The 230,686-nt window shown below is 63.6% G+C and carries 209 protein-coding genes, 1 tRNA gene and 3 pseudogenes (2 of these 213 running past the window's edge); 130 read left to right on the forward strand and 83 right to left on the reverse strand.

Annotated features, from left to right (window positions below):
- Both M2332_RS07585 and M2332_RS07590 read left to right on the forward strand, forming a co-directional pair.
- Positions 1-544 carry the end of a peptidylprolyl isomerase gene (locus M2332_RS07585; protein WP_264573571.1) on the forward strand. The gene continues 1,406 nt to the left of window position 1, outside the view, so only the last 544 of its 1,950 coding nucleotides appear in the window; the start codon falls outside the window, past its left edge; the stop codon is at positions 542-544.
- The gene (locus M2332_RS07590; protein ID WP_264573572.1) at positions 525-2,090 is read left to right on the forward strand and encodes an anthranilate synthase component I family protein; all 1,566 of its coding nucleotides are present in this window, start codon (positions 525-527) and stop codon (positions 2,088-2,090) included. The genes M2332_RS07585 and M2332_RS07590 overlap by 20 nt, the downstream gene beginning before the upstream one ends.
- A gap of 114 nt (positions 2,091-2,204) precedes the next feature.
- Here M2332_RS07590 and M2332_RS07595 read toward each other — a convergent pair whose 3' ends face one another.
- Positions 2,205-2,702 carry an asparaginase gene (locus tag M2332_RS07595; RefSeq protein ID WP_264573573.1) on the reverse strand — a complete coding sequence of 166 codons (498 nt, stop codon included), beginning with the start codon at positions 2,700-2,702 and terminating at the stop codon, positions 2,205-2,207.
- A gap of 73 nt (positions 2,703-2,775) precedes the next feature.
- Between M2332_RS07595 and M2332_RS07600 the strand changes: the two genes are divergently transcribed.
- From M2332_RS07600 to M2332_RS07625, 6 genes are all read left to right on the forward strand, one after another.
- Positions 2,776-3,366 (forward strand): anthranilate synthase component II, encoded by a 591-nt coding sequence (locus tag M2332_RS07600; RefSeq protein ID WP_264573574.1) that lies wholly within the window; start codon positions 2,776-2,778, stop codon positions 3,364-3,366.
- Between the two features lie 93 nt (positions 3,367-3,459).
- Positions 3,460-3,942 (forward strand): PRC-barrel domain-containing protein, encoded by a 483-nt coding sequence (locus M2332_RS07605; protein WP_264573575.1) that lies wholly within the window; start codon positions 3,460-3,462, stop codon positions 3,940-3,942.
- Positions 3,943-4,309: 367 nt separating this feature from the next.
- Positions 4,310-5,194, forward strand: a complete 885-nt coding sequence (locus M2332_RS07610; protein WP_181560593.1) for an EpsD family peptidyl-prolyl cis-trans isomerase — start codon at positions 4,310-4,312, stop codon at positions 5,192-5,194.
- Positions 5,195-5,296: 102 nt separating this feature from the next.
- Positions 5,297-6,490: a glycosyltransferase family 2 protein gene (locus M2332_RS07615; RefSeq protein ID WP_264573576.1), complete on the forward strand. Its 1,194-nt coding sequence runs from the start codon at positions 5,297-5,299 to the stop codon at positions 6,488-6,490.
- A 125-nt stretch (positions 6,491-6,615) separates the two neighbouring features.
- Entirely contained in the window at positions 6,616-7,887 is a 1,272-nt protein-coding gene (locus M2332_RS07620) for an MFS transporter (protein ID WP_264573577.1), read from the forward strand.
- On the forward strand, positions 7,884-8,924 hold the full coding sequence (locus tag M2332_RS07625; protein WP_264573578.1) for an amidohydrolase family protein: 1,041 nt from the start codon (positions 7,884-7,886) through the stop codon (positions 8,922-8,924). The genes M2332_RS07620 and M2332_RS07625 overlap by 4 nt, the downstream gene beginning before the upstream one ends.
- Positions 8,925-8,998: 74 nt before the next feature.
- On the opposite strand, the gene M2332_RS07630 is transcribed toward M2332_RS07625, so the two are convergent.
- From M2332_RS07630 to M2332_RS07640, 3 genes are read right to left on the reverse strand one after another with little or no spacing between them, the layout of a single operon-like run.
- Entirely contained in the window at positions 8,999-11,182 is a 2,184-nt protein-coding gene (locus M2332_RS07630) for a TonB-dependent receptor (RefSeq protein WP_264573579.1), read from the reverse strand.
- Positions 11,183-11,225: 43 nt separating this feature from the next.
- Complete coding sequence (locus M2332_RS07635; protein WP_264573580.1) at positions 11,226-11,405, reverse strand: hypothetical protein; 180 nt, start codon at positions 11,403-11,405, stop codon at positions 11,226-11,228.
- Positions 11,402-12,562: a PepSY-associated TM helix domain-containing protein gene (locus M2332_RS07640; protein ID WP_264573581.1), complete on the reverse strand. Its 1,161-nt coding sequence runs from the start codon at positions 12,560-12,562 to the stop codon at positions 11,402-11,404. The genes M2332_RS07635 and M2332_RS07640 overlap by 4 nt, the downstream gene beginning before the upstream one ends.
- A gap of 171 nt (positions 12,563-12,733) precedes the next feature.
- Between M2332_RS07640 and M2332_RS07645 the strand changes: the two genes are divergently transcribed.
- Positions 12,734-14,233 (forward strand): ATP-binding protein, encoded by a 1,500-nt coding sequence (locus M2332_RS07645; RefSeq protein WP_264573582.1) that lies wholly within the window; start codon positions 12,734-12,736, stop codon positions 14,231-14,233.
- A 16-nt stretch (positions 14,234-14,249) separates the two neighbouring features.
- Here M2332_RS07645 and M2332_RS07650 read toward each other — a convergent pair whose 3' ends face one another.
- Together M2332_RS07650 and M2332_RS07655 are read right to left on the reverse strand one after the other, a co-directional pair.
- Positions 14,250-14,732, reverse strand: a complete 483-nt coding sequence (locus M2332_RS07650; protein ID WP_264573583.1) for a MarR family winged helix-turn-helix transcriptional regulator — start codon at positions 14,730-14,732, stop codon at positions 14,250-14,252.
- A 98-nt stretch (positions 14,733-14,830) separates the two neighbouring features.
- The gene (locus M2332_RS07655) at positions 14,831-15,733 is read right to left on the reverse strand and encodes a CmcJ/NvfI family oxidoreductase (protein WP_264573584.1); all 903 of its coding nucleotides are present in this window, start codon (positions 15,731-15,733) and stop codon (positions 14,831-14,833) included.
- Between the two features lie 139 nt (positions 15,734-15,872).
- On the opposite strand from M2332_RS07655, the gene M2332_RS07660 reads away from it, so the two are divergent.
- From M2332_RS07660 to M2332_RS07675, 4 genes are all read left to right on the forward strand, one after another.
- Positions 15,873-17,351 (forward strand): MFS transporter, encoded by a 1,479-nt coding sequence (locus M2332_RS07660; RefSeq protein WP_264573585.1) that lies wholly within the window; start codon positions 15,873-15,875, stop codon positions 17,349-17,351.
- A 282-nt stretch (positions 17,352-17,633) separates the two neighbouring features.
- Positions 17,634-20,213, forward strand: a complete 2,580-nt coding sequence (locus M2332_RS07665) for a TonB-dependent receptor (RefSeq protein ID WP_264573586.1) — start codon at positions 17,634-17,636, stop codon at positions 20,211-20,213.
- Between the two features lie 107 nt (positions 20,214-20,320).
- Positions 20,321-21,319: a hypothetical protein gene (locus M2332_RS07670; RefSeq protein ID WP_264573587.1), complete on the forward strand. Its 999-nt coding sequence runs from the start codon at positions 20,321-20,323 to the stop codon at positions 21,317-21,319.
- Positions 21,316-21,894: a nuclear transport factor 2 family protein gene (locus tag M2332_RS07675; RefSeq protein WP_264573588.1), complete on the forward strand. Its 579-nt coding sequence runs from the start codon at positions 21,316-21,318 to the stop codon at positions 21,892-21,894. The genes M2332_RS07670 and M2332_RS07675 overlap by 4 nt, the downstream gene beginning before the upstream one ends.
- Positions 21,895-22,049: 155 nt before the next feature.
- Here the strand turns inward: M2332_RS07675 and pyk are convergent, their stop codons facing one another.
- On the reverse strand, positions 22,050-23,507 hold the full coding sequence (gene pyk / locus M2332_RS07680) for a pyruvate kinase (protein WP_264571276.1): 1,458 nt from the start codon (positions 23,505-23,507) through the stop codon (positions 22,050-22,052).
- A gap of 98 nt (positions 23,508-23,605) precedes the next feature.
- Here pyk and M2332_RS07685 point away from each other — a divergent pair, with 98 nt between their 5' ends.
- From M2332_RS07685 to M2332_RS07705, 5 genes are all read left to right on the forward strand, one after another.
- The gene (locus M2332_RS07685; protein WP_264573589.1) at positions 23,606-23,899 is read left to right on the forward strand and encodes a DUF1244 domain-containing protein; all 294 of its coding nucleotides are present in this window, start codon (positions 23,606-23,608) and stop codon (positions 23,897-23,899) included.
- Positions 23,900-23,970: 71 nt separating this feature from the next.
- Positions 23,971-24,369 carry a hypothetical protein gene (locus M2332_RS07690; RefSeq protein WP_264573590.1) on the forward strand — a complete coding sequence of 133 codons (399 nt, stop codon included), beginning with the start codon at positions 23,971-23,973 and terminating at the stop codon, positions 24,367-24,369.
- Positions 24,370-24,528: 159 nt separating this feature from the next.
- The gene (locus M2332_RS07695) at positions 24,529-25,878 is read left to right on the forward strand and encodes a PepSY-associated TM helix domain-containing protein (protein WP_264573591.1); all 1,350 of its coding nucleotides are present in this window, start codon (positions 24,529-24,531) and stop codon (positions 25,876-25,878) included.
- Between the two features lie 112 nt (positions 25,879-25,990).
- Positions 25,991-26,338, forward strand: a complete 348-nt coding sequence (locus tag M2332_RS07700) for a glycine zipper 2TM domain-containing protein (RefSeq protein ID WP_264573592.1) — start codon at positions 25,991-25,993, stop codon at positions 26,336-26,338.
- A 283-nt stretch (positions 26,339-26,621) separates the two neighbouring features.
- On the forward strand, positions 26,622-27,665 hold the full coding sequence (locus M2332_RS07705; RefSeq protein ID WP_264573593.1) for an aspartate-semialdehyde dehydrogenase: 1,044 nt from the start codon (positions 26,622-26,624) through the stop codon (positions 27,663-27,665).
- A gap of 57 nt (positions 27,666-27,722) precedes the next feature.
- Here M2332_RS07705 and M2332_RS07710 read toward each other — a convergent pair whose 3' ends face one another.
- Positions 27,723-28,142: a GNAT family N-acetyltransferase gene (locus tag M2332_RS07710; RefSeq protein WP_264573594.1), complete on the reverse strand. Its 420-nt coding sequence runs from the start codon at positions 28,140-28,142 to the stop codon at positions 27,723-27,725.
- 325 nt (positions 28,143-28,467) lie between these two features.
- On the opposite strand from M2332_RS07710, the pseudogene M2332_RS07715 reads away from it, so the two are divergent.
- A pseudogene (locus M2332_RS07715) lies at positions 28,468-29,904 on the forward strand (DEAD/DEAH box helicase); the annotation flags it as partial.
- 455 nt (positions 29,905-30,359) lie between these two features.
- Here the strand turns inward: M2332_RS07715 and M2332_RS07720 are convergent.
- Positions 30,360-31,220 carry a sigma-70 family RNA polymerase sigma factor gene (locus M2332_RS07720; protein WP_264573596.1) on the reverse strand — a complete coding sequence of 287 codons (861 nt, stop codon included), beginning with the start codon at positions 31,218-31,220 and terminating at the stop codon, positions 30,360-30,362.
- Positions 31,221-31,237: 17 nt separating this feature from the next.
- Positions 31,238-31,702: a carboxymuconolactone decarboxylase family protein gene (locus M2332_RS07725; protein ID WP_264573597.1), complete on the reverse strand. Its 465-nt coding sequence runs from the start codon at positions 31,700-31,702 to the stop codon at positions 31,238-31,240.
- 198 nt (positions 31,703-31,900) lie between these two features.
- On the opposite strand from M2332_RS07725, the gene M2332_RS07730 reads away from it, so the two are divergent.
- Entirely contained in the window at positions 31,901-32,140 is a 240-nt protein-coding gene (locus M2332_RS07730; RefSeq protein ID WP_181560613.1) for a DUF2312 domain-containing protein, read from the forward strand.
- A gap of 65 nt (positions 32,141-32,205) precedes the next feature.
- A complete protein-coding gene (locus M2332_RS07735; RefSeq protein WP_181561513.1) occupies positions 32,206-32,535 on the forward strand; it encodes a heavy metal-binding domain-containing protein in 330 nt (109 codons plus the stop codon).
- A 26-nt stretch (positions 32,536-32,561) separates the two neighbouring features.
- Here the strand turns inward: M2332_RS07735 and M2332_RS07740 are convergent, their stop codons facing one another.
- The 3 genes from M2332_RS07740 to hrcA are packed head-to-tail and all read right to left on the reverse strand — an operon-like array spanning position 32,562 to position 34,551.
- A complete protein-coding gene (locus tag M2332_RS07740; RefSeq protein ID WP_264573598.1) occupies positions 32,562-32,915 on the reverse strand; it encodes a hypothetical protein in 354 nt (117 codons plus the stop codon).
- Positions 32,916-32,938: 23 nt separating this feature from the next.
- Positions 32,939-33,499: a nucleotide exchange factor GrpE gene (grpE, locus tag M2332_RS07745; protein ID WP_413715579.1), complete on the reverse strand. Its 561-nt coding sequence runs from the start codon at positions 33,497-33,499 to the stop codon at positions 32,939-32,941.
- Positions 33,500-33,507: 8 nt separating this feature from the next.
- Positions 33,508-34,551 carry a heat-inducible transcriptional repressor HrcA gene (hrcA, locus tag M2332_RS07750; RefSeq protein ID WP_181560616.1) on the reverse strand — a complete coding sequence of 348 codons (1,044 nt, stop codon included), beginning with the start codon at positions 34,549-34,551 and terminating at the stop codon, positions 33,508-33,510.
- Between the two features lie 92 nt (positions 34,552-34,643).
- On the opposite strand from hrcA, the gene rph reads away from it, so the two are divergent.
- The 3 genes from rph to rdgB are packed head-to-tail and all read left to right on the forward strand — an operon-like array spanning position 34,644 to position 36,608.
- Positions 34,644-35,360, forward strand: a complete 717-nt coding sequence (gene rph, locus M2332_RS07755) for a ribonuclease PH (protein WP_264574919.1) — start codon at positions 34,644-34,646, stop codon at positions 35,358-35,360.
- Between the two features lie 58 nt (positions 35,361-35,418).
- A complete protein-coding gene (locus M2332_RS07760) occupies positions 35,419-35,979 on the forward strand; it encodes a hypothetical protein (RefSeq protein WP_264573600.1) in 561 nt (186 codons plus the stop codon).
- 5 nt (positions 35,980-35,984) lie between these two features.
- Positions 35,985-36,608, forward strand: coding sequence for an RdgB/HAM1 family non-canonical purine NTP pyrophosphatase (rdgB, locus tag M2332_RS07765; protein WP_264574920.1), 624 nt, complete (start codon positions 35,985-35,987; stop codon positions 36,606-36,608).
- Positions 36,609-36,623: 15 nt separating this feature from the next.
- Here rdgB and M2332_RS07770 read toward each other — a convergent pair whose 3' ends face one another.
- Positions 36,624-37,220 carry a CAP domain-containing protein gene (locus M2332_RS07770; RefSeq protein ID WP_264573601.1) on the reverse strand — a complete coding sequence of 199 codons (597 nt, stop codon included), beginning with the start codon at positions 37,218-37,220 and terminating at the stop codon, positions 36,624-36,626.
- Between the two features lie 179 nt (positions 37,221-37,399).
- Here M2332_RS07770 and hemW point away from each other — a divergent pair, with 179 nt between their 5' ends.
- Entirely contained in the window at positions 37,400-38,551 is a 1,152-nt protein-coding gene (gene hemW, locus M2332_RS07775) for a radical SAM family heme chaperone HemW (protein ID WP_264573602.1), read from the forward strand.
- Between the two features lie 125 nt (positions 38,552-38,676).
- The gene (locus M2332_RS07780; protein ID WP_264573603.1) at positions 38,677-40,008 is read left to right on the forward strand and encodes a hypothetical protein; all 1,332 of its coding nucleotides are present in this window, start codon (positions 38,677-38,679) and stop codon (positions 40,006-40,008) included.
- Positions 40,009-40,038: 30 nt separating this feature from the next.
- On the opposite strand, the gene arfB is transcribed toward M2332_RS07780, so the two are convergent.
- Positions 40,039-40,461 carry an alternative ribosome rescue aminoacyl-tRNA hydrolase ArfB gene (gene arfB / locus M2332_RS07785; protein WP_264573604.1) on the reverse strand — a complete coding sequence of 141 codons (423 nt, stop codon included), beginning with the start codon at positions 40,459-40,461 and terminating at the stop codon, positions 40,039-40,041.
- A 60-nt stretch (positions 40,462-40,521) separates the two neighbouring features.
- Entirely contained in the window at positions 40,522-41,403 is an 882-nt protein-coding gene (locus M2332_RS07790; RefSeq protein ID WP_264573605.1) for a hypothetical protein, read from the reverse strand.
- A 119-nt stretch (positions 41,404-41,522) separates the two neighbouring features.
- Between M2332_RS07790 and M2332_RS07795 the strand changes: the two genes are divergently transcribed.
- Positions 41,523-42,011, forward strand: a complete 489-nt coding sequence (locus M2332_RS07795) for a GAF domain-containing protein (RefSeq protein WP_264573606.1) — start codon at positions 41,523-41,525, stop codon at positions 42,009-42,011.
- Between the two features lie 566 nt (positions 42,012-42,577).
- On the opposite strand, the gene M2332_RS07800 is transcribed toward M2332_RS07795, so the two are convergent.
- Positions 42,578-43,393 carry an arginyltransferase gene (locus tag M2332_RS07800; RefSeq protein WP_319799416.1) on the reverse strand — a complete coding sequence of 272 codons (816 nt, stop codon included), beginning with the start codon at positions 43,391-43,393 and terminating at the stop codon, positions 42,578-42,580.
- A gap of 201 nt (positions 43,394-43,594) precedes the next feature.
- Here M2332_RS07800 and M2332_RS07805 point away from each other — a divergent pair, with 201 nt between their 5' ends.
- Positions 43,595-44,884: an aconitase X catalytic domain-containing protein gene (locus M2332_RS07805; protein ID WP_264573607.1), complete on the forward strand. Its 1,290-nt coding sequence runs from the start codon at positions 43,595-43,597 to the stop codon at positions 44,882-44,884.
- Positions 44,881-45,321 (forward strand): aconitase X swivel domain-containing protein, encoded by a 441-nt coding sequence (locus M2332_RS07810; protein WP_264573608.1) that lies wholly within the window; start codon positions 44,881-44,883, stop codon positions 45,319-45,321. The genes M2332_RS07805 and M2332_RS07810 overlap by 4 nt, the downstream gene beginning before the upstream one ends.
- Before the next feature lie 166 nt (positions 45,322-45,487).
- Here the strand turns inward: M2332_RS07810 and M2332_RS07815 are convergent, their stop codons facing one another.
- Positions 45,488-47,113, reverse strand: a complete 1,626-nt coding sequence (locus M2332_RS07815) for an NAD(P)/FAD-dependent oxidoreductase (RefSeq protein WP_264573609.1) — start codon at positions 47,111-47,113, stop codon at positions 45,488-45,490.
- A gap of 140 nt (positions 47,114-47,253) precedes the next feature.
- Here M2332_RS07815 and M2332_RS07820 point away from each other — a divergent pair, with 140 nt between their 5' ends.
- On the forward strand, positions 47,254-47,829 hold the full coding sequence (locus M2332_RS07820) for a hypothetical protein (RefSeq protein WP_264573610.1): 576 nt from the start codon (positions 47,254-47,256) through the stop codon (positions 47,827-47,829).
- Positions 47,830-47,946: 117 nt separating this feature from the next.
- Here M2332_RS07820 and M2332_RS07825 read toward each other — a convergent pair whose 3' ends face one another.
- On the reverse strand, positions 47,947-48,708 hold the full coding sequence (locus M2332_RS07825) for an arylesterase (RefSeq protein WP_264573611.1): 762 nt from the start codon (positions 48,706-48,708) through the stop codon (positions 47,947-47,949).
- On the opposite strand from M2332_RS07825, the gene M2332_RS07830 reads away from it, so the two are divergent.
- The 3 genes from M2332_RS07830 (at position 48,707) to M2332_RS07840 (ending at position 52,671) form a co-directional block, all read left to right on the forward strand.
- On the forward strand, positions 48,707-49,408 hold the full coding sequence (locus M2332_RS07830) for an ABC transporter ATP-binding protein (protein WP_264573612.1): 702 nt from the start codon (positions 48,707-48,709) through the stop codon (positions 49,406-49,408). The two genes, M2332_RS07825 and M2332_RS07830, sit on opposite strands and share 2 nt — an antisense overlap.
- Positions 49,405-51,942, forward strand: coding sequence for an ABC transporter permease (locus M2332_RS07835; RefSeq protein ID WP_264573613.1), 2,538 nt, complete (start codon positions 49,405-49,407; stop codon positions 51,940-51,942). Before M2332_RS07830 ends, M2332_RS07835 begins: the two co-directional genes overlap by 4 nt.
- A gap of 96 nt (positions 51,943-52,038) precedes the next feature.
- On the forward strand, positions 52,039-52,671 hold the full coding sequence (locus M2332_RS07840) for a JAB domain-containing protein (RefSeq protein ID WP_264573614.1): 633 nt from the start codon (positions 52,039-52,041) through the stop codon (positions 52,669-52,671).
- Between the two features lie 694 nt (positions 52,672-53,365).
- On the opposite strand, the gene M2332_RS07845 is transcribed toward M2332_RS07840, so the two are convergent.
- Positions 53,366-54,496 carry an aminotransferase class V-fold PLP-dependent enzyme gene (locus tag M2332_RS07845; RefSeq protein WP_264573615.1) on the reverse strand — a complete coding sequence of 377 codons (1,131 nt, stop codon included), beginning with the start codon at positions 54,494-54,496 and terminating at the stop codon, positions 53,366-53,368.
- Positions 54,497-55,052: 556 nt separating this feature from the next.
- Between M2332_RS07845 and M2332_RS07850 the strand changes: the two genes are divergently transcribed.
- Entirely contained in the window at positions 55,053-55,364 is a 312-nt protein-coding gene (locus M2332_RS07850; RefSeq protein ID WP_264573616.1) for a hypothetical protein, read from the forward strand.
- Positions 55,357-56,172: a ferredoxin--NADP reductase gene (locus tag M2332_RS07855; RefSeq protein ID WP_264573617.1), complete on the forward strand. Its 816-nt coding sequence runs from the start codon at positions 55,357-55,359 to the stop codon at positions 56,170-56,172. The genes M2332_RS07850 and M2332_RS07855 overlap by 8 nt, the downstream gene beginning before the upstream one ends.
- Positions 56,173-56,331: 159 nt before the next feature.
- On the opposite strand, the gene bla is transcribed toward M2332_RS07855, so the two are convergent.
- Positions 56,332-57,228 carry a class A beta-lactamase gene (bla, locus tag M2332_RS07860; protein ID WP_264573618.1) on the reverse strand — a complete coding sequence of 299 codons (897 nt, stop codon included), beginning with the start codon at positions 57,226-57,228 and terminating at the stop codon, positions 56,332-56,334.
- Between the two features lie 145 nt (positions 57,229-57,373).
- Here bla and mbhE point away from each other — a divergent pair, with 145 nt between their 5' ends.
- From mbhE to M2332_RS07895, 7 genes are all read left to right on the forward strand, one after another.
- Positions 57,374-60,103, forward strand: coding sequence for a hydrogen gas-evolving membrane-bound hydrogenase subunit E (mbhE, locus tag M2332_RS07865; protein WP_264573619.1), 2,730 nt, complete (start codon positions 57,374-57,376; stop codon positions 60,101-60,103).
- Positions 60,100-60,480 carry a sodium:proton antiporter gene (locus tag M2332_RS07870; RefSeq protein ID WP_264573620.1) on the forward strand — a complete coding sequence of 127 codons (381 nt, stop codon included), beginning with the start codon at positions 60,100-60,102 and terminating at the stop codon, positions 60,478-60,480. Before mbhE ends, M2332_RS07870 begins: the two co-directional genes overlap by 4 nt.
- The gene (locus tag M2332_RS07875) at positions 60,473-61,957 is read left to right on the forward strand and encodes a complex I subunit 5 family protein (RefSeq protein WP_264573621.1); all 1,485 of its coding nucleotides are present in this window, start codon (positions 60,473-60,475) and stop codon (positions 61,955-61,957) included. Before M2332_RS07870 ends, M2332_RS07875 begins: the two co-directional genes overlap by 8 nt.
- On the forward strand, positions 61,954-62,289 hold the full coding sequence (locus M2332_RS07880) for a Na+/H+ antiporter subunit E (protein ID WP_264573622.1): 336 nt from the start codon (positions 61,954-61,956) through the stop codon (positions 62,287-62,289). Before M2332_RS07875 ends, M2332_RS07880 begins: the two co-directional genes overlap by 4 nt.
- Positions 62,286-62,561, forward strand: coding sequence for a monovalent cation/H+ antiporter complex subunit F (locus M2332_RS07885; RefSeq protein ID WP_181560637.1), 276 nt, complete (start codon positions 62,286-62,288; stop codon positions 62,559-62,561). Before M2332_RS07880 ends, M2332_RS07885 begins: the two co-directional genes overlap by 4 nt.
- Positions 62,558-62,917 carry a monovalent cation/H(+) antiporter subunit G gene (gene mnhG / locus M2332_RS07890; protein ID WP_264573623.1) on the forward strand — a complete coding sequence of 120 codons (360 nt, stop codon included), beginning with the start codon at positions 62,558-62,560 and terminating at the stop codon, positions 62,915-62,917. The genes M2332_RS07885 and mnhG overlap by 4 nt, the downstream gene beginning before the upstream one ends.
- Before the next feature lie 185 nt (positions 62,918-63,102).
- Positions 63,103-63,711, forward strand: a complete 609-nt coding sequence (locus M2332_RS07895) for an outer membrane protein (protein ID WP_264573624.1) — start codon at positions 63,103-63,105, stop codon at positions 63,709-63,711.
- Between the two features lie 91 nt (positions 63,712-63,802).
- Here M2332_RS07895 and M2332_RS07900 read toward each other — a convergent pair whose 3' ends face one another.
- Positions 63,803-64,669, reverse strand: coding sequence for a class I SAM-dependent methyltransferase (locus tag M2332_RS07900; RefSeq protein WP_264573625.1), 867 nt, complete (start codon positions 64,667-64,669; stop codon positions 63,803-63,805).
- Positions 64,670-64,782: 113 nt separating this feature from the next.
- Positions 64,783-66,435, reverse strand: a complete 1,653-nt coding sequence (ybaL, locus tag M2332_RS07905) for a YbaL family putative K(+) efflux transporter (protein ID WP_264573626.1) — start codon at positions 66,433-66,435, stop codon at positions 64,783-64,785.
- Between the two features lie 306 nt (positions 66,436-66,741).
- Between ybaL and typA the strand changes: the two genes are divergently transcribed.
- Positions 66,742-68,574 carry a translational GTPase TypA gene (gene typA, locus M2332_RS07910; RefSeq protein ID WP_264571312.1) on the forward strand — a complete coding sequence of 611 codons (1,833 nt, stop codon included), beginning with the start codon at positions 66,742-66,744 and terminating at the stop codon, positions 68,572-68,574.
- 286 nt (positions 68,575-68,860) lie between these two features.
- Here typA and M2332_RS07915 read toward each other — a convergent pair whose 3' ends face one another.
- A complete protein-coding gene (locus tag M2332_RS07915) occupies positions 68,861-69,481 on the reverse strand; it encodes a DUF4157 domain-containing protein (RefSeq protein ID WP_264573627.1) in 621 nt (206 codons plus the stop codon).
- 217 nt (positions 69,482-69,698) lie between these two features.
- Here M2332_RS07915 and M2332_RS07920 point away from each other — a divergent pair, with 217 nt between their 5' ends.
- From M2332_RS07920 to M2332_RS07950, 7 genes are all read left to right on the forward strand, one after another.
- Positions 69,699-70,031 carry a hypothetical protein gene (locus M2332_RS07920; protein ID WP_264571314.1) on the forward strand — a complete coding sequence of 111 codons (333 nt, stop codon included), beginning with the start codon at positions 69,699-69,701 and terminating at the stop codon, positions 70,029-70,031.
- 118 nt (positions 70,032-70,149) lie between these two features.
- Positions 70,150-70,437, forward strand: a complete 288-nt coding sequence (locus M2332_RS07925; protein WP_264573628.1) for a DUF3297 family protein — start codon at positions 70,150-70,152, stop codon at positions 70,435-70,437.
- A gap of 323 nt (positions 70,438-70,760) precedes the next feature.
- Positions 70,761-72,581: a glycoside hydrolase family 127 protein gene (locus M2332_RS07930; protein ID WP_319801481.1), complete on the forward strand. Its 1,821-nt coding sequence runs from the start codon at positions 70,761-70,763 to the stop codon at positions 72,579-72,581.
- A gap of 255 nt (positions 72,582-72,836) precedes the next feature.
- The gene (locus M2332_RS07935; RefSeq protein ID WP_264573629.1) at positions 72,837-73,499 is read left to right on the forward strand and encodes a PepSY-associated TM helix domain-containing protein; all 663 of its coding nucleotides are present in this window, start codon (positions 72,837-72,839) and stop codon (positions 73,497-73,499) included.
- 14 nt (positions 73,500-73,513) lie between these two features.
- Complete coding sequence (locus tag M2332_RS07940; protein ID WP_181560645.1) at positions 73,514-73,990, forward strand: DUF2271 domain-containing protein; 477 nt, start codon at positions 73,514-73,516, stop codon at positions 73,988-73,990.
- A gap of 30 nt (positions 73,991-74,020) precedes the next feature.
- Positions 74,021-74,869 carry a DUF4198 domain-containing protein gene (locus M2332_RS07945; protein WP_264573630.1) on the forward strand — a complete coding sequence of 283 codons (849 nt, stop codon included), beginning with the start codon at positions 74,021-74,023 and terminating at the stop codon, positions 74,867-74,869.
- A gap of 2 nt (positions 74,870-74,871) precedes the next feature.
- The gene (locus tag M2332_RS07950) at positions 74,872-75,858 is read left to right on the forward strand and encodes an FAD:protein FMN transferase (protein WP_319801482.1); all 987 of its coding nucleotides are present in this window, start codon (positions 74,872-74,874) and stop codon (positions 75,856-75,858) included.
- 21 nt (positions 75,859-75,879) lie between these two features.
- Here M2332_RS07950 and M2332_RS07955 read toward each other — a convergent pair whose 3' ends face one another.
- Positions 75,880-76,410 carry a nuclear transport factor 2 family protein gene (locus tag M2332_RS07955; RefSeq protein ID WP_264573631.1) on the reverse strand — a complete coding sequence of 177 codons (531 nt, stop codon included), beginning with the start codon at positions 76,408-76,410 and terminating at the stop codon, positions 75,880-75,882.
- A gap of 99 nt (positions 76,411-76,509) precedes the next feature.
- Between M2332_RS07955 and M2332_RS07960 the strand changes: the two genes are divergently transcribed.
- On the forward strand, positions 76,510-76,974 hold the full coding sequence (locus M2332_RS07960; RefSeq protein ID WP_264573632.1) for a hypothetical protein: 465 nt from the start codon (positions 76,510-76,512) through the stop codon (positions 76,972-76,974).
- Here M2332_RS07960 and M2332_RS07965 read toward each other — a convergent pair.
- From M2332_RS07965 to M2332_RS07975, 3 genes are all read right to left on the reverse strand, one after another.
- The gene (locus M2332_RS07965; RefSeq protein WP_264573633.1) at positions 76,971-79,058 is read right to left on the reverse strand and encodes an AsmA family protein; all 2,088 of its coding nucleotides are present in this window, start codon (positions 79,056-79,058) and stop codon (positions 76,971-76,973) included. The two genes, M2332_RS07960 and M2332_RS07965, sit on opposite strands and share 4 nt — an antisense overlap.
- Before the next feature lie 119 nt (positions 79,059-79,177).
- On the reverse strand, positions 79,178-79,831 hold the full coding sequence (locus tag M2332_RS07970) for a YceI family protein (RefSeq protein ID WP_264573634.1): 654 nt from the start codon (positions 79,829-79,831) through the stop codon (positions 79,178-79,180).
- 48 nt (positions 79,832-79,879) lie between these two features.
- Positions 79,880-80,710 (reverse strand): hypothetical protein, encoded by an 831-nt coding sequence (locus M2332_RS07975; protein WP_264573635.1) that lies wholly within the window; start codon positions 80,708-80,710, stop codon positions 79,880-79,882.
- Positions 80,711-80,932: 222 nt separating this feature from the next.
- Here M2332_RS07975 and M2332_RS07980 point away from each other — a divergent pair, with 222 nt between their 5' ends.
- The 7 genes from M2332_RS07980 to M2332_RS08010 all read left to right on the forward strand — a co-directional run bounded on the left by M2332_RS07980 (position 80,933) and on the right by M2332_RS08010 (position 90,526).
- The gene (locus tag M2332_RS07980) at positions 80,933-81,808 is read left to right on the forward strand and encodes an IclR family transcriptional regulator (RefSeq protein WP_264573636.1); all 876 of its coding nucleotides are present in this window, start codon (positions 80,933-80,935) and stop codon (positions 81,806-81,808) included.
- A gap of 110 nt (positions 81,809-81,918) precedes the next feature.
- A complete protein-coding gene (locus M2332_RS07985; RefSeq protein WP_264573637.1) occupies positions 81,919-83,253 on the forward strand; it encodes a spinster family MFS transporter in 1,335 nt (444 codons plus the stop codon).
- A 221-nt stretch (positions 83,254-83,474) separates the two neighbouring features.
- Positions 83,475-85,805 (forward strand): DUF1592 domain-containing protein, encoded by a 2,331-nt coding sequence (locus M2332_RS07990; protein ID WP_264573638.1) that lies wholly within the window; start codon positions 83,475-83,477, stop codon positions 85,803-85,805.
- Positions 85,805-86,662 (forward strand): VOC family protein, encoded by an 858-nt coding sequence (locus M2332_RS07995; RefSeq protein WP_264573639.1) that lies wholly within the window; start codon positions 85,805-85,807, stop codon positions 86,660-86,662. The genes M2332_RS07990 and M2332_RS07995 overlap by 1 nt, the downstream gene beginning before the upstream one ends.
- A gap of 52 nt (positions 86,663-86,714) precedes the next feature.
- Positions 86,715-88,037: a DUF1552 domain-containing protein gene (locus M2332_RS08000; protein WP_264573640.1), complete on the forward strand. Its 1,323-nt coding sequence runs from the start codon at positions 86,715-86,717 to the stop codon at positions 88,035-88,037.
- The gene (locus tag M2332_RS08005; protein WP_264573641.1) at positions 88,037-89,641 is read left to right on the forward strand and encodes an ankyrin repeat domain-containing protein; all 1,605 of its coding nucleotides are present in this window, start codon (positions 88,037-88,039) and stop codon (positions 89,639-89,641) included. The genes M2332_RS08000 and M2332_RS08005 overlap by 1 nt, the downstream gene beginning before the upstream one ends.
- Before the next feature lie 42 nt (positions 89,642-89,683).
- Positions 89,684-90,526 (forward strand): c-type cytochrome domain-containing protein, encoded by an 843-nt coding sequence (locus tag M2332_RS08010; protein ID WP_264573642.1) that lies wholly within the window; start codon positions 89,684-89,686, stop codon positions 90,524-90,526.
- 175 nt (positions 90,527-90,701) lie between these two features.
- On the opposite strand, the gene M2332_RS08015 is transcribed toward M2332_RS08010, so the two are convergent.
- Positions 90,702-93,143 (reverse strand): TonB-dependent receptor, encoded by a 2,442-nt coding sequence (locus M2332_RS08015; protein ID WP_264573643.1) that lies wholly within the window; start codon positions 93,141-93,143, stop codon positions 90,702-90,704.
- Between the two features lie 306 nt (positions 93,144-93,449).
- Entirely contained in the window at positions 93,450-94,430 is a 981-nt protein-coding gene (locus M2332_RS08020) for a MarR family winged helix-turn-helix transcriptional regulator (protein ID WP_264573644.1), read from the reverse strand.
- Between the two features lie 216 nt (positions 94,431-94,646).
- Here M2332_RS08020 and M2332_RS08025 point away from each other — a divergent pair, with 216 nt between their 5' ends.
- From M2332_RS08025 to M2332_RS08040, 4 genes are all read left to right on the forward strand, one after another.
- Positions 94,647-95,549 (forward strand): 3-keto-5-aminohexanoate cleavage protein, encoded by a 903-nt coding sequence (locus M2332_RS08025; protein WP_264573645.1) that lies wholly within the window; start codon positions 94,647-94,649, stop codon positions 95,547-95,549.
- A gap of 85 nt (positions 95,550-95,634) precedes the next feature.
- Positions 95,635-97,872, forward strand: a complete 2,238-nt coding sequence (locus M2332_RS08030) for a TonB-dependent receptor (protein ID WP_264573646.1) — start codon at positions 95,635-95,637, stop codon at positions 97,870-97,872.
- A 68-nt stretch (positions 97,873-97,940) separates the two neighbouring features.
- Positions 97,941-99,110: an MFS transporter gene (locus M2332_RS08035; protein WP_264573647.1), complete on the forward strand. Its 1,170-nt coding sequence runs from the start codon at positions 97,941-97,943 to the stop codon at positions 99,108-99,110.
- A 24-nt stretch (positions 99,111-99,134) separates the two neighbouring features.
- Positions 99,135-99,911 (forward strand): helix-turn-helix transcriptional regulator, encoded by a 777-nt coding sequence (locus M2332_RS08040; RefSeq protein ID WP_264573648.1) that lies wholly within the window; start codon positions 99,135-99,137, stop codon positions 99,909-99,911.
- A gap of 136 nt (positions 99,912-100,047) precedes the next feature.
- Here M2332_RS08040 and M2332_RS08045 read toward each other — a convergent pair whose 3' ends face one another.
- The 3 genes from M2332_RS08045 to M2332_RS08055 all read right to left on the reverse strand — a co-directional run bounded on the left by M2332_RS08045 (position 100,048) and on the right by M2332_RS08055 (position 102,053).
- Complete coding sequence (locus M2332_RS08045; protein WP_264573649.1) at positions 100,048-100,215, reverse strand: hypothetical protein; 168 nt, start codon at positions 100,213-100,215, stop codon at positions 100,048-100,050.
- Between the two features lie 315 nt (positions 100,216-100,530).
- Positions 100,531-101,583, reverse strand: coding sequence for an FkbM family methyltransferase (locus tag M2332_RS08050; RefSeq protein ID WP_264573650.1), 1,053 nt, complete (start codon positions 101,581-101,583; stop codon positions 100,531-100,533).
- 278 nt (positions 101,584-101,861) lie between these two features.
- Positions 101,862-102,053 carry a hypothetical protein gene (locus M2332_RS08055; protein WP_264573651.1) on the reverse strand — a complete coding sequence of 64 codons (192 nt, stop codon included), beginning with the start codon at positions 102,051-102,053 and terminating at the stop codon, positions 101,862-101,864.
- A 92-nt stretch (positions 102,054-102,145) separates the two neighbouring features.
- Here M2332_RS08055 and M2332_RS08060 point away from each other — a divergent pair.
- Positions 102,146-102,912, forward strand: a protein-coding gene (locus M2332_RS08060) for an IS5 family transposase (RefSeq protein WP_264573652.1) whose coding sequence is annotated in 2 segments (ribosomal slippage) — positions 102,146-102,458 and positions 102,458-102,912 — 768 coding nt in all. Because the reading frame shifts where the segments join, the coding sequence is not laid out codon by codon here.
- A 127-nt stretch (positions 102,913-103,039) separates the two neighbouring features.
- Here M2332_RS08060 and M2332_RS08065 read toward each other — a convergent pair.
- The 8 genes from M2332_RS08065 to M2332_RS08100 form a co-directional block, all read right to left on the reverse strand.
- On the reverse strand, positions 103,040-105,349 hold the full coding sequence (locus M2332_RS08065) for a glycosyltransferase family 4 protein (protein WP_264573653.1): 2,310 nt from the start codon (positions 105,347-105,349) through the stop codon (positions 103,040-103,042).
- A 20-nt stretch (positions 105,350-105,369) separates the two neighbouring features.
- Positions 105,370-106,335, reverse strand: a complete 966-nt coding sequence (locus tag M2332_RS08070) for an NAD-dependent epimerase/dehydratase family protein (protein ID WP_264573654.1) — start codon at positions 106,333-106,335, stop codon at positions 105,370-105,372.
- Between the two features lie 4 nt (positions 106,336-106,339).
- Positions 106,340-107,719 (reverse strand): nucleotide sugar dehydrogenase, encoded by a 1,380-nt coding sequence (locus M2332_RS08075; RefSeq protein ID WP_264573655.1) that lies wholly within the window; start codon positions 107,717-107,719, stop codon positions 106,340-106,342.
- Between the two features lie 11 nt (positions 107,720-107,730).
- Complete coding sequence (locus tag M2332_RS08080; protein ID WP_264573656.1) at positions 107,731-110,178, reverse strand: FkbM family methyltransferase; 2,448 nt, start codon at positions 110,176-110,178, stop codon at positions 107,731-107,733.
- A 24-nt stretch (positions 110,179-110,202) separates the two neighbouring features.
- Positions 110,203-111,453 carry a glycosyltransferase family 4 protein gene (locus M2332_RS08085; protein WP_264573657.1) on the reverse strand — a complete coding sequence of 417 codons (1,251 nt, stop codon included), beginning with the start codon at positions 111,451-111,453 and terminating at the stop codon, positions 110,203-110,205.
- 466 nt (positions 111,454-111,919) lie between these two features.
- Positions 111,920-112,582, reverse strand: a complete 663-nt coding sequence (locus M2332_RS08090; RefSeq protein WP_264573658.1) for an ABC transporter ATP-binding protein — start codon at positions 112,580-112,582, stop codon at positions 111,920-111,922.
- The gene (locus M2332_RS08095) at positions 112,579-113,373 is read right to left on the reverse strand and encodes an ABC transporter permease (protein WP_264573659.1); all 795 of its coding nucleotides are present in this window, start codon (positions 113,371-113,373) and stop codon (positions 112,579-112,581) included. The genes M2332_RS08090 and M2332_RS08095 overlap by 4 nt, the downstream gene beginning before the upstream one ends.
- Before the next feature lie 5 nt (positions 113,374-113,378).
- Entirely contained in the window at positions 113,379-114,569 is a 1,191-nt protein-coding gene (locus tag M2332_RS08100; protein WP_319801483.1) for a hypothetical protein, read from the reverse strand.
- A 342-nt stretch (positions 114,570-114,911) separates the two neighbouring features.
- Here M2332_RS08100 and M2332_RS08105 point away from each other — a divergent pair, with 342 nt between their 5' ends.
- Complete coding sequence (locus M2332_RS08105) at positions 114,912-115,967, forward strand: polysaccharide biosynthesis/export family protein (protein WP_319801484.1); 1,056 nt, start codon at positions 114,912-114,914, stop codon at positions 115,965-115,967.
- Between the two features lie 1,026 nt (positions 115,968-116,993).
- Here the strand turns inward: M2332_RS08105 and M2332_RS08110 are convergent.
- The 3 genes from M2332_RS08110 to M2332_RS08120 form a co-directional block, all read right to left on the reverse strand.
- Positions 116,994-117,347: a DUF3768 domain-containing protein gene (locus tag M2332_RS08110; protein ID WP_264573660.1), complete on the reverse strand. Its 354-nt coding sequence runs from the start codon at positions 117,345-117,347 to the stop codon at positions 116,994-116,996.
- A 37-nt stretch (positions 117,348-117,384) separates the two neighbouring features.
- A complete protein-coding gene (locus M2332_RS08115; protein WP_264573661.1) occupies positions 117,385-118,002 on the reverse strand; it encodes a hypothetical protein in 618 nt (205 codons plus the stop codon).
- A gap of 256 nt (positions 118,003-118,258) precedes the next feature.
- Positions 118,259-118,606 (reverse strand): hypothetical protein, encoded by a 348-nt coding sequence (locus tag M2332_RS08120; RefSeq protein WP_264573662.1) that lies wholly within the window; start codon positions 118,604-118,606, stop codon positions 118,259-118,261.
- A gap of 345 nt (positions 118,607-118,951) precedes the next feature.
- Here M2332_RS08120 and M2332_RS08125 point away from each other — a divergent pair, with 345 nt between their 5' ends.
- The 7 genes from M2332_RS08125 (at position 118,952) to M2332_RS08155 (ending at position 125,276) form a co-directional block, all read left to right on the forward strand.
- The gene (locus M2332_RS08125) at positions 118,952-119,815 is read left to right on the forward strand and encodes a hypothetical protein (RefSeq protein WP_264573663.1); all 864 of its coding nucleotides are present in this window, start codon (positions 118,952-118,954) and stop codon (positions 119,813-119,815) included.
- A gap of 27 nt (positions 119,816-119,842) precedes the next feature.
- Positions 119,843-120,139, forward strand: coding sequence for a hypothetical protein (locus M2332_RS08130; RefSeq protein WP_264573664.1), 297 nt, complete (start codon positions 119,843-119,845; stop codon positions 120,137-120,139).
- A gap of 44 nt (positions 120,140-120,183) precedes the next feature.
- Positions 120,184-120,681, forward strand: coding sequence for a hypothetical protein (locus tag M2332_RS08135; protein WP_264573665.1), 498 nt, complete (start codon positions 120,184-120,186; stop codon positions 120,679-120,681).
- Positions 120,682-121,349: 668 nt separating this feature from the next.
- A complete protein-coding gene (locus M2332_RS08140) occupies positions 121,350-122,087 on the forward strand; it encodes a hypothetical protein (RefSeq protein WP_264573666.1) in 738 nt (245 codons plus the stop codon).
- 106 nt (positions 122,088-122,193) lie between these two features.
- On the forward strand, positions 122,194-122,373 hold the full coding sequence (locus M2332_RS08145) for a helix-turn-helix domain-containing protein (protein WP_264573667.1): 180 nt from the start codon (positions 122,194-122,196) through the stop codon (positions 122,371-122,373).
- A 232-nt stretch (positions 122,374-122,605) separates the two neighbouring features.
- Positions 122,606-123,466 (forward strand): hypothetical protein, encoded by an 861-nt coding sequence (locus M2332_RS08150; protein ID WP_264573668.1) that lies wholly within the window; start codon positions 122,606-122,608, stop codon positions 123,464-123,466.
- Positions 123,467-123,656: 190 nt separating this feature from the next.
- A complete protein-coding gene (locus tag M2332_RS08155; protein ID WP_264573669.1) occupies positions 123,657-125,276 on the forward strand; it encodes a DUF927 domain-containing protein in 1,620 nt (539 codons plus the stop codon).
- Here the strand turns inward: M2332_RS08155 and M2332_RS08160 are convergent.
- A complete protein-coding gene (locus M2332_RS08160) occupies positions 125,251-126,411 on the reverse strand; it encodes a tyrosine-type recombinase/integrase (RefSeq protein ID WP_264573670.1) in 1,161 nt (386 codons plus the stop codon). The two genes, M2332_RS08155 and M2332_RS08160, sit on opposite strands and share 26 nt — an antisense overlap.
- Before the next feature lie 953 nt (positions 126,412-127,364).
- Here M2332_RS08160 and M2332_RS08165 point away from each other — a divergent pair.
- Positions 127,365-128,204, forward strand: a complete 840-nt coding sequence (locus M2332_RS08165) for a class I SAM-dependent DNA methyltransferase (RefSeq protein ID WP_264573671.1) — start codon at positions 127,365-127,367, stop codon at positions 128,202-128,204.
- On the forward strand, positions 128,201-129,028 hold the full coding sequence (locus tag M2332_RS08170; RefSeq protein ID WP_264573672.1) for a hypothetical protein: 828 nt from the start codon (positions 128,201-128,203) through the stop codon (positions 129,026-129,028). The genes M2332_RS08165 and M2332_RS08170 overlap by 4 nt, the downstream gene beginning before the upstream one ends.
- Positions 129,029-129,278: 250 nt before the next feature.
- On the opposite strand, the gene M2332_RS08175 is transcribed toward M2332_RS08170, so the two are convergent.
- Positions 129,279-130,112, reverse strand: coding sequence for a hypothetical protein (locus M2332_RS08175; protein WP_264573673.1), 834 nt, complete (start codon positions 130,110-130,112; stop codon positions 129,279-129,281).
- A gap of 813 nt (positions 130,113-130,925) precedes the next feature.
- Between M2332_RS08175 and M2332_RS08180 the strand changes: the two genes are divergently transcribed.
- Positions 130,926-131,519, forward strand: a complete 594-nt coding sequence (locus M2332_RS08180) for an SOS response-associated peptidase (RefSeq protein ID WP_413715982.1) — start codon at positions 130,926-130,928, stop codon at positions 131,517-131,519.
- A 328-nt stretch (positions 131,520-131,847) separates the two neighbouring features.
- Here the strand turns inward: M2332_RS08180 and M2332_RS08185 are convergent, their stop codons facing one another.
- From M2332_RS08185 to M2332_RS08195, 3 genes are all read right to left on the reverse strand, one after another.
- Positions 131,848-132,012: a hypothetical protein gene (locus tag M2332_RS08185; protein WP_264573674.1), complete on the reverse strand. Its 165-nt coding sequence runs from the start codon at positions 132,010-132,012 to the stop codon at positions 131,848-131,850.
- Between the two features lie 230 nt (positions 132,013-132,242).
- Entirely contained in the window at positions 132,243-133,265 is a 1,023-nt protein-coding gene (locus M2332_RS08190) for a phage portal protein (RefSeq protein WP_264573675.1), read from the reverse strand.
- The gene (locus M2332_RS08195; protein WP_264573676.1) at positions 133,262-135,121 is read right to left on the reverse strand and encodes a terminase large subunit domain-containing protein; all 1,860 of its coding nucleotides are present in this window, start codon (positions 135,119-135,121) and stop codon (positions 133,262-133,264) included. Before M2332_RS08195 ends, M2332_RS08190 begins: the two co-directional genes overlap by 4 nt.
- Positions 135,122-135,280: 159 nt before the next feature.
- On the opposite strand from M2332_RS08195, the gene M2332_RS08200 reads away from it, so the two are divergent.
- The 11 genes from M2332_RS08200 to M2332_RS08250 all read left to right on the forward strand — a co-directional run bounded on the left by M2332_RS08200 (position 135,281) and on the right by M2332_RS08250 (position 141,622).
- Positions 135,281-136,105, forward strand: coding sequence for a GPO family capsid scaffolding protein (locus M2332_RS08200; protein WP_264573677.1), 825 nt, complete (start codon positions 135,281-135,283; stop codon positions 136,103-136,105).
- Positions 136,106-136,153: 48 nt separating this feature from the next.
- On the forward strand, positions 136,154-137,236 hold the full coding sequence (locus tag M2332_RS08205; RefSeq protein WP_264573678.1) for a phage major capsid protein, P2 family: 1,083 nt from the start codon (positions 136,154-136,156) through the stop codon (positions 137,234-137,236).
- Between the two features lie 50 nt (positions 137,237-137,286).
- On the forward strand, positions 137,287-138,072 hold the full coding sequence (gene gpM / locus M2332_RS08210) for a phage terminase small subunit (RefSeq protein ID WP_264573679.1): 786 nt from the start codon (positions 137,287-137,289) through the stop codon (positions 138,070-138,072).
- Positions 138,073-138,230: 158 nt separating this feature from the next.
- Positions 138,231-138,710 (forward strand): head completion/stabilization protein, encoded by a 480-nt coding sequence (locus M2332_RS08215; protein WP_264573680.1) that lies wholly within the window; start codon positions 138,231-138,233, stop codon positions 138,708-138,710.
- Between the two features lie 8 nt (positions 138,711-138,718).
- Complete coding sequence (locus M2332_RS08220) at positions 138,719-138,934, forward strand: tail protein X (RefSeq protein ID WP_413715947.1); 216 nt, start codon at positions 138,719-138,721, stop codon at positions 138,932-138,934.
- 2 nt (positions 138,935-138,936) lie between these two features.
- On the forward strand, positions 138,937-139,272 hold the full coding sequence (locus tag M2332_RS08225; RefSeq protein ID WP_181561015.1) for a hypothetical protein: 336 nt from the start codon (positions 138,937-138,939) through the stop codon (positions 139,270-139,272).
- A gap of 3 nt (positions 139,273-139,275) precedes the next feature.
- Positions 139,276-139,728, forward strand: coding sequence for a D-Ala-D-Ala carboxypeptidase family metallohydrolase (locus M2332_RS08230; protein WP_181561016.1), 453 nt, complete (start codon positions 139,276-139,278; stop codon positions 139,726-139,728).
- Positions 139,725-140,216, forward strand: coding sequence for a hypothetical protein (locus M2332_RS08235; protein ID WP_264573682.1), 492 nt, complete (start codon positions 139,725-139,727; stop codon positions 140,214-140,216). Before M2332_RS08230 ends, M2332_RS08235 begins: the two co-directional genes overlap by 4 nt.
- Before the next feature lie 28 nt (positions 140,217-140,244).
- Entirely contained in the window at positions 140,245-140,442 is a 198-nt protein-coding gene (locus M2332_RS08240; RefSeq protein ID WP_264573683.1) for a hypothetical protein, read from the forward strand.
- Positions 140,442-140,960 (forward strand): phage tail protein, encoded by a 519-nt coding sequence (locus M2332_RS08245; protein ID WP_264573684.1) that lies wholly within the window; start codon positions 140,442-140,444, stop codon positions 140,958-140,960. Before M2332_RS08240 ends, M2332_RS08245 begins: the two co-directional genes overlap by 1 nt.
- A complete protein-coding gene (locus M2332_RS08250) occupies positions 140,957-141,622 on the forward strand; it encodes a phage virion morphogenesis protein (protein ID WP_264573685.1) in 666 nt (221 codons plus the stop codon). Before M2332_RS08245 ends, M2332_RS08250 begins: the two co-directional genes overlap by 4 nt.
- Positions 141,623-141,781: 159 nt before the next feature.
- Here M2332_RS08250 and M2332_RS08255 read toward each other — a convergent pair whose 3' ends face one another.
- Positions 141,782-142,606, reverse strand: a complete 825-nt coding sequence (locus M2332_RS08255; RefSeq protein WP_264573686.1) for a hypothetical protein — start codon at positions 142,604-142,606, stop codon at positions 141,782-141,784.
- A 255-nt stretch (positions 142,607-142,861) separates the two neighbouring features.
- Here M2332_RS08255 and M2332_RS08260 point away from each other — a divergent pair, with 255 nt between their 5' ends.
- The 5 genes from M2332_RS08260 to M2332_RS08280 all read left to right on the forward strand — a co-directional run bounded on the left by M2332_RS08260 (position 142,862) and on the right by M2332_RS08280 (position 146,931).
- A complete protein-coding gene (locus M2332_RS08260; protein ID WP_264573687.1) occupies positions 142,862-143,755 on the forward strand; it encodes a baseplate J/gp47 family protein in 894 nt (297 codons plus the stop codon).
- Entirely contained in the window at positions 143,752-144,303 is a 552-nt protein-coding gene (locus M2332_RS08265) for a phage tail protein I (protein WP_264573688.1), read from the forward strand. The genes M2332_RS08260 and M2332_RS08265 overlap by 4 nt, the downstream gene beginning before the upstream one ends.
- Before the next feature lie 11 nt (positions 144,304-144,314).
- Positions 144,315-146,126 (forward strand): hypothetical protein, encoded by a 1,812-nt coding sequence (locus tag M2332_RS08270; RefSeq protein ID WP_264573689.1) that lies wholly within the window; start codon positions 144,315-144,317, stop codon positions 146,124-146,126.
- A gap of 1 nt (position 146,127) precedes the next feature.
- Complete coding sequence (locus M2332_RS08275) at positions 146,128-146,379, forward strand: hypothetical protein (RefSeq protein WP_264573690.1); 252 nt, start codon at positions 146,128-146,130, stop codon at positions 146,377-146,379.
- A gap of 144 nt (positions 146,380-146,523) precedes the next feature.
- A complete protein-coding gene (locus M2332_RS08280; protein WP_264573691.1) occupies positions 146,524-146,931 on the forward strand; it encodes a response regulator transcription factor in 408 nt (135 codons plus the stop codon).
- 293 nt (positions 146,932-147,224) lie between these two features.
- Here the strand turns inward: M2332_RS08280 and M2332_RS08285 are convergent, their stop codons facing one another.
- Positions 147,225-147,383 carry a hypothetical protein gene (locus M2332_RS08285; protein WP_264573692.1) on the reverse strand — a complete coding sequence of 53 codons (159 nt, stop codon included), beginning with the start codon at positions 147,381-147,383 and terminating at the stop codon, positions 147,225-147,227.
- A 169-nt stretch (positions 147,384-147,552) separates the two neighbouring features.
- Here M2332_RS08285 and M2332_RS08290 point away from each other — a divergent pair, with 169 nt between their 5' ends.
- Genes M2332_RS08290 through M2332_RS08330 form a run of 9 tightly spaced genes read left to right on the forward strand, consistent with a single transcriptional unit; the run spans position 147,553 to position 154,466 of the window.
- Positions 147,553-148,098 (forward strand): phage baseplate assembly protein V, encoded by a 546-nt coding sequence (locus tag M2332_RS08290; RefSeq protein WP_264573693.1) that lies wholly within the window; start codon positions 147,553-147,555, stop codon positions 148,096-148,098.
- Entirely contained in the window at positions 148,095-148,445 is a 351-nt protein-coding gene (locus M2332_RS08295; protein ID WP_181561028.1) for a GPW/gp25 family protein, read from the forward strand. The genes M2332_RS08290 and M2332_RS08295 overlap by 4 nt, the downstream gene beginning before the upstream one ends.
- A 17-nt stretch (positions 148,446-148,462) precedes the next feature.
- Positions 148,463-149,632, forward strand: coding sequence for a phage tail sheath C-terminal domain-containing protein (locus M2332_RS08300; protein ID WP_264573694.1), 1,170 nt, complete (start codon positions 148,463-148,465; stop codon positions 149,630-149,632).
- A 38-nt stretch (positions 149,633-149,670) separates the two neighbouring features.
- A complete protein-coding gene (locus M2332_RS08305; protein ID WP_264573695.1) occupies positions 149,671-150,183 on the forward strand; it encodes a phage major tail tube protein in 513 nt (170 codons plus the stop codon).
- A 56-nt stretch (positions 150,184-150,239) separates the two neighbouring features.
- Positions 150,240-150,551: a phage tail assembly protein gene (locus M2332_RS08310; RefSeq protein ID WP_264573696.1), complete on the forward strand. Its 312-nt coding sequence runs from the start codon at positions 150,240-150,242 to the stop codon at positions 150,549-150,551.
- Between the two features lie 11 nt (positions 150,552-150,562).
- Complete coding sequence (locus tag M2332_RS08315; RefSeq protein WP_264573697.1) at positions 150,563-150,694, forward strand: GpE family phage tail protein; 132 nt, start codon at positions 150,563-150,565, stop codon at positions 150,692-150,694.
- Positions 150,695-150,696: 2 nt separating this feature from the next.
- Positions 150,697-153,042 (forward strand): phage tail tape measure protein, encoded by a 2,346-nt coding sequence (locus M2332_RS08320; protein WP_264573698.1) that lies wholly within the window; start codon positions 150,697-150,699, stop codon positions 153,040-153,042.
- 12 nt (positions 153,043-153,054) lie between these two features.
- Positions 153,055-153,465, forward strand: coding sequence for a phage tail protein (locus M2332_RS08325; protein WP_264573699.1), 411 nt, complete (start codon positions 153,055-153,057; stop codon positions 153,463-153,465).
- On the forward strand, positions 153,462-154,466 hold the full coding sequence (locus M2332_RS08330; protein WP_264573700.1) for a contractile injection system protein, VgrG/Pvc8 family: 1,005 nt from the start codon (positions 153,462-153,464) through the stop codon (positions 154,464-154,466). The genes M2332_RS08325 and M2332_RS08330 overlap by 4 nt, the downstream gene beginning before the upstream one ends.
- A 17-nt stretch (positions 154,467-154,483) precedes the next feature.
- Here the strand turns inward: M2332_RS08330 and M2332_RS08335 are convergent, their stop codons facing one another.
- The 4 genes from M2332_RS08335 to M2332_RS08350 all read right to left on the reverse strand — a co-directional run bounded on the left by M2332_RS08335 (position 154,484) and on the right by M2332_RS08350 (position 157,689).
- On the reverse strand, positions 154,484-155,086 hold the full coding sequence (locus tag M2332_RS08335) for a hypothetical protein (RefSeq protein WP_264573701.1): 603 nt from the start codon (positions 155,084-155,086) through the stop codon (positions 154,484-154,486).
- Positions 155,067-156,299, reverse strand: a complete 1,233-nt coding sequence (locus tag M2332_RS08340) for an HNH endonuclease signature motif containing protein (protein WP_264573702.1) — start codon at positions 156,297-156,299, stop codon at positions 155,067-155,069. Before M2332_RS08340 ends, M2332_RS08335 begins: the two co-directional genes overlap by 20 nt.
- Before the next feature lie 98 nt (positions 156,300-156,397).
- Positions 156,398-156,868 carry a thermonuclease family protein gene (locus tag M2332_RS08345; protein ID WP_264573703.1) on the reverse strand — a complete coding sequence of 157 codons (471 nt, stop codon included), beginning with the start codon at positions 156,866-156,868 and terminating at the stop codon, positions 156,398-156,400.
- Positions 156,869-157,092: 224 nt separating this feature from the next.
- Positions 157,093-157,689 carry a helix-turn-helix domain-containing protein gene (locus M2332_RS08350; RefSeq protein WP_264573704.1) on the reverse strand — a complete coding sequence of 199 codons (597 nt, stop codon included), beginning with the start codon at positions 157,687-157,689 and terminating at the stop codon, positions 157,093-157,095.
- Positions 157,690-157,697: 8 nt separating this feature from the next.
- Here M2332_RS08350 and M2332_RS08355 point away from each other — a divergent pair, with 8 nt between their 5' ends.
- The 9 genes from M2332_RS08355 (at position 157,698) to M2332_RS08395 (ending at position 163,638) form a co-directional block, all read left to right on the forward strand.
- The gene (locus M2332_RS08355) at positions 157,698-157,988 is read left to right on the forward strand and encodes a carph-isopro domain-containing protein (protein WP_264573705.1); all 291 of its coding nucleotides are present in this window, start codon (positions 157,698-157,700) and stop codon (positions 157,986-157,988) included.
- A 133-nt stretch (positions 157,989-158,121) separates the two neighbouring features.
- A complete protein-coding gene (locus tag M2332_RS08360) occupies positions 158,122-158,385 on the forward strand; it encodes a hypothetical protein (RefSeq protein WP_264573706.1) in 264 nt (87 codons plus the stop codon).
- Complete coding sequence (locus tag M2332_RS08365) at positions 158,385-158,717, forward strand: hypothetical protein (protein ID WP_264573707.1); 333 nt, start codon at positions 158,385-158,387, stop codon at positions 158,715-158,717. The genes M2332_RS08360 and M2332_RS08365 overlap by 1 nt, the downstream gene beginning before the upstream one ends.
- A complete protein-coding gene (locus M2332_RS08370) occupies positions 158,714-159,217 on the forward strand; it encodes a hypothetical protein (protein WP_264573708.1) in 504 nt (167 codons plus the stop codon). Before M2332_RS08365 ends, M2332_RS08370 begins: the two co-directional genes overlap by 4 nt.
- A gap of 7 nt (positions 159,218-159,224) precedes the next feature.
- Positions 159,225-159,521 (forward strand): ogr/Delta-like zinc finger family protein, encoded by a 297-nt coding sequence (locus M2332_RS08375; protein ID WP_264573709.1) that lies wholly within the window; start codon positions 159,225-159,227, stop codon positions 159,519-159,521.
- Between the two features lie 88 nt (positions 159,522-159,609).
- The gene (locus M2332_RS08380; RefSeq protein WP_264573710.1) at positions 159,610-162,324 is read left to right on the forward strand and encodes a toprim domain-containing protein; all 2,715 of its coding nucleotides are present in this window, start codon (positions 159,610-159,612) and stop codon (positions 162,322-162,324) included.
- A gap of 159 nt (positions 162,325-162,483) precedes the next feature.
- Positions 162,484-162,729: a DUF2312 domain-containing protein gene (locus tag M2332_RS08385; RefSeq protein ID WP_264574926.1), complete on the forward strand. Its 246-nt coding sequence runs from the start codon at positions 162,484-162,486 to the stop codon at positions 162,727-162,729.
- Positions 162,730-162,829: 100 nt separating this feature from the next.
- A complete protein-coding gene (locus M2332_RS08390) occupies positions 162,830-163,453 on the forward strand; it encodes a hypothetical protein (RefSeq protein WP_264573711.1) in 624 nt (207 codons plus the stop codon).
- On the forward strand, positions 163,453-163,638 hold the full coding sequence (locus tag M2332_RS08395; RefSeq protein WP_264573712.1) for a helix-turn-helix transcriptional regulator: 186 nt from the start codon (positions 163,453-163,455) through the stop codon (positions 163,636-163,638). The genes M2332_RS08390 and M2332_RS08395 overlap by 1 nt, the downstream gene beginning before the upstream one ends.
- 9 nt (positions 163,639-163,647) lie before the next feature.
- On the opposite strand, the gene M2332_RS08400 is transcribed toward M2332_RS08395, so the two are convergent.
- Both M2332_RS08400 and M2332_RS08405 read right to left on the reverse strand, forming a co-directional pair.
- Positions 163,648-164,985: a tyrosine-type recombinase/integrase gene (locus tag M2332_RS08400; RefSeq protein WP_264573713.1), complete on the reverse strand. Its 1,338-nt coding sequence runs from the start codon at positions 164,983-164,985 to the stop codon at positions 163,648-163,650.
- A 158-nt stretch (positions 164,986-165,143) separates the two neighbouring features.
- Positions 165,144-165,234, reverse strand: a tRNA-Ser gene (locus M2332_RS08405).
- A 225-nt stretch (positions 165,235-165,459) separates the two neighbouring features.
- On the opposite strand from M2332_RS08405, the gene M2332_RS08410 reads away from it, so the two are divergent.
- The gene (locus M2332_RS08410) at positions 165,460-165,645 is read left to right on the forward strand and encodes a DUF1328 domain-containing protein (RefSeq protein ID WP_264571939.1); all 186 of its coding nucleotides are present in this window, start codon (positions 165,460-165,462) and stop codon (positions 165,643-165,645) included.
- Between the two features lie 9 nt (positions 165,646-165,654).
- Here M2332_RS08410 and rpoN read toward each other — a convergent pair whose 3' ends face one another.
- The 5 genes from rpoN to M2332_RS08435 form a co-directional block, all read right to left on the reverse strand.
- The gene (gene rpoN / locus M2332_RS08415) at positions 165,655-167,154 is read right to left on the reverse strand and encodes an RNA polymerase factor sigma-54 (protein ID WP_264573714.1); all 1,500 of its coding nucleotides are present in this window, start codon (positions 167,152-167,154) and stop codon (positions 165,655-165,657) included.
- Positions 167,155-167,195: 41 nt separating this feature from the next.
- The gene (lptB, locus tag M2332_RS08420) at positions 167,196-167,963 is read right to left on the reverse strand and encodes an LPS export ABC transporter ATP-binding protein (protein WP_264574927.1); all 768 of its coding nucleotides are present in this window, start codon (positions 167,961-167,963) and stop codon (positions 167,196-167,198) included.
- 173 nt (positions 167,964-168,136) lie between these two features.
- A complete protein-coding gene (locus M2332_RS08425) occupies positions 168,137-168,679 on the reverse strand; it encodes an LptA/OstA family protein (protein ID WP_264574928.1) in 543 nt (180 codons plus the stop codon).
- Positions 168,680-168,689: 10 nt separating this feature from the next.
- Positions 168,690-169,379, reverse strand: coding sequence for an LPS export ABC transporter periplasmic protein LptC (lptC, locus tag M2332_RS08430; RefSeq protein WP_264573715.1), 690 nt, complete (start codon positions 169,377-169,379; stop codon positions 168,690-168,692).
- Positions 169,372-169,989 (reverse strand): ribonuclease D, encoded by a 618-nt coding sequence (locus M2332_RS08435; RefSeq protein WP_181558577.1) that lies wholly within the window; start codon positions 169,987-169,989, stop codon positions 169,372-169,374. Before M2332_RS08435 ends, lptC begins: the two co-directional genes overlap by 8 nt.
- A 268-nt stretch (positions 169,990-170,257) precedes the next feature.
- Here M2332_RS08435 and M2332_RS16620 point away from each other — a divergent pair, with 268 nt between their 5' ends.
- Positions 170,258-171,076, forward strand: a complete 819-nt coding sequence (locus M2332_RS16620; protein WP_319801314.1) for a cold-shock protein — start codon at positions 170,258-170,260, stop codon at positions 171,074-171,076.
- A gap of 104 nt (positions 171,077-171,180) precedes the next feature.
- On the opposite strand, the gene M2332_RS08450 is transcribed toward M2332_RS16620, so the two are convergent.
- The gene (locus tag M2332_RS08450; protein WP_181558575.1) at positions 171,181-171,672 is read right to left on the reverse strand and encodes a Dps family protein; all 492 of its coding nucleotides are present in this window, start codon (positions 171,670-171,672) and stop codon (positions 171,181-171,183) included.
- A gap of 162 nt (positions 171,673-171,834) precedes the next feature.
- Positions 171,835-172,152 (reverse strand): hypothetical protein, encoded by a 318-nt coding sequence (locus M2332_RS08455; RefSeq protein ID WP_181558574.1) that lies wholly within the window; start codon positions 172,150-172,152, stop codon positions 171,835-171,837.
- 278 nt (positions 172,153-172,430) lie between these two features.
- On the opposite strand from M2332_RS08455, the gene rpmG reads away from it, so the two are divergent.
- Positions 172,431-172,598, forward strand: a complete 168-nt coding sequence (gene rpmG, locus M2332_RS08460; protein ID WP_181558573.1) for a 50S ribosomal protein L33 — start codon at positions 172,431-172,433, stop codon at positions 172,596-172,598.
- A gap of 126 nt (positions 172,599-172,724) precedes the next feature.
- Here the strand turns inward: rpmG and M2332_RS08465 are convergent, their stop codons facing one another.
- The gene (locus M2332_RS08465; RefSeq protein ID WP_264573716.1) at positions 172,725-173,108 is read right to left on the reverse strand and encodes a response regulator; all 384 of its coding nucleotides are present in this window, start codon (positions 173,106-173,108) and stop codon (positions 172,725-172,727) included.
- Between the two features lie 83 nt (positions 173,109-173,191).
- On the opposite strand from M2332_RS08465, the gene M2332_RS08470 reads away from it, so the two are divergent.
- From M2332_RS08470 to M2332_RS08485, 4 genes are all read left to right on the forward strand, one after another.
- A complete protein-coding gene (locus tag M2332_RS08470) occupies positions 173,192-173,461 on the forward strand; it encodes a DUF3572 domain-containing protein (RefSeq protein ID WP_264573717.1) in 270 nt (89 codons plus the stop codon).
- Positions 173,458-174,096 (forward strand): HAD family hydrolase, encoded by a 639-nt coding sequence (locus tag M2332_RS08475; RefSeq protein WP_264573718.1) that lies wholly within the window; start codon positions 173,458-173,460, stop codon positions 174,094-174,096. Before M2332_RS08470 ends, M2332_RS08475 begins: the two co-directional genes overlap by 4 nt.
- 42 nt (positions 174,097-174,138) lie before the next feature.
- A complete protein-coding gene (locus M2332_RS08480; RefSeq protein ID WP_264571932.1) occupies positions 174,139-174,606 on the forward strand; it encodes a RidA family protein in 468 nt (155 codons plus the stop codon).
- Positions 174,607-174,763: 157 nt separating this feature from the next.
- Positions 174,764-175,909 (forward strand): GNAT family N-acetyltransferase, encoded by a 1,146-nt coding sequence (locus tag M2332_RS08485; protein WP_264573719.1) that lies wholly within the window; start codon positions 174,764-174,766, stop codon positions 175,907-175,909.
- Between the two features lie 6 nt (positions 175,910-175,915).
- Here M2332_RS08485 and M2332_RS08490 read toward each other — a convergent pair whose 3' ends face one another.
- Together M2332_RS08490 and panC are read right to left on the reverse strand one after the other, a co-directional pair.
- Positions 175,916-176,212, reverse strand: coding sequence for a hypothetical protein (locus M2332_RS08490; protein ID WP_264571930.1), 297 nt, complete (start codon positions 176,210-176,212; stop codon positions 175,916-175,918).
- Positions 176,213-176,323: 111 nt separating this feature from the next.
- The gene (gene panC, locus M2332_RS08495; protein WP_264573720.1) at positions 176,324-177,166 is read right to left on the reverse strand and encodes a pantoate--beta-alanine ligase; all 843 of its coding nucleotides are present in this window, start codon (positions 177,164-177,166) and stop codon (positions 176,324-176,326) included.
- Between the two features lie 110 nt (positions 177,167-177,276).
- On the opposite strand from panC, the gene M2332_RS08500 reads away from it, so the two are divergent.
- The 6 genes from M2332_RS08500 (at position 177,277) to M2332_RS08525 (ending at position 184,020) form a co-directional block, all read left to right on the forward strand.
- A complete protein-coding gene (locus M2332_RS08500) occupies positions 177,277-178,077 on the forward strand; it encodes a division plane positioning ATPase MipZ (protein WP_181558565.1) in 801 nt (266 codons plus the stop codon).
- Between the two features lie 3 nt (positions 178,078-178,080).
- Positions 178,081-178,509 (forward strand): molecular chaperone DnaJ, encoded by a 429-nt coding sequence (locus M2332_RS08505; protein WP_264573721.1) that lies wholly within the window; start codon positions 178,081-178,083, stop codon positions 178,507-178,509.
- Between the two features lie 42 nt (positions 178,510-178,551).
- Complete coding sequence (gene pgmG, locus M2332_RS08510; protein WP_264573722.1) at positions 178,552-179,934, forward strand: phosphoglucomutase/phosphomannomutase PgmG; 1,383 nt, start codon at positions 178,552-178,554, stop codon at positions 179,932-179,934.
- Between the two features lie 277 nt (positions 179,935-180,211).
- Positions 180,212-180,415 (forward strand): hypothetical protein, encoded by a 204-nt coding sequence (locus M2332_RS08515; RefSeq protein ID WP_264571926.1) that lies wholly within the window; start codon positions 180,212-180,214, stop codon positions 180,413-180,415.
- A gap of 49 nt (positions 180,416-180,464) precedes the next feature.
- Entirely contained in the window at positions 180,465-182,888 is a 2,424-nt protein-coding gene (locus M2332_RS08520) for a ligase-associated DNA damage response DEXH box helicase (RefSeq protein ID WP_264574929.1), read from the forward strand.
- 73 nt (positions 182,889-182,961) lie between these two features.
- Positions 182,962-184,020, forward strand: coding sequence for a retroviral-like aspartic protease family protein (locus M2332_RS08525; protein WP_264573723.1), 1,059 nt, complete (start codon positions 182,962-182,964; stop codon positions 184,018-184,020).
- Here M2332_RS08525 and M2332_RS08530 read toward each other — a convergent pair.
- The gene (locus M2332_RS08530; protein WP_264573724.1) at positions 183,976-184,824 is read right to left on the reverse strand and encodes a rhodanese-related sulfurtransferase; all 849 of its coding nucleotides are present in this window, start codon (positions 184,822-184,824) and stop codon (positions 183,976-183,978) included. The genes M2332_RS08525 and M2332_RS08530 overlap by 45 nt on opposite strands.
- Before the next feature lie 118 nt (positions 184,825-184,942).
- Between M2332_RS08530 and pdeM the strand changes: the two genes are divergently transcribed.
- Together pdeM and M2332_RS08540 are read left to right on the forward strand one after the other, a co-directional pair.
- Complete coding sequence (gene pdeM, locus M2332_RS08535) at positions 184,943-185,668, forward strand: ligase-associated DNA damage response endonuclease PdeM (RefSeq protein WP_413715948.1); 726 nt, start codon at positions 184,943-184,945, stop codon at positions 185,666-185,668.
- Positions 185,669-185,806: 138 nt separating this feature from the next.
- Positions 185,807-188,683 carry a TonB-dependent receptor gene (locus M2332_RS08540; protein WP_264573725.1) on the forward strand — a complete coding sequence of 959 codons (2,877 nt, stop codon included), beginning with the start codon at positions 185,807-185,809 and terminating at the stop codon, positions 188,681-188,683.
- Positions 188,684-188,763: 80 nt separating this feature from the next.
- Here the strand turns inward: M2332_RS08540 and M2332_RS08545 are convergent, their stop codons facing one another.
- Genes M2332_RS08545 through M2332_RS08555 form a run of 3 tightly spaced genes read right to left on the reverse strand, consistent with a single transcriptional unit; the run spans position 188,764 to position 190,527 of the window.
- A complete protein-coding gene (locus M2332_RS08545) occupies positions 188,764-189,477 on the reverse strand; it encodes a M48 family metallopeptidase (RefSeq protein ID WP_264573726.1) in 714 nt (237 codons plus the stop codon).
- Entirely contained in the window at positions 189,458-189,883 is a 426-nt protein-coding gene (locus M2332_RS08550; RefSeq protein WP_264571920.1) for a YcgN family cysteine cluster protein, read from the reverse strand. Before M2332_RS08550 ends, M2332_RS08545 begins: the two co-directional genes overlap by 20 nt.
- Positions 189,880-190,527, reverse strand: coding sequence for an SCO family protein (locus M2332_RS08555; RefSeq protein ID WP_413715949.1), 648 nt, complete (start codon positions 190,525-190,527; stop codon positions 189,880-189,882). The genes M2332_RS08550 and M2332_RS08555 overlap by 4 nt, the downstream gene beginning before the upstream one ends.
- A 111-nt stretch (positions 190,528-190,638) precedes the next feature.
- On the opposite strand from M2332_RS08555, the gene M2332_RS08560 reads away from it, so the two are divergent.
- Both M2332_RS08560 and M2332_RS08565 read left to right on the forward strand, forming a co-directional pair.
- Positions 190,639-191,241, forward strand: coding sequence for an ankyrin repeat domain-containing protein (locus tag M2332_RS08560; protein WP_264571918.1), 603 nt, complete (start codon positions 190,639-190,641; stop codon positions 191,239-191,241).
- Between the two features lie 314 nt (positions 191,242-191,555).
- On the forward strand, positions 191,556-192,230 hold the full coding sequence (locus M2332_RS08565) for a tyrosine-type recombinase/integrase (RefSeq protein WP_264573728.1): 675 nt from the start codon (positions 191,556-191,558) through the stop codon (positions 192,228-192,230).
- 93 nt (positions 192,231-192,323) lie between these two features.
- Here the strand turns inward: M2332_RS08565 and M2332_RS08570 are convergent, their stop codons facing one another.
- The 11 genes and pseudogenes from M2332_RS08570 to M2332_RS08615 all read right to left on the reverse strand — a co-directional run bounded on the left by M2332_RS08570 (position 192,324) and on the right by M2332_RS08615 (position 223,323).
- On the reverse strand, positions 192,324-192,884 hold the full coding sequence (locus M2332_RS08570; RefSeq protein ID WP_264571916.1) for a helix-turn-helix domain-containing protein: 561 nt from the start codon (positions 192,882-192,884) through the stop codon (positions 192,324-192,326).
- A 67-nt stretch (positions 192,885-192,951) separates the two neighbouring features.
- Complete coding sequence (locus tag M2332_RS08575; RefSeq protein ID WP_264573729.1) at positions 192,952-195,381, reverse strand: tetratricopeptide repeat protein; 2,430 nt, start codon at positions 195,379-195,381, stop codon at positions 192,952-192,954.
- 12 nt (positions 195,382-195,393) lie between these two features.
- Complete coding sequence (locus M2332_RS08580; protein WP_264573730.1) at positions 195,394-210,225, reverse strand: Ig-like domain-containing protein; 14,832 nt, start codon at positions 210,223-210,225, stop codon at positions 195,394-195,396.
- Positions 210,226-210,326: 101 nt separating this feature from the next.
- A complete protein-coding gene (locus M2332_RS08585; protein ID WP_264573731.1) occupies positions 210,327-212,447 on the reverse strand; it encodes a putative Ig domain-containing protein in 2,121 nt (706 codons plus the stop codon).
- Between the two features lie 101 nt (positions 212,448-212,548).
- Positions 212,549-216,916 carry a putative Ig domain-containing protein gene (locus tag M2332_RS08590; RefSeq protein ID WP_264573732.1) on the reverse strand — a complete coding sequence of 1,456 codons (4,368 nt, stop codon included), beginning with the start codon at positions 216,914-216,916 and terminating at the stop codon, positions 212,549-212,551.
- Between the two features lie 54 nt (positions 216,917-216,970).
- Complete coding sequence (locus tag M2332_RS08595) at positions 216,971-218,182, reverse strand: HlyD family efflux transporter periplasmic adaptor subunit (RefSeq protein ID WP_264573733.1); 1,212 nt, start codon at positions 218,180-218,182, stop codon at positions 216,971-216,973.
- Positions 218,179-218,862, reverse strand: a pseudogene (locus M2332_RS16650) (ATP-binding cassette domain-containing protein); the annotation flags it as partial. The gene M2332_RS08595 and the pseudogene M2332_RS16650, both read right to left, overlap by 4 nt.
- A gap of 237 nt (positions 218,863-219,099) precedes the next feature.
- A pseudogene (locus M2332_RS16655) lies at positions 219,100-220,431 on the reverse strand (ABC transporter transmembrane domain-containing protein); the annotation flags it as partial.
- Complete coding sequence (locus M2332_RS08605) at positions 220,422-221,789, reverse strand: TolC family protein (protein WP_264573735.1); 1,368 nt, start codon at positions 221,787-221,789, stop codon at positions 220,422-220,424. The pseudogene M2332_RS16655 and the gene M2332_RS08605, both read right to left, overlap by 10 nt.
- Positions 221,790-221,848: 59 nt before the next feature.
- Positions 221,849-222,019: a hypothetical protein gene (locus tag M2332_RS08610; RefSeq protein WP_264573736.1), complete on the reverse strand. Its 171-nt coding sequence runs from the start codon at positions 222,017-222,019 to the stop codon at positions 221,849-221,851.
- Complete coding sequence (locus M2332_RS08615; RefSeq protein WP_264573737.1) at positions 222,016-223,323, reverse strand: EAL domain-containing protein; 1,308 nt, start codon at positions 223,321-223,323, stop codon at positions 222,016-222,018. The genes M2332_RS08610 and M2332_RS08615 overlap by 4 nt, the downstream gene beginning before the upstream one ends.
- A 149-nt stretch (positions 223,324-223,472) precedes the next feature.
- Here M2332_RS08615 and M2332_RS08620 point away from each other — a divergent pair, with 149 nt between their 5' ends.
- From M2332_RS08620 to M2332_RS08630, 3 genes are all read left to right on the forward strand, one after another.
- Complete coding sequence (locus M2332_RS08620) at positions 223,473-224,117, forward strand: tyrosine-type recombinase/integrase (RefSeq protein ID WP_264573738.1); 645 nt, start codon at positions 223,473-223,475, stop codon at positions 224,115-224,117.
- A 912-nt stretch (positions 224,118-225,029) separates the two neighbouring features.
- The gene (locus tag M2332_RS08625; RefSeq protein ID WP_264573739.1) at positions 225,030-226,691 is read left to right on the forward strand and encodes an FAD-dependent oxidoreductase; all 1,662 of its coding nucleotides are present in this window, start codon (positions 225,030-225,032) and stop codon (positions 226,689-226,691) included.
- A 77-nt stretch (positions 226,692-226,768) separates the two neighbouring features.
- Positions 226,769-227,254, forward strand: coding sequence for a DUF3237 domain-containing protein (locus M2332_RS08630; RefSeq protein ID WP_181558549.1), 486 nt, complete (start codon positions 226,769-226,771; stop codon positions 227,252-227,254).
- Here the strand turns inward: M2332_RS08630 and M2332_RS08635 are convergent.
- Positions 227,247-227,789 carry a MarR family winged helix-turn-helix transcriptional regulator gene (locus tag M2332_RS08635; protein WP_264573740.1) on the reverse strand — a complete coding sequence of 181 codons (543 nt, stop codon included), beginning with the start codon at positions 227,787-227,789 and terminating at the stop codon, positions 227,247-227,249. The genes M2332_RS08630 and M2332_RS08635 overlap by 8 nt on opposite strands.
- 215 nt (positions 227,790-228,004) lie before the next feature.
- Here M2332_RS08635 and M2332_RS08640 point away from each other — a divergent pair, with 215 nt between their 5' ends.
- Together M2332_RS08640 and M2332_RS08645 are read left to right on the forward strand one after the other, a co-directional pair.
- On the forward strand, positions 228,005-229,381 hold the full coding sequence (locus tag M2332_RS08640; protein WP_264573741.1) for a spinster family MFS transporter: 1,377 nt from the start codon (positions 228,005-228,007) through the stop codon (positions 229,379-229,381).
- Positions 229,382-229,506: 125 nt separating this feature from the next.
- Positions 229,507-230,686, forward strand: partial view of a TonB-dependent siderophore receptor gene (locus M2332_RS08645; protein WP_264573742.1) — the 5' portion only. The gene runs 953 nt beyond the window's last position; only the first 1,180 of its 2,133 coding nucleotides appear in the window; the start codon lies at positions 229,507-229,509; the stop codon falls past the right edge of the window.

Genomic DNA, 230,686 nt, shown 5'->3' on the forward strand with positions numbered 1-230,686 from the left:
CCTGACCGTGGCCGAAGTGGTGCCCGCCGGCCCGCCGCCCTTCGCGCAGGTGAAGCCGGCCGTGGAAGCGGCCTGGAAGCTGGCGCAGGGCGTTGGCAAGGCGCGCGAAATCGCCACGCAGCTCGCGGCGCAGCTGGGCAAGGGCGCCGAACCGGGGCCGCTGCTCGCCAAACTCGGCATCGCCGACGCGCCGCGCCAGCCGCTCTCTGCGCGCCGCGCCGACATCAACCAGCAGGGCGGTCAGATCCCCCCGCCGCTCAAGGCGCTGTTCAGCATCCGCCAGGGTGGAACGCAGATGGTGCCGCTGGAGAATAATCAGGGCTTCATCGTCGTGCGGCTGGACAAGATCACGCAGAATGATCCCACACAGGTGCCCCAGCTGATGCAATCCACTGCGGCCGGCCTCAGCAATGTGCTGGGCGGGGAATATGCGCAGCAGTTCGTCACAGCGATCCAGCAGGAGCTGGGCGTCAAGCGCAGCGAGGCGGCCATGGCGGCTGTGGAGCAGGAACTGCGCCGCGCCTATGGCGGCAGCGCAGAATAAGGCCGACCCGTTGACCATCGCGCAGGACAGCATCGACGCCGCACGCGCGGCCCTCTCCGCCGGGCGCTCCGCGCTCGTGTGGGCGCGGCTGATCGCGGATACCGAAACGCCGGTCTCCGCCGCGCTCAAGCTGATCGAGCCGGAACGGGGCGACTTCATTCTCGAATCGGTGGAGGGTGGCGCTGTACGCGGGCGCTACAGCCTGATCGGCATCGCGCCGGACCTCGTGTTTCGCGCCACTGGGCGCAGCGCCGAGATCAACCGCGACTGGCGGACCGACCGGACCGCCTTCACGCCGCTGGAGAGTGATCCCCTCGCCGCGCTGCGCGATCTGGTGGCGGAATGCCGGGCGGATGTCGACCCGGCGCTGCCGGCTGCGCTCGCCTGCCTCGTCGGCTATTTCGCTTATGAGACCTTCGGCCTGGTCGAAAAGCTGCCGCGCCCGGCCGACAATGGCCTCGGCACGCCCGACATGCTGTTTGTGCGCCCGACGGTGGTGCTGGTGTTCGATCGGCTGGCCGATGCGCTCTACATCGTCGCGCCGACCTGGGCCGACCGGCTCGGCACCGGCGAGGCCGCCATCGACGCGCTGATCGATACGGCTGTGGGGCGCATCGAGGATGTCGCGGCGCAGCTCGCCCGGCCGCTCGCCGCGCAGACCAGTCAGGCCCCCGCCATCGATCTGGACGCGATCACGCCAACGCCGGTGATGGAGCCGGGCGCCTATGCAGAGATGGTGAGCAAGGCCAAGGACTATATCGTCGCGGGCGACATCTTTCAGGTCGTGCTGGCGCAGCGCTTCACCACCCCCTTCCCGCTTCCGCCGATCGACCTCTACCGGGCGCTGCGGCGGATCAATCCCTCGCCCTTCCTCTACCATCTCGATCTGCCCGGCTTCGCGCTCACCGGCTCCAGCCCGGAGATTCTGGTCCGTGTGCGCGATGGGGAAGTGACGATCCGGCCGATTGCGGGCACCCGACCGCGCGGCAAGACGGCCAGCGAGGATGCCGAGAATCGCGATTCGCTGCTCGCCGATCCCAAGGAGCGCGCCGAGCATCTGATGCTGCTCGACCTGGGCCGCAACGATGTCGGCCGCGTCGCCAGCGCCGGCTCGGTGAAGGTGACGGACAGCTACACCATCGAATTCTACAGCCATGTGATGCATATCGTCTCCAATGTCGTCGGCAAGCTCGACCCGAAGCACGATCCGCTCGATGCGCTGTTCGCCGGCTTCCCGGCCGGCACAGTATCCGGCGCGCCCAAGGTGCGGGCCTGCGAGATCATCGCCGAGCTGGAGCCGGAAACGCGCGGGCCTTATGCCGGCGGCGTCGGCTATTTCTCGCCGGATGGAAACATGGATAGTTGCATCGTTCTGCGCACCGCGCTGGTGAAGGACGGCGTGCTGCACGCGCAGGCGGGCGCCGGCATCGTCGCGGATTCCGAGCCGGCCTATGAACAGCGCGAATGCGAGCACAAGGCCGGCGCCCTGTTTGCGGCCGCGCGGGAAGCCGTGAAGGTCGCGCAGGACGGGCGCTTCGGGCAGTAAGGGCTAGCTTTCCGCAACTGCCGTGCTCCGGCGAAGGCAGGAGCCTAGGGCCTAACGGACGAACTTAGCCGCCCTGGGCTCCTGCCTTCGCAGGAGCGCGGTAGGGGTGGGACGCTACCGCGCCACAAAAGCCCCCTTAGCACGATCCTTCACCACCTGATCCGCACGGAACACCTTGCCATTCATGGTGATGTAAACGCCCGGCGGGGCGATCTGCGCCGTCGCGAAGGCCATGCCGAGATTGAAGGTGGCGTCGCTCTCCGAGAAGCGCGCCGGGGCCAGCGCGCCCACCAACACAATGGTCTTGCCCGATATGCCCGCCAGTGCAGCGGCCGTGTCCGTCATCGTATCCGTGCCGTGGGTGATAACGATGCGCTCGGCGGGCGAGGCCGCAACCCGCGCCGCGATCAGCGCGCGATCATCGGCGGTCAGCTCCAGACTGTCCTTGCGGGTCACTTCCTCGATCTCGATCGGCAGCTTCACCCGCGCGATCTCCAGCAGGCGCGCGAGGATCGACTCGCCGATCTGATATTCGCTCAGCGCATCGAAATAGAGCTTGTCGATTGTGCCGCCGGTGGTGAGCACATGGATGCGCGGATTTGTCTGGGTCATGCCCGCGCTTATAACCGGCCAGCGCCGCCTTGTCCTGCTTGCGCGGCGGAGCAGTGGCCCGTAGAAGCCGGCTATGATCCTCGTCATCGACAATTATGACAGCTTCACCTGGAATCTCGTCCATTATCTGATGGAGCTGGGCGCGCAGGTCGAGGTGGTGCGCAACGATGCCATGTCCGCCGGGCAGGCGCTGTCCTCAGGCGCGGAAGCCTTTCTGCTTTCGCCCGGGCCCTGCACGCCCAATGAAGCCGGGATCAGCCTCGATCTCGTCGCGGCCTGCGCCGATGCCGGCAAGCCGCTGCTCGGCGTGTGCCTGGGCCATCAGACGATCGGCCAGCATTTCGGCGGCAAGGTGGTGCGCGGCGGCCTGATGCACGGCAAGACATCACCGGTCACGCATGACGGCACCGGGCTGTTCGAGGGCCTGCCCTCGCCCTTCACCGCCACGCGCTATCACTCGCTGATCGTCGAGGACATTCCCGATTGCCTGCTGGTCAATGCCACCAGTGAAGATGGATCGGTGATGGCGTTCCGCCACGCGAGCCTGCCCATCCACAGCGTGCAGTTCCACCCGGAGAGCATCGCGACCGAACACGGCCACGCGATGCTGGCCAATTTCATGCGTCTCGCCGGAATGCTGGTGACCGCGCGCGCAACGGCCTGACCCGAAACCGTTCGTCCCGTTTGAGGGAACGCCCATTTATCTCCCACGTTGGTCGGCCATCATGCGAATGCGCCGCAACAGTGGAGACTATAGGTGAAAATCGACCCTGCGGCCGCGCTCGCCTTGGCCCTTCTACTAGCGGCCTGCAGCGGTCGCGATGACGCGGCCAATCAGCATCCCGATGAGCCTGCCGTCCAGCTGATCGCCCATCCCGGCTCTCAGGCCGCCAAGGGCAAGGCCGCGCTGAATCTGACCGAACGCGAACTGCTCGATGCCGAACTGGTCGATACCGACGGCACCGAACTGGGCGATGTGATCGCCCTGAAGCGCGGCCCCGGCGGTGCTGTCGAAGGGCTGGTGATCGCGGTCGAAGGCAGCATGCCCGAGCAGCATGTCTATCTCCCCCTCGATGGTCTCGCGCCCCTGCGCGACGGCGATGACTGGACGATCGTCACGAGCCTCACCCCTGCGCAGATCGCCGCGCTGCCCAAGGCCAATCCTGACCCGCCGACCGGCCAGCCCGCAGCTGCCACCGCCGGTTCGGCGCCGTCTCACGGAGCAGCCAACGTCCGTTGAGGGCAAGCGCCGGCCACGTCTGGCACCCGCGACAATCCACCTAATATTAACGCCGGGCTGATAGGACGCCCCTGTCCGATCCCGGTGCGGCTGCCATGGTTGCCGCTTGTTCACGGTCCAGCGGCGAGTTAATAGGTGCCACAAAGTACGACAAGCCGATCCATGTTGCTCGACAAGATGAGGGGGATGCTCAGGCAGCCGATGGCCGGGCATATACTGGCCGCAATCTTCCCGCCGCACATGTAATGATTTGTAGGCATCTTGCCTCACCCACTGCTTTCTAGGATGACAGGCTCGATCGGGGGATCGCCGGGCCTTCAACCGAGAACCGATTTTTACCACTTCACGCTTGTTCTGGAGACTATGGATGTCACTGCTGAGGAACGTCTCGCTCGTTGCGCTCGCTTCCCTTTCCCTCACGATCGCCGGCTGCGAGAAAAAAGCCGAAGGTCAGGTCGTGGCCGTGGTCAATGGTGAGGAAATCACCCTGACCGAACTGAACGCCGAGATCGCCGATCTCAACGTCCCTGCCAGCGCCGACAAGGACATGGTGCGCAGCCGCGTGCTGCAGCGCATGGTCGACCGCCGGCTGCTGGTGCAGGCCGCCAAGGAAGCCGGGCTGGACCGCGACCCGGAATATCTGACGCAGGAGCGCCGGATGCGCGAGCAGCTGCTCGTCAACCTGTACGGCCGCAAGACGATGGACACGGTGAAGGTCCCGGATAACGCCGCCATCGACAAATATATCAGCGAGCGCCCCAACGCCTTCGCGCAGCGCAAGCGCTTCGCCCTCGAGCAGCTGCAGATGGATCCGCCGTCCAAGCCGGATGGCCTCAAGGAGCTGGAAACCGCCAAGACGCTCGATGAGGTCGCATCCCGCCTGACAGCCATGGGCATCGCCTTCGAGCGTGGCCGGGGCTCGCTCGACACCGCCGTGATCGATCCGCAGATGCTGGCCCGCATCGAGGCGCTGCCCCCGGGCGAGCCATTCATCGTGCCGGCCAATGGCAAGCTGGTCGTGAGCGTGATCACCGGCAGCGAAGCGACCCCGGTTCCGCAGGAGCAGGCCCGCCAGATCGCCGCGCAGGCCATGCGCAACGAGGAGCTGAACAAGATCGGCGAATCGCGCCTGAAGGAAGCCAAGGCCAAGGCCAAGATCGAGTATCAGCCGGGCTATGCACCCAAGGACGATGCCAAGGCCGCCGGCGCCCTGCCCGCAGCCGGCAACGCCGCGGCGCCCGCCGCCAAGTAACGGCGAGGCGTTTTCCGCACGATATGAGGAGAGGAGGCACCAGCCTCCTCTCCACCCCCTCGAAGCGTCGACGCGCCAGTCGCCAGACGCGGGAATGAAGGCATGATGATCCTCGACTCTCTGGCTTGGCTCATCATTGCCATACCCGTGCTCCTGCTGGCCGTGCTGGCCGTGGAGCTGGCCCTGGGCCTGATCGCCGGCCGCCCGGCAAGGCCGCGCACTGCCGCCCCCCATAGCGCCATCATCCTCATGCCCGCCCATAATGAGGCCGCCGGCATTGCCCGTACCATCGCGCTGCTCCAGCCGGCGCTGGATGTGCATATCCGCCTCATCGTCATTGCCGACAATTGCACGGACGACACCGCCGCCGCCGCGCGCGCGGCCGGGGCACAGGTTATCGAGCGCAATGACCCCAGCCAGCGCGGCAAGGGCCATGCGCTGGCCTTCGGTCGGGATTGGATCAAGGCTGCGACAGACACCGCGCCGCCGGATTGTATTGTGGTGCTGGACGCCGACTGCGAAATCGACGGTGCGTCGCTGCGCGCGCTGATCGACGCGACCTGCGCCAGCCATCGCCCGGTGCAGAGCTGCTACCTGCTCCGCTCGGCCGCCGATGACGGGGCGATGACGCAGATTTCCAACTTTGCGATGCTCATCAAGAATCGCGTTCGCCAGCGCGGCGCCTCGATTCTGGGATCGCCCGCCATTCTCGGCGGCACCGGCATGGCCTTCCCATGGGCCCTGATCGAATCGGCGCCGCTGGCGACGAGCCACCTGGTCGAAGACCTTGTGCTCGGCCTCCATTTCGCGCGAGCGGGCGCAGCGCCCCTCTATCTGGAGGCCGCGACGACCTGGAGCGACCCAGCGAGCCAGAGCGACACGCTTACGCAGCGGGCGCGCTGGGAGCATGGCTATATCCAGACCGCCCTGCAGCAAGGCGCGCCGGTCGTGCTTGAAGGCGTGGCCAAGGCCAGGCCCAGCCTCGCCTGGTTCGGCCTGAGCCTGCTCGTGCCGCCGCTGGCCCTGTTGATGAGCCTGAGCCTGATCGCGCTTGTGGTGAGCGCCGGGCTCGCGCTGCTGGGCGCCACCGCTGCCGCGCCTGCTACGCTGGCGGGTCTGTTGACGCTGGTCGCGCTGCTACTAGCCCTCGCCTGGATGCGCGACGGGCGCGACACGGTCTCGGCGGCAACGCTAGCGCGCATCCCGCTCTACATTCTGTGGAAAGTCCCCGTCTATCTGCGGCTGGTCAAGAAGCGCGAGACCGAATGGGTGCGCACGCGCCGCAAAGGCGAGTGATGAAGCGAGGCGCCAAACCGGTGCCCTGAACCGCTCAACAGCCTCGCATTGATGATCTTTCAACTTGCATTGGCCGCCGCAAAGCGCGCTATGATGGCGCAACGCCAGCAGGTGAAGGAGAGGGCATGACGGGAACGAGCGAAGCGACGAGCGCGCGCGGCTGGGGTGGATTCCTGCTGATCCTTATCGCGCTGATGGTCGAGGGCTTCGACCTGCAGGCCGCCAATTTCGCCGCGCCCTCCATCCTGGAAGATTTTGGCGTCAGCCGCGCCGAGATCGGCCCGCTGCTCTCCGCAAGCCTGTTCGGCGTGCTGATCGGCGCCGTGTTCATCGGGCCGCAAGGCGACAGGCTGGGCCGCCGGACGATCCTGATCAGTTGCTGTATCGGTTATGGCATCATGTCGCTGGTCGGCGCGCTGGCGACCAACCTCACGCAACTCATCGTGCTGCGCTTCCTCATCGGGATCGGCCTTGGCGCCGTGCTGCCCAATGCGCTGGCGCTGGCCGGCGAACTGGCGCCGCGCAAATATCTCGCGCGGGCGACGGCGCTGGTCGGCATCGGCATCACCTTTGGCGGGGTTCTCGCGGGGATCGCCGCCGCCAAGCTGCTTGCGCCTTATGGCTGGCAGAGCTTGTTCATCCTCGGCGGTCTCCTGCCCATCGCGATTGCGGCGCTGCTGTGGATCGGCCTGCCGGAAAGCCCGGTGCTCAACCGCGCACAGACCCATGCACCGGGCGAGCGCGGGCTTTCGGCCATCCTTTCCCCCGCGCAGCGTGCCCGCACGATCGCGATCTGGATCATCTTCGCGCTGGTGCTGATGGTCGTCTATCTGGTGAGCGGCTGGGTGCCCCTGCTGGTCAAGGATCAGGGCTATTCGACGACCACCGCCTCATGGATCGCCACCGGCACCCATGCCGGCGGCGTGGTCGGCGGTGTGGTCGCCAGCCTGTTGCTGGTGCGCCGCAACTGGTCGGTCGTGGCGCTGTTTGCGGGGCTTGGCGCGCTCACACTGGCGATCATCACGGTGCATGACTGGGGTATTGTCGGCCTGACCGTGCTGCTTGTGCTGGTCGGCCTGTTCAGCACCGGCACCCAGAACGGCCTCAATGGTTCGTGCGGGGCCACTTACCCGGCGACCATGCGCGCCTCCGGCCTTGGCTGGGCGCTCGGCATGGGGCGCGTCGGCTCGATCGCCGGGCCGCTGGTCGGCTCGCTCGCAGTGCTGCTCGGCCTGTCGGCGCCGCGCACCTTCTTCATCTTGCCGGTCATCCCGCTGGTGATCGCGGCCGCGCTGGCGCTCTGGCTCGCCCGCCGGACCGGCCCCGCCGCCCCCGAGGCCAGCGCGCAGGACAGCCCGGCTCCCCTTTCCGCCCCCATCATGGAGACTGCCCGATGACGAAGATGCGCAAGATCGCCACCGAAGAAGCCTGGTCGATCCCCGAGGTCGCCCATGCCCTGCGGGATGTGACGCGCGGGCCATCGCAAAGCCTCGACAAGCTGCTCGTCGGCGGCATCTATGACCCGCCCGAAAACGCGACCGGCTATGCGGCGATGAACTTCCTCGACGGGCTGCTCGACATCGAGGAAAAGCGCCTGCCGGAGATGGACGCGCTGGGCGTGGACATGCACCTGCTCTCGCTCACCGCGCCGGGCGTGCAGATGTTCGATGCCGACACAGCGACGGACTTGGCCGCGCTCGCCAATGATCGGCTGGCCGAGATCTGCCGCAAGCGCCCGGACCGCTTCGCCGGCCTCGCCAGCTTCGCCCCCCACAGCCCCAAGCGCGCGGCAAAGGAAATGGAGCGGGCGATCAATGATCTGAAGCTCAACGGCTTCATCCTCAACAGCCACACCCATGGCGAATATCTGGACGATCCCAAATATTGGCCCTGCCTCGAAGCCGCCGAAGCGCTCGATGCCTGCATCTACATCCACCCGCGCGCCGCCTCCGACACGCTGAAGGGGCCTTTGCAGGATTACGGCATGGACAGCGCCATGTGGGGCTATGGCGTCGAGGTCGGCACACATGTCGTGCGGATGATGGCCAGCGGCGTGTTCGATGCCTTCCCCAAGCTCAAGATCTGCATCGGCCATATGGGTGAGGCCATCCCCTTCTGGATCTGGCGCATCAATTTCATGAACACCCGCGCCCAGAAGATCAGCCGCGCGCCGAAGACGAAACTGAGCATCGCGGAATATTTCCAGCGTAACTTTGTGGTGACGACGAGCGGCGTCGAGGACCCGCTGGCCCTGCGCTACACCATCGACAAGCTCGGCATCGATAATGTGCTCTGGGCGATCGATTACCCTTATCAGCCGCAGCAGCCGGCTGTGGATTTCATGGATGCGGCGCCGGTGACGGAGGCGGAGCGCCACGCGCTGTACCACGGCAATGCCGAGCGCATCTTCCACATCGCGCCGCTCAGCGACTGACGGCGACTGACTAAACCTAGCAAAAGGGGCCGGCCGTCATCGACGTCCGGCCCCTTTTTGTGGTGACAGTCCGGTCAGAAATCGACGGACAGAGACGCCTTGTAGGTGCGCGGCGCGCCCTGCAGGAGGGTCTGGCCGAAGGCATCGTAAGCCGACGCCCAATAGCGCTCGTTCGCGACATTATCGACGTTGAAGCGCAGGGTGAGCGGGCGCTGCGCCACCACCGCCACATAGCGCATACCGACGTCGACGCGAGTCCACGAAGGCAGCCGCAAGGTATTGGCAGTATCTAGCCATTGCTTGCCAGTCTGCACCACCCGCCCAGTCAGCGTAAGCGCAGGCAGGAACGGGAGATCCCACTCCACATTGGCGTTGAGCAGATAATCCGGCACGCCCTGCGCCCCGTTGCCATCCTGCAGGCCACCCGGCGTATCCCGAAGCTCTGCCTCGATCACCGAGCCTCCGGCGATGATCCGCAAGCCGGGCGTCAGTTCCCCGCTCACGCTGAGTTCGAGACCTCGGTTGCGCTGCGTGCCGAAGAGATCATAGACCAGCGCGGCCGAATTTGTGGGGTCGGGCGCCACCTGCCCAAGGGGCTTCTCGATCTGGAAGGCGGCGAGGCTTGCACTGACCGGGCCGAGGGCCAGCTTTCCGCCCACCTCATACTGCACCGAGCGGTAGGGCTGGAAAATCTCGCCCGCGTTGCTCACCGGCAAAGTTCCCAAACCGGGGTAGAAGCCGGACAAGGGTGCCACGGGTCCCTGCGCCAGGCTTTCGATGCGGTTCGCGAACAGCGAGAGGCCGGCCACCGGCTTGATCACCAGACCGACGACCGGCGTGAGGGCGCTGTTCTTGTATGCCGAATCCAGCGCCCCATTGCCATAGGAGTAGCTGCTGGTCCTGATCTGCTGAATACGTCCACCCACCGTCAGCAGGACACGATCACCCAGCAGGCCAACGGTGTCGGATGCAAACACGCTCAACAGCTTGGTGCGACTGATCGGAAAGGGATTGTCCAGATCGCCGCCGACGAGGGCCGAGCTGGGAATAGTAACCGGCTGCGCGTCGTAGAGGTTCGTAGCAAAACCTGCGAAGCCGGGCCCGTAGAGAAAGTCATAGGCGTTGCGATTGACCTGCCAGGTCGCCGAGCCGCCAATGTTGAACTCGTGGGTAATCCCCCCAGCAGCCAGATTGATGCGGATGCCGGCCTGCACAGCCTCGTTGTTATCAGTGCGCGGCACATACAGGCCATTGCCGCTGGCGGCGCCCGTCACGGCGTCCGACACGGTGATGCCCCCATAAATGCCGTCTTCCATCCCGTCGCGCGCGCCACCCATGACGTATAGCATGGCGTTGTCCGCCAGGTCATACTCCAGACGAGCTAGGCCAAAGATGTCACGCATCGTGGTGTAGGTCCAAGGCTGCGCGTAATTGACATCCGCCTCGGGCACTGCCGGAATGCTGGTGGATGCGATGGTCACCTTGGGGCGCAGGCCACGCACATGCACGCGGTTATACGCGAGATCGAGCGACATCCGCAGCGGTCCACCATCATAATCGAATGCGGCGCCGACAGCATAGGTGCTGCGATACTCGCCATCAATTGCGACATCCCCGCCCCGCGCGACGCCGTTGATCCGGACGCCCATGGTGCCCGCACCAGCAGGGAAACGGCGCGCCAGATCGAGCGAGCCGCCGAAATGCTCGCCTGAGGTATAATTGAGGGTCGCACGACTGAGGCGTCCCGTGGCCCGCTTGGGCACGAGATTGACGCTGCCGCCGATGCCGGACCCGCCCGGCGCTGCGCCGTTGAGGAAGGCGCTAGCGCCATTCAGGACCTGAACGGATTCGTAAAGCTCCGGCGCAACGAGCTGGCGCGGGGTGATGCCGTAGAGGCCGTCCAGCCCGACGTCGTCGCCATACAGGGGGAAGCCGCGGATAACGAACTGCTCGGCGGCATTGCCGAAGCCGTAGGTGGTGCGGACCGAGGGATCGTTCTCCAGCACCTGTCCCAGCGTCTGCGGTTGCTGGTTGAGAATAAGCGCCGCGTTATAGCTCTTTACACTGAAGGGCACATTCTCGGCAGACTTCTCGCCAAGCACGCCCACATTGCCTCCAAGCGTCACCGCGCTGCGATTCTCGCGCTGCGCCGTGACGATGATCTCGCTGGCCTCCTGCGCCGCGGCCGGCATGGCCACCGCGGCGACCGAGGCGATCAGCGCAGCTTTCAACATTTGGCTGGAACGATGGAAATTCATGCGTCTTTTCCCTTTGAAACGCGCTTGCATGCGCGGCTTGTTCTCATGATCGGCGATATCGAAAGGCCCAGAGGGTGGCAGCGAGCGGCGCCGCCAGCGCGATCCAGGACAAAGCGTCGGCCCAGCCATCGCCGGTCAGCGCGCTGACCAGACCGACGATGCTGAGCAGGGCGAGGGCGAGCGGCATCGCGAAGATGCGGCCGAGCGGCGCGCGGCGGCTCATTCGGCTGGCGCCACAAGGCCGCCGCTCTCGACCTCCCGCACACGGGCCGCCAGCGGGGCGCGGCGCTTGCCGAGCCAGAGGTAGAGGCCCGAGCCCAGCACGACGATGGTGAACAGCGTCAACGCCGCCCACAGCAGCTTGAGCGGTAGCCCGCCATAATCGCCAAAGTGCAGCGGCTGCGAATAGAGCAAGGCGAGCGTGTACCAGGGCATCGGCCGCACATCGGTCAGTTCGCCCGTCTCGGCATCGATAAGCGCCGGGGTGAGCGCGCGCTGGGTGAGCGGCGTGTTACCCTGGAAGAAAACCGCATAATGGTGCTTGCTGCTGTACGAGCCGCCGGGAAAGGCGATGAATTGGGGATTGTTGCCGGGCAACGCCTGCCGGGCGGCGGCCATGGCCTTGTCCAGCGAACCATAGCGCTCGGGCGGCAAGGCCGGGCGACCGGCATAAGCACCGGTCATCTCGGCCAGTTCGCTCATCTGCCACACCTTGATGATGGGCGTCGCGAGCGCGTTGATGACCCCGGTCAGGCCCACGACACTCATCCAGGCCAGCGCCACGATGCCGAGCAGATTATGATAATCCAGCCATTTGAGCCGGCGGCTGCGGCTGACCCGGATCGTCCCGAACTCCAGCTTGCGCATGAAGGGCGCATAGAGAACCACGCCGGAAACGATGGCGGCGAAGAACAGCACACCCATCGCGCCGAGGAACAGCATGCCCGGCAGGCCCATGAACATGTCGGTATGGAGTTGCAGGAGGAAGTGCATCACGCCGTCCTCGACCACTTGCCCCGCCTGCTCCCCGGTCACCCGGTTGAAGAGCTGGATGGTCATGGCACTGCCCGGTGAATCCGGTGCCGGGGCAGTGGTGACCGTGAGGATGGGCGTCTCATTGTCGAAGGCCATGAACACTGGCACCTCGCCCGGTCGCGCGGCCAGTGCCTTGCCGAGCATGACATCCAGCGGCTGCAAGCCCGGCCCGTCGCCGGAGGAGCCCGCCCCCTGCATTGCCGGTGCCTCCCCGGTCATCACCTCGATTTCGTCATGGAAAATCAGCGGCAAGCCGGTCAGGCAGAGCATCAGCAGGAACGCCGTGCAAATCAGGCTCGCCCACTTGTGGACGAGATACCAGACGCGGATGCTGCGCGTGTTCAACGACAAGGAATCCTGATATTGCGAGCGATTTGCATCGCCGCTTAATCGGAACACTTCGCAATTGCAACACGCCAACGGTGAACCGTGCCGCCCGGCATCGCATGGCCGCCCGAGCGACCGCGAAGCTCAACCAATCCTTGCCCCCACGCTGTCCATGGCTATGACGGCGCGGTGACCTCTTCAATCGTGATCGGGACGGACGCGCACGGCGCGCCGGTGCCCATGGACATGGAAGAACTGCTGGCCACCCGGCTGCTCGTTCAGGGCAATAGCGGGTCTGGCAAGTCGCATCTGCTGCGCCGGATGCTGGAGGAAAGCGCCGGGCTGCTCCAGCAGGTGGTGATCGACCCGGAAGGCGATTTCGTCACGCTGGCCGAGCCGTTCGGCCATATCGTAATCAACGGCGCGGCGCATAATCCCGGCGAGATCGAGACGCTGGCGGCCAAGGTCCGGGCGCGGCGCGCTTCCGTGGTGCTGGCGCTGGACGAGCTGGAGCTGGAAGCGCAGATGCGCTGCGCCGCCCAGTTCATCGCGGCTTTGTTCGATGCGCCCCGCGAGCATTGGTATCCCGCTTTGGTGGTGGTCGACGAGGCCCAGATGTTTGCCCCGGCCGCTGCCGGCGAAGTGGCCGACGATATCCGCCGCATGTCGCTCGCGGCGATGACCAACCTGATGTGCCGGGGCCGCAAGCGCGGCCTTGCTGGCGTGATCGCCACGCAGCGCCTTGCCAAGCTGGCGAAGAACGTCGCGGCAGAGGCGTCCAACTTCCTGATGGGGCGCACCTTCCTCGACATCGACATGGCACGCGCTGCCGACCTGCTGGGCATGGAGCGGCGGCAGGCCGAGCAGATCCGCGACCTAGAGCGCGGGCGCTTCCTCGCGCTCGGCCCGGCGATCAGCCGCCGCCCGGTCTCCGTGAAGATCGGCGCGGTGAAGACGAGCGCGCGCACCTCATCCCATTCCCTCATTCCGCTGCCCGGCGAGCCGACCAGTGATCTCGAGGATCTGCTCGCGCCGCAGCCCGGCGAGGAGCAGCCCGAACTGTTCGCCGCGCTGATCGCGCCGCCCCCGGCCATCGACAACAGCGCCCGACTGGAGCGCGAAGACCCGCCCGAAGCCGCCAACATTGCATCAGTCGCTGAAGAGTCCGGCATCGAAACAACCGGCCCTGCCGCCCCCGAGACGCCGGATCGCCCTGCCCGCGAGCCGGTGATCCGCGCGGTTTTGGCCGACATGGCTGCGGAAGAAGACTGCACCTATCGCTCGACCGCCGCGCTATTCCAGGATTTCGCGGTGCGCTGCCGGATGCAGCGGATCGGCAATCCCGGCATTGATCTGCTCAGCTTCCGCCGGCGCTTCGCGGTCGCCGTGGCGGGCGGCGAGGAGGATGAAGACCCGCGCTGGCAGGCCGCGCTCGCGCTCTCCAGCCGGGTGCAGGACGATGTGCTCGCGCCCTTCCTGCTCATTGCCCGCGCCGCGATCAAGGGGCAGCCCTGCCCCGACGACGAGGCGCTGGCCCGCGCTTATGGGACGCGCTCGGTGGGGCGAATCCGGCGGTTGCTGGATTATCTGGAAAAGGGCGACCTCATCGTCGTGCGGACCGACTTCGGTGGGCGGCGTTCGGTTGGCATTCCCGAACTCGGACTGGCCACCGCCCCGGCTGAAGGCTGACCGCCGCCAGGATGCGCTAAGCAGTGGCTGGCGGAGACTTCTGCATCGCCTCATAGGCCCGGCGCAGCAGTTGCTGCAGCGTCTTCACCTCTTCCTCAGACAAGGCATCATGAATCGGCTGCTCGACATCCTGGGCGCGGGCAATCATCTGCGCGGCGAGGCGCTGGCCTTCCGAGGTGAGCGACAGCGTGTTGCGCCGCCGGTCCCGCGTCGAGCGCATCCGGCGGGCAAGACCGCGGGCTTCCAGATCGTCGATGATCGCCACCATCGCCGAGTCGTCCATCGCGACTTCCCGCGCGATTTCGGATTGGGAGCAATCGGGATTTGCCTCGATCAGCGCCATGGTCGAGAGGGCGCCGTGGCGAAGGCCGAAGGACGAATAGACGTCCACGATCCGCACCGACAGCTCATTCCGTAACAGCCGAACGACTGTGCCTACTGCCTGATCGAGCGCACCCCAGTTCAGGCCGGTCTCCTCCGGCCGCTTCCCGTCTTTCATAACACTCCCCTTCGACCCGGTGCCTTATTTGGCTTGCCGCTTGTGTAACTTATAGCAATGATTGTGGTGCCCGACTATTTGGATCGTGGACCAACGGGCTATTCAAAAAATGCGATGCTGCGGCATTCGATGCTCTCGCGCGGCACCGCGTTGGGCAGACTGTCATCCCAGAATGCCGTATGCGGCACCCGCCAGGCACCGCTGCGGTCGCTGTCGTGGAATTTGAACAGCAGGGCTTCCTCCCGCACCATGTTGGAGAAATACCACCAGCGGTGAGCGGGATTGTGCCGGAAGATGTGCGCAGCCGGTTGGCGATCATCGTCCATCGGCGCGAACATGGCGTCGCCTTCGGGGATCTTGTCGACGATCCACAGGATATTGGTGGTGCCCTCATCATCGCCGACACTGCGCGCATCGCACAGAGCCAGCGGACAATCCTGCGGCGGCGGCGAATAGCTGCGCCAGAAGCTGGAGACGATGAACCGGCGGAACCCCGGCCCGTCCGGACGGGCCTTGCGATAGGCGGTCTCGGCCGCGCGCTGCTGCCGGGCGGGATCGGTATCGACGTGCACCTCACCAGCAGGCGGCTGCACCCCCTCGGCATGGCGATAGGGCGCATCCAGCTTCTTCTGCCGGCTGGCAAGATCGCCGGACGTGCGGATCATCCAGCCACCGACGACGACGAGATCGGCGCCTGTCGCCTGTTGGACATAGCGGGAGACCTCGCCCGGGTAGACGCGATTGACCTCGTCCCGGTCGGTGAAATCGGCGACGTCACTCGGCGCATCGAGCAGCACGAAGCCCTGCCGATCGAGCGTAAAATGCGGACGGATGGCGCGCGCGTCGCGGATCGTGACGGGGAATGGCCCGTAGCGGCCGGTGTTCACCTCCACCCCGGCGGAGACGAACCGCCGATTGATCGCGGGGCCGGGCAGCAGATATTGAAGCTGCGCCTCGACGCTGCGCACCGTGGCTTCGGGATCCATGACCTCATTACTCATTATCTGCTCTCCTAAGCGACGCCCGACTCTTTTGCCGCACCATGGCAGGCTATCCCGCTCCCCCGCAAGCGCCTGCATCGGCAACTATTCTTCGGCGCCTCTTGGCGAACGCGCGCGCGCCTGTCATGGCTGGCGCAGAATGAGTTTGACTAACAATCCATCCGAGGGAGGAGCCAGCATAGCGTCGGACGACGCCGCGGCCTTGCGTCGCTCGCGGCTGGCCGCCATCGTTCTAGCCGCCACGTCCTTCATGGTCGCCATTGATTTGATGGTGCTGCTCACTGCCCTGCCGCGCATGGCTCAGGACTTCGCCGTGCCGCTGACCCTGCTGAGCGCGACGATCACCATTTATATTCTCGTCACCGTGCTGGTCCTGCCGATCAGCGACTGGGTGGGCAAGCGCTTCGGCACGCGCCGGGTCTGCACGCTTGCCATTCTTGGGTTCGTGCTGGCCTCGCTGGGGGCTGGCCTGTCGCCCAATCTTCCGGTCTTTCTGGCGATGCGGATGTGTCAGGCGGCCTTTGGCACCCTGATCGTGCCGGTGGGCAGCATCGCCCTGCTCAGCATCACGCCCAAACGCTATCTTGTCACGGCAATGACGATCAGTTCCACCCCGGCCCTGATCGCGCCGGTGATCGGCCCGCCCATCGGCGGCCTCATCACCACCTTTCTGGACTGGCGCTGGGTGTTCTTCCTGAACGTGCCCACAGGCCTCCTCGCCTTTGTCCTCACCCTGCGCTTCATCCCCAATATCCATGCTGTGGAGCGAAGGCCCTTTGACGGGCGCGGCTTTGCGCTGGTCGGCGGGTTCCTGGCCTGCATCATTGCCGGGTTCGAGCGGCTGGGCGCCAAGGGCGGGGGCTGGCAGCAAGGGCTGCCGCTGATCGCGCTCGGGATTTTCCTGGGCTGGCTGTGCTGGCGACACATCCGCCGCGTGCCCCACCCGGTCGTTCCGCTCGATGCGCTGCGCCACCGCAGTTTCTTCGTTTCCACGATCGGCGCGGGAATGCCGGCGCGCACGGCCTTCATGGCGACGGCGTTCATCATCCCGCTGATGATGCAGGTCGGCCTCGGCCTCACCGCCTTTCAGGCCGGGCTGCTGCTGCTCGCCCAGAATGCCGGTGACCTGGCGCTCAAGGCGATCGCCACGCCTTCGGTACGGTGGCTCGGCATCCGGTTGGCGCTGACCAGCGGCGTGGTGACCATGGCGCTCTCCTTTGCCGCCTGCGCGCTGCTGACGCCCACCATGCCTTTCTGGCTGCTGGTGGCGATCATGGTCTTCGTCGGCATGGCCCGCTCGGTCCACATGACCGCGATCATGGCGCTGCGCTTTGCCGACGTGCCGCAAAGCGAAGTCGGCGGCGCGACGGTGCTCGGCAATATCGCCAACCAGATTTCGCAGGCGCTGGCGATTTCCGCCGCGGCCGCCCTGCTCAACCTGCTCTCGCTTGGTGTCGCGGAACCGACCCTCGCCGATTTCCAGATCGCGATGCTGGTCTTTGCCGGCCTCGCGCTGGCCGCCGCGCCTTTCTATGCCCGTCTTGCGAAGGATACCGGTGCCGCCGTGACCGGGCGCGAGACGCGGGGCCTGCGCGCGATTCGCAGCGAGGAGGTTTAGATGAGTGCTACAGCCTCCGCGCGACCCCGCTGCTTTTCCGTCTGCGTCAAAGCGTGGCTCTATCTCAGTCAAAGCCTCGCTTCGGGCAAAAGGATAGTGAGCTTCCTAGCCAACGGACGGACGGGGCGCTCCATGAGAGCCTTGCGCCGCGTCGTCTGGCTGCCGGTCATTGCGTCTCAACGGCGACAGCCGCCCGACCTTTCCGCCTGACAGAGGCGGGCAGGCGGCTCGCGCGGGGGCGAAGAAACGACCGGCAAAGCGAAGAGGAGGGGAGATTCACCAATGAACAAAGTTCGTCATAACCGCGCACGCACCGTGTCGCGCATGGCGCTGAGCGCCGGGACGATGTTGTCCTGCGCGCTGATGCTCGCAATGCCGGCAACTGCCCAGACCGCCGCGCCGCAGGGCGCCGCCGAGGGCAATGTCGACGACATCATCGTCACCGCGCAGATGCGTGCGCAGAATGTGCAGGACATTCCGCTGGCAATCACCGCCATCAGCGGCGACCAGCTCGAAGCACGCAGCCAGACGCGCCTAACCGACATCACCGCGCAGGCACCGAACGTCATCCTACAGCAGAACCCCTCGGGCTCGGGCAACTCGATGCGCGCCTACATCCGTGGCGTCGGCCAGGGCGATGCCAGCCCCTCGGTCGAGCCAGGCGTGGGTATCTATGTCGACGATATCTATTTCGGCACCGTCACGGCCTCGGCCTTCGACCTGACCGACCTCGAGCGCGTCGAAGTGCTGCGCGGCCCCCAGGGCACGCTGGCCGGCATGAACTCGCTGGGCGGCGCGGTGAAGCTCTACTCGCGCAAGCCCGAAGGCCGAGGCGGCTATGTCGAACTGACCGCCGGCTCGCTCAACCGCCGCGACATCAAGGCGAGCGCCGACTTCACCGTGGTGCCCGATGCCGTGTTCGCCCGCATCACTGGCGTGTCACGCAACCGCGATGGCCATGTCACGCGCTACGATTATGCCTGCCTCAATCCCAACGATCCCTATGTGCAGCCGGGCACCAGCGTGGTGCAGCCGGGCGGCGCGGCGATCCCCAGCCTGGCATCGGGCGGCAATTGCAAGCTCGGCACGCTGGGCGGCCAGAGCATGTACGCCGTGCGCGGATCCTTGCGCATTGCGCCGGTCGGCAGCCCGCTGGAGATCAACCTGTCGGGCGATTACACCCACGACACCTCCACGACGCAGGCCTCCGTGCTCATCGCCAGCGCCGAGCTGACTGGGCGGCAAAATAACAGCATTCCCTATCAGGGCGCGCCGTTCGACAACCGCTTCGTGACCTACGGCCAGTATCGTCGCGCCGGCGCGGTGCTGAACGATCCCTATGCGACCTACGCCAACTTCTACGATCCGGGCGTGACCTATCGGGCGGCGACGACGGCTTCCGCGGGTGGTCCTGGCACGGCCGGCGCCCCCAATGGCCCGACCTATGCCGAACCCCTGAGCGGTGTGAAAGGCTGGGGCGTGTCCGCCGAGATCAACTACACGCTGGGCGACAATCTCGCGCTCAAGTCGATCACCGGCTACCGCAAATATGATTCGCGTAGCTCGGACGACAACGACAACTCGCCGATCGCTTTCATCGGCGGTGTGTACAGCGACTTCTCGCACAAGCAGTTCAGCCAGGAACTGCGCCTCTCGGGCAAGGTGCTGGACGATGCGATCTCCTTCACCATCGGCGGTTTCTATTATGATGCGGACACGCGCTATAACGCCCGCATCCACACGCCGTTCTCGGGCTTCGGCGAATATGCCGTTTCCCCTTGCGGCGGCGCGCTCCCGGCGTGCGTGATCGCCAAGCCGACCTTCTCGTTCATCAATGACGATACAGCCAGCCTGCGCACCTATGCCGGCTTCGGTAACGTTGCGTGGAACATCACGCCTGCGCTGACACTGGAAGCCGGCATCCGCGTGAGCCACGAGAAGAAGGACTATCTCTACAACCGCCTCAACCCCAATGGGGTCGGCGACTACCTGCCGCTCAGCAACGCCACCAATCCGCTGACTGGCCAGGTTGGTACCTATAAGGAAACGCTGACCGACTATCGTGCGGCGCTCTCCTACAAGATCACGCCCGACATCATGGCCTATGCGCAGTTCGCGACCGGCTTCAAGGGTGGCGGCGTGGCACCCCGTCCGTACAGCTTCCAGCAGATTCGTCCGTTCGGCGCGGAAAAGCTGAAGTCGTATGAAATCGGTATCAAGGCGGACCTGTTCGATCGGTTGCTGCGGATCAACGCCAGCGGCTTCCGCATGGACTATACCGACTACCAGGGCATTCCGCAGGTCTGCCTCGACTCCAACAACAATCCGCTTCCGGTCAACCAGGGCGGCGTACCCGGCCTGTGCGGCCAGTATCTGAATATCGGCGATGCCCGCGTGAACGGCTTCGAGCTGGAAACCACGCTGCGCCCGGTCGAGGGTTTCACCATCGACGGTTCGCTCAGCCTCACCGACTTCAAGTTCACCTCCATCAACTATCCCACGACCTCCATCGTCGTCGGCGCGAGCCGGCCCGGCGTGGGCAAGTGGAAGTGGAGCCTGGGCGCGCAGTATCAGGCTGATCTGGGTGATGTTGGCACGCTGACGCCGCGCATCGACGTCTCTTATACGGACGGCTATTGCGGCGACTTCCTCTGCACGCCGATCGCCATTGTGGACAGCTACACCCTGGCCAATGCCCGCCTGACCTATGAGACGGTGGACAAGGACTGGTCGGTCGCGCTGGAAGTGACCAACCTGTTCGACAAGCTGGTCTATCTCAATAAGTTCACGAACGCCTGGTATGCGACGGCTCAGCCCGGCCTGCCGCGCCAGTGGGCCGTGACCGTGCGCCGCAAGTTCTGATCAAGCGGTGCGCAACACAGATTGATCCGATAGAAAGAAGAGGAGAGGGGCAACCCTCTCCTCTTTGTCGCTGGGGCGACGGCAGAATGATAAATTGGGAGAGTGGCATGACATATTTGCGGACCGGTTCGAGCGCATTCCTTCTGTCCCTGCTGGCGATGACCGTCCCGGCGGCCCTCCAGGCCCAGCCGAGTTCAGCGCCGCCCCCGGGAGTTGGCGCCGATCTCGCCGCACAGGCCGCCATCCAGATGATGGAAGAAAGCCGGGCGCCAGACAGCACAGGCACCGGGCCATACAAGGCCATCAAACGGCAATATGAGAATTTCCCCGGCTTCGTCGTCTATCAGCCCGCCGACCTGAGCGCGCTGGGCGCTCGCAAGATGCCGGTCTATGTGTTCGGCAACGGCGCCTGCACCGAAGATGGCGCCTCATCCCGCCAGCATTTGCTGGAGGTCGCCTCCCATGGCTATCTCGTCATCGCGCCGGGCGGCATCTACAGCGGCCCGGGCGTGACCGTCACGCCGCAGAGCTGGGAGCAGCATCGCGACAAGACGCGCTACCAGCAGCTGGGGCAGGCCATCGACTGGGCTGCGGCCGAGAATGGCCGCGCGGGCAGCCCGTTCAAGGGCAAGATCGACACTGCGCATGTCGCGGCCTCCGGTTATTCCTGTGGCGGCATTCAGGCGCTCAAATATGCCGGCGACAAGCGCGTCAGCACCTTCGTCATCATGAACAGCGGTATCATGAACGGTCCGGTCCCGGGCGGCTCGGGCGAGATGTCTGCGCAGAAGAGCCTGCTCCAGAAGATCGACAAGCCGACCCTCTATGTGCTCGGCGGCAAGACGGACATCGCCTACCCCAATGGCATGGACGATTATGCCCGGCTGACCCACATCCCTTCCGCCGTGATCAACACTGACGTGACGCACGCTGGCACCTATGCCGAGCCGAATGGTGGGCGCGCGGCGCAGGCAGTGGTGGCGTGGCTCGACTGGCAATTGCGCGGCGACAAGGCGGGGCGAGCGTGGTTCGTCGGGGAGAATTGCAAGCTGTGCAGCGACCCCGCGTGGACGATCGAGAGCCGCAAGCTGGACACGCTGCCATGAGCGCGTTGTTGCGGGCAGCGCTGGCTCTGGCGCTGATCGCGCCCGGTGTGGCGATGGCGCAGCAGGGTGGCACTCCTGACGGAGCGCTCGCCCCACGCGTGCAGGTGCTGGAGGACCGCGAGGCGATCCGCCGCGCGATCGTCGCTTATGGCGAATATCTCGATGCGCGCGATTATGCCGGCTATGCCGGGCTGTTCGCCAGCGACGGCACCTGGTCCGGCGGGCTGGGCAGCGCCACCGGGCCGGCGGCGATCCAGAAGCTGCTCGAGGAGAAGCTGGGCAAGCCGGAAGCGGGCTTCGTCAACAAGCGCAGCTTCCACCTCGTTACCACCGAGGTGATCGACGTGACTGGCGACACCGCCGTCGCTCGCTCCCGCTACATGTTCTACACTGCCGATAGCGAGAACCGACCCGCGACCACGCTGGCCGGTCGCTATGTCGATCATTTCGTGCGCGAGAATGGCGCCTGGAAAATCAAGACGCGCACCAGCCATGGCGTGATCCCATGGCGCGATGGCGACAATCCAGAGCGCCCACCGCTGCCGCCGCAATTGCAGGGCGCCGTGAAGAACTGAGGGACAGGACGACGTCGCCGGCTCGCCCTCACCCTTCGTCATTCCCGCGAACGCGGGAATCCAGTTCGGCCTCGCGTTGACGAGCAGCGTTGCAGCTGGATTCCCGCGTTCGCGGAATGACGGGGGTTAGGTGCAGAAGGCGCGCCCGGAGCGCCTCACTCCTCGCGGTGGGTGCGCAGCTCGTCGCCCCGAATGGTCGCGACATGGAGCACATTGGTGGACCCCGGCGTACCGAAGGGGACACCGGCGAGCACGATGATCTTGTCGCCCGCGCCGGCAAAGCCGTGGCGCATGGCCATGCGCTTGGCCTTGCCGATCATTTCCTCAAAGCTGCCGATATCCTTGGTGCGCACGGCATGGACGCCCCACATGAGGCCCATGCGCCGCGCGGTATCCATGCGCGGGGTGAGCGCGAGAATCGGCGCGCCCGGCCGCTCGCGCGCGATGCGGCGCACGGTGCTGCCCGAGGTGGTGAAGCACACGATCACCTTGGCCGAGACCGTGTTGGTGATGTGCTGGCTGGCGCCGGCCAGTGCGTCCGACGTTGTCGGGTCCGGCATGGTCTTGGTGAAGTGCAGCCGGTCCAGATAGCCCGGATCATGTTCGACGCTGTGGGCGATGCTGTCCATCATCGCCACGGCTTCCTCCGGCCAGTCGCCCGCCGCCGTCTCCGCCGAGAGCATCACCGCATCCGCGCCGTCATAGACCGCCGTGGCGACGTCCGACACCTCGGCGCGGGTCGGCGTGGGCGCCTTGATCATCGATTCCAGCATCTGCGTGGCGACGACGACCGGCTTGCCCAAGCGCCGGGCGCTTTCCACGATCTGCTTCTGAAGCGGCGGCACGGCATAAGGCGGCAGTTCCACGCCGAGATCGCCCCGCGCGACCATCACCGCGTCGGACATCTCGACGATTTCCTCCAGCCGGCCAAGCGCGGCCGGCTTTTCGATCTTGGCGAGCAGATAGCCATAGCCACCCATCAGCTTGCGCGCCTCGGCCAGGTCATCGGGCCGCTGGACGAAGCTGAGCGCGATCCAGTCCACGCCCGCCTCGATGGCGAAGGAAAGATCGCGCCGGTCCTTCTCGGTCATTGCCGCCATCGGCAGCACGACGTCCGGCACGTTGACGCCCTTGCGCTCGGACAGCGAGCCGCCGACCTCGACCAGCGTATCGATGACATCGTCACGCACCGCCCGCACGCGCAGGACAAGCTTGCCGTCATCGATGAGCAGGCGCATCCCTTCCTGCGCGGCGGCGAAAATCTCCGGGTGCGGCAAAGTGACGCGGCTGCTGTCGCCGGGCGCGGGGTCGCGATCCAGCCGAAAGGCGGCGCCCTTTTCCAGAAAAACCGCGCCCTGCGCGAAGGTGCCGATCCGCAGCTTCGGTCCCTGAAGGTCCGCGAGGATGGTGGTCGGGCGGCCGAATTCCTTTTCAAGTCCCCGGATGATCGCGACATTGGCGGCATGAACGTCGTGCGTGCCGTGGCTCATGTTCAGCCGGAAGGCATCGGCGCCAGCCAGGAACAGCTTGCGGATCATCACCTCGCTGCTGCTCGAAGGGCCGAGAGTCGCCAGAATGCGGACCTTGCGGGTGCGGGGAGTGAGCTTCTTCATTTGGCCTCTTGCTTCGGTGCGTTCTCTGCCCACATGGCGAATGCCGTGGCGGCCACCGGCGTGGCCCGAGGTTGGAACCGGACATGAAGGTGCAAGCAATGACGATAGACACGCTCGATGACAAGACAGCGGCAGAAGCTTTTCGCCGGCTCGTCCACCATCTGCGTCACCGCACCGATGCGCAGAATGTCGATCTGATGGGTCTGGCGGGCTTCTGCCGCAACTGCCTGGCCGACTGGGTGGCCGAGGCCGACGGCACGCTGGGCAAGGCCGCTGCACGCGAACTTATCTACGGCATGCCGCAGGATGAGTGGAAGACGCGCTACCAGACCGAGGCGACGCCTGAGCAGCTCGCGCGGATGAAGGACAGCGTCGCGAAGAACAATCACTGAGCGACGTCACGTCTAAAAAGGCATTTCTCAAGCGGCGCGCGATCCCCTAAAGCGCGAACATGCCTGCGCGCATGATCCGCACTGATACCGGCACCGCACCGGGCCGAGGCCTGATCGCCGGGCTGCTGGCGCTTGTGCTGCTCGCGCGGCTGCTGGTGCCGGCCGGTTTCATGCCCGCCGTGCAAAACGGTCCCGCGGTCGTGCTCTGCACTGGCGCCGGCATGGTCACCGGCTGGATCGATGCGGACGGCACCGTCCGCAAGCAGCAGGACAAGCAGAACACCGCCCCGGATGCGCCCTGCGCCTTTGCCGGGATCGGCGCCTCGCTGGACAGCATCCCGCCCGCGATCGCGCAGATCGCCGTGGCGATGGCGACGGTTTCCATCGTCAGCCCGAGCACGGCCGTGAGCATCGGACGCGGTCTGGCCGCGCCGCCGCCCCCGCAGACCGGCCCGCCGCATCAGCCCTGACGCTCCCCTCGCTGTCGCCTCGCACGACATCCCCATTTCGGCACGCGCCCGCGCGCTGCCCGTCAAGGCTGATCCTTTCATGACCCGATTGCTCTACTGCTGCGCAGCCATGCGCCGCCCTCCCCTCGCCCGTGCCCCATTGTCCGCCGGAAGCCGCCGATGAGCGCGCGCTCCACGACCGGCGGCGGCTTCTATCAGGCCGTGTGGCGCTGGCATTTCTATGCCGGGCTGATCGTCCTCCCGATACTGCTCTGGATGGCGATGACCGGGGCGCTCTATCTCTACAAACCGGAGATCGAACGGCTGGTCTATGCGGACTGGTCGCATGTGACGCCAAAGGATGCGCCCCAGCCGCTGAGCGAGATGATCGCCACCGTCGAGCGGGAATCCGGCCAGCAGGTGAGCCAGATCCAGCGGCCTGCCGAGCCGACAGAGAGCTGGCGCATGACCCTGCATGGCGCGGACGGCGCGCGCCGGCTCGCCTTTGTCGATCCCTATCGCGGCAAGCTGCTCGGCACCGCGCAGGCCGGCGGCATCATGCAGACCGTGCGCGATCTGCACAGCCTGATCATCACCGGACCGGTGGGCAATGCGCTGGTGGAGATCGTCGCCGGCTGGGCGATCCTGCTGGTGCTGACCGGGCTCTACCTGTGGTGGCCCCGGCGCGGCAGCCCGGTCGTCGGCCTGCGCGGGCAGGCGCGTGGGCGACTGTTCTGGCGCGATCTGCATGCCTCGACCGGCTTGCTCGCCGGTGCGGTGATCCTGTTTCTGGCGATCACCGGCCTGCCCTGGTCCGGCTTCTCGGGCAAGCAGTTGCAGGGCTGGGTCGCCCGTGCGGAACTGGGCCGCCCCAAGGCGCCCGGTCCCAACCCCTGGGAGGCGCCGGCGCCACGCGCGCATCACGGCCACGGCCATGACGAGGGCGGGAAACAGAGCCTGCCCTGGTCGATGCAGGAAGCGACGCCGCCCGCCGCATCGGGCAGCGACGACATCGGCGCCGACCGGGCTGCGGAGATCGCCGGCAAGCGCGGCCTCGCCGCCCCTTGGACGCTCACCCTGCCGATGGCGGACGGCGCGCCCTATCTCATCTCGCAGTCCGTGCGCCGAGCGCAGGATGCGCGTGCTATCTACATCGATCCGGCAAGCGGCGCGGTCATGCAGGATGCCCGCTTTGCGCATTTCGGCATCGGCGCGCGGGCGATCGAATGGGGCATCGCCACCCATCAGGGCCAGCAATATGGCGAGATCAACCGCACGCTGATGCTGCTAGGCTGCCTCGGGCTGATGCTGCTGTGCCTGACCGCGCCCGTGCTCTGGTGGAAACGCCGCAAGAACGGCCGGCTGGAGGCGCCTGCCCGGCCCGCCGATCCCCGCAAGGCGCGCGGCGTCGCGGCGGTCATGCTCGCCATCGGCCTGTGCCTGCCGCTAACCGGCCTCACGCTGGCGGCCGCCCTGGCGCTCGACATGCTGATGGGACGCTGGCGAAGCCGAGCCGCCATGGCGGGCTGATCGAGCGATGAGTCGTGATACCGCCGGAACAAGGGCGGTTGTGCGGCGTTATTCAGCACGAGCCGGCGCGATACGTGCCGGTCGCTTGTTTGATATTACGAGGATGAGTCCGATGAAGAAGATCCTGCTCGCCACGGCGCTGATGGCGTTTGCGATGCCCATGGCGCCGGCCGTGGCCGATCCGCCGCACTGGGCGCCCGCGCACGGAAAACGCGCGAAAGACCGGGACAATGGCCGCGCCCTTTCCCATAACGACCGCATATGGCGCGGTGACGATGGCCGGTATCGCTGCAAGCGCAATGACGGCACCACCGGTCTGCTGATCGGTGCCGGCGTCGGCGCGCTGGCTGGCCGCGCGATCGATACCAAAGGTGACCGCACAGTTGGCACCTTGCTCGGCGCAGTTGGTGGTGGCCTGCTCGGTCGCTCGATCGACCGGGGCGAGGTGCGCTGCCGCTGATCCACCCCGAACTCTGAACATCATCGATGCCTGCTTTCCCCCGAGAGCAGGCATCTTTGCCATTTACAGGAGGCGCGACGCTCGCTAGAGGCGCGCGCCATGTCCATGATGATCGTTCAGCCGATTATTACCAAACCGACCCGCATCAGCGGGGCGGTTCGGATGTGCGCGGCCTAAAGAGCCACGATCAGCCGGACAGGAAGCCCCGCGAAGTGCGCGGGGCCGACTTTCCAGACGAAAGCCTGACCGCCGCGTCCTTCAATCAACAGGAAGGAACGTATAGATGGTTGCCCGCTTTTCCCCCGATGCCCGCCTGAATGTCGGCGTGGTCGGCGCCACCGGCCTGGTTGGCTCGATGATGCGCCAGTTGCTCGCCGAGCGCGATTTCCCGGTCGGCACGCTGCGTCTGTTCGCCTCGGCCCGTTCGGCCGGCTCGCAGGTCGAGTTCAAGGGCCAGCAGGTGACGGTGGAAGATGCCGCGACCGCCGACTTCGCCGGCCTCGATATCGTGTTTTTCTCCGCCGGTGGCTCTACCAGCAAGGCGCTGGCGCCCAAGGTCGCCGCAGCGGGCGCTATCGTGGTCGACAACAGCTCGGCCTGGCGCTCCGATCCAGAGGTGCCGCTCGTCGTCTCCGAAGTGAATCCGCACGCACTGGCGAACCTGCCCAAGGGCATCGTCGCCAACCCCAATTGCACCACCATGGCCGCCATGCCCGTGCTCAAGCCGCTGCATGAAGCCGCCGGCCTCAAGCGCCTGATCGTCGCCACCTATCAGGCCGTCTCCGGTGGCGGCATGGAAGGCATCGACGTGCTGGCGCGACAGATCGCCGCCGTGGGCGACAAGGGCGCCGCGCTCGCCTTCAACGGCAAGGCCGACTTCGTGCCCCAGCCCGAGAAGTGGGCGGTGCCGATCACCAACAACATCGTGCCGCTCAACTATGTGCTGGGCGAGGACGGCTATACCGAGGAAGAGCTGAAGCTGCGCGACGAGAGCCGCAAGATCCTCGAGATTCCCGGCCTGCCCGTCTCCGGCACCTGCGTGCGCGTGCCCGTGTTCACCGGCCACGGCCTCTCCATCAATGCCGAGTTCGAGCGGCCGATCGATGCGGAGACTGCGCTGGCGCTGCTCGGCAAGGCGCCGGGCGTGGTGGTGAGCGACGTCCCCAATGCGCTCGATGCGACGGGCGCTGACCCGGTGTTCGTCGGTCGCGTGCGTCCGGACCGCACGGTTGAGCATGGCCTCGCCATGTTCGTCGTCGGCGACAACCTCCGTAAGGGCGCCGCGCTCAATGCCGTCCAGATCGGCGAAGTGCTCGCCGGGCGCTAAAATCCATATCGTGCCTCCCCGGCCCCTGGGTCGGGGAGGACACAGAGCGCGCTGCTCTCAGAGGCGCTTGCTCAGGAAGAAGCGCTGCTGCCCGACGGGATGATCGTCCAGCGTGCCGAACAGGTTAAAGCCCAGCTTCTCGTAAAAGCCGCGCGCCTGAAAGGCATAGGTGTCGAGCCAGATGCCGACACAGCCATGGGCACGTGCCACCCGCTCTGCCTCGGCCATCAGTGCCTTGCCATGGCCGCCGCCGCGATGCTCCGGCGCGATGGCGAGAAGCTCGACGAACATCCAGTCATAGGAGCATTTGCCCCAGATGCCGCCCACCCGCTCACCCTCCTCATCGGTCAGCAGAATGGCGATAGGGCGGATATTCGGATTCCCTGCCTGCGCGATGTTATAGGCCAGCAAGGGTGCGAACACGGCATTGCGGTCGGCCTCGGAGGGCTGCTCGGGCACAGTGATATGAAGCGGCATAGGCTGACTAGTAGGCCGAATGCACGGCATGGCAAGGCTGACGACCGGCTCGGCGACGCGTCTGAAATCGCATGCCCACGCGAGCATACTTGCTTTTTCCACAAACGCCCTCTATGTGCATCGCAGCATTCGGCGCCAGGACTAGTGATCCGGCGCAATCCCGCGCAGCGTGAGGCCCCGCATCTTGCACAAGGGCCGCCGGGACGGACGGATGCGAGAATCGCTCAAGCTTCCTTATTCACGCAGGGTCGCCCGTTTGGAGACCACTGCTGCGCCCGCTCGCGACAGACGCGAGGGCGACGCATGTCATATCGAAAGTCTATTCATGTCTTTTTTCAATGAGCTTGGCCTTGCCGAGCCTATCCTCCGCGCCCTTGAGACCAAGGGTTATGCGGACCCTACGCCGATCCAGCAGCAGGCCATTCCGGCGCTGATGCAGGGCCGCGACCTGCTCGGCATCGCGCAGACCGGCACCGGCAAGACCGCAGCCTTCTCGCTGCCCTCGCTGCACCGGCTGTTCAACAATCCCCAGCCCCGCAAACCGGCCTCCTGCCGGATGCTGGTGCTCTCGCCCACCCGCGAGCTGGCGGCGCAGATTGCCGAGAACATGCGCGGCTATGCCAAGTATCTCAGCCTCAACGTGCAGGTCGTCTTTGGCGGCGTGCCGGTGGGCAAGCAGGCCCGCGCGCTGGTGCCGGGCACCGACATTCTGGTCGCGACGCCGGGCCGCCTGCTCGACCTGATCGACCAGCGCGCGCTGACGCTGCGCAATGTCGAGATCTTCGTGCTCGACGAGGCCGACCAGATGATGGACCTGGGCTTCATCAAGCCGCTCACGCAGATCGCCAAGATGCTGCCGGCCGAGCGTCAGAGCCTGTTCTTCTCCGCGACCATGCCGCAGGCGATTGCGGAGCTGGGCAAGCGCTTCATCAACGATCCGGTCAAGGTCGAGGTTGCGCCGCAATCCACCACCGCCGAGCGCGTGGAGCAATATGCGACCTTCATCGACCAGAAGGAGAAGCAGGCCCTGCTGACTCTGCGCCTGCGCGATGCCATCGCGTCCGGCGCGCTCGACCGGGCACTGGTCTTCACCCGCACCAAGCATGGCGCGGACCGCGTGGCGCGGCACCTCGTCGCCGCCAAGATCAGCGCAGCGGCCATTCACGGCAACAAGAGCCAGGGCCAGCGCACTGCTGCCTTGCAGGGCTTCCGCACCGGGAGCGTGCAGGTGCTGGTTGCGACCGACATTGCCGCGCGCGGCATCGACGTGTCGGGCGTGAGCCATGTCTTCAACTTCGAGCTGCCCAATGTCGCCGAGCAATATGTCCACCGCATCGGCCGCACGGCCCGTGCCGGCGCCGATGGTATTGCGATGAGCTTCGTCGCGCCGGACGAGAAGCCCTATCTGCGCGACATCGAGAAGCTGACCCGCGTCAAGCTGGCGGTGATGCCGCTGCCCGAGGACTTCGTGGTAGAAGCCCGCCGTCTGCCGCTGCCCTCCAAGGCGGCTGTGGCCGAAGCCGTCGGCGATGCCGATGGGCGCCGGCAAGGACGTGGCCAGGGTCGAGACCAGGGCCAGGGCCGTCGCCCCGAGTCGCAGCAGCGCCGCGATCGCCCGGAACGCGGCCGGTCCGACGACCGTCGCGAAGCCGGCGCCGGCGCACCGCGCCATGATGGACGGGGTGAGGGACGCGGCGAGCGCCCAGCCCGCTTCGATCGCGCACCCGGTCAGGATGGCCAGCGCCGGAATGCCGGTGAACGCGGCGAACGCCCCTTCCGTGGCGAGCGGGACGGCCAGACCGCCCGCCCGGCGCGCGCGCCTCGCGATGGGCAGGACGCCCAGCGCGGCGGCCAGCGCAATCCCGGCGGCCGCTATCATGATGGCCACGCCCCGAACCGGCCCGGCTTCGACCCGCTGGCCCAGCGCCCTGAACCTGCCGCGACCATGGATGCCGAGCGCCTGCCCAAGCGCCTGCGCCCGGTCTATGCTGCCGCATCGGGCGAACAGCGCCAGACGGACACCCGCTCCGAGGGCGACCGCGCCCGCAAGCCGGGCGGTCAGCGTCCGCGCCACTTCGGCGGCGGACGTCCGCAAGGCAATCCCGGTGGTGGCGGCCGCCGCAGCGGCGCCGGCCGCGCGGGCTGATCCGTCAGGCTGATATCATTGAAATCCGATGAGGGGGGGAAGCGCAGCTTCCCCCCCTCACTGCCTTCCACCTAGTGCAAGTGCCGCAGTTTATCGGGATTGCGCACCACATAGATGCCAATGATGCGCCCCGCCTCGATCTCGAAGGCCGTGGTCTGCAGCTCGCCATCGGCCTCGCGCGTCACGAACCCCGGCAGGCCATTGATGAGCGCTGTGCGCACAAGCTGCGAGCCATGCTTGCGAAACAGCACCGCCAGCGCCTTGTGAAGCAGCAGCACATTGCGTCGCCCGAGAACCTCGGCGACCGCTGCCGAACGCTTGCCCCCGCCATCTGCGTGCATGCTGACATCAGCAGCCAACATCGCGCCGAGCGCGGTCATGTCGCCGGTGCGCGACGCCGCAAAGAAGGCGCTCGCGATCTCCAGACCGCGCTGCTTCTCAACCTCGAAGCGGGGCCGCGCCTGCCGCACATGGTCCCGTGCCCGCGCGGCAAGCTGGCGACAGGCCGCCGGCTCCCGATCGATGGTGGCAGCGATTTCCTCGAACGAGACGCCGAACACATCATGCAGCAGGAACGCCGCGCGCTCGAGCGGTGAGAGCCGCTCCAGCGCGAGCATCAGCGGCAGGGTCACATCCTCCTGCTCATCCTCGTCCTCGACGACCGGTTCGGGTAGCCATGGCCCGACATAATGCTCCCGCTGGACCCGCGCCGACTTGGCATGATCCAGGCAAAGCCGCGTGACCGTGCGGCGGAGGAACGCCTCCGGCTCGCGCACTTCGGCACGGTCGACCCGCATCCAGCGAATGAACGCCTCCTGCACCACATCCTCGGCATCGGCGACGGAACCGAGCATTCGGTAGGCGACCCGCACCAGCCGGGGACGCAGCGGATCGAAGCTGATCGCTGCATCCTCCTGCTGATGAGGGGACATGGGATGCCCGGCGCGCATCAGGCAGCCAGCTTGCGGGTCGCCGGCGTTTCGATCCACAAGTCGAAGCCGACCGCGAGGCGGTTCCAGCCATTGATGATGTTGATCAGCAGCGTCAGCTTCACCTGCTCTTCCTCGCTGAACTGGGCCGCGAGCTGTGCATAGGCTTCGGCCTTTCCGCCATGCCCTTCCGACAGACGCGTAAGCGCCTCGGTCCACGCCAGCGCGGCCCGCTCCCGTGCGCTATAGCATGGCGCCTCGCGCCAGACCGAGAGCAAGTAGAGGCGCTGCTCGCTCTCGCCCTTTTCGCGTGCTTCGGCGGTGTGCATGTTGAGGCAGTTGGCGCACTGGTTGATCTGCGAGGCGCGGGCCTTCACCAGCTCCACGAGCGCAGGCTCCAGGCTATCGTTGATGGCAAGCGAGGTCGCCATCCATTGCTTGATGAGCGCGGGCGCGGCGGTGAAGGGATCGAGGCGTGCGGTCATGATCGTGTCTCCTGTCCATTGGGTTTGCACAGGCATGACGAGTGGGCGGACGGCGATTGTGACATGGCGGGAAATTTTTTCCGCCGCCGGCGCAATGGCTACGCCGTCCGGTGCGATCGATGCCTAGACAGGGAGGGCAGCGGCTGGCTAGGACCGCGCATTCGATTCTGACACATTCCATCCGGAGACCTTGCAGACATGAGCGACAACATCGCCGCCGACCAGTTGCGCCTTCTCATCGAGCGCATCGAGCGCCTCGAAGAAGAAAAGAAGGGCATTTCGGACGACATCAAGGATGTCTATGGCGAAGCCAAGGCAACAGGCTATGACGTCAAGATCATGCGCCAGATCGTCCGCCTGCGGAAGCTGCCGCCGCATGATCGCCAGGAGATGGAGGCAATCCTCCAGACCTATCTGGCGGCCCTGGGCATGGAATAAGCCGCATGCGCGGCGAGAGGAGCGGAGAGATGGCCGATAATCCCTGGGGCAATGCCCCGACCGAGATGATCGTCACGACCACCAACAATATCGATGGCCGCACGGTGCAGCGTTATTGCGGCGTGGTGACGGGCGAAGTGATCGTGGGTGCCAATCTCTTCCGCGATCTCTTTGCCAGCGTGCGCGATATCGTTGGCGGGCGGGCCGGCGCCTATGAGGAAGTGCTGAGCCGCGCCCGCGAGGAAGCCATGGCGGAGATGCGCCAGCGCGCCGCCGCGGCCGGTGGCAATGCGATCATCGGCGTGGACCTGGACTATGAAGTGCTCGGCTCGGGCGGATCGATGCTGATGGTCTCGGCCACCGGCACGGCGGTGCTACTCGCGGACCCGGCCTGAGTTAACGCCCGCCGAAGCGCCGCCACTCAGGGAGCGCTCGGCGCCAGCGGCTTGAGCTTCACGCGATTGAAATCCGGCACCGGGATCGGCGCATCGAGCATGGTCCATTGCGCGCCGACTAGCGCCAGCCAGCTCGTATAGGGATGCCAGTTGCCGTCCCGGCGCTGCTCCCACTGGCAATCAAAGGCGCCGGGCGCCTCGCTGGTTTCCGCGCAGGTCACGGCGCGCAGATCACCGGCATCCACCTCCCCACTGCCAAGATCCCGCAAGGCCTGCGAGAGTGCGTCCGGACTCGGTGCGGGCGACGCGACGGGCGCCTGTGCCGCCAGCGGGGCCGCGATCGGCAAGGCGAGCGCGACCAGCCCCGTAAGGACAGTCATGGCCGCGCCGCGCATGGCGCCTGTTACTCCGCCGCCTTGGCCACGCCGACCAACGCCGGGCGCAGCAGGCGATCCTTGATCATGTAGCCGGCCTGCATCTCCTGCACGATGGTGCCGGGCGCAGCCTCTGCCGAAGGCATCTCGATCATCGCCTGATGCTTGTTGGGATCGAGCGGCTCGCCCACCGAGGTGAATTTCTCCACGCCATGCTTGCGCAGCGCGCTCTCCATCTCCTTGCCGGTAGCATCAAGGCCGGCGATCAGGCCTTTCACCTTTTCATCCGCCCGCAATTCGGCCGGAATGGCCTCCAGTGCGCGGCTGAGATTGTCGGCCACGGAGAGAATGTCGCGGGCGAAGGCGGTCGCGGCATAAGCGCGGGTATCGGCCAGTTCCTTCTCTAGCCGGCGACGGACATTCTGGGTATCCGCGACAGCGTAGAGCGTCTCCTGCTTGGCGTTGGCCAGCTCTTCCTCCAGCGCTGCGATACGCGCGGCGGCGATCTCCTCGCGGCTCAGCGTCTCGCCCGCGCCCTCGGCGATGTCAGCGGCCAGGGTCTCATTCTCATTGTTGGTCTGGTCAGTCATGTCTTCCGTCATTTCATCAATCTGCTGAGGGTCTGTGCGGTGAAGTCCACCATGGGGACGACGCGGGCATAGTTCAACCGGGTTGGGCCGATCACACCGACCACGCCGACCACCTGCCCGCCGGGTCCGCGATATGGCGCTGCTATGACCGAAGAGCCGCTCAGGGAAAAGAGCTTGTTCTCCGAGCCGATGAAGATCTTGGTCGCGGCACCGGCGCGGGCGCTGTCCAGCAGGCGGGCGATCTCGCTCTTGCCCTCCAGCTCATCCAGCAACTGGCGCACGCGCTCGAGATCAGCAGCGGATTGCTCGTCGAGCAGATTGGCCTGGCCGCGCACGATCAGCACCGGGCGGTCCTCGGTATCGCGACTCCACGCTGCCACGCCGCGCGCGACCAGATGGCGCGAAGCCTCATCGAGCGCGGTTTCCTCCGCCTCGATCTGCCCGCTCAGCCACGCCTGCACCTCACTCAGCGTGCGACCGGTGGCGTGGGCGGAGAGATAATTGGCCGCCTCGACCAGCATGGAGGGCGTCGTGCCTGCGGGCAGATCCACAATGCGGTTCTCGACCGTGCCATCCTGCCCGACCAGCACGGCCAGTGCCTGCCGGTCCGACAGCCAGGCAAAGCCGAATTGCTTGAGCAGCGTCTCGCGGCGCGGGACCATCACCAGCCCAGCGCAGGCGGACAAACCCGACAGGAGGGCCGAGGCGGCGTTGAGCGCTTCCTCGATCGGCCCTTCGCCGGTCAATTGCCGCTCGATGGCGCGCTTCTCGTCCTCGGAGGGCTCGGCGACCTGCATCATCGCGTCCACGAACAGGCGAAGACCGGATTCGGTCGGCATCCGCCCGGCCGAGGTGTGCGGCGCGGCGAGCAGCCCCGCTTCCTCCAGATCCTGCATCACATTGCGGATCGACGCCGGCGAGAGGTTGAGCCCGCTCAACCGGCTGATCGTGCGCGAGCCGACCGGCGCCCCGGTGCCGATGTAGGATTCCACGACGACGCGAAAGATATCGCGCGCGCGATCGCTCAAAAGGTTGATGGGCGGCCCGGACATACCCCGTATGTAGGACGGCGCGCGGCGCTGGCCAAGTCGCAACAGGGGCGCTAGAGCGCGGGCAAATTTTGGCAGACAAAAAGGACATGCTCATGCGCCCATCCGGCCGCGCCCCCGACGAAATGCGTACGATCGCCATGGAACCCGGTTTTACCGTCCATGCCGAAGGCAGCTGCCTCGTCTCCTTTGGCGAGACGCGGGTGCTTTGCACGGCGAGCGTGGAAGAGCGCGTGCCGCCGTTTCTGCGCGGCAAGGGTGAAGGCTGGGTGACGGCGGAATATGGCATGCTCCCCCGCGCCACGCACACGCGTGGGTCACGCGAGGCAGCCAAGGGAAAGCAGTCCGGCCGCACGCAGGAAATCCAACGCCTCATCGGCCGCTCGCTGCGCGCGGTGGTGGACCTCAAGGCCCTCGGCGAACGGCAGATCACGCTCGATTGCGACGTCATTCAGGCGGACGGCGGGACCCGCACGGCCAGCATCTCGGGCGCCTGGGTGGCGCTGCGGATCGCGGTCGACAAGCTGCTCGCCAGCGGCGCGCTGACCACAGATCCGATCCAGGCGAAGGTCGCGGCGGTCTCCTGCGGCATCTATCAGGGCAATCCGGTGCTCGACCTCGATTATATCGAGGACAGCAATGCCCATGCCGACGCGAACTTCGTGCTGCTCTCCAACGGCAACATTGCCGAGGCTCAGGCCACGGCGGAAGGCGCAACCTATGACGAGGAAGCGCTGCTGCGCCTGCTGCGCCTCGCACGCATCGGCTGCACGCAGATCTTCGCCGCGCAGGACCGCGCCACGGGGCGGTAAGTCAGTTTGGAAAAACGAAGGGGGATATCGAATGACAATCTGGCGATCATGTTTGGGCTTGGCGCTCCTTATCACCCCGACAGTGGCAATTGCGCAGGCCCCGAACGCGCAAACGAGGGGCATCACCTATGCCTGCGATACGGCTCCGGGGCATTTCTCCGAGCTGACATTTCCCGTGCCGGAGGGCTCGGTGACAGTATCCGGGAAAATGAAGCTGCTGAACATCGCCAAAGATAGCAAGTGGGCACCGCTTGCGCGCGTTCACTTCATGGCTGCGTCGCCGCCGGGACAATCCTCGGGTGATCAGGCCGGCTTCATCTTGAAAGCATTGCTCGCCAGCAAGGTAGGGTTGAAGACCAGGGACAGGAATGCTGTCGTGCAATACCTCCAGTGGGATGAGTTCCACGGTGGACAAGAAGTCGAACATCAGCTCTTCGGCATCGCGGAAGATGCCCCGGTCTATGATTTCTCTCTAACGTTCGACGGTCAGTCCGTCGTGGGCACGATCGCTGGCGAAGAAACGAGAATAGCGTTCGCGGTGCCGGACCCCGTGGTGCGTATCGTCTGCTCCACTGGCGAATTTCTCTTTACAGACCTAAAAATCACCTCGGCCCGATGAACGCAATGACCGGCAAACTGGAACCCGGCAAGCTCGTCATCGCGAGCCACAATGAAGGCAAGGTGCGTGAGATCAGCGCGCTGCTCGGGCCTTATGGCATGGCGCCGGTGTCTGCCGGATCGCTCGGCCTGCCCGAGCCGGAAGAGACCGGCACCACCTTCGCGCAAAACGCCGCACTCAAGGCGCTCGCCTCCGCCACCGCCTCCGGCCTGCCTGCGCTGGCCGATGACAGCGGCCTCGATGTGGCGGCGCTGGGTGGACGGCCCGGCGTCTACACCGCCGATTGGGCAGAGCGGCAATGGTTCGAGGGCGAGCCCGGGCGCGACTGGTATATGGCGATGGGCAAGGTGGAGGGGCTGCTCTGCGCGCAAGGCCCGCAGGTGGACCGCAGCGCGGCCTTCGTCTGCACGCTCTGCCTCGCCTGGCCGGATGGCGAGACCGTTTTGTTCGAGGGCCGCGTCGCCGGCAGTCTCGTCTGGCCGCCGCGCGGCGCGCAGGGCTTTGGCTATGATCCGGTGTTCCTGCCGACCGGGGCGACGCAGACGTTCGGCGAGATGCCCATCGAGGCCAAGCAAGCCGTCAGCCACCGTGCCCGCGCCTTCGAGCAACTGGTCGCGGCGCTGTTCTGAAAGGACGCCCTGCGCTCAGCGCCCCGCGTAATCGACCGACGCGCGGTGCCCGTAGACATTGCCCGCCGGATCGTAGCGGCACACCAGCACGTCCAGCGTCGCCGTGGGGTGGAGCGCGCAGCCGACGCGGCGCGTGCCGGCCCAGATGATCTGCGAATAATGGCCAACATCCGCCCAATTGCCGCTGCGCGAAATATCCGGCACCGGCGCATCCAGGTAGAGCGCGCGCTCTTCCAGCCAGCTTTCCGCCATTTCCTCATAGGCATAGGCATCGCGGGTGCCGGCCCACAGATTCTCGCCATAGTGGCCCGCGCCGCCGGATTTGTGATGGGCCGCAATCGGGTCCGGCTCCTGCGCCAGCCGGGTAGCGCTCTGCGCCGCATCGGCCGCGAGTTCATCGCTCCACGCTAGCTTCGGCACGCCCCGCGCGGCGCGTTCGCCATTGTGGGCAGCCAGCATGATATCGCGGAAGTGAGCCGCATCGCGCGGCATGGCAGCAGAAGGCGCATCGCCGGCCAGCACGGGCGCCGGCGTCAGGGTGCAGAGCGCGAGCAGGCCAATCGCCGCCCGCATACGCCGTCGCACCACTTCTCGCCCTTCGCCCGCGTCCATGTGCGTCCGCCGTTCCCCCTGCGGTTCCGGTGTGGAACCTAGCTCAGTATGAACGGTTGGGAAAACATTTTCTTCACCAACAAATTGCGTTAAATCATTGTTAATTAATATTTAACCACTGAACCGTGGCATATTCGCCATGGGCTGACTTTGGCGCGCAGTCCGCTATAGCGGCGGCCATGGCCTCTCCCGCGCCGCTTGCCCTCTATATCCACTGGCCGTTCTGCGTGGCCAAATGCCCCTATTGCGACTTCAACAGCCATGTCCGCGACACCGTGGATCAGGCCGCGTGGCGCGCCGCGCTGCTCGCCGATCTGGCCCATGAAGCCGCGCTGCTGCCGGGCCGGACGCTGGGCAGCATTTTCTTCGGCGGCGGCACGCCCTCGCTGATGCCGCCCGAGACGGTGGCCGCGCTGATCGATGCGGCGGCGGGCCACTGGGCGGTCGCGGACGACATCGAGATCACCATGGAGGCCAATCCGAACAGCGCCGAGGCCGCGCGCTTCGCGCAGGTGGCGTCCGCCGGGGTCAACCGCCTTTCGCTGGGCCTGCAGGCGCTGGACGACGATGCCTTGCGCTTTCTGGGCCGGGCGCACGGCGTGGACGAAGGCCTCAGGGCGCTGGCGGCCGCGCAGGCTTGCGTGCCGCGCGTTAGCCTTGACCTCATCTATGCCCGTCCCGGCCAGAGCGAGGCGGACTGGGAGCGCGAACTGGCCCGCGCGCTCGGCTTCGGCACCGATCATCTCTCGCTCTATCAACTGACCATCGAGCCCGGCACGCGGTTCGAAACCGACGTGCGCCGGGGCACGCTGGTGCCCGCCGATGCGGACCATGCCGCCACGCTGTTCGAGTTGACGCAGGCCATGACATTGGCGGCCCGCCGCCCGGCCTATGAAGTCTCCAACCATGCCGCGCCGGGGCAGGAGAGCCGGCACAACCTCGCTTACTGGCGTTATGCCGATTATGCCGGCGTTGGCCCCGGCGCGCATGGTCGGCGCGGCGGCATGGCCACCGTGCGTCATCGCAAGCCCGAGAACTGGATGGCCGCGCTGCACCGCAACGGCCATGGTCTCGCCGAGGAGCGGGTGCTCCCCGCCGGCGAACAGGCGGCCGAAGCGCTGATGATGGGCCTGCGCCTTGCCGAGGGGATCGATCTGGCCGCGCTCAGCCAGCGCACCGGGTTGGACCGCCCGTCGCTAGTGGACAAGGACGCCATTGCAAAGCTGGTCGGCCATGGCCTGCTCGAGCAAACCGGCGAGCGCCTGCGCGTCACCCCGGCCGGAATGCTACTGCTGGATGCCATTCTGGCGGAAATCGTGATGGCAGGCTGAGGCGACCACGCTCCGCCCTCATTAACCATTCGACCATTTGGGTTAACTCGTGGATAATGGCCACAGTCCTTCCCACCCGAGTCAGCTCATCTGAGGGAAGGCGTCAACTTCGTGGGGGAGTAGACATGGCCTTTCCGATCCTTTCCAAAATCGTATCGCGCCGGTCCGGCGTGATCATCGCTGCCTGTGCGCTTGCGCTGCAAGGGAGCGCTACACAGGCCCTGACAATCGCTGGTCTCAAGGGCCAGGGCCTCGATCACATCTATGGCAGCTATGCGCCGCGCGGCGATTGCAGCGAGGAGCCCCGCGTCACGATTGACGACAAGGGCATGACCTTCCGCGCCCATGGCCGCACCGTCACGCCGCCGCGCGTCGAATATGCAGTGAGCTTCATGGGGCCGAGCTATGAGGGGATCACGGCCGTGTTCATGCCGTTCCCGATCAGCCCCAGCGATTCCGGGCGCGTCTATATGTACGTCAATGATGACGAAAAGGCCGGGGTCATCCGGTTCGAGGACAATCTGATGCGCGGTCAGAGACCTGACCCTTTTCATGCCGCCTTTACGGCAGGCGGATTGTTCATGCTCTGCAAGGGCAGCGCGGCGGTCGGCACGCCAGCCTCGACGACGCCCCGACCAGCGGCAACACCGGCCGCCGCCGTGCAGGGCATCCCGGCGGAATGGACGAACCTCGCCAGCCTCGTGGGCAAATATCCGGGCAGCTACGCCAAAGATAATATCGATCTGCTGGATCGCGGCGCCGTCGCGACGGCGCTCAAGGCCCGGCTAGGGCCGAAGATGGACGTGCTGCGGACCAATCTCTCAGTCGTCACCCCGCTCAAGCGCGTCGGGAATTATTATTATCTCTCCGGCAACGCCCAGCACAAGGGCGGCGAGGAGCAGGCCTATATCATGATCGACCCCGCCCGGCGGGCGGTGCAGGTGGGCCTGTGGGAACGCGGCAAGCTGAGCGTTTACGCCCCCGCCACCGGTACACGGCTGCCCGTCGCGCCCGAGATCAAGACCCTGCTCGATAACAGTCCGCCCGAGACGGCGGTGGCCCTGCCCGGCACGCCGTGGGAAGTCGTGCCCGTCGCCGGGCGCGCGCCCATGGCCTATGTCAGCGCCGCAGCATCCCCCAACATCGAAGCCCTCAGCCTCTATTGCGAGGGCGGGAAGCCTTATATGGCGATGCTGCTCAACAAGCCGGCCACCGGCAACGCCTTGACGATGACCTGGAATTTCGCCGGCCGCCTGGTCAACATTCCCGTCCAGCGTGGCAGCGCCAACGGCACCCACTGGATCGGCGGCATCACCGGCACACCTTTGGTGCCGCTGCTGACCCAGCAGAAAGGAACGGCGATGCTGCGGATCAACGGCAGGCTGGAGGGCGAGGCATCGCTCAGCAATGCGACGATGGCGCTGCGCGCGGCCTTGCGGGGCTGCGTGAAGATGTGATCCGACAGGGGCGGATGGCCTCGCAGGCCATCACTCCCGCCATTTCCCCCGCCCGGCCTTCACCGACGCGCGCTTGGTCTTGCCCTCGACACGGCGCACCTGCGAGGCTTTGGTGGGCTTGGTCGGCTTGCGTTTCTTGGGCACGATGGTCGCCTGCGCGATCAGATCGCACAGCCGCTGGCGCACCTCGCGCCGGTTCTCGAACTGCGAGCGCGAGCCCTCGCTGCGCAGGATGAGCACCCCCTCCCCCGACATCCGTGCGCCCGCCAGCGCTGCGAGGCGCACCTTGACCGCCTCCGGCAGCGACGGCGAACCGGCGACATCGAAGCGCAGAATGACCGCGCTGTCGGTGGTGTTGACATGCTGACCGCCAGCCCCGGACGCGCGCGTAGCGCTCTCGAGAAGCTCGTCCTCATCGATGCTGATCGATCGCGTGATCTGGATGCGCGGCATGGCCCCTCATCACCCGCGCGGGGCACTGTCGCAAGAGCCAATCGCTGCCGGGCCTGACGATCAGTTTCCGGTGGCCGGCGCGCTGGGAGACAGCAGCGGCGCCTCGCTGGGAACCGAAGGCGATGACGCGGCTGGGGGCGGGGCCGGATTGGCGGACGCGGACTGCGATGTGGTGCGTGCAGGCGCGGATCGGACCGGGGGCGGTGAGGCCTGCCGCTCGCTCCGCGCTGCGGGCGCAGGTGCGGCTGTCGCGGCGCGTGGCTGCGCCTGTGTTTGGCTTGGGACCGGGCGCGTAGCAGGACTGGACGCCGGAGCAACCGCCGACGCCCGTGGGGCGGCGGCTTCAGGCAGAGGACTGGCGGGCGCAGTGCTGTTCGCTGCGGCCTCGGGCGCCGCGCTCTCCACCGCAGCGGTGGGCTCGCTCGAGGGACCGAAGGCGCCCAGCCGCTCACCCAACATGAGCGCCCCCGCCGCAAACAACGCCAGCGCAATCAGTCCGACAAGGGCCATAGCGGCGATCCACACCGTCCCCATCCGACGAACATGGCGGGCCGAGGCCGTCGCCGCGTCGCTCAGCTCGCCGGAGAGCGAAACCTCGGTCCAATCCGTCAGCGCTCGCCGCATCGCTGCAGCCAGTGGGACCGTGAGCGCTAAGCCAACGAGCGCCGCCAGCAGCGCCATCATCATGCCGCCGAAGAAGGTCAGAGCCACTTGCGAGAGGGCATCCGGCCCGAGGCTGTCCCGCGCGAGCAGGCTCAGGCACAGGCCGCCGGCATTCAGCAGAACCAGCATCGTCAGCGCCCAGCGATAGAGCGCGGAGGTCTCCTCCACCAAGCGCGTCATGCCGGCGCCCAGCCGCTCCACGCCACGGCGCCCTACGTCCCGGCCCAGCGCCCGCATCTCCTCCGCTTCGCTCACGCCTGTCTGCCCGATCGGCTCCATGGCTGCTTCCCCGTTTCGTTAACCGCCCGATAATCCTGAGCCTGAAGACCATGCGGCGGCCCGATCCGCAAGAGCCAAGAGGCTGGCGCGGGTGGCAGGCGGCACCTAAATGGGCAGGCATGTACGATTTTTCTCCCGCAACGGGCAGCGACAAGCCCGCTCTTTATGCCGATCTCCTCGCTGCGGCGCGCGCGCTGACCGAGGGCGAGCCAGACGCCATCGCCAATATGGCAAATGTCGCAGCGCTGATCTGGCAATATGTCCCGGACCTCAACTGGGCCGGCTTCTACCGGCTGGTGGATGAGGTGCTGGTGCTCGGCCCATTTCAAGGCAAGCCGGCCTGCATCCGCATCGCGCTGGGCAGCGGCGTGTGCGGTACGGCTGCGGCGACCCGGCAGGTCCAGCGCGTCGAGGATGTCCACGCCTTCCCCGGCCACATCGCCTGCGATGCCGCCTCTGCATCGGAACTGGTCGTGCCGGTGATCCATAAGGGCGCGCTGATCGGCGTGCTCGATCTCGACAGTCCCCGCCCCGCCCGCTTCGACGAGGCCGACGCCGCCGGGCTGGGCTCGCTCTGCGCGGCAATCGCCCCCGCTCTGGCAGGCTGACGCACGGGCCTTTCGGCTGATCCACTTTGGGACGGGCAGCCCGGCCACCGGACTCGCCAAGCCGCTAAGGCATTGATAGCCTCCCCTTATCGCTCGCACCAAGGCGCATGACCGCAAGGCGCAACATCGCGGCCACACGCCCCGAGCGAACTGGAACCGGGGGGCTTTCCAGCAGGGGTCCGGCAGCTTTCGAGCGGCCGGACCCTTAGCGTTTTGGGGTGGGGGTGTGCACGAGGCGCTCTTGCACAAAGAGCGGCTTTTCGAGTTTTCAGCTCGAAAGCGGACGTTCCGGACTCGACGACATTGCGGATCTCCCGTCCGTTCGTCCTGAGTAGCTGCTGAGCCTGTCGAAGCGGCGTATCGAAGGACCAGCCTATGCGCTGCGATGCTTCGATACGGCTCTTCGATACGCGCCTGCGGCGCCACTCAGACCCTACTCAGCACGAACGGGGAGGTTTGGCAAAGACCACTCCCCACGACTTTCCAGCCGCAGGCTTAGCCTTACCTGCTCTCAAGTGCGGAACTCCTAGCGCACGACACCCTCCGTTCAGACCGACGCAGGCCGATTATTTGAGAACCCGCCCCTCATGGTCGCGAGTCAGGCTCTGCTCCGGGCGCACGGCGCTTTGCGTTTCTGCGGAGGCTGCCGGCAGCACCAGCCGCTCCCAGCCGGCGCGGCCGAGCTTTTCCATCGGCTGATAGCGGACCTTGTAATTCATCCGGTCCGAGCCTTCGACCCAGTAGCCGAGGTACACATAAGGCAAGCCGGCGCGTTGGGCGCGAAGGATGTGGTCGACGATGATGTAGCTGCCCAGGCCATTGCGGCCTTCCAGTTCCGGCTCGAAGAAGCTGTAGATCATCGACAGCCCATCGCCCTGCTTGTCGGTCAGGCAGGCGCCGATCAGCCGACCGGGGCGGCCGTCTTCGCCCGGCTCGCGATATTCGATGAGATAGGTCTCGACCGGCGTCTGCTCGACCATGTCGGCAAAATCGATCTCGTCCATCTCGGTCATGCCGCCAGTCGGGTGGCGGGCGGCGAGATAGCGTTGGAGCAGCGAGAATTGCTCGTCGGTGGACCAGGGCTTGCACGCCCGCACAACGAGATCGCTATTTCGGCGCACGAGGCGGCGTTGGGTGGCGTTGGGCTTGAATTCGTTCGCCACGATCCGCACCGAGACGCAGGCCGTGCAATCCGCGCAGCTCGGGCGATAGGCGACGTTCTGGCTGCGGCGAAAGCCGATGCGGCCCAGCGCGTCGTTGAGCTCGGACGCGTGCTCGCCGGTCAGTTCGGTAAACACCTTCCGCTCCGTGCGCCCAGGCAGATAGGGGCACGGTCCAGCATTGGTCATGAAGAACCGCGGAAAGCGGAAAGCAGCGCTCACATCAACTCCCAGCGGCCCGGCAAAGGCCCGTGATTCAATGGCTCAGGAGACTATGCCTCTATCCCCCCAGTGTGAAAAGAGCATTTACCACGGATTTTTTGGTGCCCGAAGGGGCAGGCTTCGCGTTGCGCGACAATCACGAGCCTTGCTTCTCGCGCCATCCTGATCGATAGTAAGGTAACGAATAATGGAGAGCCTGCCATGGTGATGCTGACCGATGCCGAACAAGCCATGCTGGACGGACAGTCCGGCGCCGCGACCCAAAAAGCCATGGAACTGCTCATCCGCTATGCCGACGCGCTTGGCGCGGAGCGCTTCGTCGAGACAAACAACGTTGCCGGCGTGCCCGGCTCCGCCCCGCAATGGGTGAAAGATTATTACGCGGCGGATGGCGGCGATTACCGCGCCGTCTTCTCCCGCTTCGATCTCGACAGCGACGAAGTGGTGGACGTGCCGCGCATGAACGCCTTTTCCTGCCATCTGCAGGGCGGCATGGACCCCACGCTGTGGCAGGAGCAGGGCATGACGGCGGAGGCGCACGACAATTTCGTCTCCGACGAGGCGGAAGTCGCCGCCCACGGTATCCAGATCCTCAAGACCTGCACGCCCTATCTCGCCGGCAACGTGCCGGTGATGGGCGAGCACTGCGCGTGGATGGAATCGAGCGCGGTGGTGTTCGCCAACTCCGTCATCGGCGCGCGGACCAATTGCGAGGGACGCGAATCCACCAGCGCCGCGATGCTGGCCAAGCGCATTCCCGACTGGGGCTTCCACCGCGACGACTTCCGCAAGGGGCAGCATAGCGTGGACGTGCAGGTGCCGGTCGACAGCATCTTCGAATGGGGGATGCTCGGCTATTTCGTCGGCGATGCCGTGCAGGACACGATCCCCGTCATCACCGGGGACATCAGCGAGGCGAGCCTCATCCGCCACAAGCATTTCGGCGCGGCCGCGGCCTCGTCCGGCGGCGTCGAGATGTATCACATGGTCGGCATCACCCCCGAGGCGCCGAGCGTGGAGACGGCCTTCGGCGGCGCGGCGAAAGGCGAGCGCTTCGTCTATGACGCGGCGGCCCGGCGGCGCATCTACGAGACGCTGAACAGCGTCGGCTCCAGCGAGGATGTCGATTATGTCATGCTCGGCTGCCCGCATTATTCCATCGAGCAAATCGCCCAGGTCTGCGCGCTGATCGAGGGCCGCAAGGTGAGCGCCAACAGCGCTTTGTGGGTGTTCACCAGCCGGGCGGTGAAGGCGACGGCGGACGCCAATGGCTATTCCAAGATCCTGCGCGATGCGGGCGCCTACCTCATGACCGACACCTGCTCGGCGATCAGCCAGGCGGTGCCCAAGGGCACGAAGGTCGCAGCGCTCGATAGCGCCAAGCAGGTGCATTATCTGCCCGCGATGATGGGCATTGAGGGCTGGTATGGCACCACCGCCGACTGCGTGGATGCGGCCTGTACCGGCAAGTGGAAAGGAGCCCTGGCATGAGCGACGTTCTGGACAAGCCCCGCCTCATCATCCGCGGTCGCTCTGTCGTGCCCGGCGTCGCCGAGGGCGAGGCGCTGGTGACGCGCGAGACGATCTCCGGCTGGGGCGGCGTCAACCCGATGAGCGGCACGGTGATCGAGAGCCGTCATGAGCTGAAGGGCGTGAGCTTTGCCGGCAAGGTGCTGGTGTTTCCGGGCGCGAAAGGCTCCTCGGGCTGGTCGAGCATCTTCCACATGTCCAAGCTGCGCGGCGCCTCGCCGGTGGCGATGGTGTTCAACATCATGACCACAAAGGCCGCGCTCGGCGCCGTGGTGATGCGCACGCCGACGGTCACCGAGTGCGATCAGGACCCGCTGGATGCCATCCGTACCGGCGACTGGGTGCGGGTGGATGGCGATGCCGGGACGATTACGGTTTGGGATCGCAAGCCCGGGTGAACGGCGGGTGCGGATCGGCCTTCCCCTGATCCTCATCCCTCGTCATTCCCGCGAACGCGGGAATCCAGCTTCGACACTGTCCCATAACGCAAGCGCTGACCTGGATTCCCGCGTTCGCGGGAATGACGAAGTGTGAGGTTATCCGCGCAGGCTTCGGCTCGCTACCTTACCGCCGCGCCATGATGCTCTGCGCCACGGCCTCGGCGACCTTGATGCCGTCCATCGCCGCCGAGAGGATGCCGCCGGCATAGCCCGCGCCCTCGCCGGCGGGGAACAGGCGGGCGACGTTGAGGCTCTGATAGTCCTTGCCGCGGGTGATGCGGATCGGTGAGGAGGTGCGCGTTTCCACGCCAGTCATCACCACATCGGGATGATCGTAGCGCGCGATCTGGCGGCCGAAGGCGGGGATCGCCTCATGGAAGGATTCCAGCACGAAATCCGGCAAACACGATGATAGGTCCGTCATCTTGACGCCCGGCTTGTAGGAGGGGGTGATGCTGCCCAGTTCCGTGGACGCGCGGCCGGCCAGAAAATCCCCCACCGTCTGCCCCGGCGCGCAATAGTTGGAGCCGCCCGCGACGAAGGCCAGCGATTCCCAATGCCGCTGCAGCGCGATCCCCGCCAGCGGCCCATCGGGATAATCGCGGGCGGGATCGATGCCGACCACCAGCCCCGAATTGGCATTGAACTCGGCGCGGGAATATTGGCTCATGCCATTGGTGACGACACGCCCTTCCTCGGAGGTCGCCGCGACCACCCGGCCGCCCGGGCACATGCAGAAGCTGTAGACGGTGCGCCCGTTCGCGCAGTGATGGCTGAGGCTATAGGCCGCCGCGCCCAGCACCGGATGCTTGGCGTACCGCCCGTAGCGCGCCTCATCCACCCAGGCCTGCGGATGCTCGATGCGCACGCCGAGCGAGAAAGGCTTTGGCTCGATGAACACGCCCCGCTCGTGCAGCATCTCGAAGGTCGGCCGGGCGCTGTGGCCGACGGCGAGGACGACATGATCGGCCTCCAGAAAGCTGCCATCGTGCAAATGGAGCCCGCGCAGGGCCATGCTGCCATCCGGGCTGCGATCCAGCTCCAGCCCGTCCACCCGCGTCTGCCAGCGATATTCGCCGCCAAGCCCCTCGATGGTGCGGCGCATGCTCTCCACCATGGTGACAAGGCGGAAGGTGCCGATGTGCGGATGCGCCTCGGTGAGGATGTCCTCCGGCGCGCCGGCGCGGACAAACTCCTCCAGCACCTTGCGGCCGAGGAAGCGCGGGTCCTTCACCCGGCAATAGAGCTTGCCGTCCGAAAAGGTGCCCGCCCCGCCCTCGCCGAACTGGACATTGCTATCCGGGTTCAATTGCGAGCGGCGCCACAGGCCCCAGGTATCCTTGGTCCGCTCCCGCACCACCTTGCCGCGATCCACGATGATCGGGCGGAAGCCCATCTGCGCGAGGATCAGCCCCGCGAACAGCCCGCACGGCCCGGCGCCGATGACCACCGGGCGCAGGCCGGACCAGCCCTCCGGCGCGCGGGCGACGAAGCGATAGTCCGTATCCGGGCGCGGGCGCACATCCTTGTCGCCCACGAACCGCGCTAGCACGGCGGCTTCGTCGCGCAGGGCAACGTCCACGGAATAGACGAGCAGGATCGCACTCTTGCGCCGCGCATCATTGCCGCGCCGCACGACCTCATGGCTGAGCAGATCGGCCTGCGGAATGCCAAGGCGCGCGGCAATGGCGGGCGCGAGCGCATCGTCCGGGTGATCGAGGGGCAAGGTTAGACCGGTCAGGCGGATCATCGCGCCGCCCTAGCGCGTGTGGGGCGGGAGGGGAATGGGGGTGTTTGGGGTGACGGACCGTCTTCGGCAAGCTATGTGACAATCAGGGAGCAGTGTTCGACACAAACAAGATAAGTGCAAAATAGACGGGGGCTGATAGCGTGGGCATAAATTGGTTCGAGGGGGGCAGGCGGGTCAGCTACCTCATCTCAGGCATCGGCATAATCGTAGGCGTTTTCGTTCTCTTTTCAGAAGGGCCTACCACCTATGTTGTATTTGATACTGAAACTCCTGATGATCCTTGGACCTTCACCACGACCCCCTGCGATTACCCTGACCTAAGCGAATACACCGCACGGAATATATTAATAGGGGGAAAGGAAGAAGATATTATCCTTTGTTTTAGAACGAAGGACACCAAAATCCTTTACAAGCGCGCTGAACAAGACACTTCGAAACAATGGACTTATTGGACCAACGACCAGTATAATGAAGAAGTGTCGAACTACGTTTCTGCTCGTGTGGAAAACTTCCGCCTGACACCCGAAATGATCCGAGCGGCCAACACGGGTTTTTCTAACCACCGCTGGTCTGAGTGGAAATCCCACGCTTTCGAGACGATTCAGTGGACCGGCGCGTTTTTAATTTTCATGCTCGTCTTGACGACCGCAGTGGGCTGGATCGTGCGAGGGTTTGCAGGTATCCCTCAAGGACACGATTTTAGACCCAAAGGCTGAACCGGTTTTCGATGCCACTCTGAATTATTTGCACAAGTTTTAGCTTACTCACTCCATGGATGCTGAAACAAGTTCAGCATGACGTGCATAGGTGTGGCGGAGCCTTAGTGCGGCGCGCTACTCCTTCCCCTCCCCCTTCAACACCCCCGCCACCAGTGGCCCAACCCGCCCAACAATCGTCTCCACGCCCTGCGGATTGGGATGAATGCCGTCGGGGAGCATGAGGGTGCGGTTGCCGATCACGCCATCGAGGAAGAAGGGGTAGAGCGGCGCGTCGTATTTCTTCGCGAGATCGGTGAAGATCGGATCGAAGGCCTTGGCGTAGTCGGCGCCCATATTGGGGGCGGAGACCATCCCGGTGAGCATGGTGGGGATGCCGCGCTTTTGCAGGTCGGCGAGGATCGCATCGAGATTGGCGCGGGTTTCCTTGGGCTCCAGGCCGCGCAGCATGTCGTTGCCGCCGAGGCCGACGATCACGAGGTCCGGCTTGCGCTCCAGCCCGTCGAGCGTGAAGGCGAGGCGCTGGCGGCCGGCTGCGGTGGTATCGCCCGAGACGCCGGCATTGACCACCTGCGCGGGCACGCCCTGCCCCTCCAGCGCGCGCTCCAGCACGGGGGCAAAGCCCTCGCGTGGCCCAAGATTGTAACCAGCGTAGAGGCTGTCCCCGAAGACCACGACCAGCTTGCGGTCCGCGACCGGGGCGCTGCTGGCGTTAGCGGCATTTGCCGTATTGGAGAGGGCTGCGGCGGCGTTATTGCCGGCACTGGCATCCCCCTGAGTGTCGGGACTTTGTGAAGAACAGGCGAGCAGTGCTTGGACAAGCAGCAATGAGACACCATAACGAGTAAACGTCTTTGCCACGCGAGGCCCTTTCCGCATGCATGCACCCATCGATGCCTCCCATATCGCGATCCGCGCCCGCAATGTCACCCTCTCGCTCGGCACGGGCGAGGCGAAGGTGGACATCCTCAAGGGCGTGGACCTGGACATAATGCGCGGGGAGAGCATTGCGATCCTCGGCGCATCGGGATCGGGCAAGTCCTCGCTGATGGCGGTGCTCTCTGGTCTGGAGCAGGCGAGCAGCGGCAGCGTGAGCGTGGCGGGCACGGATTTCAGCACGCTGGATGAGGACGGGCTGGCGCGCGCGCGGCGCGGCCAGATCGGCATCGTGCTGCAGGCATTCCACCTGCTGCCGACGATGACAGCGGTGGAAAATGTCGCGGTGCCGCTGGAGCTGGCGGGGCTTGAGGATGCCTTTGCCCGGGCGCGCGCGGAGCTGACGGCGGTGGGCCTTGGCCATCGCATCGACCATTATCCCGCGCAGCTTTCCGGCGGGGAGCAGCAGCGCGTGGCGATTGCACGCGCAGTGGCGCCGGGGCCGCAGATCATCTTTGCCGACGAGCCGACCGGCAATCTGGACGGGCACACCGGCGCGGCGATCATCGACCTGCTGTTCACCCGCCAGCAGGCGAGCGGGGCGACGCTGATCATCATCACCCATGATCCCGATCTGGCCCAGCGCTGCGACCGCATCGTGGAAATGCGCGACGGGCTGATCGTGGAGGGCGCGGCCGCATGAGGGCGGCGCGCACGAGGACTTTGGGCCTGCGGGCGAGCTGGTCCATTGCCCGGCGCGATCTAAACGCGGGCCTGCGCGGACTGCGGCTGCTGTTCGTCTGCCTGTTCCTGGGCGTGGCGACGCTGGCGGCGATCGGCAGCCTGACGACCTCCATCACCAGCGAGATTTCCGCACGGGGGCAGACGATCCTGGGCGGCGATATCGAGGCGCGGATGAGCCAGCGCGAGGCGAGCGAGGCCGAGAAGCAGACGCTGCGCGCGCTGGGCACGATGAGCGAGACGATCCGGCTGCGGGCGATGGCGAATGCAGTGGGGGCCGGCGATACCGATGGCCCCGCGGCAGTGCTGACCGAACTCAAGGGCGTCGATGGCGCCTATCCGCTCTATGGCAAGCTGCTGCTCCGCGCGGGGAGCTATGCCTCGCTGCCCGCCGACCGCATCCTGATCGGCGAGGCGCTGGCGGAGCGGCTGCAGATCAAGCCCGGCAATGCGCTGCGCTATGGCACCGCGACCTTCACCATCGCCGGCATCATCGCCGAGGAGCCGGACCGGGTGGGCGAAGGCTTTACGCTGGGGCCGGTCGCCATCGTCTCGCTCGAGGGGCTACGACGCACGGGGCTGATCCAGCCGGGCAGCCTCTATGAGAGCAAATATCGCGTCCGCGTGGCGCCGGGCACCGATGTCGAGGCGCTGCGCAAGCGGCTGGAGGACGAGCAGGCCGAGGCAGGCTGGTCGTTCCGCGACCGGGAGAATGCGGCGCCGGGCACCAGTCGCTTCATTGAGCGCATGGGGCAGTTCCTGAGCCTCATCGGCCTCACCGCGCTGGTGACCGCGGGCATCGGGGTGAGCAATGGCGTCTCCTCCTATCTCGCGATCAAGCGTGGCGGCATCGCAACCTTCAAGGTGCTGGGGGCAACCTCGGCGGATATCGAGCGGATCTATCTGATGCAGATCGGCACGGTCGCGGCGATCGCCATTGCCTGCGGGTTGATCGCGGGCGCGCTGCTGCCGCCGGCGCTGATCGCCGTGCTGGGCGATGTTCTGCCGGTGCAGCCGGGCTTCCGCATCCATCCGCTGCCGCTCATCACGAGCGCGGCTTATGGCCTGCTGATCGCCTATATCTTCACCCTTCCGCCGCTCGACCGGGCGCGAACGCTGCCGGTCGCCGCGATCCTGCGCGCGCATGTCGAGCCGCGCAGCCGGCTGGACCGGCGCAGCGTGGCGGGCGTGGTGCTGGGCGTGCTGGCGGTGCTGGCGATAGCGCTCGGCACGGCGCGCGAGCCGTTGTTTTCTGCTGCGGTGCTGGGGGCGACGGCGGCGGTGCTGGGCGTGCTGCTGCTGCTCGGCTGGGGGATCAGCGCGATTGCCCGGCGCGTGCCGCGCCCGCGTCGGCCGCTCTGGCGCCTCGCCATCGCCAATCTCTATCGCCCCGGCGCGCAGACGTCCGCGCTGGTGATCGCGCTGGGGCTGGCGCTCACGCTGTTCGTCACGCTGGCCGGCGTGCAGACCAGCCTCACCGCCGAGATCGACCGGACGGTGCCCAAGAAGGCGCCCAACCAGTTCGTGCTCGATATTCCGTCCGATCAGGAAGCGCGCTTCCGGCAGATCGTGGCGCAAGAGGCGCCGGCGGCGGAGCTGAACGTCGTCCCGGCGCTGCGCGGGCGCATCGTCGCTTATGCCGGGCAGCGCGTCGCCGACATGGAGACGCTGCCCGAAGGCGCCTGGTTCCTGCGCGGCGAGCGCGGCGTGACCTATAGCGCGACGCTGCCGGAGGGAAGCGATCTGGTCGCGGGCCAGTGGTGGACGCCCGATTATGCCGGTCCGCCGCTCATCTCGCTGGACGAAGAGGCAGCGAAGACCCTCAACCTCAAGATCGGCGACAGCATGACGGTGAGCGTGCTCGGTCGCGAAATCGAAGCCAAAATCGCATCGCTGCGCAAGGTGAATTGGGACAGCATGGGGTTCAATTACGTCATGGTCTTCTCGCCCAGCGCGCTGGCAAGTGCGCCGCACAGTCTCACCGCCACCATCACCATGGACGAAGCGCAAGGCGCGGGCGTGACGCGCGCGCTGCTCGCCGCCTTCCCGGGCGTCTCGGTGATCGCGGTGGCCGAAGTGGTGGAGCAGATCAGCGGGCTGCTGGAGCAGATGTCCGGCGCCATCGTGGCGGCGGCCTCCATCGCCATCTTCGCGGGCGTCGCGGTGCTGATCGGCGCCATCGCTGCCTCAAGGCAGGCGCGCAGCTATGACAGCGTGATCCTCAAGACGCTGGGCGCGACGCGATGGCAGATCCTCGGCACGCAGGCCATGGAATATGCGCTGCTCGCCGCCACGCTGGCGCTGGTTTCGCTGGCGCTCGGCATGGGCGCGGCCTGGTATGTCATCGTACAGGTGTTCGAGTTTGGCTGGGCGCCGGACTGGGGCGTGGTGCTGGCGACATTGGCGGGCGGCGCGATCATCACGCTGGGCATCGGGCTGGCGGGATCGATCCCACTGATGTCGCTGCGGCCCTCGCGGGCCCTGCGGGAATTGTAAGGGTAGAAATTTGTCCACAGCTTATGTGCACTTGTAGACATAAGTCCGCTTTACAGGCGCCTAGGGTCCCTCTTATGGTTAATGCATCTCAGAAGCATGACCATTTCACGGATCATCAAACGGCCGATGAAGCATTCCTTGAGCCTTTTGACAGGTCTTTTTGCGCTCTATGGCTTGCCCAGGCCATGGGCGATCGCAAAGCAGCTTTCCGGGCAATTCGCCTCGCTGGCTGAGCTGGTCCACGCTCCACCGGACGTCCTCAAATTGCGGGGCGCTTCGGAGGCCCAGATACGCGCGATCAAGGATTTTCGAAGTCTTCATCTCAGTGTGCTGGCATCGGAAGCGCTGAAGGCCAGACAGCCGCTCGATGCTGACAAGATGAAACGTCACCTTGCCGCGGAAATCGGGCATTGCCGCGTCGAGCATTTCCATGTCGTCTATCTAAGTCGGCTCAGACATGTGCTCGACAGCCGTACGCATTGGTCAGGAGGATATGACAGCACCCCAGTCTATGTGCGGGAAATCGTAGCGACCGCCATCACTCTTGGGGCAACAAACCTCATCCTTGCGCACAACCATCCTTCCGGCATCGCCGAGCCGAGCAAAGCCGACCGGATCATGACGGACCAAATCATCAAAGCGGCGCGGGCCTTGGACATTCATGTGGCAGACCACTGGGTTATCGCCGGTCAGGCCGTCTTCAGCTTCGCCGAACACGGCCTGTTGTAGCGCGTGGCGGGCGCGGCAATGGCTGGCAGGGTTGACGTGGCTTCAGGCCGTGTAGGGTGGCGGAACCTTTACTCGGGGGCAGTTAGTCCGCTTTGATGCTCGGTGGTCAGAGGGCGAACGTCAGAGAAGGCTTGGCTAGAGACCGACGTTGTGGCGTTGCTCGCTTTCAACCGCTACGTCTCCCATCATGATCCGATACTTTCCAATCGAAAGCGGCGCGCCTTGGAATCATGCCGACCACGCTGATCTGATGTCTTTTGATTGGCAGCTGAATCGAGCGACGTTTGAGATAGCAGATGGTGATCGGCTATTTGAGGTCAGGTTTTCGAAAGGCGCTTCGCTAATCGTGCGAATGCTGGATGAATTTCCGTTGAGTACAGAAAGTGAGCTTGGGACCGGTTTAATCCCTCACCACTTTGCATACCGAGTAGAGGGCGATCCCTTTTTCGAAGCTCAGTCCAAAGCTTGGCGGGCGGCAGAAGGAACGCCCAAACACTATCGATTCTTCACAGGCGCGGGGTGTCTTGATGTTGTCACAAGTGCCATGCCACAATTTAGGACGGTAGATTGCTGAACACCTGCTTTGCTGTCGTATACGACGGTCGGTTTTTGGCGCGCTCTCCTGTGAAGAACGGCAAAGTATCCAGCCCAGTCCAACCCTCTCCTGCTGGCAGGAGAGGGCTGACGGATCAGCTCAGAACAGCTGATCGAACGCCGTTTCCAACCGCTTGAGGCTGGCGGGGACGTCCTTGAGCTTGTCGAGGCCGAAGAGGCCGATGCGGAAGCTGCGATAATCCGGGCCTTCGTCCACCATCAGCGGCACGCCGCCGGCGACCTGGAGGCCGAGTGCGGCGAAAGGCTTGCCGGTTTGCATCGCGGCATCCTCCGTGAACACCACGACCACGCCCGGCGCGGCAAAGCCATCGGCGGCGACCGACCGCACGCCCCGCTCCGCCAGCATCGCCCGCACGGCATTGCCCTGCTCCCACTGCGCGGCGCGCAGCGTATCGAAGCCGATCTGCTTGGTCTCCATCATCGCCTTGTGGAAGGTGCGCAGCGCATCGGTGGGCATGGTGGCATGATAGGCATGGCCGCCGTTCAGATAGGCTTCCATGATGCTGTTCCACTTGGCGAGATCGATCGCGAAGCTGGTGGACTGGCGGGCACGGCAGCGCTCCAGCGCGGCGGCATTCATCATCACCAGCCCAGCCGATGGCGGCGCGGACCAGCCCTTTTGCGGGGCGGAAATGAGGATGTCGACGCCGGTCGCGACCATGTCCACCCAGATGCAGCCCGAGGCGATGCAGTCCAGCACGAAGAGGCCGCCCACCTCATGCACCGCGTCCGCGACGGCGCGAATATAATCGTCCGGCAGGATCATGCCCGAGGCGGTCTCGACATGCGGCGCGAAGACGACGGCGGGCCGCTCGGCACGGATGGCCGCGACGACCTCGTCGACGGGCGCGGGCGCGAAAGGCTGGTCCGCGCCGCCATTGCCGATGCGGCGGGCCTTCATGACCGATTCCGACGCGGGGATCGATCCCGCCTCGAAAATCTGCGTCCAGCGATAGGAGAAGAAGCCGTTGCGGATGACCATCACGGTTTCGTCGGTGGCGAACTGGCGGGCGACTGCTTCCATCGCATAGGTGCCGCCACCGGGGACGACCACCGCGCGCTCGGCCTTGTAGACTTCGCACAAGGTGGCGTGGATATCGCGCATCACGCCCTGGAAAGCCTGGCTCATGTGATTGAGCGAGCGATCCGTGAAGACCACCGAATATTCGAGCAGGCCATCGGGATCGATATCGGGGCGCAGGGCGGGCATAGATGGTTCTCCTTGCTTCAGGCAGCGCATCCTGATGCTGCCCGTTCGTGCGACGGCGCTGACTCGATGCCACGCAATCGCCGCTGGCCGCGCATAGCGGGGCATGGTGCGGGATGCCAGTTGATCCTTCGCATCACCGCTCGGCGCTCGGATGAAGCGAAAGATGCAGATCGCGCTTGACGACGTCCACAGGGATCGGCATGACGCTGTTAATGCGATTCATTGTCATTAGCAGATGATGCAGTCGCAACGCCCTCACCCGCGCGAACCCCTCTTCGCGCGGCGCGGACGTTCCCGGCCTGCAGGTGCAGCAGGCCGGGGACGTCCTTCCACCGGCGATATGCGCGCTTGCCTTGCCGGAGCCAGCGCCGCCTGCCATCGCCCCTGCCTGCCACGGGAGAGATTGCCCATGTATGCGTTTCTGGATTGCCCGCTTTCCTCGCTTGATCGTGGCGGCCGTTTGCTCGTCTGGGCCATGCGGCATTGGGCAAAGGCGGTCTCTTGCGGGCGCTGCCCGTGCGGCGATGTCGGCCCCGTCTTTCACAAGGCGGATCTCATGGCCGGCTTCCCGCATTTCCACATGATGATGGCGGTGCTGAACCGTCACGCGCGCGAGAAGCTGTCCTTTGCCGACGTCGATTGCCCCCGGCTCAGCGATGGCGAGGCGCTTCTGCTCAGCCTGATCCGCCTGCCCGACGGGGCACACGCGGATCAAACGCCCGCGACGGTCGCGCTTGTCGTGCAGCCCGAGGGGGCGCCAGCGCTGCGTATGGCGCTGGATTCGCTCGGCGCGGCGCTACGGACGGTTGAACTCTGGCCCGCGCTGCCCATGTTCGATCCCGCCACTGTAAGGTTCCCCCATGAATGACATGACCCATCACGGCTTCGAGCTCGAGCCGACCGGCGCACTCAGCGTGGAATCCGTTCGCTGGGTGAAGCACTGGAACGACCATCTCTTCAGCTTCGCGATCACGCGGCCGGCGAGCTTCCGCTTCCGCTCCGGCGAGTTCGTGATGCTCGGCCTGCCGGGTGAGAATGGGCGGCCGCTGCTGCGCGCCTATTCCATCGCCAGCCCCGCTTATGCCGAGGAACTGGAATTTCTCTCGATCCGCGTCGAGGATGGCCCGCTCACCTCGCGCCTGTGCAAGATCCAGCCCGGCGACAGTCTCTATCTTGGCCGCAAGCCCACCGGCACGCTGGTGATGGACGCCCTGCGGCCCGGCAGCCGCCTGTTCCTGCTCTCCACCGGCACGGGCCTCGCGCCCTTCCTCAGCCTCGTGCGCGATCCGGATGTCTATGAGTATTTCGGCCAGGTCATGCTCGCGCACAGCGTGCGCACGGTCGCCGATCTGGCATGCCGCACCGATCTGGAAAGCCAACTCGCCGGCGATCCGCTGGTGCAGGATCAGGCCCTGCTGCAATTCCATTACTGCCCCACGGTGACGCGCGAGCCTTTCCGCACCACGGGGCGGCTCGATGCCCTGATCGACGACGGCACGCTGTTCCGCGGCCTGAGCGGCCCCGCGCGCCTGGACCCGGAAACGGACCGGGTGATGATGTGCGGATCAATGGCGATGATCCGCGACTTTTCCGCCCGCCTCGACGCGCTCGGCTTTGAGGAGGGCTCGAATGCCAAGCCGGGGGATTATGTGATCGAGCGGGCGTTCGTGGATTAGGTTTTAGGGTCAGGGGGTTAATCGCGAAGGCGCTTCACCTCCGTCATTCCCGCGCACGCGGGAATCCAGCTTGGACGTTGCTTCCCGGCGCAGGCGTGGAACTGGATTTCCGCGTACGCGGGAATGACGAATTCCTGGTCGCCCACTCGCCGATGGCGATCAGGCGCTCCAGGAGACCGCGAGGGCGCCCAGCGCCTTGAGGGCGGCCTCGTCTTGCGGGCGGACATCTTCGGCGAAGGTCGGCGTCTCGACATAGCCGATCACGATCAACGGACTGCGCCCGCCCGGCGGGACCAACACCGCCAGATCGTTGGTCTTGTTGCCGACGCCCTGGCGCATCCCGGTGCCCGTCTTGTCCATGCCCTGCCAATCGGCGGGAATGCCGGCCCTGATGCGATTGCGCCCGCTCTGGGTCTGCACCATCCAGTCCCTCAGCCGATCGCGACTGGCCGCGCCGAGCACATCGCCCAGCACGATCTTGCGCACAGTCTGCGCCATCGCCGCTGGCGTGGTGCTGTTCTGCTCGGTGCCGGGCGGGATCACATTGATCTCCGGCTCATAGCCATCCAGCCGGCTCGTGCTGTCGCCAATCTCCCGCCAGAAGCGCGTCAACGCCTCGGGGCCGCCGAGCCGGCGCATGAGGATGTTGGCGGCGGCATTGTCGCTGGTGATCTGGATCGCCTCAGCCAAGGTGAGGATCGGCAAGCGCCCTTTGGCGAGATTTTCTTCAACCACCGGCGCGTAGGCGACGAGGTCCGCCTGGCTGAAGCTCAGCTCTTCCGCGAGATCGAGGCGCCCGGCGTCGCTCTCGCGCAGGGCCATTGCCCCCAGCGACAATTTGAAGGTCGAGCAGTGACAGAAGCGCTCGTCCGTGCGCCAGCCAAAGCTGCGTCCGCTGCCGGTATCGAGAACGAGCACGCCCAGCCTGCCGCCGATCGCGCGCTCCATCGCCTGCAGGCGGGCCACCGGGTCATTCATCCCCTCCCGCTTGTCGGCACAGCCGGCCAGCAGAACACTCGCACCCATAGCCAGGGCAAAATCGCGACGATCGATCATCCGACTTTGATAAGCGGAACGAACCGGTTTCGCCAACCCTTCCTGGCAGGGCCGCGCACTGCGCTTCATTCGAAGCGAGAAAACTCGCCAAAGCGGCGCTTTGGGTGCTGCATCACAAGGCAAAACTGTGCATTAGGTTTGTCAGATGCTGACGATATTGCTGATTTCCTTCCTCGGCGCCTGCTTGATGCCGCTGCTGGCCTACGTCATTGGGCGTGGTGCGGGCATGGTGATCGCCCTCTTCCCCTTCGGCCTGCTCGCGGCGTTCGTAAACATGGCGCAGTTCGTGGAACGGGGCTGGGTCAAGGGGGAAGCAGCCGAATGGGCACCTTGGCTCGGCCTTGATTTCACGCTGCGGCTCGATGGCTTTTCCTTCCTGCTCTGCCTACTCATCACCGGGCTGGGCGGCTTGGTGACGATCTATGCCGGCGGCTATCTCACCAACAAGTCGCCGGCCGAACGCGCCCGTTTCTTCTGTTACATCCTGCTCTTTCTCAGCGCGATGCTGGGGGCGGTGCTGGCCGAGAATCTGCTCGTCTTCCTCGTCTTCTGGGAAGCGACGAGCATTCTCTCCTTCCTCCTCATCGGCTTTGAGGGACGCAGTGCCCGCGCCCGCCGGGCGGCGCTGATGTCGCTGCAGGTGACGGCGTTCGGCGGTCTCGCCTTGCTGATGGCCGTCGCGATGATCGGCCATGTGCTCGGCACCTACTCCATGGCGCAGGCGGTGGCGCGGGTTGGCGAATTGCATGACAGCCCGTGGGGCGCGGCCATCGTCGTGTGCATCCTGATCGCGGGTTTCACCAAGTCCGCGCAATTCCCGTTCCACTTCTGGCTGCCCAACGCGATGCAGGCGCCAACGCCCGCCTCGGCCTATTTGCACTCGGCGACGATGGTGAAGCTCGGCATCTATCTGCTCGCCCGGTTCGAGCCGGTGATCGGCGCGGAAAGCTGGGGACGGGGCGCGCTGATCACCGTGGCCTGCGTCACCATGCTCGTCGCCGCGTTGCAGGCCCTGCGGGCCGAGAACTTCAAATCCGCGCTGGCTTATTCCACGGTCGCATCACTCGGCATTCTCGTGCTGCTCGTCGGGCTGGACGGACCGGCGGCGTCGGTGGCGATGATCGGCTTCCTGTTCGCGCACGCGCTCTACAAGGCGGCATTGTTCTTCTGCGCAGGATCGGTGCTGCACGCGACGGGCCTCTACAGTTTGCGCGCCATGGGCGGGCTTGCCCGGCATCTGCCGCTGACGGCGCTGGCCTGCCTCGGTGCCAGCCTTTCCATGGCCGGCATTCCGCCGTTCATCGGCTTCATCTCCAAGGAATTCCTGTTCCAGGCGCAGTTGGAGAGCAGTTGGGAAGTCATCCCGCTGGCCATCGCCGTGATGGTCAACGCCGTCATGGTCGGCGTGGCCGGAGTGGTGACGCTGCGGCCGTTCTTCATGGGCCGCGGCAAGGTGAACAAGGTGCAGCATGGCGAGACCTTCTCGCTGGTGATGCCGCCGCTGCTGCTCTCTGCCGCCGGCCTGTTCATGAGCCTCGCGCCGGACTGGATCACGCGCGTCGCCATCCGCCCGGCGGTCGCCTCGGTCTACGGCCGCGCCGTGGAGGTGGACCTGACGGTGTGGCACGGCCTCACGCCGATGCTGCTGCTGAGCTTTGTCGTGGTCTCCATCGGCGCGCTGATCGTGGCCTTCTGGCGCAAGATCCACATCTGGCTGCGGCAGACCAAGCAGTTCAACACCTATGAGATCGAGCCGCTGTGGGAAATCAGCCTGCGCAACCTGATCCTCTCCTCCCGCAAGCTGACGGACGCGCTCCAGCATGGCGACCTGCGCCGCTATCTGCTGGCGGTGGTCGGCGGCGCCGGGTTGCTGATCGCCTGGTCGGTGGCGAAGAGCGGCGTCGCGCCTGACATCCCATTCCCCGGCGATTTCCGGCCGGGCGAGGCGCTGGTCGCGCTCATCGGGCTCGGCGGAGCCATTGCCGCTGCTCGCGCCAACACATTGCTGAGCGGCATGATCGCCACCGGCCTTGCGGGTTTTGCCGCCGCGATCACCTTCTTGATGAACGGCGCGCCGGATCTCGCGCTCACCCAGTTCACCGTGGAAGCGCTGCTCGTCGTGCTGCTCTCGGCCCTGTTGCTGGCCGTACCGCTCGCCAGCCCGGCGACCCGCACCCGCGCCATGCGCAAGCGCGATGCCCTACTCGCAACCAGCATCAGCGCGCTGCTGTTCCTGGCGGTGATGGACATGGCCGCGCGCGAGCATGTATCCGCCGCCAGCCACTTCTTCGGCCAGATGAGCCTCGTGGCGGCACATGGGCATAATGTCGTCAACGTCATCCTGGTGGATTTCCGAGCCATCGATACGCTGGGCGAAACCATCGTGATTGCCATTGCCGCCGTCATGGCGCGCTCGCTGCTGCGCAGCCGGGGAAGCGAGGGGCCAGTGCCCGGTCCCGAGCCGGTCCACTTCTCCCTGCAGGTCGCCGGGCGCTGGATCAGCCTGCTGCTGCTGCTCGCCTCGCTGGTGATTCTGTTCCGCGGTCACAACCAGCCGGGCGGCGGGTTCGTCGGCGGGCTGGTCGCGGCCCTCAGCTTTGCGCTGCTCGCGCTGGCTTATGGCGTCAACCACGCCCAGCGCGTGCTGCGCCTGCGCACCCTCACCCTCGTCGGCCTCGGCATGCTATGCGTGCTGCTCGCCGGCCTGCCGGGCCTGATAACCGGCGAGCCATTCCTCACCCATCTCTGGTGGGAGCCGGGTGGCCTCATCCCGGCCCTTTCGACCACGTTGATCTTCGATCTGGGCGTGTACCTGGTAGTGCTCGGCGCCGTGCTGGCCTTCCACTTCGGCCTCCAGCGGGAGGCGACGCGATGACCCTGCTCTATGGCGCCGTCGGCGCGGGCATCATCGCCTGCGCGCTCTACATGATCCTCTCGCGCAATCTGGTGAAGATGCTGCTCGGATTCTCGATGCTGGCGACGGGGGTCAACATCCTGATCTTCCTGGCCGGGCGCATCCAGAGCCGGCAGCCGCCCATCGTGGGCGAAGGCCGGCGCACGCTGGGCGAGGCTGCCGATCCGATCACGCAGGCGTTGATCCTGACCGCCATCGTCATCGGCTTCGCGCTCACGGTGATGCTCGCAGTGCTGGTGCTGCGCGCCTGGCGCCACAGCCATAGCATCGATGCGCGCAACGTCGATTCCGCCGAGGCGCTGGGCACGCCGCAGGAGCGGGAGTTGACCGATGACTGATGCGCTGCTGCTGCCCGCGCCCGTCATCCTGCCCTTCATCGGCGCGGCCCTGGTGCTCATCCTGCGCGCGCGCATCGCGCTCACCCGCGCCATCGGCCTGATCGCGAACGGCCTGCTGCTGGTCGTCTCGCTGCTGCTCTTCGTGCAGGCCAATGGCGGCAACCTCGTCCCGCTCACCGTGTTCGGCGGCTGGCCGCACGGCATCTCGATCAGTTTCTCGGCGACGATGCCGGGGCTGGTGCTGGTGGTTGTCACGGCGCTCATCGCCTTTGCCGCAGCGATCTACGCGCTGGTCGACGTCGGCCCGCGCCGCCGCCGCGCCGGCTATGACGCGCTGATGCTGGCGATGACCGGCGCGGTGAATGGCGCGTTCCTGACGCGCGATCTGTTCAACCTCTACGTCTGGTTCGAACTGGCGCTGATCGCCGCGCTGGGCCTCCTGACGCTGGACCGCCGCCCGGCGCAGATCGATGGCGCCATCCGTTATGCCAGCTTCTCCATGCTCGCGGCGACCTTCATCCTGCTCGGCGTCGGCATGATCTACGGGATCACCGGCACGCTGGACGTCGGCGCGGCCGCCGCTGCGCTCGCCAGCCGCCCGCCCAGCTTCGCCTCCGCCACTGCGACCGCGCTGCTGATGGCCGGTTTCGCGCTCAAGGCCGGGCTGTTTCCCTTCCACCTCTGGTTGCCGGCCTCCTATCATACCGGGCCACTCACCGCCGTGGCCGTGTTCGCCGGCCTGCTCACCAAGATGGGCTTTTATGCGCTGCTGCTCGTTTTCGCCGGGGTGTTTGGCGTCGGCGCGGGCGGCATCGGCGCCGCGCAGATGATGCCGGTGTTCGGCTGGATCGCAGCGGCGACCATCCTCATCTGCTGCGCGGGTGCGCTGGCGCACACCGATATGCGCCGCATCCTCGCCTACCATATCGTCGCGCAGGTGGGCTACATGACCATCGGACTGGCGATCGCCACACGCGAGGGGATTGCCGGCGCGGTGTTCTATATGGTCCACTCGATCATCGTGCAGGCCAATCTGTTCCTCGGCGCAGGCCTGATCCGCCGGGCGAGCGGAAGCTGGGATCTCACGCGGGCAGGCGGCATGGCGCGGACGAACCCGCTCTTTTCGCTGGTGCTCGCCGTGCCGGTGCTGTCGCTGGCGGGCATCCCGCCCCTCTCCGGCTTCTGGGCCAAGTTCATCGTCATTCGCGAAAGCTTTGATGCAGGCATGGCCTGGCTGGGCATTATCGCGCTGATCGGCGGGCTGATGACCATCGTCTCCATGTCCATCTTCTGGTCCGATGCCTGCTGGAAGGAACCGCGCGGCAAGCCGGTGCGCAAGGTGCCGCTGGCGGGGTTGATCGCCATGGCGATCCTCTCCGGCGCGACCATCGCCATCGGCCTACTGCCACAAAGCCTGTGGACGCTCTCACTCCTCTCCAGCCGCGCGCTGGCCGCCGTCAGCGGAGGCGGCTTATGAGGCCCGCCCGCCGCCTGCGCGCCGGTCTGACGCTGGTCGCGATGTTCCTGTGGGATCTCCTCGTCGCGTCCCTGGCCGTCGCCAGGATAGTCCTGTCACCCCGCATCCGCACCGCCCCGGCGATCATCCGCGTGGAGACGGACCTGGAGCGGCCCTGGGCCGTAGCCCTGTTCGCCTATTTCATGTCGCTCACGCCCGGATCGACCTGCCTGCATGTCTCCGAGGACCAGCACAGCCTCTACGTCCATGTGCTCAACACCGCCGATGCGGAGACAACCATCGCGCGGTTCAAGCGGATCTACGAGCGCTGGATCATGGAGTTGGAGCGATGATCGATATGGCGACGCTCACCACTGTTCTCGCCGTGCCGCTGGCACTGGCCTTCCTGCTGGCCGGCTGGCGCATGGTGACCGGGCCGAGCTTTGCCGACCGGTTCGTCGCGCTCGACATGCTGACCGCCATCGCCGTCGGGTTCGCGGCGCTGACCACGCTGGCGACCGGGCGCGGTGCGTTTCTGGATATTGCGCTCGGCATCTCGCTCATCAACTTCGTCGCCACGGCTGCCTTCGCCGTGTTTCTGGAACGCAAGCGGAGGCGGCAATGATTGTCCTCGCCATGGCCCTGCTGATTGCCGGCACCGCCTTTCTGTTCATCGCCGCCATCGGCATCGTGCGGCTGCGCGATCCCCTGCAGCGCATGCACAGCGCCACCAAGGCCGGCACGCTGGGGGCAACACTGATGCTGCTCGGCGTCGTGCTGGCGGCCGACATCGCGGAGCTGAACTGGACAAGCGGGCTGACAATTATGTTCCTGCTCATCACCCTCCCCATCGGCGCGCAATTATTAGGACGCGCGGCCTATGTCTCCGGCACGCGACTGGAAGGGCTGGGGCATGATCCGCTGAGCGAGGAACTGGAGCGCCACCCCGGCAAGCCTGACGAACTGACGCGGGACAGCTAGGTCTCAGCGTCCCCCGAGGACGGACGAAAACCAGGTTTCGCTCGTCCAGACATGTTGCATATACGCAACAATCCGACGCCACTAGTGATGCACAGCGGCCACGAGAAGGTTGACCCCGTTAACCGAGCTCCATAAGCGGCCCGTCCGCCTGGTGCAGAAGGCGAGATTAAAACAGGGAAAATACAATGAAACTTGCTGTTCTGGCTTCCGCAGCCGCCGTGATTATTGCCACCCCTGCCGCTGCGCAGGAAGGCCCCACCTTCTCCGGCCTGAGCCTCGCGGTCCTCGGCGGCTATGACTCGGTGCGGCTGAGCGACGGCGTCGACAATGGAAGCAGCGATGATTTCGCTTATGGCGTGAGCCTCGGCTACAATGCCGATCTCGGTTCCGCCGTGGTTGGCGTCGAAGCAGAAGTCGCTGACTCAGAGGTCAAGGAATCGGCAACGGATCTTATTGTGACGGGCGACGAACTGTCCACGTCGGCAGCGCGCGATCTGTACCTCGGCGTCCGCGCCGGCGCCAAGCTCGCCCCCAACGCGCTGATCTACGCCAAGGCCGGCTATACCAACGCCCGCCTCAAGTTGAGCTACACGGATGGCGTTAACTCCGCCAGCGAAGGCGAGAACTTCGATGGTTATCGCCTGGGTGCCGGCGTTGAATACAGCTTCGGCCGCTTCGGCGTTCGCGGTGAGTACCGCTTCTCCGACTACGGCAATGTCCAGTTCGGCGACGTCGACACCGGCACCAGCATGCAGCGCCATCAGGTCATGGTCGGCCTCGTCGGCAAGTTCTGATCCAGCGTTTTCGTTAAACGGGAAGGGCTGGCCTTGCGCCGGCCCTTCTTTTTGTGCGCGACATGGCCAAGCCAGGCGCGCCGGTTCCAATCTAGGCGGCGACGGCGCTCACCAGCAACGCCTTGCCGGCCAGCATGACGCCCTTGCCCGGCACATGATGCGGCGCAAAGGCCGCCGCGAGGCGCGCTTGCGCCTCGGGCATCCGGTCAGGCGCGACCTGATTGCCGATGTGCATGGCCGACAGCACGAAGGTCGCAGCATCCTGCGCGCTCGCGCCGGGTCCCCCGACCGGCAGGTCGCGCAGGCACGGCGCCACGTCCATCTCCGCAAAGCCGGCCTGCGCCAGCACCTCTCCCAGCCATACCGTATCGGCAAAGGCGAACGGGCCGGGCGCTCTGGGGTCCGGCCGTCCATCCGGCGCCGGCAGCAGATCCTTCAGCGCCTGCTGCATCAGCTGCATCCAGGGATTTTCCGGTGGCGCCGCCCAGACCGCGAGATCGATACGGCTGCCGTCGCGGACCTGCCTGCGCAGATTGCGAAACGCCGCCTTGGGCTCGGCAAAGAACATCGACCCGAAGCGCGAAAACAGCCGGTCGAATGGCGCGCCGTTGATCGGCGCGGCACCGGCGTCGGCACAGACGAAGCTGACATTCTGCAGGCCACTGAGCGTTGCACGCGCGCCGCAGGACAGGATGAGGTCGGACGAGATGTCGACGCCGGTGACATGCCCGTCCGGCGCCACTGCCCGGGCAATCGCAAGGCTGGTGCCACCACCGCCGCAGCCGACATCGATCACGCGCTCGCCCGGCTGGAAGTCCGCCCGAGCCAGCGCCACCGCGCCGATCGGCTCGATCATCCCCTCAAGCCGATCCAGATTGGCGAGCCAGTTACGCCCCAGGTCGCCTGCCCAGCCTTCAGCAGTTTTGCTGATCTCCACCCCGCTGCCATCGGCACCCATGCCTTTGTCTCCCGACCCATGATGCGGCCCCTGCCGTCATGACTGTCCGGCAGGCCGCTTGCTCAATAGATGACAATGTCCCGTCCCGCTGTCGAGCGGTGATACGCGCGAAATCAGATGCCCTGCGCTTGCATGTTTCCGCGCAGCGCAAGCTCCAGCATCCGCGCCGCCAGTTCGCGCTCGCTCATCACGACGTCGCCGATCCCCAGCTTGATCAGATGTTCCACCTCGCCGTCCGAATGGGCCCGCGCGACGATGCCGATCCCGGGGCGCAGCGCCCGCGCCTTCTGGGCGATGGCGCCGGCATCGAACCCTTCGGGAATGGCGATGAGCAGGCTGGTCGCGCGGTCGATGCCGGCGGCCTCCAGCACGCGCCGGTCCAGTGCGTTGCCCGTCACCGCTTCATGTCCGTCGCGTCGCGCGGCATCGGTCAGTTCGGCATTGCTCTCAATGACCACCAGCGGCTTGTTCCGCTCGCGCAGCGCCTTGGCGATCAGCCGGCCGACGCGGCCATAACCGACCAGCACGACATGCACGAGCGTGGCGGACGGCGCTGCCACCGGCCGCGCATCGACCTTGGCAGCCTCGCTCGCGCGATGGGTGATGTAGGAAAACAGAAACGGATGCAGGAAGATCGAGATGATCGCGCCGGCCAGGATCAGATCGCGCGCTTCGGACGGAAGCACGCCGAGGCCAAAACCCAGCGTGACGAGAATGAACGAGAATTCGCCGATCTGCGCGAGGCTGGCTGCAACCGTCATCGCCGTCTCGCGCGGATAGCCGGAGACGCGGACGATGGCATAGGCAGCGAGCGATTTGCCGACCGTAATGATCAGCACTGTGGCGAGCAGCGGCAAGGGCTGGCGAAGGATGACCATCGGATCGAACAGCATGCCGACCGAGACGAAGAACAGCACCGCGAACGCATCGCGCAACGGCAACGTCTCTTCAGCCGCGCGCCGGCTGAGCGGGGTTTCGCCGAGGATCATGCCCGCAAAGAAGGCCCCGAGCGCGAAGGACACATCGAAGATGAAGGCCGATCCAGCCGCCACGCCCAGCGCAATCGCCAGCACGGCAAGGCGGAATAGCTCGCGCGAGCCGGTATGCACCACCCAGTGCAGCGCCCATGGAATGATCCGCCGCCCGACCAGCAGCATCAGCGCAACAAAGCCGCTCACCTTGAGGATCGTGACCAGAACCGGCCAACCGATGGCCGAGAGACCCTCGCTCTGCGGATCGAGTGCGATGCCGGCCAGCACCGGCAGCAACACCAGCGCCAGGACCATCACCAGATCCTCGACGATCAGCCAGCCCACGGCGATGCGCCCGCGCTCCGTCTCGACCAGATCGCGCACCTGCAAGGCTCGCAGCAGCACGACGGTACTGGCGACCGACAAAGCCAGGCCGAAGATGAAGCCGGAGAGCAGGCCCCAACCCATCAGCCAGGCCAGCGCCATGCCCAGCACAGTCGCGGTGGCGATCTGCACCACCGCCCCGGGCACGGCGATGCGCCGCACCGCCATCAGATCCTTCACCGAAAAATGAAGGCCGACCCCGAACATCAGGAGGATTACGCCGATTTCGGCAAGTTCATTGGCGAGGTTGGGGTCAGCGACGAAGCCCGGCGTGAACGGTCCCACCATCACACCGGCGACGAGATAGCCGGCAATGGGGGAGACCCGCAGCCGCATCGCCAGCGCGCCCATGAAAAAGGCAGCGACGAGGCCGGCGACGACCGTGGCGATGAGCGGCGTGTAATGCGGCATCCTGTATAGCAGCTCCTGTTGATGCGAGATCCTGTCGCGCGGGCTGCGAGACCTGCGGCGGCCCCGACCGGGGGTTTTGCGCGGCACCGCAACCATCGCTTTGTCGCGTGGAGTGTAATGGCTTGAAGACCATGCGCAACGATGGTCATTGCCTTCAAGCACTTAGGCTGGCCGCACCGACTATGACGAGGCCGCGGACCATCCGCGTTGCTGGCCGTTGCGCCGAGCGCCGCTTTCCGCTAAGGGCCGCGAGAAATTCCGGCCGGATGACCCGTGTCGGCCGTCCACAAGCCCAGAGAGATTATCATGAGCCCCCGTCCCAACGCTCTGCGGAACGTTGCCATCATCGCGCACGTCGATCATGGCAAGACCACCCTCGTCGACCAGCTTTTCCGCCAGTCCGGCACTTTTCGAGACAATCAGCGCGTCGATGAGCGGGCGATGGACTCCAACGATCTGGAGAAGGAGCGGGGGATCACGATTCTCGCCAAGCCCACCTCCATCGAGTGGGAAGGCACGCGCATCAACATCGTCGACACGCCCGGCCACGCCGACTTCGGCGGCGAGGTGGAGCGCATCCTCTCGATGGTCGATGGCGTGGTGCTGCTGGTGGACAGCTCCGAAGGGGCGATGCCGCAGACCAAGTTCGTGACCGGCAAGGCGCTGGCCCTCGGCCTGCGTCCCATCGTCGTCGTCAACAAGGTCGATCGGCCCGACCAGCGCATCCAGGAAGTGCTGGACGAGGTGTTCGACCTGTTCGTGAGCCTCGACGCGACCGACGAGCAGCTCGACTTCCCCGTGCTCTATGCTTCCGGCCGCAACGGCTATGCCAGCACCGACCCGACCAAGCGCGAAGGCACGCTGACGCCGCTGTTCGAGACGATCGTCAACCATGTGCCGCCGCCGGCGCTGGACATCGACGCGCCGTTCACCTTCCTGGTGACGCTGCTGGACCGCGACAACTTCCTCGGTCGTATCCTCACCGGCCGCGTGACCTCCGGCACCGTGAAGATCAATCAGCCCATCCATGCGCTGGACATGGACGGCAAGATCATCGAGACCGGCCGCGCCTCCAAGATCATGACGTTCCAGGGCCTCGACCGCGTGCCGGTCGATGAAGCGCGCGCCGGCGACATCATCAGCCTCGCCGGCCTGACCGTCGCCACCGTGGCCAACACCATTGCCGACACCTCGGTCTCCGAGCCGATCAAGGCGCAGCCCATCGATCCGCCGACGCTCTCCATGCGCTTTGCGGTCAACGATTCGCCGATGGCGGGCCGTGAGGGCGACAAGGTGACCAGCCGCATGATCCGCGACCGCCTGTTCCGCGAAGCCGAGAGCAACGTCGCGATCAAGGTCACCGAGAGCGCGGACAAGGACAGCTTCGAGGTCGCCGGTCGCGGCGAGCTTCAGTTGGGCGTGCTGATCGAGACAATGCGCCGCGAGGGCTTCGAGCTCGGCATTTCGCGCCCGCGCGTGCTGTTCGGCGAGGACGAGAACGGCAACCGCACCGAGCCTTATGAGACCGTCGTCATTGACGTTGATGATGAATTCTCGGGCACGGTTGTGGACAAGATGAACCAGCGCAAGGCCGAGATGACCGACATGCGGCCCTCGGGTGGCGGCAAGACCCGCATCACCTTCTCGGCGCCCTCGCGCGGCCTCATTGGCTATCATGGCGAGTTCCTCTCCGACACGCGCGGGACCGGCATCATGAACCGGCTGTTCGAGAAATACGGTCCCCACAAGGGCAAGATCGAAGGCCGCAAGAACGGCGTGCTGATCTCCAACGGCGCCGGCGAGGCCAATGCCTATGCGCTCGGGCCCCTTGAGGAGCGCGGTGTGCTGATGGTCGGCGTGGGCGAGGCGCTCTACGAAGGCATGATCATCGGCGAGAACGCCAAGCCGGAAGACCTTGAGGTCAACCCGATGAAGTCCAAGGCGCTCACCAACTTCCGCGCCAGCGGCAAGGACGACGCCGTCCGCCTGACGCCGCCGTGGAAGCTGACGCTGGAGCAGGCCATCGCCTATATCGACGATGACGAGCTGGTCGAGGTAACACCCAAGACCATCCGTCTGCGCAAGCGTTACCTCGACCCGAACGAGCGCAAACGCGCTTCGCGGTCCAAGGCCGCCTGATCCAAGGGGCGCTTGTCCAGCCGGACGAGCGCCCTTTTCTTTTGGGGCGCTGGGGAGGCCGGCGAGTGATCGCTTGGGTCGGGCCGAACTCTCCCGATGCTGCCGATGGCATTGTGCTTGTAAGCCAGCCTTAGCCCCTCCTGTTGAGCTTCGCTCGCCTACGGCCCAGAGGAGGGGTTGGGGTGGTGCAGCACCCTCGCGTTTATGCGCTGACTTCACGATGCTGGCGCATCGCCACCACCCCCGGCCCCTCCTCTGAAGAGGAGGGGAGACGTGTCCGCGCAGTCTAGCGCGTCCGCGCCGGCGCTGGCGCCGCCGTCCGCATCGCGGCGATAACCCGTTCCGCCTCGGCATGGGCATCGGCTTCGACGCCCTGATAATCGCGCGTGTAGCGCTGGGCGAAGCCCTGGACGCCCCATTGGCGATACTGGTGCACATGATGCAGTTCATGCGCCCAGAGGCCGACATCCGAGGCGGCATCGTCGACAGAGCGGAAGAGCACCACATCGTCCAGCGTGATCGCGGCGGCGTTGCTGCGGTTGAAGGTATTGGTCTGCAAGCTGAACTCGTGACCCTGGCCAACGCGATAGCGCACGCGGTCCAGCAGGGCGTCCGGCATATGGCCGCGTAGCCGCGCGCGAATGGCGGGCGGGATCGGCTCGACACCCGCTGCCACCGCATCGTTGCGCGAGGCGGTGATCCAACTCGCCAGCGCCTGCGCCGCGAACAATTGCCCGGCACCCTGCAGATCGGTCAGCAAGCGCCGGCCGGCCTCGTCAAATGCCGGTACGACCTGGCGGGCGGCGTCCTGAGCCCGCGCGGGAACGGTGAAACCGGATGCGGGAATCAGAAGCCCCACCGCAGCAAGCGGCACGACCAGCAGGGAGGGAAAGGAGAAACGGGGCATAGAGCAGACCTCTAGGTCGTCGCGGCTGAACCCGCTTTTAACGCCTTACGCGTCCCACGCCCTTCGCGACCATCCTTCCACATATCACCGCATCCAGGGCACGCCCCATGGGCAGATGAACGGCCTGTTTCGCGGGCGTTCAGGCCGGTCTGGCAGAAAGGATGGATCGGACGAGCGAGGCCGCGCGCAACGCCGACATTGGACACAGGAGAATGACATGCCTCTTACCCCCCGCCTCGCTTCGGTCGCCTTCGCCGTTGCGGCCACATTCGGCCTCATGCCGCTCGCTGCGGCACCGGCTCAGGCCCAAAGCAGCCTGTCGATCAGCTATCGGGATTATGATCGTGGCGCCTATCGTGATGGCTACCGCGACGTCCGCCGCGACCGCCATTATCGCGAACGGTCTTATCGCAGCGACCGCCGGGACTGGCGACGTCACGACCGCGGCTATCGTAGCGGCTACGGCTATAACGACCGTCGCCGCTGCTGGACCGAAACCCGCTGGGACCGCTGGCGCGGCGAGCGGTATCGCGTGCGCATCTGCCGCTGATCATGCCAACCGCACGACCGGGGCCGGACAGTCTCCGGCCCTGCCGCCCTCGCGGACTGCCCCATGCGCGCTCCTGAGAAGCGTTGACTGGCCGAAAGCTCTTCGGCAAGGACGAGCCATGGTTGATACTCCCGCATCCGACACGCCCGCCGCACCGCAGAGCGAGACGCCGCCCGACCGCCTCTCCACCAATCCGCGCAGCCCGCATTTCGATATGGAGACCCTGCAGCGTGGCATCGGCATCCGCTTCAAGGACCGGGTGCGCACCGATGTGGAAGAATATTGCATCTCCGAAGGCTGGATCCGCGTCGCCGCCGGCAAGACCCGCGACCGCCATGGCCAGCCGCTGACCATCAAGCTCTCCGGCCCGGTCGAGGCCTGGTTCGAAGACGCCAAGCAGGACTGAGCCCTGATGGCCCGCGACAAGCGCGCGGGCCAAACCATCTGCGTTGATGGCCTCGCCAATAGTGGCGGATGATCGCCATCCGATCGAAAGAATTGCCTTCCCGCCCGCCTCGTTTATGGTAGCGTTATCAAAACGCGAAGTTGAACGCGACTGGGGAGGATTAGATGGCGGCTATGTCCTGTCATATGCATGCAAGGGGCGTGTCGGCGTCTCGCCGTGAGTTGTTGGCTTCGGTCGCCTCGGCCACTCTGGTGAGCGGGATTCTCGCGCCAGTTACCGCGCGTGCAGCCTTGCCATCAGCTCAGTCTAAGGGCGCGCTCAGCGTGGCGCCGCGCCTTCAGCCCTTCGACATGGCGGATGTGACGCTACTGGAAAGTCCGTTTCTCGCCGCGCAACGAGGCACGGAAGCCTATCTGCTTTCGCTCGAGCCGGACCGGATGCTGGCCAATTTCCGCACAAATGCCGGGCTCGCTCCCAAGGCACCGGTCTATGGCGGTTGGGAATCCGAGGCGACCTGGGCTGACATCCACTGCCACGGCCACACGCTCGGCCATTATCTCTCCGCCTGCGCACTGATGTTCCGGTCCACCGGCGATGGGCGATTCAAGCAGCGCATCGATTATATCGCCGACGAGCTGTATGCCTGCCAGCGCGCATCCGGCGTGGGGCTGGTCTGCGCCTTTCCTGAAGGCGCCGCGCTCGTCGCCGCGCATATCCGGGGCGAACCGATCACCGGCGTCCCCTGGTACACGCTGCACAAGATTTTCGCCGGACTGCGCGATGCCTGGCAGCTTGCCGGCAGTGACACTGCTCGCCTTGTGCTGCTGCGCATGGCCGATTGGGCGGTGGTCGCCACCCGGCCGCTCGACGCCGCCGCCTTCGAGGCGATGCTCGCCACCGAGCATGGTGGCATGAACGAGGTGCTCGCCGATCTCTATGTACTGATTGGAAAGGCCGATTACCGCACCTTGGCCGAGCGCTTCTCCCAGAAGGCGGTAATGGAGCCGGCCGCTAAGGGGCGGGACTTGCTGGATGGCATGCACGCTAATACGCAGGTGCCCAAGTTCGTCGGCTTCCAGCGCGTCTACGAGGTGAATGGTAAGAAGGCCTATGGCGATGCCGCAGCCTTCTTCTGGCGCACAGTCGCCCGCACCCGCTCCTATGCGACGGGCGGCCATGGCGATGCCGAGTTCTTCTATCCGCCCGCCGACTTCGCCGCGCATGTCTTCTCGGCCAAGGGCTCTGAAACCTGCGGCCAGCATAATATGCTCAAGCTCACCCGCGCGCTGTTCCTGCACGATCCGCAGGTGGAGCTGGCCGACTTTTACGAGCGCGCGCTCTATAATGGCATTCTGGCGTCGCAGGACCCTGAGACCGGCCTCGTCACCTATTTTCAGGGCGCGCGGCCGGGTTACATGAAGCTCTACTGCACGCCGGTCGACTCCTTCTGGTGCTGCACCGGATCCGGCATGGAGAACCATGCGAAGTATCGGGATTCGATCTATTTTCATGACGCCGAGGCGCTGGTCGTCAACCTGTTCATCCCCTCATCGGTGCGCTGGCGGGAGAAGGGCGCGGTGCTGACCCAGACCACCCACTTCCCCGAGGAGCCCTCCACCGCCCTGCGCTGGTCTCTGGCCCACCCCACCCGCGCGACCCTGCGCCTCCGCCACCCGCGCTGGAGCCGGACGGCGCGCGTCAGCCTGAATGGCGCCCCGTTGGCGCAATCGACGAAACCGGGCAGCTATCTGGAGCTGGACCGCGACTGGCGGGATGGCGACGTGCTGACGCTCGAACTCGACATGCAGGTCCGCGTCGAGGAATCGCCGGCGGCGCCGGGAATCGTGGCATTCACTTATGGGCCGGTCGTGCTCGCTGGCGCACTCGGGACGGAGGGGCTGGCACCGGGATCGGATGTGGTCGTCAACGAGCGCCTCTATGGCCAGTATAACGATACGCCCTTCTCCCCGCCCCAACTGGTGGGCGATGCCGAGACGATCGCGGGGCAGCTCCGCCCCGGCACCGCCCCGCTGGAATTCATCATCGCCGACCGGGAGGGACGCCCCGTGCGGCTGATCCCTTATTATCAGATCCGCCACGAACGCTACGCGACCTACTGGCCGCTACAGCCTGCCCCCGGTTGAGGGCTAGGCCCCTCACTGGTCGGCCCGCTCTTTCGACGCGGCCGAGCGGCCCCATACCGCCATCTCCTCTTGCGAATGCTTCTCAATATATGCAATGGAGGCGCTCGAACATGATTCGCGCAGGCTGGTCGCTGCGCGTCGCCAATCATCGTCGGGGGGCATGTGGACGGACAGCGGGTGGACAGGCAGCGGGCGGATGAGCCGTTAGCGGCGTCGGCAGGCGGCGGCGCGGCAGCCATCACGCGCGGGGCGTCCGTGTCGGCATCTCCCTCCAGCGCCGCACGGCCCGCGCAGAAGGCGCCGGCCAAGCGCAAGGCGCGCGCCTTCTGGCTCAAGCAACTGCACAGCTGGCACTGGATCAGCGCGGCGATCTCGCTGATCGGCATGATGCTGTTCGCGATCACGGGCATCACGCTCAACCACGCCGATTCCATCGGCGCCGCGCCGAAGGTCGAGGAGCGCTCAGCCACCCTGCCCCCTGCCCTGCTCGCCCAGATCGAGGCGGCGCCTGCTTCAGCCGATGCGCCGCTGCCCGCCCCGGTCGCCGCGCATCTGCGTCAGGCAGTCTCACTCGACGCAACCGGGCGCGCGGCGGAATGGTCGGACGAGGAGGTCTATGTCGCCCTGCCCGGCCCAGGCAGCGATGCGTGGATCACCATCGATCGCGCGACCGGCGCCGTGACGGCCGAGCGCACCGATCGCGGCTGGATTTCCTACTTCAACGATCTGCACAAGGGCCGCAACACTGGCGGCACGTGGAGCTGGTTCATCGACATCTTCGCTGTCGCCTGCATCGTCTTCACCCTCACCGGCCTGCTGCTGCTCCAGCTTCACGCCCGGCATCGCCCCTCCACCTGGCCGCTGGTCGGGCTGGGGCTGCTCATCCCGCTCGTCATCGCCCTGCTGTTCATTCACTGAGGATCCGCTCTCCCATGAAGAAGACTTCCCTCGTCCTTGCCGGTCTCGTCGCCACGCCTGCCACGGCCGGCACGATCAGCGTGACCATTCCCCGCCTCAATGTCGCCGAATATCACCGGCCTTATGTCGCGGCATGGGTGGAGCCGACCGGCGGCGGCGCGGCGCAGACCATCTTCGTCTGGTATGACGTCAAGCTGCAGGGCCGCGAGCCTGGCACGAAGTGGCTCTCCGATCTGCGCACCTGGTGGCGCAAGGGCGGCCGCAGCCTCAAGCTGCCCGCCGATGGCGTGAGCAGCGCCACCCGCGCACCGGGCACCCACAAGATCGCCCTGCCCGCCACGCTCAAGCCGGGGCAGTATACGCTCTATGTGGAAGCCGCGCGCGAGACCGGCGGCCGCGAGATCGTCTCCATTCCGCTGCAGGTGCCAGCCAAGGGCGGCTCCGCCACCGGCAAGTCCGAACTGGGCGCCATCACCATTTCCGCTCGCTGAGCTTTCCAAGACCCGAAAGGCCACGACCCCATGCGCATCAAGACCGCTCTGCTTGCCGCCGCCGCGCTGATCGCCGCCACGGCGATGCCCGCCAATGCTCACCGCCAGTGGCTGCTCCCCTCCGGCACCATCTTCTCGGGCGAAGACCCGTGGGTGACGGTGGATGCGGCCAGCTCCAACGACCTCTTTTATGCCGATCATAATGCCATGCGGCTCGACAGCGTGAAAGCATGGCGCCCAGACGGCAGCGAGGCGGAGATCAAGAATGCCGCAACCGGGCGCTATCGCTCCGTGTTCGACGTGCAGCTCGACCAGCCGGGCACCTGGCGCATCGGCAGCGCGCAATCGGGCGTGATGGGCACGTTCAAGGTCGATGGCGTGGAGTGGCGCCTGGGTGGACGGCGCGGACCGCCGCCGGCACCGGGCGCACAGGCGCCCGCCAATCAGGTGAGCAGCGTCGCGGAGATTCCGGCCAACGCAACTGATCTCAAGCTGACCGAAACCAGCGGTCGCAACGAGTTCTTCGCCACCAAGGGCGAGCCGAGCGCTATCAAGCCGCTGGGCAAGGGGCTGGAGATGGTGCCGATCACTCATCCTGCCGAGCTGGTACAGGATGAGCCGGCCAAGCTGCGCTTCCTGGTCGATGGTCAACCGGCGGCTGGCCTCAAGGTCACGCTGGTGCCGGGCGGCAAGCGCTATCGCGATAATGAAGGCGTGTTCGAGGTAACGACCGATGCCGACGGCGTGGCCACGGTGAACTGGCCGATGGCGGGCATGATCTGGCTCAATGCCTCGCTGAGCGACGACAAGCCGGCGACCCCGCGCGTCACGGCGCGGCGGATGAGCTACACCGCCACGCTGGAAGTGATGGCACCCTGACCATGCTCGGCGCCGTCCCGCGCATCGTCGTGCCCCCGATCCAGTCCGGCGCCCTCGCCGGGATCGACCCGGGCGCGCCGGTGCGGGAGATTGGCGGTGAAACCATGGGCACCATCTGGCGGGTGCGCTTCTGCGCCCCGCGCAACGTGGATGCCGATGCGCTCAAGGAGGATGTGCAGGCACGGCTCGATGCCATCGTGGCGGATATGAGCCATTGGGCGCCGGATTCCGCCCTCAGCTGCTTCGGCGCGGCGCCCGCTGGGCAGTGGACCACCTTGTCCGCCGACTTTGCCGCCGTGATGGCGACCGGCCTCGCTCTTGCCGAGCGTACCGACGGCGCGTTCGATCCGGCCATCGGGCGCTTGACGGAGCTCTATGGGCTGGGGCCAAACCCCATGCAAAGCAAACCGACGGACGAAGCCCTTGCGCAGGCGCTAGCCCAATCGGGCTGGCGACGCCTCGCGTTCGAGCCCACGACCCGCCGGTTGCGTCAGCCGGGCGGCCTCTGGCTGGACCTCTCCGGCATCGCCAAGGGCTATGCCGTCGATGCCGTGGCGGACCTGCTGGCCGAGCGCGGCGTGGCGCATTGCCTTGTCGAGGTGGGCGGCGAACTGGTGGGCCGCGGGATGCGTCCGGATGGCGACCCGTGGTGGGTCGACCTTGAAATTCCGCCGTCCGTGCGCGCCCGCCCGATCCGCATCGCCCTGCATCAACTGGCCGTTGCGACCTCCGGCAATTATGTGCGCGGCGCCCACACGCTCGATCCGCGCACCGGGCGGCGGGTGGAGAACGGCGTTGCCTCGGTCAGCGTCCTCCACGCCCGCGCCATGGATGCCGACGCCTGGGCCAGCGCGCTCACCGTGCTCGGGCTCCACGCTGGCGCCGCCTTGGCGATCCGCGAGGGTCTGGCCGTCCACATGCTCGCCCAGGACGGCGCGACGACCCGCGAGTGGATCAGCCCTGCGCTGGCGGAGATGCTGGGCGATTGAGCCCCGCCAGTTACTTCGCCTTCACTTCCCCATCTCATTGGGATCAAACTTCAGCATCGCCGCACTTTTGAGAGCCGGGTCCCAATGTTCGGCGATCAGGCCGTTTTCGATCCGGTACACATCGAACCAGCTGGTGACATAGGGCTTGCCCGCCTCGTCCTTCATCGGGCGCTCGCTCATCACCAGCACATAATCGCCCTCCGCCACGATCCTGATGATCGGCAGGGTAATGATCGGCGAAATCGGGCGGGCGGGGCGTGAGCCGCGCAGGAAGGCCGCCAGCGCATCCCGGCCCGAGGCGACATTGGGATTATGCTGGATATATTCCGGCGTGAAGAAGCGCTCGACCAGATCGGCATGGCCGCCCTGCACGATATGGCGATACATGTCGTAAACGAGCTTCTTGTTGGCGGTGACCTTTGGGTCCGGGCTGGCGAGCATCGCCTTCTGCGCCTCGGCGCTGGCCGCGACCTGAGCATGCCCCGGGCTGGTGACCATGGTCATGGCAATTAACAGCGCCGCGATGGTCGGAATGCGTGCGAAAATCCTCATGCTCTCTCCCCTCTCCATTCCGCCCGTGCGTCCCGTGCCGGCGGCTCTGGCCTTTGTGCCGCAAAAGTCTCATGCTGGCGAGCCTAAGGGAGAGACCGCATGGAAGACCGCAACAATCGCCGGGCCGTAGACCTGCTCAACAGCTTCCCGTTGCTGCTCATTCCGGTGCTGATCTACAATCTGGTGGCGCTGTTCGCCGGCGCGCCGCAGCCGGATCAGACCGAGCCGGCGCTGGCCGCCGTGATGCGGGGCGAGGCTTTCACGCTGCCCATGCTCTCGGGCGTAGTGCTGATGCTGAGCTGGGGTGACATGCTGTTGCTGCTCACCATCGTCTTCCTGCTGGTCGAGGTGGTGCGATCGACGCGGCGCGGGGCATCCTCCATCGCCAATCTACTGCTGACCATGGCGGTGTTCCTTTTATGCGCGGTCGAGTTCTTGCTCCTCCCGCGCTTTGTCAGCGCCACCTTCTTCCTGCTCACGATGATCGTGCTGCTCCATGGCCTGACCGGCCTGTCGCTGTGGCTGGCGGACCGGCGCCAGACCGGAGCGACCCCGGCCGCCTAGCGCAGGGCCAGTTCCGCAGGCTTGGGCGCTGGCCCGGCTTGGGCCGCGTCGGCCGTCGCTCCGCCGCGCAGCAGCGTCCCGCAAGCCGGCGCCTGCGCTTCGTCCGGGTCGACAAAGCCGAAGATGGCCCGCACATCCGGTAGCATCATGGACAAGCCGAACAGGCGCTGGGGCCGGAACAGGTCGACCGGCTCGCGCAGCACGGTCGGCGCGGCCAACGTGCCGCCGATCAGGATCGGCGCGGGGCGACCGAACCATTCGCGGCTCTTGCCCTGCGCCTGCAAGCGCAGATCGAGCCGTTCGCCGCGCAGATCGAACTCGCCGCGCCCAGTGAGGACATGGCCATCGGTATCGATCAGGATTGGGTCGGCCGTCGCCAGCCCGTCGCGGACCGAAAAGGCGATCAGTCCGCAATTGAGGTGGGTCGCGTTATTCGCAGCCTCGCCATCGCCGCCGATCCCTAGGCGCTGGCCGAGGCGCCAGAATATCCCTCCCGTCGAATCCACGCCGTTGCCGCTGCGCGTGCCGAACATCGCAGCACGCAGATTGGTCATATCCAGCTCCGATTCGCTCGCCTGTGCCATGCCCACGCGCCCGGCGGGCAGCACCAGGGCGATGCGGCCAGCGGCATGACCGAGCGTCTCGCGCAGGGTCTCGCCGCGCCCGCTCAGCTGGATGCGCCCGCGCGCCAGCGCCGTTGTCTCGCGCGGGGCGAGGCCCCAGCCGGCCAGCAGCGGCCCCATCGGCGTCGGCGAGAGGCGGATATCGTAGCGGGCAAGCGCCGGGCCTTGCCGCGCATCGATGTAGATATCCGATGAGACGAAGCCGCCCGCCAGATCGACACTGGCCGGCGACAGCATGAACCGCCCATCGATCAGCGCGAGGCGCATGGCGAGATGCGCGGGCTTGAGCGCGGAGCCCGCGTCCCCGACGCCCTCGATCTGCTCGGCCTTGTAGTCGACCACAGCATCGAAACTGCGCAGCGCCCCGGGAGACAGGGTGGCATCCGGCAGCAATGAGGCGACGGGTTGAGGACCTTCGCCATCGGATGGGGACGTCGCAGTGCGCAGCCCCAGCACAGCCATGCCGTCCGCCAGATGCAGGGCCTCGGACGCCAGAGACGCCACCACGCGCGGACGGGCGCCGCGTTGTTCGAGCGTCAGGCTGCCGCTGAGATCGGTCTCGCCAAGCTGCCCTGCAATGCGGCTGAAATGCCAGCCGCCGCGCCGTTGCGCGAGCCGAGCCGTCAGCGCAAAGGAGGGCGCGGCTGGAAGATCGATGCGCGCCAGTGCCGCCAGCGCCGCAAGATCGGGGCCGCGCGCTCCGACCCGCAGGTCCGCCCCGGCCAGCCGGAACGGGCTGTCGCTTTCCCCTTCCAGCCGCAGGTCCAGTGTCTCCGCGCCCGCGCGCAGGGCAAAGCGGAACGGTTGCCCCTCGGCTGAATTGCTGGAGCCATTCATGCGAAAGGCATCACCGGCAAGACTGGCTCGCCCGGCGAAACGCACCGCGCCCGGACCGCTTCCGACCAGCTTGAGCCAGCTCTCGATTCCCTCGCGCTCGTCCCGGTAACGCAGCACGAGATCGTCCGCGTCCACCCGCTGCACGCCAGCGACGGCAAACAGACCATCCTTGCCGCCGAGTTTCCAGTTTGCCGCGCCCGTGCTTGCCTGCCGCTCCAGATCGAGCGTGCCGCCGCGCAAGCCGAGCGCACGCGGGCCGGCGCGCCCCATCAGCAGATCGAATGTGGAGAAGCGCGCCGTCAGGGCGCGGACATTGAGCAGATCGGGCGCCTGCGCCCAGGCGGCATTGGCGATGCGCACATCGTCCGCAGCCAGTTGTAGGGAGAAAGGCGTCACCAGCAGGCGGACATCGCCATCGATCGCAACGGCACGGCCCAGTGCGGCGCTCGCCCGGCGCTCGATCGGCTCGCGCAGCAGCGCGGTGCCAAGACCGGCGGCCAGCCCGGCCCAGCCGAGCAGCGGCACGGCCAGCGCCGTCCAGAGCAGCGGACGGCGACGGCGGGTGGCCCGAGGCGTGGCAGGGTGAGGATCGCCCGAGGGCGGCAGGTGCGGGGGTGCGGTCACGGCGCGCCTGTACTGGCACGCCGGATCGTCAGCGCTGCCGCCGCCCCACGCTCATCCCCGGAGTTCATGCCGCCGCACTAGCGCCGGCAAGCTGAACCGCCGCTGAGCGCTGGCGCGACTTACTTCTCGAAGGCCGCGCTGATCGTCAGCTCGACCTGGTCGGAGACGATGGGGATCGCATAGGTCATGCCGAAGTCGGACCGCTTGATGGCCGCCGTCGCCTCAAAGCCGAGCGTCGCCTTGCCGTTATAGGGATGCTTGCCGGCCCCGGTGAACTCGGCCTCAAGCACCACCGGCTTGGTCACGCCGTTGAGTGTCAGGTCGCCGGTGATCTTTGCAGCCGTGGCGCTCGTCGCGACGACACTGGTGGAGACAAAGCGGGCCGGCGCCGGATCGGGGCCGAAAAAGTCGGGTTTGCCGCCATCCTTGCCAGCGCGCAGCAAATGGCCGTTGAGGCCCGCACTGGCCGTCACCACGCGCGCGACCGGAATGGACACATCCACCTTCGCGGCGGAGAGCTTGGCCGGATCGATCTCCAGCGTGCCGGTGATGTCCCCGAAAATGCCGAAATAGTCGTTGAAGCCGAAATGATTGGCGCGCCAGCCGACGAGCGTGTGGCCGGCATCGGCCTTGTAGGTGCCGGCTGCGACCCGGCTGACATCCTTCTGCCCGGGCAATTGCGCCTCATTCTGCGCGGCCAGCGGCGCCACGACAAGAATGGCCGGCAGAGCCACCAATGCGGTCGCCAGAGCGATCTTCGTTCTTTTCATCATTCCACGGTCCTCCAACCAGTCAAGAAAAGGCGTGCGGATATCGGGCGCTCAGAGCGGCGAATCCGGATTGAACAAGGTCCGCCACATATGGGCGCTCGGACTGCTGTCGAAGCCGAGGCCCTCTGCGGGCTGACGGAAATGGCGGCCGATCACATCCTCGAACGGGTCCAGAGAGACCTGCGCATTGGGATCGAAAGCGTAGAGATCGTTCACGGTCACAAGGCGGGCCGCCATGTACCAGCGGTGCTTGCGGACCATCGCGAACTCCCGCTGCACATGCGGCGGCGGAACATAATCCTCGCCGAACATCTCGCGATAGATATCGGGATAGGTGTAGCCCGTCTCCGCGTCCGGGAAGAAGCGCAGCGCGGCATGGTGCCGGATGGCGAAGGCGACCTTCTCGGAGACATAGGGCTCGAAAAGCTGCGCACTCCAGAAGCCATGATTCGCGCGCATCATTGCCATCGACAGATCATGGACGAGGCAGGCGAAGACGATATCCTCATCCATATTGCGCTTGCGCGCCTGCGTGGCGCTCTGCAGGCAGTGGTTAGACGTGCTCTGAAAGCGCAGGCGAATGAAATCGGCGAGCTTGGGCTTTTCCGGCATGGGCGCCAACACGTCGACAGTCCCCTGCTCGGCAATGAAGACATTGCCCACACCGCGCCGATAGTGCCGCGTCGGGATCTGCGCATCGACCTGCGCGACGGTGGGGAAGGTGCGCCCCACCGGACCAAGATTATCCGCCAGGGCATGTTCCAGCGCATCGGCCTTGGCCTCCGCGCTCATCGCCGCAACAGCCGCCGCACCGCCCAGCGAGGCGATGAACGCACGCCGCCCGATTCCGCCGACAATATCCTCCGCTGCTCCCGACTGCATGTGATCCCTCCCCGTCTGCCCCGAGACTTTTCAATTGACTTTGTGAACTCCATTGACGGATTTGCGAACAGATTTGTATCTGGATCATGACGTTGCACTGCGTTTTTCCGTCAATCGGAAAACTGACAGGTGCTGATTGACAGTGCTATCCGAATAGCACGCGCAATGGAGGGGAATGATGGGCGGCACGCAAAGCCGGGGCCGGATCGGCGCGGCATTTTCATGTCCATGGGTTACGCAGCACCGGGCGCACGCACCAACCTCGCGCGCCGCCTGGATGCACGCGGAATGACCAGCCCGCGCGGCTCGGCAGAGCGAGTCATCTATCTCCTCAGGCTGGTGATCGAGGGCAGCGAGCAGTTCACGCTCGGCGAGCTTGCGGAGCGGTCGGGCCTGCCGCTCAGTTCCGTCCACCGCCTGCTGCGCCCTCTGCTCACCGAGGGCATCGTCGAGCGCGGCGATGGCCAGACCTACCGCACCGGGCGCGAACTCACGCGGCTGGCCTCACAGCTGATGGCACAATTCGATCCGGTGCGCAGCGCGCGGCCGCTGCTTGCCGGGCTGGTGCGCAAATGGTCGGAGACGGCCGTGCTATGCCTCTATGCCCCGGTTCGGCGCCGCGCCGTGGTCGCCGCTGTGGCCAATGCCGCCTGCGACCATTGCCCGGCGCTGGAAGAAGGCATCGAGATCGAATTGCCCTGGGGATCGCTCGGCCAGGCCATTCTCGCCAGCCTGCCACCGGGCGAGAGCGAAGCCATCTTCCGGTCCATCACCCGCAGCCCCATCGCGGGCAGACCGCCGGCAAAGCGCGCGCAGTTTCTCGAGCAGATGCGGCGAGTCCGCGACGAGGGCGTCGCGCGCAATCTGGATGAGGAGCTTGGCCTCGCCGGGGTCGCAGCGCCGGTTTTCGATGGCGCGGGACGGCTGATCGGCTCGCTCGGCGTCGTCATGCCCCTGCCCCGCTTCCACGCGGCGCGCGATGCCGATCTCGTCCGTGACGTGGTGAGGGCCGCGAACAGCTTCGCAGGCCGCGCTGCCGACAGCACAGGGCGCGCCCATCCCTTCCACATTCCGGAATTGCGCCCCGATGTCCATTGAGAGGATTGACGCCATGGGGGCCCCGTCCCTGTCTGGCAGGCAGAGCTGCACACTGTGCGCAATGGGGAGAGGCGGGGTGACACATATTGGCCGATTACAGGGCAAGCGCCGTGCGCCCGATTACTGAGCCGCTGCCCATCGGCCGGGAGAGCGCGGCCGGCCCATCCCCTCTGCCCAAGGAACAGCGGGCGCCCTGGCCCTGGCAATCGACCTGGCCATTCGCAATGCTGATGGTCGTCTCCATCTTCAACTATCTGGACCGGTCCCTGCTCGGGCTCGCCTTGCCGGCGATCAAGGCGGAGATGGGCGTTTCCGACACCGCGCTCGGGCTGGTTTCGGGCGTTGCTTTCATCGTGATCTATTCGCTGATGGGCCTGCCCATCGCGTGGGCGGCCGACCGGTTCAATCGCCGTACGATCATTTCCATCGGACTCGCCTTCTGGAGCGCCGTCACGCTCGCGACTGGCTGGGTTACCAACATTTGGCAACTTGCTTTCGCACGCTTCTGCCTGGGCGCGGGAGAGGCCAGCAGCACGGCGCCGGCCAATTCCATGATCGCCGACCTGTTTCACCCCACAAGGCGCCCGCTGGCCTTGGCGATCTACGGCGTCGCGGCGACCATTTCGCACATCGTACTGTTCCCGGTCGCCGGCTGGATCGCGGAAACCTATGGCTGGCGCGCCATGTTCATTGCCGCCGGCGTGCCGGGCATCGTGGCAGCGCTGGTCTTTCGGCTCACGGTCCGCGAGCCGGCCCGCACAGCGGCTCGGCCAGCGCACAGCCGTTCGCCGATTGCCGCGATCAGAACCGACGTGCGCGCGCTGCTGGCCAACCGATGCTATGCCTGGATGCTGCTCGGCATGACGTTCATGGGATCCAACATCTGGGCGACCGGCTCCTGGACGCCGACCTTCTTCCAGCGCGTCCACGGCCTGACCATGGCGGAAGCGGCGACGATCATCGGCCCCTCACGCGGCTTTCTCGGCGCGGCGGGCATTCTGCTGGGCGGCCTGCTGGTGGATCGACTCCGCAAGAGCCAGTTGCGCTGGCGGGTCGGCATTCCGGCGCTCGCCTGCCTGGCGATCGGCCCCGCGGAACTGCTGTTTCTGCTCGGCGAGGAGACCGCGATCTGGGTGCTGGGCTTTGCCGGCGCCAGCTTCTTCACTCTGCTGCATCAGGGGCCGATCTACGCCGCCGTCGTCAATGTGGTGGCGCCCGACCAGCGCGCGCTGGCCATTGCGATGCTGCTGCTGGGCGGCGGTCTCGTCGGCAACATCATTGGCCCGACGGCGGTCGGCATTTTGAACGATGTGCTGGCGGCGGACTTCGGCCAGTCGGCCATCCGTTATTCCCTGTTGCTCATCGCGATCACGCCACTCTGTGCCGGCGCCTGCTTCTGGCAAGCCTCGGGCCTCTACGTGCGCAACGCGAATGAGGAGGGTTGAGCAGCACCGCGCGACGAGTTGATTTCGGAAATCATGTTTGCCGCTCGATGCGGCCGCGCCGTCCTTCCATATATTAGAAATCCTGCCTTCATCGCGTGACAAAAGAAAATTGATTTTGTATACCGAGACTCATGAAGGGGATTTCTGAAACGGGGCGCAAGAGAATGAGCGCGATGGCAGGAGAGGCAGCCCGGTTCGGCGGATCACGCCAGGGCGCTGCTATGATTCTTGCGGCGGGCGCAGTCTATCTGGCCGCGCTCGGCGCTGCCTTCCCTGTGCAGGGCGACGAGCCGACTGCCGTGGCGGAGAATGCACCGCACCCGATGATCGGCAAATACTGCATGTCCTGCCACGATTCGGAAGAGCGCGTCGCCGGCCTCTCCTTCGAGGGCGTGGACTTCGACCATACCGGCAAGAATGCGGCCATTTGGGAAAAGGTGGTGCGCAAGGTGAGCGCGGGCGCCATGCCGCCGCTCAACAGCCCTCGGCCCGAGGCGAGCGAACTGGCCTCCTTTCTGGGCGAATTGACCGATCGGCTCGATTCCACGCCCGCGCCACTCCCCTCGGCCAACCTGCGCCGCCTGAACAGAACCGAATATGCCAATGCCGTGCGCGATCTCATCGGGCTGGAAATCAATCCGGCGGACTTCCTGCCGCCCGATGCCGCGACCGGCGGGTTCGACAATATCTCCAGCGTACTGACCACCTCCCCGGCGCTCATTCAGGGCTATCTCAATGCCGGGCTCAAGATCAGCAGCATCGCCACGGGCGCTTCAACGCTCGAACTGACGCGGACCGTTTACAATGCGCCCGGCAAACTCGTGCAGACCAAGCATCTGGAGGGGCTGCCGCTCGGCACCCGGGGCGGGATGCGGGTCAACCATTTCTTCCCGGTGGACGGCACCTACGAGATCAGCGTGCGCACCAGCACCGGCGGATTCATCGCCGGACGCCGGGCGCCGGCCCCCATGCCGGCGGTCAACCTCACCATCGACGGCCGCCGGGTCACGCTGGGCAAGGGCGACAAGGTCCGCGTGAAGCTGGGCGCCGGGCGGCGCACGATCACGGCGGCGCTGCTCGACGAGGTCGCCGGCGCGGGTGTGAACGACATCTATGCCAATTATCTGACCAAGGGCCTCGTCCTCAACGTCGCGGTCAACGGGCCATTCACGACACAGGGGCCGGGCCGCAGCGCCCCGCGCGCCACGGTCTTCTCCTGCCGCCCGAAGAGCTGGATGGAGGAAAAGCCCTGCGCTCGCGCGATCCTGACGCGCCTCGGCAGCCTTGCCTTCCGCCGCCCGCTCAAGCCGATGGGCGGCGAGGTGGACGCGATCATGAAGATGTATGATGCGGGCCGGGCGCAAGGCACGTTCGAGGACGGCGTGCGCGCGGGCCTCTCCTACATTCTCGTCGATCCCCGCTTCATTTACCGGTTCGAGCAGCCGGTCGCGCAGGACAAGTTCGCGATCAGCGATCTCGACCTCGCCTCGCGCCTCTCCTTCTTCCTGTGGAGCAGCATCCCCGACCAGCAATTGCTCGATCTGGCGGCGCAGAACAAGCTCAGCGACCCCGCCGTGCTGGACCAGCAGGTCAACCGCATGCTTGCCGACCCCAGGGCGGAAGCGCTGGTCGACAATTTCGCGACCCAGTGGCTGCATCTGCGCGAATTGCGCTCGGTCCAGCGCGAGAGCCCGGCGTTTGACGACAATCTGCGCGTCGCCTTCGAGAATGAGACCAAGGGCCTCGTTCGCTATGTGATGCTGCAAAACCGCCCGATCCGCGATCTGCTCGATGCCGACTACACGTTTGTCAACGAGCGGCTGGCCCAGCATTATGGCATTAGCGGCGTGCGCGGCGACTATTTCCGCAAGGTCAGCCTGCCGAAGGACAGCGTGCGCCGTGGCCTGCTCGGGCAGGGCGCGATCCTCACCGTCACCTCCGTCGCCAACAGAACCTCGCCGGTCATTCGCGGTGCGTGGGTGCTGGAGAACATCCTCGGCGTGAAGCCGCCGCCGCCGCCGCCCGGCGTGGAGACCAATCTCGACGCGAATGCCGAGGCGACGAGCCTGCGCCAGCGCCTTGCCGTGCATCGCGAGAACAAGGTGTGCGCCTCCTGCCATAATATGATGGACCCCATCGGCCTGGCGTTGGAGAATTACGATCTGGTCGGCCAGTGGCGGACGCGGGACGGCGCCTTTCCCGTCGATGCCTCCGGCGTGATGTCCGACGGCACCAAGATCAATGGCCCGCGCGATCTGCGCAACGCCATCCTCGCCCGCTCGGACGCCTTCACCCACACCTTCATCGAGAAGTTGATGACCTTCGCCATCGGCCGCGAACTCACCTTTGCTGACATGCCGGAAGTGCGCCGGATCGCCCGGACCAGCGCCGGCAATGGCGATCGCTTCCAGACGATCCTGCGCGGCGTCGTCACCAGCCGGCAGTTCCGGATGCCGGCGGGCAGCCAGAAGGATCGGCTGCGCGTGTCGCCCAGCCAGTTGACCTGGAACACCAGCCGGCAGCCGCCCGCCATGATTGGGAGAAAGAAGTGATGAACGGCGATGATTTTTCAGGCGATGGCGCGGGCATATTCGACCGGCGCAGCGTGATCGCGGCCGGCTCGCTGCTTTCGCTGGCTCTCTCATCGGGTGTGGCGCTGGCCGCGGAAGCCCTGCGCGGTGACGAACTGCCGCTGCGCACCACGGGTCTGGAACATATCGGCATGCTGGTGCCGGACGTGACGAAGGCCGCGCAATTCTATGGCCGGCTGTTCAATCCGGCCGTCCACAAGGAGGCCGACCCGCCGCTGCGTTATTATGTCGTGCTGGGCAAGGGCTATATCGCCTTGGGATCGCGCGCCACCGCGCCCGATCCTGCGATCGACCATTATTGCGTGCTGCTGCAGAAATACGACCGCAAGGCAATGGATGCGCGCATCGAGCGTGAAGGGCTGGCCCCGGCGATGCGCGGCATCGTCTACGATCCCGATCACATCGGCCTGCAATTGCTGGAAGAACCGGCCGGCCTCGCCAGCACGACGGTGCCGGCCGGAAACATCGTGGAGGGCGCGCCCCTCGTCACCCCGCTCAAGATGGAAAGCATCCTGCTGCGCGTCAGCGATCTGGCTGCGACGAGCAAGTTCATGTCGCTCTTCTTCAAGGAGATGCGCGCGCCGGTGCCGGGCCAGCGCTGGTTCGCCGCCGCGAACACCCCCATCGCCATCCGCCAGACGGTGGGCCGGGAAAAGCCGGCCGTGGATGACTGGACGGTGAGTTGCCGCCGCTTCGACAGTGGCAAGGTCGCCGCCGCGCTCGCGCAGATGGGGGCAGTCATCCTCCCTTCCGCGCCCGGCACGCTGCGCCTGCTCGATCCCAATGGTTTGCCGCTCACGATGAAGATGGCCGGCTGATGCGCCGGCCCGCCCCGCCCTTTCCGCTTGGCTCTGAGGTCTGGAGACGTCGATGACCTACCTTACCCGCAAATCGCTTTCGCGCCGGACCGTGCTTCGCGGGGCCGGCGCCTGTCTTGCGCTCCCCTTCCTGGAATCGATGATACCCGCCGCATCATCCGGGCTGCCACCGGCGCGGACGCGGCTCGGCTTCTTCTATGTGCCCCATGGCGCGGTGATGGACAGGTTCCGGCCGGCGACGCTGGGCGCCGGCTTCGAACTGTCGCCCACGCTGCGCCCGCTGGCGGCCTTTCACGACAAGATCAATGTCATCAGCGATCTGACGCTGCCGCTCGCCTACACGCAGGATGCCTCGGCTGCGGCCAATCACAGCAGTTCCTCCGCCGTCTACCTCTCCGGCACGGCGATGACCAAGAATGTGAACAAGCTCGGCATGACGGCGGATCAGGTCGCCGCCAAGCATCTGGGCCAAGATACGCCTCTGCCCTCGCTCGAACTCGGCATCGAGGAGCCCTCGGCGATCTGCGGCGAAGGGTGGAGCTGCGCCTATCGCGATACGATCAGCTGGCAGGACGCCAACACACCGCTGCCGATCCAGCGCAATCCGCAACTGCTGTTCGAGCGCCTGTTCGGCGCCGGTGGCACGCCGGAGGAACGCGCCGCGATCTGGAGTGAATCGCGCAGCATGCTGGACACGGTGACCGACCAGACGCGCAAGCTCTCGGCCGATCTGCCGGCCGAGGATCGTCGCCGGCTCGACCAGTATTTGACCGACGTGCGCGAGGTCGAACGGCGGCTGGAACTGACTCAGGCACAGACCAGCCACGATATCGTGGTGCCGGAAAAGCCCATCGGCATTCCCGAGGATTTCGAGACGCACATCAAGATGATGTTCGATCTGCAGGTGCTGGCATGGCAGACCGAGCTGACCCGCATTTCCACATTGATGCTGGCCGTCGAGAACAGCAACCGCATCTACCCGGGCAGCGGCGTGATGGAGAGCTTCCATCCGCTCTCGCACCACAGCAACGTGCCGGCCAACAAGGACAGGCTGGCGCAACTCAATGCCTATCACGTCTCCATGTTCGGCTATCTGCTCGACAAAATGGCCAGCACGCCCGATGGCAATGGCTCGCTGCTCGACAACAGCATCCTGATGTGGGGCAGCGGTATGAGCGATTCCAACGTTCATAATCACGGCCCCCTGCCGATCGTCCTCGCGGGCGGCGGCTCGGGCAAGGTCGCCGGCAAGCGCCACATCAGCGGCGGCGTCGGCAAGGATCGTCCGCTCTCCAACCTGCTGCTCTCCATCCTGCAAAAGGCGGGCGCACCGGTGGAAAGCTTCGGCGACAGCGACGGCACGATCGACATCTGATGCCGGCCACAAGCAAACGCATCGCGCTGGCAGGCCTGGCGCTCCTGGCGCTCGCCCTTATCGCCTTCCTGCTGCTGCGTCCGCAGCGCCCGGTGCTGCCGCCGGCCAAGGCGCAGGAGCTAGGCGTGCAGATGGCCTCGGCGGCGCGCGACAATCAGCTCAAGCGCATGTACGAGCTGGTCGACAGCGGCGCCAATCTCGATGCCCGCTCGCCCGACGGCACGCCCGCGCTGCACTGGCTGGCACGGCGCAATCTGGCGGACGATGTCGACCGCTTGCTCGATCTTGGCGCCAACGCGGGGCTCGCCAACGAATATGGCCTGACGCCCTTGCATGTGGCCGCCGAATTTGGCGCGTCCGCTGTGCTGCGCCGCCTGCTCAGGGCCGGCGCGCCTGTGGATACCCTCTCCCACACCGGCCAGACCGCGCTCATGATCGCCGCGGGCGAAGGGGACGGCGCCAACGTCAAGGCGCTGCTTGCGGCCGGTGCGAACCCCAATTTCACCGACAAGGCCTATGGCCAGACCCCGCTGATGCTCGCGGTGCGCGGCGGCAGCGTGGAGGCGGTGCAGGCGCTCATAGAGGCCGGCGCCAACGTCAACGCCGCCACGAAGCTGGGCAGGAAGCCCGAGTTCCGCGCGCCCGGCGAAGGCGGGGGCTCGCATGGCGACGGCATCGTGCGCGGCGGCGTGCCGCCCGAGGGTTCGCGCGCCGAGTGGCCCGGCAAGATCACCCCGCTCCACCTCGCCGCGCGCGAGGGCACGGTCGAGATGGCCAAGGCGCTGGTCGAGGCCGGCGCGAAGATCGAGCAGCCCGAGGCCAATGATGCCCGCCCGCTGCTCGTGGCGGTGCTGAATGACAATGTGCCCGTCGCCCAATATCTGCTCGACAAGGGGGCCAATCCGAACGCTGCCGACTGGTATGGGCGCACGCCGCTCTGGGCGGCCGTCGATGTGCGTAACATGGAGCTGGATACCGACACCGCCAAACAGAAGGGCGTCGATCGTCCCCGTGCGCTCAAGTTCATCGGCGCGCTGCTCAACAAGGGCGCCAATCCCAATGCGCGGGTGATGCGCTATCCGCCGACCCGCTTCTGGCTGCTGACGGCTGGCTCCCTGTCCTGGGTCGATTTCACCGGGCAGACGGCGTTTCTGCGCGCCGCCCTCTCCGGCGATGTGGACGCCATGAAGCTGCTTGCCAGCAAGGGCGCCGACCCCAATATCACGACGAACAACGGCACGACACCGCTCATGGCCGCTGCCGGCATCAACTGGGTGTTCTTCCAGACCTTCGACGAGGGCGAGGACAAGCTGCTTGAGGCCGTGCGGCTCTGCCACGAGCGGTTCGGGCAGGATCTGAACGCGACGAATGCCATGGGGCTGGCCGCCGTTCATGGGGCAGCCAATCGCGGATCGAACAAGATCCTGGCCTATCTGGCGAGCAAGGGCGCGCGCTTCGACATTCGGGATGTCGAGGGCCGCACGCCCTACACCTGGGCGAAGGGCGTGTTCCTGGCGACGACCGCCGCGGAGCCGAAGCCGGAGTCTATGAAGCTGATCGAGCAGGTCTGCGCGCGTACCGGGCAGTCCTGCGGCATCAACTGACATCGTCCGGACACAGCGGACCGCATCATTCGGGGGATTTTCGTGCAGGACTTCATCTTCTTCCTCGGTCGCTTCCACGTTCTCGTGCTGCACCTGCCGATCGGCATTCTGATGCTGGCGATCGGGCTGGAGATCGCGACGCGCTGGCCGTGCTTCGCCGCCCTGCGTCCTGCTGTCTCGGCGACATGGCTGATCGGCGCGCTCTGTGCCTTTCTCACGGTGACATTGGGCTATATGCACGCGAGCGAGCCCGGCTTCACCGGCGAGGCGGTCAACTGGCACCGCTGGAGCGGCGTGCTGCTGGCAGCCAGCGCGCTGCTGGTCTGGGCCTGGCAGCGCGAATTCCCGAACATCTATGACCGAGGCTGGCCGCTTGCCTGCCTTGTCACGGGCGGGCTGCTCGTGGCCACCGGCCATTTCGGCGGCAATCTGACGCACGGCCCGACCTACCTCACCGAATTCGCGCCCGGCCCGCTACGCTCTGGCCCCGGTGGCCGGCCTCCGGTGACCAATGTCGCCGATGCGGATATCTTCCTCGATGTGGTCCACCCCACCCTGCAGACGCGCTGCGCCTCCTGCCACAACGATGACAAGCGCCGCGGCGCACTCTCCATGGCGACCTACAAGAGCCTGATGGAAGGCGGCGAGAGCGGCGCGGTGATCGATCCCGGCGAAAAGCAGCGCAGCGACCTGTATCGCCGCATTACCCTTCCCACCGACCACAAGGACTTCATGCCCAAGAACGGCCGCACGCCGCTCACCCCGGATGAAGTTGCGGTCATCGGCTGGTGGATCGAGGCCGGCGCCCTGCCGGAAGGCACCGTGGGCAAGCTGAATGCGCCCGAAGACATCCGCGCCAAAATCGCCAAGGTGCTCGGCCTTTAACCGCAAGCCGCCACGCCAGGCCCGCTGGTGGGATAAGGGGCGCGGCCAATCCACGTTGCGCCTCTCGCGCAATGGCCCAGCTGTTCCAAGCCCTGCCTCATAAAAAACGGGCGGATCGATTACCCGATCCGCCCGCTGCAATGTCGTTAGCGGGTGCCGGGGCACCCGCCCCCCGTCAGAAGTCGTAACGGATCGACGCGCCGATCATGCGTGGCTTTCCGCGCACCACCGAGAGCATGTTGCGCGGCGGCGCGCCGACGCCGGTGGGCGTGAAGCTGTCGAAATAGGCGCCGCCGAAGCGGGTGGCACCCGTCGCGTAGGTCTTGTCGAACAGATTGTTCGCGAAGACCGAGATCACCACCGGCACGTTCTTCGGCATGAAGCGAACGCGGGCGTTGACGAGGCTATAGGCCGGAAGCTGGTACTTCGAATCTGGGTTGTCGAGGTTCAGCGTGGCCTGATCGTCGGTGTAGCTCCAGTTCATGTTGACCGTGAACTCGCCGAACTCGGCTGGCATGTTGAGCGTTCCGCCGAGGCTCAATTGCTTGCGCGGGATATCCGGGAAAAGGAAGGGCCCGCCATTACGCACCGGATCGAGCTTGACGCCGGTCAGCGAGCCGCTGGCATCGAGCGAGAAGTTCCGCGAGAGGCGCAGGCGGCTGTCCAATTCCAGTCCGTAAACGTCGATGTCGCCGGCATCGACAACCTGAAGGTTGAACCCCAGCGGGCAGGACGGTCCCGTCGTGCAGGTCACGCGACGCGCTGACTGCCGGTTGCCCCATTGCATGTAGAAGACGGTCGGATTGACGATGAACGCCCGGTTGAAAAGCGCCATACGCAGGCCGACTTCATAGTTACGGACGGTCTCGGGCGGCACGGTCGGCACGCCGTCGCCGCTCTGCGCCGGGCCGGGAATGTTGTCGGCGATCGAGAAGCTGTAGAGGCCTGCCTTGTACGCCTTGGAAATCGTCGCATAAGCGAGGATATCCGGCGTGATCTTGTAATCGATGGTCGCGCGATAATCGACCTGTTGCCAATGTCGCGAACTGTCCACGAAGGTCGATGTTGTGCCGGGCGCCGGCGTGAAGTCCGACGAGGCATATTCGATCGATTCGATCCGCTTGCGATCATACGCATAGCGCAGGCCGCCCGTGAAATTGAGCCGGTCGGTCACGTGCCAGGTCGCGCTGACGAAGGCACCGAAAGAGTTGGCCACCTGCGTAGTGTCGGCATCCTGCCGGCGGACCAGACCGCCATCGGCATTGCCGTTAGGGCTGTTTGGATAGACGCTGGTGCCCTTGCGGGTAATGGTCAGGCCCTGCTCGTCCGACTTTTCGTAGAAATAATTGAGGCCACCGACGACATCGAGCGCACCACCGAACGGCGCTGCGTTGAGCTGCAGTTCCTGATAGAAAACCTTCGACCCGGTATCGAGCTTGCGGTTTTCCGTGCCCAACTGCTGATAATCGATCACCCCGTTGAAATCGAGCTTCGACAAGCCGGAGGTCGAGGACAGGGTCACATCGTCGGACAGCTCGTAGGACATGCGCAGATCGGCCTGCCAATAAACCGACGTGTTCCGCTGCACGCACTCTTCGCCGAAGTCGGGATTGAAATCATCCAGCAGGCAGATGTCATGCTGGCGATATTTGTCGCCGGTTACTACGCGCGGATCGTTATAAGGTGCAATCGGCGCCTGACCGACGGACTTGAAGGCATCATTGAGCCAGTCGCCATAATTGCCCTGAATGCCGACAAAGCCCGGCGCGGGCTCGATCCCCGGTCGCAGATCGAGCTCCTCAGTGACGATCGGCGACCCATTGGCGCGGGAGTCGGTGTAGAGAAAGCCCAATGTGGCCTCAAAGCGATCGTTCGGCTCGAAGCGCGCCTGCACGCGCCCGACATAGTCTGTCGATGCGCCGTTCTTCTCGGTGCCGCGCTGCACCCATCCGCCCTGATGCAGATAGGCGCCCTGCGCGCGCACGGCCAGCGTATCGCCGATGGGGATATTGATCGCGCCGACGATATCCGCCCGGTCATAATTGCCGGCCGTCACCTGCGCATAGCCTTCCGTCTCGCCGAGGCGCGGCTGCTTGGTGAAGTAACGCACCGCGCCGCCCGTGGAGTTGCGGCCGAACAGCGTGCCCTGCGGGCCGCGCAGCACCTCGATCCGGTCGATATCGATCACTTTGAGAACCGAGCCGGCAGTGCGCGGCATGTAGATACCGTCGATATACAGGCCCACACCGCGCTCGCCGAGTGCGCCACCGCCGCCGCCGATGCCGCGGATCGTGAAGGAGGGGGTGGATGTGCTGCCGCCGCGCTGCGGGGCGATGCTAAGATTGGGTGTCTGGTTGGCCAGATCCTCCAGATCCTCGATGCCGCGGGCTTCCACCATTTCTTCGTTCACGGCGACGATCGAGAGCGGGGTATCCTGCAGGTTCATCGCGCGCCGCTCGGCGGTGACGACGATGTCATGAATGACGGAGGTCTTGTCCTCATCATCATTATCAACGTCTTGCGCGGAAACCGGAGAGACGCCGCCCGCCCCCATCAACGCGGCGCCAGCCAATAGCAATCCATTGCGCCGCAAGGGCGCCCGTCGAACGATCTGCATGTAACCTCCCCTAGATGGAAACCTCTGGCTTCCGGCCCCGCACCTTGTCGGTGACCGAAGCATGGATGGGTATTGCAGGCCAATTATCGATGCACAAGAGTTTTGTTGATTTTGATAACGAAATGGATCATCCGTTCAGGCAGATAGCTTAACGAGGTCTCGAACAGCCAGGACAGTTCCCCAGAAACCAGCGGCATTCCAGTAGATTCAGCACGTCGCGCACATTTGCGCGACGCGTTTCTGCCTAAATGCTGTTGTTGATTTGAATACCGCCGAACGATCGCCGGGGACCGGTTGATCGATCGATCAGCCGCGCGCCATCGCGCGGGCATTTTCCATCAGCAAGGTGAGGACGGCGCGATAGCGGGCCTCTTCTCCCGGCTCCAGAACCCCCAGCAACCGCGCGTCGCGATCAGCCTCTGCCGTGGTCAGCAGGCGCCACAAACCGCGCCCCTCCGCCGAAAGATCGAGCAGGATATCGCGGCGGCCCGGCACTTTCGTGCGGTTGACCAGCCCAATGCTCTCGATGCGCGTCAACGCACGCACGATCTGGCTCTTGCTGGCGCCCGTCGTGCGCGTCAGGCTGAGCTGGGTCATCGGCTCGTTCTTGCCGATCAGCATCAGCATATCCGCTTCGAAAGACGAAATCGCTCCGACCCGCTTGGCCAGCAGGGTGGCGGTGCGGTTGAGATAGGAGGCCAGCGTCGTCAATGGCGGCAGAACCATCACATGGACGCGCGCATCGGCAATGCCCGGCTCGTTCCGCTCATTGGGCCGCCTTTCCGACTTGCGCTCGGCCCCCGGCTCCTGCGTCCCGCCGGACAGCTGGATCTCAGCGTCGAGCATCGCCGCTGCCTCGTCGATCATGAAGCGGGTCGCACGGATGAAAAAGTCCCGCGTCGGCGCGTCGAGCCCGCCGCAGACCTCCACATTGCGAGCAATGGCAACCGCGAGGATCTCCTCGTAGACCGCCCGGCCCTTCTCGGTAAATTCCGCCTTGGAGCGCACGTCGGGACGGTGCACGAGGCCCGTGGCGGTCAGGTGTGCCAGCGACCGACTGATCTGCGCGCGCTGAATGCCCGAGAGGCGCGCAATCTGCGTGAAGGTCACCTTGCCACGTCGACCGATCAAGGACAGCAACCGCCGATCGAGATTGGCCAGATCCAGCTCGGCATCGATCTGCCGCGCGCTGGACATCTGCGCGGTCGCCAGAAGACTGTTGATCAGCCTGCCAAAAGGCGTGCGCTCGGGCGCCTTGCCAGCGGATAATTCCGGTTCTCGCGACATGATGCGCGTTATGCAATGAAACGCGCCAAAGCCAACCGGAAATCGCGAGCGCAGGGAGATCAGGGCGGGACACTGCGGTAGCGAACTGGTCACCAGCTTGCTGCGAAACGTGCTGCTTGGACCTGGCTCATTGCCCCGATGCTGTCCTTCATCCGAAGGACAGACGGCGCGGCGGCGCTTCCATATTGCTCCAGACATCATCTGGAGAAGAGCGGAATGCTGGCTGACAACAAGGTCATAATTACAGTCGCGATCAACGGCGGAATGCAGCAGGACCGCGATGGAGCGGTGGTGCCCAAGCAGCCGGTCGAGATCGGCGAAGCGGCCGCGCGTTGCTATGAGGCGGGCGCGGCGATGGTCCATTTCCACGCACGCGGCCCCGATGGCATGAACAGCGGTGATCCCGCGATCTATGCCGAGGCAATCCGCGAAATTCGCGCCCGCTCGCCGATCCTTGTGCAGACCACCAACGGCATTGGCGTTCGCCGGGACAAAATGACCGGGCAATTGCACTGGCCATCGGACAAGGAGCGGCTCGGTATCCTCGCCATCGAGCCGTCGCAGGACTTGTTCGGCATCGCCGCCGGCTCGGCGGATTTCTACAATCCGGGCGGCAATTATCCGGGCGAAACGCCCTATGTGAATTCGCCCGAACTGCTCAAGAGCACGATCAAGGCGGTCTATGAACGCGGCTCGGCACTTGAATATGAGGTGGTGGAAGCCAGCGCCCTCCATCGCCTGCTGCGCTATGCCAATGAGGGCATTTTCGATCGCGATCGTGAAAATATGTGGCTGCTCCACGGCGGCGGCTTCGGGGCAACACCGGCGATCGCTCGCAATGTGATCTTCTCGATCGATGAGGGCCTGCGACTTTTCCCCAAAGCCATCGTCGGCGTCACCGCCACCGGGCAGGACATGTTCCGCTTCGTCACGCTGGGCATCGCCATGGGGTGCGATCTCGTGCGCGTCGGCCTGGAAGACAGCCTGTACATGCCGGACGGCTCCATAGCGCGGGACAATACCGACATGGTGCGCGCCGCGACGCAGATCGCGGCGCTCTATGGCGCAAAGCCCGCGACGGTCGAGGAAGCCCGGGCAAGGTTCGGCCTCAAATCATGAGGCCGCCTGTCCTTCGGATGAAGGACATATTTCGGCCCGCAGAGCCGCTACGTCACAAGAATAAACAGAAACAAAGGGAGATTGTATGTCGAGCCGGCTAATCGCGCTGTTATCGGGCACAGCCCTGAGCATCATGCCCGCACTCGCGCACGCGCAAACCGGCACTGCCGATCGGGCGGTTGTGTCGTCCGCGCGGCAGGACGCTGCGGCAGGGCTTGAGGATATCGTCGTCACGGCGCAGCGGCGGGAAGAGAATCTGCAGCGCGCGGCCGTCTCCGTCACCGTCCTTTCCGGCGAAAATCTGACGACGCGAGGCGTGACCACCGCAGCGGCGCTGACCCAGGTGGCTCCTGCGCTGCAGGTCACGGCAGGAACCGGACCCTATACCGTCCTGACGGTCCGGGGCGTCAGCAACTTTGGCGGCAACGCCTTCTCCGACCCGGCCATCGCCGTCAATTTCTCAGGCGTATATCTTGCCAGCCCCACGGCGGTGCAGGGCCTGTTCTATGATCTTGAGCGCGTCGAGGTGCTCAAAGGCCCGCAGGGTACATTATATGGCCGCAACGCGACGGGCGGCGCCATCAACATCCTGCCGCAGCACGCCCGCATCGGTGAGCGTGGCGCGCAACTCAATTTTGAAGTCGGCAATTATGCGCGGGTTGCCGCGTCCGGCGCTGTCAACCTCCCGGTCGGCGAGACCAGCGCCTTCCGCGCCGCATTCCAAATCCTGCAACGCGATGGCTTCTTCTCGGACGGGCTCGACGATGAGCGCGGTCAGGCCGTCCGACTCTCCTATCGGCTCCAGCCGAGCAGCGCCGTCACCATCGACATCGTCGGAGATTATACCCATCAGGGCGGCCGCGGCGGCGGATCGACCGTGCGCAAGCGCTGCGGACCGGACATCTGCTATTTCGGCGACCCACGCACCAGCCTATCCCAGCAGGATGCGGCATTTGCCCCACTCGCGCGGCAGACCGACAATTCGTTCATCGACAGCGACTATTATGGGCTGCTCGCCAATGTGAATGTCGAGACCGATGCCGGCACGCTGACGCTGATCCCCGCTTATCGGACATCCAGGCTGAGCTACAACAGCGCGCAGACCGGCTTCCAGATCATCGAGCAGCAGCAGCCCGAGCAGATCTCCATGGAAGCGCGGTTCGCCTCGCCATCGGGCAATCGCTTTGGCTGGCTGATCGGGGCCTATTATCTCGACACGCATGTCACCGCCCGCTCGAACACGGAAAGCGCGGCCGCCCTCACCTACAGCGATCAGATCATCGACACATCGGGCAAGACCGCCGCCGGCTTCGGCCAATTGACCTTTGCGATCGTGCCCGCATTCCGCGTGACCGGGGGACTGCGCTACACCTGGGAGCGCAAGACCAGCGACAGCGAGCGGTACACCATTCGCAATGCCCCCGGGCCCGACCCGGTCATTCCGCTCGTCCCGGTCGGCGCGCCGGCATTTGTCGTCGACCGATCGCTGACGTTTGAAGCCGTCACATGGCGTGCCGGCCTCGAGTTTGACGCGGGACCGCGCTCGCTGGTCTACGCCAATGTCGGCACCGGTTTCAAAGCGGGCGGCTTCTTCCTCGGCCCGCCGGGCGCCAACAGCTTCGAGCCGGAAAAGGTTACCGCCTATACCATCGGCACGAAGAACCGCTTCCTCGACAACCGCCTGCAATTCAATGTGGAGGCATTCCTGCTGGACTATAAGGACCAGCAGCTTGGCTATGTGAAGCTCATTCCCCCGGCCGTGGTTCTGGTGACGGAGAATATCGGCCAGGTTCGCACCAAGGGCGTAGAAGCCGAAGCAGAACTGCTGGTCACCCCGACCACCCGGATCGGGCTGCAGGCCCAGTGGCTGGATGCGCGGGTGAAAAAGCTCGTCTATAATTCGGTTTCGACCCCCGGCCCGACCTCACAATGCCGCACCGCCGGCACCACGGTCGATTGCAGCGGACTTCGCGCGCTCAAGTCGCCGGAGTGGGTGGTCGCCGCCTCGCTGGAACAAAGCTTTACGCTCGGATCGGGCGACCACATCATCGCGAACATCTTCAGCCGCTATGAGGGGCCGCGCGAGCTGGATCTGGCCTACACGCCGGAAACGCGCGTTGGCGGATCGACCCGGACGGATGCAGTTCTGACCTATGCGTTCGAGGGCAAGGGGATGAGCATCAGCGCATTCGTCAACAACATCGAGGATGACGTCGTCGTCAACAATGTGGCGCCAAACCCGGCCTATTCGACCATTGGTGTGGTCGCGACGTCGCTGCGCCCGCCGCGGACCTATGGCGTGCGACTGTCGGGAACCTTCTGATTTCACCCGCATCACTCCCACCGCCAGGCGCGAAAGCCTCGACGCTTCTGATTGTGTCGATCTGTGCGATGGTCTATTTTCTGGACGGGCTGGTCCACACGATCATGGGCCCGCTCGCTCCCGAATTCGCGCCGATGCTTGGCCTTGGTGATGCTGATCTCGGCCCGATCTTCTCGGCCAACCTGATCGGCCAGTGCATCGGCCTGATTGCGTTTCCTCCGCTGGCCGCGAGGTTTGGCGACCGGTGGACGGTGGGGCTGACCCTCGCCGGCTTTGGCGCCGCTCAAGCCTTGACGGGTCTCGCGAACAGCGCCGAGCAATTGTTCTGGATGCGGCTGATAACCGGCGTCCTGTTGGGTGGCTGTCTGCCGAGTTGCCTTGCAATTGTCACCGCAGCCGCCCCCGTTCAACGCCGCGGCCTGGCGATCACCTTCCTGTTCACCGGCTACGGCCTCGGCGCCACCATTGCGGGCATCGTCGCCATCGCCTTTACCGGACTAGGCGGCTGGCGCGTGGCGATGGGCGCGGTGGGACTGCTCTGCCTCGCGACATCCGTCATCACCATCCTGGTTCTGCGGGACGCCGAGGATGTGGCACCGCAAAGCCACGCACCCCAACCCAGGGCCAACCCCTTGAACCTTCTGGCGCCCAACTATCGGCTGGGCACGCTGATGCTGTGGCTCGTCTTTATTGCCATGCTGACCATCAGCTACTGCCTCAGCTCGTGGCTGCCGGTTCTGCTCGTCCGGCTCGGCTATGCGCCGGCCTTCGCAGCCATGGCGCTCTCCATCTTTTCCTTCGGCGGCATCGCTGCGGCGCTATGCATGGGGCTTTTGATCGACCGTTACGGCGCCTGTCGCGTTCTCGTCTCGTCCCTGCTCATCGCCGCAGCGTTCTTCTTCGTGGCCGGCCAGATTGTGGGCGCGTCCTCGGCCTTGGTCCTTCAACTCGTTCTGGCAGCCTGCGGCTTCTTTGCCCTCGGCGCTTATGGCGGCGTAAATGTCATCCTCGCCAGCTTCTACCCACCGCACCTGCGATCGACTGGCATCGGATGGGCCAAGAGCGTCGGCCGCATCGGGACGGTCGCGGCGCCGGTGCTGATTGGCGCGCAGCTTGAGGCGGGCATTGCGGAGACCACCATTCTGGCCTCCTTTGCGGTGCCGGCTATCGCGGCAGCGATTGCGTTGACGGCCATGAAGGTGTTCAAGAGGCGTGGAGTCGCGACTGAGGGGCTATAATCCCAGAGGCGGCAGGAGAGCTGAATGTCCTACATCCGCAAGATCGAGGAATGGCGCGCCCCCGTCTCCATGGGTGCCATCTATGAACGCTTGCTGGAAACCGCCGGGACCGACCAGTTCGGCACTGCCGTCCATGATTCGGTCATGACCGTCACCGGTGGCGCGCGCAGAATTTACCTGTTCGAGGCGACGGGCAGAGAAACCAGCGACCTGCAATATTTCTTCGGCGAACCACGCGTGAAAGCAATGCTGCCGGCCTATAGCCAGCATTATCACAATATCGACCCGGTTTGCGACGCCTATAGCGCAGCGCCGTGCGTGAGCGACCTCGCCATCCAGCGCATCCGGCCGCCGGACATCAGCTCCGATGAGTTCCGCAGGCGCTTCTTCGATCAGGCCGGTATCGTTGAGCGCGTATCGATCATCCAGCGCGGACCACAGGCCTGGCGCGTCATCAATGTCGCGCGCCATCGCTCCACCGGCCTCTTTACGGACGGCGAGTTGGATGCACTGGTCGGCCTCGCCCGCCTAGCGCTGCCGATGCTGCCCCTCAATCGACGGCGCACCCTTTCCTGCTTCTCCTCCGTCCAGCACATCGAAAGCCGACTGCGGCACCTCTTCCCCAATCTAACCCGGCGCGAGCGACAAGTCTGCGCCCGGGCGACCGCCGGCATGTCGGTCGAGGCAACGGCGCTGGATCTGGGTATCGCGAAAACGAGCGTCATGACCTACCGCAAGCGTGCCTACCAGCGACTGGGGATCAGCAGCGTGCCGGAATTGTGTGCGCTGGCAGCGCACTGATCTGGTGAGGAAAGGCGCTGCGAAAGGCTGGCGGAGAATTACGCGGACGTCTTTTTATCGCGCGCTGAATCTTGAAACGAGGGCTACAACACCGAAGCAATCCGCTCCGACCTTGCCCGACGGAATATCGAGGCCGTCATTTCCAGCCGATCAAACCGCCACGTGAAGATCGCGCATAACCGAGCGCATGTTCGGTCACCTTAAGGGCCATCGCGCCATCGCGATGGGATTCGAACGACTGGCCAAAAGGTTCTGCGGTATGGTCCGTATCGCGATCACCGGATACTGGCTCAAATTTGTCCACGCCCGCCTAGTGCGCCCACCAATTCTCCCCGAACAGTCAATGGTTTAAAGAAAAGCCCGAAAAGGGGCGCGCACATTTTTTATTTGCTCCGTATGTATTCCGCGCATTAATCGGTTTTAGGCACCGCCATTTAAAGCCCGAAAACATTATTTGCGCCGCAAGTGACTCGCCACTCTCGTGCATGGCCGAAGTGCTGCCCCTTTACGATCGAAGCACGGGCGGAAGGTCTTGCGATCGTCGATAGGACCATCAAACAAACGTCGGCAACACTGTGATGTCCAAAACTGATCTACAGCTTCCGCAACTGCGCCACGTTTACTCAAGCGGCAGAAGTTGTGGATTGCGCCAGCCTTGAAGGCCATCAGCGTATGGAGTTCCTCCGCCATGAAGAGGTAATGGCAATGTGCAGGGCTCTTCGATCTCGAGAATCCATCCTCGATTGCGCAAGGTCATAATGAGGTCGCCCTCGATATCGCGGCCATGTGTGCCGACGACAATGTAGGCGACTTTGTCTCCGAGAAAATCAAGAGACTCGCGAACTAGCGCCGCTTCGCCGCCCTGAATATCGACATGCAGTAGATCAACCCGGTCAAGGCCAGCTGCAATGGTCTCGAGAGTCTTAGCCTCAAGGACATCAAAGGCGTCAGGCTCAACCGATGCGAACGTCCTCGCCTCCGTCTCGGTAGGAAAATAGCGCGGCTCCTGCCCATATGAGTTGGCCGAATCTTCGGAGCGTGGAAAGATCGCGAAGCCATTTTTTCCCCAAGCGACGGAGCGATCTATCCGCACTTCATTCTCCGTTAATCCATTAATCGCGCCATGCGACTTGATCCATGAGACATGGCTTTCGTCGCCCTCGACGCCGAGCGCTAAGACCGTCCGTCCCAATCTCTTAGCCGCATACGCAGTGTTGACCATCCAGCAGCCCCATCCAGCACCAAGCTCAATGACCGTGAAGCTGTCCCGCGACAAGTCGACAGCTCGCAGAGCCGCTGCCCACTCGACTGCGCTGGCATGGAAATTTCCGGGCACAGGCATGTCATCTTCAACGCGCTCAGTCGTCCAACCGCAATAGCGAATGTCGGTATCCACACCCATGAAATTAGTGATGTAGCCCGGTCGGAACGAGCGATCCTTTTTTGAGTGTCTGGCCAATATCTCCCCGCCGCCGATTAAGTCATGATTCGTGAAGCTGTATGTTTGACGTGCAATATACTCGGGGCTGGATAGAAGATCTCTCGCAATTCTCTCCACGCTACCTTTCGAGGCATGCTCAACAATGACTTCTTCGCTTTCCGGGGAGCGGCCCAATATCGATCGATACAGATCGACCACGATTGCCTTGTTAACGATTACGTCAGACTGCATAAATTTATTCCCATTAAATTTCAGTCCCTACGCTTTTCAGGGGTATGGGTAGGCCACAACGATCGACAATGCAGCAGTCGCTGTCGAAAATGTCAATCCGCCAAATTTGTCCACCCCGCTTAGTTCTCCCAACAACGTCAAGTTTTATGGCCTTCCGTGCCCAGTCTAACATTACAAAGAAAATCCCAAAATTAACAGCGAAGTTACTATGTACATTATCTAATAAAATTTCATTCATGATTAGCGCTAGGCCGTGAACTCATAAATTTGCCTAGCGCTTAATTTGCGGCTGCGGGCAGGTCGACCTTTACTGCATGAGTTTGGATTGGGGTGAGCAGGAAGACCGCCGCACTTGCCAGGCCGACGATCCCCCAAGCGTACCGCCGGGCACTGAGGTCGATGACCGCCTTGGCTATGCAGTAAATGGCGGCCGCAAGAGCCGCAAAATTCCAGAGATAAAACGTCCACATGTGGTCAGGCTATCAAGCCTAACGATGGCGGGCAATGTTGCTAAGAGCGGTTCATGCTTCCATCTCAAGCCAGTTTCTGATTCACGCTCGGCATGAGCCGATATGATCTGACCGACTTCGAGTGGGGCGTGATCGAACCGCTGTTGCCCAACAAGCCGAGAGGTGTTCCGCGCGTCGATGACCGCCGCGTGCTGAACGGAATCTTCTGGGTGCTGCGGTCCGGTGCGCCATGGCGCGATCTGCCCGAGCGCTATGGGCCGCGCAAGACCTGCTACAACCGCTTTGTGCGATGGCGGAAGGCGGGCGTCTGGGACAGGATGATGGACGCGATCACCGCTGCCCATGAAGGCGACATCCAGATGATCGACAGCACCTCCGTTCGCGCCCATCAGCAGGCCGCGACGGCAAAAAGGGGGATCGAGATCATTGTCTCGGTCGCTCCCAAGGCGGACTCACGGCCAAAATCCACGCAGTCGTCGATGCGCAAGGGCTCCCGATCAGGCTCGGTCTGACCGCTGGACAGGCGCATGACGGGCAGGTCGCTGACACGCTGCTCAATCATCTTGGTCCGCATATGATCGTGCTGGCCGACAAGGCTTACGATGCCGACCGCATTCGCGCACTGATCGAAGAGCAAGGAGCCACGCCGAATATCCCGGCCAAATCCAACCGGAAATGGAAACCCTGCTTCAGCAAGAGGCTCTACCGCGAGCGCAACCTGATCGAACGGTTCTTCTCCAAGCTGAAGCACTTCCGCAGGGTGGCTACCCGCTATGACAAGCTCGCCGCTAACTTCCTCGCCATGGTCCAACTCGCCTCAATACGGATCTGGCTGCGTGTTAATGAGTCTACAGCCTAGTTGCCAAAGTGGGAGCTCAAGACCGCGCTCGGGGCCTTGAGCCTTATCCCATGGCACTACCGCGGTAGTGCGAAGATTTTCCGCATCGGCTTGTCCCTTCATCAAGCGGGTCGCCAATCGAACCCGATCACCCGGCTATAACGCTGTCGAAAAACGACCGAAGCTTAGGCACCAGCCTCGACCAGCGATAGTTGGTCTCATAAAAAGCGGAACCGTTGGCGCCGAGGCGATCGCCAAGATCCTTATCTTTTTCGAGAGTGTCCAAGCTCCAGGCAAATTCCCGATAGTTGCGGTAGACGAAGCCTCCGCCGGAACGCTCAACCTGTCCTGTTGTCGCCGCACATGCCCCTGTGACCATCACGGGCCGACCCAGGGACCAGGATTCTACCAAAACGAGCGAAAAACTCTCAAAATGAGATGGATTGATTAGGCACAGGGCGTGCTTGATGTAGGTTGCTTTCTCCTCTTCCGAAACAAACCCTGGCAGAATGATGTCGTCATCCGCCTCAATCTCCATTCCGTGCGGCCGTCCGATAATGACCAGCTTCACGCTTGAGCCAGATTGCTCTTTATATTTCCTGAATTGTTCCAGCAAATCAGGAATGCCCTTTGGCTTTTCTATGCGGCCAACATAGACTATATAAGGGTCAGCAAGTGGCGAGCATGTATTAGCGCTGCGGATTTCGTCAAGCACCGCTTCCTGCACGCCAGCGCCTAAGACAATCGAGTTCTTGCGATCGATCCCCAGGATCGCGCGGGCTGCAAGATCTTTTTCAGCCTGGGTCTGGTAGATGTTGGCATCATATTGCAACGCATTGGCGCCACAGCCCTGCATATATAGCCACATCTCGTCATGGAAAAAAGGAACATTTACGAGCGGAACACGGCCCCGGACTTTTGGGGCATATGTTGAAGTAGCAAACATATAGGTCCAGTTGACTATAAGGTCGAAATCTTCTGCGTAATGATCCAAATAATCACGCAGCTCGGGGACATGCGGACCATGATAAAATTGCCACTCTTCGTATGAGATCTCGCCCGCGAAAGCTTGCGCGCTCGCCGCATCCCATTGTTCCAGATTACGCCGATGATGCGGGGGAAATCTGAGAATCTCAAATTTCTCTATGTCCTTTTGGCTACCCACCGCGAGATCGCTGTCCCAATCCAAGGTCTTGGACGTCGTCGTCAGGACCGTGATGTCAAAGAACTCCGCAAGCCGCTCCGCGTACATGCGCGCAAATGCCTCTGCGCCACCCGCGACGTCGCGGCCGAAACGCTGTACGATGAACGCGATCTTACGCCGTGGCGACGGCGCAGCCATGGGAAGTGCCGCAGCCCCCTTCCGATCAGCAAGAACCAGATCCTCGGTCCATTCGAGGAAGCGCGCCTGGATCGCTGCGATGTCGAAGCGCTCGCGCACCGAGGCAGCGCCGGCTTCACCAAGACTGCGCGCGTAACCAGGTTCCACCCTGATCCGTCGCAAAACGCGAGCATAGTCGGCATAATTGAGCGACGTGAACCAGGGTTGTGTCGGTCCTAATGCTTCCGGGACTCCGCGCCGATAATGCGCCAGCACGGGCAATCCACAATATTCAGCTTCAATGACCGGAATGCAGAAACCCTCATGCTCGCTCATGCAGAGAAAGGCGTCGCAACCTTTGTAGAAAGCGACGATGTCAGCAAAAGGCAATTTGTCATAGAGAATAACGTTTTGTTCAAGCGCATGCGCGCTGATTTCCGCTCGGATCTCGTCGTCGTAGCGCTTCAAGTTTTGGTCCGAAGAGCCGACAAGGTGCAGGACGATCCGGTTATCGTACTCGCGGACATAGGCCGCGATCGTGCGAATGAGGTGGAGGTGCCCCTTGTTGTTTACACGGCGTCCTAGGAACAGGACGTGGAATCGTTCGTCCTGCCGAAGTCTGTCCAGCACAGATGATGTGGGGGTTACCCGATCGAAATCCTCCAGCTTATGGAAGTACGGGCAGTAGGTGATCCGATCCACCGGCGCACCAGCATGGACCAGGTCACGAGCATCGTAGAGGCTCGGCACGGAAAAATCGGTGCAGTAGCGCACGAGGTCCGGTGTGATGCGCCGCCCGCCTTCACAACTGCGCACCCAGTCATCGCTGTACCCTTCGAAGAATTCTGGCGGCGTTACGTTATGATAGCGCATGATCCGGATGCGCGATCGCGCTGACCTAAGCAGTGTCTCGTTTTCTTCACATCCTATCGAGTGATGGTGGATGAGCACCGTCGCCGGCTCTTCGAGGAGATCGCGGACGTAGCTTCTGTCCACGCGCCAGCTTTCAAACACCGGGCTGTAATGTTGCGCATGCACGATGACCTTGCAACCCGCGCTCAAGAGGGATCGAGCCATACCGTCGATGTCATGACCGACGCCGTCGCCATGCGCCCAGGCCGGCGTCGTGATGACCACGGTCCTTCCCCTGAGCGACATTATTGTGCGGCCTCACGGAACCATTTGATGGTGATGTCGAGGCCTGTGTCCAGATCGGTAAGTTCCAGATCCGGCAGGCATTCCTTGAGCCGAGTAAGATCTGGGCAGCGGCGCCGATGGTCGTGCGGTCGTTCCCGGAGGAACACTGGATTGAATTCGCGACCTAGCTTCGCGTGAATGCGCATAGCCAACTCGAGGATCGAAATCTCAATATCATTGCCTAAGTTGATGAAGCCGGTGACGCGCTTCTCGAGCAGATCGACGAGTATGCGTGCGCCATCCGTTACCAAGCAGAAGCTGCGTGTGTGAGAGCCGTCCCCAATCATCGTGAATTCGGGTTCGGTAAGGCCGCGTTTTACAAACTCTCCGATCACCTGGCCATATTTGGTGCCGACCATCCGGGGACCGTATTGGTTGAAAACGCGGACCGCGAGCGCTTCGATCCCCAGCTTTTGCGCACCAATACGGACGTAGAAGTCACCCATCGCCTTGCTTGAGGCGTAGGAGTCGCGATCTGCCTGAGCGTTGAGGAGAACCGGGTGCGTCTCGGGGGTCGGTATGATCATGGGATCGCCGTACACTTCCGAACTGGAGGTGTAGCAGAGATAGCCAACCTTCGTCCCCTCGACTGCCTCGATCATTGTCTGAGTGGTTGAGACGTTGACGTCGAGCACCATCCACGAAGCATCGTAGAAGTATTCGGTGCCGTTAATGGCGGCAAGGTGGAAGACCGCTTCCGTACCGTCTTCTTGCAACATCGTTCGGATACGATCAGCGGCGTCATCGTCCGTCAGATCAATTTGCTCAAAGCGGAAATTCGGATTCTGTCGTGCGACGATCAGATTTTCTTTCCGGCCCCGGAACAGATTGTCTACGCCCGTGACCGCGTAGCCACGGCGAAGGAGTTCCTCAGTCAGAAACGAACCCAGAAATCCTGCGGCACCGGTTACCATGACATGCTTCATGTGATTACACTCCTGCCGGTGCGAAACCGAGACCTTCGTAATGGATCCCCTCGATCGCCTGCGCGGGGCGCCAGACATTCCAGCCGTCAAACAGGACTAAGGGGCGGGGGGCATGTTGGAGAAGTACGGCGAGTGTCTCGGCGGACTGTGTGCGCAAAATCTCATGACGGTGCGCAATCAACACGGCGTCGACATCGGCGAACATTTCAGGCGCCAACCCACCTGTCCACTCGAAGCGATTATCCCCATATTTCTCAGGAATCCGCGTGTACTTATTCTTCTCGAGTAGCGGATCGAAACCCAGAATTCTGCTTATACCAGCATCGGCCAGACCATCGATCAGATCGAATGCGTGGGACATTCGAAAATCGTCAATATCTTCCTTGAAGGAAAGCCCCAAAACGGCAACCTTCGCGGATGAGCGATCTTTGCCCACGCGCGCAAGACCTTGCAAAACCCGTTCGACGGCAAAGCGCACAAGGGCATCGTTGGTCCGCCGCCCATAATACCAAAGGGACTGGAAATCGCGCCCGATTCCTGCCCCGTTAAAGCCATATTCAAAAATATACGGGTCTTTGCCTAAGCAATAGCCCGACACGAATCCCGGCTTTGGAACATTGTTGCGGTCATAATCTGCGTTGATCGCGTTGATCACTTCGTTGGCATCCACGCCGCGCTGAGACGACCACATGGCCAATTCGTTGGCAAAAGCAAACATGGTGTTGCGATAGCTATTGTCGGTCAGCTTGCAGAACTCTGCCGTTGTTGGAGACGACACGATAACCTGCTTTCCGCCGATTGGCTTGAACAGTTCCGAAACAAGTTCGACGCCACGATCCGAAAAACCGCTAAGGATCTTGGGAAGGTGTTCTTCCTCGGTGATCGCTTGTCCTTCGACAAGGCGCTCAGGCACGAACGACATATAACAGTCCTCGCCTTCGCGGACGTTGAGCTTTGTCTCCACAAACGCCTTAAGGCGTTCCGTACTGCCGAGGAACAGGGTCGTACGGAACACAAGCAGGATGCCCTTGCGCACATCCGGGTGAGTCAACAGTTCAGAAAGAATGTTTTCAACGGGCGATATGTCGCCGGTAGTCTCCTGTAGGCAACTTACTGCATCAGGAGCTTTCGTGCCCAAGGTGAACAGAACGGCGTCGATCTCGGACAGAACCGCCGTCCAGTCCTTGACGGGCTTGAAGCCGATGCCGTTGTGCTTCGCAAGCAATTCGCCCATGCCTGGCTCGTCGAACGGGAGCTCGCCAGCCACGAGGTTGTCAATAACTGCAGGGTCGGCATCGAAACCATAAACCTGATGCCCTGCCTCAGCAAAAACCAAACTCTGAGGGAGGCCGATCCTGCCCAGCCCGAAAAACAAAACCTTCATTGAGGGGCCTTTCAATCAAAATAAATCGCGCGGATTAGCAGACCTAAATCGCGCGTGTCGGAACTGACGCCTGCTGCTGCGGGGTTAAAAAAGCCCGAACACTTCAAGCGGATAACGACGTCCTCGCCAACCCAGTCGGTGACTGACAAACCTTCGACAGATCTCTCCTTCGTGAAGTCCAGCTTACCCACGACTACACTGTCCAAAAAGATCAGCACGGAACGATCTTCAAAGAAGCCGGCAGCCTCGATGTTCAGCCGCGAACCGGTGGCGCGCAAATAGATCGTGGCCTCTTCACGGACCCAGCGGACCATGTCGCCGCCGTGATCCTCCGGCTCGTAATCTCCCTCGAAATAATCGTTAAACTGCTGCCCCTCCCGGCTGTTCCGGAACTGACCAAAGCCAGCCCCTCGTCTCATGCGCTCGGCTAGGTCCCGATAATCTGCGTGTGTCAACTCCGCGCGATCTTCGCTCGCTCCGACTGGAGACCTAGCTCTCATGCGGAAGTCGCGAGGAACCCAACGCGGACGCGCCAGCCGGAGCGCAACATCATTGACAGGCTCGCTCGACGGATGGTGACTGCGCTGGCCCATGCTGGCCCGGAGATCACCTAATTGCCGCTGGACCTCCCCCTCAAGCCGGTCAATGGCTGTAGAGAGCCTGAAATCCAGCTGCAATAAGCGCTTGGCTGACCTATTTGAGGACAGCCCAGGCCAGCGTCGACGCGTCGACTTTTCGATCTCTTGTCGCAAGCGAACTGAAGGTTGTGAAACCGCCCTCGCTTCGGTTGATCGAGCCAAACTCTTAAGAACGCCAGCGCGCGCTTTGCCAATGCGGAGTTGCGCAAGATAATGCGCGCGCCCTCCTTCATCCGCGGCGCGCCCAAGAAGACGGCGATACGCAGCCTCGATGAAGGCTTCATCATCAAGTTCCAGCAAGTCCGCACAGGCAGCGCGCTTGCGATACTCCTTGCTATTCAGAATGCTGCGATGGATAGTATCCCGGCTGTCGCCCAACCCCATGCGGCTCAGATAATGCGACAGCCCTCCTTGGTCAGCATCTCGGTCAAGCAGAATGCGGTAGGACACCCTGATGAATTCCGCTGGCGGCAAAGAAAACAGCTCACCCAAAGTCTGGACCCGAATATCTGTATGTTTGCTCAAGCTGTCAGGCCCTCGTGCGGGTTGTGCATGCGGGTTATCCGGGATTTCTATTTGCCCTAGAAGAGGAGGCTTACTATGCTTTTCGGTGCCCGCCAGCAAGCCTGCTTTCCGGGGTTTCAGCAGCGTCCGCAGCGCTTGCCAGCGGCTGGATTGTGTGATCCGCAGTGACTGCTCCAAACACTTCAAATCTGTTGCGAGCTCACCAATCTGGCCGAATAGAAACCGGCGGTCCAGGTCCATTTGCGACCATGCCGAACGCCAGGTCTCCTCAGTTCTGCGTAAAACTTTATCGCAGCTGACGACATCGGCTTGGATGCCCTCGACCAAGGCTTTCAATTGTCCGCCTTGCGCAAGGAGCTGCGAAAATTCCGCACGCATGTCGTTCTGACACCCAGACAGACGTGCTTCCAGGGCTTCGTGCCCATGGGTTACTCGCGTCTCCAGTTCCGTCAGCTTTTCATTCACATGACCGGTGATGGACGCAGACAGGTTCGCATCGCGCTCATCGGACCCCGCCAGAGCCTGTGCGCGTTCCTCTTCCGCCCATCTCCGCTTGTCCTCAGCCTCCTGGAGCGCCTGACGGTTGTCATTGCGAAGTTCATAGGTGGCCCAGTGCTCCCCGAGAGAGAATTGATCGAAGTAATTTGGTGGATAACGAAAACGGTCTCGAAGATCTTCATGCCTTTCGTGCAAATAATACCGGTTGAGTCCATCGGCGTACACAAAGCGATAGCCTCGCGACGTTAAGAGGGTCTCCCATTCGTCGTGCGTTTCGATCTGCGAGTTCGGAAAGGTGGCTTCCACCAGCACGATCCAGGGTCGCACCGCGTTGTTACCCCAACTTGACAAGGCGGCTCGCTCATGCCCCTCTACATCTACTTTTAGCCAGTGCACCTCGCGATTTCCATTGGCCGCGAATAAGTCAGCCAAGGTGATTGAAGATACGACCCGTTCTTCCCACTCACGTTTTAACTGCGCTTTGTGCGTCTCCGCGATCTGGATCGACATCGTAGAGAGACCCGTATCGGGAAACACATAAATGACATGGTCTCCCGCTTCGTCGGAGATAACGGATTCTATCACGTCCTCGTCCGGGCGGTGTTGCCGCAACAATTCCGCATAAAAGGGCACTGGCTCGACGTGAACGCCCCGCCACCCCTGTTGGTAGAACCAGCAACTCACAGAATCGAGAACGGGGTGCTGCGCTCCGAGATCGACATAGAAGCCGTGCGGCACCTCCCTCAGCGCTCTCCAAAGAAGCACGTCCTCAAAATTCTGCGCATAGGATTTCATCATCAGGCGCTCCGCCCTCTCCACATTCTATTTTATTGCTTCAAGTAGTTGACGGGTAGAATCGCTCCAAGATGTCTCAGGTCGGATAATCTCGATGTCAGCAGCATGCACTCGCTCAATCCATTTCTTCACGGCCCGCGAGAGCGTGGCAGTATCAGCATCAGCGGGGAAGTAGTGGACGCCGTTTTCCTCGTGCGATCGAAACACGGGAAGATCCCGAGCGAGTACGGGCGTGCCATAGCCTAGCGCTTCAATCAAAGGTAATCCGAAGCCTTCGGCATAGGAAGCCACGATCGAGCCGTGGCTTTGCGCGTATATAGCCGCCAATTCACGATCGCTCACATCATCGAACCAAAACAGCTTCTTCCCGTTCAACGGATGACTTTTGATGAAATTACTCAGTTCATCCACCTGCCAACCCTTCCGTCCGACAAATACAAGCGCGTCGGGCAAACCTTCGGCCCACAGCCTATCGAAAGCAGAGAGAATGTCAGCGTGCCCTTTGCGCGGCTCAAGAGTTCCTACCATCAGGAAGTAGGGCGCCGAGAGGTTCGATCGGTGAAGCGCGGTGTCAGCAGCGTCTGGACTATCTGGTTGCTTAATCGAGTACCCCATCGACAAAACTTTCGTCGCGTAACCGCCAGTCAGTCCGTAATCTCGTCTCAGGACCTCGCACAGGTGCGCCTCGGTCTGGCCGGAATTGCACAAAAAGCCATCTCCCACGCCAGCAATGATTTCGAGCCAGGCCTTGTAGCGAACTATCGTATTAGCGCCGAACCAATCAGGCCTTTCCAACGGCAGCAGATCGTGCACCAAGAACCAAAATTTAACGCCGTTTCGTCTCAAAGCCGCTAATTGTCCTCTATGCCAGCGCACCGCATCCAGCGCATAATCCAGTCCAACGAAAACGTCGCCTGACCGTCCTTCTACTGCATCAGGCTGGGTGAGGCAGTCGTCCTTTGACCAAGCTATTCGATGAAAGGCCCGGCGCCTTGTCGCCGCGACGAACTGCAATTCCCAACCTTGGGCGCGGGCTTCGGCAATCAGTTCCAGCGCCAAAGACCGTACGACGCGCTGAATACCAGTCCCTGCATCGAACCTGCTGATCACCGAAACGTCTACAAACAGGCGTCGCGGCGGAATAGCTGGCATGTTTGGCGCTGATGCAGTGCGTGAGCGGCGGCGTGCTACTCGGGCCTGCCGCCGACTTGCCGTCAAGAGGGCCTGGTCGAGCCGATAGGGAAGCAAGTCCAGAAATGCGCGAAGTGAGACGGTCATGTTGAATGCGAAACGCCTGCTATTGTGCCGCTGTCGTCGCAATGGCCATCAGTGGGAAGCGAGCAACTGCTAAACATAAAAGAAAAGCTTCGCGACAAGTCATGATAGACCAACCGTATAACCTCTTCCTTCTTTGACAATACTAAAAGGCCGAACATATTTCAAAATCGCAGCCGCTTTCATCCTGCCCATGCCAACGGCGCTAGTCAAGCAGATGAACACTCACGTAAGTCGACATAAGCGGCAGCCTACCGTGCGCCCCTCTCCCATAAACTATAACTTAAATTACAGCTGCATAAACCTTGTTATGATACTCTACCTGCCGCCCTATTGCAGGCTAATCCGAAAGAAATTCTAGCCATCTAGCATGCTTGATGTCCATCGTTATCTGCGGGAGTGGCTGCGGCGAAAATAATCAGTTTAGATACTGCCAAACTTGAAGCTCTGGGCGCAATTAGCTTAGCTTTCAGCTATGCAGGTGAAGGTTTTGGCTGTGGGCTTCGTAAGCCTGTTCGAAGTCATTGTAGAAAATTAGCTTTCCTTCATTGAGGACAGCGAAGCGCTGGCAGTGCCTTCGTACATACTCGACATCATGTGAAATAATCAACATAGCACGATCGCCTCGTTTATGAAAAAGCTCAGCTTCGCAGCGTTCGTGAAAACGCGCATCGCCGACCGCTGTGATCTCGTCTATCAAATAGCACTCAAATTCGATGATCATTGATATTGCAAATGCGAGACGGGCTCTCATGCCTTGAGAATACGAACGGACCGGCTCTCGTAAATAAACACCGAGCTCGGTGAAGTCAGAAACAAACTGAAGATTATCGTGATAATTTTGGTTGTATATACGGCTTATGAATCGAATGTTATCCAGTCCCGTGAGGCTGCCTTGAAATGCGCCGCCAAAGGCAAGCGGCCAGGACACCGACATCGTCTGCGTGATCGTGCCTAAAGTAGGGCGTTCCGCAGCGCTCACAAGGCGAATTAGGGTTGATTTGCCCGCGCCGTTACGACCCAAAATGCCTAATTTCTCGCCGCGGTCGAGCGTGAAGGAAACGTCGTCTAATATGACGCGACATCCAGAACGGGTGGGGTAGGATTTGCTGACGCGGTCAACGACGATCATTCCGGTGTGACCTCACGATTAACGACTGCAACCTGTGCGAGAGCTAACAGCGAAATTACCAGACAGCACGCAACCAGGTAGGGAAGGTCGTAGTGAGCCCGGACTTGGTTCCCGAAATATCCTTCCCGCACCAGTTCGACACCATTCACCATGGGTACGTAGAGGATATAGTGCTGCGCTGCTTGCGGGAGCGCATCAACCATGAAGGCGGCGCCAGAAAGTGGAAAAGCGATATATGACACCGGGTGCCAAAGTCTTTCAACGATATCGCTCTTCTCTGCCAGCGCACCCAACAGCATGCCCAAGCCCGCTCCGAACCACGCAATCAACAGCCATCCTTGAATGACCGTAAGCACGTTGTCAGGCGGTTCCAGCCAGCCGATGTAAATGTAAAACAGGCTGAGTGTGACAAATGAAATCGTCGCGCCACCCGCCTCGAGCAAAAGGCGGGCTAAAAAGACATCGATCACTCGAACGTTGCGGTGATACATCAGGGCTAAGTTAGGCTCGATGGCTCCAATGCAGCGAGTGGGCATGTTGCGCCACAGGAGGACGCTCGAATATCCTGTCAATGCAAAAGCAACAATCGGTAACGACGAACCATGTACCGATTTCGCCAACGTCCACAGGATCGTAACGCCGGTGGTGAAAAGCATCGGCTCGGCAAACAGCCACAGAAACCCGATATTGTGGCGACCATATCTCGTCAGAATCTCGCGCATCAACAGCGCGTAGATCACGCGGCCTTGAACTGCCGCACTTCGCCGGAGGGGGGGGAGCAAGCTACTCATGTTTCTCAGTCCCGATGTTCCATCATGCCGGCTATAAGCATGCTAATGATTCCCCAGGCGGCGAGGCCGAGGAGTAGAGTAGAGAAGACTCCGCGCCACCTGCGCGGCTCAAGGGGGTCGTCCGCGAGATTGGGTTGTACAATGCGCTCCACATAAGCCTGCTTGCGGCGCGCTTCGTTTCTGGCCTCCTCCAGCGAGGCCATGGCGCTCGCCAATTGCTTGTCGGCAAACTGGCTTTCCAGCCAGAGGCGTTGATACCGAGCGGCGCGCGAGGAGAGCGACTTGCTGTTTCCTGTGACCACGCCAAGTTGCTCACTAATCTCCGAAGCGATTCCGGCCGCGCGTGTTTCGAGTACCGGAACCTGCGGGTTCTGAGGTGCGAACGCACGAAGTTCGCGAAGCTGTGTGCGGGTTGCGATCAGTTCGTCCTGAAGTTTTGAGACCATCTGGATTTGAACCGCCGCCTGCTTTTCTGGGTCGATGACTCCCGCTTCGTTGCGATAGGCGGAGAGTGCGAGTGCGGCGGCCTGTGATTTATCTTTTGCTTCCGCCACTTCCCGCTCGGCGAAACGAATTAGATCTTCACGTCCACGTTCGTTCAGCTTGTTGACGGTCGCTTCCGCCATCTCCAGCAGGCGCTCATTGAAGTGGTGGGCATCTTGTGGCGTGTACGCGCGAAGCGTCAGCGTGACGATGGACGAAGTGGAGTCCTGTTGGATCTCCACCTTTTTCTCATAGTATTTATAGAGATCCTCGAAAGTGCCGCCGGTCCCCATGGGATTGAAGCGATCAAAAATTGAGATCGAGGGCGCGCTATATGCACGCACAAAGTCATTTTCTCTATTTAGGGTCTGCAGTGCGTCGCGTGAAAGAACATAGTCGTGAGCAGCATAGATCTCGTCTCCAGCGTTGGCAAAGCCGGTGCTTTTGAGAAGCATTCCGAGGCCCGATGTCGCTGGCTTGTCCGGGCTGCGCACAACAAAGCGGGATTCGGAAATGTAAACATCCGATGCGAAAATCCCAAAGTATAAGATTGAAAGAAAAGTTGGAATAGCAACCGTCAAAAGAAAAAGCGGACGTGTTTTATTTAAAATCTTCATGAGTGGCTTTTTCGCTCTCTCAAGTTCAAATGAACCATCTTTGGCCTCCTGCCCGGCACCATTGTAGCCGTTCGTTGCAGGGTTGTTTGCATTCATGATGTGTAAACCTTGACACGATTGTGTTGGCCGATTGCCTAGAGTTAGGCTAAGGCCCTAGCCTTCCACGCTATGCGCGTCCAGTGTAGACAGATGCGGTCGGCCCCGCTTCAATAGCACATGGACGCAGGCTTCCTTGATCCGCGCTCCGGCTTGCTTCATAGGTCCGGCGTCTGCGGGTACTTGTGTTTCCATGTTGGTGCTGAATCCATGCTTAGAATATCGATTAGATCCGCTCACGTAACGGCGAGCGTGGGGCTGATGCTCTCACTTAGTGCCTGTGCGACTGTACCCTCCTCTGGTCCCTCGTCGCGTGGGGTCAACGCCGCCGATCAGTTGACAATGGCTGATACCCGGATCCGAATCATCGACGTGACCGATGCGGTGGCCCGCAATATCCTGGCAAGCAACCGGCAGGCGTTGTTTTCCGAAAGCCTTGGAGAAGGCCAAGCGATCGGTTCGGTAATCGGCAAGGGAGATTTGCTCGACATTGCGATATGGGAGGCTCCCCCAGCCGCACTGTTCGGTGCTGCAGGGGGCAACACGCAACTGACTTCCAGTTCGACCGCGCGGGGAACCTCTCTACCGGACCAGATGGTCGATAGCGATGGCCAGATTGTCGTACCATTCGCGGGCCGCATCAGAGCCGATGGCCGCACTCCCCAGGACATCGCCCGCGAGATCACGAGCCGCCTTGTTGGCAAGGCGCACCAGCCTCAGGTGATCGTGCGTCTCGTGCGCAATTCGGCAGCAAACGTCACGGTCGTTGGCGACGTTGCTGGCAGCGCTCGAATTCCACTCACCGCGCGTGGTGAGCGCGTGCTTGACGTGCTGGCAGCAGCCGGTGGGGTGAAGCAGCCGGTCAACAAGATGACCATTCAGATTACCCGCGGCGCGCAGGTTACATCGCTACCGCTCGAGACCGTTATCCGCGATCCGAGCCAGAACGTGCGGCTGCAGCCTGACGACGTCATGACGGTACTTTTCCAGCCATACAGCTTCACTGCACTTGGCGCGGTGGGTCGCAGCGAAGAACTGCCTTTTGAAGCGACCGGACTGACGCTGGCGCAGGCCATGGGCCGCGTAGCGGGGTTGCAGGATTCGCGCGCCGACGTGAAAGGTGTGTTTGTTTTCCGCCTTGAGAATCCCGCGGCGCTTTCGCCCGAGATTCGCATAACATCGCAGACGACTTCCGACGGAAAAGTTCCTGTGATTTACCGAATCAACATGAAGGACCCATCGACTTTTTTCATCGCGCAGAGTTTCCCGATCCAGAACAAGGACATCCTTTACGTGTCGAATGCGCCGCTCGCTGATATTCAGAAGGTGCTTGGCGCTGTTTTCTCGACAGTGCTGCCAGTAGCGACGACTGCGGCCATAATCTCGCAGAACAATTGAAACTTTATAATCTGCCGCCTTCCGATGTCGTAAAGCTTCGGTCCATTTTCCGTATCGATGGCGGATGCCCGCATTCGCCTCATGGCCGACGTGCAGTTCGAAGCCGGGCGCGTCCTGGCACCGTTGGCGGGGCGCCTCGCACCCACGTGGCCGGCTGGTCGTGGTGCAGTTCGCTGGCGACGATCCGGCCGTGGAGATTATACAAATTATCTGACTAGGCGAGCAGCCCTTACCGAACAGCCGCAGGGCTTGATCCGGCTCACGCAAGCGGCTCTATCCGGCCGTATGTCTTCCACACTCTATCCGATGACGCGGCGTCCATTCGCTTCGAGATACACGTGCTGGGCAGCTAAGGAGACCGCATCCCACGCTAATCGGTATGTCGGCGCTCTATTCCGCCTGGACTGCCGCCCTTATATGTCGCAGATCAAAAGCGAGCGCTTGGCCGGGCCAATGACGATACCTGTGTATCTGGCTGCGACGCACGAAATTCTCACCAAGTATTGCAGTCTCTAATTCTAGAATAAGTGTCTGGTTGAACAGGGTGCATTACGGCAAAATTGTTTACGACTTGGTAAGTATCGGTATGCCTTTCTTATCGCATCATTTTGCTGATCGCCGGCCCGCCTTCTGTCCGCCTTCTGGAGAGCAAGCGCTCCAGACTGTTACCAAAGCTGCAGAAAGATGGAAGGGGGAGAACAGATGGCCCCTGTCGATACTCCTTTGGATGCAAGTAGTAAATAAAGGCGTGTTGGCACGTAGTCGGAGCTGTCAACTGTCCAGCCTCCATGAGCAGCCCCATAGCTGCGGGCCAGTAATGGAAGTTCGCGGACCGGATCCATTTTAGCTTTACGGGTTTGGCCATTCCGTAGATTTCTAGCCCGTCTCGCCGACTGTTGTGCCATATCCTCCTTCGACTGCCTACGTTGTGATGTCTCTGGCGATGCCGGCGACTGCGAATCGATTATTGGATGCCAGCCAGATCGATCCTGCCACGCCAGCTTACGGAGCCTCGATCGCTCAACTTCATAAATCTTGTTCCGTCATCACTGTGAGGACCCGGCAGGTAACCGTCTCGTCTGAAGGGTCCGGCGAGCCGAACTCAAGGTTCACGTCATAGACGTCAATCTTCCAGAAGTAACGCGCACCGTCGTGACCGACTTGGCCGAAATCGTGCTCGCGCCAAGGATCATTTCCCCCATCAAAATCATCGAATTGGCGTATTCTGGCAAGAATTTGCAGCATCTGATCCTGTGGTAGGGCAGCAAACGCTCGCGTGAGCAATGTGCGTCCACCGAGGCCAGTAGTTCTCAACCGATCATTGAGTTCCCGAATCCGCTCGGCTTTCGAAGCGTGAGTCATCTCATCGCGACAATCCATGTTGTCGTTCCTTTGCTGCTTATGGTGAAAATGGGAGCTAGGCGGCTGGCGTGATGGCGAGCCGCATCATTCCGGGCGGCCACACAATCCGCGGGGCGTTGGCGAAGCCGCAGTTTTTGCGCCTGATCAGCTTCATTCCGATAGAATCGAAGAGGTTGAGTGCGGTCGGCGTGATTCCGGACACTACGGTGTAATGGTCGGGGTCTTCAGCAAGGTAGAGAAGGACGGGTTTACCGCTGACCAAGCTCACTTCGATCCATTCGAAGGCATCATCGATCGCCGACCACTTTCGATAGTCAGGTCGCTCGACAAGAAAGCGGTGCCTTGGGAGGCTTGCAGCGCGGGCGATAAGCTTCGTGACGGCTAGCCGCCGACGTAACGACAGGCCCCATGTTAGAGCTTCGACCGGGTCTTTTTTGGAAACGAAGGCCACCGCCTCATGAAACAGCGCCCCATAGTTCAGTCGCGACAGAGCAATACCAAGGGTGGCAGCGCTCAGTCGCACAGCATTGATCGCAGCGTAGATGCCGCAAAAACAATCGAGTTCGCCTTGCTGGAGCGGCTTCAGGCGGTTGGCCGCTGCTAGCTGAACGATGTTGGAAGATGTGGATGCTGACGGTGAATGGGGGACAATGGCTTTGCCCCCCGCGCTCACCGGATCAGCCTCAGGGCGTAGCGACCATCGACGTTCACGCTGTTCAGCGCTTGAAGTGGCAGCCCATCGAGTTTAGAAATTTTGAGGTGAAGGTCGGACAAATCAATTTCGCAAAATAAATTATGAACGACCAATATCAAAACAACACTCCAAATTTTGAATGTGAAAATTAGCTATAGCAAAAATCAGCAAGTACGTCAATTTGAAAAATTGACCAGTTTTTAAAAAAAATCAAACAGTATTTCAAATTCCGGATCTATAAACTAAATTTCTTTGATTGTGCGATCGGCACCGCGATCATTCGGCCATCTTTACTTTCGACAGCGCGATGCCCTTCGAGAACAACGACCAGCCGGCCGTCACGACCTATGACCGTGCGAGCATTTGGTGGCACGGCAACGAGCCGCTTGTCCTTACCATGGCGACCCGTCCATCCGATAGGTATGGCAACAATGCGTCCGTCCGGACCCACGACGCCATGTGCATTGGGCCCAATGATGACCGCACGGCCATCATGCCCACTCTCGAGGTGACTTGGTGCTTTGACTTTTGCGTAGCGTAGCGGCCGGTTCGCGCTGCGACGGCTGCGAGGTGTATCGGTCATAACAATTCCTTTTAGGTGATCGCGGCCTGGCGACGGCAAGCCGGCGAGCGCCGCGTGTAAAATTGCGTTCGATCCAAGAAATCGTGACATCGACGCAGATCGCGCACGTTGCTGAAGCGGCCACCCTTGATCTCGCTGTTGCATTCGGCATAGTTGAGCGGCCTTCGGTCAGTCCCGAAGGTGAGGCGTCAGAACCTCGAAACACGAACGCCGGTCGAAAGTTACTTTCGGCCGGGTGGCCGTCACGCATGTCCAAGGTCCGCCTAAAGGTGGCGGCGCCTTGTGTTCGTGCAGGGTTCTGAACACCCGGCTTTGCCCGGCGCCTCTTTTCAACAGGGAGGCGACATGACCGGACTTTTTCAGAACAGAGCATCGCAGCGGCCGGTGCGCGCATTAGCCCTCAGCATTGTGGCGGCGAGCATAGCGCCGCCAGCGCATGCGCAGCAGGTTAATCCAACATCGATGTGCGACCAGCGCGAAGTGATGGAATCCTTCCGCAACACTGTTGGGGAATGGTCACGCCGACAAGTGATTTTGGTCAACTGGATGGAACGGAGCCACGGCCGCCCCGCCACTTGGTCGGTGCTCAACGCAAAGTTTTTAACCCATATACCAGCAGCGTCGGCCTCCAACCAAAATCGACACCATCAAGCATCGATTTGTCAGGCAGATTTTCGATACTCCACAGTCCCAGCGGCGACAGGTCCCGAGTTAGACGATCAATTTAGGATTAATAGCATTGTCTACAGGGCGACCCCGGCAGAACGAGGCGGCAGCCCAACCGTTGAAATCCTGAGTTTGCCTCAATCAATCAATACGCCCACGGATGCTGTCGCGATGGGAGAACGCATTACTCTTTCCAACATCTCTTTGTCTCGAATTTTCGAGAAAATGCGCGAAGACAGAGCTCAATCTAATCGACAGGCGCCATCCACCGCGCCGGCTAAGCCAGCCACCACTCATCCACAGGGCCGCCCTGGTAACGTCGTGAGCGCGATGACCGAGACATTTGGCCAATATAACAGAGAACTGGAAGCTGAAATGCGCAGGCAAGGCGCTGGCGATATCGTGGATGCCGAACGTTCAAGGCGGGCCGCACTGACGCCAAAAGACCGAGCGGCTGAAGATGCTTGGAACCTTGGTCCTCGCAAAGGCGAAACCATGTGCCGAGAAGAGCATGGCGTCACGCGCTGCAAAACCGGTCGCTAACGGATCGCAAGGGGGAGGCTAAAGCTCATGCCATTTATCGTATCACTCTATAAATATCTGATCTTCGGATTTTGCTTCATCATCTTGGTCGCCATCGTGCTTGGGCTCATGTTCGTGCTCAACAGTGGCAACGCAGGGATGGATGAGGTCACACCTTATGCGATCGCCACGGCCATCGCGGCGCTGATGATGCTCGTACTCAGCTTGGGCGCTATCGCTATCCTCATCTCGCTACACGATCGCCACCGCGAGATCGCAGAAGGCATCGACCGCGTCGCCGCCGCGCTCGAGCACTGGCAAGACAGAAGCGGACCTCAAGCGTGAGGAGGAGCAATGCGCATGTTGGTTGGGGGCTGGCATTCGTTGGAATGGCCATTGTTGTCGCCGTCTTCATTTATCTTGCTTTTAGTGCAGCCTCGTCAGTGCAGTCAGCCCCGGCAGCTTCGACCAATGACGCAATCGCGGAAGATGTCGATAATGGCTTGTTGGAGGCGCCGCCCTCAACAATCGAGTTGGACGCGGCCGAGGCAAGCGACGGGTCGCTGCCGAGCACCCTGCCTGCAAACATCCGCCAGTATCTCGTAGAGCGCTATTACAGTGAAACGGCCAACGAAAATGCTCAATGCGTTGGGGCCATCTGGTCATTCGAACCAGACGGCACGTTTGAGATAACGGCCGCGGATGATCGACAGATCACCCGAGGCCTATGGACCCTGAGCCGTGATCGCCTAGCGATGACCGAGATTTCTGTCACCGACATGGATAGCCAGACGATCAGGCCGGAAAGTGACGCTGAAATCAAGATCAGCTGGCATGACGGCATCCTCATCATGGGATCCATCGCGCTGTACTCGTGCCGTTTGTAGCCTTTGCTTCACTGCGACGCTCGTTGCCAGCCTGCGCGCTTGCGGGCTTTTGCCGAATGTCGGTCACAGCATATCATTAATAAGAACGCCGTTGAAGCAAATGGCAGCTAGGACTTTAATGTCCAAGGTAGCTGACACTCGACAATGTAAAATTAGCCGAAATATCAGGATAAAGGAAGTGAAAGACCTCCCCTTCGATGAGAGGGCGCCCGCTGATCGAAAGTGATGCAAAACGCTCTTTACTCGGTGTAGGAGCTTCCGCTGATGATCCGAAATCTAGGGCGCCACCCTTTTTCAGAATAAACGGCCAAACATCGTTCGAATTTGGATCGCCCCACCACCCAGCCGAAAGGATGTCCTCGTTCCAGCAATCATTTTCACGGACAGCTAGGTTAAGAGTGATGGTATCGAGCGGGGAACCGACGCACGTAAAAACTGCTTGAACGTACCGAGTGCTGGCTTTCGTACTGATTTCGACGTTACCCAATTTTCATCCCCCAAAATTTCGTCCTGTAGTGTGGATCGATAACTCAACACGGGACGACCATCGATATGGCCACTCTTTTGTCAACATGTTGCAGCCTGACCCGCCCCCTGCGTCGAAGCGACAACTTGCGAAACTGCGTTCCTAATGCGTAGGGAACAGATTTCAAAAACTCGGGGGGAAAATGAAACCGTGGATTTCTGCGTGGGAAGCGCTCACCAAATTACGTCACAACGAAATACACCAGGGCGAAAGTGGCATGTCGTCTCAGGAGGCGGAGACAAAGATCTTGCAGGCCCTTGTCAGCGGCCGCTTACGCGCGACCGCCCGCGTCATCGTGCAGGAGCATCATGACGGGACGCCTCCCAACTATCACGTCAAATCGGGGACTGAAACTCAGCTGATCTGCCATCCGAATGGTCCTCAAAACGAGTTTGCCATTTTTGATACAACGCTTCCTTTGGATTTCTTCGATGCTGAAAGCGGCTGGCAGCTTAAATTCAGCTCTTTTGAACTTGGGCGATTGATGTCTGTCAGGGCGAATGAGATCGGCGCAGGAGTCGAGGGCGGCAAACCTACTCATGTGGTCACGCGCCGTTATGTTGATGGGTTGCAAGTCAATGCAGCGAATCTCGAGCTTTTAATGGCACCCGCCGGACCTGTGACGATCGCACAAGAGGCGGCGTCTGACGGAAAAAAGAAAGGGCAGAAGCCCTTAGGAAGACCCATGCAGTCAGCCGATTGGATGGAATTCTGGCTTGTGATTTTGCGACTCCAGAAAGAAGGTAGGCTCGATCGCTCGAAGCTGGAACATAAAGAGGCGGTTCTCCGCATCGTCCAACACGAATTAAACTTTAAAGGGTTGAGTGAAACGACCTTGCGAGTACCCATTAGCGTCATTTGGGACAAGATCATGACCTGACGCCACCCAGAAGTAATTTTAATAATCTGTTTCTGAAATGGAAAACTCGAAGCTTCTGCCATCTCTCCATTCGTTCGCAGCATCCCGCTTCGGACGAATGGAGAAAATGAAAATGCCACCTAAGACAATCACAGTTGCCAAGTTTTGCCAGCTTTCAGGCATCGGCAAAACGCTGACCTACGACCTGATCAAAGACGGTCGTCTGCGAGTGCTCAAGATCAACCGACGCACCCTGATCACAATGGAAAGCGTCGACGCTCTGCTTGGGCAACCCTCCAACCCGTAAATGACAATGGCCAGCTGCATTAGCAGCTGTGCTTTCTTTGCGGTGCTCTCTCAAAAGACCGTCTGAGCGCCGCTTATCAACAGCTCTGAATCTACTCAACCGTGTGAATGCGTTCGCCCGGTGTGAGGAGAGCTGTAATTAAAGGACTATGAAGAATGTCTCGAATTCCCAGGTTGACTACATTTCAGGATGAGCTCGATGCGCCAATTAGTCATGTGACTGGTGACGCAGAATGAGCATGGATGATCTCCCTGAGCCGTCGATGCAGTATCGGCCTGACATCGCAGGCGACTGTAGTCGCTTTGAAACACCAGAAGAGTGCCGCCAAACTGATTACAGTCGGGCTGTATCCCTAATCAAAACCGCCAAGCGCCATCCCCACGAGGTAAATCCACGAGCCGCCATTCGCTTGGCTCGCATCCTGCAAGAAAACTGCGAAGGGACTCCGACGTTAGCCTCTCGACGCTTTATGAGAGATACTCGCATTCGCGTATGTGGCGCACTGTGGCAATTTATTGCCTCTGAAGGGATGACAGCGCGCGTTGCAACGATTGCTCCGAAGAGCTGGCGACTGTCTCCAGATGCATTGGTCACCCAGGCCCCTGAGAGGCTGCTTAGCCGCGTAAGATCCGATCTCTACAAGGTTGGGGCCAACTCTAAAGATTGCTGGATGATCGGCATATTGCACGGCGAATATGAAAGGTCGTCTCAAACCTTTCTCCCGCATCTGCATTTAGCAGCAAATCCCAAGATGATTGAGATGATCGACCGTCTTAGAAGCCTGCCCAATTACTCGGGATCTCCGATACACGACGAAGCGCAGACTCGGGTTCATCATCCGATTCAGGTAAAACGGAAGCCTCTGACAAATCTTCCAGTTCCGCTGACTTACTTAGCGAAATCTTACTGGCCGGCTCGAACTCAGTTCAAATCCGCCTCTGGAAAGTATCAGATCTCTACAGTTAAGCAAAAAATTCCTGAGCCATATCACTCGATGCTTCTGCTCTGGCTCGACCAATGGACAATGGACGACGTCACGCTGTTGATTGGCCTTCGCACGTCCAAAGCCGGCCTCATCCGAACTTCGCGCTAAACGAACGAGAACTCAGAAATGGTTAAATCAAGCTCAGTGGTCTCCAACGAGGCCATGGATCAGCACTTTTGCGTCAAAAATTCGACAACACTGCATGTGTGGTTGCCCGATCATCATGAGCGGCAACCGCTGTGCATCACACTGAACGCTGACCCTGGGGAAACTGGGGAAATCCAGGGAGGGCGGCGCCATGGCTGATGCCACCAATAAAATCGCTTTCCACGATGCGGAGGGGCGAACTGTTACAATCCTCGGATTAGCATCGGGGCCAGAGCGGTATTTCGAAATAACTTTTGACACGGACTCGGCCATCATCCCGCAATCGCTGTTTGCAACTGTTCGTAAGGATGGGGCGAGGGCTGAACTGACCGATCTAGGCATCAATGTGACAGATAACCGGACTTGGTCACAAATTTGCACGGCAGTGAACAAGATCACTGAGTATGTTCCACAAAAGTTGATCAAGGCTAGCGGTTGGAACGACAATCATTTCGTGTTTCCTGACGGCAAAATTGTGTCGCCGCGCGGACAGCCTCGAGGGAAGGTGATCTTTAGACCCGAGCACACTACTAAACGATGCCGAGGCTTTGTAAGAAACTGGCAGACTGCGGTAGCCCTCCCCCTGACCGGCCAAACCATACCGATGATCGCGGTCATGGCTGCGTTCGCCTCTCCACTTTTACGCCTAGTGGATATCGGCGGCAATTTTGGTCTCGAGATTTGGGGTGGGCCAGGGACAGGCAAGACGACATGCCAAAAGATTGCTGCATCGGTAATCGGAAGCCCTGCGGACCACCTTGATTTCAATGTGACAATGGCAGGTCTGGAAAATGAGATGCCGAGGTTCAATGACCTGCTCATGGTGATCGACGAAGCCAATTTGGCAGCGAAGGGGATGCAATTCTTGGAAGACCTTTCTTACAAAATGGCTAATGGGCGCCAGAAGAAAACGGCCTTCAATCGCAATTCCGCTGTCTACCGGTTCGTCTTCTTAACATCGGCAAATCAGCCTTTCTCGAAAACGATCGACCGTAACGCGATCACGGATGCCGCGCTGCAACGACTTCTGCCAATCCAGATACCTAGCGACAGTGAGTTTGGTGTCTTCGATTTCCTGCCGGCCAACATTACCAGCTCGAAGGAGCTTGCCACGGCCATAGAGGGAGCAATAGCCAAAAATTACGGCACTCCGATGAAGAAGTTCATCAAGCATTTAGTTAGAGCGAAGGCGGACAATCCCGACATTAAGCGACGCATACTCGATTTCGTGACCCAGTTTGAGGAGCGTGCTGGAGTCTTGGATACGGTTAGGGGTGGATCGCGCGCATCCTTCGCCTTCGGCCTGATGCGGGCTGCAGGTGAGTTAGCGAAAGAAGCCAACATATTGCCTCCGTCCTGGGATTGCCAAGCCGCGGCGCTATCCTGCTATCGTAACTATTTGCACCAGCTCTCTGCCCTGGTTCCTTTGGAGGCCGTGCTGACTGAAATCCTAGAAAGGCCAGAAACCTTGAGAGTAACTGCTGGCAGCCTGCCGTCCCTTAACGATCAGCAACTAGCTAAGGCAGGTGCTTTCGTGAAGGTTGGGTGCAAAGGCCTGGAGATAATGGTAACCGTCACGACAATGGACCGGCACATGCCGCAGTGGCACGCTCATCTCGTTCAACCGGACTTCGAGAAGTTCTATGTCCGCGATAGGGATCACCTTTGTAAGAAACGAAACGTCCGAAAGGGCCGCTCAGATCGCCTGCTTTGTTTTAAACTTCCTGCTGATCACAAAATCGCGATCAAATTTGGCGGGAACAGTATTTAGCCCAAGCATCCATGAGGTCGCGCCGCTTATCCAGGGCGCGACCTCTTCTATATGCCCGCTCGGTTGCTGACTGGATCGTGTGTGCGAGGGACATCTCGACTTCTTCGCGACCAAAGTTTGTCGTGTCCCCGGCCCAATCTCGGAAGGTCGAGCGAAAGCCGTGGACGGTGATGTCGGTCCTACCCATGCGCTTTAACAGCTGTGCCATCGACATGTCAGACATTGTCCCACCGCGCGGCGCTGGGAACACCAACTTATCCGCTATCACATCGTCAGGTTTCACGCTTCTGAGCACCGCCAAGGCTGAGGCACTCAGTGGCACCTGATGCGTTTCGCCAGCCTTCATTCTTTCTGCAGGCACCGTCCAAAGGGAATTTTCCAGGTCGACCTCGCCCCATGTCATGCCGCGCGTCTCGCCCGAACGAGCTGCAGTCAGAACTGTAAATTCAAGTGCACGCGCTGCCATAGCGGGGCGGCTTGCGAGCTCCGTCATAAATGCCGCAACTTGATTGTGCGACAGCGCCGCATGGTGGCGCACTTCGGTCTTGCTCCGCTTGGGCAGCAGCAGGTCTAGATGCCCCTTCCCTCTAGCTGGATTGTCTCCGTCGCGAAGACCTTGCGCTTTTGCCGCATCGAGGATCCGTTCAATGCGGCCACGAAGCCTGGAGGCTGTCTCGGCTTTGGACAACCAGATCGGCTTCAACACCTCCAGGACATGCTCCGCCTTGACCTCCCCTATCGGCAACTCGAACATCGGAGCCGCATAGGTAGTGAGGGTGCTTCGCCACTGCTGCCGATGCTTGGGATTCTTGAAGCCGTCCTCGATGGAGTCTAGAAGCTCGATGGCGAACGCCCCGAACGTCACCTCTGGCTTCTTGTCGACTTTGACGGCCTTGCGCGCAGCAATTGGATCGATGCCATCCAGATACTGAGATCGGGCGGCTGCTGCCTTTTCCCTGGCTTTGGCTAAGGAAACATCCTGCACTGAACCAAGGCCCATTTCTCTTCGCCGGCCATTCAGCCAGCAAACATAGAGCCAGGATCGTGTGCCCGAATTCCTCACGCGCAAATAGAGCCCGCCGCCATCCGAGTAGATGCCGGGCTTGATGATTCTCTCGACCTGTTTGACGTTCAATTTGTTTCGAGCACCCATGAGCTGAAGCGCTATGAGAGCCGGAGGGCGGGATCAAGTCATAAAATTGGTCATAAAACCGGTCGAGGTTTGAGGCGCTTTCCGACGAATGCCCGCGGACGCGCGCATCGGTATAATTCACAGAATTCCTTGGATTTTTGTATTCGCGATTGATCGGGAAAGATCGCTGAGGTTCAGGATCTGGCGGAGCGGGAGGAAACCGCACCATACATGTTAAAATACTGTTTTATATGGACATTATGAGATCAGTCTACCGGCAATCTGTCAAATGCCATATCAAACACCATACGCAATGTTAGTGGCGTTTGGCGCAAGCCTCGGTGTAAACGAGACGCTCTACCAACTGAGCTAATCGCCCCCTCACGGGAATTCCCGCGCTTTCTAGGTTTTCCTGCTGCAGGTCAAGGGTACATAAGCGGAACAGAGCGGATACATTTGGCCGTAGCCGGACCTGAGAGTCCCGAACTATTCCCGAAGTCCGAAGAACGTTGGCTCCCCCGAAATCGAGAAATAGCGCTCGTCCAAGTCGGGCGTCGGTTTAGATCACCGCCAGCGTCGCCAAGTAGGACAAAGCCGTCATTCTCGCCTACCGACGCCAACGGCGGCTTTCGACAGGAACAGACATCGGGATGATAATCGGTCTCGCAACTGAGACGATGAAATAGTGGTGAGCCCCTGCTCTCCAGATTTTAGGACAGCCTACTCATAGAAATGGCCCTGTCTGATCCAGGTTTCGGAAGAGATTTAGAATGAGTGCGCCTGTGCTGGCTGACAGGCGAACAGACGGGGCATCTATGACTGCGTTTCCCCGATTCCCCTGCCCAGTTTCTGCTTGATGCAGTGCTTCGTTTTTGAGAGGCTGGCCATCGGGTAACCGGGGGCAGTTCGGGAGCGTCAGCAAGTCGCCTGCCGTCATATTAGGTCGGAGACTAAGGGTGGCGGGGCAACCTCAATTGCTGGAACGTGTCTACGAAGATCGAGCCAGTCTCTTAGACCAAATCAACGGCGTCTCGCCTTGGCATCGCCTCCACCGGCTCCGGATCGGGCAAATATTAGCTCCATTCGTTCGACCTACGTGCCGAGTGCTTGATCTTGCATCTGGCACGGGCATGGCGACCCGTGCCTTCGCCGGTCAGGTTGCGAGCCTCGTCCAAGTCGACCTTTTGCCGAAGATGATCGACCTAGCGAGAGCCGCATCGACAGCGCCACCCAAGGAAGGACAAGTGGAGTTCGTACGCGATGACGCAGTACATTTCGCCGAGACGACACCCCGGAAATTCGACTTGGTGGTGATGCACCAAGCATTAAACTTTTTCGAAGATCCCGAGCGGCTGTTCGCGGCGATCTCACGTATCATGGCGGATGATGGCATGTTCATCTTCGACATCGACGGACGCCTACGCTGGTGCGTCATCGAGGCTCTAAACGGACACATCGAGAATGCCCTTACCATCGCTCGTGATGGCTTCGATCGCGACAGAAACATTGTCGGAGCCGAATACCGCTTTTGGGATGGAGACGAAATAGAGGCTCTGCTGCGACGCGCGCGGTTATTGCCCAGCATCCTACAGGGCATTGGCTATGTTGCACCCTATCTTCACGTGTTCAATTCGTCGGCCGAATTCCTATCTCCGGCAAATCTCGACCCTCGCGCAGCGCGATATTTGGACGATAGAGAGTTCGAAAAGCTTGTCGAGCTGGATCGACACTTCGAAGGGTGCCTTGAGAAGGATGCTGCGGGTTGGCTCGTCTTCGGCGCTAGGAAATTGGCATGAGAGAAAAGACTCTTTTTGCCATTGGACTGATCATGGCCGTCGTATTGGCCGTGATTGGGATATTTTTTCCCCAGCGCGTATGGGACGTCATCACCCTCACATTCCTGACCACGATTCTCACGCTCAACATCCAATTATATTTCCACTTAAAGGACGGCGACCCATTATTTGGCCGGCCCATCAACGCTCTCCGGTCACGTGGAGAAATCGGAAAACAAACTGCCGAAATGCTGACTTGCCTCGCCGATGGGCTGGACAAGAACGACCCTTTCATCACGCGGCAGATAGAGATGTTCGTACGCGATGCGCGAGCGACTACCCGGTCGCTTAACGATGGTGTCTTGGCGATTGACCTGCGGCCGGGGGGGATGTTCTTCCGTGAAACCGACGCGGTCGATTTCGCAGTCAGTCGATTCCGTGCAACCAGCCTTGTGGACATCGACAGGTATTGGAGCGGCGCGCCGGGGACGCGGCTTATCAACAAGGGGCGGGCCAAAGTGCAGAGCGGGGTCGTCATCGAGCGTCTGTTTATGGAGTACCGCGACAATTTAGCGGCGGCGGAGGCATGCCGTCAGCGTAATCTCCAGAGCGGAGTACGGGCAATGCTGGCGATCGCCGATGATCTGGATGCACGCCTGCTGCGTGATTTTGCCCTTATCGACGATGCCTTGGCGGTCGAGTTGATTCTTAAGAATAGGGAACCAGTGGAAGCCATCTACTACTCCCGGGCCACCCCTGACGGACGAAGGAAGATCGCTGAGCTGGATGCAGTCTGGAAGGAACTGATGGGCTGCTGCGTGCTGGATTCGACCGCAGCGGTCTAGGCGTTGACGTAGTCTGCGGGAGCGGCGCCGAAGCCGAGCAGCGGGTAGCGCGAACGGCCGCTTTCCACGTGATCGGACGTTTATCGATATGGACTAGCACGACCGGCTCTGGTCGAATGGGAACAGCAATTTCCTAATTTGGCGATCGACTGAAAGCACGGCGCACGGATCGGGCGCTCCCAACGCAACAGCCCTCCGCGACAAGCGCTGGAGGGCTTCGCAAGCGCAAGATCGATCCGACTACGTCGGTTTAACGAACCGTGAAATCGAAGATTCTGGCAGTCATGGCACCATTGGCGCCGCCGCCGGCAAGCGAATAAATGAAACCGTACTCACCCGGCTCTAAATTCTCGCTAGGTTCGATCATGAAAACGCCGGGTCGCATAGCGGTATGCGAGAACATAATCCGGTCTTTGTCCATGACACCTGTTTTGGCACCGCCGATGTTCACGCTTCCTACGCGGGCCTCGCGACGGTCATCCTTTTTAGTAAGACGAATTAGGGTCAGCTCGGCGGGCGAATTGATCACGGTGTTCAGGCCGCTAGCCCAAGCTCCCGCGCCGTCACCATTCGACTCGCTGGAAAAGAAGTAAAATCGAGGCTTAGTTGAGACAGGCACACGCGAGGTTTCATTTTGTACCACGGCCTTGACGCTCATCGAAGCGAGCCCGCCTGTCAGCGCATAGCCGAAGATGCCGCCGGTTTTTGCTTGATTGGTTACCGTCGCTTCCATTCGCTGCATGCGAGGCGTACCACCATCCGCGTAGAACACATAGAGACCTGCTGGATGGGAAACCATCGGGTCCGGAGAATCGAGCGAGGGCTCAACTTTTGCCACATAGCGATTGCTGATTGCAGCCGCGATCACGGCCGATGAAACCCCCATTCCTTTCATCTCAATCATCTCGTCGGTCGAAAGGTCAAAGTCCACCTTGTCGGCCTGGATCTTGGCAATAACCGCATCGTCTCCAAGTCCGAGCTTTGTCAGTTGAAAGACGGCATCCCGGTTGAGCGGTTCTGCCTGCAACCATTGCGGCGTAAGAACAAAAGCAACCGCCACGCAACTACGCACCAAAAATTTCATATCCCCCCCGTAGGCAAGTGTGCCTAAAACCCATGCCTACCCGACATGTTTCGACAGAACTGTTGAATCTCAATGAGCAAGTCAACAGAGTTTGCCAGGCGCCAATCCCAAGCGACCGACTTTGACGATTGCTGGGCGAGATAACCTCGCTCACCTAAACTCCGTAAAGCACTCTTGGCTCAACCTCATCGTGATGCTTCTCCGTGTCCCTAAGATGGGGGTCGGGAAAACCATAACATTCATAACATGCACACAATTTCAAATAGTTACCCAATAACATCTACCATAATATTACCATAACCTGATTATGCCTTATCGAACTGATGTGCGGCTTTGAAAAAGTCCTTTGTTTTCAGAGGCATTATGTTTTGACGCCGCTGAGGTTATCAAAGATTATGGTTGAACCATAACTGCGTAAAAGGCAGATTTTAGCGGGTTACAGCGCAAGCTGTTCGCGATGTTATGAATGTTATGGTTTTCCCGACCCCGCCCACCAGCCTTGAGCTGAAGAGTGGAATTCAGAATTTAGGATTTGTACCGGCAGACGGGAAAGATTGACCCTTATGGCGGTCAAACAGGCGCGAGCGTGCATGAGAATGCATCTGCGTAGAACCCACTCAATCGGCAGCCTCGCCCGGCTCTTAGGCCGGCTTTCGGCGCTTTCGAAAATGCATCAAAACCGACATGCAAAGCGCGCGGGCGAGGCGGGGGGAAAAGCGCGTTTCGCGGGGGTCCGGCGCGCTGGGCCGGTTGGTCAGGCTAGGGATCGATGCTAGGCTCGAGGTCAGCCGCTGGCATTGACGGGAGGTCGCCATCTGCAATCACTTCCGGACCGATCCTTCCAAGCTCTCTACATGGGCGCAGTCTATCGGCGCCCACCGTCCCAAGCCTGAGCCGCAAGCGGCTTCCGAGGATATCTGGCCTCGCAAGCCCGCCACCGTGGCGCGCAACAGCGAAGGGCGAACCATCGTTGATCAGATGATCTGGGGTGTCCCGCGAAAGATGCCCGGCAAACGCCCCAGCACGACGATCACCAAGCACATCACCAACGTCCGCAACCTCGATAGTCCGTTCTGGCGATCGATGATTGCGGCGCCGGCGCAGCGCTGCCTCGTGCCATTCACGCAGTTTGCCGAGCCGAAGATCGGCCAGGGCCGGGAAGAATGGTGGTTCACGATCAAGGAGCAGCCGGTGTCATGCTTTGCCGGCATCTGGCGGCCGAGCGAGGCGGGCATCGTATTCGCGTTCCTCACCTGCGAACCCAATCCGCTGGTCGCCCCGCTTCACCCCAAGGCCATGCCAGTCATTCTGCAGCCCGAGGACTATCAGACTTGGCTGACCGGTGATCTCGATGCGGCGCGCGCCCTCGCCCAGCCCTTTCCCAGCCAGCTTATGGCGGTCACCTGAGCCTCAGGTCCGGTATCTCCGCAGCGCCTTCTTCCAGACCAGCTTATCGGGAAGTGGGAGCTGGATTGTCTCCATGTCCCTGCTGGTCTCGATCAGCACTGGCCGCACGCGCCGACCGCGAGCAGCCGAGCATCGCCGGCAGTAAAATCGCGGTCTGGCTTCGCGAAACGTGTCGTTCCAGTGGCGCTGCTGAAACCACCACCACAGACCATGCGGATCGAACGGCGCCGCATGTCCGCACCGGCACACCACGCGCACGGCATAGTGCCATGCGGCGGCCTCGAAGATGCACGTTGCGACCCTTAGATCGCCCACATAGCGGGCCACCTCATCGCGCAGTGTTCAGCAGCTTCGCGCAAACTATCGCGCCGAACATAAACGGCCCTTCGTCCCGCGCGCCCGCGCGGATCTCATCCAAAAACTGGCGGTTACCGTGGCCGCGCTCTTCCAGCGCCTTCGCGACCGCGTCGCGAATGTCGTCAATTCGTTCCATGTGCATATCTCCTGATGCAGAACATATGCGGAACATCGTCTGATTCGGTCAATGGAAGAATCGCGGGAAACTTGGCTGGCGCGACGAACTGGCGTAAAAGCGAAATTGCAGGTCGCCGACTCTGTTGGCCCTGCTTGGCGGTGCCCATCCCCCCCGGATATAACCGCCAAGAAAGAGGGGCGTCGCTCTGCGGCGCCCCTCCATTCTTATCCGGTGCGTCGATGTGCCAGTCACATATCGCGCGGCCGGAACCGTACAACCTCCGCCCCGACTGCCTCATTCAAATCGAGAAACACCGACTGCAGCGGCGCCAGCTCCAGCTCGAAAAACGCGTCCGTCGCCTTCGTCACATCGCCAAAGCCACCCGCGTTCGCCGGCACGATGCCGAGCAGCTGCGGCGGCACCCGGTGCGCGGCCAGCACATCGTCCCGCGTGGTGTTCTTGATGCCGAGAAATTCATCACTGGCGCCCATCTGCGCGATCGGCAGCAGCTTGATCCCATTCTCTTTCCCGTTGGGTGAGTGCACGAACAGATTGCGGAAATTGCCCGGCCCGCGCGATTTCTTGAGGGCGCTGCGCATCGCGTCCACATCGCCCTCGGCAAATTCGCCGGTGGCATACATGATATAGCCCGCGTGGCTCCCGTTCTCATAGTAACGCCGGCGGAACAGAGTGGCGTTCTCATTGAGCAGCGCGGACTGCAGCGCTGAGATATACTCCGGCACGCCATAGATCTCCTGATTGAGATCGGGCGCCAGCAGCTGGTGGACGGTCTCGAGCGGGAACTGCTCTTCATTCCTGAAGCCCGGCACCCACCAGAAGGCGCCCGGCTCAATGCCCCGGCGCGTATATTTGGCAAGCGGATGATCGAGGCGCAGCAGATCGCCCAGGCGGTTGCGGATCGCCTGCGCATAGGCATTCCCGAGCACGAGATAATCGAGCACCATGCCGGCGAACACCTTACGGCTCAGCCATCGTGTCGGCTCGAGGCTGGCGGCCAGCATGTTGCGCTTGAGCATGATCGCGCTGGAATGGTGCGGCGACGCGCGAAACGCGCGGGACAGGCCATTGAGCGAAATCGGCGGCTCATACCAGCGGCCATTGTGCCCGCATTCCATCATGTCGAGCATCGTCGCGCGGCTCAGCACCGGCTCGGGATCCCCGAAGCTGAAGGCTTGCACCTCGCCTGCCGTCGCCGCCGTGGCGGTGGACAGGGCACGTGCGTTCTGGCGGCGGGACCGGCGCTTGCTCATTCGATTATCTCCATTGTGCCCTTGGGCTTTTCTTTGCCGTCGAGCGGCTCGTTCATGAGGATGTGCATCGTCGCCCAGGCGAGATCCGCGTGGCCATCATTGCCGCCGCGCCCGGCCTTGAACGTCATGCTGCGCCCGCTGGCGGTGAGGGTCTTTTTGACCGAGACGAACGACGAAACGAGATCGAGCATCGCGGCATCGAACGCGAGGCGGCCCCGGCGCACCACATTCTGCGCCTTCATCACCATCTGGGCTTTCAGCTCGAGCGAATATTCGATCTTCGCGACCGTGCAGCCGGGCATTGCGCCGACCTTGGCGAGCAGCTGGTAGACGCCCGCGCCCACGCCCTTGGCGTCGACGCCGAGATAGGTGCAATGGTATCGGCTGAGCATCGCCTTGATGAACTCGGCCTGCTGCTCGAAATCGAGGCCGCGCAGCTGGTGGCGCTCGAGGATCCTGAAAGGCTCGCCTTCCTTTTCCGGCGGCGCCGCGATCACCAGCGCGGCATTGTCGCCGTCCTCGCTCTCCTGCGGATCATAGCCCGCCCACACCCGGCGATTGCCATAAGGGCGCGGTGCATCGGGATCGAAATCAACCCACTCGACCAGACTATCGCAGCCGCACGCAATGAGATCATTGAAGCGGAAGGCCGAAAGGCTGTCATCCACGAACTCGCACAGGAACAGGTTGGCGAACTCGTCGGGCGCATATTCGTCCTGCAGCTCCTCGATATCGAACAGGTCGCACCCGCCGGCCTCGGCATCGCGGATATTGACGATGTGGCGCCAAACCCGATCCGGCCCGACCGACCCCACCGCAAGCGCCGCATGGCTCACATCAATCTCGATCCGGTCGGCCTTTTTGCGCCGCTTGTTCCGGCGCTCGCCCGTCCAATAGGGATAGGCCGGATGCGCCACGCTCGATGGCGTGGAGAAGTAGGTTTTGCGCCATTTCTTGTGCGTCGCCATGCCCGAGGCGACCTTGTTCAGCTCCTCGAATGAGTGGACCCAAAAGAACTCGTCGAAATAGAAATTGCCGTGGCGCCCTTGAGCGGTGCGGAAATTGGTGCCGAGATAATGCAGCTCGGCCGCCGCTTCCTCCGCCGGGCGCAGATCCGAGGTGATGAGCATCGGATCGCCGGTCAGCGCCACGCCGACCAGCTTGGCAAAGCTCACAATGTAGCTGCGGAACTGGTGAGCCTGCGCCTTGGAGGCCGAGAGGAAGATCTGGTTGCGCCCGGTCTCGATCGCATCGATCAGCGCCTCGAACGCGAAATAATAGGTCGCACCGATCTGGCGCGACTTGAGGATCATGCGCGTGCGCTGATCCTTCGCCTCCCACCACTGCGCCTGATAGTCGTAAAGCCCTTCGAGGAAGATGCGCTTCAGCTCGGCGGCCTGCTCTTCCGTGAAGTGGTTCTTGCGCGCCTTCTTGCGCGGCCCGGCATTGCGATTGGCGACCTTCTCGTTGAGGTCGCCCTCATGGCCGCCCTCGGCCTGATAGCGGCGCACGCGCGCCATGGCGGTGATCGAGCGTGAGAGCGCGTCCAGCTCGGCCAGATCCGCGTTGGACTTCTTCTCCTTGGCGACCAGCACCATGAACCGGCATTCGAGGCTGTCCTCGATCTTCTGGATCGAAGGCGCATCATCCCAGCGGTCGCGCTGCTTCCAGCTCTCGATTGTAGCGCGCGGGATCGCGCCACCCTTGTCATTGACGATGCCGTGCAGCGCGAACTCGTCCGCGATCTGCGCCACACCCCAGCCCCGCCAGTAGAGGCTGCGCGCATGCCGGCGCGGATCGAACTGCCAGAAGCTGGGCGGCCCTGCAGGCGCAGTCAGAGGTTGGGCAACGGTCATCGCCCCAGACCATGCCGCTCGCGCCGATCAGATCACGGCTCACCATCGGGCGAGAAGCTCTCGCCCGATGGACTGGGTTGAGGATTGAGGGCCGCGCAGCCCTTCTGGGCGGGTTGAGCGAACCTCACCCCGATTTCAGACCGCAAGGGAACCCGCCCCATGGCCAAGAGCAAGTTTTTCCGCATCGCCGTTGAAGGTGAAACCGTCGATGGCCGCGTGATCGAGCGCAAATGGCTGGAGCAGATGGCCGCCAGCTACGATCCCAAGACGTACACCGCACGGATCAACTGCGAGCATATCGCCGGCTACAGCCCGGATAAGCCCTTCAATGCCTATGGCACCATTCTCGCCCTGCGGACGGCTGAGGTTGAGCTGCAGATCAACGGCCAGACCGTGAAGAAGCTGGCACTCGAGGGCGAGATCGAGGCGAACGATCAGCTGCTCGCCATCAACAAGGCCGGCCAGAAGCTGTTCACCAGCTGCGAGATCCACCCCAATTTCGCCGACAGCGGCAAGGCCTATCTGGTCGGCCTGGCTGTCACCGATCAGCCGGCATCGCTCGGCACTGAGCCGCTCAAATTCGCGGCCATGGCGCGCCCCAACTTGTTCACCACCGCGCTCGAAACGTCGATCGAGCTGACCGCCGAGACGCTTGAACAGGCGGGGCTTGTGGACGCGATCAAGAATGGCATCGCAACCGGTCTGGCATCGCTCTTTTCGCGCGAGGAAAAGCCCGGCGAGGCGGCCGCCAAGCCGAAAGAGCAGCAGCAGCCGGCCAATGACAACGCCTTTGATGTGAGCGCCTTCGCCACAGTGATGGGCAATCAGATCGCCGCCGCCGTCAAGCCGGCCAATGACGCGATCGCGGGCCTCAATGCCCGTTTCGATGCGCTCGATGCCAAGCTCGCAAACACCGAGCATCCCGGCACGTTCACGCGCACGCCTGCCACCGGCGGCAGCGGTGCGGTGGTCACGGACTGCTGATCACACGCCCCGCCCCCCCTCCCGCACCCGCCCCACTGGAGCCTGACCATGCGTAACGAAACCCGCCTCCTGTTTGCCGCCTATGTGAGCCAGATCGCGCTCATCAATGGCGTTGCCTCGGCTGAAACGAAATTCACCGTCGCGCCCGTTGTCGAGCAGAAGCTCGAAGAGAAGATCAAGGAATCGAGCGACTTCCTTGGTATGATCAACATTCAGCCCGTCGTGCAGCAGAGCGGAAACAAGGTCGGCGTCGGCGTCACGCGGCCGTTGGCCGGGCGCACCAACACCGCCGGCGGCAATCGCCGCACGCCCACCGATCCCACCGACACCTCGGACGAAGGCGGCTATTTCTGCCGGCAGACCAATTACGATCATGCAATCCCCTATGCGAAGCTGGACGCATGGCGGCACAAGCCGGAGTTCCAGACCCTCCTGCGCGATGTGATCATCAAGCAGCAGGGCCGCGACCGGATCATGATCGGCTTCAACGGCACCTCCGCCGCCCCAACCACCAACCGCGCCGACAATCCGCTTCTGCAGGACGTCAATGAGGGGTGGCTGCACAAGATACGCACCAAGGCGCCCTCGCGTCATCTTGAAGACGGCGCGCTGACCTCGGGCGGCACGCAGGCTATCTACGTCGCATCCGGCGTCGACGTCGTCAACGGTGCTGGCACCAATACGGACACCGCCAAGGCCGACTATGCCAATCTCGATGCGCTCGCCTTCGACGCGCTAGATCTGCTCGACCCCTGGCACCGGGGCGATACCGATCTGGTGGTGATCGTTGGCTGGCAGCTGGTGAAAGACAAATATCTCAACCTGCTGCAGGCGGCGGGCGACACCGCCACCGAGCGCGAAGCGGCCCATCGCATCCTCACCTTGCCCAAGCAGCTCGCCGGCAAGCGCGCCATCATCGTCCCCTTCTTCCCGGAGACGAGCCTGCTGGTTACCAGCCTCGATAATCTCTCCATCTATTGGCAGGAAGAGACGCGCCGCCGCCACATCCGCGATGAGCCGGCGCTCGACCAGATCGAGAATTACGAGAGCGTCAATGAGGACTTCGTGGTCGAAGATTACGGCCGCTGCGCCCTTGTCGAGAACATCGTGATGGGCGCCAAGCCGGACTGATCCGCCAGCGCCCTTCCACCGCATTCGCTCCAACTGACAGGACACGCACCATGAGCCTCGCTCGCCGCCACAGGGACCGCATCCTTGCTGCACAGACCGTTGCGTCCGCTCCCAATGTTGGAGCGGGCACCCCCGCCGCCGCACCTCTCCCGGCGGCGGGGGGATCGCCTGCTGATCGCGCCTCCGCCCAGATAGCCATGCGCCTCACGCACGATCTGCGCCGGCTTAAAGAGATCCGCGCGGTGAGCGGGAAGATCGCCGCCAAGCGTGAAATGATCCCGGCCTATGTGAATTGGGTGAAAGGCCTGCTCGCGGCCGATGCCGGCGTGGGCACAGGCACCTGCGCCGAGGTGCTGCCAACTGTGATGGTCTGGCTGATCGATATCGGCGAGTTTGATGACGCGCTCGAGCTGCTGCCCTTCGTGCTGCGCCACAAGGTCCAGATGCCGGCGCGTTACAATCGCGACGCCGCCACGATCGTGGTGGAAGAGATCGCCGAGGCCGCTCTCAAGGCGCACGCCGCAGATCAGGATCTCGATTTGTCCGTTCTGCTGCGCGTCGATGATCTTACCGATGGCATCGACATGCACGATCCCGTGCGCGCCAAGCTGGCGAAGGCGATCGGCACGCAGCAGCTGCGCCATGCCGAGGACATGGAAGCCAATGCCGATGGCCGCGCCTTGATCGAGGCCGCGCTCGCTTCGCTGCAGGCAGCGCAGGCGCTCAATGATCGCATCGGCGTGAAAGACAAGATCAAGCGCGCGCAGAAGCTGCTCACGGCGCACGACGCTGCAGCCGCTGCGCCCGCAACCGAGACTGGCGGCCCGGCCGCCTGACAAGCTCGCCCCCGGCGCTCGGGGGCGGATCGCGCGAGGCGGGAGGTTTTCGAACCGAAGGGCCGCCCTCTGCCCCGATCCTCACCCCCGTAAGCCGGCGAGAACCAAGAGGCAGACATGGCGGCCCCCGTCACACCCCCGATCAGGCAGATCATCACATGAGCTTCGTCGCCAAGCCCCCGGCGCCCGAGAGCGGCCCGCCGCCAGCAGAAACGGTCATCGAGAATGATGGCTTCTTCCCCGACATCGATCCGCGCGAGATCCGCGAGCTGGCGCGCATCACCTCGAGCATCACCGCTCCCCGCCTGCGCGGCGCCATCCTCGCCGCCATGGATGCAACCGAGATCGATCTGCGCGCATGGGTGGCCGAGCACAAGGCGCAGGGGCACGAAACGCTGGCTGACATTCCCGCGCCCCAGCTGGGCGGCGAAAGCCGCAACCTGATCCGCTATCGTCGCATCATCGCCTTGCTCGCCAAGGCCGAGCTGATCGATCGCCACCGCGACTTCGACACCACCGCCGCCGGCGCAGGTCCGGGCGATGAACTCGATGAGAGTGTGCGCGAGCTGCGCCGCGATGCCGCACATGCGATCCGCGACATGCTGGGCCGCACGCGCACCACCGTGGATCTCATCTGATGGCGCGCATGCAGCCCCTCACGGCCCGACAAGGCGATACCGTGGACGCCCTGATCTGGCGCGAGGCCGGCCTTGGGGCCGGCTCGATCGGCGCCGTGCTCGATGCCAATCCGGGTCTGGCTGATCGCGGCCCGATCCTCCCGCTCGGCACCGTCGTCATGGTGCCGATTTCCAAGGCGCCCGAGGCAACCCGCCAGCGCCCTCTCACTCAGCTCTGGGACTGATCATGGACCCTAAATCGATCCTGCCGGCCGCCATCGAAACGATCAGCTCGCTCACGCCCGCACTCATCGGCTCTGCCGTCGCCCAAGCGTGGAAGCCGGGCCTGAGCTGGCGCCAGCGCTTCGTGCAATGGGTGGTCGGCTCGACGGTGAGCTACTACGCCACGCAGGGCATCGTCGCCTTCACAGGCTGGAATGAGTTTGTGGCGCAGTCGATCGGCTTCGGCATCGCGCTGGTCGCCTTCGACGCAACGCCACGCGTGATCGCCTCGGCCTCTGACACGCTCACCCATGCGCCGGCCCGGCTCTCCGATCTCATCTTTGGCAAACGGAAGGATTGAGCCATGCAGCTCTCGCCGAACTTCTCTCTGGCCGAATTCACCGCCTCGGCCACCGCCAAGGCCCGGAAGATCGACAACAGCCCGGATGCGCAGCAGATCGCTGCGATGCAGCTGCTATGCGCCAAGGTGCTCGAGCCGTTGCGCGCGCAGTATGGCAAGCCTGTGCGCGTCACCTCTGGCTATCGATCGCCGGCGCTTTGCGTGGCCGTGGGATCCACGGTCAAAAGCCAGCATGCGCTGGGCGAAGCGGCCGATCTGGAGGTGGTCGGTGTCGATAACTTCACCGCCGCCACTTTCATTCGCGATGCCTTGCCGTTCGATCAGCTCATTCTCGAGAATTATGTGCGGGGCCAGCACGATAGTGGCTGGATTCATGTGAGCTATCGCGCCGGTCGCCTGCGGCATGAGGCCCTCACTTATTCGCGCCGCACCTATTTCACGGGTCTTTTGCCATGAAGGGGGCGCTCGGGATCCTCAAAGCTGGCTGGGCCATGCTGAGCGGCTCGCGTGAGACGCTGATCCTGCTGGGCCTCGCCGGCGCAGCAGCCGGGCTTTACGCCTGGGGGGCAAGCGGCCGCGCCGAGCGCGACCGCCTCGAGGCATGGGCGCAGCGGCTCTGCCTTGCCGCCGGCGGCGAGTTCACCGGCACCAAGCCCAAGGGCAAAGCCAAGTTGGACGGCTGCACCGCGCTGGTGGCGAGCCATGCCGCATACAAGCGGGACTCGCAGAGCGCCACCGCCGCCACCCTCGCCCGCGCGGCCGAACGCACACAGACGAAAGCCGCCGCCGATCGCACCCTTGCGACCGCGCAGGCCAACCGCCGCACCGCCGCCACTCAAGCCATGGAGACAGCAGATGAAACTATTGCGCCAGATGATCGCGTGGGCGGCGATTGGTTCGATCGCCTCAATGAGCTTGCAGGGCTGCGCCCGGCATCAGACTGACACAGCGCCTGCCGTGATTGCCGTGGAAGTGAAAGACACGCCGCCGACCGATCTGCTCGCCTGTCCGGCCACGCCCGCGCCATTCCCCGGCGATGCATCGGCCACAATACCGCCGGCGGTGCGCGCGGCGCTCATCGCCCTTGCCACGGCCTATGCCGACACGCGCGACCAGCTGCTGCGCATCATCCGCTGGCACGAGCCGGGCGCCTGCGAGGGTCCGCGCTGATGAAAAAGCCGGCGAGCCTCCGGGCCCACCTCACCGCCTATCTGCCCGAGCTGCAGACCCACCCGGATCGCCTCGCCATCTATGTCGAGAGCGGCAGCGTCCGCGCCCTGCAGTCGCGCTCCCATAGCTTTGAATATGTCTACAAGCTGCAGGTGGGCCTTTGGGATTTTGCCGGCTCGGCCGATAGCCTCATGCTCCCGCTGCTGATCTGGCTGGAGACGGAACAGCCCGAGCGGTTGCGGGATCGCGATGCAACGCCCTTCACCTTCGAGGCCGAGCTGCTGGACAGCGACACCAGCGATATCCTGATTTCGATCGATCTGACCGAGCGCGTGATCGCCACGCCCCGCGCGGACGGCACCGGCTTCGACCTTGAGCATCCGGCTGAGCCGCCCGTGCCCGAGACGTTCGCCGGCGTCGATAATCCGTTTCTCCAAGGCTGGGGCGGCACCGAACTGCTCGTGGCAAGCGGAGCGCCTGGCGTCATATTGACACCCGCAATCCCGCCAGACGCATGAGCGAGGAACTGCTCGAATTGGAGGCAATGGCCGGTGCGATCGTGCGAGCGCTGAGCGCCGGCGAACGCCGCGCGATGCTACGCAAGATGGCCCAGCGCCTTGCCTTGAGCCAGCGCCAGCGCATCGCCGCCCAGCGCCAGCCCGATGGCAGCGCCTTTGAGCCGCGCAAGCAAAAGTCACCTGCCATTCCCTCGCGCGGCCCGGCATGCTTCCTCTATCCGTCCAACGGCGGCGTGCGCCGCGTGATCATGCGCGGCTTCTCATGGGACAGCGAGCGCAAGATGACCGGCTTCGATATCGAGGCTGGCGGCATTCGCTCTTTCCACTTCGACAAGGTGGTGAAGTGGCTTCCCGTGCCCGAGGAGTATCGCGGCAGCAGCGGCAGCCCCTTGCGCCGCAAGGGCGGCTTGCGCCGTCGCGCCATGTTCCGGCGGCTCTCATCGGGCCGCTATTTGCGCTCTGGCGTGGACGATCGCGGCTTTTGGGTCGGCTTTAGCGGCAAAGCGAGCGAGATCGCCGGTATTCACCAGCATGGCTTGCGCGATAAGCCATCGCTGCGCGCTCGTGCGATTTCCTATTCCAAGCGCGAGCTGATTGGCGCGACTGAGGCCGATCGAGAAATGCTGATCGACATGCTCTATCATCAGCTCGGCTCGACCTGATTGGGGCGGGGGCCGACAGCTTTCGCGTCCGCTGTCGACATCATCAAAGGCCGAATAGCGTGGCTACAACCCACCAGCATATTCTCTTCAAGCAAGAATGCTGTCATTTTAATGTAGTGCCGTTCGTCTCCTACATGGACAAAATCGTGCGATCGGCGCTTATCTAGTTTTTCCGTTGACCTGCCATGCTGTATGCGTCTGGCAGCGTAATTTAAACTTGGCGCTGACCGCTACGTCTATTCCGACGGCGACCTTCATTGCATTTGATGACAGCGAAACCAAATCGTCTAGATCAAATCGAAGTAGGTCGCCAATCTTGTAAGGAAATTTCTCTACTTTTCCAACACGGCCGGCAAATATTTCATTTACAACACCACCGTTGTGCACATTTATATTACGTGCTTCGACGAATAGCCTTAACAGACCCCGTTCATTGTTGTCATTGAACATTTTGATGCCAAGCCGCTCGTCAAAATACTTCTCCATGTCGGTCAAGCCGCCGTACGACAACTCGTTGATTTTCCGATCGACGATAAATGACACTAAATCCTTATGCTTGGTAAACTTAAGGATATCATCAAATTTAATAGTCTGCGATGACGATAAGATAACGGGCTTTTTTAAAGCAGCACTTTGAATAATTGACGAAAAGTATCTCTGAAATGAATTAACTATTCCATTCGTCAAGTTTTGAGAGAGAATTTTAGAGTGCTTTTGAAGTTTCTTGAGCACTAAATTGGGTTCATCGATTGATTTTTGATATCTTCGTCTCTCGTCTTCGCTCTGGGCGCCGGGCATCAGGGCCTTTGCTGCAGCAATTCGGGTTTGATCGACCTGTCCCACCAGCTGGCAAACGAAGAAGAAAAAATCGGTATGAGAACGAAACTCATTGAGGAATTTGCTGAAATCTTGTGTGCAGCGGGTACTACCTTTGGGAAGAAACACTTCCAATTCGTTGATCGATTCGTCATCTTGATCGTTCATCCATATATTATAGCACTCTCGCAATGCAGCGCCACCACTGAGCAGATGTCCGGAAGCGCTGATGCTGCTTCACAACCAGCTCCTGATTTGAGGGGATTGAAGAGACGCTTCTACGGCCAAGATGGCTTCGTGTCGGATCAGTCCGTTGAAAACCTCAGAACCGGACTAATGATAGCCATATTCGCCATAGGGTGAGAGCGTCTCGCCCTATGCACCTCGTAGAATAGCACGTCCGCCTCGGCCGAAATGGCCGGCATGGCTGATGCAACCTTCACTGCGGTCGATCTCTCGCGCCTTCCCGCGCCCGACGTGATCGAAAAGCTCGACTTTGAGACGATCCTCGCCGATGCGGTGGCGCAGATGCAGGCGCGCATGCCTGACTTTGAGGCGCGGGACAGCGACCCGGCCACCAAGCTGCTGCAAGTCACCGCCTATCTCGCCCAGCTGCTGCGCCAGCGCGTCAACGACGCCGCCCGCGCCGTCATGCCGGCCTATGCCACCGGCGCGGATCTCGACAACATCGCCGCCCTCTTCGGCATCGCCCGCCTCACGCTCACGCCCGCCAACACGGAGCTGGGCATCCCGGCCGTCATGGAGAGCGATGCCGATTTCCGCCGCCGCATGGTGCTAGCGCCCGAGGGCTATTCGGTCGCCGGGCCGGAGGGCGCCTATATCTTCCACGCGCTGAGCGCAGATGCCGATGTGCTGGACGCCAGCGCGACCAGCCCAAGCCCCGGCGAGGTCATCGTGTCCGTCCTCTCGCGGCAAGGCGACGGCACCGCATCGCCGGCGCTGCTCGCCACGGTGGCGGCCTTTGTGTCGGATGAGACGCGGCGGCCGCTCACCGATTTCGTGAGCGTCCAGTCGGCGCAGATCGTGCCTTATGCGGTGCAGGCCACACTCACCACCTACAGCGGGCCGGATGGCAGCGTGGTGGTCGAGGCCGCGCGCCAGCAGCTTGAGGATTATGTGGCGGCCAGCCATCGCCTCGGCCGCGACATCACTCGCTCCGGGCTGTTCGCCGCGCTCCATGCCGAGGGCGTGCAGAATGTCGTGCTCACGGCGCCGGTGGCGGACGTGATCATCAGCCGCACGCAGGCGCCTCACTGCACCGGGATCTCGCTTACCTATGCGGGCACCGGCGAATGACCGTGCCCAGCATTCTGCCATCCGGCTCAACGCCGCTCGAGAAGGCCCTCGAGCAGGCGATCGCCGCCGCGCTCGATATCCCGGCACCGATCCGCAATGTCTGGTCGCCGGATCAATGCCCGATCGAGTTGCTGCCATGGCTGGCTTGGGGCCTGAGCCTCGATAACTGGTCATCGGACTGGTCGGAGGCGATCAAGCGCGAGCGTGTGCGCAAGGCGATCCCGATCGCGCGGCAGAAGGGCACCGCCGCCAGCGTGCGCAGCGTGGTGCAGAGCTTTGGCGGCTCGGTCGCCATTCGCGAGTGGTGGCAGCAGGAACCTCGCGGAACCCCGCACACATTCGAGCTGCTGCTCAATCTCGAGCAGGCCGGCGCCCCGGCGAGCGCTGCCTTTGTGGATCAGGTCATTGCCGAGGTGAGCCGCGCCAAGCCGGTTCGCGCGCACTTCACATTCACCCAGGGCATCACGGCACGCGGCGGCATTGGCCTCGTCGCGCGCGCGAGGCCTGCTCTGCTCGCCCGGCTCAGCTGCGCCGCGCCGGCCGCCTAATCGGAGGTTCCATGGCTCTCACTATCATTGTCACTGATGCCGGGCGCGCCGCTCTGGTCAATGCCGCCAACAACGGCACCAATCCGGTTGTGATCGCGCAGGCGGGCATCACGGCCACCGCCGTCGTGCCTTCCGCCAGCGCCACCGCCATTCCCGGCGAGATCAAGCGGATCTCGACAATTTCGGGCGACGTAGTGGCCGATGACATGATCCACCTCGTGGTGCGCGACGAAACGGCTGACAGCTACGCCCTGCGCAGCTTCGGCCTCTATCTGGCCGATGGCACGCTGTTCGCCATCTATGGGCAAGCCGAGCCGCTGGTGGAGAAGTCGTCGCAGGCGATGATGCTGCTCGCGATCGACATCGCCTTTGCCGATATCGATGCGGCCGAGATCAGCTTTGGCGATGCCAATTTCATCAACCCGCCCGCCACCGAGACGGTGCAGGGTGTGGTGGAGCTGGCGACGCCGGCGGAAACGGCCGCTGGCGTGGACACATCGCGCGCGGTGCATCCCAAGGGCCTCAAGGATAGCGTCACGAGCTGGCTTAATGCGCGCTTTGGCGAGGGCAACCCTTCGGCCTTCATGAAAGGCCTGCTCGCCACGGCGTCGGCCGCTGCCATGCGCGTCGCGCTCGGGATCAAGAGCGGCGCCCTAAAGGACGAAGGGGCCGGTGGCGGCCTCGATGCTGATCTGCTCGATGGGCAGCACGGGAGCTATTACAGCAATGTGCTCGCCCGGCTTGGCTTCACGCCCGTGAACAAGGCCGGCGACACGATGACAGGGCCGTTGGCGATCAACGCCACCAGCGCGCCTTTCGTCGCGCGAAACAGCGCAAGCGCCACCGGCCATGCCGATATGGCAGGCTTCTCTCAAGCCAATGGCGGGGGCGCTCTCACTGAATTCGCGGTGCTCCAACTCGGTGTGAACAACGTCGGTATTGAGGTCCGCAATCAGTCAAACACCAAAGGCGTGCTCTGCCTTCAGCCCTATGGCGGCGGCGTAGCCATTGGCAACGCGGCGAACACCGCTTGGCACGCCGGCAACGATGGCGCGGGTTCGGGTTTGGACGCCGATACTGTTGATGGCTTTCACGCCTCAAAGTTCATGCAGCGCTATACCGGCGATTGGCTAACGTCAGAAGATAATCTCCCAAGGTTCTACTTCGCGCCGGCCTCCGCAACCTATCTCCGGGTCAACTCCAAAGTCATCTTCCAAAACACCCTCAGCAACGATGTTGGCTGGATCAATGAGGCTGGCGGCATGGAAATGAGGGGCGGCATTGTCGCCCGAAGTGGCTCATCCTACGCTATGTTGGGCAGCGATGGCGATTGCTATCTCCGACGCGCCGATAACTCGCAGGGCGCACTCTATCTTGGAAGCGCATATCTTTACTATGACGGCGGAAATTTCCATTTCGGCAGCGGCGGCCACGTCTACATTAACAACGGTTATGTATGGACTGCCACCAGCGACGGCGCTGGATCGGGCATGGATGCCGACATGCTCGACGGCCTTCACGCCGACGCTTTCGACCGATTTGTCGACGCGAACCTCTCCGCGACCAACGGCTACGTCGTTCACGCAAATGGCCTCAAGGAATGCTGGACGATGCTCTGGGTGCCCGCCGACAGCGCGGCGACATGGGCGCTTCCTGTCGCGCATAGCTCGTGGGTGAATCCCGTCATCGCCATGTCGATCAACAATGGCGAAAACAATGCCCAGCAGACCGTTGGCATCGTGTCAGCCACGACCTCGCACGTCACCATCTATTCGGCCGTGAACTACGGCCAATATGTTCGCATCCAGACTAAAGGCGTTTGAAATGGAAGACATGATCATCAAGATCGGCGCGCTGGACAGCGCGACCCGCACAGTGCCGGTGACATTCACACTGGGCGAGATCGAGCACAGGCGAACCGTCAACGCCGTGATCAAAGAGAATGGCACGCATGATCGCGCCGCGACGGTCGAGCGCGTTCATGAGGTGGCGCGCGGCGTCGCGGAGAAGATCAAGCTCGGGGTCATCACGACGGCCCCTCCGCTCTCACAAGACGCTGAGTGGAGCGCGTCGTAATCCGACCCGCGATGGGCATAGCATCTGCATCCAAAATCGCATCGCTCAACAGAAAAATCGACCAATGGCTTCGGCTATTCGAGCATTAGAAGCTGAAACATCAGCATCGATGAAACTAACATTTGTTAAGTTTGTTTTCCGGAAATGGAGAAATCAACAACCCCTTATGCTCTTGTGGTCGACGATGACGCGCTGATCCTGATGCATGCCTGCAATATTCTGGAGGACGCCGGATTTCGCTGTTTCGACGCATCCGATGGGCAAGCCGCAGTCATGCTGCTCGAAGGGCATGCCCCTTCAATCATTTTGCTTTTTTCAGATGTTGAAATGCCCGGCGGCATTGATGGTTTTGCATTGGCACGTCATGTGGCCGGGCGCTGGCCACACATCGAAATCGTCATTGCCAGTGGGAGAATAACGCCTCAGCCGGGCGACATGCCGGACCGCGCGACCTTCGTGCCCAAGCCCTTCAGTACGCAAATGGTCCACGACCATCTTCGCGCAACCCTCCCAGACGGGAAAAAGCCCGAGCCGCTCAGAACGGCGGTTTAGTTTCACAATCCGCTGGGTTTTCACGCCACCCATTGGAAACAGCAGAGTGATCCATGCCATCAAGCAGCGATGATCAGGAACGTCCTTCATCTTCAGGTTGCGGAGGGAATTTTGCCATCGTCGCAGTCTTCCTCGCGATTTCCGCCCTCGCGATTGTGGCGATGCTTCTTTAGTCCTGTGCTACACCCAATGGCTGAATGCCGCGGCGGGTCGCTTCCTCCAGAACGGCAGCTTGAAGCGCAGACAGGCAATCGGCCTCCGCACTTCGTCGTGCCACCCAAGCCAGCTCATTATCACTCATTTTCTTTGCCATCTCGGCGCAAGCTTGCTGCAATAGGCGCATCCCGGAATCCCGAAATCGAAGTCTGATCATGAGGCGCAAATAGCCTGATAAGCTGCGCCGCAGTACCTGTCCCTTCGGGCGAAAAATCGACCTCAACTGTATCGGTCAAAGTGCCGGAACGCCTTTGATGGGTCTGAGGGGCAACAGCCCCCTGCCTACCACTGTTTGATCTCAATCATCTTCATCGGGCGAGACGCTCTCACCCGATGAAGCCCCGCGCGTGAGCGCAAACCGCGCGGCATGGTCTGGCCATGCGCAACCCTTCCGACCTTGAACAGATGACCGGCGAAGTGATCCAGCTGGGCGCGATCGCATCTGTGGATCCTGCGAACGCCACTTGCACAGTGGCCATTGGCGAGATCACCACCGGCGAGCTGCCATGGCTCGCCCAGCGTGCCGGCGGCGTGCGCTCATGGTCGCCGCCGACCGTTGGCGAGCAATGCGTGGTGCTCGCGCCTGAGGGCGATCTGGCGAACGGGCTGGTGGTGCTCGGCCTCTACAGCAATGCGCACCCGGCACCCTCGACCAATTCCGATCTCGTGCAGCTGGCGCTCAATGATGGCGCGGTGATCGAATATAATCAGGCGGCGCATGCGCTGAGCGCGACGCTACCCGCCGGCGGCACGGCGCAGATCGAGGCGCCCGGCGGCATCGCGATAAAAGGCAATGTAGCGATCGAGGGCGATATCAGCCTCGAGGGCGATATCAGTATGAGCGGCACGCTGACGGCCGAGCAGGATGTGCTGGCGGATGGCAAGAGCCTCAAGAGCCACCGCCACAGCGGCGTGACGGCCGGCGCAGCGCAGAGCGGGCCACCGGCATGAGCGGGATGGACCGCCGCACCGGCGCCCCGCTCGACGGGCCAGACCATATCCGCCAGTCCGTGAGCGACATTCTCGGCACCGCGATCGGCGCGCGCGTCGGCCGCCGTGAATATGGGTCGCTGCTGCCCGAGCTGATCGACCGGCCAATGACCGCGCCCAATATCCTGCGCCTCTATGCAGCTACGGCTCTGGCGCTCTCGCGCTGGGAAAAGCGCCTACGCCTGCGGCGCGTCCAGCTGGTTGCGGGCGATCGCCCTGGCACTGCCTCCCTCACCATCGATGCCGAGCGCACGGATGCCCCAGCGCCGAACGCCCGGCTGCGCCTCACTTACCCCCTCAACGCTTAAAATCGAGGAACCGAGCAATGGCTTTCAAGCACGGCATCACCATCACCGAGATCGATACCGGCGCGCGCACGATCAGCGCCGTGGCCACCGCCGTCATCGGCCTTTTCGCGATCGCCAGCGATGCGAACGCGGCGACCTTCCCGCTGGATAAGCCCGTGCTGATCACGGATCTTGCCGATGCGATCAGCAAGGCCGGCACCAACGGCACGCTCGCCAGCTCGCTGCGCGCGATCAGCTCGATCGTGAGCACACCCGTTGTTGTGGTGCGCGTGGAAGAGGGCGGCGATGCGGCCGAGACGGCCAGCAATGTGATTGGTGGCGACGTGGCCGGCGAAAAGACCGGCATGCAGGCCTTGCTCGCAGCGCGCGCCCAGACGATGGCTCAGCCCAAGATCCTGATCGCGCCCGGCCTCGAGACGCAGGCGGTCACCAAGGCGCTGGCCGTGGTGGCAAAGAAGCTGCGCGCTTTCGCTTATGCCCGCGTCGTCGGCGACACCGTGGCCGAGGCCGGCCTTTATCGCGCCAATTTTGATGAGCGCGAACTGATGCTGATCACTCCGGACTGGCTTGTCTGGGATACGGCCAGCAGCGCCAATGTCACCGGCCATGCTGCTGCTTACGCCGGCGCCATGCGCGCGCTGATCGATCAGCAATATGGGCCGCAAAAGACCCTCTCCAATGTGCCGGTGCCCGGCGTCCTTGGCATCACCAAGGATTTCTATTGGGACATCGAGAATATGACGAGCGATGTGGGCGTGCTCAATCAGGCCCACGTCACCAGCCTCATCCGCACAGATGCCGGCTATCGCTTCTGGGGCAACCGCACCTGCGCGGCGGATACCAGCCTCTATAAGTATGAGAGCACGGTGCGCGTGGCGCAGCTGCTCACCGATACGATTGCCAAGGGCATGTTGTGGGCGGTGGATAAGCCTCTCACCCCGTCGCTCACCCGCGATATCATCGAGACGATCAACGGCTTTTTCCGCCAGCTCAAGGCGCAGGGCGTGGTGCTGGGCGCCAATGCTTGGTTCGATTCCACGCTCAACTCGGTGGAGAGCCTCAAGGCCGGCAAGCTGCGCATCGACTATGATTACACGGTGCCGCCCCCGCTCGAGGATCTCGGCTTCAATCAGCGCATCACGGACAAGTATCTGGCCGACTTCAGCGCGGCGCTGAGCGAGGCCTGATCGCGCGCCATCCTCTTCCCCGATCATAGGAGCAAATTATGGGCCTCCCCCGCGTTCTCAAAAATATGATGCTGTTCAACGAAGGCTCGGCCTATCTGGGCGAAGTCAAAACGGTGACCCTACCGACGCTGACCCGTAAGATGGAAGAGAGCCGCCTTGGCGGCATGAACGGCCCGGTGAGCTTTGACATGGGCATGGAGGCGCTTTCGGCTTCCTTCACAGCTGGTGGCCCGCTGCGCGACGTTCTGCGCCAGTTTGGCGCGACCACGATCGATGGCGTCTATCTGCGCTTTGCCGGGGCCTATCAGCAGGATGACAGCGGCAACGTCGATGCGATCGAGGTGATCATGCGCGGGCGCCACAGCGAGATCGAGATGGGCGACCAGGAGGTGGGGGAGCCGGGCGAATTCAGCGTCTCCAGCGCGCTCGTCTATTACAAGCTGCTTTGGAACGGCCGCACTGAGATCGAGATCGACTTCATCAACATGATCGAGATCGTGGATGGCGTGGATCGCCTCGCAGCCCAGCGCAACGCCATCGGTCTGTTCTAATCGCCACGGCCCGGCTTCACCGGCCGGGCCGCGTCCCCCTTGCCCTTCTGGAGAGCATGATCATGACCATCCCGGCCGAGCCGATCTTTCGCACCGTTTCCCTCGACAGCCCCGTGCAGCGCGGCGAGCAGTCGATCGAGAGCATTCAGCTGCGAAAACCCAAGTCGGGCGAGTTGCGCGGCCTTTCGCTGGTCGATTTGGGCCAGCTCAAGGTCGATGCCCTTACCAAGATCATCCCCCGGATCTCCTCGCCTACGCTCACCGAGGCCGAGGTCGCCAATCTCGATCCCTCTGATCTGCTCGCATGTGGCGCGGAGATCGGGAGTTTTTTGCTGCAGAGATCGCAGAAGGCGGCGCTCCACGACTGATCGAGGATGCCATGGCGGATCTGGCGATCACCTTCCACTGGTCGCCTGCCGTCATGGACGAAATGAGCGTGAGCGAGCTGCTGGGCTGGCGCGAGCATGCCGCCCGCCGGTCAAAACCCCCTGAGAAACCCGGAAAACGCTAGTCATGGCAGCCAAGAACCTCCGCCTGCAGGTCATCCTCGAGGGCCTCGATCGTGTCACCGCGCCGCTCAAGGCGATCACCGGCGCCAGCTCCAATGCGCGCAAGGATCTGGCCGAGACGCACAAGCAGTTGCAGAAGCTCGACGCCGCGCAGCAGCAGGTGGGCAAATATAAGGCGGCCGAGGGCCGCTTTGCCGCCGATACGCAGGCACTGGCGCAACAGCGCGCGAAAATGGAAGAGCTGCGCGCCACGCTGGAACAGACCGAGGCGCCGACGAAGAAGCTGCGAAATGAATTCGCCCGCGCTGAGAAGCAGACGGCCCTGCTCACGGCCAAGGTGGACAGGGGCGGCGACGAACTGCAGCAGCTCTCCCGCCAGCTGGGCGAGGCCGGTATCGACGTGGCGGATCTGGCCCGGCACGAGAATGATCTCGCGATGCGCACGCATGATGCCAATCAGGCCTTGAAGCGCCAGACCGAGCAGCTCGACAAGGTAGCCAAGGCACAGCGCAACACCGATCGGCTAAACGAGGTGAGCGCCAAGGCAACCGGCCTTGGCCTCGGCATGGTGGCCGCCGGCACCGCCGCCGGCGCGCCGATCGTCATGGCGACCAAGCAAGCCATGACGCTGGAGGCCGCCATGGCCGATGTGCGCAAGGTGGTGGATTTCGATTCCCCTCAAGCCTTCGCTCAGATGACCAGTGATATCCTCGACATGAGCGAGCGGATCCCGATGGCGGCCGAGGGCATCGCCGCGATCGTGGCCGCCGCCGGCCGGGCCAACGTGCCCCGTGAGGAACTGCTGCGCTTTGCCGAGGATGCGGCCAAAATGGGCGTGGCATTCGAGAGCGATGCGGAAACCGCCGGCGCGACCATGGCCAAGTGGCGCACGGCCTTCGAGCTACCGCAAGATGGCGTGGTGGAGCTGGCCGATCAGATCAACGCGCTCACGAACAGCTTTGGCGGAAATGTCGGCGCCGTCACCGATATGGTGACGCGCATCGGCCCGCTCGGCAAGGTGGGCGGTCTGGCGGCGGCCCAGATCGCCTCCATGGGCCAAGTGCTCTCGAGCGTGGGTGTTGAGAGCGAGATCGGCGCCACCGGCATCAAGAACATGATGCTGGCACTCACCAAGGGCAGCGCAGCCACCAAATCGCAGCAGAAGGCGTTCGCGTCGCTGGGCCTTGATGCCGAACAAGTTGGCAAGGCCATGCAGAAGGATGCCGGGGGCGCAATCCTCGATGTGCTTGGCCGTCTGCAGGGGCTATCGAAGGAGGCGCAGGCCTCCACCCTCACCCAGCTGTTCGGATCCGAGAGCGTGAGCGCGATCGCGCCGATGCTCAACAACCTCGATCAGCTGCGGGAGAACTTCGCGCTGGTCGGCGACAGCAGCCGCTATGCCGGCTCGATGAATGCCGAATATCTCGGCGCGATCGCCACGGCCGAGGGCGCCACGGGCCTTGCCACCAATGGCCTCAAGGCGCTCAACATCACCATGGGGCAATATCTGCTGCCCACCGTGGTGAAAGTGGCCGGCATGGTCGCCGGTGCGGCCAAAACCATGCGCAGCTGGGCGCAGGAGCATCCGATGCTGGCCAAGGGCATCATGATGTTCGTCGGCGCCGGCGCCGCGCTGCTCATCCTGCTCGGCACCCTGGCGCTCGGCTTTGCGGCGCTGACCGCTGCAGCCGCGCCCTTGGGAATCGCGCTCGGGCCGCTGCTGCTGATCGTCGCCGCCGTGGCCGCCGTCGCCGCTGCTGCCTATCTCATCTATGACAGCTGGGATGGCATCGTTGCCTATTTCAGCGGCCTCTGGAAGGGCATCCTCGCCGCGATCCAGAAAGCGGTGGGGTTCCTCCGCTCGCTCGACTTTGGCCAGATCGGCCGGGATCTCATTCAGGGCCTGATCAACGGCATGCTCGGCAAGCTGGCGGCGCTCAAGGACACGATCGTCGGCGCGGCGAGCAGCGTGGCGAAGTGGTTCAAGGAGAAGCTCGGCATCCATTCGCCGTCGCGCGTGTTCGCGGGGCTGGGCGGCTTTGTGATGGAGGGCCTCGATCAAGGCCTCGCTGCGAACACCGCCGGGCCGCTGCAGCGGATCTCCGAACTATCGGGCCAGATGACGCGCGCACTGGCCGTGGGCGCCGGTGGAGCGGCCGTGGCGATTGCTGGGCCGGCTGCAGCGCAGAGCGGCGCTGGCGCGGCTGCTGCGGCGCAGGCGGCGGCCCCGGTCTACAATATCACCATCAACGCCGCCGGCGGCGTCGCGCAGGACATCGCCGAGGAAGTGCGCCGGGCGATCGAGCAGATCGAGCGGGAGAGGCGCGGGCGCGGCTATGGCGACGATTAAGGAGGCAGCGCGATGCACCTGATGGCTCTGGGCATGTTCGTATTCGAGATGGGATCGCTTGCGCCTGATGAGCTGCAGCGCAAGGCGGACTGGCAACATGCTCGCGCGCCGCGCATGGGCGCGCGCGATGCCGTGCAGTTCACCGGGCCGGGCACCGAGACCATATCGCTCTCGGGCGCCACCTATGCCGAGCTGAGCGATGGACAGGTGAGCATCGACCAGCTGCGCGAAATGGCGAGCGCCGGCGATGCCGTTCCGCTGGTGAGCGGCGCCGGCGAGGTGCTCGGCAATTTCGTGATCGAGGCGATCGATGAGCGCCACGCCTATCTGATGGCCAATGGTCGCCCGCGCCGCATCGATTTCGCCATCGATCTGCTGCGCGTGGATGATCCGGCGCCCGAGGATCCCGAGGCTGGGCAATGAGCGGCCATAATATCGCTGATTGGCGCGTGACGCTGGACGGCGTGGATCTGTCCGATCGCCTTCGGCCTCGCCTTGTCTCGCTCAGTCTCTCCGAGCGGCGCGATGATGAGGCCGATCAGCTCGATATCGTACTGAGCGATACCGATGGCGGCCTCGCGATTCCCAAAGAGGGCGCGGTGCTGAGCGTCGAGATCGGATGGAAGCAGGGCCGCAATGTGCCGATCGGCCTTGTCCACAAAGGCAGCTTCAAGGTGGACGACGTGACCCATGCCGGGCCGCCCGATCAGATCACCATCCGTGCGCGATCCGCGGATTTTACCTCGGAGATCCGTAACCGGCGCGAAGGCAGCTGGAAAGCCACCACGCTGGGGGCGGTTTTGCAGGACGTGGCCGGACGCAACGGCCTCACCGCGAAGGTGGCGCCGGATCTGGCAGCGATTGCCCTGGCATCGATCGCGCAGAGCCGCGAGAGCGACGTGGCTTTCCTGCGCCGGCTCGGCCGCGAGCATGACGCCGTGGCGACGATCAAGGACGGACACCTGATCTTTGTCCGCAAAGGTGCCGGCACCACCACCAGCGGCAAAGCCCTCCCGCACATCGAGATCCCGCGCAGCCATGTTTCGAGCCATTCATGGCAGCGGCAGAAGCGAGAGGGGCAGGAAGGAGTTGCGGCGAGCTGGCACGATCGCGGCGAAGCGAAACGCAAGAGCGTGACGGTGGGCGCGCAGAAGGGCGCCAAGCGCCTGCGCAAGGTCTATCCCGACGAAGCCAGCGCCACGCGGGCAGCGATCGCAGAACGCGACCGGCTCAAGCGCGCGCCTGCTACGCTCGATCTGAGCCTCGCTCTGGGGCGCCCGGACGCGACCCCAGAGGCGCGTGTGACGGTGAGCGGGTTCAAGGATGAGATCGATGCCAATACATGGCTGATCAGTGAGGTGACGCATCGGCTCGATAAAGGTGGCGGCTTTTCTTCAAATGTAAGGTTGGAAACTACAATCTGAGAAAGCTCTTGCACATTCTACGTGTAACTAGCCTTCGCCCTTGCGCTTCGTCCTTTATCCACGAGAAATGTATCGATGTGCCGAAGGCTCGTGCCTTCCAGCTTTTGCTCAGTCATGAAATATTCCAGGCGTTCGCAGAAGCGGGCATAGGGTTTTGGCGACTTGAGTTTAGTCCGAAAGCCCTGTGTGAGAGAGGCTAAGCCAGTTTTAGCGAGTGAGTCTAAAAGAGGGAAAGAATCTGGAGCATGAAAATGGAGGTATTTTGAAGAGAATGAGGCTCTCTGTACCGAATTCACTTCAAATTCTCTGAGAGTGTTGCAAACTATATCGTCAAGATATTGGTGGCACCGCACAACTTCATCGACGTTTTCTAAAAATTCATACTGAGAAACAGCGCTGATCATCTCATCGATTTCGCCGCTTTTAGACACGATGGCGTTGGATATTTCTTCCCATCTTCCACCTAAACCACGTGCGACAGAATACACCCTCGAGATGAAAATCAATTTATTTGAAACTCGGTCAAAGTTCTCATGAGTCCGAAAATCAGAACACATCCGATAAAACGATAAGTTTCCGATACCAAAGGCGGCAATCTCATCAAGGGATTCGTTCGGCACGGCGGACTTCCTTCAGTTTTTCTAAGATGTGAAACTTTTCTGCCGAGTAATGAGCGCGGCGATGATCGTTCGCGCAGAGCGCAACAACGTTATCGTCTTTATCGAGGCCTCCCAAAGCAAGAGGAATTATATGATGCGTTTCCAAATAGAGGTTCCCCCCCTCCATCCTAAATCCGGGCTCTCCGCACAGTTCGCAGCGCCCACGTGACCGGGCAAGTACCCGCCGCCTCACTGCAGGGTCACGAACGTACTCGGCAGACATCGTTTCCTTACGCTCAGGATGTTCCAGATCCTCTTCCCTCAAATCGAATTGGTCAACGTAATGGCTTGCAGCGATACCGCGGGTTAGCTCGCATGCCCCGGTCGCGAAGTCATACGCCGTTATTGTCCATGGTTCGGGATCGAGTTCACGGAACTGCACTTGGGAAGCAGGTCCGTCGAGGGCGTGCTTCTGCCGCATTTTGCCAGCCACAAGGATGACGCGAACAGCCAGATTGGTCCGCACGGCAGCGCTGAGTGCGTCGTCAAGCTTTTGCGCCCGATCAGCCCATTGACGCTTGGCCCCTTGCTGTCGTCGCGCGGTAGCGTCTTCTCGAAAGTTGGCTCGGAGCAGGATCCTTCCGCCTTCATTCAATAGGTCTGAATACCACAGGCTTAAAACGATCAGCTTCTGGGGCTGCAGGAATGCCCATTCGTAGCAATATTTCGGATTGGTTTTGTGGCTTCGTGTTCCCCGGTAGCTACTTTCCCAATCGGAGGTGTCAAAGCCGGTCTCTGCTACTAGGTCAAAAACGAGCCGTTTAGATCGCGGCCTGAGATCATCTAGAGTAGACATCTGCGATTCGAAGGGTCCGTCGGCAGTCGGCTGAGCGACGAAGTCGACTGTGCAACGTTCGAAAACTTGACTGCCCTTAGGACGCCACCACACCTTCGGATGGCCCTGGCGAGCTGCGGAGGTGAATTTCAGCCTCGTCATACCGATTATGAAGCCACGAGCCTCGTTCGTCTCCGCGAACCGCCCCTCATAATCTATGTCGACGATCGCACCCTGTACCCGGACGGCACAGTTGACCCTGCCATTACTGTACCCATCACTTCCTAAAACCTCATGCCTGGTTGGCGTCCAATCGGCTTCAACGGCAAGCCATTGCTGCGGTATAAGGTCTACTGTGTTGTGCCCCTCACCCTCATCAAGCCATTTGATGCCCAGCATCCCGCCCCCCGCGTAAGTAAATTCAATCGAACGCACGTTCTAAATCAGATTGAGACGGCCTCAAGGCCGGCGCTCACAAGTTGATCGCCACAGCGCGATCAACACCAAGGCTCCCGTCGCCCTCCCCATGTACGAGCCAAGCCTTCACTGACGAGCTGGTCGCCGAGGGATTGGCCGTTGCGGATGAGGACGCGGAGTTTTCGGTTGTACTTGTCGGCGTCGCGGTCGCCGAGCTGGCGGACCTCGAAGGGGCCTTCGTTGACCAGTTCTAGGAGGCGGCGCTTGGCTTGTTCGCCCCGCTCCAGTTCCTGGCTGCAGCGTGGCGAGCCGATCTCGGGCGCGTCGATATCGGCGATGCGGACCTTCACGTCGCCGATCCAGAGTGTGTCGCCATCCACCACGCAATTGTAGCGGGCGATCCCGCAGAGGTTGTATTTCACCGTGGTGGCAGCAACGAGCTGATCCGGTGTGCCCTCCCCTCCTCCGCCCGTTCGGGAGCTGAGCGTGCCAATGCCCAAGCCGACGATCGCGGCAGCGCCGAGCACTCCGATCACCTGCAGACTATTCATGCCCGCGAATGTCACACGGGTTCGTTATGGGATCGTAAATCTGCATCGCCGTTGTGCTCACTTCTGAACATTTCTTGCTTTCCTACAGGGAGTTGGCCCATCTAGGCAAGAACGAATCAGGAACAAACGGATAAGGTTGGTGACGGGGAAGACGTGGCGAATGACGCCGGGGTGCGCGTTTGCGTGTGATAGATGCAGCGTGCGGTGCGCGACGATTGCGGCGGTCAGGGACGATCTGTGGCGAGAGACCGAGCAGCTTCTGCGGGCGCAATCATTGGCGCCTTGCCCTGATCGGGCGCGACAGGTCCGATCGCTGCAAAGCCAGCTGGAAGGCGCTGAGCGAGAATTCGCGCGGCTTCGGCCTTCGTTGCGTCGACTGGCACCAGTGCGAGCAAGCTCTGGAACATATCAGCAAGCGCGTCTTCACTAGGCAAGGCAACTGCCATCGTGACGTACTGGACCAGCGGCTTCGCGGCTTCGATAGCGCGCGCCTCCGGCTCCACCTCTCCCTCGTTCAGCCCGGCAAGCTTCATGACTTCGGCGGGATCCACGCCGTACTCGGCCAGCATCGCAGCGACCTTGCGCGCAAAGTCCAAGGGCAAGTGGGATTTCTTGTACGAGTTTGGGTTCTCGTAAAAATTGTACGACGAGGGCCCCATCTCCAGCTTTTCGGCCGCTCTCCGGATCGAAAGAGGAGGGACCGCGCGAAGGCGGAGCGCTTTCAGTTTGGGGCCGACAGGGGACATATCAGCACCATGCAGAAATTTTGAACACTGTCCGTTCAGAATCACTGTTGACGACTGTACAAAAGTTCTGCACATGAATGCGCATGAGTTCGGAACAGAACATTTTCAGTCTCTTCGGAGGTATTCGCCCCGCGGCCCGTGCCATTGGCGAACCACCATCCAATGTGGCCGCTTGGAAACGCGTGGGACGCATCCCCGCTGAGAAGCAGCCGCATGTCCTCAAGGTCGGTCAGGCTCTGGGGCTTCCGATTACCGCCGACCATGTTGTCTTCCCCCTCGGCCGCCCTGAAGCTGATGCCTCTGAGCTAGCCGATCCAACGAAGGCGGTCTGTTTCAATCAGGCGGACGAAACGAAGCGCGAGGGGCAGGACTGATGCTGGCCCTCGGCGCCATCCTTTTCCCACTGGCAGGGGCCGCTGCCCTCGCCACGATCATCAAAACCGGGGCGGACTATCGAGTGCAGGCGTGTGACGCCCTCTCCGTCCTTTTCAATGGAGGATCACAGCAATGATCAGCAGCCGCATCTACCGGCCGGGCGAGATCATGCCGGCGAACGAGTGCCGCTATTGCCATGGCAAAGGCACGCTGCAGAACGTCCATTCTTCCGCCTGGGTGGCGCCGCGGCTGATCCGCGTTCGCTGCACGCACAAGGTGGGCGACCCTTATGGCTTCGCCGAGCAGCAGCGCGATACTCTGCGCTATTGGCTGATCGGCCTTGGCATTGGTGGCGGTCTGCTCGCCCTTGCGCTCCTGCTGGGAGGCCACGGCTGATGACCTTCTCCCGTGTGGATCAAGAAATCATCCGCGCCATTGTGCGCGAAGAAATCGCGCTCGATGAGCTGAGCAAGCTTGAGTCTCCCACAGATAAGCCCGCCCAGCTCACCACGCGCGCGGGAGCTGGCGCACCTCCCACAGTGCCAGCTCCCACCAGCATTGCCAAGACTGCCGAATTCGTCGCGGCGCTGCTGCGCGAGGAGCGGGACCGCCGCTGCGATATCGAGGCTGTGACGGTGCATCACCGGGACAGGGGGACGGAGGTACGCCTCATCACCGGCGGCCGTTCGTTCACCCTCACCGTGAATGAACGGCAGGTGATGGCATGACCAAGCGCCGTGAACCGCTGAGCTTTGCTGCAGCCGTCAACACCGTGGCATCATTGGTGGGCTGGGAGAAGCTGGCGCAGATCCTCGGCAAGTCCGAACGGCTCATTCGTTACTGGTCTGATGAGGATCACCGCGCGCAGCCTTCGCTTGAGCAGGCCATGGCGCTTGACCGGGCCTATCTTGCCGCTGGGGGCAACCATGCCCCGGTGCTCGAGGCCTATGCCGACCAGCTCGACATGCATTCATGGGCGAGCAGCCCGTGCCATGCCGGTCTGGCATCGGACATATCTACTGCCACGCGCGAGACGGCCGAGGCGATCAGCATCAGCATCACCTTGATCCAGCCCGGCGCGACACTGCCAGAAATGCGTAGCGCCCAGCGCGAGGTGAACGAAGGAATCGACGCGCTCAATCGCGTCCGCGCCCGCCTGAACAGCATGATCGTTCATGACGGCGGCGCGAAGCAACGGGGAAGCCGCGCGGGGCGGCTTTGTGCATGAGGAGGCCATGTTGGCACGAGAAAATCACCGGATGCCGGGCGCGAGCTGCCCGGCCTGCGGGGGCGGTGCAAAGGCGCGCCGTGTGGGCAAGGTCGCGCTCACCTATCGCGAGATCTACTATCACTGCCGCGATGAGTTGGGCTGCGGCCATGTGTTCGTGGCGGAACTCACCGCGATCAGGACGGTGCGCGTGAGCCAGCGCAATCCGCCTATCCATCCGCTGCCGATTTCTGAGTGGCGCAGGGGGCCGGCGAATGACGACGTGCCCAGCCCTGAGCCAAATGCCGGCGCCCTGAAAGCCTAACGGCGGCCATCGCCTCACAGACTGAACACCGCCGCCCGGAAAGCCTCATTTCGGGAACGCTGCCCCTTTGCCTTTTGGATGCCACGCCGTGCGCGATGAACTGCTCAACGAACTGCTCCCCCGCCTCAAACGCGACTATGGCTTTGTGGAAAAGGGCGACTGGCTGCGCGAGGGCAAATGCCCTGAATGCGGCGCCAAGAAGTCGCTCTATACCCATGCTGAGCATCCATGGACGTTGCGTTGCGGGCGGCTCGACCATTGCGGCGCCGAGATCTCGGTCAAGCAGAGCTATCCCGACATTTTCGATGACTGGTCGAAGCGCCACAAGCCGACGCCCGAGAAGCCGAACGCCGCCGCCGATGCCTATTTGCGCAGCGCGCGAGGCTTCGACATCGCACCCCTGGCCGGACGCTATTCGCAGGAATGGTATCGCGACCCCGATCTCAACATCACCTCCGCAACTGTTCGATTCCCGCTGCCCGGTGGCGGCTATTGGCAGCGCCTGATTGATCAGCCCGGCCGCTTTGGTGACAAGAAGGCGACCTTTAGCCCTGGCTCAAAGCATCGCGGCCATTGCTGGCTTTACCCCGGCGATGGATTTGAGACGCTCGCCGCTGAGCGCGAAATCTGGATTGCCGAGGGCATTTTCGACGCGATCGCGCTGAGGCAGGCGGGCATTGCCGCCGTGTCGGCCATGACGTGCAACATCTGGCCGGAGCATTTCCTTGCGGATCTGCGCAAGGCCTGCGCGGATCTCAATCGGCCGATGCCCAAGATCATCTGGGCGTTCGATCAGGGCGCTGCCGGCGTGGAATGGTCTCGGCGCTTTGCCAAGCAAGCGCGAGAGGCAGGCTGGCCGGTGGGCGCCGCGCAGGTGCGCGTGGATGGCGAGGGCAAGAAGACCGACTGGAACGATCTCTTTCAAGCCGAGAAACTCACGCCCGAGCAGATCGAGGACTATCTCTGGGCGGGGGATGTTACGATCGCGCAAAGCGCCGATGAAAAGGCGTTCCTGATCTACAAGAAGCACCGCTCTGCATCTTTCCCGCTGGTGTTCAATGGGCGCCAGCTTTGGGCCACATTCTCGCTGGAGCGGATCGAGGGGCATCTTGAACAGCTGCGCGAGGCCGATCCCTCGATCACATCGCTTCCCTATGCCGAGCAATGGGAAATGGCCGCGCGCCAGTCCGTGGACATTGCCGAACTGGCGAACTGCACCTTTCGCACCCTCTATTTCCAGCGCGACACGAACATGGAGGAGGGTTCCTATTACCTGCGCGTCGACTTCCCTAAGTCGAAAGGCGGTCCGCGTAGAGACGCGGTGAAGGCGCCGTTCTCCGGCTCGGCCTGTGCCTCTTCCGGCGAGTTTAAGAAGCGGCTCGCCGCGGTGGCCGCCGGCGCGCAATGGACCGGCTCGAACTTCCAGCTCGACAAGCTGATGCTGCGGCAATGGACCGATATCCAGACCGTCGAGGCAATCCAGTTCACCGGCTATTCGATCGACCATGAGGGGTGGCTGCTCGGCGATTTGGGCGTCTCGAAAGGCAAAGTCGCGAAGGTCAACGAGGACGATTATTTCGTTTTCTCCCGCAAGGCGGTGAAGCTGCGCACGAGCGACCGCCTGCTTTCCATCAAATATGATCCCGACCAGCTCGATATCCGGTGGACGGGCGACATCTACCGGGCGTGGGGCGCCAAGGGCCTCGCGGTCATGACATTCTGGGGCCTCTCGCTCTTTGCCGAACAGATCCGCGCCATGCAGGAATCGCTCGCCTTCCTCGAGGTGACTGGCCCGCCGGGCACCGGCAAAACCACGCTGATTGCCTTCCTTTGGAAGCTCATGGGCCGTGTCGGCAACTATGAGGGCTTCGATCCAACCAAGGCGACCAATGCCGGCATCGCCCGGACGCTGGGGCAGGTGGGCAATCTGCCGGTGGTGCTCATTGAGGGCGACCGCAATCAGGACACGCCGCACAGCCGCCGTTTTGAATGGGACGAACTGAAGACCGCCTATAACGGCCGGGCCGTGCGCACCCGCGCGATCGCCAATGGCGGCATGGAGACATTCGAGCCGCCGTTTCGTGGCGCCATCGCAATCGTGCAGAATGATCCGGTCGAGGCCTCGCCGGCGCTGCGCGAGCGCATCATGGGCCTGTGCATCACCAAGGATGGCTGGGGGCCGCAGACCCGCGAGGCGGCCGAGCGGATCAACCGCTATGAGCGCGATCAGGTGAGCGGCTTCATCGTCCACATGGTCAAGCGAGAGGCCGAGATCCTCACACGCTACCGTGAACGCTTCGCCGTCCACTATGAGCAGATGCTCAGGCAGGAGGGCATTCGCAACGATCGCCTGGCCAAGAACCACGCCCAGCTGGCGGCGATGTTCGACGCGATGCGCATCGTGCTCACCAACATTCCCGATGATGTGGCGAGTGAGGTGCAGGCGCTCTTTCGCGTGATGCTGGCCGAGCGGCAGCGCCTCACCGAACATGATCACCCGCATGTCGAACTGTTCTGGGAGCGCTTCGATTACATCGAGGGGCAGGAAACCGAGAGCACGACGCACCGGATCAACCACAGCCGTATTGATGGCACGATCGCGGTCAACCTCGTGCAGTTCGAGCAGAAGTGCGGCGATCTGCGCCTCTCGCTGCCGCCAATCAACGAACTCAAGCGACTGCTGCGCACCAGCAGAAGCCGCAAATTCATTGCCTACAAGCCGATCAATTCCGGGGTGACTGGCAAGACCACTGCCTGCTGGGTGTTCGATCGCCCCGCCGGCTCCACCAGCAGCCATGCATAGGAGAGCGCCATCATGCAGCCACAGACCACCACGCCCACCGAAATGCGGATGATGGCCGTGCCGGATGGCATGGGCGGCACCGTCCACAAGCTGATGCCCGTTTCCGCCTCGGCAGCGGCAGGGAAGGGAAAGAAGAAGGGTCGGCCGGCACCGGACCCGATCAACGCGAATCCTGACGCGGCGGCTCAGAACCTGCGCCAAATCATTGAACGGCTCGAAACCCTCGAAGGGGAAAAGCGCGGCGTCGCCGACGATATCAAGGATGTTTACGCGGAAGCCAAAGCCACCGGCTATGACGTGAAGGCCGTGCGGGCGATCCTGCGGCTGCGCAGCCTTGATCCCAGCACCCGGCTTGAGGACGCGGCCATCCTCGAAACCTACCTCTGCGCGCTGGGGATGGAATGATGCTGGGCGCCATGCAGCGCACGCTGCTGATCCTCGCGATCATCATCGCGATCCCCTTCCTGTTCGCACGCGGTATCGCCCGCATTTCTGGAGAAAAGCGATGAGCTTTGATCTCTTTTTCCGCTGCATGTCGGATGAGAGCGCGGATCCGCTCACGGTGCCCAAAGCGGCGATCGTGGAAGAACTGGCCCGCGAGCTGCACATGCGGCGCCAGCATTATCCCGACCGGATCGCCAAGGGCAAAATGAGCCGGGAGGACGCCAATCGCGAGATCAGCATCATCGCTGCCATCCATGCCGATCTGGCGGTCGACCTGCTGCTCACCCCTGGCAGTGAGGACGCCGCTGCCAAGGCAAGGCGTGAGGCCGATGAGCGCCTCGCCCCGTTCAGCTGGCGCGAGCTGGTGAGCTGCCTCCGCCGCGAGATCGCGATACGCCGCAAATTCTATCCGCGCATGCTCTCCACCGGAGATCGATCGCCGGCCGACCTACGCGCCCAGCTCGAACGCCTCGAGGCTGCTCATTTTCTATATTGGGCGCTTGGACGGGGCTTTTGGCCAGAAGAGCTGACGCATTTTCGTGCCGATCCCACTGCGATGACCGCAGCGGATCATCGCATCTGGCGCGAAGCCTACGCCAAGCACCGCACCCACTTCATCCCGTTCACCCTGGCACCGCGCGGCGCATATGCATCCGTCGCCGAGCATCACGGAAAGGCCGCATAATGAACAACATTCCCCGCCTGCTCAACATCGCGCAAGTCAAGGAGCGGACTGCATTGGGCAAGACCGCCATATATGCGCGGATCAAACTCGGTACATTTCCGGCACCGGTGAGGCTAAGCCAGCGTTGCTCCCGGTGGCGTGAGGAGGAGGTAAGCAACTGGATCATGGGAGAGCATGGGACGTGATTTTGCCATTTATCGGCGCGAGCCGGGCCTGTTCGGTCCGGTCGCTGCCCATCGCATAGGTTGGCCGATGTGCAATCTTGGTGGCCACATGTCCTGCAGCAGAATTTCGGCCCATTCAGAGGCCAGCTCGCGCCGGCGCTCCATATAAGCCGCGCGATTGTAGGCGCTTTCGACTCTATTCTGCGGAATATGGGCGAGCATGAGATCGATTATCGCGCGATCGGGTGAGATGCCCGCATGCCCGCTGCTGCGCCATTGCCGCTCCGCACGCTCATTCATGATCGTTGAAAATGCAGCCCGGAACCCGTGCGGTACGTGACGCTGATAGTAGCCCGCTCGGATGAGCAGCGCGCGTATCGTGTTCTCGCTCATGGGGCGATGAGAATGTCGGTCACATGGGAAGATCAGTGGCCCGCTGCCGGTCAGGGCGCTTGCCGCCTCGATCACTTCGACGGCCGCCGGTGCCAAAGGCACAAGATGATCGCCGCCGGCTTCTCCCTTCCGATCTAGATCACCCTTCATCCGAGTAGACGGGATGCGCCAAAGAGGCGTCGGTCCATCCAGCCCCTCGAACTCCTCCCAGCGAGCCCCGTGCAGCTCGCCGGGTCTAACGGCCGTTAGCGCCAGCAGGCGCAGGGCAAATTTTGTGATGGGCCGGCACCGTTCCGCCTCGCAATCAATCAACAGCTGTCGCAACTCGCGCAAGTCAGTGATCGCTGGCTGCGCCTTTGCCTTCGGTTTGCGCGGAAGGGCGACGGCAAGGCTCGCCGCTGGATCCGACTCAATCAATCCTAAGGCAACGCCGTACACGAAGATGCCGCTGATGCGCTGCCGTGTGCGATGCGCAGTTTCGACAGCGCCGCGATCAACGATCGGCTGCAGCACGGTCATAACGGCGCGCGCCGTGACTTGGTCGAAAGGCATCGCACCGATACGCGGAAACACATCAGCCTCTAGGCTCGCCAGAACATCCGCAGCATGAACCTTCGACCAACGCGCTTTCTGCAGCCGATACCATTCGAGGCCGGCTTGCCTGAACGTGAAGACTGGCTTCGGCACCTCGGCGACTGGGAAAACGTTCGCATGCGTAGGCTCGACCCCGCGCACGAGCAGCGCCTTCGCCCGATCACGCGCCTCGCGAGCGTCTTTGAGCGACAAAGCAGGGTACTGCCCAATTACCAATGTTTTTTGCGCTGGCCGGCCGGCTGCGTTGCTCCCAAACTTGTAATTCAGGCGCCAGCTGCGCGTGCCGTGGACAGTAACCAACAGATAAAGCTGTCCCCCGTCAGTCAATTTGTAAGGCTTGTCCGCCGGCTTTGCTGCCCGCACCCGAGCATCACTCAACATCAGATACCATACGTCGCGAATCGGAAACCATACGGGAGACCATATCACGGCGAGAACAAATGCGAACCATCCTGCACCAGCACGAATGACTGCAGCGGCAATAAATGCCTATTTTCTGCTGTTTTTTGGACTTGAGCGGTCGTTTACGAACGGCCTGCTGGCGGAGCGGGAGGGATTCGAACCCTCGATACGCTTTTGACGTATACTCACTTTCCAGGCGAGCGCCTTCGACCACTCGGCCACCGCTCCGCATGCACTGGAGCCGTGCGCCCTAGCGGGGTCGCACGGGTTTCGCAAGGTGCCTTCGCGCATCAACAGTGACGAAGCAATGCCGCCCGCCGATGGGCACCCCGGCTGGCCGGGTTTGGCAGATTTGCGCATGAAGAGCCGCGCGCGTCTCGTCCTCCCCCGCCCAGCCGGGAACCGCCGCCGGGCGCGAGACGTTAAAACCCCTGTCAGCCACAGGAGCCCATCATGATCCGTCTTGCCATCCTCAGCCTGCTTATCGCCGGTGCGGCCGCCCTGATGGGCTTTGGCGGCGTCGCGGGAGCGTTTGTCGGGATTGCGAAGGTGCTGTTCTTCATTGCCCTTGCGCTGTTCGGGATCTTCCTGGTGCTCGGCATCCTTGCTGGCCGCCGTATGTCCCGCGTGCTCGACTAAGCGGCGCGGTTATCGCCCGCCCAGGGCTTTCTGCCGGCGGCGCTGGACGGACGACCCCAGCCCGATGGCCTCACGATATTTGGCCACCGTGCGCCGCGCGATGTCGAAGCCGCGCTGACGTAGCAGATCGACCAGGGAGTCGTCAGAGAGGATCGCATTTGGCGGCTCGTCGGCGATCAACTGTTTGATGTGGCTCTTCACCGCCTCGGCCGATGCTGCTTCTCCGCCATCTGCTGCGGCGATCGCACTGGTGAAGAAGAATTTGAGCTCATAGGTCCCGCGCGGGCAGGACAGATATTTGTTGCTCGTCACCCGGCTGATCGTGGACTCGTGCAGCCCCACCGCTTCGGCCACCACACGCAGGGTGAGCGGCCGCAGATGGGCAACGCCGTGGCGGAAGAAGCCCTCCTGCCGCCGCAGGATTTCCTCGGTCACCCGTAGGATGGTGCGCTGGCGCTGGTCGAGCGCCTTGATGAGCCAGTTGGCACTGGCAAGGCAATCCGACACCCAAGCCCTGGACGTTTTGTCCCGCGCGCCGCTCGCCAATTGGTGATGATAGCGGCGATTGACGAGGATGCGCGGCAGCGTCGCACCGTTGATCTCCACGGACCAGCCATTACCCGCAGGCGCGATGAGCACATCCGGCACCACGGCTGCGGGCCGATCATTGGCGTAGCGCAAGCCGGGCTTGGGATCATAGCCGCGCAGCTCGCGGATCATGTCCGCCATATCCTCCTCATCCACCCCGCAAATCCGGCGCAGATGCGCGATCTGCCCTTTGGCGAGAACGTCGAGATTGGCGATCAGCGTCGCCATGGCCGGGTCATAGCGATCCACCTCTTTGGCTTGCAGGGCGATGCATTCGCTGAGGCTGCGCGCCGCGATGCCGGCGGGATCGAACCCTTGGATGACGGCCAGCACCGCCTCCACTTCTGCCAGCGGAACGCCCAGCCGGTAGGCGGTCTCCAGCAGATCGGCCTCCAGATAGCCGGCATCGTCGATCTGGCCGATCAGCTGCTCGGCGATCATCAGTGCCCGGCCGGAGAGCGCAGCACCGGCCTGGTGCATCAGATGCTCATAAAGGCCCTGCTCGGGCGCGGCGAAACTGTCGAAATCCGGTCCGTCCGCACCGAAGTCAGCGGAGGACCGGCCGGGGTCCACCCCGCCCGGCAGCGCGCGGTCGCCGGGGCCGTCATCGATGAAGGTCTCCGCACCGTGATCGACGTCCAGCGGCCCATCCGCCTCGCCGCTGCCCTTGCCGATCAGCACGTCGGCCGGAGCGTCGGGGCCCGATTGCGGTTCTACGCCGTCCGGAAGCTCGGCCTGCTCCCGCGCGGGCAGCGCGATGTCTGTGCCGGCTTCCAGCAGCGGATTGCGCTCCAGCTCGCCGCCGATGAATGCCTCAAGCTCCAGATTGGACAGCGCCAGCAGCTTGATCGCCTGCTGGAGCTGCGGCGTCATCACCAGCGACTGGCTTTGCCGAAGATCGAGGCGAGGCGCCATCGCCATGGGTGGTGCTGCCCCTCAGCCTGTCCGCGACCGGCCCGCCATCACAGCGAGAAACTCTCGCCTAGATAGAGGCGGCGGACATCGGCATTGGCGACCAGTTCAGCGGGGCTGCCGGCAAACAACACCTTGCCATCGTAGATGATGCAGGCGCGATCGACGATCTCCAGCGTCTCACGCACATTGTGATCGGTGATGAGCACGCCAATGCCGCGCGTCTTGAGATCCTTCACCAGATCGCGAATGTCCGCGATGGAGAGCGGGTCGATGCCGGCAAAGGGCTCATCAAGCAGCACGATGGACGGATTGGCTGCCAGCGCCCGCGCGATTTCGCAGCGCCGACGCTCACCGCCGGAGAGCGCCATGGCAGAACTCGCGCGCAGGCGGGCGAGGCCGAATTCCTCCAGCAGCGTCTCCAGCTTCTGTGCCCGCGCCGCCTTGTCCGGCTCGGCCAGTTCCAGCACCGAGAGAATGTTCTGCTCCACGGTCATGCCGCGGAAGATGGAGGTTTCCTGCGGGAGGTAGCCCAGCCCCAGAATGGCGCGGCGATACATGGGCAGGCCGGTGATATCGGTACCTTCCAGCAGGATGCGGCCCGAATCGGGCTTTACCAGACCCATTATGGAATAGAAGCAGGTCGTCTTGCCTGCGCCGTTCGGCCCGAGCAGCCCGACGACTTCGCCATGGCCGACCTCAAGGCTGACATCGGCGAGGACGGTGCGCTTGTCGTAGCTCTTGGCGATAGAAATGACCTGCAGGCGATGATCCTCCGCCGCGCCGGCGGGGTCGTCCGCGATTGCGGGATCGCGCATCGTGTCTGCCTCACTCATCGCCTTGTCCTCATTTCCAGATCATCCTGATCGCCGGCCCTGTCGAACCGACGCTCCTCCGCAGCTTCCACGATCTGGCAGGAAAATTGCATGGAGACCGAATCGTTCAAGGCAGCGAAAAAGGCAAGCTTTTTGGCGCCGCGTCCGGCCTTTTCCTACTGATCGCCGCTCTGGCGAACCTGGAACGTGCCGGAGACGCGACCACCCGACTGGGTGGTGCCCGGCGCGCCGCCTGCGGCAGAGCCATCCACCGTCGAGCGGCCACTGGCCAGATCGATGACGAGGCGCGAGCCGGTGAGGCGGTTGCCGCCCTGATTGAGCTGCACATTGCCGATCATGGTGATCAGCCGGCGATTGAGATCATAAATGGCGACCGAGCCACTGGCCCGCTCGTTGCCGCGCGTCACGACGACACCGCCCGAGGCGTCGAGTCGGTCGATCTCGATGCCGCCGGTGTTGTGATAGGCCACGGTAAGACGTTGCGCCGTCATGGTCATGCCGGCCTGCGTCACCTGCACATTGCCGGAGACGACGACGCGGTCGGCGCGATCCTGCACCTCGATACGGTCCGCCGAGAAATCGACCGGCGCGCGTGTATTGTGCCCCCGCAGAACCTGCGCATCGGCAACGCCGGCAATCGCGACCAGAGTGGACCCGGCCAGGGCGCCGGCAGCGACAAGAAGGAAGGGTCTGCGCATCGACATGCCCTTAGCGCCCGACCTGCTCCATGCGCAAGCGGGCGTTGCCCTCCAGCGTGACGGTGCGCCCCTCCAGATCGGCCTTAAGATGATCGGCGCGGAACGTGCCGGTCGGCATCCGCCCCTCGACATCGCCCCGGCTGCGCAAGTCCCGCTCCTGCAGTCGAATGTCGACATCGCGCGTGGTGAGCCGATAGCCATTGGCGCTCTGGAACTGGATCGGCCCGTTGACCGCGACCGTCTCATTCTCGATGTTGTAATTGCCTTGCCGCGCGGTGACGACGGCCCCGCCGCCTTCCATCTGCAACCGCGCCTCAAGCTCGTTGAGCTGCACGATCGGATCGCGCGAGGTTTTTTGCAGCGCAGAGCCGGCACGCAGCGAGAAGGGCCGGCCCTCGCCATCTTCGCCGCGATACAGCGCCTCGGTCACCTTCAACCGCTCGCTCGCAACATCGACCTTGTTCTTGTCGAGCACGAAGCTGACCTCGGTCTGGTGGGTGAACGGCGCCGCCAGCAGGAAGGCGCCCAGCACACCGGCAGAGATCGGCAATACCCGCTTGAGCAGGGTCACCAGCCTGTCGTGACTGCCGCCGGGCGCGGCCCAGCGCTGCAGCCGGCTGTGCTCGGCCCGGGCCAGCGCCGACGGCGCCAGCTCGTCCTCGGACCGGGACGTCCCGCGCAGGGCACGCCCTTTACGCATGGGCGAAAATATCTGTCTCCGGCCAGCCGGCGAGATCCAGCAGCGCCCGGTGTGGCAGGAAGTCGAAACAGGCCTGGGCGAGCGCGGTGCGCCCTTCCCGCTCCAGCCTTATGTCCAGTTCCGCCTTCAACTGGTGGAGAAAGCGCACGTCGGACGCGGCATAATCGCGCTGCGCCTCGCTCAGCACCGGGCCGCCCCAGTCGGAACTCTGCTGCTGCTTGCTGATGTCCATGCCCAGAAGCTCGCGGACCAGCTCCTTGAGGCCGTGGCGATCGGTATAGGTACGCACCATGCGCGAGGCGATCTTGGTGCAGTAGACCGGTGCCGCCAGCACGCCCAGATAATGCTGAAGCGCCGCGATGTCGAAGCGGCCGAAGTGGAAGAGCTTGAGTCGCGTGGGATCGGCGATCACCGCCCGCAGATTCGGCGCGGCATAGCTGCTCCCCGGCGAGAAGCGGACGAGATGCTCATCGCCCTGCCCATCGCTGATCTGCACGACGCACAGGCGGTCGCGCGGGGTGATCAGACCCATCGTCTCGGTATCGATGGCAACGGCGCCCGGCGCGAGCACATCGGCAGGCAGGTCTTCTTCATGAAAATAAACGGTCATGCCGCTCCTCTTAGCTGCATGACCGGGCCAGGGAAACCTCCGAAAAAGGCAAGACGGCAGAGCGCCTCCCCAGCGCTGCGGATCGGGCCGATGTTGCCCGGGAGCGGGATCGACGTTCAGCGCGGCAATTGCGCCAAAATCATTCGCGCTTTGCGAAAAAGGCCGCTATAGCGACGCTTGGCCGAGTGTGGCCTTGGTCGAGTCCCTGTGCATGTCGTCCGGCATGGGTGCGGATCGAGAGTGGACGAGCGAAAGTGATTAACAGGGCATGAGTTTTGATAGAGGGCGCCGCGGTCGCGGCAGGGACAAGCGGGACAGCTTCGGAGAACCCCAGTTCGACGCCTTTCCGGAATATGGTGGCAGCAGTTACGGTGGACCTCGCGGCGGCGGTGATCGCGGCGGCTTCGGCGGCGGCGGCGGTTTTGGCGATCGCGGCGGCTTCGGCGGCGGCGGTGGCGGCGGCTTCGGTGACCGCGGCGGTGGCGGCGGCGGCGGGTTCCGCAGCGGCGGCGGCGGTGGCGGCGGCTTCCGCGGCGGTGGTGGCGGCGGCGGCGGCCGTGGCGGTATGCCCGCGCAGGTCGTTGGCGAAGGCTCCGGCACGGTCAAGTTCTTCAATGCCCAGAAGGGCTTCGGCTTCATCGTCCGTGACGATGGCGCGGAAGACGTGTTCGTGCACATCAGCGCTGTCGAGCAGGCTGGCCTGACCGGCCTCGCCGAAGGGCAGCAGCTCAAGTTCACGCTGGTGGACCGTGGCGGCAAGATTTCCGCAACCGATCTGGTGATCGACGGCGAGCCGCTCCCGGTTCCCGAGCGCGCTGCAGACCGCGCACCGGCCGAGCAGCGTGGTGGACCGTCGCGTCAGCTCACGGGTGAGCGGGCCAGCGGCACGGTGAAGTTCTTCAACGCTATGAAGGGCTTCGGTTTCATCCAGCGCGATGACGGCCAGCCCGATGCGTTCGTGCACATCAGTGCTGTCGAGCGTGCCGGCATGGTTTCGCTGCAGGAAGGCGACCGTCTGGACTTCGAACTGGAAGTCGACCGTCGTGGCAAATACGCCGCCGTGAATCTCGAGCCCAAGTCCGAGTAACAGGCGACTCACTTCGCAAGAAAAAGGGCCGGGATGAAAATCCCGGCCCTTTTTGTGTGTCCATCGCCACAATTTCAGCGCGGCGATGGCTCAGTCCAAATGGATCAGCCGTTGCGGCTCGTTTCGAACAGGAACCACGCCCGCTGCTCGGCCTGATCGGTCCAGTCGTCGATCAGCCCATCGGTTGCATTGTCGCCGGCGGCCTCGGCCAGTTCCTTGGCGGCACGCAGCGATTCCACCAGCGCCATATTGTCGGCCCGCAGCTCCGCCAGCATGTCCGCAGCGGAGACGAAGTCGTCATTGTTATCCTGAATGCTCTGCTTGCGGGCGATGTCGCCAATGGAGCGCAGCGCAGTGTTGCCGGTCTTGCGAATCCGCTCGGCGATCAGATCCGTCGTCGCAAGAATCTCGGCCGCCTGTTCGTCGAACATCAGGTGATAATCGCGGAAATGCGGGCCGGAGACATGCCAGTGGAAATTCTTGGTCTTGAGGTAAAGCGCATAGCTATCCGCCAGCAGGCCGTTCAGCGCGTCGGCGACGGCCTTGATGGCATTTCCCTTCAGGTCCGTGGGCGTCTTGAGCGCTTTGTCTGTCATGAAAGGCCTCCAATGGTTGATGTGTCTGACGTAAATTTCGGAACGTCGAACGTTCCCCACGCCCCGCTTATGCCAGATGGAACTCGGAATGACGAACAGATAGGCCCGCACAGATTGATCGACGAAATCAATCAACACTTATGCGCCGGCGCAATGAAGCGATCAGCGACACCCCCGCAGGGCGGCCGCGGCAAGGTAGACGCGCGCAGTCTGGGGCGCAGCCGAATCACCCTGGGCAGCGTCCCGCATGAGCGTGAGATAGGTCTGCGCGACCTGGCGGTGGCCGTTATAGGCCACCACCGACTCCAGCAGGCTGGCCAGTCCTTCCACCGCGGCAAAGTCATGCCGGCGCGCGAACAGCCGCAAATCTTCCAGCCGCTCGCACAGGGAGAAGAGGGACAGGCCCGTGCAAGCCCCCTCCAGTGCCTCGATGCGGCCAAGCATCTGATCGCGAACCAGACGGTCCGAGCCTTGATACATCCCGATTCTCCCATCTCGCCTTGTCCATCGCGAATCGGTTCTTGCCAGCCTCGCGAGTCAGGCTTGTGACAACGGCACCATAAGCGCCCATCGTTAAGCTTCGGTTTTGCAGCGAAGAGCGGCGACTGCGGCGACTCCTTCCCTTGACAAGGGCCGGCTTTTCCCGCATTGGCCGCCGCCGAACGGGTCTCGCCAGAGGCGGAGCCCGTCTTTTGCATGTATGTCAGCGCACCGCACCTGCCCGCAGGGAGGTCGCTCAATTATTTGAGGAATTGGCCATGGCGAAGCCCGCCACAGTGAAGATCAAGCTGGTCAGCACCGCTGACACGGGCTTCTTCTACGTGACCAAGAAGAACCCCCGCACGCAGACCGAGAAGTTCACCTTCCGCAAGTACGATCCCGTCGTGCGCAAGCATGTCGAGTTCAAGGAAGCCAAGATCAAGTAAGTGCCACGGCGGGCCTGTCGGTCCGCTCGCTCGTGCATGACGCTTCAGGCTCGGATCGCGCGATCCGGGCCTTTTTGCGTGCGGCAGCGTGACGATAAAGTGTGACGATGGCGCGCGAGGTAGCGCTCAGCTCGCCAGCGCAGTCGGCGCGATCAGCCCGTTGACGACGTTCATGAACATGAGCACCGAAATCGGCTTGGAGACGTAGGCATTCGCCCCTGCCTCCCGAATCCGCGCTTCATCGCCCGGGGCGGCATAGGCCGTCACAGCCATGATCGGCGTCTCTGTCAGAGCCGCGTCCGCGCGGAAGGAGGCGATGAGGTCCAGACCGTTCACATGCGGCAGCTGGATGTCCGTGATGATGAGATCGGGCTGGAAGGCGGATGCGCGGGCGAAGGCCTCCCGCCCGTCTCGCACCGGCTCTGTCTCATGCCCATGCGCGCGGAGCAGGTCGCAAAACAGCTTCATGTTGAGCTCATTGTCCTCGACAACCAATATGCGTTTTGACACGAACAGTCCTTATGCCGATGGACGAAGCCATTTTTGCAGCCGCGCAGGGGAGAACCTCCCGCTGCCCGGCATACAGGTGAACAATGCGGACCTATCCGATCCCTCAAGATGATGAAACCATGGCGCTGCGCCTCGTGGGATGGATTGTGGCTGATTCGGTCCGTGCCGAACGGATGCTCAGTCTCACCGGGCTGGAGCCGGATGCGCTGCGGCAAGCCCTAACCGATCCCGCCACGCTGGGTGCGCTGATGGATTTCGTCATCAATCACGAGCTGGACCTCCTGGCCTGCGCGGAAGCCCTGGAAGTCGCGCCGGCGGATCTCGTCGCCGCACGCGAGCGGCTCGGCCGATGAGCCGCCCGCTCATCATCAGCGATTGCGACGAAGTGCTCATGCACATGGTCGTCCCCTTCCGCGCTTGGCTGGAAGAGCAGCACGGCATCGACTTCAGCTTCTCCGGCGGCTTCGAGCGCGCGCTGCGCCACAAGACCAGCGGCGACCTGATCGAGCGCGAACTGGTCTGGACCCTGCTCGGCGCCTTCTTCGAGACGGAAATGCATCGTCAGACGCCAATTCGCGGCGCGGTGGAGGCGATGGCGCGAATCGCAAAGCGGGCGGACATCGTGATCGTCACCAACATCGGCGAGGAACGCGCGCAGGCCCGCGCCGACCAGATCCATGCGCACGGCCTCCCCTATCCGGTGATCGGCAATCGCGGCGGCAAGGGACCGGCGGTGCGCAAGCTGCTGGACGAGCGCAAGCCGGGCCTGAGCATCTTCATAGACGATCTGGGCGCCAATCATGTGTCCGTCGCGCGGGACGTGCCGGAATGCTGGCGGCTGCACATGGTCGGGGAGCCGGAATTCGCCCCCCATGTCGAGCCGGTGCGCGAGGCGCATGAGCGGATCGACGACTGGGACCGTGCCGAGGCATGGATCATGGCCCGCATTGACGAGTATGACGCGATTGCCACCGGGGCGTTGTCCTAGCCGGTCTTGACGCATCTGCGGGCTCATGCTCTGGCTCCGCCCATGAGCAAGATCGACCAACACCTCGCCGCGGAGAATATCTCCCTTCCGCAAGCCGCCGCCCCCGTCGCCGCTTATGTGGCTGCGGTGCAGACCGGCAACCTGCTGCACATCAGTGGCCAACTGCCCTTCGCGGCCGATGGCGCCCTCATGAAAGGCAAGATCGGCGGCGAGCGCGATCTCGATTGGGGCGTCGCGGCTGCAGAACGCTGCGCGCTGATGCTGGTGGCGCAGATGAAAGCGGCGCTGGGCGGCGATCTCGACCGGGTCGAGCGCATCGTGAAGCTCGGCGCCTTTGTCGCCAGCACCGCTGAGTTCACCGATCAACCCAAGGTCGCCAATGGCGCCTCGGAAATGATGGTCCGCATCTTCGGCGATGCCGGCCGCCACGCCCGCAGCGCCGTGAGCGTACCAGTGCTGCCGCTCGATGCGTCGGTGGAAATCGACGCCATCGTGCAGATTCGCGACTGAGCGCCTAGCGCCCGGCCCGCATCGTGGCGGCGTTGGGCGCGATGGACCTGCGGGCACTGGCAATTTCGCGCCGGACGTCCCATGTTCGGCCCGTGCTGCACGACGTCGCTCCGTTTCGCTCTCTGCCCACATTGGAGCACCGAGAGGCGCAGCCCTCATGAGCGACGCGCTGACTGTCCACCTCACCCAATCCGTCGCAGCGCTGGACAAGGCGCAGTGGGACGCATGCGCCGGCCCGGATAATCCCTTCGTCAGCCATGACTTCCTCTCCATCCTGGAAGAATCGGGCAGCGTCGGCCCGGGCACGGGCTGGTCGCCAGCGCCGATCACCATTCAGGACGGCCGTGGCACCCTGATCGCCGCAGCGCCGGCCTATCTCAAGGGGCATAGTCAGGGCGAATATGTGTTCGACCATGGCTGGGCGGACGCCTGGGAGCGCGCTGGCGGGCAATATTATCCCAAGCTGCAGATCGCCGCGCCCTTCTCCCCCGTGCCGGGGCCGCGCCTGCTGCTGCGCGACGCCAGCAAAGGCCCCTCGCTGATCGCGGGCATCGAGGCGGTGGTGGACCAGAATGAGCTGTCCTCCGCCCACGCGACCTTCATCACGCCGGAGGAATGCGCGCTGTATCGCGCGGCGGGGTGGCTCATCCGGCAGGGCAGCCAGTTCCACTGGGCCAATGAGGGTTATGCCAGCTTCGATGATTTTCTCGCCCGCCTCTCCAGCCGCCACCGCAAGGATCTGCGCAAGGAGCGCGCCAAGGCGCAGGCCGGGCTGGACATCCGGCACCTGACCGGCGACGCCATCGAGGAGCAACATTGGGATGCCTTCTGGGATTTCTACCAGGATACCGGCAGCCGCAAATGGGGCCGCCCCTATCTCACCCGCGCCTTCTTCTCGCTGCTCGGCGCGCGCATGGCGGACCGGGTCCTGCTGATCTTCGCCTATCGCGACGGACGGCCGATTGCCGGGGCGCTCAACCTCATCGGCGGCGATGCGCTGTACGGGCGTTACTGGGGTTGCAATGAGGAGGTGCCGTTCCTCCACTTCGAGCTTTGCTATTATCAGGCGATCGACGCCGCCATCGCGCGGGGCCTTGCCCGCGTCGAGGCCGGCGCACAGGGCGAGCACAAGCTCTCGCGCGGCTATCGGCCGGTGCCGACCTATTCAGCGCATTACATCCCGCATCCCGATTTCAGGCGCGCCGTGGCGGACTTCGTCGAGCGTGAGGCCGCCGCCGTCGCGGATGAACGCGAATGGCTGGATGAACGCGCGCCGTTCCGCAAGGGTGGAGACGCGGGCTAAAGCCGATCAGGCCGCGACGCGCTGGCTGGTCTCGATCGTCCAGGCGCGGGCGAGGCGCTGGGCCTCGGCGATTTCCCGCGCGGTCATTTCCTCGGCGATTTCAGCGCGGCAGGTCTGTGCCTCGCGGCTGCCTGCCTGCGCAGCCAGATTGAACCAGCGATGCGCTTCCACAAGATCGACGGACAGGCCGCCGGTGCCGCAACTATAGGCCACGCCAAGATCGAAACAGGCCTGTGCATTGCCGAGCGCGGCGCGCGTGCGGCTTTCGATCAGGACCCTGGCATTGTTCATGCTTGTACCCACGAATTCCCCCCAAACACAGGTTCGCGATACCGCAACCAAGCACGCCAGCTCTTGCGAAATGGTTAACGGTGCAGAAGGGATGTTAGCGCCCGGATTTGCTCGGGCATGTCTTCAGGGGTGGATGGGGATATTGTCGATCAGGCGCGTGCTGCCGATCCGCGCCGCCACCAGCAGGCGCGCGGGCCGGTCCAGCCGGGTCATCGGCTCCAGCGTGTCAGCATCGCTAAGCAGGAAATAATCGACCGAATCGAAGCCCGAATCGAGCAGATAGCGGATCGCCCAGGCCTGCACGGCGGCGACATCCTCGCCGGCGCTGATGCCTTCCCCTGCGCCCACCAGCGTCTCCGGCAAGGCGGCCGCGCGCGCGCGCTGGTCGGCAGTGAGATAGGCGTTGCGGGACGAGAGGGCGAGGCCGTCATGGTCACGCTGCGTCTCCACGCCGACGATCTCCACCCCCAGGTCAAGATCGCGCGTCATCCGCCGGATGATGGCAAGCTGCTGATAATCCTTCTCGCCAAAACAGGCGATGTCCGGCCGGACCTGATTGAAGAGCTTGGTGACGACCGTCGCCACACCCTCGAAATGGCCGGGCCGCCATTCGCCATCCAGCCGGGCGGACAGGCCATCGACATTCACATGGCTGGTGAAGCCGGCAGGGTACATGGTCGCAACGTCCGGCAGCCACAGGGCGGCAACGCCCGCCTGCGCCAGCATCGCGGCATCGTTCTCCTCGCGGCGGGGATAGGCCGACAGATCTTCATTGGGGCCGAACTGGGTGGGATTGACGAAGATCGACGCGACGACATGGCTCGCCCGACGCCGCGCTTCCGCGATCAGCGCCATGTGCCCGGCGTGTAGTGCCCCCATGGTGGGGACGAAGGCAATGCGGCCCGCATCCGCCCGCAACGAGGCGAGACCGGTTCTGAGCGAGGGAAGGTCACGGAAGATTTGCACGCGGCACGAGGCTCCGATAAGGCCGGCGGAGAAGGTCGGGGCTGGCTTCGCTTGTCCTGACCGGACGGTCAAGAGGCCGTAACCACCCAGAAAGAGTTTCGACCCAGCCCATGTCCAGCGCCGCGCCGCATCTCATCGTCTTTGCCAATGAAAAGGGTGGCACAGGCAAGTCCACCACCTGCGTCCACACCGCCGTCGCGCTGGCTGCGCAAGATGTGTCCGTGGCCCTGATCGACCTCGATCACCGGCAGCGCACCTCTGCTCGCTACCTTGAGAATCGCGAGGCGACCGCGCGCCGTCGTGAGGTGGACCTGCCCTCCCCCAGTTACGCCGTCTATGATGGCGACAGCACGGCGGGCCTGAACGAGGCCATCGCCAAGGCCGCCAGCCAGGCGCAGGTCGTCATCATCGACACGCCCGGCCGCGATGATCCGATGGCGCGTTATGCCGCGGCGGCGGCGAACACGCTCGTCACGCCGATGAACGACAGCTTTGTCGATTTCGACCTCATCGGGCAGGTCGATCCGGAGAATTTCAAGGTCAAGCGGCTGAGCTTCTACTCGGAGCTGATGTGGGAAACTCGCAAGACCCGCGCGAAGGCCGACGGCGCCTCGATCGACTGGGTGGTGCTGCGTAACCGCCTGCATCACATGGAAGCGCGCAACCAGAAGCGCGTCGGCGATGCGCTCTCGGAACTCGCCCGCCGCGTGGGCTTCCGCGTCATTCCCGGCCTGTCCGAGCGCGTGATCTTCCGCGAACTCTTCCCCTCGGGCCTGACGTTGCTCGATCGCGGCCATCTCGGTGAGCTGGGCGTCAGCCATCTGGCCGCCCGGCAGGAACTGCGCGAGATGATCGCCGGCCTTGCGCTGCCGATGCTCGGCGGGGCGCCCCAGAAAAAGAGCGCCGCCTGAGGGATGTTGCTGCTCGCTATCGCTCTGGGCGGGCTGGGCCTCTGGTTCTGGTACCGCCTCCGCAAGAGCGGGCGCAAGGTGCCGGCGGCGTGGCTGGGTATCGCCGGCACGCTGATCGGCACGATAATGATGACCAAGGGCATGGCGGTGACAGGCGCGCTGGTCGCGACCGTCTCCGGCCTGTGGCTGCGCTTTGGGGACAGTCTGGCAGGCGGGCGCGCGCCCTCCCCCGCTCCGCTGAGCGCGCGCGATCTCAGCCGCGCGGAAGCGGCCGACCTGCTTGGCGTGTCGATCAATGCCAGCCGCGACGAGATCATCGCCGCGCATCGCAAGCTCATCGCCAGAAATCATCCGGACGCCGGCGGATCGCCCGGCCTCGCCGCGCGGATCAATGCTGCGCGTGATACGTTGCTAAAATCGCAAGAAACATAAGCTAGCCGGTTCGCTTTCCTTCGACCTTCTCCGGGACTTTCCATGACGCATCAATTCCATCCGACCACGCTGCGCGAATATGACATTCGCGGCATCATCGACGAAACGCTGGGCGAGGCGGATGCCTATGCCATCGGCCGGGGCTTCGGCACGCGTGTCGCGCGGCTCGGCGGACGGGCCGTCGCGGTCGGCTATGACGGGCGCCTCTCCTCGCCGATGCTGGAGGAGGCCCTGGTGCGCGGCCTCAATGACAGCGGCATTCACGCGGTCCGCATCGGCCTCGGCCCGACGCCGATGCTCTATTATGCCGAGGCGGTGCTGGATGTGGACGGTGGCATCCAGATCACCGGCAGCCACAACCCGGCCAATTACAACGGCTTCAAGATGGTGCTCCAGAAAGGCCCCTTCTTCGGCAAGGACATCCAGAGTCTGGGCACGATGGCGGCGGCCGGCGATTGGGTCGACGGCAGCGCCGGCAGCGAGCAGGTCGACATTCTCGACCGCTATGTCGCTCGCTTGATGGAAGGCTTCGACGGCCAAGCCTACAAGATTGGCTGGGATGCCGGCAACGGCGCCGCCGGCCCGGTGATCGACCGGCTGGTGAAGCTGCTGCCCGGCGAGCACCACACGCTGTTCACCGATGTCGACGGCGATTTCCCGAATCACCACCCGGACCCCACCGAGGAGAAGAACCTTGTCGACCTGCGAGCGCTGGTCGCGGAGAAGGGCCTCGATTTCGGCCTCGCCTTCGATGGCGATGGTGACCGGATCGGCGCCATCGATGGCGAAGGGCGTATCATCTGGGGCGACCAGCTTCTTGCCATCCTCGCCGAGCCGGTGCTCACCGCTGAACCGGGCGCCACGATCATCGCCGATGTGAAGGCCAGCCAGGCGCTGTTCGACCGGGTGGCGGAACTGGGCGGTAAGCCGCTGATGTGGAAAACCGGCCACAGCCTCGTCAAATCCAAGATGAAGGAGACGGGTAGCCCGCTCGCTGGCGAGATGAGCGGCCACATCTTCTTCAAGCACGAATATTATGGCTTCGACGACGCCCTGTACGCGGCCGTTCGCCTGATTCGCGCTGCCAGCACGCTGGGGCGCAGTGTAACGCAGCTGCGCGGCGCCATGCCGGCCATGGTCAACACACCGGAGCTGCGTTTCCAAGTCGATGAGAGCCGCAAATTCGCCGTGATCGAGGAAGTGCTGCGCCGACTCGCCGAATCCGGTGCGACGATCGATTCCACGGATGGCGCGCGCGTCACCACGCCGGACGGCTGGTGGCTGCTGCGTGCATCCAACACACAGGATGTTCTGGTCGCCCGCGCCGAGGCACGCGACGCCGACGCGCTGGACCGCCTGCTGGCGCAAGTCGATGAACAGCTTGCACTTTCTGGCCTGGAGCGTGGTCCGGCCGCTGGGCATTAACGTCAACCAGATGCGTAGACTGAAGAGATCGATTGCAAATTGTGCAATCAACACTCTTCATTTCGCAATTGCAGGAAATTCGTATGTAACGCATACAGTTCCTGCCTTTCAGGCATCCTCTCCTAAAACTTCCAGGCCGTCCTTCGGGGCGGCCTTTTTTTTGGCTTACCGCCCGCCATCCGTCACCCAGTGAGGCGCGCCGAACCGGCTGCGCGGCCAGCCGCGAAACTCAGGCGGCGCCCATGCGTTTAATGGGTTTGGAAAATAGGAGAGAAACATGGGCAGCCTCTGGAGCCTCATGACCGTTGTCGGGCCAGTCCTGTTTGCCGCGGTGCTGGTCTACGCAATCTGGCGCAACAAGCGCGATACCAAGCCGGGCGACGAAGCGCGGAGCGACCGCGCCGCAAAGGACCTGCGCGACAGTCTCGACCGAGAAGACAAGCGCCGGGATGGTAAGGAGCCCTATTCCACCCGGGCTTGAGTAAGCATGGCGGGGCATCCACATTGAAGGCATGGCCCCGCGCGCGTACATGACACCATCCCTGCCGCCCCTCATCACGGGATGGTTCGACCGGCGGGGCTGGTCCGTCCGTCGCCATCAGCAGGCGATGCTGGAGGCAGCGCAAGCGGGGCGCCATGCTCTGCTCGTCGCGCCCACAGGAGCCGGCAAAACGCTCGCCGGCTTCCTGCCCACGCTGGCCGACCTCGCGGAGGCGCCGACAGAAGGCCTGCACAGCCTCTATATCTCCCCGCTCAAGGCGCTGGCCGTGGATGTGCAGCGTAATTTGCTCACCCCCGTCAGCGAGATGGGCCTGCCCATCCGCATCGAGACGCGCAGCGGCGATACGCCGTCCGATCGCAAGGCCCGGCAGCGGGCCAAGCCGCCCCACATCCTGCTCACGACGCCCGAATCGCTCTCCCTGCTGCTGACCTACCCCGATGCGGACCTGATCTTCGCGTCCCTCAAAACCGTCATCATCGATGAGATCCATGCCTTTGCGAGCGGCAAGCGCGGCGATCTGCTGGCCCTGTCCCTCGCCCGCCTGCAGAGCATCGCACCTGACCTCCGCCGCGTCGGCCTATCGGCAACCGTGGGCGACCCCGATGCCTATCGACGGTGGCTGGCGCCCGCCGGCGCGCAGGAAGAAGTGGCGCTGGTCGAAGGCGAGCCGGGCGCCGCGCCGGACCTAACTATTCTCATGCCGCAGGGCCGCGTGCCCTGGTCCGGCCACAGCGGCAAATATGCGGCGGGGCAGGTGATCGACATCATCCGCCAGCACCGGATGACGCTGGTGTTCTGCAACACGCGCGGTCTCGCCGAACTCATCTTTCAGGAATTGTGGGCGGAGAATGAGGATACCCTGCCCATCGGCATCCACCATGGCAGCCTCTCCCGCGAGGCGCGCCGCAAGGTGGAGGCCGCGATGGCGGCCGGCAAGCTGCGCGGCCTTGTCGCCACCGCCAGTCTCGATCTGGGCATCGACTGGGGCGACATCGACTGCGTGATCCAGATGGGCGCGCCGAAGGGCAGCTCGCGCCTGCTCCAGCGCATCGGCCGCGCCAATCACCGGATGGATGAGCCGAGCAAGGCGATCGTCATCCCAGGCAATCGCTTCGAGTATCTGGAGGCACAGGCCGCCTGGGACGCCGTGATGAGCGGCGAGCGCGACGCCGACGATTTCCGCCCCGGCGCGCGCGATGTGCTGGCCCAGCACATCATGGGGCTGGCCTGCGCCGGCCCGCTCGATCCTGCGGCGTTACTTGCCGAAATCCGCACCGCCACGCCTTATGATTGGCTGGACGCGGCCCAGCTTGAGGACATTCTCCAGTTCGTCTCCACCGGTGGCTATGCGCTGCGTGCCTATGACCGGTTCCAGCGCCTTGTCCGCACGCCCGAAGGCCTCTGGCGCATTGCCCATCCCCGCCTTGCCCAGCAGCATCGGCTGAACGCCGGCATCATCGTCGACCAGCCGGCGCTCGATGTGCGCTTCAGCAACGGCCGCAAGCTCGGGACGGTGGAGGAGAGTTTTGCCGCGACGCTCAGCCCGGGCGATCGCTTCTTCTTCTCCGGCCTCTCACTGGAGCTGGTCCGCCAGACCGAGGCCGAGCTGTTCGTCAAGGCGACATCCCAGCAGGCCCGCATTCCAAGCTGGGGCGGCACGCGCATGGCGATGTCGACGCATCTGGCCGGCCGCGTGCGCGCTTTCCTGGCCGATCCGACGCAATGGAACCGCTTCCCGCCCGACGTTCATGAATGGCTGGCGATGCAGGCGGTCCGCTCCGTCCTGCCGCAGCCCGAGCAGTTGCTGGTCGAGACCTTCCCGCATGAAGGGCTGCACCACATGGTGGTCTACAGCTTCGAGGGGTGGAACGCGCATCAGTCGCTTGGCATGCTGCTCACCCGCCGCATGGAAGAGCGCGGCCTCAAGCCCGTCGGCTTCGTCTCCAACGATTATGCGCTGGCCGTCTACGGCCTGGAGCCCGTGACCGACCCCCGCCCGCTCTTTTCCGCCGACATTCTGGACCGTGAGTTCATCGCCTGGGTCGAGGAAAGCAGCCTGCTCAAGCGGGCCTTTCGCGACGTGGCGGTGATCTCCGGCCTTATCGAACGCCAGCAGCCGGGCGCGCGCAAGACCGGGCGGCAGGTCAGCTTCTCGACCGACCTCATCTATGACGTGCTGCGCCGCTACGAGCCGGAGCATCTGCTGCTCAAGGCCGCCTGGGCCGATGCCCGCGCGCGCATGACCGATGTGGGGCGCCTGGGTGAGCTGATCGACCGGGCCAGCGCCACCATGCTGCACAAGCCGCTCGACCGGGTGAGCCCGCTGGCCGTGCCGGTGCTGATCATGATCGGGCGCGAGCATGTGGCCGGTCCGCAGACGGACGACAGCCTGCTCGCGGAGGCCGAATCGCTCGCCCGCATTGCCATGACGCCCGACGCGCCGGCCGGCTAGCACCCGCCCGCCCCGGATCGCTTTGGCGAGACCGCAAATCGTGATAAGCTGCGCGTCTTGGGAGACCTTGGGGATGGTTTTCGGCTCGACGCTTCGGCTGACCCTGGCAAAGGCTGTGATCACGGCCGCTGCGGCGTTGACCGGGCCGTTCGGCATCGCCAGCCAGATCCCGAGCGCAAACGAGCATTTCGTCATCGCGCCGCGTGGTCCTGAGATACCGGTCGATCCCAGCACCTTCGACCTCAACGAGCCGGTCATGCCTATCGGCGGCGATCCGGGACTGCGCATGACCATGCCGGTGCGGATCGGCGAGCGTGGCCCTTATCCGTTCATGATCGACACCGGCTCCCAGCGCACCATCATCGCCACGGAGTTGGCCACGCGGCTGATGCTGCCGCCGCTCCAGCCGGTCGAGATCATCAGCATGGCCGGGCGCGTCACGGTCTCATCCGTTCAATTGAGCGATCTGCGCTTTGGCGATCATGCGGTCAGTTCGCTCGCTGCGCTCACTATCGCTCGCGCGGACATGGGCAGCCTGGGGATCATCGGACTGGATAGCCTCGCGGACAAACGCCTGATCCTGGATTTCAACCAGCGCCGTATGGAAGTCAGCCGCAGCCGCCGCTCATCCGCCGTGCGTGACGAGAAGGACGCCATCGTGGTGCGCGCGCGCAGCCGCTATGGCCAGTTGATCCTGATGAACTCGCGGGTGGATGGGCGTAAGGTAGACGTGATCCTCGACACCGGCGCCGAGCAGAGCGTGGGCAACATGGCGCTGTTCCGCAGCCTCAAGGCCAAGCGGCTGGTGGTGCCGCCAACGCCGACCGTGCTGACCAGCGTCACCGGCGTCGACGTGCCGGCCCAGTTCGCCGTCGTCCGCCAACTCACCATCGGCGACGCGACGCTCGACAATGTGCCGATGCTGTTCCTGGATGCCGCGCCCTTTACCGAGCTTGGCCTGGGCGAGCGGCCAGCCATGCTGCTCGGCATGGGGATGCTGCGCCTGTTCGACCGGATCGCGATCGATTTCGGCCAGCGGCATGTCGATTTCCACCTCGCCGGCGGCGATGCCCGGCAACGTGGCAGGCTAGATTTCGCCGATACCGGTGCAGCGGACGCAAGCGGGCGCTGAGCCTCCCTCATCCGCGCCTCCGGCAAGCGGTTGCCCGCAGGCCGGGCACAGCGCGGCCGGGACGACCCGCTCGCCATGGGTGATCCCGACGCGCTCATCGAACAGGAAGCAGGCGCCGTCCCACAGGCTCGCGGCCTCCTCGACTTCCGCGAGATAGGCAAGGATGCCACCCTTGAGGTGATAGACCTCCTCAAAGCCCTGCGCGCGGGCATAAGCCGTCGACTTCTCGCAGCGTATGCCGCCGGTGCAATACATGGCGATCCGGGGCTTGCGGCCTTCCGCGCGCCATTGCGCCGCCTGCGCATCGAACCAGTCCGGGAAGTCGCCGAAGCTGGCCGTCATGGGATCGACCGCGCCGGCGAACCGCCCCAGCGCCACCTCATAATCATTGCGGGTGTCGATGAGGATCGTGTCCGGATCGCTGATCAGAGCGTTCCACTGCGCCGGCGGCACATGCGTGCCCGCGCCCTGCGCCGCATCGACACCGGGCCGGCCCATGGTCACGATCTCGCGCTTCACCTTCACTTTCCAGCGCGCGAACGGATGCCGCTCCGTGCTGTGCAGCCGCGGCGCCAAGGGCGCGAAGCCCGGCTCGGCGCGCAGGCGCGCGAACAGGCGCTCCACCGCATCGGCCGATCCCGCGATAGTGCCGTTCATGCCCTCCTGCGCGAGAATGATGGAGCCGGAGAGGTCCAGTGTGGCGCCCAGCGCGCGCAGTTCGGTCGCCAGTGCCTCCGGGTCGGGCAAGGGCGCGAAGCGGTAGAAGGCGGCGACGGTCAGCAGGGATGCGGGTTCGTGCGACATGGGCGCGCGCCTACACCAGCCGAGCGGGGAGAGCCAGAGCCTGCGGGCCATCGCAAAAGTTCCACTTTTGTTCAACTGCCCGATTGCGCCCTGCCCGCTGCGACGGCATAGCAGGGCCATGAGGTCGTCCCCACTCATCGATCATCCCATGCCGCGGGCGGCAGGCTGTGGCCCGGCCTTCAGCTTTGCCGGCCAAAGCTGGCAGGCTTTGCCGCAGGGCGCCCTGTTCTGGCAGGAGCGGGCCGCGCTGATCGTCGCCGATCTTCATTTCGAGAAGGCCAGTGCCTTCGCCCGGCGCGGCCAGATGCTGCCGCCTTATGACAGCCGCGCCACGCTGGACGCGCTGGCGGGCGTGATTGCCCTCACCCAGCCACGCGAGATCTGGTGTCTGGGGGACAGCTTCCACGATGGCGGCGCGCATGAGCGGATGAGCGGCGAGACGCGCGCGCGGATCGCGCAGCTGACGGCCACCTATCGCTGGACCTGGATCACCGGCAATCACGATCCCCTCGGCGCCTCGGGCGTTGATTCGCCCCTGGGGGGTGAAAATCGGGCAGAAGCGCTCATCGATGGCGTCATATTGCGCCATGAAGCCATGCCCGGAGAGGTGCGACCGGAAATTTCCGGACATTTTCATCCCAAGTTGCGGATGAGCCTGCGCGGGCGACATATCTCGCGGCGCTGCTTCGTGAAGGGCGGCAGCAAGATCATCGTACCCGCCTTCGGGGCGTTCACCGGCGGCCTTGACGCAGCGTCACCGGCAATCGCCTCTCTTGTCGGCCGGAACAGCGAAGCGCTTATCGCGCTGGAGGATCGGCTGCTGCGTTTCGCTCTTTGGCGATAAGCGGCCTGCGCCGACTGTAACCCTTATGCAACAAACCGTTGAATCCCGGAAATGAGGGAGTTGCGCCCCATGGCTATTGGCATATGCTCTCGAATAACCGGCACAAATGCCGGACCGGACAAACGTGCAGGAGAGCGAATGATGCCCAAGCCATCCCTCATTGCGTCTGCCAGTGTTGCCGCACTGCTATGCGCCCTTGCCACCCCCGCCTTTGCTCAGGACGCCAGCGATGCGACCGCGCAGAGCGGCGATGAGAGCAATATGGGCGAAATCATCGTCACCGCTACGCGGCGCGCCAGCCCGCTCTCGGATGTGCCGATCGCCGTCTCGGCGGTGACCGCCCAATCGCTGCAGAACAGCGGCGCGAACGATATTCGCCAGCTCAACCAGCTCGCCCCTTCGCTGCTCGTCTCCTCCACCGGATCGGAAGCCAATGGCGCCGCGCGCATCCGTGGTGTCGGCACGGTGGGCGACAATCCGGGTCTGGAAAGTTCCGTCGCGGTGTTCATCGACGGCGTCTATCGCTCCCGCACGGGCGCGGGCTTGACCGATCTCGGCGAGATCGAGCGCGTCGAAGTGCTGCGCGGCCCGCAAGGCACGCTGTTCGGGCGCAATGCCTCGGCCGGTCTGCTCAACATCGTCAGCAAGGCGCCGGAATTTCAGTGGGGCGGCAGCGCTGAAGCCAGCTTCGGCAATTATGAAGCTTGGCGGCTCGCCGGCCGGATCACCGGCCCGCTCAGTGAGACCATCGCCGCCAGCATCGACGGCGTCTATTCGCGGCGCGACGGGTTCCTCAATATCGTGGACGGCTCGGGCGCCAAGATCGGCGACACCAATGACCGCAACCGCTATTTCCTGCGCGGGCAATTGCTCTTGGAGCCCTCGGATGCGCTCTCCGTCCGCCTGATCGGCGACTATACCAACCGCGACGAAAGCTGCTGCGGCGCCGTCTATATCGACACCGGCGAGGAAGTGGGCAGCTCGCCTACCAATTACACGCAGAACGCCACCAACCGCATCGTCACGATCCTGAGCGCGCTCGGCACGCGCTTCCCCAATGGCCCCACGCCCTATGCCCAGAATCCCTATCAGCGGAACATCAGCATCACGCCGGGCCGGGACTATGTGAGCAAGCTGGAGGATTGGGGCCTCTCGGGCGAGATCAATTATGATTTCGGCAATGCCAAGCTGACCAGCATCACCGCCTATCGCGACTACAAGTCATCCGACTATGGCGATTATGATTATTCCACCGCCGACCTGCTCTATCGTGACCCAGGCACCTTCCGCCAGTTCCGCACCTTCACGCAGGAATTGCGCCTGCAGGGCTCGGCGCTGGGCGGCATGCTCGACTGGCTGGTGGGCGGCTATTACGCCAATGAGAAACTGACCCTGCGCGACAATATCCGCTTCGGCGCTGATTATGGCCGCTTCGCTGCCTGCCGCCTGATGGCCGGCACCGGCGCCGCCAGCAACCTCTCCCCCGCCCAGCTCAGCCTGTGCGCCGCGCCGATTGACGGCAACGCGCTCACGCCAGACGTGGGCAACCTGATCAGCGCAACGCAAGCCAGTCTGAATGCTGGCCTCTATGCCTCCATCTACGCCCGGGCGATCAGCCAGGGGGCCTCGCCGACGGTGGCCAATGCGACGGCAACAGCGCAGGCGGGCGCGATTTCGGGCGGCCTCGGTACCGGCCTTACCGCGCTGGCGACCATCCCCAACGGGGGCGGCGATACCGACAGCCGCTATTATCAGCGCAGCGAGAACTGGGCGCTGTTCACCCACAACATCATCCACCTGACCGATGCGCTCGATCTGACCCTGGGCGTTCGCTACACGCGCGAGACCAAGCGCTTCTCGGGCGATCTCAACAATAACAATGCGACCTGCGCCGCCTTGCAGGCCTCCGCCCTGCCCGGCATCGCGACCAATCCGGCGCTCGGCTCGGCCGCGCAGCTGGCCGGCGGCATCCTGACGCTCGGCTGCCTGGGCAATGCCAGCACCGGCCTCAACGCGCTCGACCTGCAGGACCGGCAAACCGAGGGCAAATTCTCCGGCACGGCTGTCCTGTCCTACAAGGTCGGCGGCGGCCTGATGGTCTATGGCGGCTATTCGCGGGGCTATAAGGCGGGCGGTTACAATCTGGACCGGTTCGAGTTGGGCAATACCGGGGTCGGCACCGGCATCGCGCCGATCACCTACTTCTCGCCGCGCAGCAATGCCGATGCGGCGAGCCTCGCCTTCGGCGCGGAGACGGTCGACGCTTACGAGATCGGCCTCAAATATGCGCGCCGCGAATGGGGCTTCAACCTCGCCGCCTTCCGGCAGGCGTTCAGCAACTTCCAGCTCAACACCTTCAACGGCACCAGCTTCGTCGTCCAGAACATCAATGGCTGCGATGGCGCCAAGGCCGCGAACGGCACCTGTGCCGAGACCAAGCCCGGCCTCATCAGCCAGGGCGTCGAAATCGAGGCCTATGTCCAGCCAGTCCGCTCGCTGCGGGCCACGGCAGGCGTGACCTATACTCGCGCCAAGTTCGCCGACCAGCTTGTCGGCAATGCGGATGGCTCGGTGCCGCTCGACCCTGCGCTGTTCCTGCTCGAAGGGCAGGATAACAGCAACGCGCCGCGCTGGGTGGCGACCAGCAGCATTGCCTGGACACCGGAGCTGGGCGGCGGCTTCAGCGGCCTCGTCTATGTCGATAACCGGATCACCGGCGACTATAACACCGGCTCGGACCTCTATCCGGAAAAGGCGCAGGACGGCTACATCGTCACCAATGCCCGCATCGGCCTGCGCGGCCCTGGGCAGGCCTGGGCCATCGAGCTGTGGGCGCAGAACCTGTTCGACAGCGACTATAGCCAGGTCGCCTTCAACAGCCCGCTGCAAAGCTCCAGCCCCAATCACCAGTCGCGCGCGCAACTGGGTCGGTTCGGCGCCATGTCGAACCAGCTCTTCTCGGCCTATCTCGCCGAGCCGCGCACTTATGGCATCACGGTGCGCAGCCGCTTCTGAGCGGGCATAGCCAGGACGACGGAAGGGCGCGGTGCGAGCCGCGCCCTTCGACGTTTTTCACAGATCAAGAACGCGGTCGCTCAGGCGGTATAGCGATGCAGGCTACGCCCTTCAGCGCGCAGCCAGGCGCGGGCCGCATCCGGACAGACCGGCGAAATCGCGCGCACCAGCGCATGGAATTCCGGGCCGTGGTGCATATGCTCGAGATGCGCCACCTCGTGCGCCACGGTGGCCAGCCGCACATGCGCCGGCGCCAGAATCAGCCGCCAACTGTAGCGGATGTTACCATCCACCGAGCAACTGCCCCAACGCGCGCGGGGATCGCCGATCGCCACCTGCCGCAACGGCAGGCCGTGCCGCGTGGCGAGTGCCTGCGTTTCGGTCGTTAGTGCCGTTCGCGCCTGCGCCTTGAGCCAGCGCAGCGCTCGTGCGCCGGCCAGATCGGCAGGTCCGCCCACCAGTAGCTCGCCCTGCTCGGCCAGCACATGCCGGGTACGCGCGCCGGTCGCGACGATGCGCAGCGGCGTCCCTTCGAAGGGCACAAGCGCGCCATCGGCCAGCGTCACGAGCCCGCCATTGCGACCCCGCTGCCCCTCGATCCACTCCCCTTGCGCCCGGACCCAGTCCAAGGCGCGCGGCAGGGAGGCACGCGGGGGAATAGTCAGCAGGGCCCGGTCACCCAGCTCATCGAACCGCAGCTTCATCCGCCGCGCCCGCCCATGGCGCATCACGACGACAGACAGCGCCGCCCCGTCCGCCAGCGTGAGCCTGTGCTCAGAGCGCGCGGTCGACAATGTGATTTTCCAGATCGCCCGCGATCGTCTCGGAGATCGTCCAGCCGCGAATGCTCTGGCCGGCACGATGCACCGCCTCGCGATCCCCGCAGATCAGATAATGCCAGTCCGGCAGGGGCTCGTCATGGGCACGCAGGCGATAGGCGCAGGTCTGCGGGAGCCATTCGATCTCCTGCAGATTGGCCCGGCTCAGCCGCAGGCAATCGGGCACGAACGCGCGGCGTTGGCGGTAATTGCTACACTGGGCGGTATCCCGATCCAGCAGTCGGCAGGCGACATTGGTCGGGTAGATGCGTCCGGTGTCGGCATCCTCCACCTTGTGCAAACAGCATTTGCCGCAACCGTCGCACAGCGCCTCCCACTGCGCGCGGTCAAGCGTTTCGAGAGGCTGCTCCCAGAAGCTCATCGGACATAGTGGACGAGGAAATCGCGCACGCCCTTAGCCACCGTTTCATCCGCCGAAGCCAGTTCCTCGACCGGCACGAGCGCGATGGGCTTGCCATCCGGCCCGAACAGGAAGGGCGTGCGGGTGTGGTTGACGAGATAATCCTGCTTGGCGGCCTGATCGCCCTCCTTGCTGGCGACCACCACGAAGTCCGTCTTCACCTTCTCGATCTGCTCGGGCGTGCCCGTGAGGCCGATGAGCCGGGGATGGAAATGCGCGACATAGCCTTTCACCACATCGACGGTGTCACGCTCGGGATCGACGGTGATGAAGATCGGCTGGATCTTGGCCGCAACCTCGGGATGGTCCTTCTCCAGCATCCGGTAGCCGAGCATGATCCGGTTGAGGTCCAGCGGGCACACATCCGGGCAGAAGGTGTAGCCGAAATAGACGAGGCGATATTTGCCCTGGAAATCCGCCCAGCGCACGCTCTTGCCATTCTGGTCGGTCAGCGTGAAATCGCCGCCGATCCGGGCGCCGACGAGATTGCCCTCGGCAGGAAGCGACTCACTGCCGCCGGCCTGGTTGCCGCCGCTCTGGCCCTGGCAGGCGGCCAGCGCCAAGCCGATGGAAAGCGCGAGGATTTTTTTGCAGGCTTTATTCATGACAGGGCCAGCCATGCCCTGCTATTGGAGCCAAGGCAACTGCTTGAGACGAACGCAAGGCGAAGGGGGTACAGGGTGAAGATCGATCGGCGCAGGGGAATGTTGGTCCGCATGGGCAGCCCACTGGCGCTCGCGCTGGCGCCGCTGATCGGCGCGGTGACGGCACAGCCCGCCATGGCGCAATTCTCCGACAGCTACCGCTTCCTCGAGGCGGTGCGCAAAGGCGATACCGCCAAGATTGCCGAAGTGCTCGAAACCCCCGGCGTCACCCCGATCAACACCAAGGATCGCACCAGCGGCGAGACCGCATTGCTGATCGTGGTCGGCCAGCGCAGCGTGATGATGACCAATTATCTGCTCTCCAAGGGCGCGCGCGCGGACCTGACCGACAATAACGGCCGCACGCCCCTGATGCTCGCCGTGGAACGCCGCTTCGTGGAAGGCGCGCAGCTGCTGCTCGCCCACAAGGCCGATCCCAACCAGACCAACAGCAGCGGCGAAACCCCGCTGATCCGCGCGGTGCAGATGCGCGACATGGAGATGGTGCGGCTGCTCGTCACCAACGGTGCCGACCCGTTGCGCCGCGATCGCCTCGCCGGCATGTCGGCGCTTGATTACGCAAAGGCCGGCGCGCCGATGAGCGGCCTGATCGATCTGCTCAACAGCGCGGAAAAGCCCAAGGTCAGCGGCGCCGTGCAAGGCCCGCGCCTCTAGGCCACCCCTGACGCTCACAAGCCAGACTGCCTGGCCCGGCCCGCATTGCAAGCGGGACCGGATCGACAGGCGGTGGGGATATTACGCCATATCGGATGCTTCACCGCACGGCTTGGGCCGCGCGACCCGGCCGGGCGCATCCCGTCCGCAGATCAAGTGCTATTGCATCCATTTCGGATCGGCGAGACCTTCCTCCCAAGTCCAAATTTGTTACTTGATGGTTAACGGAACGATAATTTGAGCAGCATCCGTCATGATCCAAATCATGACGAACTGTTCCAGATTAGAATGATCATCAACGGGGGACGAAATCGATGAACTGGTCTGTATTCGACGAATATGGCTGCCGAAAATATTTGAATCGATCCGAAATGAGCTGCTTCCTCGATAGTGCAAAGACTGCCCCGCCTTCCGTCCATGCCTTCTGCCGCTTGCTCGCCGAAACCGGATGCCGCATTTCGGAGGCGCTCTGCCTGACCCTTGGGCGGATCGACCCCGCCGCCTGTGTCGTCATCTTCGAAAGCCTCAAGAAGCGGAAGAGAGGCATTTTCCGCCGCGTGCCGATCTCGTCTGGGCTGGTGCGCCTGCTCACCGATATTGCCGGCAATGATCGCGCCGCCCCCCTCTGGCGCTGGTCCCGCACCACCGCCTGGCGCCACGTCCACGAGCATATGGACCGGACGCATATCAAAGGCCCGCAAGCCTGCCCGCGCGGCCTGCGCCATGGCTTTGCCGTCGCCGCGCTCGGGGCGGGCGCGCCGCTTAATCTCGTGCAGTCATGGCTCGGCCACGCCAATATCGAAACCACGAGCATCTATGCGGTAGCGGTCGGCCCCGAGGAGCGCGAGATCGTCGAGCGAATCTGGAGCCGCATCCGCGCCGGCGACCTGGCGCAGCGCCGCGTCCCATCCGCCAACCACCGCAATGCCGGATCGGCAGCAGCCCGGCGCAATGCCAGCCCTGCCGCAACCGAGCATTATTTCTTCTGAACACCACAATCTTAGCCCCTCCTCTTCAGAGGAGGGGTTGGGGTGGTGCGGCAACCGCCCCGCCATGCACCTTGCGCGCGATGCATCCCCCCCTCAGGACGGACTCTTGATCCGCCCCAGGCTCGTCTCCTCAAGGGCGAGGCGGGAGATGACGTCCTTGATCAGCGCCGCACAATCGGCCGGTACGCAATAGCCGCGCCGATAGAAGGAGACGATCGGGTCCGGCATATTCTTGTTGCGAAACGCCTTGCGGAGCTCGGACACGAACACCTTGATCGAGCTTTCCGCAAATCCCAGGCTCGCCCGCAGTTCGTGCGGCGCGTGGAACACATCGGGATTGGCCATCAGCCACATGAGCAGGCGCACGGCGCTGGGGCTGCGCAGGTTCATATGCGCCTGCAGCATCCGCAGGATTTGCGTGTCGCCCTGACGCGCGGAACGGCGGGCATCGCCTTCTACCGTCCGGCTGTCGATCAGGTCGCTCGCAGAAGCGTGCTCCATCTTCTCGATGGCTTCCGCCAGGGCCCGCGACCAGATCAGCCGCGCATAGGCCGATTCCATCGTTCCCAGCCGCCGCACCATCAGCGCGATTCCGGCGGCCGATCGCGGTACGGCCGCCCCCACGCTCTCGAAGTCACTATCGAATATGGTCATAACCCTGCCCCCAGCATGAAGCGCGAGGCCGCTCCATTCGTCTCCCCGGTTTCCAACTCTTCGCGGGTCATGCCCCCCCGGCCGCGAAGTCGGTCCACATACGGCGATAAGCGTCTTCCAACTCGCGCGTGTATCGATCGATGTCGCCGGCCGGCGATGCGGCGAAGCGCGTGCGCAGGCTGCGCTTTTCCTCCAGCAGCGCGGCGCGATCCGAGGCAAGGCGGACGGCGATCTCCACGAACGCCTCCTCGTCCTGCGCCACCCATTCGGGCCGGCCGATGGCGCTCATCAGCCCCGCGCCCATACGCTGCACGAAGCTCTCGCCGGCCAGCGTGATGACGGGCGTGCCCATCCACAGCGCCTGACAGCTGGTCGTGCCGCCATTATAGGGGAAGCAATCCAGCGCGATGTCGATGTCGGCATATTCCGCCATCATCTCATCGAGGCTCGATGGTCCCCGGAACTCCAGCCGGTCGGCGGCAACGCCGGCGTCCACGAACAGATCGCCGAAGCGGTTCACCGCCACCGAATCCAGGAAGCTCGGCCCCTTGAGCACCAGCCGCGATCCCGGTGTGGCGACGATCGCCTTGGCCCAGAGGCGGATGGTGTATGGCGTCAGCTTGGAGACGTTGTTGAACGACCCGAAGGTGAGCGGGCGCTCCAGATGCGTCTTGCCATAATCGGGGAATGGAAACTCCCGCTCGGGCGCGTAGCAGAACACGAAGCCCGGCACATGCTCGAGCCGCTCGGTGTAGAGATGGGCATGGTCGCTCGGTGAGGTCACCGGATCGCTGATCAGCCAGTCCATATTGGGAATGCCCGTGGTCGAGGGATAGCCCAGGAACATCGCCTGCACCGGCGCCGCCCGGCGGCCGAACAGCGGCGCGCGATTGCGCCCGGTGTGGCCAATGAGGTCGATCAGCACGTCGATGCCGTCATCCTCGATCATCTGCGCCAGGCGCGTGTTGCTGATGCTCGCCGCATCGCGCCAGCGATCGACATGGCCGCGCGCCCGGCGGGTCATGTCGTCGGTGAGCGGGCTCAGCGAATAGACCGTGATCTCGAAGGCGTCCCGGTCATGCCGCGCCAGCACCGGCCGCATGAACAGGCTGACCGGATGCTCGCCATGCATGTCGCCCGTCACATAGCCGACCCGCAGGCGGCGACTGCGCTTCCCGGCATCGGCAGCACCCGCCCCGGTCGAGCGATCATTGGCGAAGGACGCTACCTCCCTCGCACCCTCGGCCAGCGGCGCGAACAGCCTCTGATGGAAGTCGCGGGTCTCCTCCGCCGTCATCGTCTCGCTGTAGAGCGCCGCCATCGCCGCCGAGCCGCGGAAGGCGGACTCCGGCCCTTCCTCCTCGCCCAGCTCGGTATAGATATCGCGCGCGGTGTCGACATCGCCGCGCTTGCCGGCAATCGAGCCGCGCATCGCCCGCAGGTCAGGCGCGTCGTCGCCGGCAAGCTCATCGACGCGGTCAAAGCAGGCCTCGGCCTCCTCGGTGCGCATCCCCTCGATGAGCACCTTACCGAGGTTGAAGTGGCCCCTCCAGTTCTCGGGATCCTTCTCGATCCGCGCGCGCAGCACCGCATCGCACCTGTCGTACTGATTGTGCTTCATCAGCGTGCCGGCAAATCTGATCTCATCGTCTTCGTCGAGGTCCACCGCCTCCAGCTGAGCGAACAGCGGCTCAGCCTGCTCGGTCGCGCCCATCTGCATGAGCGCATCGGCCAGATCGATCCGCGCGGCGTGGAAATCGCTCGCTGCCGTCAGCGCGTGGCGGAAGCCCTTGACGGCGCGGTGCCACTCGCCCCGCTCTGCCCGGCCCAGCCCCATGCGGTGGTGGATGTCGGCATGATCGTCCGGCCCCGCGCAATCCAGCGCCTTGAGCCAGGCCAGCACCGCCTCATCCTCCCGCCCGACCTGTTCGAGCGCGCGCGCGACGCTCAGATGCGCGCCATAGCGCGAGGGCGCCGCCTCGGCGGCCCGACGATAGAAGTCGAGTGCTTCCTCCAACGTGCCATGATGGCGGCAGACATTGCCCGCCTCCAGCCACGCTGTGAAGTTGTTGGGGTCGCGACGCAGCACGTCGCTGAACAGCCGCCGCGCCTCCTCATATTCGCCCTGCCGCACGGCGCAGCGGGCGAGCTGGATGGTGGCGGGCACGACGGCCGGGCCATCCTCCCGCTCCAGCGCCAGCGCCTGCTCGAAGGCGGCCTGAGCCTTCTCCCATTTGCTCTTGTCGTAGAGCACATTGCCATAGTTGAACCAGACCGCCGCCGGTGCCTCCGGGCTCTCGATCGCCCGGCCATATTGCACCAGCGCCTCGTCATCACGGCCCAGCTTGCGCAGCACCTGGCCATGGTTGCCGAGCAACACCGGATCGTCCGGCTGCTCGGCAAGCAGGTCTTCATAAAGCTCGGCCGCCCTGGCCCAGTCGCCACGCGACTGGGCCTTGACCGCCTGCTCCGGATCGGGTCGCTGCCCCTGGAACATGGACCTGCGACCTCAGGCTGCGAGAACGGTCGTGGTGACCGCGTTGTCGATCAACAACTGAACCGCAGCCCCGTTGTAGTTGTACAAGCTGTAGCTGACACCGCCGTCGGTATAGTCCTGGCCGCTGTCTACCCACAGGCCGGCCCCGACCAGTTGCACCGAGTCTCCAGCATCGCCGTCGATCATCAACTGCTGTTTCCCAGTCGCGCCGGTGATGGATTGGAACGCGTTGAACGCGCTTTCGTCCGTATCATGCAGGTTGAGCACATCGGTCAGGTTCAGCTTCAGGGTATTGTTGCTCGCACCGGTGATGTCGATCTTCTCGATGCCCTTGATCACACCGTCCTTCAGGGTGGTGAGGTTGAGGGTGATGATGTCCGTTCCCTCCAGCGCCAGCGTGTCGATACCCTGACCGCCCCGGATACTGGAACCGGACTGGCCGAGTTTCACCACATTGTCGGCATTGAGTACGATCCGGTCATTGCCACTACCCCCATAGATCGTATCGATGCCGCCCTTGCCCAAGAGCACGTCGTTGCCCTGACCGCCGATCAGCGAGTCATTGATCGAGGTGCCGGTGAGCGTATCGGCACCGCTCGTGCCCATCTGGCTGACCTTGGTGGTTGAGAAGACACCCGAGGTCGAGCCGTAGACCACGAACGCAGCACCATTGTCGGTCAGGCCATTCACATCCGCATTGCTGCTGCCGATGATCAGGTCGGCCAGGCCGTCGCCGTTGAGGTCGCTGGCGGCCACCGCCCCGAAGGTGAGCGTCCCGGCCTGATTGCCCTCAACGATGAAGCCCTGGGTATTGCCAGCCACGCCGAGCGCGGAAAGATCCACCCCGCTACCGTCAGACTTGCCGAAGACGACATAGACCTTGCCGGCATCGTTCCCCAAGCCTGTATCCGCCTGCCATGACCCAATCGCCATGTCAGCCAAGCCATCGCCGTTGATGTCGCCAAGCACCGTGACCCTGTTATGGAAATCGTTGGCGCTGGATCCGTTGATGACGAAGCCGAGGGTATTGGTGGCCTGGGAGAGCGCGCTCAGGTTGATGCCCTGCCCCCCGGTTTTGCCGTAGATCACATAGGTCTTGCCGGCGTCGTTACCGGCGGGCGCATCCGCGAGACGGGCCGTCACCACGAGATCCATGAGACCGTCGCCATTGATGTCGCCATTGCCGGCGATCGACCATGCAGCATTGTCATTGGCAACCGACCCGCTGATTGCGAAGCCGAGCGTATTGGTTGCTGCGGTCAGAGCCGTCACATTGAGCGGCGTTCCGCTCGTGCCAGTCCGCCCGAACACCACATAGGCCGCACCGGCATCGGTGCCGTTGGCGTCCACCCAAGGCGAACCGATCAGGAAGTCAGCGAGACCGTCTCCGTTCACGTCGCCAAGCGCGGTCGTATTAAGGCCCATTTGGTCGTTGGCACTTGACCCATCAATTGCAAAACCGAGTGTGTTGGTCGCCACTGTCAGCGCCGACAGATTGATGCTGCTATTATTTGCGCGTCCATACACCACATAGACCCGGCCCTGACTGCTCGTGCTGCCTGTGTTCGCGCCTACCAGCAGATCGGCATAGCCATCGCCGTTGATGTCGCCAGCGGCGGACACGGAGAAGCCGGCTTGTTCGTTCGCCGTACCGCCCAGCAATTGGAAGCCTGCCGATACCGCAGTGGACAGGCTCGACAATGCGACCGTCGCCCCACTGGTCTTGCCATAGACGACATAGGCGGCCCCGGCAATCGTACCAACATTATCGACACCCGTGGCACCGACGATCAGATCGCCCAGACCGTCGCCGTTCACGTCGCCCGCGCTCACCGCATTGGCGAGATAATCGCTCGCCGACGACGCCAGGATAGCGAAGCCCGCCGTTCCAGTTGCGACATTGTAAATGCTGTCGATCACGCTGCCGTAGATGTTGTTGGGTCCGCCAAAGACGACATAGGATTTCGAGGCGGTCTGGTTAGCTCCGCCGACCGAAACCACGAAGTCGGCATAGTCGTCTCCGTTCACATCACCCGCAGCGCTGACCGATGCAGCGAAGGACTCGGTGCCGCTGGAACCGGCGATCATATAGCCCAGCGAGTTGCTGGCCTGCATGATCGCGCTCGCCTGGATGACGGGCGTCACGGTGAAGCTGTTGGCGCTCGGCGAGGAGAGATTGCCCAACGCGTCGACCGCATAGGCCTTGTACGTCCCGCTGGCCAAGCCGAGCAGGCTGAGGTTGGTGTTGGTATCGGCAGTCGTAATGGAGACCGAGTTCCAGTATTTGCTGTCCTTGCCGGTGATATCCGCCAGCGTGGTGACCGTGGGAATAGCCGTGGTGTTCACCAGATAGAGCGTGCCCACTTCGGTCGAGCGGACGACGGCCACGTCCGTGCCGGTTCCGCTGATGCTCGTGTCCGCAAAGCTCGGCGCAGGGGCAGCATTATCCTGCACCGTCACGGTGACCTGATTGTCCACCAGCAACTGCACCGCAGCCCCGGCATAGTTGTAGACGCTGTAGCTGCGGGTGCCGTCCTGCACGTCCACACCGCTGTCGAGCCAGCTACCGACGAGCTGCAGGGCATCGCCGCTGTTACCGTCGACCATCATCTGCTGCTTGCCGACCTTGCCGGTGAGCGCCTCGAACTCGTTGAACGCGCTCTCCTCCGGATCGTGCAGGTTGAGCACGTCCGTGAGGTTCAGCTTGAGCGTATTGTTGCCCGAGCCAGTGAGGTCGATCTTCTCGATGCCCTTGACGAAGGCATCCTTCAGCGTGGTGAGATCGAGCGTGATGCCCGCTCCGTCCAGTGCCAGCGTGTCGGTACCGAGGCCGCCCTGGATGCTCGCGCCGGATTGGCCGAGCTTGGCAACGTTATCCGCGTTGATGATGATCCGGTCATTGCCCGCACCGCCATACAGCACGTCCGCGCCGCCATTGCCGCGCAACACGTCGTTGCCGGCGGCGCCAACCAGCGAATCGTTGCCGGACGTACCAATCAGCGTGTCGGCTCCGCTGGTGCCCATCTGGCTGACCTTGGCAGCGTTGGAAAATACGCCCGAGGTCGAGCCGTAGATCACGAAGACGCCGCCGCCATCCGTGTAATTATAGTCCACATAGTTGGAGCCAATCATCAGATCGACGAGGCCATCGCCGTTGATGTCGCCCGCAGACACAGCTCTGCCAAGATAGGCATTGGCCTGGCCGGATTGGTGAATGGCGAAACCCTGCGTATTACCCGCCATAGACAGGGCGGACAGGTCTACGGCGTTGCTGTCTGTCTTGCCGAAGATCACATAGGCCTTGCCGGCATCGCCACCGCCATTCGCATCGGAAGATACCGAGCCCACCAGCAGATCAGCCAGGCCGTCACCATTCATGTCGCCGATCACCGACACGCTGCTGGCATAATCGGAGGTGCCGGAGCCGTTGATTACGAAGCCCTGCGTGTTGCCGCCACCTGACAGCGCACTCACATTGATGCCGGCACCGTCTGTCTTGCCGAAGACCACGTAGAATTTGCCCGCGTCAACAGCAGTCCCGTTGTCGGCATACTGGGCGGCGACCACCACGTCGGACAGACCGTCACCATTGATGTCACCGGAACCGGAAATGGTGAAGCCGGCCTGGTCATTCGCACTCGACCCGCTGATCATGAAGCCTCGGCTGTTGGTCGCGGCCGTTAGTGCAGAGACATTCAGACTGGCGCCATTGATGCCGGTCTGACCGAACACGACATAGGCCGCACCAGAGTTACTGCCAGGGGTGTCGGCAGCGTAAGCTGAAACGATGAAATCGCTCAGACCGTCGCCGTTCACGTCTCCGGCGTCGCTGACGGCATATCCCAACTGGTCACTGGTACTGGACCCCTCGACCATGAAGCCGAGCGTATTGCTCGCTGCGGTGAGCGCGGACAAGTCGATGGTGGTGTTGTTGGAGCGACCGTAAACGACATAGGCTCGCCCGGCCTCGTTGGCCGAACCGACATCCTGATAATAGGCTCCAACCAGAAAATCGGCATAGCCATCACCGTTAATGTCACCGGCGACGGAAACAGCGTAACCTGCCCGTCCGTCGGTGTTGCTGCCCAAGAGCACGAAACCGTTCGATTTTGTTGCGCCGACCCCACTAGGGAGAGCGCCCAGATCGACGTAAGTGCCGCCGGTCTTGCCATAGACGATATAAGCGGCGCCGGCCAAGTCATTGCCGTTGTCGCGACCATAAGCACCGATCAACAGATCGTTGAGACCGTCGCCATTGACGTCACCAGCACTGGACACGGAGTGGCCCGAATACTCATACCATTGAGAGCCGCTTATGTAGAAGCCCAGCGTGTTGTTGCTGGCAGTGAGGGCGTTGACATTATACGCGCCGTTCAAATTGGTCGGACCGCCGAAGATAACATAGGAACGGGAAACATAAGTGCTGTTTGCAGTAGGCCCTACAACGAAGTCACCATAACCATCACCATTGATGTCGCCGATGTAGTCGACCGACTGCCCCACCAATTCAGCGCTGGTTGAGCCGTAAAATGCGAAACCGACGGAAGCGGAAGCTTGGTTCAGAGCGCTCGCCTCAACAACGGCGTTCACAGTGTAGGTGGTAGAGCTGACCGCAGAAATATTGCCGGCCGCATCGACGGAATATGCCTGGTATGTTCCACTAGCCAAACCAAGTAGGTTCATGGTCGTATTGCTGTTCGCGGTGGTGATAGCGACCGAGTTCCAATACTTGCCATCGACAGTGGTGATATCCTCCAGTTTCGTCACCGTCGGGATCATCGTGGTATTGACGAGATAGACGGTGCCCAGCTCCGAGGACCGAACGGTCGTAGTGGTGGTGTTCGCGCTATTACCGGTAGTGAGTGTGACAGTCGGATTGATGGTGTCGAGCAAGAACGCGCCAGTTGCACTCGTCAACGAAATGTTGCCCACTGCGTCCGTCGCTACGGCCGTCACGTTAACATTGCCATTGCCAAGCGTTGTGAGCTGGGACGCATCCAGCGTGACCGCCTGCGCCGAACCGGTGCCAATGACCGTGCGCGTCACCGTACCCAGCGTGCCCGTGAAGGTCACGGCGACCACAGATCCGGCCTCGGCCGTCACTGTCGCAGCACCCGTGCTCGCCAGCGCCTCGGCTGTCGACGCACCCCCGGTAAACGAGGCCGGCAAGCCGATGACCGGCGCGGTCGGCGCGACGGTATCGAGCAGGAAGGTCAGCGGATCGCCCGTGGTGATGTTGCCTGCAGCATCCGTCACCTGCGCCGAGACGAGCACGTCGCCATTGCCCAACGCGGTGAGATCGGCAGCAGTCAGCACGATCGGCTTGGCCGTGCCGTCGGCGGCAACCGTCTTGGTCACAGAGCCGCTGTTGCCGATGAACACGGCCTGGATGGTGCCGCCATTTTCTCCCGTCACTGTGATTACACCGCCTGCGGCGGTCGCCTCCCCAGAGGAGGCGCCATCTGCAACCCCCGCTCCGAGCGCGATGACAGGCGCGGCGGGCGCCACCCGATCGAGCGTGAACTGACGGGTCGCCGAAGCCACGGATGCGTTGCCGGCAGGATCCCGCGCCACCGCCGAGAAGGTGATGGCACCGTCCGCAAAGGCAGCCACGTCGGTCGCCGTGAGAACGACATCCTGCGCCACGCCCGTGCCCACCAGCGTCTTGGTGATTTCCACTGTACCCTGGACGAACGTCACGGTGACGGTCGCCCCCTGTTCGGCCGTGACCGTCGCGACCGTGCCGACCGCAAGCTCCGCGTTCTTCGATGCCGTGCCAGAGAGCAGCAGCGTGGGGCCGGTCGGCGCCACGGTATCGATGGTGAACGTGCTGGTGGCGGCGGCCGACTGGTTGCCGACCGCGTCCGTCACGAAGCTGGAGACCGATACCGCGCCATTGCCCAGCTTCACCAGATCGTTCGCGGTCAGCGACACCGTCTGTGTGAGGCCGTTGCCGGTGAACGTCTTGGTGACGCTGTTGGCCCCGGCGGTGAAAACGACCGCGACCAGCGCATTGGCCTCCGCCGTCACCTTGACCACACCGGTACTCGCAAGCGCCTCGAGGGCGGTAGCGCCACCGGCAATGCCGTCCGAGAGGGTCATGGTCGGCGTCGCCGGTGGCGTCCGATCGAGCACGAAGCTGCTGGCCGTTTCGGCCGACTCGTTGCCCGCCGGATCCTTCGCCTGCGCGGTGACGGCAATCGTGCCATCACCCAGCGCCTGCAGATCAGCCGTGGTCAGCACAACAGCCTGAGGCGAGCCAGTCGCCGTCAGCGTCTTCACGATGCTGTTCGAGCCGTTCGAGAACACCACCGAGATGCTGGAGCCGATTTCGCCGGTCACGCTAATCACGCCGCTGGCCGCCGTGGCTTCCGCCGCTGAGGCGATGTCGGCGACGCCCGTGCCCAGCGTGATCGTGGGTGCACCCGGCGCTGCACGGTCCAGCGTGAACTGGACACCCGAGGCAATGGATGAGGCGTTGCCTGCCGGGTCAGTCGCCACCGCCGTGATGGCCACAGTGCCATCGCCCAGGGCGACCACTTCAGCCGCCGAGAGCGCGACGCTTTGTGCGGTCCCAGTTCCGGTGAGGGTCTTCACGACCGTGTTGCTGCCACGCGCGAAGGTGACCTTCACCACGGCGCCGGCTTCCGCCGTCACCGTCACCACGCCCGAAGGGGCGGCGGCGCCGGTGGACGACTTGGTGGCATCACCCAGCAAGGCAAGGGTGGGCGATGTCGGCGCGACCATATCCAGCGTGAAGCTGGCGGTCACCGGCGTCGAGGCGTTGCCCACCGCATCCTTGGTTACGGCGGAGACCGAAATCGTGCCATTGCCCAGCAAGGTGAGATCCGATGCCGAGAGCGTCACCGGGTTCGGACCACTTGCGGCCACGATCGACTTTTGCACGGTCGCGCTGCCGTTGGTGAACGTCACCGTGACGGTCGTGCCGACTTCCGCCGTCACCACGACGGCGCCGGTCGCAGCTCTGGCTTCCGCCAGCGTGGCGCCATCGCTCATGCCCGCACCCAAAGCCAGCTTGGGCGGAACCGGCGCGATGCTGTCCAGCGTGAAGCTGCTGGTGCTTGCGGGCGATGTGTTCCCGGCGGCGTCCTTGGCGCTGGCACTGATGGCAATCGTGCCATCTCCCAGCGTCGCAAGATCAGCGGCGCTCAGCACCACGGCCTGCGCCGATCCCGTGCCGGTCAGCGCCTTGGTGACGCTCTTGCTGCCATTGGTGAAGGTCACTGTGATGGCGGCGCCGGCTTCCGACTGCACCGTGATGACGCCGGTGGCCGCCGTGGCTTCCGCCGCCGAGGCGATGTCGGCCACGCCGGTGCCCAGCACGATGACAGGCGCATTCGGCGCGACATCGTCGATGGTGAAGCTGGTGGTGGCAGCGGTCGAGAGATTGCCGACCGAGTCCTGTACCTGCACGGACACATTCACCGTGCCGTTACCCAGAGCAGACGCGTCAGCAGCCGAGAGAAGGACCGTCTGCGCCACGCCGGTGCCGACCAGCGTCTTCGTGATCGTGCCGGCCGTGCTGGTGAACTTGATCGTTGCCGTGGCGCCCGGTTCCGTGGTGACCTTGACGACACCCCCGGCCCCGGTTGCCTGCGCCGTCGTTTTGGCGGGCGAGCCCACCAGCGCGAGGACGGACGGGTTGGGCGGCGTCATGTCGAGCAGGAAGGTGCGGCTGGCTTCGGCGGATTCATTGCCAACCGCGTCCGTGGCGACCGCCGACACCGAGATCGTGCCATTGCCCAGCACCGTCAGATCCGCCTGCGTCAGCGTGACGGCCTGGGTGAGGCCGGTGGCGACCACATTCTTCACAAGGCTGTTGGAGCCGTTGACGAAGGTCACGGTGACCAGCGAGCCAGCATCGGCCATGACGGTCGCGACGCCCGTTTCGGCGAGCGCCTCGGACATGGATGCACCGTCGGCAATGGCCGCAGCCAGCGTGAGCGTGGGCGCATTCGGCGCGACCCGATCCAGCGTGAACTGCACCGAACCGCCGCCGGCGGAGACGTTGCCTGCCGTGTCGGTCGCGGTTGCCGCGACGTAGATGGAGCCGTCGCCCAGTGTCGCCAGATCGGTCGTGCTCAGCGTCACGATCTGCGGGGCACCGGTGCCGGTCATGGTCTTGGTCACGACATTGGCGCCATTGGTGAACGTCACGGTCACAGCCGAGCCGAGTTCGGCCGAAACCGTCACGGCCCCCGCCGAGCTGCTTGCTGCCGCCGCGGACTTCTCCGTAGAGCCAACCACCGTCAGCGTCGGATTGTTGGGCGGGGTCATGTCGAGCGTGAAGGTCCGGCTCGTCGCCGCCGAGTCATTGCCGACCGTGTCACGGGCCACTGCGGACACCGAGATGGTGCCATTGCCGAGCGTCGCCAGATTGGCGGCGGTCAGCGTGACAGCCTGGGCCGAGCCCGTGCCGGTCAGCGTCTTGGTGACGCTGTTCACGCCATTGGTGAAGGTCACGGTGACGGCAGCGCCAGTTTCCGCCGTGACGGTCACCACGCCCGTGGCGGCCTTGGCCTCGGCGAGCGTCGCGCCATTGGAGACGCCGGCGCCGAGCGCCAGCACCGGCGCCGTGGGCGGCGTCCGATCCAGCACGAAGCTTGCCGGTGTGGCTGCGGCGGAGGTGTTGCCGGCCACATCCTTGGCAATGGCGGAGACGGAGATCGTTCCGTCGCCGAGCGCTGCCAGATCGCTGGCCGTCAGGACCACAGCCTTTGCCGTGCCAGCGCCGGTGACCGTCTTGGTCACGGTATTGCCGCTGCGGGTGAAGGTGACAGTCACCGTCGCGCCGTCCTCCGCCGCGACGGTTACGACGCCCGTGCTCGCCGTGGCTTCCGCCAGCGAGGCGGTATCCGCCACGCCTGCACCCAGCGCGATGACGGGGGCAGCAGGCGGCGTGTTGTCGATGACGAAGGTCGCATTGCCGGACTGCGAGATGTTCCCCACCGCGTCGATCGCGGTGACGGACACGGCAATGGTGCCGCTGCCGAGCGATGCCACGTCACCGGCCGTCAGCACAACGGATTGCGCCGCTCCCGTGCCGGTCAGCGTCTTGGCCACGCTGTTGATGCCATTGGTGAACGTCACCGTGACAGCCGAGCCATTCTCCGCCGTCACCTGAGCGACGCCGAGCACATTGGCAGCCTGGGTGCTGGTCTTGGCCGAAGCGCCGATCAGCGAGACCAGCGGAGCCGCCGGGGCAACCGTGTCCAGCGTGAAGCTGGACGTGGCGGCCGTCGAGGCGTTGCCCGCCTCGTCGCGGGCCAGGGCACTGACCGAGATCGTGCCGCTGCCCAGCGTCGCCAGGTCATTTTCGGTCAGGACCACCGCCTGCGCCGCGCCCGTGGCCGCCACTTCCTTGACGATCTGGTTGCTGCCATTCTTGAACGTGACGCTCACCGTCAGCCCGGCCGTGGCCGTGACCAGAGCCACACCCCCCTGCGAGGAGGCTTCCGCTGCCGACGCACCGTCCGCGATGCCGGTGCCGAGCGCCAGGGTCGGCGCACTGGGCGCCACCCGATCCAGCGCGAACTCGAGCGGCGTGCCCACCGGCGAGGCATTGCCTGCCGCGTCCGTCGCCGTGGCGGTCACAGAGATAGCGCCATCACCCAGCGTGGTGAGATCAGCGGCGGTGAGTGTCACCGCCTGGACCGCACCCGTGGCGACCAGTTGCTTCGAGACTGTCCCTAGGGACCCGGCGAAGGTGACCGTGATGGCCGACCCGCCTTCCGCACGCACGGTCACCACACCGGTGCTCGCAAGCGCTTCGGCCTGCGTCGCACCGCCGGCAACGCCGGCGCCAAGGGCGAGAGTTGGCGAAAGGGGCGCCTGCCGGTCCAGCGTGAAGCTGGAGGTCGCCGGCGTGGAGACATTCCCGCTGGCATCGCTGGCGACGGCGGACACGGCCACGGCGCCGTCACCGATCGTCTGCAGTTCCAGCGCGGTGAGGACAATCGTCTTAGGCGCGCCATCGCTGACCAGCGTTCTGGTCACGCTGCCGACAGACCCGCTGAAGGTCACCGAGACGACGGCGCCGGGCTCAGCGGAGAGTGTGAGAATGCCGGTCGGGGCCGTCGCTTCCGCTTCCGTCGCGCCGTTCGCAGCAGCGGTGGCCAACGTCAGCGTGGGCGCTTCCGGCGCGCCGGCGTCGAGATTGAATGTCAGGCTTTCGAGCGAGGACTGATTGCCCGCTAGATCAGTGACGACCATCGAGACCTGGACGACGCCGTCACCCAAGGCCGCGATCTGGGCTGCCGTCAGCGTCACGGCCTGAGCCGTGCCGGTGCCGATCAGATTGACCGTTTCCGTGCGGCCCGAATAACCGTTGAACGTCACCTTGATCGCCGCGCCGTTTTCGGCAGCGGCGAGCACGACGCCGTCGACCGAGAGCGCGTCAGCCGAAGACTTGGTGCTGCCACCAACCAGCGTGAGGCCCGCAACCGGAACGGCCGTGTCGAGAATGAAGGCCGCCTGGGCCGGATCGGATTGGTTGCCGGCGACATCCGTGGCGACAGCCGTCACCTGGACCTGCCCGTCACCCAGCCGCGCCATGTCGCCGGCCGTGAGACGGATCACCTGCGAGGCGCCGTTGGCCGTGATAGCCTTCACAACCTCATTGCTGCCATGGGTGAAGGTGAGCGTGACGATGGTGCCGGTATCGGCCTTCACCAGCACGGCGCCGGCGCTGGCCTCGGCCGAGGTCGCACCGCCATTTTCCACGCCCACGCCGAGCGTGAGCAGCGGCGCCGCGGGCGGCACCGCATCCAGACTGAAGTCCAGCGTCGCCGGTGCCGAAGCGTTGCCGGCCACGTCCAGCGCAAGCGCGGTCACGAGGATGGGGCCATCGCCCAGCGTCACGAGATCGCCGGACGTCATCGCGATGATGTCCTCACCGCCGCTCGCTGCGGCAATGACCTTGACGACCGTGCCGCTCACGCCGGTGAAGACGAGGCGGACGCCGAGGCCTGCTGCGGCTGTCACCGTCAGCACGCCGTCGGTCGACAGGGCGTCGGCCAGGGACTTGGTCTCGCTCCCCACGATTTGCAGCAGCGGCGAGTCAGGCAGCGCCGTCATCAGGGTGAAACTGGCCGTGCCATTCAGCGAGGTGTTGCCGGCTGCATCGCTGGCCACGGCCGTGACCGCCACCGGACCATCGCCGATCTGGGCCAGTTCGGCAGCCGAGAGGAGAACCGCCTTCGGGGCACCGGTGCCGGTCATCGTCTTTTCCACGACGCCGTCGGCGCCGGTGAAGGTCACCACCACGGTGGCCCCGGCTTCCGCAGTGACGCGCACGATGCCGCCGCTCGATGTGCCTTCATCCAGCGAGGCGCCATCGGCGACGCCCGCGCCCAGCGTGACCGTCGGGGCGGCAGGCGGCGCTGTGTCGACCGTCAGGCTCATCATCGACGCGGCGGAGAACTTGCCGCTTACGGCATTGAACTGCCGGACAGCCAGCAGGGTCGCCCCGTCCAGCTTGCCGATGTCGTAACTCCAGCTTTCGCCGCCATCGAGGCTGTATTGCAGCGCGGTGTCGCTCTCCTGGCCACCGACGACCAGGCTTGCGTCATAGGTCACGCCATCCGTGTTCGAGACGCCGGTATCATTGCCGAGCGAGAGGGACAGCGACGTCAGGGTGATCGAGGGATCGAGCGTGAACTCCTCCAGCGTGGCCGGCGAGATGTTGCCGGCCACGTCGGTCTGGCGCACCATTACCGAATTGGGGCCCGGATTGGCCGTAAAGCTCTTGCTCCAGGTCGCGCCACCATCCACGCTGAACTCGATCAGCGCACCCGGCTCCTGCCCGGTGATGCTGAGGATTCCGGTATATTCATTGCCTTCGACGACGAGCGCATCGGGCAGACCCGTGTCCAGAACGAAGCTGAGCGCGGATGCTGCCGACACATTGCCGGCGCCATCCTTGGCCGTGGCCGAAACGGCGACAGTGCCGTTGCCGAGCGTGATCAGCTCGGCCTGCGTCAGGCTGACCGCGACCGCCGAGCCCGTGCCCTGCACGAGCTTGGTCACCGTCCCGCTGGTGCCGTTGAACACCAGCCGCACGCTGGTGCCGACATCCGCCGTCACCGCCATGGCGCCCTCGGTGCCCGTCGCCTCCGCCGCTGTCTTCTGCGCATCGCCGATCAGGTCGAGAAGCGGTTCGCTGGGGGCCGTGGTGTCGAGCGTGAATGCGCTCGTCGCGACAACCGACGCATTGCCGGATGCATCGGTCGCGATAGCGGAGACCGCCACCTCGCCATCACCCAGAATGGCGAGATCCGCAGCATCGAGAACGACCGCCTGCGCGGCGCCGATCCCGGATACGGTCTTCACCACGCTCCCCTGCGCGGTCGCGAAGGTCACCGCGACGGACGTGCCGAGTTCGGCCGCCACCTGCACGGCGCCGCCGGAATAGAGCGCTTCCGCAGCGGTCGCGCCGTTCGCGACATTCGCAGCGACGGTGATCGCGGGCGCCTCCGGCGCGACCGTATCGAGCGTGAACACCAGCAGCACGGGCGGGGAGAGGTCCGCACCGTTCACCTGGCGAACGTGGACATGGTTGAGCCCTTCCACCGCCGTAAAGGCGCTGGTCCAGCTCTGCCCCCCGTCGATGCTGTACTCCACCGTGGCGCCCGCGCTCACGCCGGAAACCTGAAGGCTGCCATTGCTGGTCAGCCCGTCAATGGCCGAAAGGCCGCTATCCTGCGCCAGCCCGACCGACAGCGCGGGCAGCGCCGTCGCCAGATTGAAGCTCAGCGACTGCGGCGCCGAAGCATTGCCCGCAGCGTCCACCTCGCGCACTTGAACGGCATTGGTGCCCGCCCGCGCCGCGAAGCTCTGGCTCCAGCTCTGCCCGCCATCGATGCTGTATTCGATGGTCGATCCGGCTTCCTGACCGGTGATCGCGATAATCCCGCTCTGCGCATCCGCGCTGGCGACCATCGCGCTGGGCGCGACGGTATCGAGCGTGAAGGCAACCGGCGTCGCCGCCGAGACATTGCCGGCAGCATCCGTCGCCGTGACCGACACGGCAATCTGGCCATCGCCCAGCGTCGCAAGATCTTCCGCCGTCAGGACGACAGCCTGCGCCGTCCCGTCAGCGCTCAATTGCTTGGTGATGCTGCTGGTGCCATTGGTGAAGGTCACCGCCACGCTGGATCCGGCCTCGGCAGTCACGAGGACCACGCCGTTGGCCGACGTGGCTTCCGCCGCCGTCGCGCCCGTGCCGACGCCCGTGCCCAGAGCCAGCACCGGTGCGCCCGGCGCCTCCCCGTCAATGGTGAAGCTGAGGTCGCTCTGCGCGGACACATTGCCGGCGGCATCGGTGACCTGCACGGAGACCTGCACCGGGCCATCGCCCAGCTCGGCCAGATCGGCGGCGCTGAGGGTGATCGCCTGCGCGGCGCCTGTGCCGGTGACGGTCCGCACGATCACGCCGTTCGCGCTGCGGAATTCGATCTGCACGGTGGCTTGGTTTTCAGCCGTCAGCGAGAACACGCCATCCGCAGAGAGCGCCGCGTCGACGCCCTTCACCGCATTCCCGACAAGGTTGAGCGTCGCGGCATCCGGGGCGCCGGTATCGACGCGGATATTGGGCGCTTGAATCGCGGGTGACGTCAGCACGACGGGCAAGCCGCCCTCGCCCTTGAAATCGTCGGTCGTGGCAGTGCCGAGCGCGAGACTGTCCGCTTTGAGCGTGATGCCGTCGCCATCATAGAGATTGCCGGCCAGCGCGGCGGTGAACTCCAGCCCGCGCACGCCAGCCGCCGTTGCGCTGGTGCCGGTTGCCGTCAGCAGCACTTCCTGCCCGCCGATCAACGCCACGACCGTGACGGTCTTGCCTTGGGCCAGCACGACCGGCTGGGAGAAATTGAGCGTGAGGCTGAGCGTATCGCCAACCTTGAACCAACTCGGCGCGGCCGGCTGGGCGATGGACTGGATCGCCACGTTGAGGCCGGGTGTCACCGTGGCGGGATCGTTGCCGGACAGGTCGGCGAGGGCGACGGTGGCATTGGCTTTGACAGCCGTGCCCGCCACCTGCGAGCGCACCGCGCCATCGGCGAAGACGAGCAGATCGTTCAGCGTGTTGCCCGCTGCCGACACCGTCACGGTCTCGACGTTATCGCCCACCGTGCGGGTGAGCGTCATACGCGAGCCGCTCACCGTCTTGGTGTAATCGCTCCACCGGCCGCGGAAATAGATGACGTCCGTACCGCCACCCAGCGCCGATGCATCGATGGTCGTCCCATCTGCCACATAGACGACATCAACACCGTTGTTACCGAGAATCTGGAAAGTCACGCCCGGCTTGGAGAGGGAAATGGTTTCACCGTTGGCATCGAAGGACACGACCTTGACGGTGGCGGACAGGTCCGCGCCCGGCGCCGCAGCGCCGGTCGGCGCAGTCGAGGTCTCGCCGGACGGCACCGGGAGCGGGTCGCCTTTCGACACATAATTGTACAGCGCGTTGGTCGCGACCGTGCCGTCCGCGAAAATCAGCGCGTCGGGCGTCGTGGCCGAGTTGGCACTGGCGAGATTGACCGTCTCGACCTTACCTTCGACCGTACGCGACAGGGTCAGCGTCGCACCGGTCCGCGTTACCGTATAATCCGCCAGCGATCCTTCAAAATAGATGCGGTCCGCGCCCGCACCTGTGCTCAGCGAATAGGTCGCGCCGGGACGGATGAAGATGGCGTCCACAAAAGAGGAGCCCAGAAACTGAATTTCCTGCCCATCCAGAGACAACGTTCCGTAATTCAGCTCGAAATCGATGAAGTTGCCACCATTGGTGGTGTTCATGATGATATATTTCGACGTGATTGCCATGACCTTTGACTCCGGAAGAGAATTTCAAAAAAATTCTGCTAGAAAATGTTCTCGAGGAAACGCGTTAAGGCGGGCCAGATTTCGATCTGGCCCGGCATGATTTAACCGCCTACAAAAAGAGCTGTTTGTGACTGTAGGAAAGCCTGCGCAGCGGCCGGCGAATCTTGCCACTCGCCACCGATATCGAGATCGATCCAGGCCTGACTACTGTTTGGGAATGGCGCAGTTGCGCTGTAGGTGCCGAAGTCGACGCGCGTGTCATTCGGGTTGGCGGCATCGCCGCTTCCGAACGAGGTGCTTGCCAGATCCCACCCACTCGTTCCGTTGTGCTGATTGTCCAGATAGACGAGATCGTCAGCGCCAAAATTGGTCGCGCGGACCCAGAAGTCCCAGGTACCCACCACGCTCGAATCGTCCCTGTCCGTCACAATCAGCGCATAACCATCCGCGGCAAGGCTACCGATCGACGTGGCAGCCGAGACCGCCGTGTTGCCAATACCATCGAGGCCGACCCATTTGTGGCCTGCGGTCAGAGAGCCATCCGCCACCATGGTCTGCGAAGCCGCAGCGCCGGTAACGAGCGCGGCTCCGGTGCCGCTGGTGTTGGGCGTGACGGTCGAGAAGGTCGCGCCGCTGAGCAAGGCCGCATTACCGAGACCCGAGGTCGCGCTAACGAGAAGGCCCGCATCGATCTCGACATGATAATTGTTCGAGAAATCGAGATCATATTTGGGATTGATGATCAGCTTGTCGCCCGAAATGGTGAGGACATCCGCAACGGCGACGGTCGCACCGTTCCAGGTCGCCGAGACCTCGCCGTCGACGACGGTGACGACCAATGTTTGCGTGTTGTCGATCGCTTCACCCAACGAGCCGGAATATCCCGCCTTAGCGGACGTGTTGGCATCGTTGACGATCTTGATCTCATAAACGCCGTCGACAGCGGTCAGAGCGATGTCCTCGCTCGAGGTGAAGACGAGGTCGGACCGCACATCAAGGTTGGTCACGCCATCGACATTGGTCGAAAGGAGCGGCACAGGATGCGCTTCGATCGTGAAGTCGTCGGATGCCGACAGGCTCCCATCCGAGGCTGTGACGCGAACGGTGATCGGACTGGCCAGTGCCGGCGCGGACGTGGACGAGAAGGTGCCGGTCGCGCCATCGAAGCTCAGCCAGGACGGCAATGCGGAGAGATTGCCCTGCGCATCGACCAGTTGCGCCGTGTAGGTCAGCGCATCGCCATCCGGGTCCGTGAAACTTCCGGCCGCGATGCTGTAAGTGAACGCCTGCCCCTCGACCGTCATCTGATCCACCAGTGCCTCGGCAAGCACCGGCGCCTCGTTGAGACCGGGCGTGATCGTCGCTGCATCGTAGCCGGAGATGGCCGCGATCGCGACGTTGGCGTCCGCCTTCACAGCCGTGCCGGCAACCTGTGAGCGCACGGCGCCGTCAGCAAAGACGAGAAGATCGTTGAGCGCATTGCCGGCGGCCGAGACGACAACTGTTTCGAGCTGACCGCCAACAGTCCGGGTCAAGGTCATCTTCGAGCCCGAGACCACCTTGGTGTAATCGGCCCAGTGACCACGCATGTAGACAATATCGGTGCTGTTTCCGAGCGCCGAGGCATCGACCGTCGCACCATCAGAGACGTAAACGACATCGACGCCGGCATTGCCCAGCACCTGAAATTTCATGCCCGGTTTGGACAGCGCAATCGTCTCGCCGGTCCCGTCGAAAGACACGACCTTGACCGTCGCGGACAGGACTGCCGCCGGCGCGGCCGGTCCGCTCGGCGCAACAGATGTCTCGCCGGACGGCACCGGCAACGGGTCACCCTTCGAGACATGATTGTACACCGCATTGGCCGCCACGCTGCCATCCGAGAACACCAGCACATCAGGGGTCGTCGCGGAGTTAGCGCCGGCGAGACTGACCGTCTCCACTTTGCCCTGAGCCGTCCGCGTCAGCGTGAGCGTCGCGCCAGATCTGGTGAGCGTGTAGTCGGCCAGTGCCCCTTCAAAATATATGCGATCTGCGCCCGCACCCATGCTGAGGGAATAAGTCGCGCCCGGTCGGACGAAGACGGCATCGACCAGAGCCGAACCGAGAAACTGCATCTCCTGCCCGTCCAGCGAAAGCGTACCGTAATTCAGGCCGAAGTCGATAATGTTGGAATTGTCGGCAGCAGTGCTCATAATGATATATTTTGAAGTCGTGGCCATGTTTTTGCCCCATAAGAAAGTAAAATTGAATATTTCGTCTTTCGATTATCCCACAGGTCCCACTGTTCAGGGCCGGATGCTCATCCGACCCTGATGGATGTTCATCCGCCCACGAAAAGCGGCGTCGCAGATTGGAAATAAGTCTGAACAGCGTCAGGCGTTTCACGCCATTCACCACCAATATCGAGGTCGATGTACGACTGGCTGCTGTTCGGGAACGGCGCCGTCACGTTGTAAGTGCCGAAGCCGACGCGCGTATCGTTGTCATTGGGCGAATCGCCACTGGCAAAGGATGTGGTAGACAAATCCCAGCCCGCAGTGCCGTTCTGCTGATTATCGAGATACACCAGATCGTCCGCACCGAAGTCGGTCGCCCGGACCCAGAAGTCCCAGGTTCCGATGTCAGCGGAGGCGTCGCGGTCACTGACCACCAGCGCATAGCCCGCGGCAGAGAGGCTGCCGATGGACGTGGCCGAAGCAACCGCCGTATTGCCGACGTTATCGATCCCCACCCACTTATGGCTGGCGGCCAGCGTGCCGTCTGCATGCATGATCTGCGAGGCCGCTCCGCCCGAGACCAGCGCTGCCCCCGAACCGGTGGTGTTGGGCGTGACGGTCGCGAAGGTCGCACCGCTCGCCACCGCCGCGTTGCCAAGGCCAGAGGTCTGCCCGATGAACAGTCCCGCGCCGACCTCGACATGGTAATTGTTCGAGAAATCGAGGTCGTAGACCGGATCGATGATCAGCTTGTTGCCAGAGACGGAGAGGACATCGTTGACGTTCACCGTCACGCCGTTCCACTTGGCGGAAGCCACCCCGCCGCTGACAGTGACGACCAGCGTCTGCGTGTTGTCGATGGATTCCCCGAGCGTGCCGGAATAGCCCGTCTTCGATCCGCTGTTGGCATCATTGACCAGCTTGATCGTGTACGTGCCGTCGACCGTCGTTAGTGCGATGTTCTCGCTCGCGCTGAAGACCACGTCGGACCGCACATCCAGATTGGTGACGCCATTCAGGTTGGTGGAGAAGACCGGGACCGAGGCCTGCGAGACGGTGAAGTCGTCCGAGACCGACAGGCTGCCGTCGGACGCGGTCACCCGCACCGTGATCGGGCTGGCGAGCGCCGGCGCGGACGTCGAGGAGAATGTGTGGGTCGCCGCATTGAAGGTCAGCCAGGACGGCAAGGCCGACAGGGCGCCGCCGCTGCCCACCAGCTGAGCCGTATAGGTCAGGGTCGTGCCAGCATCCACGTCCGAGAAGCTGTTGGACGGCACGGTGTAGCTGAACGCTTGCCCCTGCACGGTCGCCTGGTCTCCGAGAGGATTGGCGACGACCGGCGCTTCATTGACGTTGGCCAAGTTCACCGTGACGGCCTGCGACGTCATGTTGCCCGCCAGGTCCGTCATGTTGACGTTGATGGTGTAGCTGTGGGCCTGCGTCTCGTAGTCGCGCGGCGCGGCAAAGCTCAGCGCACCAGAGGAGCTCAGCGTGAACAGGCCAGCATCGCCGCCGGGGGCCAGGGCCCAGCTCACCGCTTCGCTGGCGGAGAGGGTCCCCACCGCAGTGGCATTCTCGTTCACGGTGAGCGTCGCGCTGGTAAGGGCAGGCGCCGTGCTGTCGACAACGAACGGCAGCGCCCCGTAGGTCACGAGCTGACCCGAGTCCGAAGAGACCGGCTCCCCGGACACCAGACCCGTCACGTCCGTGAAGTTCAGTGCCAGGATTCGCACTTCCGTGGTGTCGGTCACCGGCACTTGAGCCGTGAACACTAGCTTCGTCGGGTCGTTCAACGCGGCCGTGGCGGCTCCGTCCAAAGTGGCTGTCGCAAGATATGTGTTGGTCGCAACGAACCGCAGCACAACCTCTGGAACAGGGCTCGACGGATAGGTGACACCCTCGCTGAGCGTGACCGTGAACGTCACGGTGCTCGCTCCCATCGCAACCGCCTTGTTCGCGACGATTTCCGTCACGACTGGGGCGCTCGCGATTGACAGGGTAAAATCGTCGGTGGCGGTGAGGCTGCCATCGGACGCTGTCACGCGGATCGTGATCGGGTCGGTCAGCGCTTGGGCGGCCGTGGAGCTGAGGGTGCCGGTCTGCGCATTGAATGTCAGCCAGCTCGGCAGGGCCGAGACATTGCCCTGCGCATCCACAAGCTGCGCAGCGTAGGTCAGCGTATCGCCGTCGACATCGTAAAAGGCGTCGCTGGGGATGATGTAGCTGAACGGCTGATTGGCCGTGGCGACTTGATCGGCGAGCGGATGATCCAGAACCGGCGCTTCGTTGACATTGCCGACGTTCACGGTGACCGCCTGGACGCTCTGATTGCCCCAGAAGTCCGTCGCCGTGACCTCAATCGACCAGCTGGAGCGATCCTCATAATCGAGGGTCTGGACGGTCTTGATCACGCCGGTCTGCGGATCGATGGTGAAGAAATCCGCGATATCATAGGCGGCAAAGGGCGCGGGACCGCTGCCCCAGGCGATCGAATAGCTCGTCTTGCCCGAGGGATCGGAGGCCGTCGCGGTGTAGAGCAGCGTACCGGGAGCCGCCGTTTCGAGGACGGACACGCTGACCGTGCTGCCGCCGCTGAATGCCGGCCCGGTCGTGTCGTTGATCATGCCGAGTTGCTGCAATTGGGCCTGCGGCAGCGAGGCATTGGCCAAGGCCGGATTGACCTGGGTGACATCGTGAAAACCCTGGATCAGAATGTCGGCGAGCAACTGGCCCTGAGCCTGTCCCAAGTCGGCCAGCGTCGTGTTGGCACCGTTGGCGGTGGTGGTGATGGCATCGACGATTTGCTGGATCGCCTGATCCAGCGTCAGGCCTTCACTATGCGCCCAGCCCTGAAGCGCGGCGAGGTAAACGCCGTAAACGTTCGCGGAGGCGGCAGTGTTCGCCCCATTGCTGTCGATGACCAGCTTTGCGAGCTGCGCTGGCAGCGACGTATCTACATCGTCGGTGAACAAGGTGGCGACGGTGGCATTGGCCTGCGTGACAGCTGTCGCGGTCAGACCGGTCATGTTCGAGCTGCCGCTCGCAAGCCCCATGAGACGCGCCGCAGCCTCGGTGAACGGCGTGATGTTGACGACAAGATCCTGACCGGCCTCGATCGTCGTCACGACACGCAGCGCCACGTCGATGTCCGCCTGCAGACCGGTCGCTTCGTTCAGATAGCCTTGGGCGTTCGCGAGCGGGTCGGTCGCGACGACCATGACGTAGCCGGTATAGCCTTTGACGGCGATACTGAACGCGCCATTGGCGTCGGTGACGCCGGAGCCGAGCAGCGTGCCGTCGGTCTTATAGGCCTTGATCTCGATGCCGGCGATCACCGGGCCTGCTGCGACCGTGCCGGTGATGTAGTTATTGCTATCGACCGTGACCGGGCGTGAGCCTGTTGCGGAGATGTTGCCTGCGGCGTCGGTTGCCTTGGCGGTGATGGTATAGGCGCCGTCGGCGGGCAGTTCGTTGGCAGCAAAGCTGGCCGTCCAGGTGCCGTTGGCGGCGGTGGTGACCGTCTTGCTGGCGGTGCCCCAGGTGACCGTGATGCTGGTGCCGGCCTCGGCGGTGCCCGAGACGCTGACCGGTGCCTGGGTTTCGGCCTGGTTGACCAGATCGTCACCGGCGACCGCGTTGATGACCGGTGCGGCGGCGGCGGTCTTGTCGACCGTGATGGCGTTGGCGATCTTGCCGGCCTCGCTGGTCTTGCCGGAGGTCGCGTCCTTCTGGCGGACCTGCACGGCGCCGGCGGCATAGCTGCCCTCGGCCAGCGTGAAGCTCGTGCCGGTGCCGGCGGTCCAGGTCGAGCCGCCATTGGTGGAGTATTCCCAGGCATTGGTGCCGGTGATGGCAGAGACGTTGATCGTGCCGTCCTGGGTGATGTAGTCGGTCGCCGAAGCGCCGGTGTCGGTCTTCAGCGCGAGCTTGGGCGCAGCGATGCTCGCCTCATCGCTGCCGCCGCCGAAGATCGCGAACCCGGCGCCGATCGCACCGGCCGCGCCCAGCACATAAAAGGCGGGCGTGGAGAAGAAGCTGCCCGATCCGCCGCCAGCGCCGGCGCCGGCAGCACCCTGGGCATAGACGCGATCGGCCCACTGGCCTTCACCGACATGACCCTGTCCACCGGCGGACGAGGCCTGCACGGCGCTTTCGGGCTGGTCCGCGTCGGCCTGCGCAGCGTCGGCATCCTTCTGGTCGCCATTTTGCGCGGCTTCGTCCTCGTCGTCCTTCTTGTGCGTCCGTGCCTTCACCTTCTTGGGCGTGGCGCTGTGCGCGGCAAGGGTCGCGTGTGAGGCCGCGGGCGCCACAGGTGCATGACCGGCGGCGGCCTGAGCGGAGGGAGCCGGTGCAGCTTGGGCCACAGCCTGGGCCTGCTCGGCCGGAACGGCTGCGTTTGCCGGAAGCTCTGCCTGCATCTGGGCCGGCATCTCGGCCTGCATCTGGGCCTGCGTCTCGCTCTTGTTGGTCATGTCATTGGCTCCCTGTATTCCAAGCTGTGTCTTCAAAGCTGTGTGCGGTTGAGGTCAGCGCTCGCCGAGCGCCTCATCGACGGTTTTGGTGATGGGTTTGGTGAGGTAGGTGAGCACCGAACGCTTATGGGTGCGCACTTCCACGGTGGCGGTCATGCCGGGGCTGACCTGGATGGGCTTGCTGCCCGCGTTACCCGCGCCGCTATCCTTCAGGCGGATGTGGACGCGGTAATAGAAGTGCTCGCTGCCCTGCGGCCCGGGCTCGCTCAGCGCATCCGGGCTGATGTAGACGACCTCGCCTTCAAGGCTGCCGTAGATGCTGGGATCATAGGCATCGAGCTTGACCTGCGCGGACTGGCCGACCTTGACCGAGCCGAGATCGGCGGGGCTGAACTTGGCCTCGACGATCAGTTCGCTGGTCGTGGGCAGCATCTCCATGATCGCATCGCCCGGCCGCACCGAGGCGCCCAGCGTGGTCACGTTGATCTTGCGGATCTGCCCGTCATGCGGCGCGCGCAGCTCGGTAAAGCCGAACACCGCCGAGCGCTCGCGCAGCGCCTCTTCCTGCGTGGCGAGATCCTCCTCGGCCTTGGTCATCTCGGCCTGGGCGTCCTGGAAGTATTTGTTGCGGGCATTGACGATCTGCCCATCGAGCTCAGCGACCGCGCGCTTGAGGCGGATCACCTCGGCCTGCCCGACATCGCCCGCCGCCAGCAGCGGCTGCGTGATGTCGAGCTCGGCCTGCACGAGCCGCCGGCTCTGGACCAGCGCGCCAATGCCCTCGTTGAGCGCCTGGCGGCGCCGGTTGAACAGATCGGTCTGGTTCCTGCGGAACGCCGGATAGGCTTCCAGCTCGGGCGGGAACACCAGCGCCTGCCCGTAAACCTCGGCCCGCAGCCGGGCGAGCGTCGCCTTGAGCGCGGCCACCTTGTTGCGGCTGTCGTCATAGGCGGCCGAGGCGCGGCTCTGGTCCATGAGAGCCAGCAGCTGGCCCTTGCGGACCATCTGCCCTTCCTCGACCTTCATCTCGGCCAGCACGCCGCTGTCCGCCGCCTGGATGACCTGCGTGCGGGCCAGCGCGATCACCTGTCCCCGGGCGCGGGCCAGCTGGTCGATCTGCGAGACGCTTGCCCAGATCAGCAGCGCCACGATGCCAAGGCCAGTGATCACGATGAACCAGCCCCCCGGCCCCAGCGGAAGCCGGGCCAGCTGCTGGCGCACGCTGCCCAGGCCCGCGCGCATCGCCCTTGGATCTTCCATCTTCATGCCACGCTTCCCTTGTGATGCTCAGATTGTGCAGCCGGGCCCTGTTGCGCTGCCGGACCCTGGCGCAGCCGCTCGATCACCGCGTCGCGCGGGCCATCGAGCGCGATGCCCTGCGGGGTCAGCACGATCAGCCGGTCGATGAGCTCGAGCAGGCGCAGCTTGTGGGTGACCAGCACCAGCGTCTGCCCGGGCTGAACTGCTGCGCGCAGGGCCGAGAGGCAGCGCTCTTCGGTGCCATCGTCCATCGAGGAGGTCGGCTCATCGAGCAGCCACACCTGCGGGCGGGCCAGCAGCAGCCGGGTCAGCCCGATAAGCTGGCGCTGACCGCCCGAGAGGCCCCCGCCGCCCTCGGCGATGCGCAGATGCACACCCTCGGGACGCCCCGCGAGGAAGCCGGCGAGACCGGTCGCCTGGATCGCCGCGACCAGCTCTTCATCGCTCACATAAGGCAGACCCATGGTGAGGTTGTCGCGCAGCGTGCCGCTGATCATCCGCGCCTGCTGGGGCAGATAGCCGATCAGCTCGGCCCGCCGCTCGCTGGCGATATGCTGCAGATCCAGGCCATCGAGCAGCACATGCCCCCGCTCAGGCTTGACCAGCCCGGCGAGCAGCTTGAGCAACGTGCTCTTGCCCGATCCCACCGCGCCCAAAATGCCGACCCGCTCGCCCGGCGCGATGGTCAGCGCCGGCAGCTTGAGCGGCGCAGGCTGCGAGGCCCACGCGAACTCCAGATTGGCGACCTCGACCCGGCCCTGGATCGCATCGGGCACCAGCGGTGCATCGATGCCGTCATTGTCCTGCTCCGAAGCGTAAAGCCGCTCGAGATTGTCGAGCGCAACCTTGGCATTGGCGCCCTGCACCAGCAGCCCCGGAATGGCGTTGACGGGGGTGAGGACCCGGCCCGAGACGATCGAGCAGGCGATGATCGCGCCCACGGTCAGGCTGGTGGTCGTCGCGGCCAGATAAGCGCCGGTCGCCACCATGCTGACATAGCTGATCTGCTGGACCAGGCCCGAGATATAGCCGGCCGTCTCGTTGAGATGGCGGATTTCGGTCATCTCGTCGGCGGTCCGCCGCGAGAGATCGTTCCAGCGGTTGCGCATCTGCCATTCGCCGCCGCTCGCCTTCAAAAACTCGGCGCCCTGGATGGTCTCGACCAGCAGGCCGTAGCGCTGGTTGCCGACCAGATTTTCCCGCGCGCTGTGCGCCTCGATCGCCCGGCGCGAGCGCAGCCCGGCAGCGACCGCCACCACGAACGCCAGAGCCGGCACTGCCGCCACGAACGGCCCGCCGATGAGGAAGATGACCGCCAGGAAGAACAAGGCGAACGGCACGTCAGTGAACAGATAGAGCTTGCGCGCGACGATGAACGCCCGCACCCCCTCATAGCCGCGCACCTGCGCCGCGAACGTGCCCACGCTCGGCGGATATTGGTCGAGCCGCGTCGAGAGCATCCGCTGGAAGACGCTCATCGCCGCCTCCAGATCGATGCGATGCACCGCCTTGTCGACAATGGCCGAACGCGCCAGCTTGAGCGCGAACTCAATGCCGATGGCGATCGCCGTGCCGATCGTCAGCACGATCAGCGTCGCCACGCCGCCCTGCCCGATCACCCGGTCATAGACCTGCATCGAGTAGAGCGAGGTTGCCAGCACCAGAATGCTCGCCAGCGTCGAGGCCAGCGCCGCCATCACCACCCAGGATTTGTCGACGGCCATGATCGCCTCGAACACGCCCTTGGCGGTGCGCGCATGGGCGATCTCGCCACGCGGGGTGACACCGGCGAACATCGTGCCTTCGGGCCATGCCGCCATCCGCTCGCGCCCCTGCGGCCCCTCGCACAGCCAGGTGCCGTCGTTGCTCAGGCTCAGCACCATGCGATAGCCGGCACCCGGCACCAGCGCGATCATCGGCAGGTCCGCTTCATGCGGTTCGCGCCGCCAGCGCGAGAGCTTGAGCCGCAGCGTCTCGCACAGCGCCAGCGCCGCGCGCGCCGCAATGCGGCTTTCCTCGCCCGGAGCGCCTGCCCCCGATGCGCCAGCACTGAACAGCGCGCGGATGCGGCGACCGTCGCGCCGGGTCAGGCCACCCTGGCACTCCAGCGCCGTCGCCAGGCGCCCGCCCAGCCAGATCACGCCATCGGCAAAGGGCGTCGCGGGCGGCGGCCCCATGAAGAGGACGTCCTCGGACGCACTCTCAGGCGCCCCGGCGGGAGTCTCGGCCGGTGAGGGCCCTGCAATCAGTTCCATGGGAAGGCCCCTTCCTTGAGGCGCAAGCGGTAGCGGGCGATCAAAAGCTGGACCTGCGCATCGCTCAGGCTCCGCTCGATGTCGGTCTGCTCTCGGGTGACATTGAGAACGTCCAGCCAGCTGCGCTTGCCGGCTAGGAACATCCGGTTGTAGGATTCGAAGGTCTGCTGCTGCACGCCCCGGCTGACCTGCAGCTCGCGCACCAGGCTGCGCGCCGCCCGCCAGCTCGCCAGATCCGCCGCGACCTCCGCCGTCAGATCGGCCCGATAGGCATCGCGGGCATTGCGCGCCGCGCTCTCCAGCGCCTGTGAGGCCCGAATGCGCTCCACCGAGGCGAGCCCCGAGCCGAAGGCGAACTTCACGCCCACCACCACCCGCGTGTCAGGCAGCGAGGACGGATAATATTTATCGTCGGCAAAGCGCTGTTCGGCCCGCGCATAAATGGTCGGCATCATCGCCCTGGACGCCACCCGCGCCTCGGCCTTGGCGACGCCGATCTCCTGCTCGGCGCGCAACAGCGCCGGGTTGGTCTCGAGGGTGCGCGCCAGCAGATCCTCGCTGCGCACGTCCAGCGGCTCATCGCCTGCCGCCACGTCGAACGCGATCCGCGCCGGATCGATCGGCCGCCCGGTCAGCTGGCTCAGCGCCTCAGTGGCCGATTGCTCGATCGCCTGATAGTTGGTCAGCGTGTTGCGCGAGAGGCTCAGCCGGGTGAGCACCAGATTATGATCGACCGGCGCGGACAGGCCCGTGGCCACCCGCCGGCGCATCATGCCTTCCAGCGCTTCCAGCCGGGCAATATCGGCCGCATAGACCTGCGCGCCCAGACGCGCTGCCACGAACCGGCCATAGCTGTCGATCACCCGCAGCGCGACCTGGTAGCGCGTCGCGTCAACCGCCGCTTCCGCCGAGGAGAGCCGCGCCTTGGCCGCATCGACGTTCGCACCGATCCGCCCGAAGGTCCACACCGGCTGCGTCAGCGTGCCGGTGACGACATAGCCCCGCCGCCCCCGCTCGCTCTCGAACGCCGGCTCGGGAAAATACGCCCAGCGCGCGCTCGCCACTTCATAAGCCGACGCCCGCGCGCCATCGGTCTGCGAGAGAACCTGCGGATTGGCCCGCGCCGCCTGCGCCATCAGATCATCCAGCGACAAAGAGGACGGCTCAGAGACCGGGCCCGGCGCTGCGGCCACGGCCGCCGGCGCGCGAACATCGCCCTGCTGCGCAATGGCCGTAAGCGGAGCCGCAAGCACCGCCCCCAGCACAGCGCAGCCGATCAGCCCGCCCCCGCGCCCTGCGGGACCGCGCAAACCACGACACAGCGTCGCAGCGCGCCTCGTCCCAACCCCCTCAAACATCGAACTCACCCCGAATATCATGATCTTGTGCCGACATCGCCAACCACCCCGCGCCAAAGCTACGAAGCGACCCGCACAACCAGTTGAAGAAGAAGCCACCACAGCAGCAGACTGACCGGAGCGCCCATCACCACGCCCCGCGCCAGCGAAGGCTGGCCCACATCCGGGGCGGTCCAAGGATCACCGAGGGGCGTGCCTGTCCCGGCACGAACATCCGCAAGGCCGCTCATCCGACCGCCCTCCGCGTTTCGGACCAGCCGGCTTGCGGCTGATCGAACAGCGTCAGCACATTGGTGCCGCCCATAGGACCGGACCAGGAGCGGACGACGGAGGGATAGCCCGTGTGATAGCCTTGCAACCACACAGCGCCGGCGCGCAGGGCCAGATCGGCCTCCGCGCGCGTTTCCACGCCCTCGACCACGACATCGCGGACAAAGCTGCCGGCCAGGCCGATCAGATGATGCAGCGCGACGCGATCTGGCTCGGAACTGGCGGCCCGGCGCAGGAAGAAGGCGTCGATCTTGATGATATCCGGCTGCAGCGCCAGCAGGGAACGCAGCGAGGCATGGCCAACGCCGAAATCGTCCAGCGCGACCCGCACGCCGAGCTTGCGCAACCGCGCGGCAAAGCATGTCGCCTCGCCAATATCCGGATAATGCGCGGTCTCGGTGATCTCGATAACGAGACGGCGCGCGACGGACGGCATGTCGCGCAGGCGCGGCATCAGCTCATCCCACCACCCACCGGGACAGGCGCTGTGCGCAGAGATGTTGGCGCCCAAGCACACGTCGGGATCGCGCTGCAGTTCCTCGATCACCGTCGAGACCACATAATGATCCAGCACGCCGACCATGCCCAAGCGCTCCAGAGCGCCGATGGCGGGGCCGGCCGTCTCCTGACGCCCATCCTCGAGCATCCGCAGCAGACATTCATGATAGAGCACAGCGTCGCCCTGCGCGCCGCTGCGCACCGGCTGCCAGACCGGAAGCAGCCGCCCGTTCGCCAGCGCCGAAAGCAGGGACGCAGCCTGCGCCATGTCGGCCCGGTAACGCTGCGCCCAGTCGGCCTGCGTATCGATCAGGTTGCCGTTGAAACGCTGGGTCGTCAGGCGACACGCCAGATCGTCCCGCGCTGCGCCAAGATCGGCATCGGAATGAACATCCGGCAGCAGGGACCAGGCTGCACTGACGGCGAGCCGCAGGTCCGCGTTAGCGTGAAGGAGCGGCCGACCAGCGACCGCGACCGCAAAGCGCCGGGCGAAATCCGCACATGCCGCGTTCGTGAAGGCTTGCCCGAAGGCCGTCGGCGACCAGACCACCGCCGTGATCAAATCATCGCAGACCGGCATCACGACCCCGTCGCCGCCGAGCACCTCACCGAGCAGACCGGCCAGCAGAGCGCGCGCGCCTTCACGCACAGCTTCGCCATAAGCCTGGGCAAGGTGGGACAGGTTATCGATCCTGAACCCCACCATCACGAGTTCGGGTGCCGGCCCCACCGAAAGGTTAACCGGCACCCCGAAATCGTCTGCCATCCGTCGCGCCATATCCAGCATCCCAAACCCCTCTGAGTCCGTGACAGAATACTGAATACTGTTTCAAATGACTGTTTTTGCATCCTTTTGCAGTGCGGAAACGCCTGGATGGCTTGCTCATCATCGGTGCACCGAGAGGGAGATGAGGCATGCTGAACATGGTTTATGGCAATGAAGGGCAGCGCAAATATCTGACCCAGGAAGAGCGGGCCGCCGTGCTCGCCTATGCCGCGCGCGAAGCGCCCGAGACCTATACCTTCTGCATGGTACTCGCCGTGACAGGATGCCGGATCTCGGAGGCCTTGGCGCTTACGCTCAGGAGCATCGATCTGCGCTCGCAATGCATCATCATCGAAAGCCTCAAGAAACGGAAAAGGGGGATTTACCGCGCCGTTCCGGCCCCGCTGGAGTTGGTGAAGCTGATCCACAAGGTCCATGGCCGGGGCAATGGCGCGGACGACAGCCTGCTATGGACATGGTCGAGAATGACAGCATGGCGAAAGGTCAACGCAATCATGCAGGCGGTCGGCATCAAGGGGATGCAGGCGACGGCCAAGGGTTTTCGACACGGATTTGGCGTATCGGCCATCCACTCGGGCGTGCCATTGAACATGGTGCAGAAGTGGATGGGGCACACCGACATCAGCACCACCGCCATCTACACCGGCGCCGTTGGGCGGGAGGAGCTGGAGATTGCGAGCCGAATGTGGGGAAGCAGACCACGCCAGCGGAGTCGGCGCCAAATCGGCCTGAAGGGAGTGACGGGCACGCTCGGAAGCGCCTGGCAGTCGTAAACGGGCAGAAGGTTAAGGGCGTTTGCGCTCTTGGCCTTCTCCTTGCCGGTCAAGGCAGGGGCGAGAAATATTCTATATTTTTCAAAGTGTAAAATGGCGTGGGCCGACTATTGGTTCGGGCTAAATCGACGTCAAAAGCAGATCGATAATTAAATAATTTAATGGATTCCGTTGAAGCTGTTGCCAGAAGATACAGTATTCAGTATTTTGTAACGTGTAATTTTATTCATCTTCAATGCCTTACCCGTTTTATGTTGTCATCATCCGACTTTAGACCGGCATGGTGCGACCCAGCAATGCTGCGCTGCAAGAAAACCTTAACGGACGACAGATTTGGAGCCTGACACGGCTCAAATGAACCCTGCCTGTCCCGCATGTCGAGCGCCGTATTTCAGAAGCAGATCGGATACACGAGACTCCTAACAAATCAGGAATTTCCAGTAAAATTAAATAGAATTAATTATAGGTTAAATATTGCATAATAACCATTATTGTTGACTATTTTAAACGTTTCCTCCTTCAATCATCAATCTCCCTTCCGTCCAAGATTCCCCTACGTCTGCGGCGATTTTTTCGGACGCCCTGCTTATGCGAGAGGGCAATTAACGCCAAGCTCTTCTCGGTCGTCATCCGCCGGACAAAGCCGCGTCCGCCTACGGAACTGGAACCGAGTCCCCTTGCCGCTGTCAGGAAGATGACGATGCTGGAGAGGCGAATCCCTTGAATCGCTGTCGCCGGACTGATCTTTCCCCAAGCTCGATGGCCCCTGAATGGCCCTGCGGGCGTCGGGTTCCCGTCTCCGCTTGCCCTTTGGAGCTAACCCGCTTCAACGCTCTGACGAGACGAACAAAAAGAAATTGATCCCGCTTCCGCATCTGCTATCGGTTTCGTTGATTACTCAACGAGGGGCGGATGACTGACACCGAAGTTCTGATTATCGGCGCTGGGCCCGTTGGGCTGCTGCTCGCGCTGGACCTGGCATCTCGCGGGATCCACGTTGTCGTCGCCGAAATGCGCCCAGCCGGTCAGCCGCCCAGCGTGAAGTGCAACCATGTGTCCTCGCGCACGATGGAAACGCTGCGCCGCCTCGGCCTGTCGCGGGAGGTGCGCGCGGTCGGCCTGCCGCACGATTACCCCAATGACATCGTGTTCCGCACGCGGATGACCGGCACCGAACTCGCGCGCATCCCCATCCCGTCGCGGCGCAACCGCTATCAGCACAGGAGCGGCCCGGATGGCTGGTGGCCCACCCCCGAACCGCCGCATCGGGTCAATCAGATCTTCTTCGAACCGATCTTCTTTGCCCATGCTGCGCAGCACCCGAACATCACGCTGCTCAACGAGACCCGGTTCGACAGCGTGCAGGACGAGGGGGGAAGCGTGCGCGCGCTGCTGACCGACCTCCCGAGCGGTGCGTCCCGAGAAATCCGCTGCCGCTACATGGTCGGCTGCGACGGCGGCAGTTCCGCCGTGCGCAAGCAGATCGGCGGAAAGCTAGAGGGCGATGCCGTCGTCCAGCGCGTGCAATCCACCCTGATCGACGCGCCCGATCTTCTCGATGCCCTCGGCAGTGGTCCGGCGTGGATGAACTATAATTACAATCCCGATCGCGCCGGGACCGTGCTCGCCATTGATGGCGAGCGGCGGTGGCTCGTCCACAATTATCTGCGGCCCGATGAGGAGACGTTCGAGGAGGTCGACCGGGATCGGTGCATTCGGCACATCCTGGGCGTCGGGCCGGACTTCCCTTTCACGCAACTCTCCAACGAGGACTGGATCGGCCGGCGACTGGTCGCCAACCGCTTCCGCCAAGGCCGTGTCTTCATCGCCGGCGATGCCGCGCATTTGTGGGTGCCTTATGCCGGCTATGGCATGAACGCCGGCATTGCCGATGCCATGGACCTCTCCTGGATGCTCGCCGCCACCTTGCAGGGCTGGGCGCCCGAGGGAATCCTCGACGCCTATGTCGCAGAGCGCAAACCCATCACGGAACAGGTTTCCCGCTTTGCGATGGGTCATGCCAGCGGCGCCATCAAGGAGCGCAACACCCTGCCGCCGGAGATCGAGGACGACACGCCCGGAGGCGAGGCGGCGCGCCAAGCCGTGGGCGCGGCTGCCTATACGCTCAATGTGCAGCAATACGCCTGCGCCGGCCTGAACTACGGCTATTTCTATGATGCTTCGCCGATCATTGCCTATGATGGCGAGGCCGCGCCGACCTACACCATGCACGACTTCACGCCCTCGACCGCGCCGGGGTGCCGCGTGCCGCATTTCTTCCTCGCGGATGGGCGCTCACTCTACGACCTTTGCGGGCCGGGCTACACGCTGATCTGCATTGAGGACGAGGGTGAGGCCGCGCCGGACGTCGAGCCGCTGGCTGCGGCGGCGCGTGCTTGCGGGATGCCGCTCACGGTCCTCACCGTGGATCGCGCGCTCGATAACGTGCCGGAGGTTTACCAGCACCGCCTGCTGCTGGCCCGGCCGGACGGCCATGTCGCTTGGCGCGGCGATGCTATCGACGATGCAGCCTCGCTCGTGGATCTGCTGCGCGGCGCACGAGTGGCAGCGTGAAGCGCGACCTTAAGGGGTCGCACTGTCGCCCGCCTGCTCTATAAGTTGATCTATCAACACAAGCCGCAAGGACATCCATGACTGACGATCCCCTCGCCCTTCGCTACGATCATGTCTTCGACATCCGCATCAATTTCGACAAGCGCTGGGCGACTGGCGCCATCCATGCGGGCGGCCCCAATCACGGCTACACGTCCGTAGGCGAAGGCAGCACCGTCGAGGGGCCGCGCCTCAATGGCAAGCTGGTCGATTATAGCGGCGCAGACTGGCCGGTGGTCCGCACCGACAAGGTGGTGGAGCTCAATGCCCATTATATGATCGAGGCGGATGACGGCGCGCTGATCTATATCCGCAACCTTGGCTATGTGCACGGTCCGCTGGATCTACCGGATGGCACCAAGACATCGTCCTATTTCCGCTGCACGCCCTATTTCCGCGCGCCGGACGGGCCGCATGGCTGGCTCAACCGCACCGTGATCGTCGGCGTTGGGCAGCGTCGCCCGAAACTGACGCCGGACGACGCGCCGGACCATTCGCTGTTCCGCTATTACGCGATCATTTAACCGCGTCGGTCGACACCGGTTGCGAAAGCACGACCAGCTGCTCGCCGATCTTGGCGAGCAGCTGGTTGAGCGTCTCACACTCCTTGTCGGAGAGTTTCGCGGTCAGCAGTTCGTGGAAGGCTTTCCGTTCGGCCAGCGCCGCGCGGTATCGCTCCAGCCCCACGGCAGTCATCTTGAGAATGGGCGCCCGCCGGTCATGGGGGTTCTCCATGCGCAGCGTATAGCCCTTCTCTTCAAGGGTGCTGACGGCGCGGCTGACTTCAGCCCGGTCGACCCAGGCCATCTCGGCCACCTGCCGCACCGTTCCCCCCTGGTGCATCGTGGCGAGCCGCGCCATCACCCGCCATTCCGCATAGGTGATGTCCTCAATCTCGGCGAGATTGCGAATGGTCAGGCGATCCATGATCTTGGCGATCAGCGTCATCCGGAACGTCGGATAGTTGAGCTCATCAAGGTTCCAGCCGGGGAGCTGGACCTCGTCCGCCGCGCCTGCTTTACGACCGCTCACCTTCGACTGCACTTTCTCATCGCTCATCTTTCAAATCGCTGCCCCCTTGCCCGGCCCACGCCCCAGCGGTCAAGCTGCGGCGACGCGCCCCCAAGCCACGTCGCCAAACTCTTCCACTGCAACAATTGCGCGGCAAAAGCAATTCATTGAGTCATCAACAGTCTTGCGTCGCCGACTGGCCGGTCTATACCGTCTGCGCGCCGGCAAGCGCCTTTCGTCCCACCCCCTATTGCGCAGGCCCCATGACCAACGACGCCTCGACCACCCCATCGCAGCGACATTATGGCCCCGGCTATCGCGCCATGCTGCTGGCGCTGATCATGCTGGTCGCCGCCTTCGCCTATATCGACCGGGTGATCGTGCAGACGCTTGGGCAACCGATCAAGGAGGATCTTGGGCTCACCGATTTCCAGCTCGGGCTGCTGGGCGGGCTCGGCTTTGCCATCCTCTATTCCACGCTGGGCTTGCCGATCGCGCGCCTTGCGGAACGACGCGACCGGATCACGATCATTTCCGTCTCGGTGGGGCTGTTCTCGCTGATGAGCGCGCTGTGCGGGCTGTCGGCAAATTTCTGGCAGCTCTTCCTGTGCCGGATCGGCGTCGGCATCGGCGAGGCGGGCGTGCAGGCACCTAGCACCTCGCTCATCGGCGATCATTTCCCGCCGCATCAGCGCGGCTTCGCGATCACCATGATGCGGCTCGGCTCCCCGCTCGGCTCGTTCATCGGTGCGCTGGCGGCGGTGTGGATCGCCAAGGACCATGGCTGGCGGACCGCGATGATCGCGGTATGTGGTCCCGGCCTCATCGTCGCCCTCCTCTTCCGCCTGTTGCTGCGCGATCCGCCCAGAGGTTTAAGCGATGGCCTGAGCAACGGCGCCCGGCCGACCAGCAAAGCCGCGACGCCGCCCCCGCCGATGGGAGAGGTCATGAGCATGATGGCGCGCAAGGCGGTGTTCCGCAATCTGCTCATCGGCCTCGCCCTTTCTAGCATGGCGCTCTACGCCGGCGGTGCTTTCACGGCGCCGTTCTTCATGCGCGTCCATGATCTCTCGATCACGCAGGCCGGCGTCTATGTGGCGATCATCTCGTCCACGGCGGCCACGGCCGGCATGGTGCTGGGCGGCGTCGGGATCGACTTCATCGCCCGGCGCGGACAGCATTGGTATGCGCTGCTGCCCTTTTGTGGCATCGCCACCAGCGTGCCGCTCTATCTGATCGGCTATTCGCTGGGCAGTCCGCTGCCGGCGCTCGTCTGCCTGACCGTGGCCGGCGTCTTCCTGTTCTTCTATTCGGTGCCGACGTTGGTCGCCCTGCAGAACCTCGTCGCGCCCAATGCGCGGACGACGGCGGCCTTCATCTACTTCTTCATCGCCACGCTGGTCGGCGTTGGCCTCGGCCCGCCGATCATCGGCTTGGCGAGCGACATCTTCGCCGGTCTGGCAATGCCCGGCTTCAAGAGCGTCTGCACGGCCCCCCGCCTGACCGGCGCCTGCGCGACAGCCTCCGCCTGGGGTGTGCGCCACGCCCTGCTGGCCAGCATCGCGCTCTATGCGCTGGCTGCCTTCCATTATTGGCGCGCGGCCTGCGCGCTCAAGCGGGACGCCAGCCTATCGGCCTGATCGGACGTAGCCCTAAACCCTGAACCGAGCGCAATCGTCCTTTTCTTGCGGCAAGGGATTGCATCGCCCGAACAATCGACATAGTTGCGACTTACTCGCATTATCGATTCATTCAGGGGGCTGTCTTGTCTTTTCTCCGATCCGTTCTGCTGGCGTCCGTCGCGCTGTCCGCTGCCCCCGCTATGGCCCAGATGGAAGGCGCCCCGGCGGAAGCTGGCGCGGATAGCGACGACACGATCATCGTGACGGGCCGCGTTCAGCGCCTCTACCGCGCGGATGAGACGACGGTCGGCAAGGCCGCCGAAGACCCCATGAACATCCCGCAGGCCGTTCAGGTCATCAAGTCCGAGCTGTTTGCCGATCAGGGCGCGCGCGATGCGACCGACATCTATCGCAACATCTCCGGCGTGAGCGCCTTCAGCTACGCCGGTGTCACCTTCCGCGGTTTCCGGCAGGACCAGTCCTTCTACGATGGGCAGCGCGGCAACCCGTTCATCGGCTTTTCCGTGCCGCAATTGTTCAACATCGAGCGGGTGGAAGTGCTCAAGGGGCCGTCCGGCCTGTTCTTCGGCCCCGGTTCGCCCGGCGGCATCATCAACTATGTCTCCAAGACACCATCCGACAAGCGCGCGCTCAGCATGGTGGTGACCGGCGGCAATTACGACCGCGTCGGTATCTCCGCCGAGGCGACAGGGCCGATCGATGCCGAGGGCATCGTCACCTATCGCGTGGGTGGCTTCTATGAGTCCATGGACCCTTACCGGCTCAACACTCAGAACAAGTCGCGCATCGCCGACGCTGGCATCGCCATCAAGACCAATGAAGGCGGCAAGCTAACGCTGCAGGCGACCATCTATGACAATGAGCTGCGCGCCAATCGCCTGCGCGGCGTGCTCGTCGATGATGCCGGCAATTTCCTCACCGACATTCGCTGGAACGCCAATGAGCCGACCGACTTCCTGCACCTGACAAGCGAAGCCTATCAGGCGCGCTATCAAACCGCGATCGGCGAGCGGGTGACCTTCGATGCCGGCGTGCGTTACTTCACCGCGCGCGAGGTCCAGCAATATCATGAGCCGCGTGGGCTGGACCCCAACAATTCCGATCTTGTCCGCCGTGAGTTCCGCGACCAGATCCGCCCGGTCGATGGCCTGTCCTTCATGGCCAACGCCACAGCGCGTGTCGATCTGTTCGGCATGGAACATAAGTTCCAGGCGGGTGCGGACTGGTATGACGAGACGAACCTTCTCGACTCCCGCATCCTGCGGGCCGGGGTCAGCTCGCTCAGCCTCTCCAACCCGATCT

The organism is Sphingobium sp. B11D3A, from assembly GCF_025961695.1.
Lineage (GTDB): Bacteria > Pseudomonadota > Alphaproteobacteria > Sphingomonadales > Sphingomonadaceae > Sphingobium.

Coding starts and splice junctions, on each gene's coding strand:
- M2332_RS07590 (WP_264573572.1), top strand. CDS start 525: ATGGCGGCAGCGCAGAATAAGGCCGACCCGTTGACCATCGCGCAGGAC.
- M2332_RS07595 (WP_264573573.1), bottom strand. CDS start 2,702: ATGACCCAGACAAATCCGCGCATCCATGTGCTCACCACCGGCGGCACA.
- M2332_RS07600 (WP_264573574.1), top strand. CDS start 2,776: ATGATCCTCGTCATCGACAATTATGACAGCTTCACCTGGAATCTCGTC.
- M2332_RS07610 (WP_181560593.1), top strand. CDS start 4,310: ATGTCACTGCTGAGGAACGTCTCGCTCGTTGCGCTCGCTTCCCTTTCC.
- M2332_RS07615 (WP_264573576.1), top strand. CDS start 5,297: ATGATGATCCTCGACTCTCTGGCTTGGCTCATCATTGCCATACCCGTG.
- M2332_RS07620 (WP_264573577.1), top strand. CDS start 6,616: ATGACGGGAACGAGCGAAGCGACGAGCGCGCGCGGCTGGGGTGGATTC.
- M2332_RS07625 (WP_264573578.1), top strand. CDS start 7,884: ATGACGAAGATGCGCAAGATCGCCACCGAAGAAGCCTGGTCGATCCCC.
- M2332_RS07630 (WP_264573579.1), bottom strand. CDS start 11,182: ATGAATTTCCATCGTTCCAGCCAAATGTTGAAAGCTGCGCTGATCGCC.
- M2332_RS07635 (WP_264573580.1), bottom strand. CDS start 11,405: ATGAGCCGCCGCGCGCCGCTCGGCCGCATCTTCGCGATGCCGCTCGCC.
- M2332_RS07650 (WP_264573583.1), bottom strand. CDS start 14,732: ATGAAAGACGGGAAGCGGCCGGAGGAGACCGGCCTGAACTGGGGTGCG.
- M2332_RS07655 (WP_264573584.1), bottom strand. CDS start 15,733: ATGAGTAATGAGGTCATGGATCCCGAAGCCACGGTGCGCAGCGTCGAG.
- M2332_RS07660 (WP_264573585.1), top strand. CDS start 15,873: ATGAGTTTGACTAACAATCCATCCGAGGGAGGAGCCAGCATAGCGTCG.
- M2332_RS07665 (WP_264573586.1), top strand. CDS start 17,634: ATGAACAAAGTTCGTCATAACCGCGCACGCACCGTGTCGCGCATGGCG.
- M2332_RS07670 (WP_264573587.1), top strand. CDS start 20,321: ATGACATATTTGCGGACCGGTTCGAGCGCATTCCTTCTGTCCCTGCTG.
- M2332_RS07675 (WP_264573588.1), top strand. CDS start 21,316: ATGAGCGCGTTGTTGCGGGCAGCGCTGGCTCTGGCGCTGATCGCGCCC.
- pyk (WP_264571276.1), bottom strand. CDS start 23,507: ATGAAGAAGCTCACTCCCCGCACCCGCAAGGTCCGCATTCTGGCGACT.
- M2332_RS07685 (WP_264573589.1), top strand. CDS start 23,606: ATGACGATAGACACGCTCGATGACAAGACAGCGGCAGAAGCTTTTCGC.
- M2332_RS07690 (WP_264573590.1), top strand. CDS start 23,971: ATGATCCGCACTGATACCGGCACCGCACCGGGCCGAGGCCTGATCGCC.
- M2332_RS07695 (WP_264573591.1), top strand. CDS start 24,529: ATGAGCGCGCGCTCCACGACCGGCGGCGGCTTCTATCAGGCCGTGTGG.
- M2332_RS07700 (WP_264573592.1), top strand. CDS start 25,991: ATGAAGAAGATCCTGCTCGCCACGGCGCTGATGGCGTTTGCGATGCCC.
- M2332_RS07705 (WP_264573593.1), top strand. CDS start 26,622: ATGGTTGCCCGCTTTTCCCCCGATGCCCGCCTGAATGTCGGCGTGGTC.
- M2332_RS07710 (WP_264573594.1), bottom strand. CDS start 28,142: ATGCCGCTTCATATCACTGTGCCCGAGCAGCCCTCCGAGGCCGACCGC.
- M2332_RS07720 (WP_264573596.1), bottom strand. CDS start 31,220: ATGTCCCCTCATCAGCAGGAGGATGCAGCGATCAGCTTCGATCCGCTG.
- M2332_RS07725 (WP_264573597.1), bottom strand. CDS start 31,702: ATGACCGCACGCCTCGATCCCTTCACCGCCGCGCCCGCGCTCATCAAG.
- M2332_RS07730 (WP_181560613.1), top strand. CDS start 31,901: ATGAGCGACAACATCGCCGCCGACCAGTTGCGCCTTCTCATCGAGCGC.
- M2332_RS07735 (WP_181561513.1), top strand. CDS start 32,206: ATGATCGTCACGACCACCAACAATATCGATGGCCGCACGGTGCAGCGT.
- M2332_RS07740 (WP_264573598.1), bottom strand. CDS start 32,915: ATGACTGTCCTTACGGGGCTGGTCGCGCTCGCCTTGCCGATCGCGGCC.
- grpE (WP_413715579.1), bottom strand. CDS start 33,499: ATGACTGACCAGACCAACAATGAGAATGAGACCCTGGCCGCTGACATC.
- hrcA (WP_181560616.1), bottom strand. CDS start 34,551: ATGTCCGGGCCGCCCATCAACCTTTTGAGCGATCGCGCGCGCGATATC.
- rph (WP_264574919.1), top strand. CDS start 34,644: ATGCGCCCATCCGGCCGCGCCCCCGACGAAATGCGTACGATCGCCATG.
- rdgB (WP_264574920.1), top strand. CDS start 35,985: ATGACCGGCAAACTGGAACCCGGCAAGCTCGTCATCGCGAGCCACAAT.
- M2332_RS07770 (WP_264573601.1), bottom strand. CDS start 37,220: ATGGACGCGGGCGAAGGGCGAGAAGTGGTGCGACGGCGTATGCGGGCG.
- hemW (WP_264573602.1), top strand. CDS start 37,400: ATGGCCTCTCCCGCGCCGCTTGCCCTCTATATCCACTGGCCGTTCTGC.
- M2332_RS07780 (WP_264573603.1), top strand. CDS start 38,677: ATGGCCTTTCCGATCCTTTCCAAAATCGTATCGCGCCGGTCCGGCGTG.
- arfB (WP_264573604.1), bottom strand. CDS start 40,461: ATGCCGCGCATCCAGATCACGCGATCGATCAGCATCGATGAGGACGAG.
- M2332_RS07790 (WP_264573605.1), bottom strand. CDS start 41,403: ATGGAGCCGATCGGGCAGACAGGCGTGAGCGAAGCGGAGGAGATGCGG.
- M2332_RS07795 (WP_264573606.1), top strand. CDS start 41,523: ATGTACGATTTTTCTCCCGCAACGGGCAGCGACAAGCCCGCTCTTTAT.
- M2332_RS07805 (WP_264573607.1), top strand. CDS start 43,595: ATGGTGATGCTGACCGATGCCGAACAAGCCATGCTGGACGGACAGTCC.
- M2332_RS07810 (WP_264573608.1), top strand. CDS start 44,881: ATGAGCGACGTTCTGGACAAGCCCCGCCTCATCATCCGCGGTCGCTCT.
- M2332_RS07815 (WP_264573609.1), bottom strand. CDS start 47,113: ATGATCCGCCTGACCGGTCTAACCTTGCCCCTCGATCACCCGGACGAT.
- M2332_RS07830 (WP_264573612.1), top strand. CDS start 48,707: ATGCATGCACCCATCGATGCCTCCCATATCGCGATCCGCGCCCGCAAT.
- M2332_RS07825 (WP_264573611.1), bottom strand. CDS start 48,708: ATGCGGAAAGGGCCTCGCGTGGCAAAGACGTTTACTCGTTATGGTGTC.
- M2332_RS07835 (WP_264573613.1), top strand. CDS start 49,405: ATGAGGGCGGCGCGCACGAGGACTTTGGGCCTGCGGGCGAGCTGGTCC.
- M2332_RS07840 (WP_264573614.1), top strand. CDS start 52,039: ATGACCATTTCACGGATCATCAAACGGCCGATGAAGCATTCCTTGAGC.
- M2332_RS07845 (WP_264573615.1), bottom strand. CDS start 54,496: ATGCCCGCCCTGCGCCCCGATATCGATCCCGATGGCCTGCTCGAATAT.
- M2332_RS07850 (WP_264573616.1), top strand. CDS start 55,053: ATGGCCGGCTTCCCGCATTTCCACATGATGATGGCGGTGCTGAACCGT.
- M2332_RS07855 (WP_264573617.1), top strand. CDS start 55,357: ATGAATGACATGACCCATCACGGCTTCGAGCTCGAGCCGACCGGCGCA.
- bla (WP_264573618.1), bottom strand. CDS start 57,228: ATGATCGATCGTCGCGATTTTGCCCTGGCTATGGGTGCGAGTGTTCTG.
- mbhE (WP_264573619.1), top strand. CDS start 57,374: ATGCTGACGATATTGCTGATTTCCTTCCTCGGCGCCTGCTTGATGCCG.
- M2332_RS07870 (WP_264573620.1), top strand. CDS start 60,100: ATGACCCTGCTCTATGGCGCCGTCGGCGCGGGCATCATCGCCTGCGCG.
- M2332_RS07875 (WP_264573621.1), top strand. CDS start 60,473: ATGACTGATGCGCTGCTGCTGCCCGCGCCCGTCATCCTGCCCTTCATC.
- M2332_RS07880 (WP_264573622.1), top strand. CDS start 61,954: ATGAGGCCCGCCCGCCGCCTGCGCGCCGGTCTGACGCTGGTCGCGATG.
- M2332_RS07885 (WP_181560637.1), top strand. CDS start 62,286: ATGATCGATATGGCGACGCTCACCACTGTTCTCGCCGTGCCGCTGGCA.
- mnhG (WP_264573623.1), top strand. CDS start 62,558: ATGATTGTCCTCGCCATGGCCCTGCTGATTGCCGGCACCGCCTTTCTG.
- M2332_RS07895 (WP_264573624.1), top strand. CDS start 63,103: ATGAAACTTGCTGTTCTGGCTTCCGCAGCCGCCGTGATTATTGCCACC.
- M2332_RS07900 (WP_264573625.1), bottom strand. CDS start 64,669: ATGGGTGCCGATGGCAGCGGGGTGGAGATCAGCAAAACTGCTGAAGGC.
- ybaL (WP_264573626.1), bottom strand. CDS start 66,435: ATGCCGCATTACACGCCGCTCATCGCCACGGTCGTCGCCGGCCTCGTC.
- typA (WP_264571312.1), top strand. CDS start 66,742: ATGAGCCCCCGTCCCAACGCTCTGCGGAACGTTGCCATCATCGCGCAC.
- M2332_RS07915 (WP_264573627.1), bottom strand. CDS start 69,481: ATGCCCCGTTTCTCCTTTCCCTCCCTGCTGGTCGTGCCGCTTGCTGCG.
- M2332_RS07920 (WP_264571314.1), top strand. CDS start 69,699: ATGCCTCTTACCCCCCGCCTCGCTTCGGTCGCCTTCGCCGTTGCGGCC.
- M2332_RS07925 (WP_264573628.1), top strand. CDS start 70,150: ATGGTTGATACTCCCGCATCCGACACGCCCGCCGCACCGCAGAGCGAG.
- M2332_RS07940 (WP_181560645.1), top strand. CDS start 73,514: ATGAAGAAGACTTCCCTCGTCCTTGCCGGTCTCGTCGCCACGCCTGCC.
- M2332_RS07945 (WP_264573630.1), top strand. CDS start 74,021: ATGCGCATCAAGACCGCTCTGCTTGCCGCCGCCGCGCTGATCGCCGCC.
- M2332_RS07950 (WP_319801482.1), top strand. CDS start 74,872: ATGCTCGGCGCCGTCCCGCGCATCGTCGTGCCCCCGATCCAGTCCGGC.
- M2332_RS07955 (WP_264573631.1), bottom strand. CDS start 76,410: ATGAGGATTTTCGCACGCATTCCGACCATCGCGGCGCTGTTAATTGCC.
- M2332_RS07960 (WP_264573632.1), top strand. CDS start 76,510: ATGGAAGACCGCAACAATCGCCGGGCCGTAGACCTGCTCAACAGCTTC.
- M2332_RS07970 (WP_264573634.1), bottom strand. CDS start 79,831: ATGATGAAAAGAACGAAGATCGCTCTGGCGACCGCATTGGTGGCTCTG.
- M2332_RS07975 (WP_264573635.1), bottom strand. CDS start 80,710: ATGCAGTCGGGAGCAGCGGAGGATATTGTCGGCGGAATCGGGCGGCGT.
- M2332_RS07980 (WP_264573636.1), top strand. CDS start 80,933: ATGTCCATGGGTTACGCAGCACCGGGCGCACGCACCAACCTCGCGCGC.
- M2332_RS07990 (WP_264573638.1), top strand. CDS start 83,475: ATGATTCTTGCGGCGGGCGCAGTCTATCTGGCCGCGCTCGGCGCTGCC.
- M2332_RS07995 (WP_264573639.1), top strand. CDS start 85,805: ATGAACGGCGATGATTTTTCAGGCGATGGCGCGGGCATATTCGACCGG.
- M2332_RS08000 (WP_264573640.1), top strand. CDS start 86,715: ATGACCTACCTTACCCGCAAATCGCTTTCGCGCCGGACCGTGCTTCGC.
- M2332_RS08005 (WP_264573641.1), top strand. CDS start 88,037: ATGCCGGCCACAAGCAAACGCATCGCGCTGGCAGGCCTGGCGCTCCTG.
- M2332_RS08015 (WP_264573643.1), bottom strand. CDS start 93,143: ATGCAGATCGTTCGACGGGCGCCCTTGCGGCGCAATGGATTGCTATTG.
- M2332_RS08020 (WP_264573644.1), bottom strand. CDS start 94,430: ATGTCGCGAGAACCGGAATTATCCGCTGGCAAGGCGCCCGAGCGCACG.
- M2332_RS08025 (WP_264573645.1), top strand. CDS start 94,647: ATGCTGGCTGACAACAAGGTCATAATTACAGTCGCGATCAACGGCGGA.
- M2332_RS08030 (WP_264573646.1), top strand. CDS start 95,635: ATGTCGAGCCGGCTAATCGCGCTGTTATCGGGCACAGCCCTGAGCATC.
- M2332_RS08035 (WP_264573647.1), top strand. CDS start 97,941: ATGGTCTATTTTCTGGACGGGCTGGTCCACACGATCATGGGCCCGCTC.
- M2332_RS08040 (WP_264573648.1), top strand. CDS start 99,135: ATGTCCTACATCCGCAAGATCGAGGAATGGCGCGCCCCCGTCTCCATG.
- M2332_RS08050 (WP_264573650.1), bottom strand. CDS start 101,583: ATGCAGTCTGACGTAATCGTTAACAAGGCAATCGTGGTCGATCTGTAT.
- M2332_RS08055 (WP_264573651.1), bottom strand. CDS start 102,053: ATGTGGACGTTTTATCTCTGGAATTTTGCGGCTCTTGCGGCCGCCATT.
- M2332_RS08070 (WP_264573654.1), bottom strand. CDS start 106,335: ATGAAGCATGTCATGGTAACCGGTGCCGCAGGATTTCTGGGTTCGTTT.
- M2332_RS08075 (WP_264573655.1), bottom strand. CDS start 107,719: ATGAAGGTTTTGTTTTTCGGGCTGGGCAGGATCGGCCTCCCTCAGAGT.
- M2332_RS08080 (WP_264573656.1), bottom strand. CDS start 110,178: ATGATGAAATCCTATGCGCAGAATTTTGAGGACGTGCTTCTTTGGAGA.
- M2332_RS08085 (WP_264573657.1), bottom strand. CDS start 111,453: ATGACCGTCTCACTTCGCGCATTTCTGGACTTGCTTCCCTATCGGCTC.
- M2332_RS08090 (WP_264573658.1), bottom strand. CDS start 112,582: ATGATCGTCGTTGACCGCGTCAGCAAATCCTACCCCACCCGTTCTGGA.
- M2332_RS08095 (WP_264573659.1), bottom strand. CDS start 113,373: ATGAGTAGCTTGCTCCCCCCCCTCCGGCGAAGTGCGGCAGTTCAAGGC.
- M2332_RS08100 (WP_319801483.1), bottom strand. CDS start 114,569: ATGAATGCAAACAACCCTGCAACGAACGGCTACAATGGTGCCGGGCAG.
- M2332_RS08105 (WP_319801484.1), top strand. CDS start 114,912: ATGGCTGATACCCGGATCCGAATCATCGACGTGACCGATGCGGTGGCC.
- M2332_RS08110 (WP_264573660.1), bottom strand. CDS start 117,347: ATGGATTGTCGCGATGAGATGACTCACGCTTCGAAAGCCGAGCGGATT.
- M2332_RS08120 (WP_264573662.1), bottom strand. CDS start 118,606: ATGACCGATACACCTCGCAGCCGTCGCAGCGCGAACCGGCCGCTACGC.
- M2332_RS08125 (WP_264573663.1), top strand. CDS start 118,952: ATGACCGGACTTTTTCAGAACAGAGCATCGCAGCGGCCGGTGCGCGCA.
- M2332_RS08130 (WP_264573664.1), top strand. CDS start 119,843: ATGCCATTTATCGTATCACTCTATAAATATCTGATCTTCGGATTTTGC.
- M2332_RS08135 (WP_264573665.1), top strand. CDS start 120,184: ATGGCCATTGTTGTCGCCGTCTTCATTTATCTTGCTTTTAGTGCAGCC.
- M2332_RS08140 (WP_264573666.1), top strand. CDS start 121,350: ATGAAACCGTGGATTTCTGCGTGGGAAGCGCTCACCAAATTACGTCAC.
- M2332_RS08145 (WP_264573667.1), top strand. CDS start 122,194: ATGAAAATGCCACCTAAGACAATCACAGTTGCCAAGTTTTGCCAGCTT.
- M2332_RS08150 (WP_264573668.1), top strand. CDS start 122,606: ATGAGCATGGATGATCTCCCTGAGCCGTCGATGCAGTATCGGCCTGAC.
- M2332_RS08155 (WP_264573669.1), top strand. CDS start 123,657: ATGGCTGATGCCACCAATAAAATCGCTTTCCACGATGCGGAGGGGCGA.
- M2332_RS08170 (WP_264573672.1), top strand. CDS start 128,201: ATGAGAGAAAAGACTCTTTTTGCCATTGGACTGATCATGGCCGTCGTA.
- M2332_RS08175 (WP_264573673.1), bottom strand. CDS start 130,112: ATGAAATTTTTGGTGCGTAGTTGCGTGGCGGTTGCTTTTGTTCTTACG.
- M2332_RS08185 (WP_264573674.1), bottom strand. CDS start 132,012: ATGGAACGAATTGACGACATTCGCGACGCGGTCGCGAAGGCGCTGGAA.
- M2332_RS08190 (WP_264573675.1), bottom strand. CDS start 133,265: ATGAGCAAGCGCCGGTCCCGCCGCCAGAACGCACGTGCCCTGTCCACC.
- M2332_RS08195 (WP_264573676.1), bottom strand. CDS start 135,121: ATGACCGTTGCCCAACCTCTGACTGCGCCTGCAGGGCCGCCCAGCTTC.
- M2332_RS08200 (WP_264573677.1), top strand. CDS start 135,281: ATGGCCAAGAGCAAGTTTTTCCGCATCGCCGTTGAAGGTGAAACCGTC.
- M2332_RS08205 (WP_264573678.1), top strand. CDS start 136,154: ATGCGTAACGAAACCCGCCTCCTGTTTGCCGCCTATGTGAGCCAGATC.
- gpM (WP_264573679.1), top strand. CDS start 137,287: ATGAGCCTCGCTCGCCGCCACAGGGACCGCATCCTTGCTGCACAGACC.
- M2332_RS08215 (WP_264573680.1), top strand. CDS start 138,231: ATGAGCTTCGTCGCCAAGCCCCCGGCGCCCGAGAGCGGCCCGCCGCCA.
- M2332_RS08220 (WP_413715947.1), top strand. CDS start 138,719: ATGCAGCCCCTCACGGCCCGACAAGGCGATACCGTGGACGCCCTGATC.
- M2332_RS08225 (WP_181561015.1), top strand. CDS start 138,937: ATGGACCCTAAATCGATCCTGCCGGCCGCCATCGAAACGATCAGCTCG.
- M2332_RS08230 (WP_181561016.1), top strand. CDS start 139,276: ATGCAGCTCTCGCCGAACTTCTCTCTGGCCGAATTCACCGCCTCGGCC.
- M2332_RS08235 (WP_264573682.1), top strand. CDS start 139,725: ATGAAGGGGGCGCTCGGGATCCTCAAAGCTGGCTGGGCCATGCTGAGC.
- M2332_RS08245 (WP_264573684.1), top strand. CDS start 140,442: ATGAAAAAGCCGGCGAGCCTCCGGGCCCACCTCACCGCCTATCTGCCC.
- M2332_RS08250 (WP_264573685.1), top strand. CDS start 140,957: ATGAGCGAGGAACTGCTCGAATTGGAGGCAATGGCCGGTGCGATCGTG.
- M2332_RS08255 (WP_264573686.1), bottom strand. CDS start 142,606: ATGAACGATCAAGATGACGAATCGATCAACGAATTGGAAGTGTTTCTT.
- M2332_RS08260 (WP_264573687.1), top strand. CDS start 142,862: ATGGCTGATGCAACCTTCACTGCGGTCGATCTCTCGCGCCTTCCCGCG.
- M2332_RS08265 (WP_264573688.1), top strand. CDS start 143,752: ATGACCGTGCCCAGCATTCTGCCATCCGGCTCAACGCCGCTCGAGAAG.
- M2332_RS08270 (WP_264573689.1), top strand. CDS start 144,315: ATGGCTCTCACTATCATTGTCACTGATGCCGGGCGCGCCGCTCTGGTC.
- M2332_RS08275 (WP_264573690.1), top strand. CDS start 146,128: ATGGAAGACATGATCATCAAGATCGGCGCGCTGGACAGCGCGACCCGC.
- M2332_RS08280 (WP_264573691.1), top strand. CDS start 146,524: ATGGAGAAATCAACAACCCCTTATGCTCTTGTGGTCGACGATGACGCG.
- M2332_RS08290 (WP_264573693.1), top strand. CDS start 147,553: ATGACCGGCGAAGTGATCCAGCTGGGCGCGATCGCATCTGTGGATCCT.
- M2332_RS08295 (WP_181561028.1), top strand. CDS start 148,095: ATGAGCGGGATGGACCGCCGCACCGGCGCCCCGCTCGACGGGCCAGAC.
- M2332_RS08300 (WP_264573694.1), top strand. CDS start 148,463: ATGGCTTTCAAGCACGGCATCACCATCACCGAGATCGATACCGGCGCG.
- M2332_RS08305 (WP_264573695.1), top strand. CDS start 149,671: ATGGGCCTCCCCCGCGTTCTCAAAAATATGATGCTGTTCAACGAAGGC.
- M2332_RS08310 (WP_264573696.1), top strand. CDS start 150,240: ATGATCATGACCATCCCGGCCGAGCCGATCTTTCGCACCGTTTCCCTC.
- M2332_RS08315 (WP_264573697.1), top strand. CDS start 150,563: ATGGCGGATCTGGCGATCACCTTCCACTGGTCGCCTGCCGTCATGGAC.
- M2332_RS08320 (WP_264573698.1), top strand. CDS start 150,697: ATGGCAGCCAAGAACCTCCGCCTGCAGGTCATCCTCGAGGGCCTCGAT.
- M2332_RS08325 (WP_264573699.1), top strand. CDS start 153,055: ATGCACCTGATGGCTCTGGGCATGTTCGTATTCGAGATGGGATCGCTT.
- M2332_RS08330 (WP_264573700.1), top strand. CDS start 153,462: ATGAGCGGCCATAATATCGCTGATTGGCGCGTGACGCTGGACGGCGTG.
- M2332_RS08340 (WP_264573702.1), bottom strand. CDS start 156,299: ATGCTGGGCATCAAATGGCTTGATGAGGGTGAGGGGCACAACACAGTA.
- M2332_RS08345 (WP_264573703.1), bottom strand. CDS start 156,868: ATGAATAGTCTGCAGGTGATCGGAGTGCTCGGCGCTGCCGCGATCGTC.
- M2332_RS08350 (WP_264573704.1), bottom strand. CDS start 157,689: ATGTGCAGAACTTTTGTACAGTCGTCAACAGTGATTCTGAACGGACAG.
- M2332_RS08355 (WP_264573705.1), top strand. CDS start 157,698: ATGAGTTCGGAACAGAACATTTTCAGTCTCTTCGGAGGTATTCGCCCC.
- M2332_RS08360 (WP_264573706.1), top strand. CDS start 158,122: ATGATCAGCAGCCGCATCTACCGGCCGGGCGAGATCATGCCGGCGAAC.
- M2332_RS08365 (WP_264573707.1), top strand. CDS start 158,385: ATGACCTTCTCCCGTGTGGATCAAGAAATCATCCGCGCCATTGTGCGC.
- M2332_RS08370 (WP_264573708.1), top strand. CDS start 158,714: ATGACCAAGCGCCGTGAACCGCTGAGCTTTGCTGCAGCCGTCAACACC.
- M2332_RS08375 (WP_264573709.1), top strand. CDS start 159,225: ATGTTGGCACGAGAAAATCACCGGATGCCGGGCGCGAGCTGCCCGGCC.
- M2332_RS08390 (WP_264573711.1), top strand. CDS start 162,830: ATGAGCTTTGATCTCTTTTTCCGCTGCATGTCGGATGAGAGCGCGGAT.
- M2332_RS08395 (WP_264573712.1), top strand. CDS start 163,453: ATGAACAACATTCCCCGCCTGCTCAACATCGCGCAAGTCAAGGAGCGG.
- M2332_RS08400 (WP_264573713.1), bottom strand. CDS start 164,985: ATGTTGAGTGATGCTCGGGTGCGGGCAGCAAAGCCGGCGGACAAGCCT.
- M2332_RS08410 (WP_264571939.1), top strand. CDS start 165,460: ATGATCCGTCTTGCCATCCTCAGCCTGCTTATCGCCGGTGCGGCCGCC.
- rpoN (WP_264573714.1), bottom strand. CDS start 167,154: ATGGCGATGGCGCCTCGCCTCGATCTTCGGCAAAGCCAGTCGCTGGTG.
- lptB (WP_264574927.1), bottom strand. CDS start 167,963: ATGCGCGATCCCGCAATCGCGGACGACCCCGCCGGCGCGGCGGAGGAT.
- M2332_RS08425 (WP_264574928.1), bottom strand. CDS start 168,679: ATGCGCAGACCCTTCCTTCTTGTCGCTGCCGGCGCCCTGGCCGGGTCC.
- lptC (WP_264573715.1), bottom strand. CDS start 169,379: ATGCGTAAAGGGCGTGCCCTGCGCGGGACGTCCCGGTCCGAGGACGAG.
- M2332_RS08435 (WP_181558577.1), bottom strand. CDS start 169,989: ATGACCGTTTATTTTCATGAAGAAGACCTGCCTGCCGATGTGCTCGCG.
- M2332_RS16620 (WP_319801314.1), top strand. CDS start 170,258: ATGAGTTTTGATAGAGGGCGCCGCGGTCGCGGCAGGGACAAGCGGGAC.
- M2332_RS08450 (WP_181558575.1), bottom strand. CDS start 171,672: ATGACAGACAAAGCGCTCAAGACGCCCACGGACCTGAAGGGAAATGCC.
- M2332_RS08455 (WP_181558574.1), bottom strand. CDS start 172,152: ATGTATCAAGGCTCGGACCGTCTGGTTCGCGATCAGATGCTTGGCCGC.
- rpmG (WP_181558573.1), top strand. CDS start 172,431: ATGGCGAAGCCCGCCACAGTGAAGATCAAGCTGGTCAGCACCGCTGAC.
- M2332_RS08470 (WP_264573717.1), top strand. CDS start 173,192: ATGCGGACCTATCCGATCCCTCAAGATGATGAAACCATGGCGCTGCGC.
- M2332_RS08475 (WP_264573718.1), top strand. CDS start 173,458: ATGAGCCGCCCGCTCATCATCAGCGATTGCGACGAAGTGCTCATGCAC.
- M2332_RS08480 (WP_264571932.1), top strand. CDS start 174,139: ATGAGCAAGATCGACCAACACCTCGCCGCGGAGAATATCTCCCTTCCG.
- M2332_RS08485 (WP_264573719.1), top strand. CDS start 174,764: ATGAGCGACGCGCTGACTGTCCACCTCACCCAATCCGTCGCAGCGCTG.
- M2332_RS08500 (WP_181558565.1), top strand. CDS start 177,277: ATGTCCAGCGCCGCGCCGCATCTCATCGTCTTTGCCAATGAAAAGGGT.
- M2332_RS08505 (WP_264573721.1), top strand. CDS start 178,081: ATGTTGCTGCTCGCTATCGCTCTGGGCGGGCTGGGCCTCTGGTTCTGG.
- pgmG (WP_264573722.1), top strand. CDS start 178,552: ATGACGCATCAATTCCATCCGACCACGCTGCGCGAATATGACATTCGC.
- M2332_RS08515 (WP_264571926.1), top strand. CDS start 180,212: ATGGGCAGCCTCTGGAGCCTCATGACCGTTGTCGGGCCAGTCCTGTTT.
- M2332_RS08520 (WP_264574929.1), top strand. CDS start 180,465: ATGACACCATCCCTGCCGCCCCTCATCACGGGATGGTTCGACCGGCGG.
- M2332_RS08525 (WP_264573723.1), top strand. CDS start 182,962: ATGGTTTTCGGCTCGACGCTTCGGCTGACCCTGGCAAAGGCTGTGATC.
- M2332_RS08530 (WP_264573724.1), bottom strand. CDS start 184,824: ATGTCGCACGAACCCGCATCCCTGCTGACCGTCGCCGCCTTCTACCGC.
- pdeM (WP_413715948.1), top strand. CDS start 184,943: ATGAGGTCGTCCCCACTCATCGATCATCCCATGCCGCGGGCGGCAGGC.
- M2332_RS08540 (WP_264573725.1), top strand. CDS start 185,807: ATGATGCCCAAGCCATCCCTCATTGCGTCTGCCAGTGTTGCCGCACTG.
- M2332_RS08550 (WP_264571920.1), bottom strand. CDS start 189,883: ATGAGCTTCTGGGAGCAGCCTCTCGAAACGCTTGACCGCGCGCAGTGG.
- M2332_RS08555 (WP_413715949.1), bottom strand. CDS start 190,527: ATGAATAAAGCCTGCAAAAAAATCCTCGCGCTTTCCATCGGCTTGGCG.
- M2332_RS08560 (WP_264571918.1), top strand. CDS start 190,639: ATGGGCAGCCCACTGGCGCTCGCGCTGGCGCCGCTGATCGGCGCGGTG.
- M2332_RS08565 (WP_264573728.1), top strand. CDS start 191,556: ATGAACTGGTCTGTATTCGACGAATATGGCTGCCGAAAATATTTGAAT.
- M2332_RS08570 (WP_264571916.1), bottom strand. CDS start 192,884: ATGACCATATTCGATAGTGACTTCGAGAGCGTGGGGGCGGCCGTACCG.
- M2332_RS08575 (WP_264573729.1), bottom strand. CDS start 195,381: ATGTTCCAGGGGCAGCGACCCGATCCGGAGCAGGCGGTCAAGGCCCAG.
- M2332_RS08580 (WP_264573730.1), bottom strand. CDS start 210,225: ATGGCAATCACGTCGAAATATATCATCATGAACACCACCAATGGTGGC.
- M2332_RS08585 (WP_264573731.1), bottom strand. CDS start 212,447: ATGGCCACGACTTCAAAATATATCATTATGAGCACTGCTGCCGACAAT.
- M2332_RS08590 (WP_264573732.1), bottom strand. CDS start 216,916: ATGACCAACAAGAGCGAGACGCAGGCCCAGATGCAGGCCGAGATGCCG.
- M2332_RS08595 (WP_264573733.1), bottom strand. CDS start 218,182: ATGAAGATGGAAGATCCAAGGGCGATGCGCGCGGGCCTGGGCAGCGTG.
- M2332_RS08605 (WP_264573735.1), bottom strand. CDS start 221,789: ATGTTTGAGGGGGTTGGGACGAGGCGCGCTGCGACGCTGTGTCGTGGT.
- M2332_RS08610 (WP_264573736.1), bottom strand. CDS start 222,019: ATGAGCGGCCTTGCGGATGTTCGTGCCGGGACAGGCACGCCCCTCGGT.
- M2332_RS08615 (WP_264573737.1), bottom strand. CDS start 223,323: ATGGCAGACGATTTCGGGGTGCCGGTTAACCTTTCGGTGGGGCCGGCA.
- M2332_RS08620 (WP_264573738.1), top strand. CDS start 223,473: ATGCTGAACATGGTTTATGGCAATGAAGGGCAGCGCAAATATCTGACC.
- M2332_RS08625 (WP_264573739.1), top strand. CDS start 225,030: ATGACTGACACCGAAGTTCTGATTATCGGCGCTGGGCCCGTTGGGCTG.
- M2332_RS08630 (WP_181558549.1), top strand. CDS start 226,769: ATGACTGACGATCCCCTCGCCCTTCGCTACGATCATGTCTTCGACATC.
- M2332_RS08635 (WP_264573740.1), bottom strand. CDS start 227,789: ATGAGCGATGAGAAAGTGCAGTCGAAGGTGAGCGGTCGTAAAGCAGGC.
- M2332_RS08640 (WP_264573741.1), top strand. CDS start 228,005: ATGACCAACGACGCCTCGACCACCCCATCGCAGCGACATTATGGCCCC.